Origin of the sequence: Curtobacterium sp. S6 (genome assembly GCF_000710345.2) — a bacterium.
Taxonomy (GTDB): domain Bacteria; phylum Actinomycetota; class Actinomycetes; order Actinomycetales; family Micrococcaceae; genus Rothia.
In genome coordinates this window covers 575,120-805,805 of the sequence record NZ_JHEL01000015.1, presented here as the reverse complement: position 1 = coordinate 805,805, position 230,686 = coordinate 575,120, and the positions used below count along the sequence as shown (strand labels likewise).

Below are 230,686 nucleotides of genomic sequence, written 5' to 3'. Positions count from 1 at the left end.
CTGGGGTTTGACCTCGGAAAACGAAGGCGGATGGGCGCCGGACATCTTCACCTTCGGAAAGGTGATCGGAGGCGGCATGCCCATCGCGGCCCTGGGTGGTCGGCGGGAAGTCATGGAGTATCTGGCGCCCACCGGGCCGGTGTATCAGGCCGGGACGCTCTCGGGTAATCCGCTGTCGGTCGCGGCCGGGATCGCGACCCTGCGACACGCCACGGGACAGGTCTACGCCGCGGTCGATCGCGCATCTCACCAGCTTCGTGGCGAGCTGAGCTCGGCTTTGGAGGCTGAAGGCGTCGACCACTCGATCCAAACCGCGGGAAATATCTTCTCGCTGGCCTTCGGGACGGGAGCACGCGGCGTCCATAACTACGAGGACATCAAGGCCTCCGAGTCGTTCCGATACACGGCGTTCTTCCACTCGATGCTGGAATCCGGCGTGTATTTGGCGCCGTCCCCGTTCGAGGCGTGGTTCTTGTCATCGGCTCACGACGACGCCGCGATGGACCGCGTCATCTCGGCCCTTCCCGCCGCGGCACGGGCGGCGGCGCAGGCGACGCGCTAGAGGCATACCTCGGTTCGCGGTGGGGCCGAATGACAGACCGGTCCGGAATGCCGGGCCGGCCTGTCGGCGTTCCTCGACGACCTCACGGGGCTTCGGGTCAGGAGCGCTCGCGTTCCGGTTGCACGGGCCAATCGCCGTTGACCGTGGTCTTCTTGCCGATCTTGTCGAAGTACGCCTGGAGATCCGTGGCCTGTTCCTTGGCCCAGGAGATTTGGTATTCGTGGAGCTCGCCGGCGGGGACGTCGAGCTGCGGGTATTTCTGCGTCATCGCCGTCGCGAGGCGCTCCGTGGCCAGGCAATCGGCGGCCGAGGTGTGGGCGTTGTCCAGCTGGACCCCGTATTCCTCGGCCAAATTGGTCAGGGTGCGTTTTCCCTTGTGATATTTGTCGACCTTTTTATTGAAGATGAGTGGGTCCAGCACGGGGTACGGGGTCAATTCCGGAAGCTCACACCGGCGCAACTCGCGGTCGAGAACCGTGAAATCATAAACCGCGTTGAAGGCGAAGATCGGGACGCCATCGGAGAACAGCCCGCCGATGGCGGAGGCCAGCTCGTAGACCACCTGTTTCAGGGGCGCGCCGTGCTCTTGCGCGTGCTCGGTGGTGATTCCGTGAACCGCGGCGGCCTCTTCCGGGATGGGAACGCCCGGGTCGGCCAACCATTCACCGTGCCTGAGCACCTCCCCGTCGGGACCGACCAGGATCAGGGACGCGGTGACGATCCGTGCCGTCCGCGGGTTAGGTCCCGTGGTCTCCAGATCGAAAGTGGCGCGGGGGCCTTGGGTCCACGGGCGCTCTGCGGGGGAGTCGTCGATCGTCATGGATCCACCGTACCCGGAAGGGGCGGCCGGTCGCCTCGTGTCTCGTCGGTGAATTGCGGGATTCGTCGGGGGGCCCGATCCGCGGTGTCGACGTCCTTAACCTGTCAGTCGAGCGTGATGAGATGGACCCATGAGCCCACACAGACAGCAACCACCGGCTTCGGGGACGTCATCGGAAGCACCGCTGGGGAATCCTGCGGTGCTCGTGGTCGGGCCGCCAGGCAGTGGACGGACCGAATCTTTAATCAGCCGTGCCCGGGAGTACGTGGAGCACGAATCCGGGCGAGGCTCCGCCGAGGAGGTGTTGCTACTGGCTCCCACTCGGGCCTCGGCCGATCGGCTTCGCGACCGCTTCTCCCAGACCATCGGGGCGGCCGTGTCCACGCCCCCGGCGCGCGCGTGGCATTCCTATGCCTTTGACGTCCTCCGTCGCGCTCACACGCAAGGTCTTCTTCCGGGCGTCATGGCCGAGCCCCGTCTGCTCGCGGGGCCCGAACAGGACGTCCTCATCGGTGAGATGCTCGAGGCCCACGCCAGGGGGCTCGGCGCTCCTCCCGCCTGGCCCCACGATCTCCACGAGGCTATCGGCACCAGGGGGTTTCGTCGGGAGATCCGGGAATTCCTGGACCGTTGCGCGGAGTTCAATCTGTCATCCGAGCATGTTCGTGAGCTGGGGAAGCGTCTGGGCCACCCCGAGTGGGTGGCCGCGGCAGACTTCCGGGTCGAATACGACCAATTGCGTCGATTGCGCATGCCTCAGGCCTTCGACCCTTCGGCCCTCATCCACGAGGCGGCATCCTTCGTGGAGTCCCACCCCGAATTCGTCCGGCTCGAGCACGAGCGCCTGAAACTCATCCTGATCGACGACCTTCAGGAGACCACCCCCGCGATTCTGAGACTCCTCCAGGCCCTCACGGCCCCTTCGTCCGTTCGCCCGCCGGAACTCATGATGACGGCGTGCACGGACACCGTGGTTCAGGGGTTCCGCGGGGCGCGTCCCGAGATCCTGTCGAACCTCGGGGACGGTTTGGTCGCTTATCGGGGCATCGACGTGCGACAAGCGACGGGACAGCATCGCATGCCGCCGGTCATTGCGGATGCCGTGCGCCGCGTCGGGGAAAGAATTCCGGTCGTGGCGCACGCGAGGCACCACCGCTTGCTTCCGCCCGCACGGGCCGTCAGGGAGCGTGAGGCGCACGCGGAGGTCAATATCGTCCTGACCCCCAGCTCCCAGCACGAGTTGCGCCTGATCTCCCAGGGGATCCTGGAGGAGCACGTTCGCGGGGGCCGGCAGCTAGAGGACATGGCGGTGATCGTCCGGGACGGTGCCTCCTTGGCACGGATCAAGCGGCATCTGGAGGCCGATGGAATTCCGGTGACGGTTCCCGTCGCCGAAGTCCCCTTGAGGGAGGAACCCGCGGTGCGGCCGTTCCTCGACGCGCTGTGGCTCGCGAGCGGTGATCGCGGCGGAGCGGACATATCGCGTGCCCTTGCGCTGCTGACCTCGCGGTTGGGCGGGGCGAGCCCCAACCGGGTCCGCCGTATTCGCCAGACGCTTCGGGCCGAAGAACTTCGTCGTGGAGGCCACCGATCGAGCGATGAATTGATCGTCGAGGCGCTGAATGGGCACGCAGAACCCGTCGAGCCCGCCGGCCGCACGGGGTCCGGAGCCGGCGGGTCCGCGGCCTCCGGGGGAGACCCCCTGGACCGCGTTCGCCGAGTTCTGTCGGCCGGCCGGAGAGCGTTGGAAGAAACCGGATCCAGCGCCGAGTCCGTGCTGTGGGCCCTCTGGGAAGCGAGCGGTCTCGCCCAGGCCTGGCGCAGCACGGCCATGGGCTCGGGCCCGGCGGCACAGCGCGCCAATAGGGACCTGGACGCCATCATGGGGTTGTTCGAAGCAGCGGAGCGTTTCGTGGACCAGCAACCGGGTGCCGGAGCTCGCGAATTCCTGGAATATATCGACAGCCAGGACCTGCCCATGGATACCCTCGCTCCCCGGTCCAGCGGGCGATCGGCGGTTTCCTTGGCGACCCCTGCTTCAGCGGCGGGCCGAGAGTGGGACTGGGTCCACGTGGCGTCGGTGCAGCAGGGCTCCTGGCCCAACACGACCCTTCGCGGCGGCCTGCTCGGCACCACGGAGCTCGCCGATGTGGTGCTTCTCGGCGCTGAACAGGCTCAACGAATGAACCGGAGAACCCGCCTGAGAGAGACTCGATACGACGAGCTACGCATGTTCGCCACGGCCATCAGCCGGAGCCGCTCCCGGCTGGTCGTCAGCGCTGTGTCGAATGAAGAAGACGAGCCCAGCGAATTTCTCGACGTGTTGGATCCGGTCGGAATGTTAGATCGCCAACCTATCCACGTGCGTCGTCCCATGACCATGCGCAGCCTCATCGCGGAACTGCGCCGCTGGGCTCAGTCCACCGACCACCCCGCTCGAGCCTCGGAGGCCGCCCGGCAGCTGGCCCGCATCGCGGGGGAAACCACGGATTCGGGCGAGCCAGCCATCCCCGGAGCTCACCCGCGAGACTGGTGGGGGCTGTTGCCGTTATCCTCCGAGGAGACGCCCTGGAGCGACGACGCACCGATTACCCTGTCTCCTTCTCGCCTGCAGTCCATCGCTTCGTCTCCGTTGGATTGGTTCGTCAGCGCATCGGGAGCCGAGGCGGCCACCGATATGTCACGTTCCTTGGGAACCTTGATCCACGACATTGCCCAAGACCTTCCGGAGGCGCCGAGCCACGAACTGAAGGCCGAACTCGATCGGCGATTCTCGATGCTCGGCCTCCCCGCGACGTGGGAAACCGACATCCTCTACGACCGTGCGGTGCGCATGCTGGAAAAATTTGCGGCGTACGCGGTCGACGTCCGTCTCACCTTTGGTCGGAGCTTGGTCGGCGTCGAAGGAGCCTTCCAAGTGCTGGTTCCGGGTCCCGCGCGTGATGCCCTGCTGACCGGACGCGTCGACCGTCTCGAAATCGACGAACTCGGTCGGTACGTGGTCATCGATCTGAAAACCGGAAAGTCCGCGCCGCCGCGTAAAGACCTGGAGCGCCACCCTCAGCTGGCCGCCTACCAGGTCGCTCTCGACGCCGGGGTAGGCCCCAGGATGTTCGCGGATGAGGGGGAGCCGCAGACCTACGAGTTGGACGGTGCCGCGCTGACCCAATTGTCGGGCGGTGCCGCCTTGGTCCAGCTCGGCACATCGACCAAAAGCTACGGAGTCCAAGACCAGGAGCCGTTAGGCCCAGAGGATTCCTGGGCGGTCGAGCTGGTTCAGCGGTGCGCAGAGCTCATTGCGCACTCGCGCTTCCAGGCTCGCCACGATGACGCTTCCTCGGGAGCATTTTCCTTCGGGTGCAGGCTTCCCGAAATTTGCCCGTTGTGTTCTGCAGGAAGGCAGGTTACCCAACCGTGAACGATCAGAAGACCGCCGATACCTCGCGCTATAGCCCCGAGGATATCGCCCGAGCGCTCGGGAAACCGCTTCCCACCCAGGAGCAGTCGGAAATCATCAGCTCGGACCTGTCGCCGCGACTCATCATTGCCGGGGCAGGATCCGGCAAGACCGCGACCATGGTGGATCGAGTCGTGTGGCTCGTCGTCAACGGGATTGTTCGCCCCGACGAGGTCCTCGGCGTGACGTTTACCAAAAAGGCAGCGGCAGAACTCCGGCACCGCATGACCCAACGCTTGGCGGCATTGAGAGAAGCGGGGCTGTACGAGCCGGACTCGGATGCCGACGAACCGGTGCTGGACCCCGTGGTGAGCACCTATCACTCCTACGCCAAGTCCCTCGTGTCTGATTATGGGCTGCGCATCGGGGTGGAAAAGGACGCCACTCAACTCGGGCAGGCCCAGTGTTATCAGCTGGCCGCGCAAATCGTCGAGAATTGGGATGGCGAGCTTCCCGCTCAGGTCCCGGCGGCCTCTACCCTCGTCAAAGCCGTCATCCAAATGTCCGGTGAGTGCGCTGAACACCTGAAGACTCCATCAGAGGTCGAGGCATACTGCGAGGCCGAGCTCGTCAGGCTCCGACGGATGCCCAATACCCATCCGAAACAGCTGAAGAAGGAAGAAAAGCTCCGCTCGACCCTCGTCGAGAAGCTGGACCACAAATTGCTCGTGGCGCGCCTGACGGAGCGCTATCGACGCGTCAAGGAAGCCATGCAGGTCATGGACTTCGGTGACCTTCTCGCTTACGCGGCCACGATGGCCCGCCGCATCGATGCGTTAGGCGAGGAACAAAGGCAGCTGTACCGAGTCGTTCTGCTCGACGAATTTCAGGACACCTCGCACGCGCAGATGGTGCTCTTTTCCAGCATTTTTGGCGGGGGTCACAGCGTCATGGCCGTGGGCGATCCGAAGCAGTCCATCTACGGCTTCCGGGGCGCCTCCGAAGGTCAGCTCTACGATTTCTACCGGTACTTTCCCTCGGATCACCCCGAGGCTTCGTACCTGTCGGTCGCTTGGCGCAACGGTACGGGGATTCTCGACGCGGCCAACGAGATCGCCCGACCGCTGACGGTCAAGGGGGAATGGGTCAGATCCGAACCCACGATGTCGGTCCCTGACCTTCGCCCCCGGCCGGAAGCGCCAGACGGCAGGGTTGTGACGGGGATATGGGAGACCGACCAGGCGGAGGCGGAAGCCATCGTCGAAACCATCAAGTCCCATCGGGACGATGCGGACCGCCGCGGAGTTGATCTTCCGACCGCGGCCGTCTTGTGCCGGGCGCGCCGTCACATGGAGACCGTACGTACCGAGTGCGAGAGACAAGGGATTCCTTATCATCTCGTTGGTCTCGGCGGACTCGTCGAGACGCCCGAGGTCACCGACGTGTTGGCGACCCTACGCGTCCTGGCGGACCCGAGCCGTTCCGACGCGCTCATGAGACTCCTCGCCGGGGCCCGCTGGCGGATCGGTCCCAAGGACGCGATGGCGCTCCACGACTGGGCCCGGTTCCTGGCGCGTCGCCGCGAACGTGCGGTGCGCCAAGGCATCCAGGAGGACTTGTCTACCCCGGAAGGACAGGCGCCGGGAGAGGAAGGGCTCCAGGGGAGCGGGAGCTCCGAAGAGTCGTCCGTTGAGGCGAGCAAACGGTTGGAAGAGCTCCTGAAGGCGGGTGGAGACGCCAGCGATGGTTCGAGTTTGATCGAAGCCCTGGAGACGCTACCACCCGAGGGCTGGACCTCTGCCGCCGGGCGTGGCCTCTCCGAGACGGCCCGAGGCCGGCTCTCACGTCTGCAGGCCGAGCTGGAGGAATTGCGGGGCTATCTCGGCGAGGACCTCACGTCGCTGGTGCATCACATTGAGAGGGTCACCCTGGTGGACATCGAGCTGACCTCCAAGCCCGGTGCGGATTACCATCAGGCCCGCGCCAATCTGGACGCGTTCTACGAGGCCGTCGCCGATTATTGCGCCACGGCACCCCGCCTGGCCGCAAGCCTCGACGTCGGTGCCCAGGCAAGCTCTGCCGAGGGCGGAGAGGACCTTGTCCTTCCGGAAGCGATGGAGCACCGGTATACGGTGACGTCGTCGGCCACGGGCGTCACGGCATTCCTCGCCTGGCTCGAGGCTGCCGTCGCCGAAGAGTCGGGCCTGCCGCTACCCGTCGGGGTCGGAGACACCTCGGCGGTCCAGATCGTGACCGTCCACGGTTCGAAAGGCTTGGAATGGGATGAGGTCTACGTTCAAGGAATGGTGGAGGGCGGGTTCCCGTCGCACACGGCCGATACCTGGTTCTCCACGGCAGGCGCCCTACCCTGGAGCCTCAGGGGGGACGCCGGATATCTACCGGTCTTGGATCTGTCCGCCGAATCGACCCAAGAGCTCGAGGAAGCTGGTCGGCGTTTTGCGGAACACAACCTAGAGCGCACCGTGGCCGAGGAACGGCGTCTCGCTTACGTGGCGGTCACCAGGGCGAGGGATGTTGTCATGTTGAGCTCGAGCCGGTGGTCCGGAACCAAGGCCAAGCCGTCGGCGCCATCGCGGTTCCTTCTCGAAGTCACTGGCGGAGACTCCGCACAGGGCGTGCCGCACGAGTCCCTGGCCGAGGTCGATGAGCCGGATGCCTCGGACAAGAACCCTCAGAGCGGGCGCATCTATGCCGCTCTCTGGCCCTTTGATCCGTTATCTCGTCCTTATGTCAGCGAATGGGCCTCGGACGAGGAGCTCAACGCCTTGACGATGACCGAGGATCATGGCGAGGGGATCCTGGATCCGGGCCCCGTTGCCACGCGTCGGCGGGACGTCCAGCGGGCGGCGGATCAGGTCCTGTCGTGGCTGAGCGGTGGACCCGACGAAAACACCTCGTCGTCGACGCTGACGGAAGACGACCGGGCCGCCGCCGAGGACTGGGACGAAGAAACCAGCCTGTTGCTGGCGATGTATCGGGCCCGGGACAACGAACAATCCCCGGGGGCAGTGCCTCAGCACGTCAGCGCGTCCCTCTTGGTGGGGCTGGCCCAGGACCCGGATCGAGTCCTGGATCAATTGGAGCGCCCGATGCCGCGGCGCCCGGAAACCACGGCACGTTCAGGAACGCGATTCCACGAATGGATCGAGGAGCATTATGGTTCCTCGGGAATGCTCGACCTCGGGGAGTCTTCCGCGGAGGAAGACGACGAAACGAGCGAATCTGACCTGAGCGAACTCAAGGAACGGTTTCGGGCCAGCGGTTGGTATGACCGACAGCCGTGGGCCGTGGAGTATCCGATCGAGACGCCTGTTGGTGGGTTCACGGTTCGCGGCAGGATCGACGCCGTCTTCCGGCAGGAGGACGAGCACGGGGAAGCCCGTTGGGAACTTGTCGATTGGAAGACCGGCAAGGTGCCCTATGGTGCCGAGCTGCGGCATAAAGCCGTGCAGCTGGCCGTGTACCGGTTGGGTTTCTCCAAACTTCATGGAATAGACCCGGCTCGCGTATCCGCCTCGTTTTTCTACGTGGCCCACGGACGTACCGTGGTTCCGCCCGATATCGCGGGGGAGGACGAGCTGGTGCGGATTCTTGACCGGCTGAAGCGTGCCGAATCCTAATTACCGGCGGCCGTCCTGGCGGTAGTGCCCCGACATCGGGACCGGATGCGCGGTATCGTCGTCCGCCGAGCCGGACGCAGCTCGCGTCGAGCCTGCCCCGGAGGGCGATCCTCCGGCCGGGTGGCTGTCACCGCGGGGCGAAAGATCCGTGGTGACATCGGTATCGGCGTCGCCCCGTCCCTGGGGGGCCTGGGGTCCGGCCGAGCGATCCGCGAAACCGCGCGCGGTCGAGGCCCCGGGCCCGGCAACCGTCGACCCGCCGGGCGTGTCCGAGGTCCGCGTGGTCGTTGGCGTCGCGGCTGAGGGATCCTTGGTGGGGACCGAGTGCGTGCCAGGCGAGGCGATCGCACCGGCAGCACGCAAATCTTCTTCGAGGGTCTCCAACATGGCCACTGCCTCGCGGACGGTTTCGCGCTCTTGCCGCTCGTGGGCACGCACCAGCCACTGGGCAATCGCGAACTCCGCGTGGAGGTATGCCCGTCGCAGAAGATACCGGTCGGGGGCATGCGGAAGTTGCACCGAGTACACCTCGATGATCGCGTCCGCGAACTCCTGGTCGGGGCAACTCATGAGCCACGAGAAGTCGAGGGAAGGGTCTCCAACGTGAAGATCGTGCCAACCGCGCACCGCCGAAAGCCTGGTGCCGTCCAACACGAGGTTGTCTTCCGTCAGGTCTCCGTGCACGACGGTCGGCCGGAATTGCCACATGCTTTCGTCTTCGAGCCAGGCTTCCCAGCGGCGCAGGAGGGCCGACGGAACCTTCCCCGTGCTCGCCGCGCGGTCCAATTCGGAGAGCATGCGTTTGCGGCACTGTTCGTGGGAGTACATCGGAAGATCTGCATCCTGGACCAGCTCGGCGGGCAGCGTGTGGATCGTGGCGATGACCTTGCCCAGCTGAGTTGCCAGAGGATCTCGCTCCGGCGTGACCACGTGGGAGCGCCGTGCGAGCTCCTCGATGTCTAGTACTTCTCCCGGAACCTCGGGATAGACGAAACTCTGGAGCCCCTGGCTGGTCGCCGAACCGACCACGGTGGGAAGCTGGAACGGCAGACGGGCGCGCAGCCCAGGAGAGAAGGAATGAAGAATCACGTGCTCCGACTCGAGACGCACGCTCGCTTCATGGTTTTGCGGGGCCCGAACTATCCACCGCTGGCGCGCAGAATCGACAACCACGGCGGACGTATAGTCCGGGTTGTCGTCTTCGTACGGTGACGCGGCCACGGGGAAGAGGCCCGGCACTCCGGCCGAGGCCATAGCGGCTAACGTTAACGGTGTTAATTTCACCTGTTCAGAGTACAAGAGAGACATGGAAGCAAGCTGATCACGTGCCACCTCGTTTAGTAACACAGCCCACACCACCGCTCGGTGGACAGCTGCTGGGAACCTCCCCGATCCGCCGGATGAGCGACGATCAACCTCGGCGGGAGACCATGGATTCAGCCCTGAGCGATCCGGCGACGCGAGTCCTGGTGATCGAGGATAGAACCGCGCGTGTCGCGTGGGACCGGGCCGGTGGCGCGGGGTTGGTATGGGAAGCCCCGCAGGACGCGCACGACGTCGTCGGCTATCTCGGAATGAACGACGAGGGACGGCACCTGTTGCTCGCTCGTTCCGCTCGTCAACAACCGGAAGACCTTCAAGCGGGCGACCCGTGGCCGGAGGGGCTCGAGGGACAGGCCCGGAACGACCAGCCGGATACGCGGTGGCTCGGTCTTCGGGAGGCGGCCCCCGTGCTGGGTCGCGAGGAGGCGACCTGGCTGAGCATGGGCATCGCCCTGATGAACTGGCAGGATGCCAACGCTTTTTGCCCCGCCTGCGGATCGGCCACGACGACCAACGCCGGTGGCTGGTCGCAAACCTGCACCGCGGAAGGCCGAGAGATCTTTCCCCGAACCGACCCGGCCGTGATCTCTGCCGTGGTGCACACCGATGAGAACGGCGTCGACCGGTTGCTCCTGGGCAATTCCGCCGCGTGGCCACCGGATCGATACTCGACGTTTGCGGGATTCGTCGAGGCGGGGGAGTCGCTTGAGGCGGCGGTGGCCCGGGAGATCTACGAGGAGTCCCACGTCGAGGTCGATCGGGCCCAGTACCTGGGATCGCAACCGTGGCCCTTTCCGAGATCCCTGATGGTCGGGTTTATCGCTCAGGCGGTGGATAGACGCTCTGCCGAGGCGGATGGCTCCGAGATCAGAAGGGTTCGATGGTTCACCCGGACCGAACTTCGCGACGAGATTCTTGCCGGAACGGTGACGCTTCCCGACGACGTCTCGATCGCGCATCACCTGATCTCTCATTGGTACGGCGAGCCGTTGCCGTCCGGGCCCCAAGCGCACGACGCCCAAGAGCGAGACCGCGCGGCCCGGCCAGCGAAATCCACGAACGGACACGAGGAGGCGAACGAAAACTGAGCACCGAACCATCGCTCGTGACGACCGGCAACCCACCTGACCCGGATCAGATTCTGGAAGGGCTCGACCCCGAACAACGCGAAGTCGCCACAAGCCTCCAGGGGCCGGTCTGCGTGCTTGCCGGGGCGGGGACCGGTAAGACGCGGGCCATCACCCACCGCATCGCCTACGGCATCGCCTCGGGAGCGTACGTGGGGCAGCGTGTCTTGGCGTTGACGTTCACGGCGCGGGCCGCCAACGAGATGCGCAATCGTCTGCGGTCCTTGGGTGCCGTGGGCGTCCAAACGCGCACCTTTCACGCGGCGGCGTTGCGCCAGCTGCAGTATTTCTGGCCGCAGGCCGTCGGGGGAACACCGCCACAGCTACTGTCCGGCAAGGCACAATACATCTCCGAGGCGGCCACCAGGCTTCGCTTCACGACCGACCGAGCCGTGCTCCGCGACCTCGCCTCCCATATCGAGTGGGCGAAGGTCTCGATGCTGACCCCCGATACCGTGGAAGAACATTTCGCGGATCGCGAGCTCCCCACCGGATTCACGCCGACCGGCATGGCGCGCATCATGCGGGGCTACGAGGACCTCAAGACCGAGCGCAACGCCATCGATTTCGAGGACGTTCTCCTTGCCACGGTCGCCATCTTGGAGGAGGACGAGGCCGTGGCGGCCTCCGTGAGGCAACAATATCGGCACTTCGTCGTGGACGAATATCAAGACGTCTCACCCCTGCAACAGCGCCTATTGGACTGCTGGCTCGGGGGCCGTGACGAGCTGTGCGTGGTCGGCGATGCTTCGCAAACCATCTATTCCTTCACGGGGGCAACGTCCCGTCACCTGCTGGATTTTCCGCGTCGACACCCCGATGGCAAGGTCATCACCCTGGTGCGGGACTATCGTTCGACCCCACAGGTGGTGCATCTCGCCAACAGCTTGCTGACCTCCCGTCGGCCGGATCGAGGGGCGACGCCGGGCGCATGGGCGGCTCCGCTCGAATTACGCGCCCAGAGACCTTCCGGGCCGGAGCCGGAATGGTTCGAGTACGGCGACGACGAGCAGGAAGCGACGGGCATCGCCGAAGATATCGCGGACCTCATCTCACACGATGGCGTGGCTCCCGCCGATATTGCCGTGCTCTTCCGCACCAACGGACAGTCGCAAGCGATCGAGCAGGCGTTGACCGATGCGGGCATCGGATACCAACTCCGCGGAACCGAAAAGTTCTTCAATCGTCCCGAGGTGAAGCAGGCCATCTTGCAGATCCGCTCGGCGGCCAGGGCGGCCGGTGACGAGCCGGCTCCTCAAGTGGTCCGGGATTGCCTGGCCTCCCTGGGCTATAAGGATCAGCCCCCGGCATCGACGGGTTCGGTGCGTTCCAAATGGGAGTCTCTCTCCGCGCTCGTGTCGCTGGCCGATCGTCTCCAGGCGGCGCACACCGCGTCGAATGGTGCGGGGGAGGCCACGTTTACCCTGGAGATGCTGGTGGAAGACCTCACGCGGCGCATCGCCCACCAGGACGCGCCCGTGATGAACGGGGTTACCCTGGCGTCCCTCCACTCGGCGAAAGGCCTGGAATGGGACGCGGTGTTCCTGTGCGGGCTGAGCGAAGGGCTCATGCCGATCAGTTTTGCTCAGACGGGCGATGAGATCGACGAAGAGCGCAGGTTGTTGTACGTCGGTATTACCCGTGCACGGGAGCGGATTTTCTTCAGCTGGTCCCTGTCCCGGACCCCGGGCGGCAAGGCCCATCGGAAGCGCTCGCGCTTCCTGGACGACATCATTCCCCGGCAGCGCGCTTAGCCGCCCGCGTCAGGCGCCGCCCCACCAGCACGAACACTGCGTCCAGGCGGGGATCCGCTCGGACGGGGGCGGCGCGGACCAACCCGTAGCTATTCGGCTCACGATCTCCGCGACGGAATGGGGCCGGAGAGTCGATCGGTGCCTGTTGTAGTGCTCTTCGATGCAGTCTCCGCAACGTCGTTCGGCCCACGGCGAGACGTTGTGGCTCAGTGTGCGGCCGAGCTCGTCGTGGAACAGCTGCAGGCACGCAACATCCGGGGCGATCGGGAGATTCCACTCGACGCGCTGGCCGGCCCACGCGGTCACGACCACGAGGTCCGGGCGCAGGACGAGGTCACGCAAACATGCCTGCAGCGGGCCGGTCGGATCTCGGGCGGACAGCTCCGTCACATACGAATCCTCTGGCCGGGATCCGCCATGGGAGAGAACCTCCGGAATGTAAGCGACCAAGGTGCGCGCCAGGCTCGCCGCCCGGGGGCGGCCCCGTTGAAAGGGACGATAGCTCGCCGCCACGAGGTCCTTCTCCCGGACCGGGGCGCGGTCCAAGAGCCACGGCAAAGGCCCCGGGCTCATGGCGATGGAGGCCGCGACGTCGGCCATTCGACCCGGGAGACCCACAAAGAGCGTGCGCGGGACCGGGGTCCTGGCCACGGGAAGCTGATCGGGGGAGGGAACTCTCTCGCCCTCTTCGGGTACCCGTGGGGCGGGGAGGGGCCAACTATTCTTCATGGCCTCCACTGTGCCGATCTGTTGGGGGATCGACCGGCTCCGGCGGGAATGTGGCTGAAGGATCGAGGCTCGTCGCAACCGACGCGATGCGGGAGGCGAGCCGTGCCCGGTAGACTGCGAAGGATGCCGACCGAATCGCCGCGTGAGTGGCTCCCCGCAGACGCGTCGCGGCCCGACGTCGAAATTCGGCGTTCGGCCCGTCGACAGAAGACCATCGCGGCCCGGTGGGAGGGGGACCACATTGTGCTCCTCGCGCCCCGGTCCCTCTCGCGGAAGCTGGCGGCCGAATACGTCCACCGGCTCCTCCCCAGGCTCATGGCGGAGGCGCGAAACGCCGAGAAGGATCCCCGCCGTACCGACGCACATCTGGCCGATCGGGCCGCGGAGTTGTCCGCGCGGTATCTGAACCGCCGCGTGGGGCCCACGCGGATTCGCTGGGTCACGAATCAGAACACCCGGTGGGGCTCGACGACTCCTTCGACGGGGTCGATTCGCATCTCACATCATTTGTGGGGAGCCCCGGAATACGTTCTCGACTACGTGATTCATCACGAGCTGTGCCACCTGATCGAGCCGTCCCACGATGCTCGGTTTAAGCGGCTCGAAGCGTTGTACCCGCACGTCGATCGGGCCAAGACCTTCCTGGACGGCATGATCTTTGAGCGGTCGAGGACGGAACGGCCGGCCGGGCCTTCGGCGTAGGGCCCGGCCGGATCGTGGGAGGTCTTGGCCCGGGACGTCGCTCCGCGGCTTAGTCCTTGGGTTCCGAGGGGTCGGAGCCGGAATCCCCGGACGATTCGTCGGGGTCGTCGTAGCCGCCCGAGAGGAGCTTTTCGAGGGCCGCGTCCATCTCTTCGTCGGAGGCGTTCAACAGACCCCGTTCCGTGCCGAAGTTTTGGGGATTGTCGAGGTCCTCGTCGGTCGGCAGGTTCTCGGGCGCTTCCCAGAGGGCATCGCGCTTCTCGATGCCGTGGCCATCTTCGTAGCCTTTCCAGAATTGGGAGGCTTCCCGCAGACGGCGGGGCCGCAATTCGAGGCCGATGAGGGACCCGAAGGTCTTCTCCGCGGGCCCGCCACCCGCGCGACGGCGTCGCAAAGTCTCCGTCAACGCCGCCGCGCTCGGCAGGTTCTTGGTGGCTTCCGTGCTGACATGATCCACCCAGCCCTCGACCAGGGCCAGCAACGTTTCCAATCGACGCAGAGTGACCTTCTGGTCTTCCGTGAGCGTCGGCTTGAAGATGTCTCCGCTCAGGGCCTCCTGCAAGGACTCCGGATTAGTGGGATCCATCTCGCGGGTCGCGTCTTCGATGCGGTCCATGTCCACGTGAATACCGTGCGAATAACGCTGGATGAGGTCCAAGATATTCTCCCGCAACCACGGATTCGCCCGGAACAGACGGATGTGTGCGGCTTCTCGGACCGCCAGGAACAGCATGACCTCCTGTGCGGGAAGATCCAGGCCTTCGCCGAATTCCGCGATATTGGCCGGGAGCAAGGCGGAGCGCCCGGGGGAGAGGGGAAGCCCGATGTCGGTCGAGGCGACGACCTCCTTGGACAGTTCTCCCACGGCCTGGCCCAACTGCATGGCGAACATCATTCCGCTCATGCCGCCGATCATGGACGCGCCCTGACCCAGCATCGACTTCATCTCTTCCGGCATCTGCTGGGTGAGCGCCGTGCTCATCGCTTCCGTGATCGAATTCGCCACGGGCTCGGAGATCTCTCGAAAAGTATCGAAGCAGTTTTCGATCCATTCACTGCGTGACCACGCTTCATCGGCCATGGCCGCCCGATCGAAATCAATCACGGGATCGAGCCAAAGCTGGGCGAGTTGGGCGGCGTCCTTGACCGCCGACTTTTGCGTGCTGGTCACGGAGGGGTCTGCGTTGTCCGCCGTCGCGAGACGTCGCGCGTGATCCCGGGCTTGCTCCCAGTTGGCCGATCCATCGGCGTTCATGCCCGACATCATCGACTGAATCTGGGAAAACATGCCGGACATCATGGCCGGGTCCACGGGAACGCCCATGCCCTGAAGATCCTCCGGGTTGATGTTTTGTCCCGAGGAGAGTTTCCGGAACAACTCTTCGAACGGGTTGTCCTCGTTGTCGTCGTGGTTGCCGTTGTTGTAGGGGTCGTTGGGGCTCATGACACCTCGTGGTCGTTGGTTACCGCGAGACCACCTGCGCCTCACGGCATCTTTCTCTGTCTCCATTAAAGAGCACGACCCAGGGCGCCGTCAGGGCAACGCTTGAATTTCAGCTCATGGCACAGCCGTGCGGCGGTCGACTCCCTCGGCGAGCGTCAGCTGCGCGGTGGGTTAAGATGGCCAGGCAGTTCATCGTCCAGGCAAGAGAGCACGCTCATGTCCAAACCCCAGACCCGTCGCCTACGCACCCGGCGGTTCCGCCGCCCCCAGCTGGGCACGGTCGCGGGCTTGGTGACCCTGGTCCTGGTGGCGGCCGGCGCGCTCCTTCCTCCGAAATTCGTCACCGAGGGCGCCGGACCGACGTTCAATACGATCGGTGAACACGACGGTAAACAGCTGATTTCCATTACCGGTCACCCGACCTATCCGCCGAAGGGCGAGCTCGACATGACCACGGTCTATGTATCGGGGGGACCCAACGGGCCGACCGGTGCCCTCAACGTGTTGAGCGCGTGGCTGAATCCCGACCGGACGGCGCTGCCCTCGGATGCCCTGTATGACCCCTCCATGACCCGGCAACAGGTCAGCTCGCAGAACACGTCCGACATGACCGATTCCCAAACATCGGCCCAGGCCGCGGCCGCCACCTATCTCTCGATGGACTACTCGACCACCCTGACCGTGATGGGGGCGACCGACGACGCCGCCGCTCGTCTGAACCACGGAGACGTGCTGACCTCGGTCGACGGGCAACCGCTGAAGAACTACGACCAGCTGAAGAAGGCCTTGGCCGACGGCAAGGGCTCACCGATGAACCTCGGGTACACCACGAGCGGTGGTGAGAAGCGCACGATCACGGTCGAGCCCACCCGGGACCAGTCCTCGGGCCAGTATCGGCTCGGCCTCTACCTCAAGTCCGACTACTCCTTCCCATTTCAGGTCAACTACGGCCTCGAACAGGTCGGTGGTCCCAGCGCGGGGATGATGTTCACGCTGGGGATCATCGACGAGCTCACCGAGGGAGACATGACCGGTGGCCGTCACTTCGCCGGGACCGGAACCATTGACGCCGGCGGAAAGGTCGGCCCGATCGGTGGGATCCGCCAGAAGATGATCGGCGCGAAGTCCGATGGCGCCTCTGTGTTCTTGGCGCCCGCGGATAATTGCGACGAAGTTGTTGGTCACATTCCGGACGGATTGTCCGTCGTGAAGGTCGGCTCGATCGACGAGGCCGTGCATGCCGTCGAGGCCGTCGGCCAGGGCAAAGACCCCTCCACTCTGCCGCAATGTACCGGGTGATCCGGGGCGCGTGATCCTCTGGCAGGCTCCGTCATGAGTGGAGTTGCCCGTTTTAAACAGGCAAAATGGAATATCACGGCTTGTGATCGGTGAGAATCGGAAACGCCGTGATGTGAGATTGAGAATAATCTCGCCTCGTCTTTCCACCGCACTGCTAGTTGAGGAATCCCGTGGCCACAGGACCTTCGTCTCCCCGCTCATCCGCCGCATCGACGGGCAATCGCCCGAAAAAGCGTGGCCGCCCACTTCTGACGACGTTCATCATCGTCGTCGCGCTGGTGATCGCCTTCGTCTACGTTTCGCAGGTCTACACCGAGGTTCTCTGGTACAACCAGCTGGGCTACATCGGGATCTTCCTGCGCGAAAACTTCATCAAGATCGGCGTCTTCCTCGCGGGATTCCTCTTGATGGCCCTCGCGATGTGGGTCAGTCTCCGAGCGGCCTGGAAGCATCGCCCGGCGGAGCGCCCCCAGCGCCCCCGACCCGCAGCGGGTGGGGAACAGCAAAAGTCGGCCGGCGCCGATCCGATGAGGGATCTCCAAGCGGTCTTCAACCAGAACATGGAGCGGTATCAGCAAGCGCTGGAACCTATGCGCCGCATTCTGATGATCGCCATTCCGGTGGTCGTCGGCCTGTTCGGCGGGCTGACCCTGCTGGCTCAGTGGGACACGGTTGCCCTGTTCTTCGCGCGGGAGCCCTTCGGACAGACCGATCCGCAATTCGGCTTTGATCTCTCGTTCTTCATGTTCACGTTGCCATTCCTGCGACTCGTGGCCGGATACGTGATTACGGTTCTGGTTCTCGCCGGAATCGGTGCCCTGGTGACTCAGTATCTCTATGGCGGAATCGTGGTCCACGAGCGCGGGATCGGCACCAGCAAGGCCGTCAAAGTGCATTTGGGCATCATCGCCGCGCTCTTTCTGATCGTGCTTGCAGGGAATTTTTGGCTCGGGCGGTATTCGACGTTGCTTTCGAATAAGGGCTCATGGACGGGCGCCTTGTTCACGGACGTCAACGCCGTGATGCCTACCAACGCGATTCTTGCCATCGCGGCCGTGATCGTTGCTGCCCTCTTCGTGTACTCGGCCTTCGCCGGGAGGTGGCGGTTGCCGCTGATCGGAACGGCCATGTTGCTCGTGGTCTCGCTGGTCGCGGGCGGCCTGTATCCGTGGGCCGTTCAACGCTTCCAGGTCACGCCCACGGAGCAAGCGATGGAGAAAGACTTTATCCAGCGCAACATCGACATGACCCGCAACGCTTACGGCTTGAGCGACATTAAGTCTCAGAACTACGAGGCAACGGTGGAAACCGGGCAGGGCGCCCTCGACGGTGACACCTCGACCGTTTCGAATATTCGTCTCTTGGATCCGAACGTTGTGTCGAATTCGTTCGCGCAGCTCCAGCAGTTCCGCCCCTATTACCAATTTGGCAAGTCCCTTTCCGTGGACCGGTACAACGTCGACGGAAAGAATCAGGACACCGTGATCTCGGCGCGGGAGCTGAACCCGGAACAAAATCAGGGTTGGTATAACCAGCACGTCGTCTACACGCACGGATACGGCGTCGTGGCCGCGTACGGCAACCAGGTCGAGGCCGATGGCAAGCCGAAATTCATGCAGGAGGGCATCTCTGCCAAGGGCGTGATCTCGCAGGATTATCAGCCGCGCATCTACTTCGGCCAGTCATCGCCGGATTATTCGATCGTCGGCGGGTCCGACGGCGACGAGAACCTCGAGCTGGATCGGCCGCAGACCACCGACGACAAGGGTGCCGGGGACGCCAAGTACACCTATACCGGTCAGGGCGGCCCGAAGATCGGCAACTGGTTCAATCGGCTCGCGTATGCCATCAAATATCAGTCCTCCGATCTCTTGCTCTCGAACGCGGTCCGTCCCGATTCGCAGATTCTCTACAACCGGGACCCCGCGGATCGAGTGAGCAAGGTTGCCCCGTATCTCAAGGTGGACGGAAACCCGTACCCGGCGATCGTCGACAATAAAGTGGTGTGGATGGTTGATGCGTATACGACCTCGAGCAACTATCCGTATTCGACCCCGACCTCGCTCGGCGATGCGACCCAGGATTCGCAGACCAAGGCCGGTGGCTCCAAGGCGTTGCCCAATGAAAAGGTCAACTACATTCGAAACTCCGTGAAAGCGACCGTGAACGCTTACGACGGCTCGGTTGATCTCTACGCCTGGGACGACCAGGATCCCGTTCTGAAGGCCTGGCAGAAGGTCTTCCCGACCACGGTCAAGCCGTATTCCGAGATGAGCGCGGACCTGATGAACCACGTGCGGTACCCGGAGGACCTCTTCAAAGTTCAGCGCGAACTATTGAATCGTTATCACGTGACGGACGCCAATAGCTTCTACGCGAGCGACGACGTGTGGCAGACGCCCAAGGATCCGACGCAGGATCAAGCGACTGACCTCCCGCCGTACTACATGTCCCTCCAAATGCCGGGAGACAAGCGAACCCGCTTCTCCTTGACGAGCTCCTTCATTCCGCAGCAGTCGGATTCCAACACGCGCAACGTCATGTACGGATTCGTCTCGGCTAACGGTGACGCGGGTACGGGCAAGGACGGCGTCAAGGATCCGGATTACGGGACGATGAATCTGCTCGAGCTCCCGCGGAACTCCGTGGTCCCGGGCCCCGGACAGGCGCAGAACCTCTTCGACTCCGATACCAATGTCTCCACCGAGCTGAACCTGTTGCGCCAGGGTGCGTCCCGGGTGGTCAACGGTAACCTGCTGACGCTCCCGGTGGGTGGGGGAATCCTGTATGTCCAGCCGGTCTACGTGCAGTCCAGTGGCGACGCTTCCTACCCGACGCTGCGTCGTGTGCTGGTCGGCTTCGGGGAGAAGGTCGGCTTCGCACCGACGCTCGACGAGGCATTGAACGAGTTGTTCGACGGCAACTCGGGCGCTCAGACCAGCAAGGACGCGGGCGTCGACGCATCTCAGGCGGATTCCGGCAAGTCCGATCAGGGCGACAGCGGCTCCAGTGGCGAGTCGCCGGATCTGAAGAAGTCCCTGGAGGACGCCAATAAGGCGATGCAGGATTCTTCAAAGGCCATGAAGGACGGCGACTGGGCGGCATACGGTCAGGCGCAGGATCGGTTGAATAAGGCCTTGGACGAGGCGTTGAAAGCCGATGGCGCGAGTGCATCGCCGAGTCCTTCACCGTCTGCCAGCCCGTCGTCGACCAACGGGGGCTAGGGGATCCTCAGAGGCTCCCATCACGGAGTAGCGGAGCCGCTCGTGAGGCGCGACAAAGGTCGTGCTTCACGAGCCGGCGGTCCGCGTGGGTGATCTCAGGCACAAAAGCCCATTTGGGTTTGCACGCCCCCTCGGGGGTGCGTATAGTAAAACAAGTCGCCGCGGGGTGGAGCAGTTCGGTAGCTCGCCGGGCTCATAACCCGGAGGTCGCAAGTTCAAATCTTGCCCCCGCAACGAATAAGGGCCCCTAACTCACTGAATTGTGAGTTAGGGGCCTTTTGTTATGCCCGGGGACCAACCGAGGCGTGCTCGCGATGACAGAGGCCTAGGCTTTCCGTGCCGAAGGTCGCCTTTGGCCGTTTGCTCTCAGTCCACGTGAGCCGGTCTGATGTGCTCGTTCATAAGCCCAGGGGCCTGTTGATGTTTACCTGAGCGCACTCTGAGGCGCCTCGGAGGCCTCCTCGTGACGGCTGTGGCTCCAGGCATCGAGGAAGACGTGGGCCACGTGGTCGTCGGCGAGGCTGTAGTAAATAGATCGGCCGGCACGTCGGCTGTTGACCAGCCGTGAGTCGCGAAGAATCCTCAGGTGCTGTGACATGAGCGGTTGAGAGATATCTAAAGAATCGACGAGCTCCCCGACGGTTTTCTCTCCCTCGCTCAGCAAATGAATGGTCGCCGCGCGGGCGGGGGAGGACAGTGCCGAAAAGAGATGGCACACCCCCTGGTACGAGTCGAGGTCTACGGGGTCGTCGATCATCTGTGGTCTCCTGAAGCTCCGTGATGGCCCGCGCCGGCCCGAGGTTCCACCGGACTCGGTGGAACCTCGGGCGCGACGTCGGGCAGGGCGGGGCCGATTAGCTGGATTTTTTGTTCTTGAGCGCTGCGAGGCGGTTCTCAACCTCGGACTGCTGGCTGAGGTCTTCGAGAGATTCGAATTGGGCATCCAAGGACGACGCGGCGAGCTCTTCCTGCCCTCGAACCCTCGCCTCTTCCCGGCGCACCTTTTCCTCGAAACGGCTGACCTCGCTCGTGGAATCCATCAGGTCGAAGGCCTTTAGGGAATCGTTGACCTGGCTCTGTGCCTGTGCGGTCTTCTGGCGAGCGTTGAGCTCGTCACGCTTCCGCGACAGTTCGTCGAGCTTCGAGCGCATCTTGTTAAGGCCGTCTTTGAGCTTTTCGACGGTCTGCGTCTGCGTGGCAATCTGAGGCTCGGCGTCCTGGGCCTCCTTTTCGGAACTCATCTGACGTTGCAGCGCGACCTTCGCGAGGTTGTCGAATTTATCGGCATTCGCGGTGTCGCCGTCGGCGCGGTACCGATCGGCGGTATCTGAAGCGGCGATGGCCTTCTGGCCCCATTCCTCGGCGTCCCGAAGATCTTCCGCGTGGTCCTGTTCGAGCATGCGGAGGTTGCCAATCGTCTGGGCCACGGCCTGCTCGGCTTCGACGATGTTGTTCTTGTAGTCCCGCACCATCTGGTCGAGCATTTTCTGCGGGTCTTCCGCGGAATCAATCAGGGCGTTGATATTGGCCTTGGCCAGCTGCCCGATGCGTCCGAAAATCGATTGTTTTGCCATTGCTGTCCTCATTTCTCGGGTCCGGTATGGAACCGCGTTGTTTCTCCGATGTGTTCAGGAAAGGCGTCGAAAGTATGTGGCGTAGGGGAAGAGAGAAGAGGGAAGAGACCGGGTCAGAGCCCTCGTCCGGTAAACCCACCTCCAAAGCCTGGGGCGCCGCCCGCGCCAGGGCCTCCCTGGCCGATGGAGCTTCCCGGGAAGCCACGTGCTCCGCCCTGACCGAAGAAGATGCCACCCAGGGCCGCGGAACCGAATCCACCGGCCGGGCCGTAGCCCTGCTGGGAGAACTCGCTGACATCTCCCATAGCAATGCGTTGGGCGTCTTCGGCCAAGCGGATCGCTTGATTGGCGTGGTTGAGGGCTCCGCTGGGATCCGAGACACGTAGCTTTTCTGCCTCGTCCACGTGGCGTTCGGCCTCGCGGAGGCGGGTTCGGGCCTCAGACTGAATGCCGCCGCGCCGGGAACGGACGTAGTCCGCCGCCGAGGTCAGACGGGCCTGGGCCGAGAGCATCGTATGAGCCAAGGTTTCGCGCGCGGCGCGATCACGCTGGTTCTGATCGCGGATGCTTTCGAGCCCTTTATCCAGTTCTCGGCGCGACTCTGAGAGGCGACGAGACAAGGCCAGGGGGTCAATGGGCCCCCGCTGCCGGGCGGCTTCGATCTCTTGGACGACGGACTCAACGCTCGCGGTGCTACCGGCCAGGTCCGAGAACGCGCCGCGTTGCATCAACGAGGAGGTCTCCGCGAGGTCGGTTTTGGCCTGGGCCGTAGCCTCGCTGAGAGCCTTGTCGGCTCGGTCCAGCTCATCGCTCGCATGCCCGATGGCCTCCAGCAACCCGGTGGCCTGGCCCACCGCCTCTTCCCCCGATCGAATATTCACGACGGCTTCGGAAGAGTCGCCCGAATTCAGCGCTTGGCGAGCTTGACGGGCGACGTGCTCGGCGAAGGCCAGTCGGTCTTCGGCCTCGCCCAGGTTCTCGGAGACCGAGGACGTGGCCTCGCTCGCATAATGTTCTTTGAGGGCGGAATAGCGCTCGGTCCAGGAGGGGATCGAACCCCTTGCGGTGAGAATGTCGGCGTCGAGTTCGTCGAGGGCCTCAGGCGCCCGACGTTCCAATTGGCGGAGCGAGGAAAAATTCTCCTCGTGCTGTTTCAAGGACTCTTGAGCCGAAGTGCATCCGGCGATGATCTCGTTTAACCATGTCCGTTGGTCCTCTTCGGTATCGGGGATGTCGTCATCGAGCTGATTCTGCAGCTGAAAGCTGCGGCGCATGTGGGCTTTGGCCTGGTCGATGGCGATGTGAAAAGGACGGATTTGATCCTCGCCGAATTGGGCCTGCGCAAAGGCCACTTCTTGCTCCGCGTGGGCAATGGCATCATCGGTGCTGACGAGGAGACTCCCGGCGCGGGCCCGAAGGTCGGCCACCGATGCGGAGGGCGCCGTTCCGGGAGCCGAGTACTTGGCCGCGGCCTGCGAATAGCGATCGACCTGCCGCGATCTCCTGGACCGGGTCGTGATGTACCACCAGACCAAGGCCACCGCCAGGGAGATGACCACCAGAATCCCGATTCCCGTGAACAGCCCCGTGATCCCCGCGCCGAGGACCGGACTCGCCGCTGGAACGGGCGGTGCGGCCACCGCGGGTCTGCTGATGCAGATCATGACGCAGGCCATGGGCAGACCCCAGGCGGCGGCACGTGATCGGCGTCGAGAGGTAGGCATGCTCGGACCTCAATTGTTCCGGGAAAACTTGTGAATACCAGTCTAGGACCAGGGTTCCCGATTTTTGGCGGTCGTCCACAGGCTCTTCGCGCAGAGCGTGGCCGCGCACGACGCATGCTCGAAAAGCTCCAGTAAACTTCCAGAAACCGCACAAGACTCCCACAGTCCGATCGGACATAGTCGGGGAAGACCCATATCGCACAAAATGGATTTCCTCTGTGTACGGAGATCACGGCGAGACCGTGAGATGAAAGGCGAGACATGTCTCAGAACCCGGAAGACAACCGACACTCTTCTCTGAACGGCGGCTCGGACGAGGACCGCACGCCTGAGGCCCCCGGGGGCTATGAGTACATTCGTCCCGGTCAGGATTCCGAAAGGACCGAACCCTACCCGCAACAGCCTCCGCGGGACGGCGGCGACCGAACCCAGCCACTCCCGCAGTACGGCTCGTACGAGGGAGCCTCTGACGCCAACGGTGCCTACGCGGGGGAACGCGGCGAACAGGCGCCCCAGAACGGTTACGGCAATCAGTACGGAGGATACGCGTACGGAACGCCGGGCGTGGGGGCCCACGACTCGCAGTCCTACGGCTACGCGTCGCCCAATCCCTATGCCGCCGGTTCGCCGAAAGGCCGGCAACACCGCTTCGGTACCGGCACTCTGATCGGTGGAATGTTCTTGGCGGCCCTCTTGGGCGGGGGCGTGGCCGTCGGCGCCGGAGCACTCCTGAATCACGAGGGCAGCTCGACCTCCGCCGCGGGCCCGGAGACCACGATCGTCAACAACAAAGACTCCGTCAACGCGGTCACGGCCGCCGCCCAAAAAGCATCGCCTTCGGTGGCCACGATTTCGGTCAGCGGGGGGCAACAGAGCGGTTCGGGCTCCGGCGTGATCTTGGACGATCAGGGGCACATCCTGACCAACACGCACGTGGTGACCCTCGACGGCACGAGCAGCAATTCCACGATCCAGGTCAAGCTATCTAACGGGGCCGTCAAGGACGCCAAGGTGGTCGGCACGGACCCAACGTCCGACCTGGCCGTCATCAAGGTAGACCCGAGCGGCCTTAACCTGACGCCGGCTTCCATGGCCGATTCCAGCTCGCTGAACGTGGGCGACGTCGCCGTGGCTATCGGAGCCCCCCTCGGGCTGGACGGAACGGTCACGGACGGCATCGTGTCGAACCTGAACCGCACCATTTCGGTGGCTTCTTCGGCGGCGCCCGACGACGGGGGCTCATCGGACGGCGACCAGGGCAGCTCATCGCCGTTCCAGTTTGAGTACCCGGATAAGAACGGGGGAACTAAAAACAGCCAGTCCACCAAGTCGATCGCCCTGAACGTATTGCAGACCGATGCGGCGATCAACCCCGGCAACTCAGGCGGCGCCCTCGTCAATTCCAAGGGGGAAGTCATCGGCATTAACGTGGCCATTGCCTCGGCCGGTGGGCAGAGCGATTCGAGCTCAGGATCCTCGGGCAATATCGGCGTGGGATTCTCGATTCCGATCAATTACGCCAAGCGAGTGGGGCAAGAAATCATCGACAACGGCTCCGCCTCACACGGAATGCTCGGGGCCACCGTCTCGTCCAGTCCGGCTGGCGGGTCGAGTTCTTCGGACAGCTCCTTCACCAATGGCGCGCTGATCAAGGACGTCTCCTCGGGATCTCCCGCGGCAAAAGCCGGCTTGAAGAATGGAGACGTGGTGACCAAATTGAACGGACACTCGGTGTCGGATGCGGAATCGCTGACCGCTGCGGTCCGTGAAGCCTCCGCGGGTCAAGAGGTCGATATCAGCTACACCCGAGGCGGAAACACGACCGACACCAAGGTCACCTTGGGGGACGCCGCGAGTTCCTCCGGGAAATAGTCGCGAACACTGAGGGGCCCGAACCAAGGACGCATGGTTCGGGCCCCTCTCGTCGTAGGCGGCGGGAGTCTGCGGTGGCCTAGAGGACTCCTCCGTACCCGTTCTGTCGCCACGCTTCGTACACCGCGATCGATGCCGAGTTCGCGAGGTTCAAGGAGCGACGCCCCGCGATCATCGGGATGCGTACCAGCTCACTGATGCGGGCGTCGTGCTGGACCTCCTCGGGCAGGCCCACCGATTCCGGGCCGAAGACCAAGGTGTCGCCCGGGCGGTACGCCACTTCCGCGAAATTGGTGGTACCCACGGTGCTGAAGGCGATGAGTCTGGACCCCTCCAGCGCGCGGAGCGCATCCTCGAAGGTCTGATGAACGGTGACGACCGCGAGATCGTGGTAGTCCAGACCGGCGCGGCGCAGATGCGAGTCTTCGAAAGAGAATCCCAAAGGCTCGACCAGATGGAGGTGCGCACCGGTCACCGCGGCGAGGCGAATCGCGTTGCCGGTATTTCCGGGGATTTCGGGCGTATAGAACAGGATATTGAACACGTCGGGTCATTCTAGTCCGGCCACCCCGTCAGGTTCTCACCCATCTGCGGGGAGATTAGACTGATAACCGCCGAGACCGCTTTCACCGGTCCTCGAAAACGTTTGTGGACGATCCCATCAGGAGGGGTGCGCAGAGTGCACGGAGTCTATCTCGACAATGCGGCGACCGCGCCCGTCCTGGAGGCGGCGTTGGAGGCCATGGTCGAGCAGATGCGCGACGGCGGTAACCCCTCGTCCCTCCACGCTGCCGGGCGACGTGCCCGCATGGCCGTGGAAACCGCACGAGAAAGGATCGCCCGCGTGGTGGGCTCCGATCCGGCCGAGGTGATCTTCACCGCCGGTGGCACGGAAGCCGACAACCTGGCGGTCAAGGGGATGTACTGGAAGCGTCGGGAGCAGTCCCCTCAACGGCGCCGAATCATCGTGAGCCCGATCGAGCATCACGCGGTCAAGGACGCGGCCGTGTGGCTCGAAGACCACCAGGGGGCCGAACTTGACTGGCTGCCGGTGGATGAGCACGGCCGTGTGCGCCCCCAAGACCTCGAGGAGCGCCTCGCGTCGTCGGACGATGTGGCATTCGTGACCGTCATGATGGCCAATAACGAGGTCGGGACCATACAGCCGATAGCCCAGCTTGCCGAGGTGTGCCAACGGCACCACGTTCCGTTCCACACGGACGCCGTGCAGGCCTTCGGCGCGGTGGACGTGGATTTTCACGCCTTGGGATGCACCTCCATGGCGATTTCCGGCCACAAGATCGGGGCCCCGATGGGGATCGGCGCGCTGATCGCGACGCGGCAGGCGCCGCTGACGGCCGTGATCCACGGAGGCGGGCAAGAGCGCGATGTCCGGTCGGGGACCATCGATGCGCCCGCGATCGTAGGATTTGGGGTTGCCGCCGAGCACGCGTGCGGGCGGCTTTCGCAAGAGGCCCGGCGGATCGCGGCCCTGCGTGACGAGCTCGTCGAGGGCGTTCGAGCCTCTATCCCCGAGGCGGTTCTCCGAGGGCCTCAGGAGCTGTCGGTCGACCGGCGCCTTCCGGGAAATGCCCACTTCACCTTCCCCGGTTGCGAAGGAGATTCGCTGCTTTTCTTGCTCGACATGGCCGGCGTCCTTTCCTCGACCGGTTCAGCGTGCAACGCGGGCGTTCCGCGGCCGTCCGAAGTACTTTTGGCGATGGGCCTCAGTGAGGTCGAGGCCCGCGGTGCGCAGCGCTTTACCTTGGGCCACGGCACGACCAGCGCCGACGTCCAGAAGCTGGTCTCGACGTTGCCAGGCGCGTACGCGCAAGCGGTGGCGGCGGGGATGGCCGATCATGCGCCATCCGGTCCGTGGTCATGATTCCCCTCGTGGGAGGTGACTCGAGGAATAGCGAGGCCCGACGATTCGTTGTACCGTGGCGAGGCTGATCGGCACACCACGCGAGGAAGAAGGCACATGAGGGTATTGGCAGCGATGAGCGGCGGCGTGGATTCCGCCGTGGCGGCCGCGCGCGCGGTGGACGCGGGCCACGACGTCGTGGGCGTTCACCTGGCATTATCCAGAATGCCCGGAACCCTGCGCACCGGATCGCGGGGATGTTGCACGATCGAGGACTCCATGGACGCTCGTCGGGTGTGCGATACGCTCGGCATTCCGTTTTACGTCTGGGATTTTTCGGAACGGTTCAAGGAAGACGTCGTCGACAACTTTATCGACGAATACGCACAAGGGCGGACCCCGAATCCGTGCATGCGGTGCAATGAAAAGATCAAATTCGCCGCGTTATTGGAAAAGGCAGTTGCCCTCGGCTTCGACGCCGTTTGCACGGGCCACTATGCCAAGGTCATCGAAGACCAGGACGGCAACAGGCAGCTTCATCGCGCCGCCGATTGGGCCAAGGACCAGTCGTACGTGCTCGGCGTCTTGACGCATGAACAGCTCAAGCATTCGATGTTTCCCCTTGCTGAGACCCCGACCAAGGCCGAGGTTCGTGCCGAGGCCGAGTCGAGGGGGTTCTCGGTCGCCAAGAAGCCCGACTCTCACGACATCTGTTTCATCCCAGACGGCGATACCCGTGGCTGGCTCGAAGAGCGGATCGACCTGGAAGAAGGGGAGATCAAGGATACCTCGGGAGAAGTTTTGGGAACCCATCGCGGGGCCCGGGCCTTCACCGTGGGGCAGCGCAAGGGCCTGTCGATCGGGCGTCCGGCCTCGGACGGCAAGCCCCGTTTCGTGCTGGAGATCCGGCCGAAAACCAATGAGGTCGTCGTGGGGTCCAAAGAGATGCTCGCGGTCGACGAGATTCGCGGCATCCGTGAGAGCTGGGCGGGACTGCCGGTCCCCGAGATCCAGGGCTTTGACGATTCGCGTCCTTCCTTCGGGGATACCTCGGCGACCTTCGAGGTCTTGGCTCAGGTCAGGGCCCACGCGGATCCCGTGCCCGCGACGGCTCACGTGACCATCGGCGAGGTGGACGGCGACGAGGCGCGCGAAATCGTGATTCGCCTCGAAGAACCCCTCCGCGGGGTGGCGCCCGGCCAGACGGTGGTCCTCTATCAAGGCACCCGAGTTCTCGGGCAGGCGACCATCAATCGGTCCTACTCCCTTTCACGCCCGGACATCGCCGGCTGAGTGACACTCATCGGTAGGCCGGGCGAGTCACCGTCCGCCACGTAATGCGTTGTGGCGGCAAGAAACCGTAGACTGGTGAGCCATGACGTCATCTCCCGAGCATCACGAAAACTTCGACGCTCGAGCCAGTTCGCTCGATGAGGCCGATCCGGCGGTTTTCGACGAGCTGCTCCGCATGCGGGGCACGATCGACAACATCGACGCCGCGCTGGTCCACATTCTCGCCGAGCGTTTCAAGGCCACGCAGCGCGTCGGGCACCTGAAGGCGCAATATCGATTGCCCGCCGGAGATCCGGGAAGAGAAGCCGCCCAGATCGAGCGCTTGCGGACCCTGGCCGAAGAGGCGCACCTGGACCCGGAATTCGCCGAAAAATTTCTCAACTTCATCATCAGCGAGGTCATCCGGCACCATGAGCGCATAGCCGATGACCACCGCCAGGCTCAGGGCGAGGACGACGCCCCCGCGGCCCCATGACCGAGATGTCTGGGCCTGACGATGCACGTCCGGTCGCCGCGTCGACCGGCATTCTTCCCGGAACCGATTTTCCCGAGGCGCTTCGTGGGTCGCGGGGAGAGCTGGGCGCGCCCCACCTGACCCCGTTCCCGGTTCTCGGCGACCGGGGATACGCCGCGACGAGCACGGCACGGTCGATCACCGTTTTGGCTGAGCTCTCGGCGGACGGCCAGCCTTTCGGATGGCGGTTACGTCACCATGAGAGCCGGGAATCCAAGGCCGCAGCCTCCATGCTGCGTAGCGATATCAACGTGTTGGCAGACGTCGTGGGCTCGGCCGGCGGAGGGCATCGCGGCCACACCGTGGTATCCCTGACCGGGCCGGTGACCTTGGCCGCGGAGCTGAAACTTGCCAACGGGGAATCCGCGATCAGCGACCACGGGGCCCGGCGAGATATCGCCGCGTCCCTCAACGAGGGGCTAAACGACCTCGTCGCGTCCCTGCGAACGGCCGTCGACGGGGAAGACGTCTCGATCCGGTGGTGCGAAACGCGGCTCGGCGACGCGATGGACGGGACCATCCCGACCTCGAGCGGGTACCGCACCCTGCGCTCCGTTCCGAGGGCCGAGGTCCGTGACGTTCTCGCGGAGTTATCCCACACCACCAGGTCACTGGGCGTGCGGAGCGTCTTGGACACGGGCGGCGCCCTGGCCGCTCCCGAGCTGGGACGGACCTTCGACGCCTTGGCGAGCCGTCCCGTGGGGCGTGGCGCGAAGGAATGGGAGGCGATTGCGGGCGCCGTCGACGCAGGCCAGGACGTCTGGTTGGGTGTCTCGCCCGTCGACGAGCGCGAGAGCACGGTCAACGTGATCCATTCCTTCTGGACGACCTGGCGAGATCTGGGTCTGGGCGGTGCCGAGGCCGGGCGCATCCGGGTCGAAGAGGATCGCGATGTGGGAGGCGTATCACCGGCCCATGCGTTGCGAGTTCTGAGTCGAAGCGCCGAAATCGCGGAAGGGCTCTGGGATATGGCCCGCGAGTAAGCGGCCAGCCGGACCGGCAGTCGACCCTGCCGGATGCCGCGGCGGGCTGGGCGGACAGGAGAAACCAACTCGCGTAATGTTGAACCGGACAGCATCCTCAAGACCGGATACGCGTGTGAGCATCCACGGCCGGAGTTTCGAAAGGAGCGCGAGTGAAGGCGCGAATTCTAGTAGTGGACGACGACGAAGCCCTCTCCGAAATGGTCGGCATCGTCTTGTCCAACGAGGGCTATGAGCCCACCTTCTGCGATGCGGGCGACCGCGCCGTGGGCGCCTTCGAAAGCTACGATCCGGATCTCATCCTTCTCGATCTGATGCTTCCGGGCATGAGCGGGATTGATGTGTGTGAACGCATCCGCGAAACCTCCGATGTCCCGGTCATCATGTTGACAGCCAAGTCGGACACCGAAGACGTCGTCCGGGGGCTCGAGGCCGGTGCCGATGACTACATCGCCAAGCCGTTTAAACCCGCCGAGCTCTTGGCCCGCATCCGTACGCGATTGCGCACCGGAGAGACGCGTTCCGCGGAACGCATCGAAATCGGCGATCTCAGCATCGATCTGGCCGGACGCGCCGTGACCCGGGGGGAGGAGACCGTGCGCCTGACCCCCCTCGAATACGATCTTTTGGTCAACCTTGCCCAAGAGCCGGGGCAGGTCCTCTCACGCGACCTTCTCCTGGACCGCATCTGGGGTTACGACTCGGACGCGGACCGTCGTCTTGTCAACGTTCACGTCCAGCGTCTTCGCGCGAAGATCGAGAAAGACCCGGAGAAGCCCGATCTCATCCAGACGGTGCGTGGCGTTGGCTACAAGGCCAACGCAAGCCAAGTGCGCCGCTGAGACCTTATGGCTAGGCACACACCCGAGGGCAGGGGACGCCGGATGATCGGCATCGCCCCGGCGGTATTCCGGGGCATTCGTCGTCGCTGGCGGGAATCGTTGCAATTCTCCGCCGTGATCGTCGCAACGTCATTGGCCTTGGTCGCGTTCATCTTTGCCGGAAACTTCCTGTCGAGCCAGATCGCCAACAGCCTGTTCAAAGAACGGCAAGAGCAAGCGCTGGAGGAGTCTTCGAGCGGCTTCTCCGATGTCCAAAAGATCTTTGATAATGCGGTGGCTTCGGACCAGACCGAGGTCCAGTCACTCATGCGCGAGACCCTGACCATCCTGGAAAATCACGGCGCGGATGCGAAGCGCCAGTGGGTTCTTATCCCGGTGGACTACAAGCACAGCCAGGGATACGTGGGCCCGCTCAGCCAGAACGACTGGATGACCTCGTCTTCGGTCCCCAAGCAACTTCAAGACCAGGTCGCGGCGGAAAACGGCGTGTTTTGGCAGTCTTCTCAGGTGCGAGCCAACGGCAACGGCCCGGAAACCCCCGTGATTTTTGTCGGGACCAAGGTGCACCTGAACCAGGGCAACGATTACGCCCTCTACCTGGTCTACGATCTCTCCTCGTCACAGGACACGCTGAATTACATTCAGTTGGTGATCGTCGCTGGTTTTGCGGTCCTGTTGATCTTCGTGGCGACCATCGTTTGGTGGGTCACTCGATCGGTCATCCGACCGATCTCTCAGACAGCCCGTTCCGCGGAGCGGCTGTCCCGCGGACATCTGGGGGAGCGCGTCGCGGTGCGGGGAGAGAACGAGGCGGCGGTCTTGGGCACCTCGTTCAACCACATGGCTGACAACATCCAGGAGCAGATCGTTCAGCTAGAGACCCTGTCCAAGATGCAACAGCGTTTCGTCTCGGATGTCTCGCACGAACTCCGGACACCCTTGACCACGGTCAAGATGGCCGCCGAACTGCTGTACAGCGGTCGGGACAACATGGATGCCTCCTTCCAGCGCTCCACCGAGTTGCTTTATCACCAGGTGGACAGGTTCGACTCCCTGCTGGCCGACCTTCTGGAAATCTCCCGGTTCGACGCGGGTTCCGCCACACTGGACGTCGGAACGGTGGACCTGGGGGACCTGGTCGAGGATACCGTCGAATCAGTCCGCCCCCACCTGGAGAAACAACGCCTCGAGGTGCGATTCCACGGCCTGGAAGGGCGTTGCCCGGTCCAAATGGATTCGCGCCGAATCGAGCGGGTGCTGCGAAACCTCATGGTCAACGCGATCGAGCACTCCGAGGGGCAGCCCATCGATATCTACCTCGCGGCGAACGACTTCGATGCCGCGGTTGCCGTCCGCGACCACGGAATTGGAATGACTTCCGAGCAGACCCGCGAGGTATTCAACCGTTTCTGGCGTGCCGATCCCTCCCGCAAACGCACCTTGGGAGGCACGGGCCTTGGACTGTCGATCGCCGCCGAGGACACGCGACTCCACCAAGGCCGGCTCGAAGCCTGGGGCGAGCCCGGACAGGGAGCCTGTTTCCGGCTGACTCTGCCGGTGGTCCAGGGACGCCCCTCGGGGGATTCGCCCTTGGGCCTCCCGCCCGACGGCGTTCCGGATACGCCGGCATCCATCCCCGAGGTGGGGCGAAGCGAAGCCACCGAGGTGCAGCCGCCTCTCGACGCAGACGCCGCCGAGGGCCGGCGCGTGGACGGCGCGGCAGAGCCGGACGGTAGCCTCGCCGACGAGCCTGACCACCAGAATCGATCAGACGAGCAACCGGATGGACCTCGGGACGACGGCTCGGAAAAGGATTCGTCATGACGAACGGACGTACTCATCTCTCCCGACCCGGCCGCGGACGGAGGCTCGTCCGGGCCGCCGCGTGGGTCGGCGTCGTCGGGCTGTTGGTCGCGGGTTGCGGCAGGATCCCCACCAGCGGCCCGGTCTACCACTACAACGAACCCACGGCGAAGGCGACCAAATCCTCGCCCGCGTACTCGCCGTCGGGCCCCAGCGACGGCGACTCGCCATCCGAGATCCTCAAAGGCTTCATTAACGCGGGGACGGGAGTCGAAAATGACTACGCCGTGGCCCGCCAATTCCTGACCACGGACCTGGCCGGTACGTGGAAGGCTGAGGACCGGACGCTGGTGTATCAGGACGACGTGGAGGTCGACTCCGGAAAGAACTCGGATGAGTACACCGCCGGGGTCAAGGTGACCACCTCCATCGACGACCGGGGGATCGCCACGTCGTTCCGGAAGGCCGACGCCCAAACCGTCACGGCCAAGTTTGAGCAGGTCAACGGCCAATGGAGGATTTCCGCGATCCCGAACGGAACGATCCTGTCCCGCTCGGAATTCGAGCAGCTCTTCCACTCCTTCACCCTGTACTTTTACGACCCGACATTTTCCTTCGCGGTCCCGGATATCCGGTGGTTTGCTAACCGATCCACGGTGGCCACGTCGATCGTCCGGGTCCTCTTGCAAGGCCCGGCGCCCTACCTTTCGGGCTCCGTGGCCAGCGCTATTCCCGGGGGCACCAGCCTCATGCGGCAATCCGTGCCGATCAGCAATTCTTCGGCCGAGGTCGGGCTCACCGGGTCGGGTGTCTCGGACGCGGATCAGCTCACCCTGGAACGCATCCACACGCAATTGGAACAAACCCTTCAGGCGGGGCATTCGGCCAATTCGGTGCGGCTATCCGTCGATGACAAATCGGTGGATACCGGCAAGCTACCTGACTACGAGGCCGCCTCCATCGATCCCCAGGTGCCGAATCCGCAGGTCGGAGTGTTGGACGGAAATCTGGTGACGTACTCTGACGGGCAGTCGCGCAAGATCGCCGGTCTCGTGCCGGACGAGGTGCATCCGGCCAACCCCACGATGGACACGCAACGGCAGACCTATGCCTATACCAATGAAGACGGAAGCCACCTGGCGATTCGAAGCACGGGGGGTGGGGCCAAGGACGTTGACCTGTCCGGAAACATCTCGTCCCCGAGCTTCGACCCTCGAGGCTGGGTCTGGGGAGGAGACAAGGACGGCAGCGTGATTGCGCTCAACTCCCAAGGCCCAGACCAGGAGCCCCAGACCCTGTCCGCCGACTGGCTCAAGGGACAGAACATCCACTCGTTGCAGGTGTCTCGCGATGGCACGCGAGCCCTCGTGGTCACCGGCGAAGGCGACGGATCCCGGGTGTGGATGGCAGGGATCAAGAGAGACAAAGATGGTACGCCGCGGGGCCTGGGAGAACCCCTGAGGGTCGGGGCAACGCGAAACGTCACTCAGGCAACCTGGATATCCGACAGTCAGATCGCCGTGGCCAACGCGCAGGACGGGAGCGTTCAAATCGTCTCGCTCACGGGTGACACGCAGGACGTCAACGGGCTGTCGGATATCCAGCACATTTCCGGTGGCAACGGCAAGGAATCCATCTACGCACAGACCAGCACGGACACCTACCAGCTGACCGGATCAAGCTGGACAAGGGTCGATACGAAGGTCAGAGACCTCTCCTACGCCGGCTAGAACCGTCATCCACATCTCGGCGGTGACGTCCCGCACGAAGCATTCTCACGGCACCCTTACGGTGAAGGGAATGGGGGAATGTTGGATGAGCCTGATGGAGAAGGGAACCGTGGACAGGTGGGCCATCGGTGTGGCCGGCGCCCTGGCGGACGTGACGGAGCTGGTGTTCCCCCAGCCGTGTGCGGTCTGCGGTCGCGGCAACCGGGCGCTGTGCCCCGTGTGTAGAGCGTTCTTCGTTCGGCTGACCGCGGCGCCTGGGAACGTTGCAGATTCCCTTCCCCGGTGGCCGTCCGAGGTCCCCTGTATTGCGGCCGGGGGCTACGGCCACGAGGTCGCCCGAGCGATTCTCGCCTTTAAGACCGGGTATCGAATGGACGTGTCCGCGGATCTCTCGCGTGCCCTGGGACGCTCCGTCGATTTCCTGGTGGAGCGTTACGTCCGTGAGCGTGAAAGCGGTCATCAGGCCACCACGGGCGAGGCGGCACGGCCGGTGCATCTGGTCCCGGCCCCGTCCCGCGCCGCGGCGTTTCGGAAGAGGGGCTTCGTGCCGGGAGAAGTCTTGGCCCGAAAGGTGGCCCGCCGGCGCCGCGCCGGTCCGTGGGGCAGAGACCTGCCGATGCTCAAAGTCGAGGCTTCCGTGCGGCTGCGCGAATCCCTGATGGACAGAGTCACCGGTTCACGGCGGCTTTCCTCCTCGGGCCAGAAGGGGCTGACGGCGGGTCGGCGCTTTGACCGGATCCACGGCGCCATGTACGTGGCACGCTCCTTGTCGGATTTCCGGAGAACCGGCGGTCCCTCGCTGGCGGGAAAGAGTTGCATCCTGATCGACGACGTCGCAACCACCGGGTCAACCCTGGGCGAAATGAAGAGGGCCATCGAGGATGCAGGGGGCCATGTCCTGGCCGCGGCCGTGGTGGCGAGCGTCCGTGCGCCCTCAGAGAAACTCCACGAAAATCTGCAGTAATCCCGCGGAGGTAGGTGACGAAAGGTTCGGCGTGAATTAACGTTGAGTCAAGGAGATGGTCAGATCCTCTCCCCGTGAGGCTCGAAGGTCCGGTAGCGGGCCACTAGCCAGCGAGACCTCACCCTCGCCAAGCCACGGGAGGCCATCGTGGAACTCAACGTATACGGTCGCAACGTCAAGGTCCCGGATCGTTTTCGGGAATATGCCGAGGAAAAGGTCGAGAAGTTCGAGAAGCTCAACGAGCGAGTGGACGAGATCGACGTCAAGGTCAGCAAGGTGGGCAACGGCCCGCAGTCGATGACCGTAGAAATCACCGTCAAAGGGAAAGGCCCGGTGCTCAGGGCGGAAGCTCAAGGCACGGACAAGTTCGCCGTCTTTGACGACGCATTCACTAAGCTCCTCGAGCGTCTGCGCAGGGCCAGGGACAGGCGCAAAATTCACCGCGGCAACCATCGTCCGGTTTCCGTGTCTGAGGCCACCGGATCGATCCCCGTGATTGATGGGGATTCGGGCGGTCAGGTGCCGATCGAGGAAATTGTCCTCTCGCAGGGCGAGGGAGAGGATCCGGCCTACGACGCCGACTACCCTCTCTCCGACGACGTGCCCCCGGTGGAGATCCGGCGGAAGACGTTCCCCACCGAAAAGATCACCGTGGATCAGGCCGTCGATCGTATGGAACTCGTGGGTCACGATTTCTACCTGTTCGTGGATGCCGAATTGGACCGCCCGGCCGCGGTGTACCGGCGCAAGGGCTGGACCTACGGCGTGATTGTTCTGGGCGACGACGCCCCCGAGGAAGGCATCGGAGAGACGCGACTGTATAAGACACATTCGGAGGCATAGTTCAGTGCTTGCCGAGGGACTCGCCCGGATCGAGACGATCCGGGCGAGTCCCGTCTCACTCCGGATTTTCCCCAACTACGGAGGCAAAACTCAGTTCCCTTGCCTAGACTCACGTAGGATAGGCCAGTGGAGAACGCCCCGGCGCTCGCCAAGTGGCCCGGAATGGGGTCATCGTCCCTGGAATCTCGTCAGCTACTAGGAGTAATCGCTCGTGGCATCCTTCTTGGAAAAGGTTCTTCGAACCGGAGACAAAAGACTGCTCAAGAAATTGAGGGTCTACGCAGATGCCATTAACTCCTTGGAAGATGACTTCAAGGAGTACTCGGATGCTGAGCTCCGGGCCGAAACCGACTCCTTCAAGGAGCGCATCGAAGAGGGCGAGTCCCTCGACGTTTTGCTTCCCGAGGCCTTCGCGGTCGTGCGTGAAGCCGCGGGTCGCACCCTGGGCCAGCGCCATTACGACGTCCAGCTCATGGGCGGTGCGGCATTGCACCTCGGCAATATCGCCGAGATGAAGACCGGTGAGGGCAAGACGCTCGTCGCGACCGCGCCGGCTTATCTCAATGCCCTGACGGGCAAGGGCGTTCACATCGTGACCGTCAACGACTACCTGGCCGAGTATCAGGCCAACCTCATGGGTCGCGTCTTCAGGTTCCTCGGCATGGAGACCGGCGTGATCGTCTCGCAGCAGACCCCGGAGGTGCGTCGCAAGCAGTACGAGGCGGACATCACCTACGGGACGAATAACGAGTTCGGCTTCGATTACTTGCGCGACAACATGGCGTGGAGCATCGACGAGCGGGTCCAGCGTGGGCATAATTTCGCCATTGTCGATGAGGTCGACTCGATCCTGATCGACGAGGCGCGAACCCCGCTGATCATTTCCGGCCCGGCGTCGGGAGAGGCAAACCGTTGGTATAACGAGTTCGCGCGCGTGGCCAAGAACCTGGTCCGCGACGAAGATTATGAGGTCGACGAGAAGAAGAAGACCGTCGGCGTCCTCGAGGGCGGTATCGAAAAAGTCGAAGACCATTTGGGCATCGACAACCTCTACGAGTCCGCCAATACGCCGTTGATCGGGTTCCTCAACAACGCCATCAAGGCCAAGGAACTCTTCACGAATAACAAGGATTACGTGGTCCTTAAGGGCGAGGTCCTCATCGTGGACGAGCACACCGGGCGTATCCTTCCCGGCCGTCGCTACAACGAGGGAGTCCACCAGTCGATCGAGGCTAAAGAGCAGGTCGAGGTCAAGGCGGAGAACCAAACGCTCGCGACCGTGACCTTGCAGAATTACTTCCGCCTCTACGACAAGCTGTCCGGCATGACGGGTACCGCAGAAACGGAAGCCGCTGAATTCGTGAACACGTACGAATTGGGCATCGCGGTCATCGACCCCAATAAGCCGATGGCCCGCAAGGACCAGCCGGACCTGGTGTACAAGAACGAGGTCGCGAAATTCGCGGCGGTGGTCCAAGACATCGCCAAGCGCCACGCCAAGGGGCAGCCGGTGCTGGTGGGCACCACCAGCGTCGAGAAATCGGAGTACCTGTCCAAGCTGTTGGCCAAGGAAGGCATCCCGCACGAGGTCCTCAACGCGAAGAATCACGCTCGTGAGGCATCGATCGTTGCCCAGGCGGGTCGTAAGGGAGCCGTGACCGTGGCGACGAACATGGCCGGGCGCGGTACGGACATCATGCTCGGCGGCAACGCGGAGTTCAACGCGGTTGACCGCATGCACGATCTGGGTCTGGACCCCAGCGAAAAGCCGGAGGAATACGAGGCCAAGTGGCCGGAGGTACTTGCCGAGTGCGAGGCGAATTCCAAAAAGGAACACGATGAGGTCAAGGAGCTCGGCGGACTGTACGTCTTGGGCACCGAGCGCCACGAATCTCGGCGCATCGACAACCAGCTGCGCGGCCGTTCGGGTCGTCAGGGCGACCCCGGAGAGTCTCGGTTCTACCTGTCTCTGGCCGACGACTTGATGCGCCTGTTCAACGGAGCGGCCGCGGCGCGGCTGATGGCCGGCGCGCCCGATGATACTGCTTTGGAACACCGGATCGTCTCGCGAGTTATCGCGTCGGCGCAGAATCAGGTGGAGTCGAGAAACGCCGAACAACGCAAGAACATCCTGAAGTACGACGACGTCCTGAACCGTCAACGTGAGGCCATCTACGCCGATCGGGCGAAGATCCTGGAGGGCGACGATATCGCCGATCAGGTTCAGAAATTCATCACCGAGGTGCTGACCTCGGCCATCGAGGATAAGACGAATCAAGGCCACGCCGAGGACTGGGATCTGGAGCGACTCTGGGAGTCGCTGGCGACCATTTACCCCATCAGCATCACGATTGAGGAGCTCGAAGAATCGGCCGGTGGTCGTTCGAAGATTACTCAGGAGAAGCTGATCGAAGAGGTCTTGTCCGACGCGCGGGTCATGTACGAGACCCGTGAGGAGGAGGTCGGCGCCGAGGCGATGCGCAATATCGAACGTCGCGTCGTCCTGTCGGTCATTGGCCGGCACTGGCCGGAGCACCTCTACGAGATGGATTACCTCAAGGAGGGCATCGGGCTGCGGGCCATGGCCCAGCGTGATCCTTTGGTCGAATACCAGCGTGAAGGCTACGCGATGTTCCAGGCGATGACGGACGCGATCCGTGAGGAAACCGTCTCATATCTGTTCAACCTGGACCTCACGAAGCAACGGACGCAGATGTCTTCCCAGGCGCTGACGATTCCGCAGCAACCGAAGTTCTTGCGCTTCTCCGCTCCGAACGAAGAGGGCGGTGAAGAGTCGCACATCGAGGCCACGAGTGACGCTGAGGGCGAATCGCACCAGGATTCCGCGGCCGAACCCGTGCCGACGAGTACCGGTTCCGTGAAGACTGCCTCGCGGTCTGGCTCCCAGCCGAAGGCCAAGAAGAGCCGCAAGAAGCGCAAGTAGAGCCCACCAAGGCGCACCGTCGCACAACGTGGTTAAGTGACGCAGGGGCCAGCACGGAGAATTCGAGTCCGTGCTGGCCCCTGGTGCGTCGTGACCGCGGTCAGCGGCCGGGCACCCTTGACGCACTATCCGATTTCGGCGTCCACGATCTGCCATTGGCCCTGGGATTTATGGATGCGAAGCGCTAAAGCCCGGCTTCGCACGCCGTTATCCACGACCACTCCGGCTTCGTATTCTCCTTGACCAACCGGTATCGCCCGTACTCGCCGCGGCTTGAGGCCTTTGGGATCGAATCGACCGGTCCCGTTAATGGGCTTCGAGAGCTCGTTGCCTTTGGCGGTCTCGATTCTTTGACGCAGCTCGATTTTGGCCATGACGTCGCGATGGACCCAACGAACCAGCTGACTCGACGAACGCGCCCCGGTGATGACTTCGATGATCGCAACCCCCATCGCTCCGGCGATGGCGTGCACGCGGCGAAGCTCCTCTTGAGGATTGATGGTTCGGTGGCGCCACCGGTACATGGGAGGAGGCCCCTCCGGATGGGCTCGTAGTGTGGCTTGAAGGCCTTCGGCCGAGAGTACGGTGCCAGGCCGGATGGTGCGCGGGCAACGTCTTCTATGGCGCGGCATGATTTCCCCCTTCGTGGATTAGTTGGTGACGAAATGCGGGTGGGCGCTCAGGACGCACCGTTGGAACCCGAAAGGTTGGGCTCTTCGGGAACGGCCAAGCGTGTCCCCGCGTAGATGAGGTCAGGATGGTCGGCGAGGACCGGGCGATTCAGCGCTTCGATGCGGACCATGGTCCGTTGGATGGTCGAGGGCGATGCATCGGGTCCGAGTAGCTTTTGGGAGATCGACCACAAGGACTCGTCGGGATTCACGACCCAGGCCTGCGTGCTGGGCGACGGCTTCGACTCGCGATCCGTGCGGGTCCGATGGCGTGTGTCGGCTTGAGAAGCGGTAGGCCCCGATGGGGTAGCCGCGCCGCCGAGAGGCTGGAAATAGGGAGTTAGTCGAGAGACCGCGCTGCTCGTCCCGCGCGCGGTCTCGAAGAGCGGCGATGGCCGGGCGGCGGCTATGCCCTGGACGTGCAGTTCGCTCGTCGTCGATTCGGCGGCGTGGACGGGTGGGGTTGCCTCCGCCGGAACAGGGCTGAAGGCGACGTTGATGCCCAGAACGGTCGCCACACACCGAACCAGGATGCGGGGTGCTAGCCACCGGAAGTGCCAAGGCAAGGCCCGTCCGCCGCCGTACACAAGACTCCAGGTGATGAGAGAACTCGAAAGACACCACCACATCGCGACGAGGCATATGGCTCCGCAGGTGAAGACCCAGGCGACCCCGAACGGTGAAGGCGATGGGATGGCTGCGGTGTGGCGGCCCACGAGGGACAGGGCGATCAAAGGCAGGAGAATAGCGGCGGGGCCGGGAAGAACGATGAGCATCACGGCGAGGCGTCGTGCGCGACGCGTCGAATAGTCGTGCCTTGGTACTGCATGATGCCCAGGGGCTTCGATGATCATGACCCGATCCTTTGGTGCCGTTTGATCAAACTTGATGATCCATATGATGACAGCGAATCGGAACCGGAGTAAAGACCCTGTGGGAAAGTTTGTTGGTGTCGTGGTGGGGTCAAACTTAGTACATGTCCTGGGACAAGGGGAAACGCTGGGTGGCGTTCATGTGTCCGCGAGATCGGCCTGTGGAAAACCGTAGGGGCTAGGTTGCCTGTCGGCGGGCTGGATGCGTCACGGCGCAGGAGGCGGGCCGAAGCTTGCCTTCTTGGCCGCCTCGTACCTCTTGGCGATGTACTCCTCGAGCACCGTGTTTTCGATCCGCCACTGGCCCCGGCCACCCACCTGGATCGCGGGCAGCTCCCCAGACCGAACCAACGCTCGTGCCTGACTGACCGAGACATTCAATATTTCCGCGACATCGGACAGTGTGATGAACCGTTGCTGGGGCACGGGGCACATCCCTTCGGGGCTGATTCTGGTGGTTGCTGGCCTTATCCCGTATATATCTCGGGTTTTCCACAGGCACAATCCGAGGGGGCGCTGGTGGGGCTATGATTCCTGACGTTGACGACGGGGACCGCGGAAGGGGAGTGGCGTTCTTGGCGCATGCGATGGTGACGAACGACGGGTCCGTGGGGGCTACCGGTCCGGCAGTCAGCCGCTCCATGCTCGTCCGGTTAGGGCCTTCACCGGCCGGGCCGCCCGACAGGTATGTCGGCGTGCGGCCGAAAATCCAGCGGGAGCCGTCTGGAAGAGTCCCGTGCCTTCGACCCCGGCGACTAGCTGCGGGGGAGGGCGGTCGGCCCCGGCCGATATCGCATCTAAACTGGTGGGGTGACAACGTTCCTACCGGCAAGGATGACATGACGCTCGCTGAACCTCTGTTGAAGACCGGTGAATTCGGGCCGGGCGATTCCGAATGGCTCCATCTCCTCGTGGGGGACTGGCAGCTGATTGCCGATCTTGCCCAAGGGGACTTGGTCCTGTGGTTTCCAGAGGATTTCCGTTCGGGTGACACCAGCGGACGCGCCCAGGGCGGCCCAGCAGCCAACACGGGTTTTCTGGGAATGGCGCACGTTCGACCCTCGACCGCACAAACGGTGTTTCATCGAGACATGGTGGGTCTTCGCCTGAGTTCTCAGGTCCAAACCGCCGCTCACCTGTGCTGGTACGAGCAGGCCACGCAATTTTTGGATCACGTCGATTGGAACGCCGAATCGGCCATGAGGGTGGTTCTCTATCCTCTCGTCCGAAACGGGCGGACCATCGCGGTCCTGTCCTTGCACCATGGCGAACAGTCCGGGCGAATGCAGGGTCGGCTGGATACCGTATTTCGCGAGACGGCCCGGGAAATACTGAGCATGGTGGCACGCGGCGCTTGGCCGGATTTCAGTGCCTCCAGCGAGACGTCCCGGGGCAACCCGCGTGTCAGCGACGGCGTGATCAGGCTCGATGCTGAGGGGCGCGTGACTTTTGCCAGCCCCAACGCGGTGTCGGTGTATCGACGTCTCGGTTTCGCCGACGCCCTGACCGGAAGGTCCCTGGCGGACCTCACCCGGGATCTGTTGCCCATCGCCGAGAAAGCTGACGAGACGTTGCCCCTTGTGCTGACGGGGCGGATGCCATGGCGCGGCGAGGTCGGAACCGATCGGGTCAGCGTCACCTTCCGCGCGGTGCCCCTACGACGTCAGACCAGGAGGGGGGAGGAACGATTCGGGGCATTGTTGCTTTGCCGCGACGTCACGGAACTCCGCCGTCGTGAACTTGAGCTCATGACCAAGGACGCGACGATTCGCGAGATCCACCACCGCGTGAAGAATAACCTCCAAACGGTCTCGGCCCTTCTACGGCTACAAGCTCGCAGAATGACTTCGCGCGAAGGAAAACAGGGTCTGGAGCAGGCCATGAGGCGTGTGGCCACGATCGCCATGGTGCATGAAGCACTATCGCAAGGACTCACGCAGAGTGTCGATTTCGACGACCTCATCAATCGGCAATTTCACCTGGCGGCGGAGGTCGCCTCGCCGGGGCAGGCCGTGTCGACCTCGATGACGGGGGGATTCGGAAAGCTGCCGAGCGAATTGGCCACGCCTCTGGCGCTGATCATCAACGAAATCGTTGCCAACGCCGTCGAGCACGGGCTGGATGGGAATTCCGGAACCGTGAGCCTCGACGGGCGTCGGGAAGACGCCGAGGCAGGGCCGGAGCTCGTCGTCACGATCGGCGACGACGGCATCGGGATGGGAGACAGCTACATCGAAGAATCCGGGGTCTCGGCGTACCGCCCGCCCTCGGATGGCGAGGGTTTGGGAATGCAGATTGTGCGAACTCTCGTGGCCAGCGAGCTGAAGGGCTCTATCGTCTGGAGGCCGCGTGCGGGAGGAGGGACCGAGGTCGTCATCACGGCAAAGATTCCTGACGGATCGGCCGAGCGTAACTGACGACGTCGTCGCCCCGACTCGTCGCGCGTGGAAGGTCGACCCGCCGCGGGGCCCACGAGACAGAAAAACCGCCGCCTTCAAGGGGATATGAAATCCACGGTGAAGGCGGCGGTACTGGTCCTCCAGGAACCTATGAGGCGCGGCGAGCGCGGGCTGCGCGTCGCTTGAGAGCGCGACGTTCGTCCTCGCTCATTCCGCCCCATACGCCTGAGTCCTGGCCGGTTTCCATGGCCCACTGCAAGCAGGTGTCCATGACGGTGCAACTGCGGCAGACGGCTTTCGCCTCTTCAATTTGAAGGAGTGCCGGACCGGTGTTCCCCACCGGGAAGAAAAGTTCTGGGTCCTTTTCGAGACAGGCTGCGCGACTGCGCCAATCCATCGATGCACGCTCCTTGTTTCACATGTGAAGCCCACGATGCTCGATCCGAGGGATCGAAATTGTGGGTAATACAAATAAAGAGCCCCCAAATGCGGGGGCTTCTTGAGAACTGTTAAAAGGTTCCCACGTAAACTTCTCGTGAACAAGGGGGATTGTAGCGCCAGTTGGCCTCCACGTCATGTTTTATGTCACATGCAGAGATGCTTGACAGCCTCCGCGGTGCCCGAGGGACCGCCTTTGAGGGAGGTCGCCGCCCGGAAGCCCCGAAGCCTTATATACACTGGCCACATGACTGATCAGCGAGCCGCCGAAGACCCCGTTTCCCCTCGCTCCCTTTCGCGTCCCTCGCGTTCCGTCAAGATCTTGGCCGGCCTCGTCGCTGTGGAGGGCCTGGCGCTCGCCGTGACAGGCGTATTCCAAACGGTGGCAGCATTCGTCGACGAGCACGCGATGCCCGTCGCGGCCATCATGATCATGTCCCTGCTCTACATCGCGTACGGCGTGTGGTTGCTGGGGGCGGCGCGTGGCCTGCTCAGGGGAAGTCTCTGGCCCAGGGCCCTGATCCTCCTGTCGCAAATATTTCTGGTGGTGATTTCGGTCCAGCTCGCCGGTGAATGGGGCTGGGGGCTGGCCCCGTGGCCGATCCTCTACGGCGCGCTGGTCGCGTTGTTGCTCTTTAGCAATCCTGTTCAACGTCATCTTCTGCGCGCCAACGACCTCCCGGCGCGAGACGCAGGCTGAGCGCCCGGCTCGGTGAGGGCCGTGGTCGGGACGAAGCGATCCCCGGGGCCGTCAATGGCGGGATTCGGTGCTCGTGACTTTGGGTAGCTTGAAGCGGTGACTCGCGCCATTGGCCAGAAGGACCCCCTCGTCGCGTCGGCGTCCCATGGGATCGCCGGGCGTTGTCTCGGGGCGGTCGAAAGGTAGGCGCAAAGGCCCCGGTCCGAGAACCACGGCGCAGGACGCCTCGTTCATTCTGGCCGTCCACCACTGCGGTAGGACCAAAGTCGATGAGGCTACCAGGACGATGGTGGCCTCATGGGCCGCCGCGATGGCCCTGAGGGGCTCCTGCAAAGCGACATCCCACTCGGCGAAATCCGTGATGACGGCTATCCGGACGCCCGCCATTCCGGACGGAGAGGCGCTCCGGTGCCTGCGCGGCGCACTGACACCTCGTACTGGGGAATAGATGTTCAGTTCGTCGGCGTCGTGAAAAGCGGTTATCACCTCGACGAACTGTCCTTGCGCGTCCGGTCCGTTGATCACGGCCCCGATGACGTCTCCTCGGCGCCATGGCAGTTCGCATTCTTTGCCCCACGGGGCGGCCACCCCGACGGTGATGGAGCCGCAGTTGGCGTCGCGGGTGCAGGTGCTCTTCAGATGTGCGGGCCGTACGCGTTCCGCGATTCGGGTGGCGGGTTCCCCGGGCCAGTGCAGTTCTTCGGGCAAGTCCTTGAAAACCGGCCATGAGCGGTCACCGAGCGCGTGGTGCCTACCTTCCGGGTCCTGGCCCAGGGGCAGGGCACGAGGAAACTCCGTGAGCGAGTCGGCGTGTGGAAGCGACAATCCGACCGGCGCCCGGCCGTTCGCGATGGGCCCGTCGACGCGGCACAATCCGCTCAGGCCCTCCATGGTGTCGATGGTCGGCGACGAGCGAATGCCGGTCGGCGCGGAGCCGGACATTTCCAGCTGATTGTGGATCATTCCGGCGAGGCGCTGCGGCAATGCGGTGGTGGAAAGCGCGGCCAGGAACCAGCTCTTCCCTAGCGCGGAGAAGAGCTCTTCCAAGGCGGGTATGAGGTCAACTCCTCGTCGCATCGACTCGTCGATCCACCGATCGAGCCCCTGGAACGCCACTATCGGACGCGGGCCCCTGCCCGTACCTGCTTGCAGGGGCAGGAGGCGGAGAATTTCCACGGCGAAAGTGAAGGACGATGGTGTCCCGAGGGCGCGGACGTCCAATCCTCGGGCCCTCCAGCTGGGCACGTGCTGGTAGATCGTGCGGTCGAAGATGCACAGATAAATCGGTATTTCTCGGGTCAGCGCGCCCGCAAAGAGCGCCGCGAGAAATCTTGATTGGGTGGGAGCAGGTGCGGTGAAGGCGAGCCCTCCCTGTGCCCTAGGTTCCCAAGAAAGCATCCCCTGCCAGGCCTGACAGGGGTTTTCCGCCGGGCCCAGGAGAAGCCTGCCCTCGTGCGGCCCTTCGGAGTACCGTTCGGCGCCGGCTTTCCACACACCGATGTCCGGGGTCGGCAACGGGGCAGGAATGACGGGAGCGCCGCGGCCGTCTCGGGGTCCCGCCCGGTGCGCCAGTTCCTTCGTCTCACGCGTCAGAAGTCTTTCGGCCTCTTCGCGTGAGCTCGGAAGCCCCGTTGGTGCCGGCGGTTCGGACGGGACCAGGGGAGGCGGGGTCGGAATACGGTCCACCAGCACGGACTGAAACTCGCGGGTGGTGCCGTCGAATCTCACGAATCCGCGGCCCGGCGTGGTGCTGGGAATTCGGGCGGCCTGTGACGTTCCCAAGAGGTCTATCGAATCTTGGTCGCGCGTGACCCGTAGGCAGATGTCGATGGACGTATTGGCCCGGATGTCCTGCGAAACCGCTCCCTGTGGTCTCTGTGTTGAGAGGATGAGATGCAGCCCCAGGGACCGTCCCGCGGCCGCGACACGGAGAAGTCGAAGGAGCGCGGTCGGGTGGGTATCGACCAAATGACGAAATTCGTCGACGACGATCACGATTTCCGGCATGTCAGGCCGCACTTCGGGCAACGATGGGGAAAAGAAATAGTCCTTCCACGAGGTGAACTCGGCCTGGTCCAAGAGCGCCTCGCGACGAGATATCTCGGCTTCCAGATAAGACAGGGCACGAACGATCGCCGAGCCATCGAGGTCCGTCACGCAGGAGTGGACGTGCGGCAGGTGAACCGCGGGACCGAAGCCGGCTCCGCCTTTGAAATCGATGAGGACCATCCCGAGACGCTCTGGCGGATATGAGAGGGCCAGCCGGTAGAGGATGCCCCGCAGAAGCTCCGACTTACCGGAACCGGTGGTCCCCGCGACGAGAGCGTGAGGGCCGTGAGCATTCATGTCGACGCGGATATCGTCATGGGCGGTCGGATGGGCTCCCACATCGACGAACAACCGGGGGTCCTTCGCATTCCTCGCCCATCGAGCGGGCATTTCCTCCGCGGTCAGCTCTTCACGGGCGGAAAGTCGTGGGCTCTCGCGTGGGGCTGAACCGGCCTGAGGATTCATCGAGGACAACGCCTCGAGGAGCTCTCGGTCCGGAATATCCGGCCGAGCGCAGAACTGCCGGTCATCGCCGGCGGCTCCCAGCAGGGCCCCTTCCGCGTCTCCCACAGCGGAAAGTTCGAGCCCCTGGCGGGCGGGTTTCACGAGAACGCCGCTCCACCCGGGCGACGGGTGACGAACTCGCTCTTCCCGGGTGACGATCACGTGGGGGCTCGCTTCCCTGTCTACGCTTCTTTCCGAGCACGCCAGCCGTAGGGGAGGCCCCTGCGTGAGACCGTGCGAAACGCCCGGGCCGATACGAGCGAGAACGATTCGGCATGTTGCGCAATCCTGCCCACAGGTAAGCCACGTGTAGGGGATCTTCGCCACCGCGAGGTGGCCACGGAGAATATCGAGCCCGTCAGCGCGGCCCGCCTTGGCCACCACAATGACGTGCGGATACTTGAGATGACTCAGGATGGGCAGGTTTTCCGTCTGGGGAACGGTGGCCTGTATCGACGTTTTGACGTGGAGGGGGCGGGAGCCTCGACCCCAACGAATCCATGGAAGGGCGGCTTCGGTGGCATCGGTGGGGAGCCCATGTTCTGTTCTGGCGACCTTCCCGGCGGCGGGTAGCGACGGATGGGCATGTGCCAAACGGGTTCCGAGTGACGGGCAGAACTGATCGATCATGACCAACTCGCGCTCTTTCGCGTCGCGTAGGAGACGACGGTTGTGGGCCGGGCCTCCGCCACGGGCCAACCAGAAGACCAGGCTCGTCGCGGCGCTCCCCACGCTGAAGACCGCCATCAGCCAGTAGTGCCACAGCCAGGCCATGAGAATTCCTAAGCCCAGGGGCAAGAGTGACGTCGCGAGGATCGCGGAGGCTCCCGCGAGGTGAGGTCGCAACTGGACCGGCGCCTGTGGAATGTCTCCTTGGGAAACCACCGACGGGCAATCGGGGTTATCCTGCGCGATAGTGAGCACCGAGCCCGCGATTTCCCAAGACGTCTCCGGCGATATCGACGCGGAGAGATTGCCGACGGGGTCGACGAAACGCATCCCCGTCGGCCCGGCGACCAGGTTCCCGGCGTGCGGGGGAAGACGCTCGTTGTCGAGCCTTACGATGTCGGCATCGCGCCCGACGTCGTGGATGCCGCGCGGTATTCGCCATGAACCTCCGGAGCCGCGACCTTCGACGCAGACGAGCCGGGGAACGTGATCGTCGTCGGTTGGAGTGCCGAAGCTTATGACGGCCCCGTCCGCGAGAGGGTCCAGACCCCAGCGGCAGTCGTCTAACGGCCGGACACCGACAAAGAATTCAACCTCGCGTCCCAGCGCCTTCCGCAGACTGGCGGTCAGGAGCCGTCCGGGAGTCCCGCGGCGGGCAGAAAGCGTCAACTCGTGACGAGTACGGGTTGCTTGATCGATCACGATAAGGCGAAGGTCCATGGCGCCATTGAAAGATGCGGGGTTGCGACGCCGAGAGCTTGCTCCGGGGTATCCCCGTGTCTTGTGGACTCATCGGCTGCCATCGAGAAACTTCGCCGAGACGTGGATGATGAATCGGGTTTTCCCTCGTGAGAGACTGTTCGACGGATTTCCGGAGGGGCTCGCCGCGCGCGTGAAGCTCCAGAGATCTCTAGAACGCGTCGTGTGGGGAGGAATCACCTCAAGAATCGGGACCGGTGGCCGTGTGCTGGCTGGTCCGCGCTCGCTTTCTACTAGGATCGAACTGAGATATTCGTGCCTGACATCGAGTTGGAGCACGGAAACCACAGCCGCGGACGCCCGGCGTCCCGGCGCGAGAGCAACAGGAGTTTTGCGTGAACGCAGATCTAGTGGTCGTAGGGTCCGGTCTCTTTGGCCTGACCATCGCGGAGCAGGCGGCCAAGGAATTGGGACTCAAAGTTGCCCTGATCGACCGCCGCTCGCACATCGGCGGTAACGCCTACAGCGAGAAGGAAGAGAAGACGGGCATCGAGGTGCACCGCTATGGTGCCCACCTGTTCCACACCTCCAACGAGCGCGTGTGGGAATACGTCAATCGATTCACCGAATTCACCAACTACGTTCACCGTGTCTACACGCGTCATCAGGACGAAGTCTTCCCGATGCCGATCAACCTGGGGACCATCAACCAATTCTTCCGCTCGGCATACAGCCCGCAGGAAGCCCGAGACCTGATCAAGGAACAGGCCGGAGAGCTTGCCGGGACCGACCCGCAGAACCTCAACGACAAAGGGATCCAGCTGATTGGCCGCCCGCTGTACGAGGCTTTCATCAAGCACTACACCGGCAAGCAGTGGCAGACCGATCCGAAGAACCTGCCCGCTTCGATCATCAACCGTCTCCCGGTCCGCTACACGTACGACAACCGTTACTTCAACGACACTCATGAGGGTCTTCCGGTCGACGGATACACCGCGTGGCTCGAGCGCATGGCCGATCACCCCAATATCGAAGTCCACCTGGACACGGACTTCTTCGATGATTCGCACGAGTTCGCCCGTTCCAAGGTGCGCGGCCAGGTACCGGTCATCTACACCGGCCCGGTTGATCGGTACTTCGACTTCACCGAGGGTGACTTGTCCTGGCGCACCATCGACCTTGAGGAAGAAGTCCTTCCGATTCAGGACTTCCAGGGTTGCTCGGTGATGAACTACCCGGACGAGGACGTTCCCTTCACCCGGATCCACGAGTTCCGTCACTTCCATCCGGAGCGTGAATACACCAAGGACGCGACCGTCATCATGCGCGAGTTCTCACGATTCGCAGAGAAGGGCGACGAACCCTATTACCCCGTTAACACGGACAGCGATCGCCAGATGCTGCTCAAGTACCGGGATCTCGCGCGCGGGGAAGACTCCGTGCTCTTCGGCGGCCGCCTGGGCACCTACAAGTACCTGGATATGCACATGGCCATCGGCTCCGCCCTGTCCATGTTCGACAACAAGATCCGCCCTCACTTCGAGGGCGGCGCGAAACTTGAAAGCGGGGGAGTCGACGCATGAGCGATCAGCCAACTACATCCAAGCCTCAGGGTCTGAAAACCCTGCAGAGGGTCATCTTCCCGCCGGCGGAACAGATGGATACCGTCGCGCTTTACGTTGACTCCGGTCAGGCCACGGGCGTCCAGCTGTCCACCATGAACGGATCCTTGGGTAGCCAAGGCGCCAATGCGGCCAAGAAGGCCTCGACCTCGGACCACGAGGCCTCGAACTCGAGTGCGGTCTCCGATACTCACGTCGAGGACTTCATCGATCGCCGTTCCACCCTCATCCGTGCCGGTTCCCGACTCTCCTTTGCGACGTACTTCAACGCGTTTGCGGCTTCCTACTGGAAGCGTTGGACGACCATCGAGGATGTGTGCCTGTCCATTCGCACGCGTGGCGAGGGCACCGTGATCGTGTATAAGTCCAACGCGCGCGGTTCCCTTCAGCGGGTTGCTTCCAAGCGCGTCACGGATAAGGCTCACACGACCTTTGATTTGCCGCTCAAGCCCTTTGGCGATGGCGGCTGGTATTGGTTCGACCTGGTCGCGGGCAATGAGTCGTTGGTTCTGGAGACCGCCGAGTGGATGGGGTATTCGGACTCTGAGAGCAAGCCCGGGCAAATCACCCTGGAAATCACCACTCTCAACAAGCCCGATTTCTGCCTGAATAACCTCCGGTCGTTGGGCGAATACCCGGAGGTCCTCGAGAACCTTCAGGAGATTCTGATCGTCGATCAGGGCAATAAGAAGGTCCAGGACCAAACCGAATTCGAAGAGGTCGCGGCCACCCTTCAGGGGAAGCTAAGAATCATCAACCAGGGAAACCTGGGCGGTTCCGGCGGATTCTCCCGCGGCATGTACGAGGCCGTGGAAAACGGCAGTGACTATGCTTTGCTTCTGGACGATGACGTCGTCGTCGAGCCGGAATCCATCTCGCGGTTGCTGACTTTTGCCGATCTGTGCCGCAAGCCGACCATCGTCGGCGGCCACATGTTCGATTTGTATAACCGGACGGTTCTTCACACCTTCGGCGAAATCGTCAACACGTACCGGTTCCAGCCGGATCAGCCTCACGAGGAGCAGACCCTCGGCCACGATTTCTTGTCCTCCAACCTGCGTTCCACCCCGTGGCTTCACCGCCGTGTCGACGTGGATTACAACGGCTGGTGGATGGACCTCATCCCCACCAAGGTCATCAAGGAGATCGGGCTATCCCTGCCGGTCTTCATCAAATGGGATGACGCCGAATACGGCCTGCGCGCCAAGCGCGCGGGATACCATACGGTTTCCCTCCCGGGTGCGGCGGTCTGGCACGTCTCCTGGATCGACAAGGATGACCTTGTCGGATGGCAGGCATACTTCCACATCCGGAACCGCATCATCGCGGCATTGTTGCATTCTCCGTACGACCGCGGCGGACGCCTCCTGAGGGAGTCCTCCTATGCTGACGTGAAGCACCTGATCTCGATGCAGTACTTCACCGAGCACGGCCGCATCATGGCGTTGCGCGATGTCTTGGCGGGCCCCGATCAGTTGCACGAGATCCAGCCGAAGAGGCTTCCGGAGATTCGGGCCCTGATGAAGGAATACCCGGACGCGCAGTTCAAGGAGGACATCGAGGCCTTCCCCGAACCACACATGGACAAGCCGCCCCGTAACGGCCGCGGATTCCATGCGCCGTCGTATAAGTCCCTGGTTCCTTGGGCCCTCAAGACCTTGACCAAACAGCTGGTCAAGCCCGTGGATGAGTCGTACCAGGAGCATCCCCAGGCGCACATCGCGCACCAGGACAATCGGTGGTGGCGTATGTCCCAATACGATTCGGCGCTGGTTTCCAACGCCGAAGGAACCGCGGTTTCGTGGTACCGTCGCCAGCCGGAGCAGTTGCGGAATAAGCTCGTCGAAGCGACGCGACTGCACGCCGATATTCTCCGCAACTGGCATACGCTGCGGAAGCAATACCGGGAAGCGGCGACTCGAATCACCTCATTCGAGGCCTGGAAAAAAACCTTCGATCAGCATACGGATTCCGAACTGACGCGATGACAGAAATTATTAATCGAGAGTTCCAGCGCCCCGGCCGTGGTCGGGGCCTGCTGGACGTTCCGAAACACACGTTCCTCTTGCGACTCCTGGTCGACAAGGAACTTCAGGTGCGTTACCGAGGTTCGGTCCTCGGGATCCTGTGGTCCTATGTCAAGCCGGGCGTGCAATTCATCGTCTTCTACTTGGCGTTGGGCGTCTTCCTTGAACTGAATAAGGGACTGCAGAACTATGCAGTTTATTTATTCTCAGGAATTATCTTGATCAACTTCTTTGGGGAGGCTTTCGGCAACGGGGCACGATGTTTTGTCGGCAACGGGGCTCTGATCAAGAAGATATATCTGCCACGAGAGTTGTTCTCAGTATCCACCATCTGGGTCGGACTCATTCATTTCGCGCCCCAGCTGCTCGTGTTGCTGATCGCTGACTTTGTGGTGGGCTGGCACCCAAATATCATTCAATTGGGCTGCGCGGTACTCGGCATGGCGATACTTACCGTCTTCGCCTATGGCCTGGGACTCATCTTCGGAGTGGCAAATGTGTTTTTCCGAGATTCAGAGAACCTGGTTGATCTTTTGGTCATGATGCTGACTTGGCTATCACCAATCATGTATCCGTGGGAACGTGTCGCAGATAAAGCGCCAGACTGGTTGGTCCAGATTTACTTCTTGAACCCGATTACGGTTGCTGTGGAGCTATTCCACTACGCTTTTTGGTACCCGACCATCGACGTGGAATGGCATGTGCCGCCCCATCTGATTACCCACATGGCCCCGATTGCCATTATTATTTCGCTGATCGTTGTCTTCATCGGTGACTTGCTGTTCCGCAAGTTCGAAGGCAACTTCGCACAGGAGCTCTGATTCATCGTGTCGTGGCTTGATAACGATCCCGAGCTCTCGAAGCCGATGCCGCCCTACGTTCCCTCGTCGGAACCGGTGGTCATCAAAATCGAAAACTTGGTGAAGCGATTCGTCCTGAGGCACACGCGCTCCATGAAGGAAGCGTTCGTTTGGCTCATCAAGGGGCGTAAGGGAGACCTGTCCCAGAAATTCAATGCGTTGGACGGAGTTTCCCTCGATATCCACGAGGGGGAGAGGGTCGCGCTCCTGGGCCTCAACGGTTCGGGCAAGTCGACCCTTTTGAAGCTCATCTCCGGCGTGATGCACGCGGACGCCGGCGAGCTGCTGGCCCGCGGCCGCATCGCCGGTCTCATCGAGGTCGGTGCGGGTTTCCACCCGGACCTGACCGGACGAGACAACGTGTATCTGAACGGGGCGATCCTCGGGATGACCAAACAGGAGATCGACGATAACTTCGACTCCATCGTCGAGTTCTCCGAGATCGAACAGTTCATCGATACCGAGGTGAAGTTCTATTCCTCCGGTATGTACCTGCGCCTCGCGTTCGCCGTCGCCGTGCATACCGACCCGGAGATCTTCCTGGTGGACGAAATTCTGGCCGTGGGCGACGAGCCCTTCCAGAAAAAATGCATCAAGAAGATTAAGGAACTGTCGCAGCGTGGCAAGACCCTGATCGTGGTGAGCCACGACCTGGACATGGTCAAGCGGCTTTGCGAACGCGGCGTCGTGCTGGAACACGGAAAAATCGTGGAGGACGGCGATATTCGTGACGCCGTCCGGTATCTCCGCCAAGACTAGCCTGACGCGGAGAGAAGTGGCCCACCGAAATTGATCGGTGGGCCACTTCTGATTTAAGCCTGGCTGGCGGTAACATTCTTTCAATGACAAGCATGACCGGCGCCTCCGAGATGGTGGTGCACGTGATCGCTGATCCCGGCCTTCCCAGCCGGAGATTGGCCGCAATCCAAGATTCCCTCCAGGGCAAACTCCAGGTCCTGTCCAAACGCACCGTTGTGGTCGAATCGCGGAGCGAATTATTGCGGATCCGGCCGGATCACACGCTCGAGGCCCGAGCCGTGGAAAACCTGTCCGAAGGCCGAGTGGACCTCGTCATCCTCCTGACCGAGATCCCTCGGTATCTCAAGAGGCGGCCGTTGATCGCCGAGGCCTACCCGGACGAACGTGTCGCCGTCGTGTCGTGCCCGACCGTCGGCGCTTGGGCGACGAAAGCCAAACTCCTGCGCATCATCACGGACTGCGCGTACCGTCTCATGACCATCGACGACGTCGCCGAAACGTATACGGACGACGGGTGGGGCCAGTGGGTTTCTCGCGATGAACGGCAGAGCCTGATCATGCTCGCGGACCCGAAGACCGGATTCGCGCGGACCGTCCTGGGCGTGATCATGGCCAACGAGCCGTGGCGTACCGCGCCCAAGCTCTCCAGGGCGTTGGCGACGGCCGCGGCGACTGGGGCCTTCGGTATCTTTTACAACTCCATCTGGCAGATGTCCGATGCCCTGAGCACCCAGCGGCTCCTGGTGATCTCCGTGTTGGCCGTCGCGTCGATGGTCGTGTGGTTGCTGTTGAGCAACAGGCTGTGGGACAGGCCCCGCTATGCCCGATTGTCCAAGGTCGTGCTCCTGTACAATCTGTCCACCGTGATGACGTTGCTGTTCTGCGTGGTGGCGCTTTACGCCGCACTGTGGGTCTTTATTTTTGTTTCAGGGCTGATCGTGATCGATCCATCGTTCATGGCATCCGTGCTCGGCAAGGACATTGGGGTCAGCAATTACACCGCAATCGCGTGGCTGAGCGCGTCGATGGGAGTCGTCGCCGGCGCCCTGGGGTCCGGATTCGACGATCAGGTGGACATGCGCCACATCACGATGGGAATGCGGGAACGGCAAAGGGCCTATACCCAGGTCGACGCCACCGACGAGGACGGCCTCGGCTCTTAACCGAGGTTCCGGTAGCGCATCGCGCGCTGCGCCTCGCGCTTGTCCTGGGCTTCCTTGAGCGCGTGGCGCTTGTCGTACTCGCGCTTGCCCTGCGCCAGCGCGATCTCGACCTTGGCCTTGCCATCACGGAAGTACAGCTGCAACGGAACGATCGTATAGCCGGTTTCCTTGGTCTTTTGCTCGAGCTTGCGCAACTCCATCCGATGGAGCAGCAGCTTGCGGCGACGCCGGGCCTCGTGATTGGTCCATGATCCATGGCCGTACTCGGCGATGTGGATATTTTCCAGCCACATCTCTCCCCGCGTCATCTGGCAGAACCCATCGATGATGGAGGCGCCGCCATCGCGCAGGGATTTAACCTCCGTACCGAGCAGGGCAATTCCCGCCTCATAGGTCGAGAGGATGTTGTAGTCGTGGCGGGCCTTGCGGTTGGTCGCGATGACCTTGCGCCCGTCCTCATTCTGCTTCTTCTTTTTCTGTGCCATGAGTGTGTCTATCGTGTTCTTTCGCCCGTGAGGGCCGTTGGTGAGCCTTAAGCTCGATCCGCTTGGCGTTGCCCGGCACGCCACCGGATACCTGCGTCTATGAATTCGTCGATGGCGCCGTCAAAGACCGCGCTGGGGTTTCCTTCTTCGTGATTGGTCCGCAGGTCCTTGACCATTTGGTATGGATTCAAAACGTAGGACCGCATCTGATCGCCCCACGACGCTTTGACGTCCCCGGCAAGTTCCTTCTTCTTCGCGTTTTCCTCTTCTTGGCGTTGAAGGAGCAATCGTGACTGAAGGACTCGCAACGCGGCGGCGCGATTTTGGATCTGGGACTTTTCATTCTGCATCGACACGACGATCCCCGTGGGGATGTGGGTCATGCGGACGGCCGAGTCGGTGGTATTCACCGATTGGCCTCCCGGGCCCGAGGACCGGAAGACGTCGACCTTGATCTCGTTCTCCGGAATCTCGATGCTATCGGTCTGCTCGATGAGCGGGATGACCTCGACGGCCGCGAAGGAGGTCTGGCGACGCCCCTGGTTGTCGAAGGGGGAGATTCGGACGAGCCGGTGAGTACCGGCTTCGACGGAGAGCCTGCCGAAGGAATAGGGGGCCTTGACCTCGAAGGTCGTGGACTTCAGCCCGGCTTCTTCGGCGTACGAGGTATCCAAGACCTTGGTCGAGTATCCGTTCTTTTCCGCCCAGCGGAGGTACATTCGCATCAGCATTTCGGCGAAATCGGCCGCATCCACGCCGCCCGCGCCGGACCTAATGGTGACGACCGCTTCGCGCGGATCGTACTCGCCGGACAGCAGGGTCACGATCTCCAGGTCGGCCAGGGCCCGCCGGACGGAGGCCACCTCTTGCTCGGCGTCCGTCAGAAGCGACGGATCGTCCTCCTCCTGGCCCAGTTCGACCATCGTCTCGACGTCGTCGATGCGGGCCTGGAGCCTTTCCAAGCGTTCCAGCTCGGACTGCCGGTGCGACAGCTTGGAGGTGACCTGTTGGGCCGCGTCCGGGTCGTCCCACAGGTCGGGGGCCGCTGCGGCCTCCGAAAGCTCCGCGATATCGGCGCGGATGCCCTCGACGTCGCTGACCTGCGCTATGGACGAGAAGGTCGCGCGGAGGTCTTTGATTTCTGCGGGAAAGTCGATGGAAGCCATATCTGCCGAGTCTAGTCGATGAACCTCGGGGAGGGCGCTGTGGGCCGGTCCCGGGCGCGGAATCCGACTTCCCAAGGCGCGCTTCGAGGGGTATAGTTAAGCAGTCCGGAGCACCTACGGCTCGATCGTAGGATCCGGGCGGTGATTGAAAATCGCATATGGGGATGATCGGTTTCGACGATGCCAGTTGCGGCAGGTGAAGCGGGCCGAGAATGTAGAGTCATCTCGTTAACGTTCTCTGCAAAACAATAAGTGCCAAATCTGAAAAGCGCACTGACTTCGCTCTCGCTGCGTAAGTAGCCAGAGCAGTCTGCTAGCCCGGGTTAGCTTTCGACCCGGATCCTAGTATCAGTTAAAGAAGGCCACTGCTCTAGTTCTTCTCCGTAGAGGACTAGGGGACTTTTATACGGATAGGTTCGGCGGCAATGTGTTTGTGGAAGTGCCGGAGCCGAAAACACCGATAGACAAACTGCGCCCGGAGAAACCCTGGCAATGCTGCATCGGACCGGGGTTCGATTCCCCGCATCTCCACGAAATCCTGTGCCCGAACGGGGCATGGTCAAGGCCCGGGTCTCAGCAATGAGTCCCGGGCCTTTGTCGTATCTGGGCCTCCGGGGCGTCGTCGTGCGCCGACGGTATGGCGATCCCGGACGGGTGCGGAAAATCTTGACGACGTTACTCGCGGTCGCTCGCGGCGGCGGCGACTCATGTGATGAAATAAGAAAACATGCGCTGCCTCGGCACGCGAACCACCTACACGAGCTAAAACGAGGAAGTGTCACCGATGACCAAGGAACCTTCACCCGAGAACGAGAACATGGAGTCCGGCAACGGCGGAGAGGGCTCGGTGCCTCGGTTTGGCGAGCAAGACCAGGGCTCGAAGCCCTGGGGAGAAGGCTCAACGGCTCAGCCCGATGGGCAATCCTCCGGTTACGGCCAGCAGTACGGCGACGGGTACGGTGCTCAGCAGCCCCGCTATGGGCAGAACGAGCCTCAGGGCCAGGGATACCCGGGCCAGTCTTATGGCGGTCAAAACTCTTCGGCCGGATACTACGGCCAGCAAGCAGACGGCCAGTATCAGCGACCCGGCGCTGACGGCTACGGTTACGGGTCGAACGGATACGGTGAGCAGGCCCCTTACGGTGGTTCCTCATCTCAGTACGAGGCGAACCCCGGCCAGCAACCGCAGTACCAGCCCCAGGGCTACGGACAGCCTCAGTACCAGCAGTATCCGACCAGCCAGGCGGAGCGACCGAACGGCTGGGGGATGGGGCTTGCCGCGCTCATCTGCGGCATCGGTAGCTTGGTGTTGTGCTGGCTGGTATTGCCGGGACTCGCCGGCATCGTGGCCATTATTCTGGGCATCGTCGCCATCAAGAAGTTGGGCAAGACTCCCGGCGCGGGCAAGGCAATGCCGATCATCGGCATCATCGTGGGCGCCGTCGGCGTGATCGTCTCGGTGATCTTCCTGATCTTCTACGCCTTCTCATTCTCGATCGCCAATGAAGCGGCCAAGGAATGCGGCGGTTTCTCCAACGCCACGTCCTCGTCCTACGACCAGTGCATCGACGACTACGTGAACAATCACTACGGTAACTAATCCGCATCTGGGCGAACGAAGAGGCCCCCGGAACCCGTAAGGGTGCCGGGGGCCTCTTTCCGTCGAAACCCGGTGTGCCTCCGCCTCAAGCGCGTTTGCGGGGCCTCCGAGGGGACCGGATCCAGTATCGCCGAGGGCCTACGAAGCGCCGATCGTGGTGTCCGTCTGGTCATGTTCTGGGGCCTCGCTGAGCGGCGCAAGCTTCTCCAAGACCTTGCGGTGGAGGGCGCCGTTGGTGGCCACGGCATTGCCGCCGTGCGGGCCGTCTTCACCCTCGAGCGACGTGAACCGCCCGCCTGCTTCGGTCACGATGGGCACCAGGGCGGCCATATCGTGCAACGCGAGTTCGGGTTCACACGCGATGTCCACGGCGCCTTCCGCGAGGAGGCAGTAGGACCAGAAATCGCCGAAAGCGCGAACCCGCCATACGTCGTCCGTCAGATCGAGGAAACGCTCCCGCAGACCGGCCGCTTTCCACCCCGACAGCGACGAGAAGGAGAGGGATGCGTCGTGCAGCGAGCTGACCCGCGAGACGTTGAGACGACTGGCCTTTGCCAGTGAGCGTCCGGTGAAGGCGCCGGTTCCTTCCGCGGCCCACCATCGCCGCTGGAGGGCGGGGGCCGAAACCAGGCCAACAACGGGTTTGCCCTGGTCGAGCAGGGCGATGAGGGTCGCCCAGACCGGTACACCACGGACAAAATTTTTGGTTCCGTCGATCGGATCCACGACCCACTGTCGAGGCGAGGAACCGGTTGCACCGAACTCTTCGCCGAGGACCGCGTCCCTGGTGCGGGCCCTGGAAAGATGCGATCGGATCAGCTGCTCGGCCTCTCGATCGGCGTCCGTGACCGGGGTCAGGTCTGGTTTGGTGTCCACCGTAAAGTCCTGAGCCTGAAACCTTCCGAGTGTGTAACGGTCCACGGCGTCGGCGATGACGTGGGCCAGGCGAAGGTCATCATTGTAGGGGCTCATCGAAGTCATGCCTTCCAGGCTAACCCATGAGCCCGGGGAGGGCCTCAGGCGCTCCCGAGCTCCTTCACATCGTCCAGACCGGTTTCCTCGGCCACGCCGAGGAGCCGCCTCAGGGAATCGAAGCGTTCGGCCCCGTGCGGACCGGCCTCCCCGGCCCGGACAAGGGCGGAAATCCCGCAACCGACGGCGTCGGCGGCGTGCGTGCACCCCTTGGGGCACCGGGCAGATCCTGGCGCGAGATCCTCGAAGGCGGCCACGATGTCTTCCGTGGCGACGTGCGCCAGCCCGAAGGACCGGATGCCGGGGGTGTCGATCACCCAGGTCCCGGCCCGGCCCCACTCCGGGGCCAACGCGAGGGCCGACGACGAGGTGTGGCGGCCGCGGCCGGTCACCAGGTTGACGCCACCCGTGGAACGGGAAGCCCCCGACAAGGCGTTGACCAACGTCGACTTGCCGACGCCGGAATGGCCCAAAAACACGCTGACGTTGTCGTCGAGTTCGGTGCGTAGTGCCTCGAGCAGGTTCGGATCGAGGCGGAGGCTCTCGTGGGTTCCCACACGTGTCACCTCCTCGGCTGAGCCTTCGGGGGAGCTGGTCAGTATCCTCAGCGTGGTTCGCGCGTAATAGTCACGCAACGCGGACGCGTCGCCGAGGTCCGTTTTCGTGATGCACAGGAGCGGCTCGATGCCGGCGTTCTTGGCGGCGACGATGGACCGATCGATGAAACCGGTGCGGGGCGTGGGATGGGCGGCGGCGACCACGATGATTAACTGGCTGGCATTCGCCACGACGACACGTTCGATCGGGTCGGAGTCGTCGGCGCTACGGCGCAGGATCGTGGATCGGTCCTCGACGCGGATGAGCCGCGCCAAGGTGCCCTCCTGACCAGAGACATCCCCGACCAGACCGACGAGGTCGCCGACGACGATCGGTGTGCGCCGCAGGTCCTTGGCCCGGACCGCCGTGATGAGCCGTCCGGGACCCTCCGGGCCGAGATCGACGGTGTAACGACCCCGATCCACGGTCACGATTCGCCCAATCACGGCGTCCTCGTGGGCGGGGCGTTCCTTGGTGCGGGGCCGCGAACCGCGCTTATTGGCGCGGATCCGAACATCCGATTCATCCCATGACCGAGCCGAACTGCGGGCCATCAGCGCTCCCGCCCGCCGAGCATCTCTGACCACATGTCGGTAAATCCCGGGAGCGTCTTGGCGGTGGTGTCCACGTTCCGGACCACCACGCCGGGGATCACCAGGCCGATGATGGCCGCCGCCGTGGCCATTCGGTGGTCCTCGTACGTTTCGACGAGACCGCCCTGGCGCACCGGGGCGTCGATGGTGATTCCGTCCTCGGTCTCCTTGGCGGATCCGCCCAATCGTCGTATTTCGGTCACGAGGGCCTTGAGCCGATCGGTTTCATGACCGCGGAGATGCGAGATTCCCCTGAGCCGCGACGGCCCTGTTGACAGGGCGGCGATGGCCGCCACGGTGGGGGCCAGCTCCCCGGCCCCGGACAGGTCAATATCGACTCCCGGCATCGTTCCCGACCAGGCTCCGCCTCGCGGACCGACCACGACGAGGTGATTCCCGTCGCGTTCCACCTCGGCTCCGAACCGAGGCAGGATCTTCCGCCACTCGTCCCCGCCCTGCGTGGTCGAGGCGGGCCAATCGGGGATCACGACTCGCTGGCCGGTCACGACGGCGGCCGCGAGAAAAGGCCCGGCATTGGACAGGTCGGGCTCGACGACGACGTCGTGGGCGCGCGGGACACCCGGCCGCACCCGCCACGAGGTGGGGCCGAGGACATCGACGCCGATGCCGAATTCTTCCAGCGTTGCGATGGTCATGTCGATGTGGGGCATCGACGGAATGCCGCTGCCCACGTGTTCGATCTCGAGCCCGTTGGGAATCAGCGATCCGACGAGCAGAATCGCCGAGAGGAACTGGCTCGAGCCGCTCGCATCGATCGAAATGCGACGGGGGCGGGGGTCATGCGTCTCGTCGGTGTTTTCAGGGCCGGGACCCGCCGGGGTGAGGGAAAACGGCAGTTGTCCGGTCCCGGAGTCGTTGACGGTGGCGCCCATCTGGCGGACCGCGTCGATGACCGGCGCCATCGGCCGAACGCGAGCCCCCGGGTCGCCGTCGAAATGTGCCTCGACACCGAGGGCCGCGGCCAACGGAGGAACGAAACGCATCACGGTGCCGGCCAACCCGGTGTCGATGGAGACCGGGGTGGCGCCGCGAGACTCGCCGCGGCTCGGTTTCCCGCGAAGAGGGGAGACCATGACGAGGCCGTCGCGATCTTCGAACCTCGCCCCGAGGGCTTCCAAGGCCTTCCGCATGAGCCGCGAGTCGCGCGAGTCGAGGGCTCCTCGAATCTCGCTCGGGCCGTCGGCAACGGCCGCCAGCAGGAGATACCTATTGGTGAGCGACTTGGAACCGGGAACGCGGACGGTGGCGTTCCACGGATCGGACTCCGAAAGGGTCGGGGCGGGCCAGTCACGAGCGGGGGAGTGATTCACACGAGTCCTCGGAAGTTCATCTGTGGGGCAGGCACATCGGACACAGGCCATTTTAAGCGACGCCGGGGGCCCGCCACGACAGCGGACCCCCGGCGTGTGGACGAGGATAGGCCTCGTCGGTGACCTGCATCAGTTGTTGAAGACGTCCTCGGACTTCTTCTTGAGGTCATCGCTGAGCTTGGAGGACTTCTTCTTGACGTCCGAACCCAGCTTGTTGGCGCGCCATGCGAGGGAGGGGTTGCCTTCGGTATCCACCGAGGTGAGGGCGACGGCGCCGACCAGTGAGGCGCTCTTGACGCCCTGGGCGATGCGGGCGTTCTTCTGCTCTTTGGTCTCGGACTCGGCGGTCACGTACTCGACGTAGGCGTCGATCGACCCCGTCACGAGAAGCAGGGTGGAGGACAACCGCGGGAAGCGGCCCAGCGCGAAGAGGGCGCCCGCGCCGACCTGCGTCGCGGAGATCGCCTGGCCGATCAGGCGTTCCTGACCGCGCAACGGCGCGAGCTGAGGAGAGGCCTTGGCCGCGGCATCGATCACCGGCTTGAGGTGCTTGGCGGATTCCGGGGTGCGCAGACGATTGACGCCGTTGTAGATGAACGAGGCCGCGAGAAGCGGGCGGGCGAGTTTACGAACGATGGTCATAGTTCCTCCTCAACGTGGGTTTTCGCGAAGGGTGCCGGACCGACACCGTGACAAAACCCGTGGGTTCATCCTTATCCTATGGGATCACCGCCGGAGTCGGACAAGAGGCAGGGCCGTTTCGTGCCCTGCGAACAGGCAAAGCCCCCGGTCGGAATATATCGCTCGACTATCTCGTTGAGATTCCCGAAAGATTTGATGGCGAGGAACTGAGGAGTGACGTCGAATGGCCGCAACCCTGACGGGCCCGGCTAGATCCACGGCAAGGACCTCGGACAACCCCTCACGGCGAAACCTTCTAGAATGGTCCGAAAGCACCAGTAATACCCGCCGGAAGGAATCCGTGGAGACAGTGGACGTATCCCGCGAATCGAACGACGAGCGCAAGGCTCGGTTCGAACGGGAAGCCATGCAATACATCGATCAGCTGTATGCGGCGGCACTGCGAATGGCCCGTAATCAGGCCGATGCACAAGACCTCGTGCAGGAGGCCTATACCAAAGCGTTCTCGGCGTTTCACCAGTACAAGCCGGGCACCAACCTCAAAGCGTGGTTGTACCGCATCCTGACCAACACGTACATCAACCTGTACAGGAAACGCCAACGCGAACCGCACCAGGCCAACACGGACTCGGTCGAAGATTGGCAGCTCGTCCAAGCGTCTGCTCATACGTCCTCCGGGCTGAAGTCGGCCGAGTCGGAGGCTCTGGATCACTTGCCGGATAGCGACGTCAAGAACGCCTTGCAGAGCCTTCCCGAGGATTTTCGCATGGCCGTTTATTACTCGGATGTCGAGGGATTCGCGTACAAGGAAATTGCGGAGATTCTGGACATTCCCATTGGGACGGTCATGTCCCGGTTGCATCGCGGACGCCGCATGTTGCGTGAGCAACTTGCCGAATACGCCTCCGAACTCGGTTTCTCGACCGAAAAGGCGAAATCCGCGCAACAGAAATCATCGACGAAGAAAAAGAATTCACACGGCGCCCAGGGCGCCGGTCAGCGGTAAGACCGCCCCTGAGGAGAGGAAGGAAAGGATCATGACGGACTGCCACGAAAACGGCGGATGCCGCGAAGACAAAATTCAGAGCATGTACGAATATCTGGACGGAGCGTTGTCCCCGGAAGATATCGAGGACATCTGCGCGCACCTCAACGAATGCGAGCTGTGCGCACGCGAGTACGACCTGGAATGCGTGATTCGTTCCGCGGTGAAGCGGTCCTGCTGCGAACCGGCGCCGGAAGAACTCAAGCAGTCGATTCTCGCCAAGATCGACGTCCTGCGTGACAGCTCGGAGACCTCCGCGCACGACCACACGGGACTCGGCGGACACGAGGGCTCACAGGACCGCCCAATGGCCTCCTGAGGCGCCCCCCCCGGGGCCTGGCGGGCACACGAAAAGGGCTGGGATGCCGATGCATCCCAGCCCTTTCGTTAACGCATTCGACTCAAGCCGGTGGCTGAGCCGAGATCACGGCGAGACCAACTCGTTAGGAGTTGGGGCGCTTGCCGTGGTTTGCTGCGTTCTTACGACGATCCTTGCGCTTACGTCCACGCTTGCTCATGTGAGCCTCCTTCCGCGCTTCCCGATGCTTGAGCACGGGAGCGGCCCTATATGGTCAACCCAGTCGTTGCGGAACCGCGCCATCAGGCGCAGTTCACCGGTAACCGGGCATTGTGATCTATTGTGCCAGACGGAACGAGGGGTGTGCACCTTGCCGTCACGCGGCACGAGGTGAGATTCGTTCCACCCGGGGGTATTAGTGCTGTTCCGGAAGCTGGAGCCAGGAGTACCAGCCACGGTGCAGGACCAGCCAGGCCATCAGGCCGTACCCGGCCTGTCCGGGACGACCGTCGTTGGCGGCGAGGTCCTGCCGCCACTGCTCGTGGTGCTGGAGCGGGTTAAAGGTGTCCACGTAGACGTGACGACGTCGCGTGGTCACGTCCGCGTAGGCGGCGGAGAGATCCGCGATCCGACGGTTGCGCTCGGCGTCGAGCGTGGGCGGGGGGCCGACGACCAGGACCTTCATATTGTTCTGGGACGCGAGGTCGACCATGTTGGCCAGATTAAGCCGGCTCCGCGCGTTCGTCAGGCCGGTGTCGATGTCGAAAGTCGACGGGGCGATCACGAGACGGTTATCGGCGCCCGTGGCGAACCGGCGGCTTGCCTCCTCGAACCAGCGGTCATTGAGGGTCTCGCTACCTTCGCCGGGAGCGGCAAGATTGTACGAGACGACGGGGGCCACGTTCTGCGGCGTGCGGGCCATGACTCGGCCGAACCAACCGAGGGCGCGGGGGTCACCAATGCCAGCAAGGAGGTCGTCTCCGACTGCCACGATCCGTATGTTGCGTTGCTCCACGAGATTCTTTCTGTTGTCTTCGGCGTCACATAGCCCCTGGCCTCGGCTGCCCGAGGAGGAATGCATCTAACGTAACGATAAACGTTCTTTGCCGTGCACGCATGTCCCTGGCCTGCCGCCACCGCTGTGACGCGGCGGCGGCAGAGAACCGGGATCCTACGCGGCCCAGATTACTCGAACGACTGCTGAACCAGGTGCTCAAGCTCCGCCTGGTGGCGCTTGCCCGTGCCGGTGGCCGGGGAAGCCGACGCCGGACGGGAGTTCAGGCGGACCTCACGATCCAACAGCGGCAGCAACGAGACGGCCAGGTACGGCCACTGGCCCTGGTTGGCCGGCTCATCCTGAGCCCACACGATATCGGCCTCCGGGTAGCGAGCGAGCTGTTCCTTGATCTCGTCGAGGGGCAGGGGATAGAGCTGCTCGACACGGATGATGGCCGTGTTGTTGAGCTTCTTCTTTTCCCGGCGCGCCGCGAGATCGTAGTACAAGCGACCCGAAACCATGATCACGTGCTTGACCTCGGAGTCGCTCAATCCGCCCTGGTCCGGAATGACCGGTTGGAAATCGCCGTGCGTGAAGTCCTCGACCTCGGAGGTCGCGGCCTTCAAGCGGAGCAACTGCTTCGGCGTCATGATGACCAGCGGGCGATGCGGCCTGCTGTAGACGTGGCGACGCAACAGGTGGAAGTGGTTGGCCGGCGTGGTCGGAACGGCAACGATCATGTTGTTCTCGGCGCAGAGCTGGAGGAAGCGCTCCATGCGTGCGGAGGAGTGATCCGGGCCCATTCCCTCGTAGCCGTGCGGGAGCATCAGGACCAGCGAGGAGCGCTGCGCCCACTTCTGCTCGGCGGAGGAAATGAACTCGTCGATGATCGTCTGGGCACCGTTGAAGAAGTCACCGAACTGGGCTTCCCAGATGACCAGGGAATCCGGGCGTTCGACCGAGTAGCCGTACTCGAAGCCCATGACCCCGTACTCCGACAAGAGGGAGTTGTAGATCATGAACTTCGCCTGGTCCTCGGAGAGGTGACGCAGCGGGACCCACTCGGCGTTGGTCTGGTTGTCGTGCAGAACCGAGTGACGCTGGACGAAGGTTCCGCGCTGAACGTCCTGACCGGACATCCGGACCTGGATGCCTTCCATGAGCAACGACCCAAACGCGATGAGCTCGCCGAAGCCCCAATCGATCTTGCCGTTCTGGGACATCTCGTAGCGCTTCTTGACGAGCTGGCCCAGCTTCTTGTGAATCGCGAAGCCTTCGGGCATCTCGTTGTGGACCTCGCCCACGCGGGCCACCACCTCTTGGGAGACGGCGGTGGTGTCCGGCGAGTAGACGGAATCTTCGATCTGCTGTGCGGCCGGGCGTTCGATATTGGACACCGCGGCGGCGTCGCCGGTCACCAGGGGCGCGGAGGAGGTCTGCGCCTCGTGCGTCTCGGTGAAGACTCGTTCGAGTCGTTCCTGGTAATCCTTGAGCGCCCGATCCGCCTCGTCCTGCGTGATGTCGCCGCGACCGATCAGGGACTCGGTGTACAGCTTGCGCGTCGACCGCTTGGCCTCGATCAGCTGGTACATCAGCGGCTGGGTCATCGACGGATCGTCGGCCTCGTTGTGACCGCGACGGCGGTAGCAGACCAGATCGACGACGACGTCCTTGTTGAACCGCTGGCGGTAGTCGTAGGCCAGCTGGCCAACGCGCACCACGGCCTCGGGGTCGTCGGCGTTCACGTGGAAGACGGGTGCCTGGATCATCCGGGCGACGTCGGTCGCGTACGTCGAGGAGCGGCCCTCGCCCGGGGTCGTGGTGAAGCCCACCTGGTTGTTGACCACGATGTGCACCGTGCCGCCGACCTTGAAGCCGCGCAGCTGAGACATCTGCATGACCTCCGCGACGATGCCCTGGCCGGCAAAGGCCGCATCGCCGTGAACCAGGATCGGCAGGACACCGTAGGAATTCTCCGAGTCGCCGCCTTCGTCGAGCAGGTCCTGCTTGGCGCGGACGATGCCCTCGAGGACGGGGTCCGCGGCTTCGAGGTGTGACGGGTTGGCAGCAAGGTAGACCTGAGTCTCGTTGCCGGCGTCCGAGGTGAAGACGCCTTCCGTGCCGAGGTGGTACTTGACGTCACCGGACCCGCCGACCAAGCGGGGGTCCTGCTCTCCCTCGAACTCGCGGAAGACCTGTGCGTAGGACTTTCCGGCGATGTTGGTCAGCACATTCAGGCGGCCGCGGTGGGCCATGCCGATGCCGACACCCGCAAGACCGTCATCGGCGGCACCCGAGATGATCGAGTCCAGCAACGGGATGAGAGATTCGCCGCCCTCGAGGGAGAAGCGCTTCTGCCCGATGTACTTGGTCTGCAGGAAGGTTTCGAAGGCCTCCGCCGCGTTGAGCTTCCCCAGGATGCGGAGCTGTTCCTCGCGTCCCGGCTTGGTGTAGCCGTGCTCGAGCTGCTGCTGGAACCACTGGCGTTCGCTCGGGGATTCGATGTGCATGTACTCGACGGCGAGCGTGCGGCAGTAGGCCTCTCGGAGGAGGTCCAGGATGGTCCGGAGCGTGAGCTTGGGGGCATCGCCGAAACCGCCGGTGGGCCATTCGCGATCCAGATCCCACAGGGTCAAACCGTAGGTCGCGATGTTCAGGTCCGGATGCTTGCGCATCACGTACTCGAGGGGGTTGACCTCGGCGATCAGGTGCCCGCGAACGCGGTAGGCGTGGATCAGCTGCTGGATCCGCGCGACCTTGTTGATCTCTTCTTCCGGATTGACCTGGTTGTCCACGGCCCAGCGAACAGGCTCGTAGGGGATGCGGAGGACCTCGAAGATCTCGTCGTAGAAACCGTGATCGCCGAGCAGGAACTGATCGATCAGCTTCAGGAATTCACCGGAACCGGCGCCCTGGATCACGCGGTGATCGTAGGTGGAGGTCAGGGTGAGGATCTTCGAGACGCCCTCGCGTGCGAGGGTCTTGGGGGAGGTGCCACGACGTTCGGCGGGGTAGTCGAGAGCGCCGACACCGATGATGCAGGCCTGGCCCTTGGACAAGCGCGGGACCGAGTGCACGGTTCCGATGCCGCCCGGGTTGGTCAGCGACGCGGTGGTGCCCTTGAAATCGTCGACGGTCAATTTGTTGTCGCGTGCGCGCTTGACCATGTCGTCGTAGGCGCCCCAGAACTCCGCGAAGTTCAGGGATTCGGCCTGCTTGATGTTGGGAACCACGAGATTGCGAGAACCGTCCGGCTTGGGCATGTCGATGGCCAGGCCGAAGTTGATGTGCGCGGGGTGGATCGCCGCCGGGCGGCCCTTCTCGTTTTCCCCGTAGACCACGTTTTGCGAGGGGAAAGCCTTGAGGGCCTTCACGACCGCGTAACCGATGATGTGGGTGAAGGAGACCTTACCGCCGCGCGTGCGCTTCAGGTAGTCGTTGATCTGGGTCCGGTTGTCGATCAGGACCTTGGCGGGAACGGCACGGACCGTGGTTGCCGTGGGAACGGTCAGCGACTCATCCATGTTCGCGGCGACCGCCTTGGCGGGGCCGCGCAGGGTCTCGACCTTGTCCTCTTCGGCCGCGACGTCGTTCTTGTCGGCGTTCGGCAGCTGCGCGGGAATGGGGCGCTTCGAGGCGGATACGTCCTTGGCGTCGCGCTGCTGTGGGGCGTCGGTTTCCTTCTTGGCGGGCGCCTTGCGCGAGGCCGGGGCCGACTGCGTCGGCTGGTCGGAGGAGCTCGGGGCCTTCTTCTCGGCCGTTTGCGCCGGGCGGTTTTGGCCTTCGGGCTTCTGGGGAGCCGGTGCGGACTGTACGGGTTTCGACGCGGCCGGGGCCGATCCCTTGCCCTCTTGTTCCTCCATGGACTCGAAGATGGGCCACCACTTCTTGTCCACCGAGTTCTTGTCCTGCTGGTACTGCTCGAAGAGCTCGTCAACGAGCCACTCGTTACCGGCGAATTCCTCGGGGATCTGGTGCTGTGGCTGATCTGGCACTAGCTTCACGCCTCTTCCATTAGCTGATTCTGTACTGACCGTTGAAAGCGTGTACGGCCCGTATCTTTGTACGGATGCTGCCGAAGCGCGGTGGACCTCACAGAGATCGTGGTTCTCCAACGAGCCGCCGTGTACCCCGCGACGATGCGGGGCGGCGCAACCTTCTACGGGCGAGTCTATTAGGGTTGACCAGACGTTATCCACCCGCCACGGGGCCAAGTCGCCGGATGATCTACGCATCACACCCCCGGGTGACCTAGTCACGGGACGTTCTGGGGCGAAAATGACGGCACTATATCGGTTTTCGTTGCATCTGGGTACCATGGGGCAAGTGCAATTCTTGAATAGCCCCACTACGGACCTGACCTACAACGACGTGTTCCTCGTGCCTTCGCGCTCCGAGGTCACCTCCCGCTTTGGCGTGGACCTTTCCACCTCCGACGGAACCGGCGCGACCACGCCGATCGTCGCGGCCAACATGACGGCCGTCACCGGCGCCCGCATGATGGAGACGTTGGCGCGGCGCGGCGGGTTGGCGATCCTTCCGCAGGATATTCCCTTGGACGCGGCCGAACGCATCATCGAGGCCGTCAAAGCCGCCGATCCGGTGGTCGAGTCCGCCGTGATCGTGTCACCGGATACCGCGATCGAACACGCCTTGAGGCGCCTCGGCGACCGTCGCTTCGAAGAAGCCGTGGTCGTGGACGAGGACGCCCGCCCGATCGGGTTGGTGCGCCGCGAGGAAGGTGAGGGGGAAGACCCCGCCGCCGCGGTGGAGACCATCATTCACCCCATGCCCTTGGTGATCGACGAGGCCGATCTGGCCCTGACCAGCCCGTGGGGCAGCCCCGAACGCGACGCCGCCCTGCGCGAGGTCTTCGATCGTTGCGAAGAGCTCGGCATCGAGATGGCCGTGATCGTCCGCGACGGTCAGTACCGTGGCGTGCTATCCCATTCGGGTGCCATCCGGGCCACCATCCACCGCCCCGCGCTCGATGCCTCCGGTCGCCTGATCACCGGCGCCGCCGTAGGGATCAACGGCGACGTCAAGGCCAAGGCGCAGGCGCTTCTCGCCGCGGGCGCCGATGTCCTCGTGGTCGACACGGCTCACGGGCACCAGAAGAAAATGCTCGACGCCCTGGCGGCGGTGCGTTCCTTGAATCCGGGGGTTCCGATCGTCGCCGGCAACGTCGTCAGCGCGGCCGGCACGCGAGATCTCATTGAGGCCGGTGCGGATATCGTCAAGGTCGGCGTGGGACCGGGAGCCATGTGCACGACCCGCATGATGACGGCCGTCGGGCGCCCGCAGTTCTCCGCCGTGGTCGAGTGCGCGGAAGCGGCGCGCGAGCTGGGCAAGCACGTGTGGGCCGATGGCGGGGTCAAGCACCCTCGCGACGTGGCGTTGGCGCTCGCCGCCGGCGCGAGCATGGTGATGGTCGGCTCGTGGCTGGCCGGTACCTATGAAGCCCCGGGGGAGCTGCACCTCGATGTCGACGGCCGCCCGTATAAGGAGAGCTTCGGCATGGCCTCCACGCGTGCCGTCAAGCATCGGACGCGGTCCGAGGACGCGTTCACCCGAGCGCGGAAGGCCATGTTCGAAGAGGGGATCTCGAACTCCACGATGTATCTCGACCCCGCAAGCCCGAGCGCCGAGGACATCACGGACAAGATCACCGCCGGCGTGCGTTCTTCGATGACCTACGCGGGCGCCACCGACCTGAACTCGTTCCACGAGCGGGCGATCGTCGGGGTGCAGGCGGCATCCGGATACGACGAGGGTCGGGCTCGGACTCAGTCCTGGTTCGCCTAGGAAATTCTCCTGGCAAAGGGCGCCGCGCCAAACGGGCGTGGCGCCCTTGTTCGCTGGGGTCGAAAACCTGGCACCAAAGGGTGCCAGCAGGTGTCCTTCGGGCGCGGGCGCGGTAGACTCAAAGCCTTATGGACGACCCTTTTAGTTGTATGTACACCTGCCCTGGGCCGCCTCGTGTGCGCCACCGATTCTTCGGGACGGTGAAGTAGCACTGTGGAATGGTTACTTGTTCTCGTCGGAATCCTTCTCATCTTTGGCACCGGATTTTTCGTTGCCGTGGAGTTTTCCCTCGTGGCCCTCGACCAACCAACTGTCATCCGCCACATCCACGACGGAGACCGCGGCGCCGAACCACTCTTGCGTTGCCTCAAATCCCTCTCGACCCAACTGTCGAGTTGCCAGCTCGGCATCACGATCACGACGCTACTGACCGGCTACACGCTGGACGTCGGGATTCAGGGCCTGCTGTCCGGGACGGTGGAGCTGCTGCCGGTTCCCAGTTCGGTGGGCTCAGCGATCAGCCTGATCGTGTCCATGCTCATCGCGACGTTGCTGTCCATGGCATTGGGCGAGCTGATCCCCAAGAACCTCTCGATCGCCGACTCTTTCCGCATCGGCAGAGCGCTCGCGCGCTATCAGCTGGCCTTCACCGCGATCATGAAGCCCTTCGTCGTGGTCATGAACGGCACGGCGAATAAGATCCTTCACCTGATGGGCCTGGAAGCGAAGGAAGAACTCTCGGGCGCTCGCTCACCGGAGGAGCTCTCTTCCATGGTTCGGCGCTCCGCCGACCTGGGGACCCTCGACGTCGGCACCGCCAACTTCGTGGCCCGAACCCTCAACTTCGCCGAGCACACGGCCTCGGACGTCATGACGGCACGACGCCAAGTCGAGATGTTGCCGACCTCGGCGAACGTCACGGAAATCATCAGCGTGGCCAGGAAGACGGGGCATTCGCGCTTCCCCCTCTTTGACGAGGACCAAGACGACGTCAAGGGAGTCGTGCACATCAAGCGGGCCGTCGGTGTGCCTCCCGAGCGGCGGGAGACCGTTCAGGCCGGCGCCCTCATGGACGAGGTGCTGCGGGTTCCGGAGACCATCCACCTGGACGCGCTGTTGCGTGAATTGCGGGAATCGGCCCTACAGGTCGCGGTGGTGCTCGACGAATACGGCGGAACCGCCGGCATCGCAACCCTCGAGGATCTCGTCGAGGAGATCGTGGGCGAGGTCGCCGACGAACACGACCGCGCCGTCCCCGGCGTCTTGGAGACGGCCGATGGCCGCTGGCACTTCCCGGGCCTCATGAGGCCGGACGAGGTCACGGAGAAGGTCACGCCGCTGGACGTCGACGACGACCCGGCCTTCGAAACCATGGGCGGATTCATGATGGACCGACTGGGCCGCATCCCCGAGGTGGGGGACACCGTGCCCACCGAGACCGGAATCTTGGAGGTCGAGCGCATGGACCATCGGCGCGTGGACCGCATCCTGTTCACCCCGGCGGCCGAAAAGGCCGACGAGACCTTTTCCGAAGACCTCGGCCCCGTCCGGGCGGTCGATCCCGACGCCGGATCCGGCGCGACCGTGAAGGGAGGCGCACGATGAATGACTGGGTCTCCCTGATGCTTCTCGTCGTCCTCCTGGCGGGTAATGCGTTCTTTGTCGGCGGCGAATTCGCGATCATGTCCGCCCGACGCTCGCAGATCGAGCCCCTGGCGGAGGCCGGGGACAAGCGAGCGATCACCGCGTTGCGGGCGATGGAACACGTATCCCTCATGCTGGCCTGTTGCCAGCTCGGTATCACGGTCTGCTCGCTGTTGATCCTTAACGTGGCCGAGCCCGCGCTGCACCACCTGGTTGCGGAGCCTCTGACGCACCTGGGAATTCCCGCCTCGGCCGCCGACGTCGTCGGATTCCTGCTGGCCTTGCTGGTCGTGACCTTCCTCCACGTGATCTTCGGCGAAATGGTCCCGAAGAATATCTCCGTGTCCGTGGCGGACAAGGCCGCCCTGTGGCTCGCCCCGCCTCTGGTCGCGATCGCGCACGCGGTCAAGCCGGTGATCGTCTTCCTCAACTGGTTGGCAAATTCGGCGCTGAGGCTCATGAAGGTCGAGCCCAAGGACGAGGTGTCGTCGACCTTTACCCTCGAGGAACTCCAAACCATCGTCGAGGAGTCCACGGCTGAAGGCCTGGTCACAGACGAAGACGGAATGCTCTCCGGGGCGCTGGAGTTCTCGGAAAAATCGGTCGGCGATGTCATGGTCCCGGTCAGCAAGCTCATCACCCTGCCGTCGGATTGTTCTCCCTACGCCTTGGAGAAGGCCGTCGGGAGGACGGGATTCTCGCGGTTCGTCCTCGAATCAGACGACGGCAGCTATCTGGGCTATCTACACGTCAAGGACGTGTTGTCGATCCCCGAGGAGCGGTACCGTCAGCCGACACCCCTCACGAGGGTGCGTTCGTTGATCAACCTGCGCCCGGAGACAACGGTCGAGGACGCCTTGGCCACGATGCAACGCACCCACGGCCACGTGGCGCGCGTGGTATCCCCCGGAGGGGCGACCGAGGGCGTGCTGTTCCTCGAGGACGTTCTGGAGGAGCTCATCGGTGAGGTCAAGGACCCCACGCGTTCCGAGGGGCACCGCCGCCGGTTGGAGCCCTTCGACCGGGATCAGCTGAGCGGGGCCAATAAGCGGCCCTCCGGGCGAGGCTCAACGGCCGCCTCGAGGCCGGCCCCACCGATCGGCGGGTAGCGCCCGGCTCGCGGACGGGACGTATAACCGATCGCTAAATTGTGAATGATTCGCATCTGAGTAAGCTTTGCTCAGATGCGAATCATTCGTTTTAAGCGGACGGTCGCACTCGGTGTCTCGGCACCATCTCCATCACTCGTGTGAAAGAAGGGGGTTCTCGTGAAGGGAACGCGCTGGATGACCGCGGCCGCGGTCGGGATCATCGGTTCGCTGACGCTGGCCGGATGCTCGTCGGATGACCAGGCCTCGGCCAAGGACGACAAAATCACGGTGGTCGCCTCGACCAACGTCTACGGCGATATCGTGAAATCCATCGCCGGCGACCACGTCAAGGTCGAGTCGGTGATCGATTCCGCCGCCCAAGACCCCCATTCCTACGAGGCGACGGCCCAGGACCGCTTGAAGATTGATAAGGCCGACCTTCTCGTGGAGAACGGCGGCGGATACGACTCCTTCATGGACGATTTGTCGCAAGGATCTTCCGCGCAAAAGATCGACGCCGTGAGCCTGTCGGGGCTTCCGGGGGCGGAGGAAGCCTCGGGACACGATCACGACTCGTCGGAAGGCGAGGACGAGCACCACCACGACCACGGGTCCTTCAACGAGCATGTCTGGTACAGCCCGACCGTGATGAAAAAGGTGACGGAAAGCATCGCCGAGAAGCTGGGCTCGATCGACGCGGCGCACAAGGACGACTACTCCGCGAAGGCCAAGGAGCTATCCGGCCAGTTGGATGGCCTTCAGGATCGTGCGGCGGCCCTGAACGGGAAGGGCAAGGGCTTCCTCGCGACGGAGCCCGTCCCGGCCTACTTGCTGCAGGCCGCCGGGCTCGAGGACAAGACCCCCACCGAGTTCTATGAGGCCATCGAGGGGGACAGCGACGTTCCCGCGTCGGTCCTGCAGTCCATCCGGGACGAACTCTCCTCTGGTTCCATTGCATTGCTAGGATTCAACCAGCAGACCGAATCGCCGCAGACCGAAGAGCTCAAGAAGTACGCCGAGGAGCAGCACGTTCCGACCGCGACGTTCACGGAGACCCTGCCGGAGGGCAAGCACTACGTCGAGTGGATGAACTCCAACCTGGATTCCGTCGCCTCGGCCCTCAAGGACCGGGCCTGATCCGATTCGAGCGCTCGCAACCTGCGATTCGTCAGGGCCGCGCATCGCCGTCCCGTCACCCACCAGCCTCACAGGAGCCCCCTACGTGTCACCCTCGTCAACCGTCAGCGTCTCTCTGAGGTCAGCGGCGCTGTCCTTCGGCGACCGAGTGTTGTGGGATGACCTCTCCCTCGACATCCACCAGGGGGAGTACTTCGCGATTCTAGGCCCCAACGGTTCGGGAAAATCGACCTTTCTCAAGACCCTCTTGGGGCTACTGCCGCTGAGCGCCGGTGAGGTCTCCGTGCTGGGGGAAGGCGTCCGCCGGGGTAACCCTCACATCGGGTACGTCCCCCAGCAACGGGCCTTTTCTCCCGAGACGCCGCTGCGCGCCCGTGACCTCGTGGGCCTCGGATTGGACGGTCACCGGTGGGGTCCAGGGGTCTTTTCCCGCAAGCGCCGGGCGCGGGTCGACGAGCTTTTGGAAAGGGTCGGTGCCACCGAGTACGCCGCCGTCCCCGTGGGTCTGCTCTCGGGGGGCGAGCAACAACGGCTCCGGGTGGCGCAGGCCCTGGCATCACGGCCCGAGGTTCTCCTCTGCGACGAGGCCTTGCTCTCCCTGGATCTGCGCCACCAGAGCGCCGTGAGCCAATTGATCGAGGATTACCGCCGCGAATCCGGGGCCACGGTGATCTTCGTGACCCACGAGATCAACCCGATCATCGACGACGTCGATCGCGTTCTCTACTTGGCCAACGGTCGGTTCACGGTCGGGAGCGTCGACGAGGTGATGTCGACCGAGACACTCTCCCGGGTCTACGACGCCCCCGTGACCGTCATGAAGATTGACGGCAGATACGTCGTGGTCGGTGCCAACGCGATGTCGCACGCCTCGGGCGACGACTGCCACGCCCACGATGTCGAAGGGGAGGCCTGATGATGACCGCCGCACTGCTCCAGTTCCCGCTGGCCGCGGAGAGCCTGTGGAGCCGGATTTTCGTTTTCGACGGATACGGTGAACTGCTGTCATTGCTGAGCCAATCCGTCGTGGCGGGGGCGATTTTGGCGCTGATCGGTGGGTTCATCGGAACCTTCGTGGCGATGAGGGATGGAGCCTTCGCGGTTCACGGGATCGCCGAGCTGTCCTTCGCGGGGGCCGCCTTCTTCCTGCTCATCGGGTTCGACGTGATCACCGGTTCGCTGGTGGGATCGATCGTCGCGGCCGTGATCATCGGCGCCTTGGGCACCCGGGCCAAACACAATGGCTCGCTGATCGGCGTGCTCATGCCGTTCGGCCTGGGCCTCGGGATTCTGTTCCTATCCCTTTACCAAGGCCGCTCGGCCAATAAATTTTCCCTGCTGACCGGCCAGATCGTCTCGGTGGACGGCGCGCAGGTCACGGAGATGGCGATCGGGGCGATCGTCGTGGTCGGAGCCCTGCTGATCGTCTGGCGCCCGCTGTCCTTCGCGAGCCTGGATCCCGATGTGGCGGCGGCCAAGGGTGTTCCGATGCGCTCCTTGGCGATGATCTTCATGGTGCTGTTAGGGATCTCGGTCGCGCTGTCGGTTCAGGTCGTCGGCTCGTTGCTGGTCCTGGCCCTGCTGATCACGCCGGCGGCCGCGGCCGTTCAGGTCACCGCTTCTCCGGTCAAGGCGCTGGTCCTGTCGGTGGTCTTCGCCGAAATATCGACCGTCGGAGGCATCATGCTTGCCCTGGCCGGATCGTTGCCCATCAGCCCGTACGTCACCACCATTTCGTTCCTCATCTACCTGATCTGCAGGATCGTTGGTCGGGTGCGCCGCCGGACGACCGGTTCGGGACGAGTCTCCGCGGCCCCGCGTGAGGCATCAGCTGCCTAGGGGCCGGCGCCGGCGGTTCCGGCCGCGGTCAGCCGTTGTTTCGTGAACAGTCTGCGCAGATCCCGGTGAGTTCGATGGTGTGCTCGATGTCCGAGTAACCGAAGGAGGCGCCGATGGCCGAAGCCCACTTCTCGACGACGTCGGCCTCGATATTCTCGGCCCGTCCGCAGTGGCGGCAGAGCAGGTGATGGTGGTGCTCCTCGGCCTGGCACTTGCGGTAAAGCGCTTGGCCTTCATGGTCCTGAACGGTGTCGACGTCGCCGCCCTCGGCCATCGACTGCAGGACGCGGTAGACCGTGGCCAGGGAAACCTTCCCGCCGCGATCGGCGATGATCCGGTGCAGCTCCTGAGCCGAATGGAATTCCTCGAGGGTCCGGAGAACCTCGACCACGGTGCGCCGTTGCTTCGTGTTGCGAAATTCCGGCTGTTTGGACTCCCCGGAGGCGGGCTCCCGTGAGGTCGACGCTTGATGGGGTACCACGTCGGTTCTCCTTCCCAGACGACGCCCGACCTGGTGGAATGGTCCTCCACCGGTCGCACATGCGATTCATTCCAGTCTAAGCCACGTGATCCCTGATCGCTTCGGCGCAGGCTCGGGGATATCCTGGTGCCATGAGACTCACGAAATACACGCATTCTTGTATTCGCCTCGACAAGGACGGCTCGGTACTGGTCCTCGACCCCGGTAATTTCTCCTCCGCCGACGAGATCCGTGAGGCCCTCGACGACGCCTCGTTTCTGCTGATCACCCACGAGCACCCCGACCACTACGAGCGGGAGACCGTTCACGCGGTGCTCAACGAGCGTCGTGATCTGCAGGTTTATGCCACGCAGACGGCCGCCGACGAGCTCCGCGAAGCCGTGTCAAACCCCGAACGCATCCACGCGGTGCACGGCGAGGAAGAATTCGATGCCGGCCCGTACCACGTGCGGACCTTTGGCGGGCAGCACGCACTGATCCACCCGCTGATCCCGACGATCCAAAACGTGGGATTCCTGATCGACGACAACCTGTACCATCCGGGAGACAGCCTGATCGTGCCCCACCAGATCCGGGTGCAGAACCTCTTGATCCCGATCCACGCGCCCTGGAATAAATTGCACGAAGTGGTGGACTTCCTGGCCTCCGTCCGGCCGAAGCGCGCGTTCCCCATCCACGATGCGATGCTGGCCGAAAACGGACAGGGAATGCTGACCAAGCACGCGACCAATTTTGGGGCCAAGTACGGTAGCCAGTACGAGCGCCTGCTACCCGGCGAGACCGTAACCCTGGAGGAGACATCGTGAGTTCAGTATTTACCAAGATCATCGACGGGGAGCTACCCGGACGATTCGTGTGGCGGGACGAGCGAGCCGTGGCTTTCCTGTCGATCCAGCCCTTGTCCATGGGACACGTCCTGGTGGTCCCTCGCGAAGAGATCGATCACTGGGTGGATCTCCCGCAAGACCTCGCCTCGCACCTCATGGAGGTCTCCCGGCTGATCGGTCGGGCCATCGACGAGGTGTACCGGCCCGTGCGCGTCGGATTGATGATCCAGGGATTCGAGGTGCCGCACACGCACCTGCACGTGTGGCCGACGAATTCCATCGAGGAATTCAGCTTCGATCAGGTAGACAACGACCCGGACGACGCGCGCATGGACGAAGCCGCGTCATCGATCCGCGAGGCCCTGGTTCGCGCGGGGCACTCGGAAGCGGAGATCGGCTAATCGACATCGTCTGATGCCCATAGAGTGTTCCGTTGTCGGGCTAACCCGACAACGGGACGCCGGCCAGCAGGATGGTATGGCGTTGGGCGCGTCGAGACGATAGATGCATGAGCATTTACCCCGAGACCGAATCCGTGAAGACACCCCCGGACACCGCGGCCAAGCCCGAATCGAGAAGTCCCCAAAGCACTCGTCCGGCCCCGTCCGGGCGCAGGGGAGGCTGGGCCAGGTTTGGCCGGGAGAACGCCTACTTGGCCTCGAGTTTCCCGGTGGCATTGGTTTCCTTCGTCATCGTGGTCACCGTCTTCGGCCTGGTGGTGGGGCTCATCCCACTCTTCTTGCTTGGATTCCTGGTCCTGTGGGGTCTGGTGTATTACGGACGCGGGGCGAGCCGAGTCGAACGCGATTTGGTGGCGTGGACGAGATCCCGCGACGTGCCGCGGCCCGTTCCCCCTCGTGAAGCACGGGGATTTCCCGGTCGGCTCAAAGCCGACCTGAGCCACGGGCAGTCGTGGATGAACCTCGCGTGGATCCTCGTGGATTTCGTGCTCTCGACCGTGACCTTCTGGATCGCTTTTTTCTGGTGGACGATGGCGCTCGTCACGGTGGCCGGCCCGCTCATGGTGTGGATGCTCCACACGGGAATGATACGCAACGTCGGGGGGAAGACACTGTCTGACCTGCTATCGGCGTCCGATCGCGACATCCTGTGGGTTTCGGATCATCCGAACGCGACTGAGGCCTTGCTGTACCTGATTTTCGGGGCGATTTTTCTCGTGACGCTCCCGTGGTTAGCCCACGGGTTAACCCTGTTGCGGTCGACCGTGTCGCAATCGATGTTGTGCCGTCCGATATCTTCGAAGCGGCGGATCGAGAGTCTCGAGGGCTCGCGGGCGGCGTCGCGGCGCGCGGACATCGATTCGATGCGTCGCCTGGAACGGGACATTCACGACGGCCCGCAACAACGTTTGGTGCGCTTGGACATGGACCTGGCCAGGGCGGAGAGGGTCGCGGTCAATGATCCGCAGAAGGCATCGGAGATTCTCCGGGGCGCCCGGTCCCAGAGCCGAGACACGCTGCTCGAGCTTCGGCAACTGTCCCGCGGCATCGCGCCGGCAATCCTCGTCGACCGAGGGCTTCGGGCCGCCGTCACGGATGTCGCTTCTCGGTCCCAACTGTCCGTGCGGATCGCATGGAACGCCCCGCCCGATCTGCCGCCCCACGTGGAATCGACCGCATATTTCGTGATTTCGGAATGCCTCGTGAATGCCAATAAGCACGCCGCGGCCTCCGTCGTTGACGTCACGGTGAAGGAGGACGGCCAAGAGCTGGTCGTCGAGGTCTGCGACGACGGCGCCGGGGGTGCGTCTGCGGCCAAAGGCCATGGGCTCGCAGGGCTCAGCGATCGCGTCACCGGGGTTGAGGGGCGGTTCGTGATCGAGTCGCCGCGGGGTGGGCCCACGAGAGTCAGGAGTGAGATTCCATGCGAGCCCTCTTAGCCGACGATTCGGCTCTCATCCGAGAGGGGCTTCGCCTCATCCTGGAGGATGCTGACCACGAGGTGGTCGCGAGCGTCGCGGACGGCCCGGAGATGATTCGGGCCGCCCTCGAGGAACGGCCAGACCTCATCATCAGCGATATTCGCATGCCGCCGAGCCATACCGACGAGGGATTGACCGCGAGCATTGAACTTCGCCACACCTGGCCGGAGGCGCCGATCATGCTCCTTAGCCAGTACGTAGTTGTGGACTATGCCGAGGAGCTGGTCGCGTCCGGGCGAGGCGCCATCGGATATCTCCTCAAGGACCGAGTCTCGGACATCGACGCTTTCCTGGCTTCGGCGGATCGCGTCGCTCGCGGCGGGACGGTCCTCGATCCGGAGGTAGCTCACCAACTCATCGTCAGAGACCGTGGGCCCCTACGGGAGCTCACCTCGCGGGAAACCGAGGTCCTCGAGCTGATGGCTATGGGTCACACGAACGCCGGTATCGCGGAACGGTTGGTCATCACGCCGGGCGGCGTGGAGAAACATTCCCAACGGATCTTTGCGAAACTCGGCCTTTCCGCCGACGACGATGTCCACCGCCGCGTCACCGCCGTGTTGAAATACCTCAACCGGTGAGGTCCTCCAGCGCCTGCTTCTGCGCCTTCTTGATCCGTTGCGGGGAGACCGGCCGGGCCGTTCCGAGCTCTTGGGCGAAATAGCTGACGCGCAGCTCCTCGATCAGCCACCCGACATCGGCCAGTTGCGGTGGGACGCCCCCCTGAACGGAGTGTTTCTCGGCGACGGCGTCGTACTCGTCCTCCAGGGCCTGGACCTCCAACATCAGGGTGGTGTCCTTGCCGACGCGCTCACCCATCTTGTCGATGCGGCGTTCCATCGCGTCCAGGTACCGGGGGAGGTGGACCAGCCGGTCGTAGCCCGTGGCCGCGACGAATCCGGGATAGACCAGATTTTCCAGCTGCGCCTTGACGTCGTTGAGATTATTGATGACCGCCAGGGACGCCGATGACTTGAGCTTCTTGCGGACCGCGTTGGCCCGCTGAAGGATGTCCGCGACCAAGCTCGTGACCGTGAAGACCGTGTCGATCAGTTCGGCGCGGACGTCGTGGAAGAGTTTCTCGAAGTTTTCCCTGGTGGTGGGCGCCTCCGACGGGGTGAGCTTGTCCAACGCGGCGACCGTGCAGTCGGCGATCAAAGATTCGACCGAGCCGTGCGGGTTTTGGGTGAAGACGATCTTTTCGTGGTTCTTCAGGTGGTCGGAGACGTACTTCTGGGGAGACGGGACACGCAGGGACAGGAGCCGGATTACCGCCCGGCGTTGGGCGCGATCCCTTTCGGCCGGCGAGGCGAGGATGCGCAGGGCAACGCTTTCGCCTTCGTCGACCAGAGCGGGGTAGCCCTGTACCGAATGCCCCGAGATGGTGCGCGTGATCTTCGCGGGGATCGTCTCCTCGGGCCAGTCGGTCAGCCCGCTTCGCTCCGCGATGCCGCCGGACGAAGGACCGTCGCCGCGCGTGTGACCGGCCCCTGACGAGCTGCCGGCTCGTTCATCCGCCGTGGGCTTCCCCTTTTTCTGGGAACGAGACCCGCTCGCGGCCGAGGCGAGCTTGGCGATCGCATCCGGGGACGCGCCCAGGGACGCCGCCAGCGCCGACCGAATCTGCGGTCGAAGTTGCTCCTGCAACGCGGTGAGGTCCTTGCCTTCCCCGAGGAGCTTATTGCGGTGATCCCGCACCTGGAAGGTCACCCGAAGATGCTCCGGAACCGCGTCCCAATTCCACGAGTTCGGGGGGATCACGAATCCCTTGAGCCTCCGGAGGGTCAGCTCGAGGGCGGGGAGGAGCTCGTCGTGCGCCGGATCCGCCTCGGCGTGAAGGGCCTCCAACGCCTCCCGTGCCACGTCGGGTGCGGGCACGAAATTTTTCCGGGACGCCTTGGGCAGGGATTTGATGAGCGCCGTGATGAGCTCCCGACGCAGACCGGGGATGTGCCATTCGAAGGGTTCGGGAGAGATCTGGTTGAGGAAGACGATCGGCACCTGGACGAAGACGCCGTCGGCCTCCGGGGTGCTTCCGGGCGCCGCGGGGGCGAATTCGTAGGTCAGGTCGAGCCGCAACTCGCCGTCGGCGGTCTCCAGGACCCACGTTCGGGGGAATTGCGACTCGTCGTAGTCGCGGGCCTCGTCGTCGATCAGGTTCTCGCGGGTGAAGTCCAGCAGGTGTTCATTCTTCGCCCGCTCGCTCTTCCACCACCGGTCGAAGTGCCGCTCGGAGACCACGTCCCGAGGAATGCGGGCGTCGTAGAAGGCGAAGATGCTCTCATCGTCGACGCGCAGGTCGCGGCGGCGCAGACGCGCCTCGAGCTGATCGATGTCGGCCAGGCGTTGGCGGTTCCTCTGGAAAAATCGATGCCGTGTCCGCCAGTCTCCCTCGACCAAGGCGCGACGAATGAACAGCTCGCGGGACAGATCGGGATCGATGCGCCAATAATTGACGGGACGGTCGGTCACTACGGGAACACCGAAGAGCGTCGCCTTTTCATAGGCCATCACGGATCCGCGCTTGGCCGACCAGTGCGGCTCCGAATACGTGCGCTTGAGAAGGCTCCCGGCGGCGTCCTCGATCCACTGCGGATCCACGGCGGCATTGACTCGAGCCCACAACTTTGAGGTCTCCACGAGTTCCGCCGAGACGACCCAATCCGGATTCTTCTTGAAGAGACCGGAACCGGGGAAGATCGAGAATCTGCTGCCGCGGGCACCGTGATACTCATGTTTCCGTTCGTCCTTGAGGCCGATATGGCTTAGCAGGCCGGTCAGCAGGCTGCGATGAACCGCCTCCTCGGTGCCCCCGACCGTGATCTGGCGACCCCGAGACACCGAAATGCCGGCACGGGATCCCAGCCGCCTCAGCTGTTCGTAGAGGTCCTGCCACTCCCGGACGCGAAGATAATTGATGAACTCCCGGCGGCAGAGCTTACGGAACTGCGATGAGGAGAGCTCATCCTGTTTGTCCTGGAGGTACTGCCAGAGCAAGAGATAACTGGAGAAGTCCGAGGAGTCATCCGCGAACCGCGCGTGGAACTCGTCGGCTTGCGCCCGTTTCTCGGTCGGGCGCTCGCGGGGGTCCTGGATGGTCAGTCCCGCCGTCAGGACCATCAGCTCCTTGGCGACGTCGTGGTGCTTGGCCGCGACGATCATCCGGCCGAGCCGCGGATCGACCGGGAAGGCGGCGAGCTGGCGTCCGACCGACGTCAGTGGCGAGGCCGAGCGGTCGTCGCGGCCGTTCCGGGACGAGCCCCGCGACGTGCGAGACCGTTTTTTCCCTTCTGGGGTCTCCGCGCGTTCGGACGTCTCCCGCAGGGCTCCCAGCTCGCGGAGAACGTTGACCCCGTCCGTGATCGACCGGCGGGCCGGGGGCTGAACGAACGGGAACCGCTCCATGTCCGCCGGGGAGCTGACCACACCGATCGACATCGTGTGCAAAATGACCGAGGCGAGATTGGTGCGCAGGATCTCCGGGTCCGTGAACTCGGGCCGCGACAAGAAGTCTTCTTCGGAATACAGGCGGATCGCGATGCCGTCGGACACGCGCCCGCAACGGCCCGACCGCTGCCGGGCGCTCGCCTGAGAGATGCGTTCGATCGGCAGCCGCTGAACTTTGGTTCGGGCGGAATAGCGGGAAATGCGGGCCGTGCCGGGGTCGATGACGTACTTAATCCCGGGAACGGTCAGCGAAGTCTCCGCGACGTTGGTGGCCAAGACGATCCGGGGCTTGCCGGAGGGCCTGAAGACGCGGTGTTGCTCGGCCATCGACAGTCGCGCGAACAGCGGGAGGATCTCGGTTCCCGCCAGGGAACGCTCCCGCTTCGCCAGGTCCTCAAGGGCATCGGCGGCGTCGCGAATCTCGCGCTCGCCGGAGAAGAAGATGAGGATGTCACCGGGTGCCTCTCTGCGAAGCTCGAGCACCGCATCGCACACCGCGTCCAGGGGGTCGACGTCGTTGGCCTCCAAGCCGTCGGAGGATTCGTCCTCCGAAGCGGACGAGGAATCCGTGAGCGGGCGGTACCTGACTTCCACGGGAAAGGTTCGACCGGAGACCTCAATAATCGGCGCGGCGTCATCCGGCATCTGCTCATCGTCGAGATGCTCGGCAACCGGATCGAAGCTCGGGGCGAAGTGTCGAGAGAATCGCTCGGGATCGATGGTCGCCGAGGTGATGATGACCTTGAGATCCGGGCGTTCGGGAAGGATCCGCTTGAGGTAACCGAGGATGAAGTCGATGTTGAGCGAACGCTCGTGGGCCTCGTCGATGATGATGGTCGAGTACCGGCTCAGCAGGGGATCGTGGGGGATCTCGGCGAGAAGAATCCCGTCGGTCATGAGCTTGACCGCGGTGTCCGAGCCGACCTGCGAGGTGAAACGCACCTGGTAACCGACGGTCTGCCCGACTTCTTCGCCCATCTCTTCGGCGATGCGCTCGGCCACGGACCGAGCCGCAAGCCGGCGGGGCTGAGTGTGCCCAATCGTGCCGTTCTCGCCGAGGCCCAGCTCCAAGCACATCTTGGGGATCTGCGTGGTTTTACCGGATCCAGTCTCGCCGGCGATGACCACCACCTGGTGGCCTTGGATGGCCTCCATGATGTCCGCTCGGCGGGCCGATACGGGGAGGGCCTCGGGATAGGTGATCCGGCGGGTGGGCTGGGGGGATGATGGCTGCTCAGACATACTGCTAGCCATTCTACGTGGCCGGGGTTCGCCCCGGGGCGGGGCCGGCGTCACCGGCGAGAGAGGTTGGGCTCCTCCAGCCTGCTCCTGACCCAGTCCACCACGCGCGCCAGCCGCGGTTCGTCGTGGTAGATCGATGCGTCGGAATGATCGGCCTGGGGAATGATTTCCAGGGCCGTCTGGATTTCCCGGGAGCGCAGGGCCGTGTGGGCCGCGGCGGACTGGTTCCACGGGACACAACCGTCGGAATCACCGTGCAGGTAGAAGACCGGTCGGTGGCCGGGGGAGAGGCATGCCTCCCGTGCGTAGTCGACCGGGTGGGCCCGTGACCAGGCAATCTCGGCGGCGGTCCCGGGCGGCGGCGGGAAGGTTGAACCGAGCAAGCGCCACTCGGCCCCGTCGTCGTCCGGATGTTCCAGAGGCAGGCCACACGCAACGCGATCGTGGAAAATCGACCGGAGATCGCTAACGCCGTAGAAACTCACGGCGCAACCCACCGCCGAGGAGGCCACCCACGGGCGGGGCCCTTCCAGGTAGGTGTCCTCCGCGTCCCCGGTCGCGGCAGCGAGTTGGGCGAGGTGGCCTCCCGCCGATGCGCCCGAGACGGCGATTCGTTGGGGATCGATTCCATAGTGAGCGGCTTCCGCGCGGAAGTGCCTGATCGCCTGCTTGAGGTCGTGCAGCGGTTCGGGGAAGCGCGCGCGTGTGGTCAGCCGGTAGTTGATCGAGGCGACCGCAAAACCGGCGGCCTGGAAACGCTCCCGGACCCGATGCTGACCGTTCTCCGAGAACCTCAGGGAGGATTTGTCCCCGAATCGCCAGGCCCCGCCGTGGACATGAACGAGCAGTGGGGCCGGCGTCGTGACGGGCCGCGACGGAGGGTAGAGATCGAATGACCGGTCGGGATCCTCGACGCCCGCATAGAAGCCGTCGATCATCACATCATCCTCACACCGGTCTGTGGATACCAGAAGACCCCGCAGCCGACGGGCGAACGGGGTCAAAAAGTGCCCTCGATAGGATTCGAACCTACGACTTCTTGCTCCGGAGGCAAGCGCTCTATCCACTGAGCTACGAGGGCAACGCCTCATAGCGTAGCAGGAAAATCCGCTGGAAGACCAAACGGCGCGCGCCCGCGTTCATATACTTAGCAGTGCAATGCAATTCAGGTTTCTCGCAGACTTGCCGAGTAGTACATGTCATGGGTTCCAGCGAGCGGCCTGACCCCGGGCCGCCGCGGAATTCGGGTCCACCAGTGTAAGGAGAATTTGTAGTGCATCTTCAACCTCGTGAGCAGGAGAAACTCCTGACGGTCGTCGCGGCGGACCTGGCCCGGCGGCGTCAGGCACGCGGGCTCAAATTGAATTACCCCGAGGCGGTGGCGATCATCACGTACGAGCTTCTCGAAGGGGCCCGCGACGGACGCAGCGTGGCGGACCTCATGAGCTGGGGAACCACGATCCTCTCGGTCGACGACGTCCAAGACGGCGTCGCGGGCATGATTCCCGATGTCCAGGTCGAGGCGACGTTCCCGGACGGGACCAAGCTCGTCACCGTTCACCAGCCGATTCGATAGGAGCATCAACCATGCAACCAGGTGAATACGTCCTCGCAGACCGACCCGTCGTGTGCAACGAAGGTCGGGAAACCCTGGAACTCGAGGTCCTCAACCGCGGGGATCGCCCCGTTCAGGTCGGATCCCACTTCCACTTCGCGGAGTCCAACCGGGCCCTCCGCTTCGACCGGGACAAGGCCCGGGGATTTCGGCTCGACATTCCGGCGGGCACCGCCGTCCGCTTCGAGCCGGGGGACTCCACGAGCGTTCGGCTGGTGGCTTTCGGCGGAGACCGCACGGTCTTCGGATTCCGCGATCTCGTCGACGGTCCCCTCGACGCCGTCGAGCCGACAACGCTCAAGAGCGAAAGGCCCTATCAACGGCACGAGTCGGCCGCGGGCGACGCACCGGACCCGCTGCCGGCTCGGGAAGACGACGACTACTCGAACCAGTCGCACTAGCCGCGACGCACCGAAGAATCGAGAAATTCATGAGCTTTGAACTCAGCCGTGACCAATACGCCAATCTCTACGGGCCGACGACCGGCGACGCCGTCCGCCTCGGCGATACCGAACTTTTTGCGGAGATCGAGAAGGACCTGACGACCCCGGGCGAGGAGGCCGTCTTCGGAGGCGGCAAGGTCATTCGCGACGGAATGGGTCAGAACGGGCAACTTGTCCGCGACGTCGGGGTCCCCGACCTGGTCATCACCAACGTCGTCATCATCGACTGGACGGGCATCTACAAGGCAGATGTCGCGATTCGGGACGGCCACATCGCGAAGATCGGCAAGGCCGGCAACCCCCACACCATGGACGGCGTGGACATCGTGATCGGTGTGGCCACGGACGTCATCGCCGGGGAAGGAAAGATCCTCACGGCGGGCGGCATCGACACCCACATTCACTTCATCAGCCCGGATCAGATTGAAACGGCGCTGGTCTCCGGGATCACCACGATGATCGGCGGCGGCACCGGGCCGAGCGAATCGTCGAAGGCCACGACCATCACGCCCGGCGAATGGAATATCGGCAATATGCTGCAGTCCTTCGAGGAGTTCCCGATGAATTTCGGGCTCCTCGGCAAGGGCCACGGCTCCTCGGTCTCGCCCCTGGCCGAACAGATCCGAGCCGGAGCGATCGGCCTCAAGGTCCACGAGGACTGGGGCGCGACGCCGTCGTCGATCAACACCTCGTTGCAGGTCGCCGACGAATACGACGTCCAGGTCGCCATCCACACCGACACGCTCAACGAAGCGGGATTCGTGGAGGACACCAAGGCAGCCATCGACGGCCGCGTGATCCACACCTTCCACACCGAAGGCGCGGGCGGCGGGCATGCCCCCGACATCATCGAGCTGGCGGCGGAGAGCAACATCCTGCCGGCCTCGACCAACCCGACGTTGCCCTATACCCGGAACACCATCGAAGAACACCTCGACATGCTGATGGTGTGTCACCACCTGCGCGCCGACATCCCCGAGGACGTGGCCTTCGCCGACTCGCGCATCCGCAAGGAGACGATTGCCGCCGAAGATGTCCTGCACGACCTGGGCATCTTTTCCATGACCTCCTCGGATTCGCAGGCCATGGGACGCGTGGGCGAAGTGGTCCTGAGGACCTGGCAGGTCGCCCACTCGATGAAGGTTCAGCGGGGAAAGCTCGCGGAGGATCAAGGCACGGCCGGAGATAATTTCCGCATCAAGCGATTCATCTCCAAGTACACGATCAACCCGGCCATCGCCCACGGGATCTCCGATTCGGTGGGATCGATCGAAGAAGGAAAATTCGCCGATCTGGTGCTCTGGGAGCCGAAGTTTTTCGGCGCCAAGCCCGATCTCATCATCAAGGGCGGCCAGATGGTCCACGGGCCTATGGGCGACCCCAACGCCTCGATCCCGACCCCGCAGCCCCGCAATTACCGTCGGGCCTTTGGCGCTTACGGTGCGGCCACCGCGTCCTCGTCGATCACGTTCCTCTCCCACGCGGCGGTTAAGGGTCAGGTTCCCCGGAAGCTCGGGCTGCGCAAGGTCATCCGCGAATGCGGCGGGATCCGATCGCTGACCAAGGCCGATCTCCGGTTCAACGGCGAGACGCCGAAGCTGTCCGTGGACCCCGAGACCTACGAGGTCAGGGTCGACGGCGAGGTGGTTTCGTGCGAGCCCGCAGAGCACTTGCCGCTCACGCAGCGCTATTTCCTGTTCTAAGTTCGTTCCCTCAAGGAGGACATTCATGATCGTGACCCGAATCGCGGGCAACGCGAAAGACGACCCCGCAATCGTCGAGGGGACACACGTCGAAAAGGTGGTCCTGCCGAGCCAGGATTTGGTCAAGCGGATCCAACGACTGACCACGGACCACGGAACGGAGATCGGACTGCGGCTTCCGTCCGGGGCTCCCGACCTGCGCGACGGCGACATCTTGGCGCTTCCCGGGGGCGAGACCGCCTCGGCGATTCTCGTCGAGGTCCTGCCGAGCGACGTTCTGGTGATCCGTCCGTCGAGCATCCTGCAGATGGGGAAGGTCGCCCACAGCTTGGGCAATCGCCATCTTCAGGCCCAGTTCTTCGGCGCGGAGAGCGACTACGGTGCCGAGGTCATGGTCGTCCAGTACGACCACACCGTCGAGAAATTCCTGACGGACGAGCACGTCGCCTTCGACCGTCAGGACCGCGTGATGCCGGTGCCTTTCCGTCATGCCGAACACACCCACTGAGGCCGGTGCCACCGGCGCGTTGGCGCGCCTCATGGGCCTGATGCAGCTCACGGACTCGGCCCTGCCGACCGGGGCCTTCAGCCATTCGCTGGGGTTCGAGACCTACATCCATCGAGGCGACGTCGGTGACGAGGAAACCTTTACCGCGTGGCTGACCATGTTCATCGAACAACAGCTGACCTACACGGACGCGATCGCCATCCGGCTGGTGTACCGGGCCGAACGGCCCGACGACGTGGCCGACGTCGATGACCTCGTCACCGCCCAGGCCCTGCCCCAGCAGATCCGGGACGGCGGCATCACCATGGGCAAGAGGCTTCTGGCCATCGGTAGCTCCGCGTACCCGGACGGCCAGTGGACCGAAGTGTATTCGGCAGCCGTCACCCAGGGGCGGTGCCACGGCCACCAGGCCGTGGCGCTCGGCGTCCTCGCCCGCGACCTCGGGATAGGGGTCGACGAGGCCGTCACGGCGCATCTGTACGCCTCGGCGATCTCGCTCACGCAGAACGCCGTGCGCGGCATTCCCCTGGGACAGAACGCGGGACAACGGATCATCGCGGCGGTTCAGCCGGATGTGCTGCGGGCCGTCGAGGCCTCCCGCGGCCTCGGCGAGGCCGACCTCGGGGCGATTTCGCCGGGGCTGGAGATCGCTCAGATGGCCCATGAGCGTCAACGCGCTCGACTATTCATGAGCTGACAGACACAACGACAGGAGAGATTAATGGATCCGATCATCATCGGCATCGGCGGTCCCGTGGGGGCCGGCAAGACGCAACTCATCGAAAGGATCTCGAGGGCCGTCAGCCACGAGATCCCGATGGCGGCCATCACCAACGACATCTACACGATCGAGGACGCCAAGATCCTCGCCCGCAATTCCGTGCTCCCCGAGAGCCGGATTCTTGGCATCGAGACCGGAGGTTGCCCCCACACCGCCGTGCGCGAAGACACGTCGATGAACGAGGCGGCCATCGAAGAGATGAAGCGGCGCCACGACGACTTGCAGGTGATTTTCGTGGAATCCGGGGGCGATAACCTCTCCGCGACCTTCAGCCCCGAGCTCGTCGACTTCTCGATCTACGTGATCGACGTGGCGCAGGGGGAAAAGATCCCCCGCAAGGCCGGACAGGGAATGATCAAGGCGGATCTCTTCGTGATCAACAAGACCGACCTGGCACCGTACGTCGGCGCTGATCTGTCCGTCATGGAGGCCGACTCCAAGGTCTTCCGCAAGGACAAGCCGTTCGCGATGACGAACCTCGTGACCGACGAAGGCCTGGACGACGTTCTCGACTGGCTGCGGCGCGACGTCCTCATGACGGACCTGTCCTGAATGGTCAGCACACCGAACGCCGCATCGACCGGCGGGGTGGCTCGACGCGACGTCGTGGACGCGCCGATCGCCGGCAAGCTCAGGTTGGGCATCCGGGTCCGGAACGGCCGCTCCTACGCGGCCGATCAGTATCACGAGAACGCCCTGCGGGTTCTGAAGCCGTTATACCTGGATGATTCGGGCCAAGTGGTCTACACGATGGTGAACCCCGGAGGCGCGTACCTAGGCGCCGATGTCTACGAGATCGACGTGGACATCGGCGCGAACGCCTCGCTGTTACTGACCACGCAGTCGGCGACCAAGGTCTACAAGACACCCCAGGGGCCAGCGCGGCAACGTCAGCGAATCCGGCTCGCCCCGGGGAGCGTGCTCGAGTCCGTGCCGGATCAGGTGATCGTCTACCGGGAGGGCCGTTACCTCCAGGAGACCGTGGTGGACATGGACCCGACCGCCACATTGCTCATGGGCGAGATCGTGACTCCGGGCTGGTCCCCGACGGGCGTTTCCTTTGCCTACGAGGAGCTCCGGATGCGCACCGAGATCCGGGCCGAACTCGACGGACGCCCACGCCGTCTGGCGGTCGACAACCTGCGCATCAAGCCGGGGGAGGGCCCCGACGTCGCCGGGATCGGATTCATGGAGGGGTACAGCCACACCGGCCAGCTCCTGCTCGCTGACCGTCGCGTCCAGGACCTGATCCCGGAGCTTGCCGACCTCGTTGAGGCTTCGTCGACCCGGTCCAGCATCAGCAAGGCCGGCGCCGACCGGCCCGACGGGCTCGCGTGCTGCGCGATTCGTAGCCTGGCCGATCGGACCGGTGACATTAGGGACCTGCACCTCGGCATCGCGAACCTGGTGCGTGATCGTTGGCGCGGCCAACGAGCTATCGACCTCCGGAAATACTCTTAACCATTTTTCATCGCATCTTTGAAAGGGACGACGTTGACCAACATCACGACCTCGTCGCTCTACGACAGGTACATCACCCGTCGTGACGTTTTGCCTCTACGAGTCAGGGTGGGGTTCACCTTCGGGGCCGTGGGGCTCCTTCACCTCCTGGCGATCGGGTGCCTGCTCACGGCCCTGGCCCCCGGCGCCCAGGCACTGACCCTCGGCGTCGTGGCCACCGCGTACGTCGCGGGGATGAAACATTCCTACGATTGGGACCACATCGCGGCGATCGACAACTCGACGCGGAAATTCGTCGCGGAAGGACGGAATCCCGCGAGCGTGGGCTTCGCCTTCAGTCTGGGCCACTCCATGGTGGTCACCCTCGCGGGAATCATGGTGATTGCGGGGGTCCAGTTTGTTCACGGCGCCTTCGAGGAGGGCAGCACCGTGAACCTCGTATTGGGCCTCATCGGGGCGGGCGTTTCCGGGTTCTACCTCTTGGTCCTGGGCATCTACAACAGCGGCATCGCCGTCCGTCTCATCCGTGCGGTCCGAGGCCGCACGGACATCGCCCAGGGTCATGTCCACGACCTCGACAACAGCGGCGGGCTGGTCGCGCGCCTGCTCAGGGGGCCGCTCTCACGGATCCGCAGGCCCCGGGACATCTTCGTCATCGGATTCCTCTTCGGGCTCGGATTCGACACCGCGACCACGATCGGTCTGCTTCTCCTGACCGCCTCGGCGTCGCTCGCCGGCGTGCCCGCGATCGCCCTGCTGGGCCTGCCGCTGGCCTTCACCGCGGCCATGACCTTGTGCGACAGCCTCAACGGCCTGGGCATGATGAAGCTCTACTCCTCGGCGCTCGTGAAGAAGTCGACGAGGCTGCGGTTCAACGCCACGGTCACGTCCCTTTCCTCCCTGGCGGCCCTCTTCATCTCGGTGATCACCCTGGGCGGGTTCTTCCACGAGCTCCTCGGCCTGGAGGATCCGATCACCTCCTGGCTTGCGGACCTGGACCTGGGTGACGCGGGGCTCGTGCTGATCGCAGCCTTCGTGCTCGTGTGGCTGACCTTCGCGTTCACTCACCGTCGGCGCGGGGCCGACCCCGCGACTCCGGGGGATGAGCGTTCATGAATCTGACGCGGGGCTCGCGCCCTCTTCGCGCCCTCTTGCGCGGCGTCTCGCAGATCTTCTTCGTGCGCAACGCGCTCGCGGGCGGGGTCATACTGGTCGCGCTGGCCTTGTCGGCCTGGTACATCGCCGCTCTCGTCGCGCTCGGGGTCGTCGTGCAGACGGCAGGGGCGGTACTCGTCCGGAGGGACACGAGCGAGATCGACGACGGCCTGATGGGTTACAACGGGGCCCTGGTCGGCGGGGTCCTCGCCCTCGACCTCGGACCGACCGGTGCGGCCGTGCTCCTGACCGTGCTGGGTGCCCTCGTGTGCATTCCGATCCACGAAATCGTCCGGCGCGTTTTTGCGGCCCCCGGGCTCCGACGGTTCGGCCTTCCGGTCGCGACGGCGCCCTTCTGCATCGTGGCATCGATACTCTACGGGGCGATCGTGCCGCTGATCGTAGCGGCCGGCCCGACCACCGCGGAGGATCCGCTCACGGCCACCGTGTCGGGTTTTTTCCAGGATTTCTCCGAGGTGGTGCTCGCCGATGGCCCCGTGCCCGGGCTACTGATTCTGGTGGCCCTGTTGATCGGCTCGTGGAGGATTGGACTGGCCGGCGCGATGGGGAGCGCGCTCGCGGTGGTCCTGGGGCTGGCGATACGCGAGCCGGCGGACGATGTCTCGGCGGGCCTGGTGGGCTATTCGGCGGTACTCGCCGCGATCGGCCTCGGCGTGGTGGTTCGCGCCGAGTCCACGGCCCTCGCCCGCTGGATCGCCGGCACGGTGGGGGTCGCGTTGACGATCCTCTTCCACCACCTCTTTGCGGTCTGGTCGGTGCCCGCCTATACCTGGCCGTTCCTCCTGGCGCTATGGCTCGTGTTGATCTTGTGGCATCTTCTCGGTCAACCGCGTCATGGGCGCACGTCATGGAAGGAGGCATCGGCCGACTCCTTGTAGACTGGACAAGTGACTCCCGAAGAACTCTCCGTAGCAATTTCCGAATGCCTGAACCAGGCCCTGACCGATGGTGAGCTCGCCGTCTCCGAGGGGCAGCCGATTCCCGAGGTCAAGGTCGAGCGACCCAAGAACCGGGATCATGGCGACTGGGCCACCAACATCGCCCTTCAGCTGGGCAAGAAGGTCGGCAAGAACCCCCGCGAGGTCGCCTCGTTGTTGGCGACCCGCATTCAAGGCATCGACGGGGTCTCCCGCGTCGACATCGCCGGGCCCGGGTTCCTCAACATCGTTCTCGACGCCGCGGCCGCCGGCATCTTGGCGCAGGCCATTCTCGAGGCCGGTCCGGCCTACGGCCGTTCCGAGAAACTGTCCGGAACTCACATCAACCTGGAATTCGTCTCGGCCAACCCGACCGGCCCCATCCACCTGGGCGGAACGCGGTGGGCGGCCGTCGGCGATTCGTTGGCGCGCATCTTGATCGCCAACGGTGCCCAGGTCACCCGGGAGTACTACTTCAACGACCACGGCACGCAGATCGACAGGTTCTCCAAGTCCCTCTTGGCCGACGCCCGCGGAGAGGGCACCCCCGAGGATGGATACGGCGGCGAATACATCGGCGAGATCGCCCGCCGCGTTCTGGAACAGGCCCCGGACGCCCTGGGGTCGGCGGACCCGCAGGAGGTCTTCCGTTCTCTCGGCGTGGACATGATGTTCGAGGAGATCAAGAAGTCCCTTCACGACTTCGGCGTGGACTTCGACGTCTATTTCCACGAAAACTCGCTGTTTGACTCGGGCGCCGTCGAGAAGGTCCTCGAAGAGCTGAAGACGAGCGATGCTCTCTACTTCGCCGATGGCGCGTGGTGGCTCCGCTCGACCGACTACGGCGACGACAAAGACCGCGTGGTCATCAAATCCGACGGCAACGCCGCCTACATTGCCGGAGACATCGCGTACATCGCGGACAAGCGCCGCCGCGGTGCCGATCTGGCGATCTACATGCTGGGCGCCGACCACCACGGATACATCGCCCGCCTCAAAGCCGCGGCGGCCGCGATCGGGGACAACCCCGACGCCGTCGAGGTCATGATCGGTCAGATGGTCAACCTGGTGCGTGACGGCGAGGCCCTGCGCATGTCCAAGCGGGCCGGGACAGTGGTGACTCTCGAGGACCTCGTGGACATCGTCGGCGTCGACGCCGCGCGGTATTCGCTCACACGGTTCTCCGTGGACTCCAACATCGACATCGATTTGGACCTGCTGACCAAGAGGTCCAACGAAAACCCGGTGTTCTACGTGCAGTACGCGCACGCCCGGACCTGCGCCGTGGCCCGCAACGCCGCCGACACCGGGGTCACGCGGTCCGAGGACACCTTTGAGGCTTCCCTGCTCGACTCTGCCGCCGACGAAGATCTCCTGGCGGCATTGGGGCAGTTCCCGGGCGTCGTCGCCGAATCCGCCGAATTGCGCGAGCCGCACCGGGTCGCCCGCTATCTGGAGCGCCTCGCGGGCGCGTACCACCGCTGGTACGACTCCTGCCGCGTCGCGCCCAAGGGCGAGGAGGAGATCACCACTACGCATCGCACGCGTCTGGCCCTCAACGACGCGACGACTCAGGTCCTCGCCAACGGGCTGGACCTGCTGGGCGTCAGCGCCCCGGAGAGGATGTAAATGAGTGGCTCCGACACGACGCTCGTTCCGGACTGGCTGAGCGTTCCGGCGGACCCCGCCGCTCTCGATCCCTCGATTTGGACCCCGTCCTTCCAGCGTGACGCCTCGGGCGAGATGACCGTCGACGGGCATCCCGTGACTGACCTGGTCCGAGACTTCGGAACCCCCGCCTACGTCTACTCGGAGGACACCTTTCGCTCCAGGGCGCGGGAGTATCGCGCGGCCTTCGAGGAAGCCTTCGCGCAGAAGGGCGCCGAGGTCTCCGTGTACTACGCGGGCAAGGCGTTTCTCTGTGCTTCCGTCGCTCGGTGGGCCCGTGACGAAGGCCTGAACCTGGACACGGCCTCGGGCGGCGAGCTGGCCCTCGGGCTGGCGGCCGGCATGCCTGCCGGACGCATCGCCCTGCACGGCAATAACAAGTCCGTGGACGAGATCCGCCGGGCCTTGTCGGCGGGGGTGGGCCGCATCGTCGCCGATTCCGTGCCCGAACTGTTTCTGATCGACCGCCAGGCACGTGAGCTTGGCGTGACCGCCCCGGTCATGATCCGCGTGACCCCGGGGGTCCACGCCGAGACCCACGACTTCATCGCGACGGCGCACGAGGACCAGAAATTTGGGGTTTCCCTCGCCGAGGGCACCGCGGCCTTGGTCCGCGAGGTCATCGGGGAAGGGCTCTGGAGCGCCCTGGGGCTGTCCCCATCGGACTCCGCGGCGCTGCTGGCGGGCCTCGTGGCCGACTCCCTAGACAACGTGGACCTGCGCGGATTCCACTCGCACATTGGATCGCAGATCTTCTCCGCCGACGGCTTCGGTCTCGCGGCCGAACGGGTGCTGGGTCTGATGGCCGAGGTGAGCCGACGGATCGAGCGCGATATCCCCGAACTCGACATCGGCGGCGGGTACGGCATCGGCTACATCGCCGGTGATCGGCCCCGGCGGCCGGCGGACATCGCCGGTGACCTGGCGGCCGTCGTGACATCGACCTGCACGTCCATGGGAATTTCGATCCCTCACGTGTCCATCGAACCCGGTCGCGCCCTCACGGGACCGGCCGGCGCGACGCTCTACACGGTCGGAACCCTCAAGGACGTGGCCGTTGACACCGAGCCGGGAGGCACCCAGGTTCGGCGGTACGTCTCCGTGGATGGCGGCATGTCGGACAACGCCCGGCCCGTTCTCTACGACGCGGACTACACCGTGACACTGGCCAACCGCACGCCGGAAGGAACCCAGGTGCTCTCCCGCGTGGTCGGCAAGCACTGCGAGTCCGGGGACATCGTCGTCAGATACTGCTACCTCCCGGCCGACCTGCGGAGCGGCGACGTCCTGGCGGTGGCCGCGACGGGAGCGTACTGCTGGGCCCTGTCGAGCAACTACAACTATCTGCCCCGCCCCGGCGTGGTGGCCACCTCTTCGGGGGTTGCTCCGCGCACCATCGTGCGGGGCGAAACCGAGGACGATCTTTTCGCCCGGGACGCCGGTCTATAGGACAGCGCCCGGAAACAGCTAGGAGAATTCATGACGGAATCGACCATCAAGGTGGCGCTTCTCGGCGCCGGAACCGTGGGATCGCAGGTAGCCCGGATCCTGACGGAGGACCGTGACGAACTCGCCCAGCGCATCGGGGGGACGCCCGAACTCATCGGCATCGCGGTCCGTTCCGTGGATACGCCGCGAGACTACAAGGCGGCCGACGCCCTCTACACGACGGATGCCGAGTCCCTGATCGATCGGGCCGACGTCGTGATCGAATTGACCGGAGGCCTGGAACCGGCGAAAACCCGTATTCTCCACGCGCTGGCGGCGGGTAAACACGTGGTGTCCGGAAATAAGGCCCTGATCGCGGCCCACGGTGCCGAACTCATGACCGCCGCCCGACAGTCGGGGGCCCAGTTCTCCTTCGAAGCCGCCGTCGCCGGAGCGATCCCGATTCTTCGCCCCCTGCGTGACTCCCTGGCCGGTGACCACATCACGCGGGTCCTCGGGATCATGAACGGGACCACCAATTTCATGCTCGACGCGATGGACGCACGGGGCGCGGACTTCGACGAGGTCCTGGCCGAGGCGCAGCGTCTCGGCTATGCCGAGGCGGATCCCACTGCCGACGTGGAGGGCCATGACGCCGCGGCCAAGGCAGCGATCGTCGCGTCGTTGGCTTTCCACTCGGAGTTCCACATCGACGACGTCCACTGCACCGGAATTTCGGATATCACGGCCGACGACGTCACCGCCGCGGCCAACGACGGATACGTCATCAAGTTGCTCTCGGTGTGCGAGCGTGACGGCGAGGGCGTGAACATCCGTGTCAACCCGGCCCTGATCCCGCGCTCCCACCCCCTCGCGAGCGTCCACGACGCCTACAACGCGGTCTTCGTGGAGTCTCGGGACGCGGGGGAGCTCATGTTCTACGGCCCCGGTGCGGGGGGAGCGCCCACGGCATCGGCGGTGATGGGCGATTTCGTATCCCTCGCCCGGCGTAGCGTCCTGGGCGGTCCCGGCGTGCCGGACTACTCCTACCTCGGTCTCGCGGCGACGTCGCTATCCAACGTCGTCTCGCGATACACGGTCGGGCTGGAGGTCAGGGACCAGCTGGGCGTCCTGGCCAAGATCGCCAACGTCTTCGCCGAGCACGGGGTCTCGATCGAGACCATGCACCAGGCCAAGCACCGTGAGCGGGAGGACACCGCGGGCGACCACGCCACGATCCGCATCGTGACGCATAAGACCAGCAACGAGGACCTTCGGTCGACGATCGCCGAATTGACCTCTCTGCCCACGGTGTACAACGTCACCTCGGTCATCCAGGTCGAAGGCTGAGCACCCCAACTACCCCCACGGCCGGGACGGTCCCGGCCCGTTAACACGTGAGGAAACCCATGGCACACGTCTGGCAAGGCGTCATCAACGAGTACATCGACCGGTTGCCGGTCTCGGATCCGAAGAACATCGTGACGTTGGGGGAGGGCGGAACCCCGCTGATCCGCGCGCCGAAACTGTCGGAACACACCGGCAACGACGTCTACATCAAGTTTGAGGGCATGAACCCCACCGGTTCCTTCAAGGACCGCGGTATGACCATGGCAATCACCGCGGCCAAGGAACAGGGCGCCGAGGCCGTGGTGTGCGCCTCGACCGGGAACACGTCCGCCTCCGCGGCGGCCTACGCGACGCAGGCCGGGCTCACGTGCGCGGTGCTGGTCCCCGAAGGCAAGATCGCGATGGGCAAGCTCTCGCAGGCCATCGCCCACGGCGCCGAACTGATCCAGGTGAACGGAAACTTCGACAACTGCCTCGAGGTCGCGCGCAAGCTCGCGGAGAGCTACCCCGTCTTCCTGGTCAACTCGGTCAACCCGGCACGCATCGAAGGACAGAAGACCGGTGCCTTCGAGGTCGTCGACGTCCTGGGCGACGCGCCCGACTACCACGTGCTGCCGGTGGGCAACGCGGGCAACATCACCGCGTACTGGAAGGGCTACCAAGAGTACTCCGAGCCGTACGTGAATTCGGCGGGCGAAACCCTCCCGGCCGTGTCGACCAAACGCCCCGCGATGTGGGGCTTCCAGGCGGCCGGTGCGGCTCCCATCGTTCAGGGTCACCCCATTTCGGAACCGGACACGATCGCCACGGCGATCCGCATCGGCAATCCCGCTTCGTGGGACAAGGCCATCGCGGCCCGCGATGAATCGGGCGGACTCATCGACGCCGTGACCGACGCCGAGATCCTCGAAGCCCACCGGTGGCTGTCGTCGAAGGAGGGCGTCTTCGTCGAGCCCGCTTCCGCAGCCGGCGTCGCGGGCCTGCTGAAGAAGCACCGTGCGGGGGAGGCCCCCGAGGGTAAAACCATTGTCATCACCGTCACGGGACACGGGCTCAAGGACCCGCAGTGGGCCCTGCGGGGGGCCGACGGCGCCGACGTCGAGCCGAAGACCGTGGACTTCGACGTGGTGTCGGTCGCCGACGCGCTCGGCCTGGCCTAGGGCGTCGAGCATGGAGACCTCACCCCTCGTCGACGGCGAGTCCGCCGCCTCATACGGCCCCGAGCTGATCCCCCTCGGAACCAGCGTCCGAGTGCGCGTCCCCGCGTCCACGGGCAACGTGGGACCGGGCTATGACAGTTTAGGGCTCGCCCTCGGCCGGTATGACGACATCACGGTCGAGCGGACAGAAGGCCCTCTGAGCTTCGAGTTGAGCGGGGAAGGAGCAGAGGAAGTTCCCCAGACCGAGGCGCACCTCATCGTCCGGGCCATGCGCACCGCGTGGAAGGCCATCGGGTTGCTTGAGTTGCCGGGACTGAGGATCACGGCTCACAACCGCATCCCGCATTCCCGCGGGATGGGTTCATCGGCCTCGGCGATCGTCGCCGGCGTGGTGGCGGCCAACGCCATGGTCCCGGAGCAGGCGCGGCTGTCCCAGAACGCGGTGCTCCAGATCTGTTCGCAGATGGAGGGGCACCCCGACAACGTGGCCCCCTCGCTGTTTGGCGGCCTCGTCATCTCCTATTCGACCGCCGACGGCTTCCACTCTGTTCCGGTGTCGGTCGCCTCGGAGATCGTGCCGGTCGTGGCGGTTCCCGACTACGAGGTGCCCACCCGGATCGCACGGGGGCTTATCCCCGAGAGCGTTCCTCACCGTGAGGCCTCGGTCAATAGCGGGCGTGCGGCGCTTCTGGTTCACGCGATGAAGGACGCCCCGAGCGAGCTCTTCGCGGGCACCGAAGACCTGCTGCACCAGCAATATCGGGCCAGCGCGATGCCCCCGAGCGCGGCCCTCGTCGCGCACCTGCGCGGTCGGGGCCTGCCGGCGATCATCTCGGGCGCCGGTCCCACGGTGCTGACGCTCGCTCCCAACGAGGCGGAAGCCGACCGTGCCGTGGACGCCATCGCGCAGTGTGCGGAGGATCCCGACCAGAACATGGGGGAGCGGCAAATCGCCTGGACCGTCGAAAAGCTGACCGTGGACCGGAACGGTGTTATAGTGGAACACAGCAAACCCGCCGGCCTTTTCTGAAGCGTCGGGGTTTGACGGTCGGACTCCCTACCTTGAGGTAGCTGAGTCCATGAGACCGGATTGTGAAGTCCCGCCGATCTGGCGGGTGGACGCGTTGGAAACACGTCCCTCAACACTGAGGTTTTCGGAATGAGGGCGACGCGGCCTGGCGCCGCGTGAACTCTATCCACAGGAAAACTTTTCGGTGGGCTGCCCCGAATATTTTTTCGGGGTGATGTGAGGGAATGAACCGCGTCATTGATCCGCGGGCTATCTGGCACGTGGATTGCGCGCATATCGCATCAATTCTGGCGATGTGCGCAGACCATCAATATTCGGCTTGCGTTTCAGAGGCCAAGCCACGTCGAGGGGGAAGGATCCTTCGTGACCGTATCGACCGACCTATCGGGTGCGGACCAGCCGGCCAACAGTGCGGCTGAACAGACTCGCCAGAATGCCGAGTCTCCTGAATCTCAGAACACCAGTCAAAATGCCGCGGCCACGTCGGCCGCGTCGAGCGAGGCCAAGGGCAACGGCGGCTTGAGCGCCCTCAAGCTGGCCCAGTTGCAGTCGCTCGCCTCCCAGCTGGGCATCGTCGGTGCCCGTCGCATGCGGAAGTCTGCCCTCGTGGAGACCATCGCCGCGCATCAGCGCGGTTCCGCGGTGGCGGATCGCGACAAGAAGGCAGAAGAGCAGAAGAGCCAGGGCAACGCGGCCAAGGAGACCGCTTCCGACGGTCAGGGCTCGGCCGAGGAGAAGTCCTCGGATCGTCCCGCGCGTTCGCGGTCCCGCCGCGCCTCGTCGGATGGTTCCTCCGCCAAGGAGGCCCCCAAGGGCAACGACGGTTCTCAGAACGCCGAGGACTCGGCTTCCACGCAGAACGGTCAGCCCGAGGCCGGGCAACAGGATCAAGAGCGTGGAAAGCGCAATGATCAGCGCGGCGGCAAGCAGGGCGGTCAGGACCAGGACTCGTCCAAGGGCGAGGATAAGAACCCGAACGACCGCAACCGTCGTGGCCGCAATAAGTCCAAGGATGGAAACTCCGAGGACGGTAACCGGCAGAACGATTCCCGTCACCACAATGAGGGTGGCCGGAACAATAATGACGGCAAGAACAATAATGACGGCCGGAATAACGGCGACGGCCGGAACAACAATGACGGCAAGAACAATAACGACGGCAAGAACAACGACCGTCGCAATAACCGCAACAAGGGCAATAACAACGGCCCCGAGGACGACGACAACCGCAAGGGTCGTAACCGCCGCAACCGCAATCGCAACGACCGTCGCGACCGTCGTCGCGGACGCAATAACGGTCCCGAGGTCGACGACACCGAGGTGACCGAGGACGACGTCCTGTTGCCCGTGGCCGGCATCTTGGATGTCCTGGACAATTACGCCTTCGTGCGGACCTCCGGTTACCTGCCGGGTCCGAACGACGTGTACGTCTCCCTCGCGCAGGTCAAGAAGAACCATCTGCGCAAGGGCGACGCCGTGGTGGGCGCCATCCGCGCGCCGCGTGACGGCGAGAACCAGAACAACTCTCGCCAGAAGTTCAACGCCTTGGTGCAGTTGACGAGCGTGAACGGCAAGAAGGTCGAGGAGCTCAGCGAACGCGTCGAGTTCAACAAGCTCACTCCCTTGTACCCCAACGAGCGCCTCCGTCTGGAGACCGAGCAAAAGAAGATCGGGCCGCGCGTGGTCGACCTCGTCGCCCCGATCGGCAAGGGACAACGCGGACTCATCGTCTCGCCGCCCAAGGCCGGCAAGACGCTGATGCTCCAGTCGATCGCCAATGCGATCACGACCAATAACCCCGAGGTTCACCTCATGATGGTCCTGGTCGACGAGCGTCCGGAAGAAGTCACCGACATGCAGCGGACGGTCAAGGGAGAGGTCATCGCCTCGACCTTCGATCGCCCCGCGGATGACCACACGACGGTCGCCGAGTTGGCGATCGAGCGTGCCAAGCGCCTCGTCGAGATGGGACACGACGTCGTCGTGCTGCTCGACTCGATGACCCGCCTCGGCCGCGCGTACAACCTGGCGGCCCCGGCCTCGGGTCGTATCTTGAGCGGTGGCGTGGATTCCGCGGCCCTGTACCCGCCCAAGCGCTTCTTCGGCGCCGCCCGCAACATCGAGGAGGGCGGATCCCTGACGATTCTGGCGACCGCTCTGGTCGAGACCGGCTCGAAGATGGACGAAGTCATCTTCGAAGAGTTCAAGGGCACCGGCAATATGGAGCTCCGCCTCTCCCGCCAGCTGGCGGACAAGCGCATCTTCCCGGCCGTGGACGTCAACGAGTCCGGCACGCGCCGCGAAGAGAACCTGCTGTCGCAGGACGAGATCAAGATCATGTGGCGCCTGCGTCGCGTGCTTGCTGGTCTCGATCAGCAGCAGGCCCTCGAGGTGCTCACGAGCAAGTTGCGCGACACGCCGACCAACGTGCAGTTCCTTCTGCAGGTTCAGAAGACCACCCTGGGATCCAAGTCCGACGACTAGCTTCCCTGAACCGGCGCCCGATCCACCGAGTGGACGGGCGTCGGTTTTTTGCCGTCCGAGCGCAGTGGTCGCGCCTGGAGATGAAATACTGAAGGCCACACCACCTTTCGTGACGATCACCGAGGACCTCAATGTTCGATTCCATCCAATCCCTGCTCGATGAGCACCAAGAGTTGCAGCAGCAGCTGGCCGACCCCGCGGTCCACGCCGACCAGGTGAAGGCCCGCAAGCTGGGTCGTCGCTACTCGGAGCTGAACGGCATCGTCGAGGCGTACCGCAAGGTGCGCGGGCTGGAAGGGGATCTTGAGGCCGCCCGAGAAATGGCCGAGGAGGACACCGAGTTCGCCGCGGAGATTCCCGGGCTCGAGGAATCCCTGAGCGAGTCCGAAGAGCGGCTTCGGCGGTTGCTGATCCCGCGGGACCCCGACGACGGGCGCAACGTGATCCTCGAGGTCAAGGCCGGTGAAGGCGGCGACGAATCTGCGTTGTTCGCGGGGGACCTGCTGAGGATGTACGCGCGCTATGCCGAACATAAGGGGTGGAAGACCGAGATCATCTCGTCGACCGAATCCGACCTGGGCGGATATAAAGACGTGCAGATGGCCGTCAAGGGTAACTCCAACGATCCGGCCGAAGGCGTGTGGGCCCACCTGAAGTACGAGGGTGGCGTGCATCGCGTTCAGCGCGTTCCCGTGACCGAATCTCAGGGCCGCATTCACACCTCCGCGGCCGGTGTCCTGGTGTTCCCCGAGGTCGACGAGCCGGAAGAAATCGAGATCAGCCAGAACGACCTGAAGATCGACGTGTATCGGTCCTCGGGGCCCGGGGGACAGTCGGTCAACACGACCGACTCCGCCGTCCGCATCACGCACCTGCCGACCGGGATCGTCGTGGCCATGCAGAACGAGAAGTCCCAGTTGCAGAATCGTGAGGCCGCGATGCGCGTGCTTCGCGCGCGCCTGCTCGCTCACCAGCAGGAACAGCTCGACGCCGAGGCCGCCGAACACCGCAAATCGCAGGTCAAGACGATGGACCGTTCGGAGCGAATCCGTACCTATAACTTCCCGGAGAACCGCATCGCGGACCATCGGACCGGTTACAAGGCCTACAATCTCGAGACCGTCATGGGCGGAGACCTCGAAGCCGTGGTTCAGTCGGCCATCCAGATGGATGAGGAACATCGACTGGCCGCGTTGGGCAACGACGCCGAGTAGATCGTGAGCACCGAGCCTTTATCCGATTCGCCGGGGCCGGGCGAGGAGCAGCCCCTCGACGGCCTGCCGCTCGACGGCGCGTTGCGTCTCGCGACGCGCCGTCTGGCCGCGGCGGGTATCGTTTCGGCCCGGGCCGAGGCGGAATTGCTGGCGGCCCACGCGTTTCGGGGCGCCGACGGCGCCGAGCCGAGCCGCGGGCAGATCGCCGCGCGTGCCCTGGTGGGTTCCGCGGTCGCGCCGGACGGGTACGAAGACTTGATCGCGGCCCGGGCCGAGCGGGTCCCTCTGCAACACCTGACCGGGCGGGCGCCGTTTCGACACCTGACCCTGTCGGTCGGGCCGGGGGTTTTTGTCCCGCGACCCGAGACCGAAATTCTTATCGACCACCTCAACGCCTACGTGGGCTCGCTCGAGACTCCCGATCGCGCGGTGATCGTCGATCTGGCGACCGGATCCGGGGCGTTGGCCTTGGCCGCGGCGCACGAGAACCCCGGCAGCCGGGTGATCGGGGTCGAACTGTCCGAGACCGCCGCCGCGTGGGCACGCCGCAACGCCTCGACGGCCTTCGCCTTGGCCGGTGGGCCGGCAATCGCCGACCGCGTCGAGATCCGCACCGAAGACGCGGCCCGCGCACTTCCCGGTTGGGAAGGCGCTGTCGACGCTGTGGTGACCAATCCGCCGTATATCCCGACGGCCGCGGTGCCCCGAGACCCCGAGGTGGCCCACCACGATCCCGAGATGGCCCTCTACGGAGGGTCCGCCGATGGGATGGCGATTCCCACCGCCTTCGTCCGTCGGGCCGCGCGCCTGCTGCGCCCCGGCGGCCTGCTGATCATGGAGCACGCCGAAGTTCAGGAGGAACCCGCCGCGGCGTTGTTCGCATCGGCAGGATTCACCGACGTGGTCACGGTGCCGGATCTCACCGGTCGTCCGCGGGCGACGAAGGGATACGCTGGGGGATGAGAAATCTCCGGCAAGCCACCGGGCCAACCATCACGCAACGAAAGACGCATCACCTGTGAACGCAACCGTCTACACCGCAGAGACCGCCGAGGATCGCGAGACCGCGCTGGCGGCCGTGGAGAAAGCCGTCCTCGACGGTCGCACCGCGGTCATCCCGACGGACACCGTGTACGGCATCGCCGCGGACGCCTTCTCCCGGGGAGGCGTCCAGCAGCTCCTGAACGCCAAAGGACGCTCCCGTCGCATGCCGCCGCCGGTTCTCATCGCGGATGCGAGTGTTCTTCCCGGCCTGGCCGACGATCTGAGCGCGGACGCAGAGGCCCTCGCCGAGGCTTTTTGGCCCGGGGCCCTGACCCTCATCGTGTACTCGCAACCCTCCTTGAACTGGGATTTGGGCGAGACCCACGGGACCGTCGCCCTGCGGGTCCCGAACGACGACTTGACCCGGGAGATCCTGCGTCGGACCGGGCCCTTGGCGGTCTCGTCGGCGAATCGGACCGGGCAAAACGCGGCGACCACCGCGCAGGAGGCCGCGGAACAGCTGGGAGACCGCGTCGAGCTGATCGTCGACGGCGGGATACGTCCGCTGGGCCGCGCCGCGGAAACACCCAGCGCCGAGGCGGCCCCTTCGACGATCATCGACGCGACCGGCGAACGGCCCGTCGTCGTGCGCGCTGGAGCCCTGGACCTCGATGAGCTGCGGAAAGTTGCCCCACGGCTGGTGACTCGGGAAGAGCTCGAGCGCGAGGAGCCGGCCTCGGACGAGGCGAGCCCGTCCGTCCGGGGCCCGGGCGAAGGACCGAAAGCCTCCGAGGCTCAGCCCGGATCCGTCGAAGAAAGCCTGGTCGGGGGCCCTCGCACCGGTGCCCCGGACCAAGCCCGGTCGGTGGATCAGCTCAGAACCCGTGAGACGGCCGAGGGTCAGAAGCGACGAGCGCGCAAGGCCCAGACCCGACCGCTAGGGGTGGAGGAAGCCCGCTCGCTACTGTTCCCCTCCCCGGGGGACGAACGGTCGTAGCCTTGTCCTGACCCGCCACGCGATGCAACGGGGCCCCTCCCTTGAGAGGGGCCCCGTTGCATTGGGCTGCTTGTCACGTCAAGGGCGGGCCGGCCGGGACACGGCTCAGCGCTTGGAACCGGCCGCCGTGTGCGCCTCGCGCAGCACGGCGCCGACGCGTCGCTCGGGCAGGAGGCCGTTTCCGGTGGCCCACGAGTCGTCTTGGTCCTGCCCGAACCACATGAGCTCGGCCCGCCGCACGGCGCCCTGCAAGCGTTCGTTCATGGCCGCCGATACGAGCAGACCGGCCTTGACGCCCATTTTCAGGACGAAGGCAGGCACGTGCCGCGGATTTCTGCGACCGGCATCCCGGATGACCGATCCGGTCGTGGCGCCCTCCCACGGCTGCAGAACGATTGAGGGCAATTCGCCCGCGAACGCTCCCACGGACACCACGTATTCTGCCAACGCGTGGACCGAGGTCACCGGGGTCGGGCGGTCCCCGTTGCCGGCCACCATGGCCAAGGGGGACCCGGACACCCGCGCCAGGTTGGAGGTGGTCTTGCGGCCGGAGCCTTGGACCGATGTGGCCCGGACGATGCAGAGCTCGGCCGCGTGGTGCGGGCCGACCTCCGCGGGCGCGTTCCTGGGCGCCGGGGGAAAATCCGAGCCGGCGGATCCCGGGGCGGCCCCCGCCTGTGCCGTCGCGTTGATGAAATCTCGCAACCGCAGGACGCAATCTTCGCCGAGCGCCTTGGAAAAGGAGTAAGCAGAGAACGGGGAGGTCGACTCGGTGGCGTCCAGCACGGGGCGCGATCCCTGGACCGCCGCCGAGCTGAGATGGACCACGCGTTTCACCCCGGTGCGCTGAGCGGCGACCACGACGACGGTCGGTAGCAAGGCGTTCGCACCGACCAGCGACGTGAGGTCTTGCTGGTCGGGCGCGGACAGACCGGCCGCATTGACCACGACGTCGGCACCCGCGAAAGAATCCGCGAGGTAGTCGATCACGGACTCCAGGCGCCGGGCCTCGGAGATGATCTGGCCGGCCGACTCCGACGACGTCGCGAGCCGCGGCGCCGCGACCGGGGAAGCATTGATGCCTTCCTGCTGGAGCCGCGTCATGATGGCCGAACCGGCAAAACCGGTGGCGCCGAGAACCCGCCATGTGCCCTGGCTCATGTTTCCTCGCTTTCATCCACTCGACAGGTCCGCGTCGGATGACCCGCTGATGAGGCATCCGGACCGGTAAACTGTCACGTGCCGTTCCTGAGTCACGGAGATCGTGTCTCTTCCGGTCCACTTTACCGACCAAAACTCACGAACCGGATCATTGCCGATTCGCGGAGCCGGCAGGTTACGGCTCATCAGCACCACCGCGCACCGTGCGCGAGGGAAAGGAATCAGTGCACCAGAACCTCACACGCGAGCAGGATACCGGGGCAACCCCGTCGGTGGTGGCCGTCGTCGTCACGTTCAATCGGCTGCATCTCTTGCCCAAGACGCTGGCCGGCATCGCCGGCGGTCGGCGGGTCCCGGACCGCGTCGTTGTCGTGGATAACGCGTCAACCGACCAGACGCTGACGTACCTGGACGATCTCGAGTATCCGTTGCCGTTAGACGTGGTGCGTCTTCCCCGGAATACCGGAGGCGCCGGCGGATTCACCGTGGGGATCGACCGAGCCCTGGCGGTCCACGACGCCGACCTGGTCTGGGTCATGGACGACGACACCGAACCCCTCGAGCAAACCCTGGAAGAGGCCCTCGACGCGTGGACGCGCTACGCGGAGGCGCCGGAGGATCGCCCGGCCTTCGTGGCGAGCAACGTCGTGTGGACCGATGGCCGCGAACATCCCATGAACTCGATGATTCAGCGCATCGGCGCTTCGCCGGCGCGACGCGCCCGGGCCGCGGCCGTGGGCGCCAAGACCATTCGGTCCGGTTCCTTCGTGTCTCTGCTCATGGACGGGGCGGCCATGCGTCGCGTCGGACTGCCGATCGTCGACTATTTCATTTGGAACGACGACTTCGAGTACTCGACGCGCCTGGCGCGTTTCCGGGACGCCATTTCCGTGCCGCGATCCGTGGTGGCCCACCACACCAAGACCTTCGGGACGACGGACGCGAACCCCGGTCCTCGCTTCTACAACGACGTGCGGAATAAGCTCTGGGTCTTTACGCGCAGCCAGTCGCTGGCCCCGTGGGAGAAGCTGCTCTACGCCGGGGCTACCGGCCGGCTGTGGCTTCGGACCTTTCAGCGGGCCACAAACCGCGCGGAGATCCTCTCGCTCCTGGCCCGCGGCGTCCGAGACGCCGTCACACCGCCGCGGCCGAATGCCGAGTCCCTGCGCGGCATCTACGACCTTGAGACCCACGCGGTCCCGGGGGAGCCCGCTGGGGTTCAACCTCAAGTAAAAGATGAGGATAGTTTTTCCGTGCTGATGCCGGTGTACGCGGGGGATACCCCCGAGGGGCTCGGGGAGGCCTTTGCCTCGGGCACCTGGCAACAGACGCTCCGTCCCCGGGAAATCGTCCTCGTGGTCGACGGCCCCGTGTCGGCCGACATGGACGCCCAGATTCGGGCCCTTGCCGAGAGGGCGGAGGCCGAGGGTATCTCCGTGACCATCCGTCGGCTCCGGGAGAACTCCGGCTTGGCGAATGCCCTGAACGTTGGCCTACAGGCCTGCTCGTACCGCGTCGTCGCCCGGGCGGATGCCGACGACGTGTCCCTGCCTCACCGCTTTGCCCGCCAGGTGCCTTTGGTCGCCTCGGGCGCCTACGACGTCGTGGGGTCCGCGATGCTGGAAATGAGCGGGGATCTGCGAGATGTTCAATCTCTACGCCAGGTTGAGGTTGATCCGGCCGCGATCAGGCGGGTCGCGGCCATCCGCAACCCGATCTGCCACCCGACCGTGGTCTTCGACGCCGCCCAGGTCCGCGCGGTGGGCGGCTACGAAACCATCCCCGGTGCCGAAGACTACGGGCTGTGGGCGCGGATGATGCGCGAGGGCCTTGCCGTGGGAAACGTGGGGGAGGCTCTTGTCCAGTATCGGGCCGGCGACGCGTCGTGGGACCGTCGCGGCGGGCTCGGTGCCGCGCAGCGGGAAATGCAACTGCAACGCCATCTCCGGGCATCCGGGTTCATCGGAACCGGTCAGTGGGCGCGTAATGTGGTGGTACGCGGCGGATATCGGCTCGTTCCGCGGAGCTGGCGGATCGGTGCCTACAGGGCTCTGATCTCTCGAGGAGGCTCGGGGAAATCCGCCGGGGAGTCTCCCGCGACGACGGGGAACACACAACGTCAGGAACACAGCGCAGGGTCAGAGGAAGGACTCCACCAGGCATGAGCGGTGCGGCAACGTCGGTCTCCAGGCCGAACGCGGGGTACGACCGACCTCGCACGTGGATCTGGACTCAAATTCTTCTCGATTCCGTCTCGTGGATCGTCGCGGTGCTCTTGAGCCTGTTCCTCCGCTACGAAATGGACTACAAGCTGGTCCATGTGCCGGGACTGCTCATCGTCTGCGTCGTCGCCGTGGTGGCCCAATTGCTGGTCGGTAGCGTTTTTGCGCTGTATCGCGGCAGATACAGCTTCGGCAGCTTCGACGAGGCCAAGGCCCTGATGCTGGTCACCGTGTTGGTCGCCGCGATCGTTCAGATCATGCTTCTGTTCCTGGGGGTTGCCCTGCACATGCCGCGATCGATTCCGATGATCGCCTTCCCCTTCGCCCTTCTGTTCATGGCCGCGGTCCGATACCTCAAGCGCATGTACGTCGAGTCCAAATCCAAGCCGAGCGCGCACGCCCCGCACGCGGTCGTCTACGGGGCGGGCTTCCTCGCCAACACGCTCATTACGCAGATGGTCCAGGACAAGGATTCGCCCTATTTGCCGATCGCTCTCATCGATGACGACCCGGCCAAGAAACATCTGCGCATCAACTCGGTGCCTGTTGCGGGCAACGTCACGCAACTTCGACAGGTCATGCGCCGCGCCAACGCGAGGGTTCTGATCATCGCGATGGCCAACGTCAAGTCGTCGCTCATGAACCAGATTCATGAGGAATTGGACGGCATGGACGTCCGGATCCTGACGGCTCCGCCCCTCAAAGACGTCTTCGGCAACGTCGCCGGAAATAGCCTCGATCTGCGCGACATCCGGCTCGAGGACATCATCGGGCAGCGGGCGGTGGACATCAACGTCGAGGGCATCGCCAAGTACCTGACCGACAAGCGGGTCCTCGTCACGGGCGCGGGCGGTTCGATCGGTTCGGAACTGTGCCGCCAAATCCAACACTTCGCTCCCAGCGAGCTGATCATGGTCGATCGTGACGAATCTGCCCTCCAGGCAACGCAGATTTCGATCACCGGCCGGGGGCTACTGGACGGGCAGGACACCGTGCTCGCCGACATCCGGGACCCAGAGGCCCTGAACAGCATCTTCGCGACGCGACGTCCGCAGGTGGTCTTCCACGCCGCCGCCCTCAAACACGTCTCGCTGTTGGAGCAATATCCCAACGAGGCGTGGCAGACCAACGTCCTGGGATCGCGGAACGTCCTCCGCGCGGCCGCTTCGGTCGGCGTCGAGGTCTTCGTCAACGTGTCGACCGATAAGGCCGCCAACCCCACGACCGTGCTGGGGCATTCCAAGCGCATGGCCGAGAAGATGACGGCGTGGATGGGGCATCACACCGACGGCCGCTACGCCTCGGTGCGTTTCGGCAATGTCTTCGGTTCCCGCGGGTCGATGCTGCCGCTGTTCACGGAGCAAATTCGCCGCGGCGGACCGATCACCGTGACGGATAAGGAAGCCACCCGCTACTTCATGACCATCCCCGAGGCCTGTCAGCTCGTGATTCAGGCGGGCGCTATCGGCGCGCCGGGGGAGGTGCTCATCTTGGACATGGGCCAGCCCGTGCGCATCTATGACATCGCCCGGCACCTAATCCAGATGAGCGGCCGCGAGGATATCGACATCGTGATCACCGGCCTGCGCCACGGTGAAAAACTGCACGAGGACCTCGTCGGCGAGGATGAGCTCGGAGTGCACAAGGGGCACCCGCAGATCTCCCACACGGAGTCGACCATGCTGGACCCTGACCACCTGGATCGTCACGAGTGGAAGGTTCGGGGCAACATGCCGACCACCCAAGAGATCCCGGTCATTTCGTCGCTCGACGCCGACCCCGAGGGTGATCGTTCCTCGGCCGGTTCGACGAGCATCACGGGCACTGAGCCGCGTCGGGACGAATCGGCATGATCGAATCCTCGGGCCCCGGGTGGCCCCAATTTCTCGTCCCGGCCGCCATCGCCTTGGTCCTCGGCCTCTTGCTTCCGCTGGTCGTGAGGCCGCTGTTGCGGCGCTGGGGGATCGTCGATGTCCCGGGACACCGCTCCTCCCATACCACTCCGACGATTCGTGGCATGGGTCTGGCCACCGCGATAGCTGCGCTCGTCGCCATCGCCCTGTGTAGCCTCTCGGGTCTGGTCGAGGTCGACCGTTCCGTCCTGCTGGTGGTGACCATCGGCATGGTGTTCTGTGCCGCTCTCGGGTGGGGTGAGGACTACCGAGGATTGCCGGTGCGTTGGCGCGCCGGATATCAGCTGCTCATCGGCCTATCCATTTCCGTGAGCCTGACGGTGGTGCTGGCGACCCCGGCGTGGTGGATCCCCGTCGGGACCCTCGCGATCGCCGGCTACATCAACGTCGCCAATTTCATGGACGGCCTCAACGGGATCTCGGGGCTTCATGGCTTCGTCGTCGGCGTGGCGTATTCCTACGCGGGGTGGGCCACCAATATTTCGTGGCTCACGGTGTGCGGTGCCGCGCTGGCGGGGGCCTTCCTGGCGTTTCTGCCCTGGAACCTTGCCGGGAAGCGGGTATTCCTGGGCGACACGGGCTCGTACTTTCTGGGCGGCGCGATAGCGTGCTGTGCGGTGGGGGCCTTTTTGTCCAACATTTACGTCGAATACATTCTCTCGCCGGTGATCATCTATCTGGCCGACTCGGGGTTCACCCTGTTGAAGCGGATCTATCAGGGCGAGGCCTGGTATCAGCCCCACCGACAGCACGTGTACCAGCGGCTGACGGATCTCGGCTTTAGTCACCTCGGATCGGCCCTGACCGTCACGGCCGCGACCCTGGCAGTCACGGTGGTCACGGTCACGGCGCTACCGTTCGAGGTCGACGGCACGCTATGGATGGGGCTGCTCGTCGTGTGCATCGTGGCGCTCTACCTCGCCCTGCCCACGATCCTGGCCAAGGTTAAGGGACGCACCGCATGAGAGCCCCGTGGTGGCTCCGGCACCCGCGACAAACGTCCAAGCCCGTCCTGGCCCTGAGCGACGCGACGCTGGGAAACCTCGTCGTGAGCACGGTGATTATTGTCATAATTGCCCTGCCGTGGGGGCCGTCCTCCGCCGCGCCGGGCGCGGCGTTCGGAGCGGGCCTCCTGACGGTCTCGGCCCTGGTGACCTGGTGCGTGACGCGAGGGGTGCATCGCCGGGGCTCCGATCCCGCGTTCTACCTCCTGGTGGCCTACGTCATGAAGGCACTGATCGGGGTTGTCGCCGTGTTCGTGGTTCCGTTTCCCCGCGGCTGGAGCGGCGGCTGGGCTTTGGGCGGGGCGGTGGTCTGCGTCGTCGTGGCCCTCGGCACGCAGCTATGGGTGATTCATCGGCTCCGGATACCGTATTTCACGAAATCTTCCGCAATATCGGAAGACGCGCCTCGTGCGAAAGGGAAAAGAATATGAGATCGGGCCGCAAGACCGGAGGATCCGGCCGGCCCCGTTCCGGGGAGCAACCCGATCGGGGAGACCTGCGCAGCGCGGGCGACCTAGTCAACCAGGGTGGGCTGTCAGGCTCGATCATGGTCCTGCTGTACGTCGTGATCGGAATCGTGTTCTGGAGTTTGGTAGGCTATGGGCTGGATCGCTTGCTGGGGACACAGTGGATTGTGTGGCTCGGCGCTGGCATAGGGGCCTTCGCCGGGTTTTACTTGGTGTATCTCCACATGCGGCCGCGGGATAACGGCACAAAGACCGATTAGACCTCCCTCAAGCACACTGACCATTACTTGATCGAGGCCGTGAACTCTCTTCTGGCTTCGAGGACGCAACCTTCCTGAGGAAAGGACACGCCTTGCGAGAAACCGGGCACGTCGTCGCGGCATATCAGGCCCCCACGATTGAGGACATGCATCTGCCTGATCTGTTCAACGTCGGCAGCTTCGGCTTCGGCAAGCAGATGCTCCTGATGCTTTTGGCCGTCGTGGTCGTCGCGGCATTTTTCATGATTGCCGGCCGCCGCCGCGCGATGGTCCCGGGGAAGCTGCAGTTCGTGGGCGAAATGGGTTACGGCTTCGTCCGTGACTCGATCGGCAAAGACATCATCGGTGTCCATCACTTCAAGCCTTTCGTGCCGATCCTTTTCGCATCCTTCTTCTTCGTCCTGGTCAACAACCTCTGGGGTTCGATCCCGTTCCTCCAGTTGCCGACCTTCTCCCACGCGGGCAGCGCCTACTTCATGGCGGCCTTCGCATACCTCTGCTGGGTCATCGTCGGGATCAAGAGCAAGGGCTTGGGTGGCTTCTTCAAGGCCATGACCATGCCCTCCGGCGTGCCCTGGCCCTTCTACATCATCCTGATTCCGATTGAGTTCCTCTCGAACCTCATCATCCGGCCCATCACCCACTCGTTGCGTCTCTTCGCCACGATGTTTGCCGGACACATGGCCATCATGGTGGCCGCCAGCCTGACCGCGTTCCTCGTGACGCAGGTCGGCGGGATCGGCATCGTGGCCTCGCTCTTCTCGGGCGTCTTCGGAATCTTCCTGTTCTTCCTGGAACTTCTGATCCAGGCCATTCAGGCATACGTTTTCACGCTTCTCTTCGCGGTGTACCTGCAGGGTGCCGTCGCGGAGGCCCACTAGAATTCCGGGGACACCTGGATCGGGGTTCGGCCGGTGACCATCCGGTTGAATCCACCGCAATAGACATGCCCTCGCGGCAGATACAGCCCACCTCGGGCATCACGAAAGGAAAATAGCCAAATGGATATTTCAGGTTCGCTCAGCGCCATCGGTTACGGTCTCGCAGCTATCGGCGGCGGCATCGGCGTCGGCCTCATCTTCGCTGCCTACATGACCTCGGTTGCTCGCCAGCCCGAATCCCAGCGTGTCCTGCAGCCCATGCTGTTCCTGGGCTTCGCTGTGGTTGAGGCTCTCGCGATTCTGGGTCTGGTTCTGGCGTTCATCAAGTAGCCACCGGCTACTCCATCCCTACACAGAACTAGAGAACAGGAATCTCCTTTATGTCACTCATGATGGCAGCGGAAGAGGGTGCAAGCCCTCTGGCCCCTGACTGGTGGGAAATCCTCATCACCGGCCTCGGGTTCCTGATCCTTCTGTACCTCGTCGTCAAGTTCATCGCCCCGACCTTCGAAAAGATCTACCAGGATCGCAAGGAGGCCATCGAGGGTGGTTTGGCCAAGGCCGAAAAGGCCCAGGCCGAGGCTGCTGCAGCTCGTGAGGAGTACAACCAGCAGCTCGAGTCGGCGCGACTCGAAGCGCAGAAGATCCGTGAGGACGCCCGTGCGGAAGGCGAGCAGATTGTCGCCGAGCACAAAGAGCGTGCCGCAGCCGAGGCTGCCCGGGTCACCGAGAACGCACAGAAGACCATCCAGGCCGAGCGGTCTGCTGCCTTGGTCTCCCTGCGCACCGAGGTGGGCACCCTGGCTACCCAGCTCGCCAGCAAGATCGTTGGCGAGTCCCTGAACGACGACGAGCGCTCTCACCGCGTGGTGGACCGCTTCCTGGCTGACCTTGAGGCGGACCAGCAGCGAAATGCAGGTGCGACCAAGTAATGGCAGGAGTATCGACTGAATCCCTCAGGAAGCTGAGCCAGCTGTTCGAACAGCGCTTCTCCACCGAGGCCAACTCCTCGATGAGTGATGAGCTGTTCGCCGTCGCTGACGTGCTCGATCACAACGGCGCCCTGCGTCGCGGTCTGACCGATCCCTCCCGGGAGGCGGAACAGCGCGGCAAGGTGGCGTCGTCCGTTCTGGAAGGCAAGGTCTACCCCGCGGTTCGGGAAATCGTGGCGCGCGCCGCGGAATCCCGGTGGTCGGCCGAACGCGACCTGGCCGACGCCGTCGAGCACCTCGGTGTTCTTGCGGCGGCATTCTCCGCAGAGAATTCCGCGGGCGAGGATGCGCTGTCGACCGTGGTCGACGATCTGCTGCGGTTCTCCAAGACGGTGCAGTCCGACCCGCAGTTGCAGACCGCGCTGACCGATCAGCGGGCAGACGTTGAGGCCAAGAAGACGCTTGCCTCTCGCGTCAGCCCCGCGGCATCGGACGAAGGCCGGCTGCTGATCGCCCAGGCCGTCGAGCACCCCCGCGGAATGTTGCCGGCCGACTTGGCGGAGAAATTCGCGAATGTCCTGGTGGGCATGTCACAGCGATTCATCGCCAAGGTGACGGTCGGAGCACCCCTGACGGACGAGCACAGGCAAAGGCTTCTCCGCGCGGTTTCCGGTATCTACGGTCGCGACATGACCCTTGACGTCACCGTTGCCCCCGAGGTCCTGGGCGGCATCAAGGTGCAGGTCGGTGACGAAGTCATCGACGGAACCGTCGCTTCCCGCGTGGCAGACCTCGATCGATCGGTGCATTCTTCCTAATCGCTCCTCGCGGCGATTCAGCCTGATACTCAGGTGGATCGCCCGTGGGAGCGAAAGAATTCACGGTGCGATCAACCCATACACGTACACTCGGTCCCAGAAGCAAACGGGACCACCAATTTAGGAGAGCAGGGACACAAGATGGCGGATTTGACCATCAATGCCGATGATGTCCGCAGCGCGCTGGATGACTTTGCGGCATCGTACGAACCCGGTGACGCGCAGCGCGTAGAGGTGGGCCGCGTGAGCAGCGCCGCCGACGGCATCGCTCGCATCGAGGGACTTCCCTCGGTCATGGCGAACGAACTTCTTCGCTTCGAGGACGGGACCCTCGGCCTCGCCCAGAGCCTGGACACCCGCGACATCGGCGCGATCGTCCTGGGTGACTTCGCCGGCATTGAAGAAGGCCAGGAAGTTCACCGCACCGGAGAGGTTCTCTCCGTGCCGGTGGGCGACGCCTTCTTGGGCCGCGTCGTCGACCCGCTGGGTCAGCCGATCGACGATCTCGGTCCGGTGGAATCCGAGGGCCGTCGCGCGCTGGAGCTCCAGGCTCCCGGCGTGACGCAGCGTCAGTCGGTGGGCGAGCCCCTCCAGACGGGCCTCAAGGCCATCGACGCGATGATCCCGATCGGCCGCGGTCAGCGTCAGCTGATCATCGGCGACCGTCAGACCGGTAAGACCGCGATCGGCGTCGACGCCATCCTGAACCAGAAGGACAACTGGGAGTCGGGAGACGTCAACAAGCAGGTGCGCTGCATTTACGTCGCCGTCGGGCAGAAGGCGTCGACCATCGCTTCGGTGCGCCAGACCCTCGAGGAGAACGGCGCCCTGGAGTACACCACGATCGTGGCCTCCCCGGCCTCGGACGCGGCGGGCTTCAAGTACCTGGCACCGTACGCCGGCTCGGCGATCGGTCAGCACTGGATGTACGGCGGCAAGCACGTCCTCATCGTGTTCGACGATCTCTCGAAGCAGGCCGAGGCCTACCGTGCGGTCTCCCTGTTGCTGCGCCGTCCGCCGGGACGCGAGGCATACCCGGGTGACGTGTTCTACCTGCACTCTCGCTTGCTCGAGCGTTGTGCCAAGCTGTCGGACGAGCTGGGCGCCGGATCGATGACGGGTCTGCCGATCATCGAGACGAAGGCCAACGACGTCTCGGCGTTCATTCCGACCAACGTCATCTCGATTACCGACGGACAGATCTTCCTGCAGTCGGACCTGTTCAACGCGAACCAGCGCCCGGCGGTCGACGTCGGCGTCTCGGTCTCCCGCGTGGGCGGCTCGGCTCAGATCAAGGCGATGAAGAAGGTCTCCGGTACGCTCAAGCTCGATCTGGCCCAGTACCGGTCGATGCAGGCCTTCGCGATGTTCGCTTCCGACCTGGACGAGACCTCGCGACGCCAGTTGGTGCGCGGTGCCCGCCTGATGGAGTTGCTCCGTCAGCCGCAGTACACCCCGTACCCGGTGGAGGAGCAGGTCGTGTCGATTTGGGCCGGCACGAAGGGCCACCTGGACGACCTCGAGGTCTCGCAGGTTCTGGACTTCGAGGAACAGTTCATCGATCACCTGCGTCGCAACACGGGCGTTCTGGCGGCCATCCGCAACAGCGGCAAGCTCGAGGACGACACCCTCGCCGAGCTCAAGACCGCCGTCGAGAACGTCAAGCGCGATTACTCGGCCGGTCACGGCTCCTCGGAAGGTTCCGTTCGGGCCGGCAACGAGGAGCACGCTCCCGCGGCGGAGTCGGACGTTGATCAGGAACAGATCGTCAAGCGATAAGACCTGAGGGTGTGCGGTCCGCGAGGGCCGCACACCGTCCGGGCTGAAAGGAAGCTCTATGGGAGCCCAAATTCGGGTTTACCGCCAAAAGATTGCTTCGACGTCGTCGATGAAGAAGATCTTCAAGGCGATGGAGATGATCGCGACCTCGCGCATCAACCGAGCCCGCAATCGCTCGAACGCGGCCGGTCCGTACGCGAACGCTCTGACCCGTGCGGTGAGCGCGGTGGCCACGCAGACCTCGGTCTCGCACCCGCTCATTCACGACGGTTCGGCTTCTCGCCGCGCGGCCGTGCTGGTCATGACGAGTGACCGCGGACTCGCCGGCTCGTACTCGGCCAACGTGCTGAAAAAGGCCGAAGGCCTGATCGAGAAGTTGCGTCGCGAGGGACGTGAGGTTCAGCTGTACCTGGTCGGACGCAAGGCGAAGCAGTACTTCGACTTCCGCGAACGTCCCTACGAGAAGGTGTGGTCCGGGAACACGGACAACCCCGACGTGGAGACCGCCGCGGATATTCGTGACGTCCTCGTCGAGCGTTTCTCGACTCCCTACGACCAGGGCGGCGTCGACGACCTGCACATCGTCTACACCCAGTTCGAGTCCATGGTCAGCCAGACTCCGCGGATTCTCCGCTTGTTGCCGCTGACCATCGTGGACGCCAAGGAATTGGGCGAAGACATCCTGCCGGGGGAGGAGCTGTCCGACGACGAGTTCGACACCTCAGCGTCCTTCGACTTCGAGCCGAGCGCCGAAGAGGTCCTGGACGAGTTGTTGCCGCGCTACGTGGCGACACGGATCTTCTCCTGCCTCCTCGAGGCTTCGGCGAGCGAGCTGGCATCGCGTCAGCGGGCGATGAAGTCCGCGGGCGACAACGCCGACGACCTCGTCAAGAAGTACACGCGACTCATGAACAACGCGCGCCAGGCGGAGATTACCCAGGAGCTCAGCGAAATTGTCGCGGGCGCCGATTCCCTCGCCGCCTCCTAAAACCATTCCCCCGTACGGACACTTTCTGCGAAGAGGTAAGTGAAAAATATGACAGCCACCATGAACGAATCGACGTCTACGTCGGTCCAGGGCGGCGTCGGTCGTGTGTCTCGAGTGATCGGCCCCGTGGTCGACGTCGAGTTCCCCGCCGGCCAGATCCCCGACATCTACAACGCGCTGACGACCGAACTGACGATCGGCGGACAGACCAAGAAGATCACCTTCGAGACCGCACAGCACCTCGGCGATAACCTGGTGCGCGCGATTTCCCTGCAGCAGACCGACGGTCTGGTTCGCGGAACCCCGGTGCAGGACACCGGCGACGCGATCGCCGTTCCGGTCGGCGACGGGGTCAAGGGCCACATCTTCAACGTGCTCGGCAACGCCCTGGACGTCGACGACGACCAGATCCAGGCCAGCGACTTCTGGCCGATCCACCGCAAGGCGCCGAACTTCGCGCAGCTTGAGGGCTCGACCGCGATGCTGGAAACCGGCATCAAGGTCCTCGACTTGCTGACCCCCTACATCTCGGGCGGCAAGATCGGCCTGTTCGGCGGCGCCGGCGTCGGCAAGACCGTTCTGATTCAGGAAATGATCACCCGTGTGGCGCGGAACTTCGGCGGTACGTCGGTGTTCGCGGGCGTGGGCGAGCGTACCCGTGAGGGTAACGACCTGTGGGTCGAGATGGAGGAATCCGGGGTTCTCAAGGACACCGCCCTTGTCTTCGGCCAGATGGATGAGCCCCCGGGAACCCGTCTTCGCGTGGCCCTGACCGGTCTGACCATGGCGGAGTACTTCCGCGATGTGCAGAACCAGGACGTGCTGTTGTTCATCGACAACATCTTCCGGTTCACCCAGGCCGGTTCCGAGGTGTCGACCCTTCTGGGCCGCATGCCCTCGGCCGTGGGCTACCAGCCCAACCTGGCGGACGAGATGGGTGTTCTCCAGGAACGCATCACCTCGACGCGCGGTCACTCGATTACGTCGATGCAGGCCATCTACGTGCCCGCCGACGACTACACCGACCCGGCCCCGGCCACGACCTTCGCGCACCTCGATGCGACCACGGAATTGTCCCGTGACATCGCCTCGCGCGGTCTGTACCCGGCCGTGGATCCGCTGTCCTCGACCTCGCGCATCTTGGATCCGCAGTACATCGGGCAGCAGCACTACGACACCGCGATCCGCGTCAAGTCCATCCTCCAGGAAAACAAGGAGCTTCAGGACATCATCGCGATCCTCGGTGTGGATGAGCTCTCGGAGGAACAGAAGGTCGTCGTGTCCCGCGCACGCCGCATCGAACAGTTCCTCTCGCAGAACACCTACACCGCGAAGCAGTTCACCGGTGTCGAGGGTTCGACCGTGAGCATCAAGGACACGATCGAGGGCTTCACCGCGATTTGCGACGGCGACCTCGACCACGTTCCGGAGCAGGCGTTCTACAACGTCGGCGGCCTGGACGACGTCGAGCGCCAGTGGGCCGAGCTCAAGGAACAGGGCGGCAACTGATCATGGCCTCCGTCCTCAACGTAGAAGTGGTATCTCGCGAGTCCGTCGTCTGGAAGGGCGAGGCCAAGTACGTGCGTGCCCGCACCGCCGCCGGTGATATCGGCGTGATGGCCGGACACCAGCCCACGTTGGCCCTCCTCTCCGAGGACGGTGAACTCGTGATCGATCCCGTCGACGGTGAGCGCAAGACGGCGAGGCTGCACGAAGGATTCCTGACGGTTTCCAACAACAGCGTCGTCATCGCCGCCCATCACGCAGACTTCTAAGAATCTCCTGCGTCCGTCGGCGTTAGCCCGATGACGAAGGCCCGGCACTGACCATCAGTGCCGGGCCTTCGTGCGTTCCCAGGGCGTTCACCGTCTCGAGGCTGTCCTGCCACGTGCCCTCGCGGCATGCCTCAGAAGAGTCGTCCTTCCGAATCGTCGACTCCCCGCATCGCGTCGTAGTCGAGGCTGACGCAGGATATCCCGCGGTCCTCGGCGAGGGTCTTGGCCTGGGGCTTGATGAGTTGCGCGGCCAGGACACCACGCACCGGCGCCAGGAGCGGATCGCGATTGAGTTGCTCGAGATACCTCGTGAGCTGTTCCACGCCGTCGATGTCCCCGCGGCGCTTGAGTTCCACGGCGACCGTGTGGCCCGTGGCATCCCGGGCGAGGATGTCCACGGGACCGATCGCGGTCGGGTACTCCCGCCGGACCAGCCGGTAGCCGGGTCCGAGGATCTCGATCTGCTCGGCGAGCAACCGTTGAAGGTCGGCCTCGACGCCGTCTTTGATGAGACCCGGATCCACCCCGAGCTGGTGAGCGGATTCGTGGTGCTTCGCGTAGATCCGGACCACCAGGCGGTCGTCGGATTTTGCGGCCTGGACGATCCAGCGCTCGACGGCCTCGTCGTCGAATTCCGCCTCCTCGGAGGTCTCCACGTGGACCGTCGCCGGGGGAGACATCCAGTTCAGCGGCTTGTACGAGCCGCCGTCGGAATGCACGAGCACCGAGCCGTCGGCCTTGACCATCAGCAGGCGCGTGGCCAGGGGAAGGTGGGCCTTGAGGCGGCCCTCGTAGTCTACGGAACAGTCTGCTATCACTAGTCGCACTCGCATCACTCTACAAGGGCGGGCGATCCTCTGCGCACGCGGCTGTGCCACAATAAGAGGCATGGCACGCTCTCGGAAACCGCCCCGCCGGGCCCAAACGGGTCACGGGAAGTCCGGACCGAGCAAATGGCAGAAATTGGCGGGGGCCGGTGGCGGGGACATCTCCCGAATCCTTGACCCCTCGCCGCGAATCGATTCCGACGTTTCCGGTCAGTGGTATGTCCAGTACATCGCGGCCCCGTCGGCCCGGAAGACCTACGTCTGCCCGGGGTGCGGCCGCACCGTCGCCGTCGGCGTGGCCCATTACGTCGTCTGGCGCCACGACCACCTCTTCGGCCAGGAACGGGCGATCGGCGAACGCCGCCACTGGCACGTGAAGTGTTGGGATATTCACTGACGCGGCCCTGTGGGGACCCGGTAGGGCCGCCCACGGTGGGGCGTCGCCGGTAGAATGGTGTGCATGGCTATCTCAACTCCCGCCCAGGTCGATCGCGTGACCGACGGCCCCGAAGAGATCGGGCCGACCACCGTCTTGCCGGCCGTCCGCGAGAACGTGGAATTCACCACCGAGGACGGCAAACGCCTCGTCGGTGAGCTTGCCACCCCGGAGGGCATGACCCCCGGGGCGACGCTGTTGTGCCTGCATCCCTTGCCGACCCACGGCGGGTTCATGGATTCTCACGTGTTCAAGAAAGCCTCGTACCGCCTGCCCGCCCTGGTGCACGCGGCGGTCTTCCGCTTTAACACGCGCGGCACGTCCTCGCCCAGAGGAACGAGCGAGGGCGAATTCGAAGAAGGCCTCGGGGAGCGATACGACGTCGAGGCCGCGCTGCGATTCCTCCAGGACCGGGGGATGCCCAATATCTGGCTGGTCGGCTGGTCTTTCGGGACGGAACTCGCGCTGAAATACGGATCACGGACGCCCGTCCTCGACGGCGTCAGCGGCGCGATCCTGCTGTCCCCGCCACTGCATCGAGCCGATGAGGCGGACCTGGCCCGCTGGGACGACTGTGGCCTGCCCCTGACCGTTCTGGTGCCGGAGAAGGACGACTACCTCCAGCCAGCCGCGGCGCGCCAAAGATTTTCCCGGATCCCTCGAGCGAAGGTCTTGGGCATCGACGGCGCCAAGCACCTGTGGGTCGGGGAAAAGTACGTGCGGCGGGTCCACGACGAAATCGTCTCGACCGTCGCGGGCCGACCCATGCGGCTCAAGACCAGCTGGGACGGCCCGGTGGGGACCGAGCCCCGCGGGTAGGGCCCGGAGGGGTCAGCGACGGTCCTGCCGGGTGATGAAGACTTCCCGAATGAGCAATAGCGCGGAGGCGGCCACGGGAATCGCGATGATGGCGCCCAACACTCCCCACAGGGCGCCGCCTCCGGCGACGGCGATGACCGCGACGGCGCCCGGGACCGCGACGGCCTTCTTCATGATGCGCGGTGAGATGAAATACGCCTCGATCTGGAGATAGCCAAAGTAGAAGATCGCGTAAATGACCGCCGGTTGCCATCCCTGGACGAGGGCGATGAAGGTTACCAACAGGCCCGCGACCACGCCGCCCACGAGGGGAATGAACGCCAGGAGCAGCACGACAAAGGCACACAGCAGGGGGAAGGGGACCCCGACGATGCTCATGAGAATCAGGGCGTAGATGGCATTGAGAACGGCGACGAGTGCCTGACCCATGACGTAGTTGCCGACCGAACTCGTGATCTTCTCGGTCAGTTCGGCCACCCGAGGGCGCTTGGATCGCGGCGCGAGCCGGACGCCCCACGCCTTGATGGACGGGAGGGACGTGACGAAATACAGGGCCAGGAACATCACGATGAGGATTCCGGTGACCACCTGCGCGATCGTTGACCCCGCATTGATCAGGCTGTTGAGGAAGTTGCCCACCAGACCGGAATCGCTGAACGCGTGATTCAGGAAATTTCCCGCCCCCGAATCGATCTTGTCCCGAATGCCGAATTGTTCGTTGACCTCAACCATGAAGTCGGAGTTGAGGAAGTCCTCGAAGGTGTCGGGAAAACCATTGATGAATCCCAACGCCTGGCGCGCGATCGTGGGTATGACCACGGTGGCCATCAAGACGATGAGCCCGGCGAAGCCCAGGAGAACCACGATCACGCCGGCGAGCCGGGGGAGACCACGGCGTTCGAACCATCGGACGATCGGGTCGAGACCCAGGGCGATAAACATGGCCCCGGTGATCCACCCGCCGAGCGCGCCGACGTTGACCGCCAAGTAGTAGCACATCAGGGCGAGTCCGACGCCCACGGTCACCAGGAACCCGAATTGCACGGGATGGCGCACCAGGGTGACAGGCTGGGCTTCGCCGACGCGTCGCGCCCCGGGATCCGCATCGTGCGGGGTATCGGCGGCTTCCGGCGGAACGGGGGCGGCTCCGAGGCGCCCGCCGTCGAGGTCTCGCGCCGCCGAAGGGACCGCGCCCTCCTCCGGGGCGGGCTCGACCTCCGGCAACTCGAATCGCGGGCGAGGCTTGGCCCAGGGGATGGACGGTGCATCGGGCCGTGCGGAGCGCAACGAACGGAGTAGGCCGGAGAGACGACCTAACCCGAACCGCGGGGGGCGGTCGGTTCCGTTCATGAGGGTCCTTTCGCCGATCCGAGTGTGTGCCTCACACGAGATTACCCGGAGGGCGGACGTGCTTGGGGCCGTCCCGGGCAATTTGAGAAGATAATTCCCAACGAGCCCACCCCCGAACACCACGTGATGAAAGGACGGTCGAGATGACCACGGGAGCCTTCGGAGCACCAGAACCTCAGGAACCGGCCGCGGAAGAGCACATTCCGGAGTCGGCGCGGTCCGCGCCCGATCTGTCGCAGCTGAACACCGGCAACGCCGGTGGGCCTCAGGCGAGCCAGACGAAGACCGGGGCGAGCTATCGGCGAGACATCACCGACACGCAGCAATTCCAAGAGGTCGCACAGCTCTCGGGACAGGGCCCGGTCATCTTCGCCCTGTACCGTGGCAGCGATCAACAGGCTTCGGACGGCGTCCGCGAGCTGGAAGGATTCATCGACCAGGCCGCGGGGCGCTTGCTCCTGGCGGCGGTGGACATCGAACGCTCCCCGGAGATCGCCCAGGCCTTCCAGGCCCAGGGATCGTTGACCGTCGTGGCCATGCTGGGCGGTCGCCCGGCGCCCATGTACGACTCGCCCCTGCCGGCCGATCAGGTTCAGGCCCTGTTGGGGCAGGTGCTCCAACTGGCGCAGCAGGCCCAGCTGACCGCGACCTTCGACCCGGTCGCGGGGAGCGGCGACGCGGAGCCCCAGCCCCTGCCGCCCCTGCACCAGAAGGCGCAGGACGCCCTGGCCGAGGGGGATTACGACACCGCCGCCGAGGCCTATCGACAGGCATTGAACGAGAACCCGGCAGATCGGGAGGCCAAGATCGGCGTGGCCCGCGTCGGCCTGCTGACTCGTGTCAAGGACGAGAACCTCGAGGCGGCACGCGCAGCGGCGGCCCAAAACCCCGACGACGTGGCAGCCCAGCTGACGGTCGCCGACCTGGATGTTTCTGGCGGCCACGTCGAGGACGCATTTCAACGCCTGATCCGTCTCGTCCAGCGCGGCGACCCGGACACCAAGAACACGGTCCGCGAACGGTTGATTGACCTCTTCGACGTCGTCGGGGCCGAGGACCCGCGAGTGATCTCGGCGCGCGCGGCCCTCATGCGTGCCTTGTTCTAGTCCCGGAGGCGGCCCGGGTCGAGACGCTTCGACGTCACGGCCCGGACCCCGCTCTCGCGATGCGCCCGGTCAGGAGCCTCGCGTTCTGGGCGCTGGACCGAGAATCCGACTCAGGGTGGATGTGTCGGAGGCCGCAGTGTGATGTGATCCTGATATGGACACACCAGAGAATCACACGCCCCCGCCCGACCCAGATTCGGGACCGTCCCATCAGCCCCCTCGCTTCGGTCAGGAAGCGCCGCCGACCCGGGACTCGACGGCTCCCTTCGAGGGAGGCCCCACCGACGAGCGGCCCACTTCGAGCGCGCCCCTCGGCGGCCCCACGCCGCCGACCGGGCAGGAAGCGATCTCGTGTCGAGGCCTGACGCGCGTCTTCGGTCAACGCGAGGTCGTCCACGGGATCAACCTGGACATCCCCTCGGGATCGATGTATGGCCTGGTCGGCCGCAACGGAGCGGGCAAGACCACGACCCTTTCCATGGCCACCGGGCTGTTGCGGCCCACCGCGGGCCAGGTCTTCATCCGCGGCATCGACGTCTGGGATAGGTCGCGTGAGGCGAAGAGCCTGGTCGGCGTCCTTCCGGACGGGGTGCACCTCTTCGACCGCCTCACCGGTCGCCAATTGATCACCTACGCCGGCCTCCTGCACGGCCTGGATAAGGACACGGTCGCCGAGCGCACCGAGGACCTCCTGGGCGCCATGGATCTCACCGAATCGGCCAACGTCACGGTCACGGACTATTCGGCCGGCATGAAGAAGAAGACGGCGCTCGCGGCCGCGATGGTGCACGCCCCCAAGGTCCTGGTCCTCGACGAGCCCTTCGAATCGGTGGATCCGGTCTCCGCGTCGAATATTCGAGATATTCTGGCCGGTTTCGTGCGGCACGGCGGCACGGTTGTGGTCTCGAGCCACGTCATGGACCTCGTGCAGCGCATGTGCGATCACGTCGCCATCATGAACGACGGCCAAATCCTGTCCGCCGGAACCGTGGACGAGGTCCGAGGCTCCTCGAGCCTCGAGGAAACGTTCGTGAAACTCGTCGGCGGTCGGGTCGAATCGGAAGGGATCTCATGGTTGGGAACCTCGTAGGCCTCAAATGGGCCCACTTCGTGGCCTCCCTGAAACGCAGCGGCTGGGCCGTGGCCGGGACCATCATCGGCGGGTTGTACGGCCTCGGCGCACTCGTCGCCGTCTTCGCCGGGATGACGGCCGTGCGTGGCGGAGACGCCGCCCTGGCGCAAGGTCTGGCCATCGTCGTCGGCACCTTGGCCGCGGCCCTGTGGTGCGTGGTGCCCCTCGTCCTGTCGGGCCAGGACGCGACCTTGGATCCCGATCTCTTGGCCCCGTACCCGCTGAAGCCGCAGCAGATCCTGGGCGGACAACTCGTCGGATCGGTGGTCAGCATCTTTGGGGCGATCACGGTCGTGGGTGCGTTCCTGCCCGTGGTCTCCTGGGCGTCCCCCGCTCCCGCCGTGGCCGCGGTGCCCGCGGGCCTGCTGGGGTTCGTCCTACTCATGGTGTGCTCGAGGCTCATGAGCAGCCTCGGGATGGCCATACGCCATCGGCGTTTTCTCGCCGAGATCCTCGGGGCGATCTTCTTCCTCGCGCTGCTGTCGGCGGGCCCGCTGGTTTCGACCCTCACCGCCAGCTTGCTCTCGGAGCAGTGGGTCATCGGCGTCGCGAGGGTCGCCGGGTGGACCCCGCTGGGCGTCGCGTGGGCGATTCCCGGTGACGTCGCGGCTGGCGCCTGGGGGATATTGGGGCTCCGCCTGGTGCTCACGCTGCTCTACCTCGCCGTCGGCCTGATCGCGTGGCGTCGCGTCATCGCCTATCAGACGAGTCACGTGGGAGCTTCGGGAGCGTCGAGCGGTGCGGCGACGCGGACCGGGGCCTGGATTGGCCTGTTCTCGCGCTTCCCGGCCACGCCGTCCGGCGCGATCGCCGCGCGGACGGCCACCTATTACCTGAAAGATCCGCGGATGAACCTGAATCTGCTGGTCGCCCCGGGATTCCTGATCCTGTTCTGGTTCATGAGCCAAACCAACGGCGGTGGAATCCAATTATTCCTCGTCGGACCGCTGGTCGCGTGGATGCTCGCCTGGCAAAGCGCGTACGTGGTCTCCTACGACAACACCGCGTTTTCACTGCACCTGACCTCGCCGGTCAGCGGTGCCGCGGATCGGTGGGGGCGCACACTGGGCATGTCCGTGATCTTCGTTCCGATCGTCGTCGTCACCTCGGTGGTGGCCCTCCTGATTCAGGGAGATCCGGGGAGCATTCCCGCCAACCTGGGCCTTTCGCTGAGCGTTCTGTTGTGTGGGCTCGGCGTGGGCGCGGCCGTGTCGGTCAGGTACGCGCTGCCCGTGGCGGCACCGGGGGAGAGCCCCTGGAAATCCCGCAAGAATAACGCGGGCATCGCCAACGTGTTCATCCAGGGCATCAGCAGCCTGCTGATGTGGGGCATCGTGTTGCCGATCCTCGTCCTGCTCGTCGCCGCGATGATCACCCACCTGGCGATCTTTGATTGGATCATCTTGGTAGCCGGGCCCGTCTACGGCGTCGTGATGTTGTGGTTGGGGGTGCGCATCGGCGGCTCGTGGTACGAACGCCGCGCTCCGGAGCTCTACCAAGATCTGGTGAGAATGCGCTAAAGCCACGGTCTGGGCAACGCCGAGCCTCGTCGCCCGAGAATCTTCCCGGAGGATTCTCGGGCGACGAGGCTCGGGCGTAGAATGGCCCCATGATGTTTGACCGAGCCGCTGACGCAATCAACTCCACCGGTCCGCTGGACGACACCGGGTACGGCACCACCCCGGGCGGGGCCGCGACCATCGAACGCGAAGAGACCCGCCAGCTCTCGGAACCGGGCGACCACGAACGCTTCGCACACTATGTGCGCAAGGAAAAGATCATGGAGTCCGCCCTCTCGGGTGAACCGGTCATCGCCCTCTGCGGCAAGGTCTGGACACCCGGGCGCGACCCTGAACGCTTCCCGGTCTGCCCCGAATGCAAGGAAATCTACGAGACGATGAAGGGCGGAGACGACGACCAGGACGGAAACCAGTAACCTTTACGGTTCCGAACCCCATCGCGCTCCACCGCCCGTAGCAACCGACGTCCCCGAGGCCTGACAGGCGTCGGGGACGCCGTCGCCATGGAGGCCGTCCACCCGACCACGCCTCGATGTCCTTCCCTTTCACAGGAGTGATCAGTCCCTCGTGTCCGAAGAACTCTCCCAGCCGTCCCTCTTCGGCGGGGCAGGAGCAGACCTGCCGCCCGCATACCCGGATCGAGCCGCATGGGGCACGGCACCGAAGCTTCGCGCCTGGCAGGCCGAGGCACTGGAAAAATACTTCGAAACCGAGCCGCGAGATTTCATGGCCGTGGCGACCCCCGGGGCCGGTAAGACCACCTTCGCCCTGCGGGTGGCCAAGGAGCTCATGGACCGCGGCAGCGTCTCGCGCCTGACCGTCGTCGCTCCCACGGATCACCTGAAGTCGCAGTGGGCCGACGCCGCCGCGCGCGTGGGCATCGCGATCGATCCCAATTTCAAGAATTCCGACGGACACCACGCGCAGGGGTATTCCGGCGTGGCCCTGACCTACGCACAGGTGGCCAATAAGCCGCTCTTGCACCGGGCCCGCACGGAAAACGCCCGGACCCTGGTGATCCTCGACGAGATTCACCACGCGGGCGACGCGTTGTCCTGGGGCGATGGACTCCAGGAAGCATTTGACCCCGCATACCGCCGACTGGCCCTGACCGGTACGCCGTTCCGGTCCGACTCCTCGCAGATCCCCTTCGTCCGGTACGAGCGCGATCAGGAGGGCCTGCTGCGCTCGCAATCGGACTACTCCTATGGCTACGGCCCGGCGCTCTCGGACCACGTGGTCCGTCCGGTGATCTTCATGGCCTATTCCGGACAGATGCGGTGGAGGACCAGCTCGGGCGAAGAGATGGCAGCGGACCTGGGCGAAGGCTTCACCAAGGACATCACCGCCCAGGCCTGGCGGACCGCGTTGGACCCGCGGGGCGAATGGATTCCGTCGGTTCTGGCGGCGGCCGACAGCCGGCTCAGCGAGGTCCGGCGGACCGTGCCGGACGCCGGTGGGCTCGTGATCGCGTCGAACCACGACGATGCCCGCGCCTATGCGGAGCGGCTCGAAAAAATTTCCGGAACCAAACCGACCCTCGTGCTGTCGGACGACAAGACCGCCTCCGCTCAAATCGATCGTTTTTCGGAATCCGAGGACCGGTGGATGGTCGCGGTCCGCATGGTCTCCGAAGGCGTCGACGTTCCCCGGTTGGCCGTGGGTGTGTACGCTACCTCGACCTCGACGCCACTGTTCTTTGCCCAGGCCATCGGGCGTTTTGTGCGTGCGCGGAAGAGGGGAGAGACGGCCTCGGTCTTTCTGCCGTCGGTTCCGATCCTCATGTACCTCGCCCAAGAGATGGAAGCCGAGCGGGACCACGCGTTGGACCTCAAGGAGCAGCCCGATGAGGTGGACATTATCGCCGCCGACGAGGGCCTGGACGACCATCTGATCGATGAAGCCAACGCCGAGGAGAAGGCCAGTTCCCGATTGGCGTCCGGGAAATTCGAGGCGATCGGATCCCAGGCGTCCTTCCACGGCGTGATGTTCGACGGGGAGGACTACCAGGGATACGAGGTCGGCTCCGACGACCAGGACTTCCTGGGTATCCCCGGGCTGCTCGACGCCGACCAGGTCGGCACGTTGCTCAAGCAACGCCACGAGCAATCCAGGGGCCAGGCCCACAAGCCCGCGGCCGCGCCCTCCGTGCCGGACCACCGGCAGCTCAAAGACCTCCGGCAGAAGCTCGCCAAGAACGTCTCCGCGTGGGCCGCTCGCACGGGCGAACCGCACGGTGCGGTGCACAACGCCCTCAGGCGGGAATGCGGTGGCCCGCCGGTCGCCCAGGCGACGGCCGAACAGATTCAGTCACGCATTGCCACCCTTCAGCGGTGGTTCATCGGCCGACGGTAGTCGATTCGGTGACCTCGATGCCCGCGTCTTCCATATCCTCCAGGGCCTCCTGCGTGGTCTCTTCGGCAACTCCCGAGGTCAGGTCGACGAGGACGCGGGTCTCGTATCCCGCGTCCGTTGCATCGATCGCGGTCGCCTTGACGCAGTAGTCGGTCGCGAGGCCGGCGACGTCGACGTCCGTGACGTCGTGTTCCTGCAGCCAATCGTCGAGGGACACCTTGAGGGTGTCCTCGGGCATGTGGCCGGGCTCGTGTTCGCCGGTCATCACGGAGTCCTCCGGGGCCAGGAGGCCTTCGAAGCCCGAATACGCGGCCTCGTATTCACCCTTGCGGAACATCGCGTCGACGAATTCGGTGTCGAAATCGGGATGGAACGCGGCCCCGGGAGAATTCGCGAGGCAGTGAACGGGCCAGGATTCACGAAAATCGGGGTTCTCGCTGAAATGAGTGCCCGGCTCGATATGCCAGTCCTGCGTGGTGACCACGACGTCGTAGGCGGCGTGATGGGTCTGGAGGAACGCCGAGATGTCCGCGGCGACCTCGGCACCCCTCGAGGTGGCCAGCGGGCCTCCGGGGCAAAAATCGTTCTGAACATCGACGATGAGCAGTGCTCGGGTCATGAGATCCCTTTCATCGGGTGGGGAAGAGGCACGAGGCGGGGGTTGCGCCTGATGACTTGCGGGTCAGTGGTCCAAAAATTCCGTCGGAATCGCGGGGTCTCCCTCGGACAGGCGCCGAATCGCGCGAGGCAATTCCGCGATCGTCGCCGCGCGCCGATCGGCCGCCGCGCGCACGCCCTCGGCGCCGGTGGCTCCGGGAAGAATCCTGCCGTCCGAGACCAGCGTGCGCATCAACGGCCGATAATTCCCCGCGGTCAACAGGGAGGGGTCCAGGGCGACGGATTCGGCGACGGCGACGCCGTGGTCGTCGCGGCGGCGGCCGGCGTGCTTTTCCCCGCCGATCGAGCCCTTGCCCTGGGACTTTTTGGCCACGGAGATCATCTCGCCGGAGGAATTCTCGCGGGCGACGAGCTTGTAGACCATCGACGAGGTCGGCGCGCCCGAGCCGGTGACCAGGCGAGTCCCAACGCCGTAGGAATCCACGGGGGCGGCCGCGAGGCCGGCGATGGCGTATTCGTCCAGGTCTGAGGTGACCGTGATCTTGGTATCCCGGTTTCCGAGGGAGTCGAGAAGCTCGCGCAGAGCCACCGCCTGCGTGCCGAGATCACCCGAGTCTAGCCGGACGGCCCCGAGCCGAGGGCCCGCGAGCCGAACGGCCGTACGGACGGCCCGCTCGACATCGTAGGTATCGACCAGCAAGGTGGTATCGATGCCCAAGGAATCCAATTGGGCCTGGAAGGCGTCCTCTTCGCCGTCGAACAGGAGGGTAAAGGCGTGCGCGGAGGTGCCGATGGTCTTCAGGCCGTAGCGGTACCCGGCCTCGAGGTTCGAGGTGCCCACGAAACCGGCGATGACCGCGGCCCGGGCGGCGGCCACGGCCGCCTCCTCGTGGGCCCGGCGGGACCCCATCTCCAGGCACGGGCGCGAACCGGCCGCGCCCGTCATGCGCGAGGCCGCGGAGGCGATGGCGGAGTCAAAGTTCAGGATCGACAGGATGAGTGTTTCCAGCACGCAGGCCTCGGCGAAGGGCGCCTCGACCTGGAGCACGGGCGAGTGGGGGAAGAAGGCCTCGCCCTCGCCGTAGCCGCGGATGGTTCCCGTGAAGCGAAAATCGGACAGGTACTCGAGCGTGGGCCCGTCGACGACCTTGGCCTCCTCCAAGAACGCGAGCTGCCGGCCGTCGAACGTGAAGTTCGCCAGCTGCTCCAAGAATCGGCCCGTTCCGGCGAGGATTCCGTACCGCCGGCCGTGCGGCAAGCGCCGGGTGAAAGTTTCGAACACGCACCGCCGTTGGTGCATCCCGGCGCGGATGGCCGCCTGGAGCATGGTGAGTTCGTAGTGGTCCGTCAGGAGCGCGGGGGAGTCATGAGTCACCCCTCAAGGGTACTCATCCGGCGGAAGCTGGCCAATGAGGCGGCGCAACGGCGGTAGACTCGAGGAACTATGGTCTGTCACTCTTCTCGGAACCCATCCGTACCCAACGAGTCGGAAGGGGAGCTCTCGCCGCAGGGCGGGCTCGGGCTGCTCGAACGCACCGAGGCGGATACCCCCTGGCGGGTGATCGTCTGGAACGACCCCGTGAACCTCATGAGCTACGTGACCTATGTGTTCCGGGCCCACTTTGGCTACTCCGAGTCCAAGGCCCGCACGCTGATGATGGCGGTTCACCAAGAAGGCAAGGCGACCGTCTTCACGGGCGGTCGCGAAGAAGCGGAACGTCACACGAGCGCGATGCACGGGTACGGTCTGTGGGCAACCTTCGAGAAGGACGGTGGAGAATAAGCATGGCCAAAGAATTCAAGAACGGGCGCAAAGGCATCGTCGGGGCCCTGGAAGGGCCCGAGCGGGAACTGCTGATCAAGTTGTTCCGTGACGTCATCACGACGTTGGAACCCGAGCCCGACGCGGAGGGCGGCGATCCGCTGGAAGCCCTGGTGGGGATCACCGAGGATCCGGAGATTCCCGAGGACCCGGCCCTGCGACGCCTCCTCCCTCAGGCGAGCGACGACGATGAACAGGCGACGGAATTTCGTCGCCTGACCGAACGTAACGTCCGGGAGAGCAAGATCGGTCACCTGCGCATGGCGGCCATGGACTGCGAGTCTCCCAAGCTGGTGCTCAACCCGGAACACGCCATGGCCTTCGCCGCGGCTCTCAACGACGTCCGGCTCGTCTTAGCCGCGCGGCTGGGCATCGACTCGGAAGAAGACGCCCAGCGCATCGCCTCGTACACGGACTGGTCCCAGGCTCACGACGTCGAGTCGTACATGGCACTGGTCTATCAATTCGTCTCCTGGCTACAGGACTCGCTCGTCGAAGCCATGCTCGCGGACCTCGACTAGCCCGAGGCCCTCACGCCATGCCGTGAGCAGGGTGAAGTTTGACGCAATGGCGAAGAAAAAACGTCATTGATGCCCCTGATCAGGGCACTTACCGTTACCCTCGAAAGCACTATGAATAGCCTGAACCCAATCGACGACTCACCGCAGATGACGGTGTGGGGCAGCGCCGCTCCGGCAATCCCGACTCCGGGCGCACCCATCGGCGTCTTCGACTCCGGCGTCGGAGGGCTCACGGTCGCCCGGGCCATCATGGATCAGTTGCCCCAGGAAAAGATCATCTACGTGGGCGATACCGCCAACGGGCCCTACGGCCCCTTGCCGATCGCCCAGGTGCGCGCCAACGCCCTTCGCGTCATGGACGACCTGGTCGACTCGGGGGTCAAGGCGTTGGTCATCGCCTGCAACACGGCCTCGGCGGCCGTCCTGCGGGATGCCCGAGAACGGTATACCCGCAACTACGGCATCCCCGTCATCGAGGTCATCCAACCGGCCGTCCGGAGGGCCGTCGCCGCGACGCGCAACGGTTACATCGGCGTCCTGGGCACCGCGGCGACCATCGCGTCCCGTGCCTACGAAGACACCTTCGCCGCCGCCCCCCACCTGTCGATCCGATCCGAGGCCTGCCCCGAGTTCGTGGAGTTCGTGGAACGAGGCATTACCTCGGGGCCGGAGCTCCTAGAGATCGTCGAGCGCCACCTGGCACCCATCCAGGAATCGGGGGCCGACACGGTAGTCCTGGGCTGCACCCACTATCCCTTGCTGACCGGAGCGATCTCCTACGTCATGGGAGAGTCCGTGACCCTGGTGACCTCGTCGGAAGAGACCGCGAAGGACCTCTTCCGGGCGTTGACCAACCAGAACCTTTTGCGCCACGAGCCCACGCCGCCGAGCCACGAATTCGTGGCCACGGGAGACCCGGAATCCTTCGAAAAGGTCGCCCGGCGATTCTTGGGGCCGGAAGTCTCCCACGTGCGACACGCCAAGAATTTCGCGGACTCCTTCCCGACGGCCTCCCTGGCCGTCGTGTCACACGACCGACGGGACCAGGCCCGAACGGTCGTGAGTCCGTCACACACCGCCCGAACCCGTGAGAACGAGTCGCCGGGACGCCACCTTCCGGGAGACGCCCGGTAACGACGAGATCCCCAGGGATCGAGAGGTACCACCATGGAACTGAAGGTCATCGGTTGCACCGGCTCCTTCGCCGGTCCCGATTCTCCCGCGTCCTGCTACCTGCTCACCTCCACGGATGGGGCGGGCCGCACGTGGCGCGTCCTCCTGGACATGGGCAGCGGATCGCTCGGGGAACTGCAAAAGCACCTCGACTTGAGCGAGATCGACGCCGTGTTGATCAGCCACCTTCACCCGGATCACTGCGTGGATCTGGCGGGGTTCTACATCGCGGCACGCTGGGATCCGCGAGGTTGGAAAGGCGGTCAGATCTCCGTGTGGGCGCCCGCCGGAATGGGCGACTACCTGGCGCGAACCCACAGCATGCCCTCGGCGGACATCCTCAAAGACCAGATCGACTTCCACGATTGGGCCGAGCACACCCCGGTGACCATCGGTCCCTTCACGATCGAGCCGTACCGGGTGCTACACCCGATCGAGGAGCCGTACGCCCTGAGGGTGACCGAAAAGACGGCCGACGGCGAGACGGTGCTCACCTACTCGGGAGACTCGGACGCCTGCGAGGGGCTGACCCGGTCCGCCCGGGAGGCCGATGTGTTCCTGTGCGAGGCCGCGTACATGGAAGGCCGCGACGACGCGATCCGCGGCATCCACCTGACCGGGGCCCGGGCCGGCCAGACGGCCCACGACGCCGGGGCTCGTCGCCTCCTACTGACCCACCTCCCCATCTGGAACGACCCGGAGACCGCGCTCGCCGAAGCACGGCAGTACTTCGCCGGCCCGATCGACGTCGTCACGCCCCTGGGGCACTACACCGTGTGACGATTCCGAGGTGGCCGAAACATGCCGGAGGAATCGTCGCTCAGGACAGGAACCTGCGGGCGGACGGCGGTAAGGTGACATCATGACTTCACAGACCCCCGCGACCAACGCACCCACGCGAGCGGACGGAAGGGCCGTCGACGAACTCCGGCCGATCTCCATCACCCGAGGATGGTCACAAAACGCCGAAGGCTCCGCCCTCATCGAATTCGGCAATACCCGAGTGCTCTGCACGGCCTCGCTCACCGAAGGCGTGCCCCGCTGGCTCAAGGGTGAAGGCAAAGGATGGGTGACCGCGGAATACGCGATGTTGCCGCGTGCCACCAGCACGCGATCCGCGAGGGAATCCGTGAAGGGAAAGATCGGCGGACGCACGCACGAAATCTCCCGACTCATCGGACGCTCCTTGCGCGCCGTCATCGATACTCGGGCGCTCGGGGAAAACACCGTGGTGCTGGACTGCGATGTCCTGCAAGCCGACGGCGGAACGCGCACCGCGGCGATCACCGGGGCCTACGTCGCGCTCGCCGAGGCCATCGCGTGGTCACAGCGCGAGGGCATCGTGGATCGGCGCCGGCAACCCCTGACGGATTCGGTCTCGGCGGTATCGGTCGGCATCATCGACGGCACCCCCATGCTCGACCTGCCCTACGTCGAGGACGTCCGTGCGGAGACCGACATGAACGTCGTCGTCACCGGATCCGGCTCGTTCGTCGAGGTGCAAGGCACCGCCGAGGGCACGCCGTTCGTCCGAGACGAGCTCAACGCGCTCTTGGACCTCGCGCTCACCGGAACCGAGCAGCTCGCCGCGATCCAGCGGCAGACCCTGGGCGATTCGCTGTGACCGCGACGTCCGAATCCGCGCCCCTGATCGTTCTGGCGAGCCACAACGCCGGGAAGCTGGTCGAGCTTCGGGAGCTTCTGCGCGGCCGCATCGACGGTCTCGACGTGGACACGCAAGTGGTCGACGCTGGGGCCGTCGGAGCCGATGACGTCGCCGAGACCGGCGTGACCTTCGCGGAGAATTCGTTGCTCAAGGCGCGCGCCGTCGCCCACCAGACGGGTCTGGTGGCGATCGCGGACGATTCCGGGCTGTGCGTCGATGTCCTGAACGGGGCTCCGGGGATCTTCTCGGCCCGGTGGTCGGGTCGTCACGGGGACGACGCGGCCAATATCGACCTGCTGCTGGCCCAGCTGTCCGATATCGGCGACGAACACCGCGGCGCCCACTTTCACTGTGCCGCGAGCGTGGCGTCGCCGGCGGGTTTTTCGGCCGTCGAGCACGGCGAGATGCCGGGCCGGCTGGCCCGGGAGATCGCCGGTCAGGGAGGCTTCGGCTACGATCCGATCTTCATCCCGACCGAGCTCACCGGCGAGGAGAAGGGCCTGACCGCGGCCCAGATCTCGGCGGCGAGGAAAAACTCCATCAGCCATCGGGCCAGGGCCTTCGCGGCCATCGTTCCACACGTCCACGCGGCGTTGTCTTCGGATCTTGCTCAAAGGTAGTCTCCGTGTCCCACATGTCCCGGTTCGCCCAGATGCGATACTTCCCCCTCATCAAGGCCGTTTTGGACCAGGCCGGCGTCAGCGTCGACCCTGAAGACTGGGACGTCCACTCCAACGGTTCCGCCCACATCGTGGTCAACGCCGGGCACCTGTTGTCGGTGCGGGTCGCCAAGGGCCACGACTCCGCCGTGGCGATGGACCGGCGGGTGCGCATACTCCGGGCGTTGCCCCGCGATCTGCCGTTCGAGTTGCCGCGTCCGTTGACCCGCGTGATCACCAGGGCAGGGTTCACGGCCGTTGGCCTGACCTGGATCCCCGGAGAGGCACGGGACATCGGCCCGGCGCCCGCCCGACAACTCGGGAGGGCTCTGCGAGCTATCGGGCGGATCGACACCGTCCAGCTGGCCCCTTACGTGGAGAAGACCCATCACCACTGGGGCGGCGACGATTGGGAGCAGACCCTGCGGGAGACCGTGATTCCCCGTCTGTTCACCGAAAACCAGCGCATGGCCCACCGGATCGTCGACGACGTCCTGGACCTGGACCCGGTCGAGCCTCGGGTCATCCACGGAGACTTCTCCGGACACAATATTCTGTGGACCAAGGACAAATTAACCGGCGTCATCGACTGGGACCACGCGGCCGTCGGGGATCCTGCCTGGGATATCGCCTCGGCCGCCAACTGGTACGGCTGGGATGTCCTGACCAAGTGCGTGGGCAAAGACTGGGCAGCCCGCGCGAAGGTCATTCACCGCCTCATGCCGTTGCAATCGGTCGGTTACGTGATCGTCAACGGCGGGGGCGGCGCGATCCTCCGCCAGTCGCTCGAGAGGACCGATGCGTGGTTCGCCGAGCACCGGTCCGAGTTGCCCTGGTAGGCGCGCCTGACGGGCGTCGGCAGTCGGGTTCCGAGGGGAAACCGGTCGTCAGGACGCCGCGGGCTCCCAGTCACGCACCAGACCCAGCCACTGATTCCAGACCAACGTCAACGAATCGATGGCCGAAGGATCCGACGCGGCGTCTTCCGCCCCGGCGGTCTCGTGGCCGAGGGCACCGCGCAGGACATGTCCGAGCCCGAACGCGGCATCGCGTCTCGGAGGCTCCCCCTCCTCGCCGAGAAGCGCGGTGAGGGCCCGCCGAAGAACCTCGACGCAGGCAGGCCCGCCGGTTGCCGCCGGGTCCTCGGCCAGCGGCTCGAGACCGACGACGTCGCGGAGCATCGCCACCGTGCGGGGCGCCGCGGCGTAGATCGCTCCTAACCCGGTCAGTGACCCTCCCATCGCGGCGTATTGGCTGCGCAATCCCTGAGGCCCGCCGGGGGACCCCGCGGGAGGCATCAGATCGAGGCATCGCGAACAACCGTCGAGAATCAGCTGCTCATCCGAGGCAGCGTCGTCCCGGGCGCCGAGCAACGAGCGCAGAAGTAAGGTCCAGGTCATGCCCGTGGCCAGGGCTTCGGGAGATCCGTGCGTGAGCGCCGTGATGTTAACCGCCAGCTGCCCGACGTGCGCGAGCGAATCGACCGGGAACAAGGCCACGGGAACGAGCCGGGGCAGGAAGGCCGCGGAATCCGCCCACGGAAGATCGTGACGCGCGGGGTATTGCATCTGGGCCTTGGGCAAGGCCTCGCGGGTCGCCGCATCGGCGTCGTCGATCCCGCAGCCCCGCGCCTGCGGAGCGGTTGGTTCCCACCGCGCGGTGGGAGGCACCGGAGCTCCTTCGTCGAGGCGCAGCCCCAAACAACGAGCCCACCGCAGGTTTTCGATCCACACCGAGGCCGTCTCGTCGGCACCCTGGCCGCGTAGCGCCCAGGAGAGGACCTCGGACAGGCCCGCGAGCGTCGCCGTGGGGCCGAGGGCCAACCGCGGCTCGACGGCCGTCGCCGGGATGAGCACGCGACGCAGGATGTCCGCGTAGCCGTGCTCGTGAGGATCGAGGTGGGGGAGATCGCCGCCGTGGACAGACATGGTTCCCATCCTATCCGGGTTCACCGAGGGGGCCGGGAGTCGCTAAGTTGTCAGTCCATCGGGTTAGGTTGAAGGCATGAGAATCCTTCACACCTCGGACCTCCACCTTGGCCGGTCTTTCCACGGGCGATCTCTCTTTCGGGATCACGAGGCGCTGTGCCGCGAGCTGATCGATGTGTGCGAGGCCGAAGGCGTCGGTGCCGTGCTCATCTCCGGCGACGTCTACGACCAGGCCTCACCGCGCACCGACGTGATCGATCAGTTTTCTCGGTTGCTTAAGGAGCTTCGGCGCCGCGGGATCGAGGTCGTCATCACCAGTGGCAACCACGACTCCCCGGCGAGGCTCGGTTTCGCCTCGGAGCTCCTGGAAGATGTCGGCGTTCACCTGAGGACCCACGTGCGGGACGTCGCCAGGCCCGTGACATTGGAGGACGGGACCCTCGTGTACGGAATTCCCTACCTTGACCCCCGGTCCTCCGCGGGAGTTCTCGGCACCGAGCCGACACACCATGCGGTCTTGACCGCGGCCGTCGAGCAGGCCTGGGAGGACCGCCAGTCGAGGGACGCGCCCCACGCGCTGATCATGGCGCACTGCTTTGCCCACGGGGCCGTGGGCAGCGAGTCGGAAAGGGTTCTCGATTCCGGAAACCTCGGGGTGGTCTCCGGCAAGATTTTCGAAAAGTTCGATTACGCGGCGCTCGGACACCTTCACGGACGCCAGACGGTGCTTCCCACCGTGAGATACAGCGGTTCCCCGCTGGCGTTCTCCTTCTCCGAGGCGCGGCACACCAAAGGGTACTGGCTGCTGGATACCGCCGGCCCCGAACTGCTCATCGAACCAGGTCAGTGGCGCCACACGGTGCGATTGGCCCGACTGTCCGGCAGGTTCGAGGAGCTGCTGACCTCCGAGGAGTACGCCTGGGCCGAATCTTGTCTCTGTCAGGTGACGCTCACGGATGCCCAGCGGCCCGCACATCCCATGGAACGCTTACGCACCAGATTCCCGGAGACCCTCGAGCTGTCCTTCTCGGGGCTTGAACGGGACCAAGCATCCAGCTATGCCGTCAAGCTTTCCGCAGCGCGTTCTCCCCTGGAAACCTGTGAGGCATTCTACGAGCAGGTGCGGGGGCGGAGCCTGGAGCCGGCCGAGCGGGAAGAGCTCGCGGCCAGCATCCGCGAGGCCGAGCGGAGCCTGGCCGCTTCCGAGGATCACCGACGCACCGACTCATCACAGGGGGAGAACTCGTGAGAATCCACCGTTTAGAACTCAGCGCGATCGGGCCCTTTCCCGGCACCGAGCGCATCGACTTCGAACGCCTCAACGAGGCCGGCCTCTTCCTGCTGAGCGGGCCCACAGGGGCAGGAAAATCCACGATCTTCGACGCGATCTGTTTTGCCCTCTACGGGTCGACGACGCGTTCGACCACGGGCAAGGCCAAGGGGCTGCACTCGGATTTTGCCCCACCGGGCAGCGCGCCGTACGTCGAATTGGAATTCAGCGTCGGTTCCTACCGGTACCTGATCCGTCGTTCCCCCGAATGGCAGAAGCCCTCGACGAGGGCCAAGTCGGGGTGGACCCAGCAAACCGCCCAGGTGCTCCTCTCCCGGCGCCCGGCGGGGTCTCCGGGCGCCACCAGCGAGGACGCATCCGAGTGGGAGGCCCTCTCGTATCGCAACGATGAAACGGGCAGCCTGATCCAGGCGATCTTCGGCCTGACGTTGCAACAGTTCTCTCAGGTCGTGATGCTGCCGCAGGGAGGATTCGCGCGATTCCTGACGGCCTCGTCGAACGATCGGGAAGAATTATTGGCCAAACTCTTTCCGGTGGAGGTCTACGCTTCCGTCCGCGAGGTGCTCAAGGAACGGGCGGCCCGGGCGGAAGAGGAGGCCAGGGGCCTGGCCGGTGAGGTAGCAACCGGTCACCGCGAAGTCGCCGAGCTTCTGCAGCGGCTGGAGGTGGAGATCGAGCCGGAGGATTCCGGTCAGACCGCCGGCGTCATCGACCTGGCCCGCGCCGAGCAGGTTCTCCACGACGCGACCCAACGGGCCGAGTCCCTGAGAACCGACTCCACCCGGGAGGTCTCCGCCGCGCGCCGCACGGTAGAGGCCATGGAGAAGAGCATGGAGGAATGGGCCGAACACGATCGACTCCTAGAGCGCAGCCGCGCGGTGCAGGAATCCGACCGTACGCTGAAGGATCGTCGCGCCGCGGCGGAGGCCGCGGAGGCGGCCGAGCCGGTCGCCGAGGCTCACGAGCGTGCGCTGCTCGCCGGCGAGGAAACCGGCCGTCGGAGGGAACGCTTGGACGAGGCCCTCGACGCGATGCGAGACCTGCTGACACTGTCCACCACGCTGGCCGGGGCCGAAGAACCGGAACAGCAGGCGGAGACCGACTACTGGAAGGATCCGTGGACCCCATCCGCTGAGGCGGACGAGGCCTATGGACGATTGCTGGATCAACGGGGAGAGGCCCTGCGCCGGGTCGAAAGGACATACGCCGAATCCGAGCAACTGACCCGCGAGCTCGCCGACCCCACGCGTCAGTGGCAGGATGCCGACCGGCGGGCCACGGCCAGCGCGGCGCGCGTGGACCAGCTGCATCGCGCCGCCGAGGCCATGGACCGGGAGTCCGCCTCGATCCAGGAGAAACTGGCCGCGCTGCCCGACGTCGCGGCCACGCGCAGGGAGGCGGAGAGAATTCTTCGGCTCACCCGGCGCGCGGAGGAAGCCCGTCGGGCCGTGGAGGGCGCCTCACGCGAGGCGGAAGCCGCCGAACGGCGGCGTCGCGAGACCGCAGAGCGGGTCAACGTGTTGACGGCGGACCGTTTCCGACAGGCCGTCAACGTTTTGGCAGCGGACCTAGAGGAGAACCAGCCCTGTCCCGTCTGCGGCGCCACGGACCACCCGCGACCGGCGATCGGGCCGGATTCCGCCGGGGAATCAGCGGTGGACCAACGGCAGATCGATCAGGCCGTTGAAGAACGCGACCAGGCCGAAGCCGCCGCCCGGACAACCTACACACGCCTCGTGGAGACCCGAGCCGGTCTGAAGGAGCTCGACGAGCAGGGGGCCCTGGCGACCGTCTCGGAGGCCGAGGAGTCCGACCGGCGGGCCCGCGAGGAGCACGAGAAGTTGGAGGCCCTTCAGCGCCGCGACGAAGAATTGAGGCAGGAACGCACGGCCCACGGCCAGGAGCTACACGCCGAGGAGGAACGCGCCCAGAGCCTTGCCGTCGAGAAAGCGGGCCTGGAGTCACGCCTCAACGAGCTTCGACAACGCCGTGACAAGGTCGCGGAGGATCTCGAGGGCTATCCCGACCGAGAGTCGATTCGGGCCATGTCGGCGCGCGTGGATCGATTGAAATCCCTGCGAGCGGAGACCGCGGTGCGTCGAGGCCAGGTTGAGACCGCGGCCGAGAGCGAGACCGAACAGAAGCACACGCTCCGGGAGCGATTGGCCGCCAGCAGATTCCGGGATCTCGATCACGTCCGAGAAGCCAGGATCCGGCCCGCGGAGCGTGCGGCCCTGGCAGAATCCATCCGGCGCGATGAACAAGAGGCCGCCCGGTGGGATGAGGCGTGGAAGGCCACGTGGCACCAACGGTTCCTCGAGCGCATTGCTTCCGAGGAGCAACGCCCCGACGCCGCGTCGGTCGCGGAAGCCCGACGCGCGGCCTCGGAGGCGTCCGCTCGTCACGAGGAATCGGTCAGCAGGGAGACCCTCTTCCGGAACGGCCTGGAGACCGTGCGCCGGGTCGCGTCTCGGGATCGTGATCTCCAGGACGCCGTGCGCCGGGCCTCGGAACAGGCCACCATGCTGAAAGATCTCTCGGATGTTGCCTCAGGCCTAGGGAGCGAAAATCTGCAGCGGATGCCGTTGACCACGTTCATCCTCGCCGCCCAGCTCGAGGAGATCGCTGCCGCCGCGACGGTGCGCCTCCTCGCCATGACGGACGGCCGATACAGCCTGCGACACACCGACGCCGCCGCCGGGCGGGGCCAGAAGTCGGGGCTCGGCCTGGAGGTCTTCGACGCCTGGACGTCCGAGGCGAGGCCCACCGGATCGCTCTCGGGCGGCGAAACCTTTATGGCGTCGCTGTGCCTGGCCCTGGGGCTGGCCGATGTCGTGCAGGCCCGCGCGGGCGGGATCGAAATAGATACACTCTTTGTGGACGAGGGATTCGGTTCCCTCGACGAGGACACCCTCGACGGCGTCATGGACGCCATCGACGGCCTTCGTGAGAACGGACGGGTCATCGGGCTCGTGAGTCACGTGGCCGACATGAAATCCAGAATTCCCGAGCACCTGAAGATCAAGAGGGCCCCGCAGGGTTCCTCGGTGGAGTCGACGACCGCATGAGCATTACCCCACGGAGCGATGAAGACATCGACGCATCGCCGTCTCGCGCTTCGGCGAGCCCCGCGGCCGAGGGCGCGCCCATACAACGGTCCCCGCGAGGGTCCGAAAGCACGATGGAACGATTGCGGCTCCTCACCGGGCTGGCGGGGCTCGGGTACCTCGCGATATCCGTGATCGCGCGCCTTCCGGTGGCCATGTTGCCGCTCGGGACCCTCATCATGATCGTTTCCTGGACGGACGAGATCATTCTGGGAGGCTTTGCCGCGGGCGTCGTGGCGATCAGCATCGCGATCGTCGTGCCGATCTACGGCATCGTGGCCGAGAAACTCGGTCAGCGACTCGTCCTGCTCTTCTGCGTCCTCAGCAACGTGGCCGCGATCTTCTGGCTCATCAGCGAGTCCGTTAAGCTCCAGGAGCCGGGAGGCGGGTCGGTGGCGAGCCTGTTGGCCGCCTGTCTGGTCACCGGCGCCACCTCCGCGCCGGTCGCTGCCCTGGCCCGTATCCGGTGGGCGGGGGAGTCCCACCGTCTGGCCGACCGATCGCTGTTGAGCTCGTCGCTGGCTTTCGAATCGGTCGCCGACGTCGTGGCCACCGCCCTCGGGGCCGCGGTGACCGGTGTGGCCTCGCTCTTGTGGCACGCCCACGCGACGCTGTTGCTCGTGACGGCGATCAACGTCCTGACCGTGACCGCCTTCGCGCTGACGCGGCTCCGGCACAGCGCGACGCCCCTGCCCAAGCCGCAGGAGGCGAGCGAGAGCGATATCGAGAGAAACCGGGTCCGGCGGAAGCTCATGTGGTTCCCGGTGCTCGGCATGGGAACCCTCGGGCTGCTCCTCGGATCCATGCAGTCCTCCCTGGTGAGCCTCAGCCAGAATTTTGATTCGGTCGAAGGCGTCGGCCTGCTCTACGCGGTCCTGGGGCTGAGCTCCCTGATAGCCGCGGTATCCATCAACCTCTTGCAGGTTCGCACCTCGAGCTGGGGCGCCTGGCTCTTCTGGGCATGCGCCTTGACCCTCGTCGCGCTGCCCGCGACCATGCCCGGATCGATTCCCACCATGGCGGTCGCGCTGGTGTTCTTGGGCGTCGTGGTGGGCATTGCCCTCATCGTGACCGATTCGGTGGCCACCAAGGTGACGCCGTCCGATTCCCTCGAACTTGTCATGACCTCGACCTTTGCGGCCCTCCTCGGTGGCACGGGCCTCGGGCTCGTGTGGGGGGCCGTGCTCGGGGATTCGCAGGGCTACAACACCGCCCTGTTGCTTCCGATGCTCAGCGCCGCGGTTTACCTGGTGCTGAGCCACACCTACGGCATGCTGTGGCGGAAGAACTTTGAACGTGGCATTTGGGGCGGCCGCCACGCCGAGCGAGACTAACTAGCGTCAGACGCGGGCGGGCCCCGAACCCCAGGAGGGTTCGGGGCCCGCAGCGGTGCCGGAAGGGGTTATTCTCCCCGGTCGATCCACTCTTGGCGGTGAGGGGCCTCGTCGCCGATGCGGGTGGCGTCGCCGTGTCCGGTCAACACCACCGTCTCCTTCGGCAGGCTCAGAAGTCGATCCGTGATCGACGCGATAATCGTGGGGAAATCGCTGTACGAGCGTCCCGTCGCCCCGGGGCCTCCCTGGAAAAGAGTGTCGCCCGAGAACAGCACGGGGCTCGCACCGTTCCAGGACAGCTCCTCGGAGAAGAAACATACCGAGCCCGGAGAATGCCCCGGGGTCAGCAGGACCGTCAGCTCGGCGTCGCCGACCGGGATGACCTGACCGTCCCGTAGCGGCTCGAACTCGGGCGCGGGCTCGCCGTGCGTGAGCTTCCAGAGCGGTTCTTCGTCCGAGTTCAGGTGCACGGGCGCGCCGAAGCGGCGCGAGGCGTCGATGGCGAGGGCGGCGTGATCGTCGTGGGCGTGGGTCAGGAGGATCATCGTGACGTCACGCTCCCCGACGAGCCGGGCCACCGTCTCGAGGTCGTGAGCGGGATCGATGACGACGCACCGCGATTCGTCACCGACGACCCACACGTTGTTATCGACCTCCCACGTACCGCCGTCGAGGCTGAAGGTTCCGCTGGTGACCGCGTGATCGATTCTCGAGTGTGTCATGTCTATGCCTCCGAGACGTTGACGACGGAACGCAGGACCTTGCCCCGCTGCATTTTGTCGAAGGCCGGCTCGATATCGTCCAGCCCGATGGTCTCCGACACGAAGGCGTCGAGGTCCAGACGACCCAGCCGATACTGGTCCACGAGCATCGGGAAGTCCCGGGAGGGCAGGGTGTCGCCGTACCAGGCCGACTTGATCGATCCACCGTGGGAGAAAACCTCGTCGAGGGGCAGCTCCAAGGTCGTGCCGGGATCCGGCACGCCCACGAGCACCACGCGGCCGGCGAGGTCGCGTGCGTCGAAAGCCTGCTTGAAGGTCGCGGCGATGCCCACCGCGTCGATCACGAGGTCGGCGCCGTTACCACCGGTCAGCTCGCGGATGGCCGCGACCGGCTCCTGGTTCTTCGAGTTGACGGTGTGGGTCGCACCGAGGTCCCGTGCCGTGGCGAGCTTGTCGTCGTCGATATCCACCGCGATGATGGTCGTCGCGCCCGCGAGGGCCGCCCCCGCGATGGCCGCGGTGCCGACGCCGCCACAACCGATGACGGCCACGGACTCGCCGCGGGCCACCTGACCGGTATTGATCGCCGCGCCGATACCGGCGGTGATTCCGCAGCCCAGGAGACCGACCGCGGCGTACTGCTCCTGGGTGAGCTCACCCTCGATCTTGGTGCACTGCCCCGCGGCGACCAGGGTCTTCTCGGCGAACGCGCCGATGCCCAGGGCGGCCTCGAGCTCGGTGCCGTCCTCGAGGGTCATCTTCTGCTCGGCGTTATGGGTGTCGAAGCAGTACTGGGGCTGCCCCTTGCGGCAGGCGCGGCACTGGCCACACACCGCGCGCCAGTTGAGGATCACGTGGTCCCCGGGCCGAACCGAGGTCACGTCCTCGCCCACGGCCTCCACGACGCCCGAGGCCTCATGCCCGAGAAGGTACGGGAAATTATCGCCCACGCCACCGCGCTTGTAGTGGAGGTCGGTCTGGCAGACGCCACACGTGAGGATCTTGACCAAGGCCTCGCCGGGCCCGGGATCCGGGACGTTGATGGTCGTGACCTCGACCGGCGCGTCCTTCTCTCGGCAGATGACGGCTTGAACTGTGTTCATGAGAGTCTCCTCAATGTTGCGATGGGGGATTCACACGGTGACGCTATCGCGACCGCATCCGAGCCAAGTCAATCACACCGGCCGAGGGCTCTCACGGCGGTTCGCGGATGGGGCTTAACGCTCGGTGAGAAATGACGTCACGGCCCGGACGAATTGACCCGAGGTGAGCGAGTCGACGTGATTCCTGCGCGGGAGGACGACGTGGCGCGCCGTGTCGGGCAGGTACGTCAGCAGGACCGCGTCGTCGGCCACGACGTCGGATTCCCCGGAGACGAGGAGGGCCTCCTGCGGGGGAGCGTCGTGTGGGCCGGGGGAAAAGGCGGGGTGGGATAGCCTATTCGCGCAGCGGGCCAGGGCCTCGCGCCGGAGGGTCGAGGACTCCACGAATCGGAGGACTTCCGAGACCGCGGGATCGGCCTCGTCCGTGGGGCCTTGGGTCGGCTCTCCGAGGGCGCGGGCGAGGTCGGCCAGCCGATCCGTGGCGGGGAGGCCGCCCAGGCACAGCCGCCGGACCCGTTGCGGCTCCTCGCCGGCGAGATCCCAGGCCAGGCGCGCGCCCAGGGAATACCCCAGGACGTCGACCTGGGGCCTTGCGGGGGAGCTCGTGATGGTATCGATGACCTCGGCGAGCCCGTCCAGCACGTCCTGCGCCCTGAGGGGGAATTCCTCGGAGTCCTCGAGCGGCAGGGCATGCTCGTCGACTCCTCGGTCGGGGAAAGCGGCCGCGAGGGTATCGGTCAGCGTCTCGTCGTCGTGCCACGGCAGTTGGACGAGGACGAGGTCGCGTTCGTCTCCGAGCCGCCGGATCCACCCGGTCGAAATCCAGCACTGGGTCACGGTCGTGGCGAAACCGTGGATGAGCATGAGAGGCGGAAAACCCGCGCCGCGACCCTTGCGGGGCGCGACGCGGGTCCAACGAAGATCGGGCACGAATCAGTCCTCGGAGTAGTCCAGGCGGTCGTTGTGCAATCGAAGCCGCCGGCCTTCGTCGACGAATTTCTGACGCGTCTCGACCTGCTTGTGGGCCTGCCGCGTGTCTCGGGGCGGAAGCTGCAGCTCGTCTTCGGCGCGCATGCCGGCCTCGAGCTCACGGGCCCTCTCCAACTCGGAGTCGAGGACGGCGCCGAAGAGTAGGACGTTGTTCATGATCCAGATGAACAGCAGCATCACGATGACGCCGCCGATGGTTCCGTAGGTGGCGTTATAGTTGCCGAAATTCGACACGTAGAAGCCGAAGCCCACACCCGCGATGCCCATGACTAGCAGGGCGACGATGGCGCCCGGACTCAGCCAGTGCAACTTGGGTTGCTTGACGTTGGGCGTCGCGTAGTAGAGCAGCGCGATCACGATGATCGTGAGAACCAGCAGGACAATCCACCGTGCCCAGCTCCAGACGGCGACGGCGGTGTCACCGAGGCCGATCCAGTCTCCCATGAGGTGCAGAACACTTCCCGAGAGAAGGATCATCAGCATCATGATCACCACGATCACGACCATCACGAAGGTCACCAGGAGGTTGATGGGGCGGAGCTTCCAGATGGGGCGGCCTTCGACGACGCCGTAGATCCGGTTGAGCGCACGCCCAAATCCGCCGACGTAGCCCGAGGCGGTCCAGAGGGCGCCCACGACACCGGTGATCAGGGCGATGATGCCGGCGCCGGTTGAGCTGGTCAACTGGGTGATGGGCTCCTTGATCAGGGCCATGAGCTCTTCCGGCGCATACGGCCGGATGAAGTCGAGGATCGCGTGGGTGGTCGTATCGCCCTGGCCAAAGACGCCCAAGAGGGACACGACGGCCAAGAGACCCGGGAACAGCGAGAGCACCGCAAAGTACGTCAACGACGCGGCCAGGTCGGTTCCGCCGTTGCCGGTGAAGGAATTCACGGAGCGTTTGAAGACATATCCCCAGCCCGGCTTGCTGATCTGGGACAGCTTGGTGGCCTTGTCCTCATGGCCCGCCCGTGACGCGTTGTCGGACTTTTGGATGGTTTGTTCGGAAAGATCCATCGATAACGTTCCCGTGGTTTCTTGGGGCGAGTAACTCGCGCGGTGCAGTGTGACGCTACGAAAGTAGCCTGATTATCAACCTACCCGAAAGGTTGTTGTCCCAGGCGAGGGACCGGCCGTGTATTGAGCAATCGTGTCTCGTGCGAGGCGACGATCCCGTCGCACGCGCGCAGGCCCGGCACCCCACGTGGGGTGCCGGGCCTGCGCGTCGGTGTGGCCGCCGAAGGGTTAGTTGTTGATTCCCAATACCTTGGCGGTGTGGGCCATGATTTCGTCGGCCAGCTCGGGCTCGTCGTTGAGGCGACGGCCGTAGGCGGGGACCAGGTCCTTGATGCGGGGCGCCCAGGTATCGAACTGGTCCGGGAAGCACTTCTTGACGAGGTTCAGCATGATCGGCACCGCGGTCGATGCTCCCGGCGAGGCGCCGAGGAGAGCAGCGATCGAGCCGTCGCCCTTGGTGATGAGCTCGGTGCCGAACTGGAGCACACCGCCCTTCTTGGCGTCCTTGCGCATGACCTGCACGCGCTGACCGGCCTCGATGAGCTCCCATTCGCTGCCGTCGGCCGTGGGGTAGTACTCCCGCAGGGCCTCGACCCGAGACTTCTCGCTCTTGGTGAGCTCGGTGAGCAGGTACTTGACCAAACCGAGGTTGTCCAAGCCCGCGCGCGTCATGGGATAGATGTTGTCCGGCTTGACCGACTTGAAGAGATCCAGCAGGGAGCCCTGCTTGAGGAAGTTCGTCTTAAAGCCCGCGTAGGGGCCGAACATGAGGGAACGCTTACCGTTGACCCACCGGGTGTCCAGGTGGGGGACCGACATGGGCGGCGCTCCCACGGACGCCTGACCGTAGACCTTGGCGTTGTGCTGGGAGGTGGTCTCCTCGTGGGAATTGCGCAGGAAGAGCCCCGATACCGGGAAACCGCCGAAGCCCTTGCCCTCGGGAATTCCCGACTTCTGCAGGAGTGGCAGCGCGCCGCCGCCCGCGCCGAGGAACACGAACTTGGCCCGGACCAAAAGATCGTCTTCCGAGTTGAGGCGATTCTTGACCTTGAGGCTCCAGGAACCGTCCGACTCTTGGCGGAGGTCCTCGACCTCGTAACCGAAGCGGACGTCGGCGCCCTGTTCCTCCAGGTGGTCGATGAGCTGATGGGTCAGGTTACCGAAATCGACGTCGGTGCCCTCGGCCGAGTAATTCGCGGCGATTTCTTCGCCGTCCTTGCGGCCCTTCATGGTCAGGGGCGCCCACTCGGCGATGGTCTCGGGATCGCGAGAGAACTGCATGCGCTCGAAGAGCTTCTGGGAGCTCAGCGACTCGTACCGCTTGGCCAGGTATTCGCTGTGGTCCTTACCGAATACCAGGGACATGTGCGGAACCGCATTGATGAACGAGGTGTCGTGGAGCTTATTCTGTTCGACCAGGGAGGTCCAGAACTGGCGGCTGGTCTGGAACTGCTCGTTGATGTTCAGGGCCTTCGCCGGGCTGACGGTGCCGTCGGACCCCATCGGCGCGTAGTTCAGCTCGCAGAGCGCGGAGTGGCCCGTTCCGGCGTTGTTCCAAGCGTTGGAACTCTCTGCACCGACGCGATCGAGACGCTCGAACAGGGAGATGTCCCAGTTCGGCTCGAGTTCCTTCAATAGGACGCCGAGGGTAGCGCTCATGATGCCGCCGCCGACGAGGACGACGTCGGTCGTGTGAGTTCGTGTCACTCTGGATCTCTCCTGTGCTGTGGTTTCCGCGTGATGACGCGGTCGTCGATCCCGCCGAGGTGATGCGGGGCGGGGGCGTTCCAATAGATGTCCGAAACGCAAGCTAATTTCAGGTTATCGCTCAGAAGAATGGCGGTCGAACGCCTCGGTCACGAACGGGTGTGACGCTGGGAACAAAACGGAGATTTCCTAGGCGTCTTTGCGCAGTTTGACGAGCGAAAAGTTTTCGATACCGGTCGCGGCCAGGGGATAGGACGTCACGCGGGGACTCAGTGCGACGGCGGAGATCGGATAGGCGAGGGGGATCGCCGGAACGATCTCGGCGATGTCCTCGTTGATGGTGCGGTACAGCTCCGACCTCTCATCGCCATCGGGCAAACTCGCGGCGCGGTGGACATGATCGAAAAGCGTCGGGTCCGAAAACCCGAACTGGGGGCTCTCCATGCGGAACAGCGGCGAGATGAAGTCATCCGGGTCGCGGTAGGCACCCATGTACCCGGTCAGGGCGAAGGCCCGGTCGGAATTCCTGGCGTTGATCTTGCTGAGGTAGTCGTCGTCCCAGCGGATGGGCATCGGCTTGATCGAGAATCCCACCGAGGTCAGGTCCCCGGCGATCTTCGCGAACACCGCCTCGGGCTGTTGGATATATGCCAGCGACACATCGGTGGGGTAGTAAAACTCCAGTTCCTCGCCGTTGTATTCGGATTCTTTGAGCAGCCGTTTGGCCAGGCCCTGATCCTGGCGATAGGCCGACGAGGTATCGTCACCGCCGACCTTGAAGAGCTCGGGCACGAAGTCATTGGCGACGTTGGTGCCGTTCGGATACTGCGAGGTGGCGATCTGCGAGCGTCCCAGGGCGTGGGCCGCGGCGCGGCGGACGTTGACATCCGACAAGGGCCCGGATTGTTGGTTCATGCTCACGAACGCCACCGAATAAGGGTCGCGCTGCTGAATCTGGTAGCCGCGGCGCGCGAGATTCACGAAGTCGTCGATCCCCACCTGGTCGTAGGCGTCAACGGAGGTGGTGAGCAACTCGTAGTAGCGTTTTTGGGTGCTCGGGACGGTGACGAATCTCAACCGGTCGATGTCCCCGGCCTTACCCCAATAATCGGGGTTTCGGGTCAGCTCCGCGGTGTGGCCGTCCCACGACGACAACCGGAAGGGCCCCGTACCGACCGGATGCGAGCCGTACTTGTCATGGTCCGCGAAGGCGTCGGGGGAGGCGATGCCGAAGGCGGGCTGGGTCAGGGCCTTCACGATCGAGGGATACGGGGTAGTGATCTTGAGCTCGACCGTTCGGGAATCGATGGCGGTGCACGAGTGATAGATCGTCGGCTGGGCCGTCCCATCCGAGCTGGTCGAGCGAAAGATCGCCTGATAAGCGGTCTGGTTGACCTGTTCTTTGTCGGTATTCTTCGACCACCGTTCAAAGTTCTTGCGGACGACGTCGGCGGTCAGGTCGGTACCGTCGTGGAACTTCACCTGTTTCCGCAACGTGAACGTGTAGGTCAGGCCGTCCTTGGAGGATTTCCACTCGGTGGCCAGGCCGGGAACCGGTTTGCCCGTATCGGGATCCGCCGAAACCAGCGGCTCCAAGATCTGCGCGGAGATCCTGGACGTCTCGAGGTTCGAGGTCACCGACGGATCGAGGGTCGGCGCCGCGGCCGCATTGCCGAAGGTGAAGCTGACCTCGGAACTTTTCGCGCTCGCGGAAGGCCCGGAGGCGGACGAGGACGGCGCGTTACTCGAGGAACATCCAGCCAGGGTCAGGCCCGCGATCCCCAACGATCCGGTCAGAAACCTGCGGCGGGTCGGGGCCAATCGGTCAACTCCTCGGTCCATCGGGCGGGGGCGATGCCTCGCCGATCGAAATGTGCTGTGTCTCAGCGGGGCGCCCGGACCGCCCGAGACGGTCCGGGAACCTGCTACTGGTGCGCGAGGCGGGACTTGAACCCGCACGCCTTCCGGCACAGGAACCTAAATCCTGCGTGTCTGCCAATTTCACCACTCGCGCTGGCCGGTCGATTCGGCGACACCACAGTCTACACGAGGCGACTCGTGCGGTGGTGGGCCCCGCCCCGGAGCCGGCCGGCACTGTCCGGAGGGGCGTCAGGAATCGATGCCGAGGTCGCGGCGCAACTTCGCGACGTGACCCTTGGCGCGGACGTTGTACTGGGCCTCCAGCACGGTGCCTTCCTCGTCGATGACCACGGTCGAGCGAATCAGACCGACGGAGACCTTACCGTAGTTCATCTTCTCCCCCCACGCGCCATAGGCCTCGGCGATCGCGTGATCCGGATCCGACAACAGCGGGAAGGTCAGGCTCTGCTCGTCCGTGAACTTCTTGAGGGCGGGCGTCTTATCGGGGGAGATCCCCACGACCTTGTACCCGTGCGAGGCGAGGGAGGCCAGGTGGTCCCGGAAGTCGCAGGCCTCCGTGGTGCAGCCCGGCGTCGAGGCCTTCGGGTAGAAATAAACGACGACGCGGGAACCGGCGAAGTCGTTGAGGGAAACCGTCGAGCCATCGGCCGCCTCGGCCGTGAACGACGGGGCGGGCTCCCCAGGGGTCAAACGCTGAGCATCGGTCATGTGATGTCCTTCCCGTAAGTCAGGATCGGTGATGGGTCCGAGGTCGAGTCTAATGATCCGGTCTCGTAATATCTGTTCTCGGCGACTCCATCGCCGCGGAGGACGCGCATATAATCGCCTCCATGCCTCACATCCAGGAATGGTCGATCAGCCGCTTGATGTCCACCGCCGCGCGCATGCTCGAGCACAATTGGAACCGCCAATTGCAGTCCTTGGGCCTGACCCACGCGGGCGTCATGGCGCTCGACGTCATCAGTCGCGAGGGGAGCCTGACCCAGGCGCAGGTGGCCCACAAGGTGGGCGTGCAGGCACAGACCATGGGCAAAACGCTCACCCGGTTGGAAGCCCACGGGCATATCGCCCGCCAGCGGAGCACCATCGATCGTCGCAGTTACCTCATGGTCATCACGGATAAGGGGCGAGAGTCCCTGAGCCAGGCGACGAATATCGAAGAGGAACTCGCGGGAACCGGCGTGCTGAACCACGGGGAACTGCGTGAGGCCCTCGAACAGGTGATTCGGGATCTCTCCGACACCGACACCATGCCCCTGACCGTCATCAAGGACACCATGGCGAGCCTGCCCTCCGAATCCCGGTGGGTCGCCGAGGGAGTGGCCAGCCAGCGCGTGGCCGCCGAAGATGCCGAGGCCGAGGGCCTGCCCGGGGTCGAGGCGAGCACTCCCCGGCCGTAGCGCAGCCGGCGCGCGGGATCGTTGCCTCACGCGAGACCCGGGAGGGCGCGACCCTTCCCGGGTCGCTCCGGGACGCACGGCCTCTCGGCAACGGAAGTCCGCCGGAAACGCAGAAGGCCCGATTCTTCGAAAAGAATCGGGCCTTCGGTGGTGCGCCCCCCGGGACTCGAACCCGGAACCCATTGATTAAGAGTCAATTGCTCTGCCAATTGAGCTAGAGGCGCGTGTTGCTCGTGAGCGAGAAGCACGAATGCTTCCGTGCGCCCCCCGGGACTCGAACCCGGAACCCATTGATTAAGAGTCAATTGCTCTGCCAATTGAGCTAGAGGCGCCTACCGTTCCACGCGGAGAAGAATCTCTCGCGCTTCGGCAACGAACTGAAACTATACGCAGACGCCGATGCCCGTGCAAGTTGAACCGCCGCATTGTGATGCAGTGAACGTCACGCGGCGGCAACCTGGCGGAGATAGCTGAGAAAGTCGTCCTGATCCGCTTCCTGTTCGAGGACTTCCCTGCCCCGGACGGTGTCGACCTCGGTCAGCGGCGAGACGTTCAGATCAAAGAGCGCCCCGGAGGTGGTCTCGAGGGAAAATGCGCCGCAGTCCGAGGTCTTCGCCTCGATCAGATTGGTGTTGTCGATGGACACCGGGACCCCGGTGGACTCCATCTCGCGCGGATTCATGGGGACTACGACGATCTCCGAGGGGACGCGCCGATACCCGACGATGAAATGCCCTGCCTCATCCGCTCGATGCCCGGATTCCGCTGCCCGTCCCGGACAGCTGATCCCGGTGGTGTAGACGAGGTTGTACGCGCCGTAGTTCAAGACGTGACGGTCAAAGACGCTACGCAGTCGCTCGGAGAGAAGAGTCGTGGATTCCGTTTCGCGGGACATGGGTCGATTCTATCGAGGACCGAATCGGTACGGGTGGGTTGCGACGGATCTGTGGATATCCGTCACGGTATTTCGCCCAAGGCCCAAATGCGTCGCGTCGTGTTGCGCTCCACCGCAACACCGTGACCTTCCGAACGGGTGCCGTGGGCCACGCCGGGGGTAATGTCGCGGGTTTCACATTTTGATACGATTTTGACCGGGTCACCCGGACCCGAAGAATATAAAGCCATGGCACAGCACAATTTCGTCATTCTGACCGGCGTACGCGTCTCGCTACTTATTGCGGGTCGCGCGGTACGACAGGCCTAGATTTCGACGAAATTCGAACCGCGCGCTACCCCTCACCGGCACCTAGGTCGAGGGGTTTTTTCGTGTCAGGTCCGATCACACTCGATCGGCTGGGCATGGGAAGGGCCTCATCCGGCCCCGACTCGAACCGAACACCAGAGCAGAAGGACCAACACATGAGCACCGAATCGACGGCCACGCCGGCCACGGTTGCTGCCTCGACTTCCGGGTTGCAGAGCGGCGCCCCACGAATCACCGGTTCTGAAGCGGTCATCCGCACGCTCGAGAAGCTCGGTGTCACCGACGTCTTCGGCCTCCCCGGTGGGGCCATCCTGCCGACCTACGACCCTCTGATGGATTCGAAGACGATCCGTCACATCCTCGTCCGCCACGAACAGGGCGCGGGACACGCCGCCGAAGGATACGCCCTCGTCACCGGCAAGGTCGGGGTGTGCATCGCGACCAGCGGTCCCGGTGCCACCAACCTGGTCACGGCGCTCGCCGATGCCCACATGGACTCGGTCCCCATGGTCGCGATCACCGGCCAAGTGGGCTCGAAGGTGTTGGGGACGGACGCCTTCCAGGAGGCGGACATCGTCGGCATGACCATGCCGATCACCAAACATTCGTTCATGGCCACGACCGCCGAGGAGATTCCGCGGCTGCTCGCGGAGGCCTTCCACATCGCGGCGACCGGGCGCCCGGGCCCCGTGCTCGTCGACATCACGAAGGACGCCCAGCAGGGCCTGATGGACTTCACCTGGCCGGTGGATATGCAATTGCGGGGCTACCACCCGGTGGTCCGCGGTCACAACAAGCAGGTGCGCGAGGCCGCGAAGCTCTTGGCCGCCGCCGAGCGTCCCGTTCTCTACGTTGGTGGCGGTACCGTCCGGGCCCACGCGTCGCGGGAGCTTGCGGACCTCGTCCGGCTCACGGATGCCCCGGTCGTGACCACGTTGACCGCCAGGGGCGCGTTCCCTGATTCGGATCCCCACCACCTGGGCATGCCGGGCATGCACGGATCGGTCCCGGCGGTCTCCTCGATGCAGGAGGCGGACCTCGTGGTCGCGCTCGGCGCGCGTTTCGACGACCGCGTCACCGGCGTCGTCGACTCCTTCGCGCAGAAGGCGAAGATCATTCATGTCGACGTCGATCCGGCGGAGATCTCCAAGATCCGCTTCGCCGATGTGCCGATCGTCGGCGACCTCAAGTCCGTGTTGCCGGAGCTCACGGAGGCCGTGGCGGAACTGCACCGCGAGAACGGCGCGCCGGATCTCGGCGGATGGTGGGCCGTGCTGAATCGGATCAAGGAAGAGTACCCGCTGGGCTACGTGCCGACCGACGACGGTCTCGGATCCCCGCAGTACGTCATCCAGCGCATCGGCCAGCTGACCGGGCCGGAGGCGGTCTACGTTTCCGGCGTGGGCCAGCACCAGATGTGGTCCGCGCAGTTCATCGAGTACGAACGTCCTCACCAGTGGCTGAACTCCGCGGGCCTGGGGACCATGGGGTATTCGGTTCCGGCCGCGATGGGCGCCAAGGTCGGCAATCCCGACCGCGTGGTGTGGGCCATCGACGGCGACGGCTGCTTCCAGATGACCAATCAGGAACTGGCCACGTGCGTGCTGAATCAGATCCCGATCAAGATCGCGGTGATCAACAATTCGTCCCTGGGGATGGTGCGGCAGTGGCAGACCCTGTTCTACGACGGGCGATACTCCAATACGCACCTGAACACCGGGCACGATACCGTCCGGATCCCCGACTTCGTGAAGCTCGCGGAGGCCTACGGTTGTGCGGCGTTCCGCTGCTCGGGGGACGAGGACGTCGACGAGACGATTCGCAAGGCGCTCGAGATCAACGACCGACCGGTGTTGATCGACTTCACCGTGAGCCCCGATGCCATGGTGTGGCCGATGGTGCCCGCGGGGGTCTCGAACGACGCGATTCAGGTCGCCAAAGACACCTCGCCCGACTGGAACACGGAGGAATAACCCAATGTCGCGTCATACGCTGTCCGTTTTGGTCGAAGACACCCCCGGTGTCCTGGCCCGGGTCTCGGGTCTCTTTGCCCGGCGCCAATTCAATATTGACTCCCTCGCCGTGGGCGGCACCGAGGTTCCGGGGATCTCCCGGATCACCGTCGTGGTCGACGCGGACGGGGTCCTGCTCGAGCAGGTCACCAAGCAACTCAACAAGTTGATCCACGTTCTGAAGATCGTGGAGCTGCCATCGGAAACCTCGGTGCAGCGCGATCACATCATGGTCAAGGTCCGTGCCGATGCGACATCCCGCATCCAGGTCACGCAGGCCGCCGACCTTTTCAGGGCCCAGATCGTTGACGTCTCCACCGAGTCGGTCATCATCGAGGCCACGGGAGCCCCGGATAAATTGCGGGCGTTCCTGGAAGTGCTGGAGCCTTTCGGCGTGCGCGAGATCGTGCGCGCCGGGACCCTCGGCATGGGCCGCGGAGCGCGATCCATGAGCGAAAAGGCCCTTCGACATTAAGACACCCGCGGGGCCATGCCCCGTGGACCGTTCATAAATTCGTCACGCGGCGGCATCGAACCGCCGCGTGGGGGTCCGGACAGCTAGGGTGAATCCTGGTGGCCCGGGCCGCTACGACCAGACACCGCGGGCACCGGCCCGCGGAGAAGATCAGAGGAGTTCTCATTCCCATGGCTGAAATCTTTTACGACGACGACGCAAACCTCGCCGCGATCCAGGATCGCTCCGTCGCCATCATCGGCTACGGCTCGCAGGGCCACGCACACGCCCTGAACCTGCGCGACTCGGGCGTCGACGTCCGCATCGGCCTCGCCGAGGGGTCGTCCTCGCGGGCCAAGGCGGAAGCCGAAGGCCTCCGGGTTCTGACGGTTGCCGAGGCCGTCGAAGAGGCCGACGTGATCATGATCCTCACCCCGGACCAGGTCCAGGCGAAGATCTACCAGGAGTCCATCGAGCCGAACCTCAAGCCCGGCGACGCGCTGTTCTTCGCCCACGGGTTCAACATCCGCTTCGGATACATCAAGCCCCTCGACGGCGTGGACGTCGCGATGGTCGCGCCCAAGGGACCGGGTCACACGGTCCGCCGCGAATTCGAGGCCGGACGCGCCGTGCCCGCCCTCGTGGCCGTCGAGGTCGACGCCTCGGGCAAGGCCTTCGAGCTGGCCCTGGCCTACGCCAAGGGCTTGGGTGCGACCCGCGCCGGCGTCATCAAGACCACCTTCACCGAGGAGACCGAGTCGGATCTCTTCGGCGAGCAGGCGGTACTGTGCGGCGGCGTGTCGCAGCTGATCCAGTACGGCTTCGAGACGCTCACCGAGGCCGGCTACCAGCCGGAGATCGCCTACTTCGAGGTGTGCCACGAGCTCAAGCTGATCGTGGACCTCATCAACGAGGGCGGCATCACCAAGCAGCGCTGGTCGTGCTCCGACACGGCCGAGTACGGCGACTACGTCTCCGGACCTCGCGTGGTGACCCCGGAGGTCAAGGAGCACATGAAGGCCGTGCTCTCCGACATTCAGGACGGCACCTTCGCCAAGCGCTTCATGGACGATCAGGCCAACGGCGCCAAGGAGTTCAAGGAGCTGCGCGAAAAGGGTGCCTCGCACCCGATCGAGAAGACCGGTCAGGAGCTGCGCAAGCTGTTCTCCTGGAAGGCGAGCGACGCCGACTACACCGACGGCTCGGCAGCCCGCTGATCACCGCTCGACGGTGACCCACACGACTCGGCCGGTCATCCTGAAGCTCGGATGACCGGCCGGCGTCGTTTTCACGCCCGCACAGACGCATCACAGATATTCGAAGGACAACAACCGTGACTCAGACCCCCGTGGTCCTCCTTGCCGAAGAACTTTCACCCGCGACCGTCGAGGCGCTCGGCGCCGGGTTCGAGATTCGCACGACCAACGGTGCGGATCGCGACGAGCTGTTGCGAGACATCGCAGACGTCGACGCCATCATGATTCGTTCGGCGACCCGGTTGGACGCCGAGGCATTCCAGGCGGCGAAGAATCTCAAGGTCGTCGCCCGTGCGGGCGTCGGTTTGGACAACGTCGACATCGCCGCGGCCACCGCGTCCGGCGTCATGGTCGTCAACGCCCCGACCTCCAACATCATTTCCGCGGCCGAACTGACCGTCGGCCACATCTTGGGGCTGTGCCGCAATATTTCGGCGGCGGACGCGTCGATGCGCGCGGGGGAGTGGAAACGTTCCAAGTACACGGGCGTGGAGCTGTTCGAGAAGAAGGTCGGGATCATCGGTCTGGGCCGCATCGGCGGACTCGTGGCCGAGCGGTTGCAGAGCTTCGGAACCGAAATCCTCGCCTACGATCCCTTTGTCAGCGGCTCGCGCGCGGCGGCGCTCGGGGCGCAGATGGTCGATTTGGAGACCTTGTTCCGCGAATCGGACATCATCACGATCCACATGCCCAAGACCCCCGAGACCATCGGCATGGTCGACGCCCACGCCTTCGAGCTGATGAAGCCGTCGGCCTTCGTCGTCAACGTCGCCCGCGGCGGCCTGATCGACGAGCAGGATCTCAGCGAGGCCCTCAAGAGTAAGACCATCGCCGGGGCCGCCATCGACGTCTACGTCAGCGAGCCCCCGGAGGGAGTCGGCTTCGTGGGCATGGACAACGTGGTCACGACGCCGCACCTCGGCGCCTCGACGGCCGAAGCCCAGGAGAAGGCCGGAATCTCGGTCGCCAAGTCCGTCAAGCTGGCCCTCGAGGGCGAGCTCGTCCCGGACGCCGTCAACGTCGCCGGAGGCCCGATCGACTCAGCCGTGCGGCCCGGAATTCCCCTGGCCGAGAAGCTGGGCCGGGTGCTCACCGCGCTGACCCACGATTCCCCTCTGACCAGCGTGGACGTCAAGGTCGCGGGCGAGATCGCGGATCGGGACGTCTCCTCCCTCAAGCTCGCCGCCCTCAAGGGTGTCTTCACGGATGTGATCTCGGAAAAGGTCTCCTACGTCAACGCTCCGTCGATTGCCGAGCAGCGCGGTGTGGAGGTCTCCTTGACCACGACCACCGAGGTCGAAGGTTTCCGCAACGAAACGACCCTCTCCGCGATCCTCGCCGACGGCACCCGGGTCAGCGTCTCCGGAACCGTGACGGGTCCGAAGCTCGTCGAGAAGCTCACCGGGATCAACGGATTCGACTTCGAGGTCGCGCTGACCAACAACATGCTGTTCCTCGATTACCGCGATCGTCCCGGCGTCATCGCGGCCATGGGCACGTTGTTGGGCACGGCCAGCATCAACATCGCCGGAATGCAGGTCTCCAGCGGTGAGGACCAGACCAAGGGCCACCGCGCCTTCTCGGTCCTGGCCCTGGATTCGCCGGCAACGCCCGAGATGCTCGCCTCGATCAAGGCGACGATCGACGCCGATCTCGCGGCCTTCGCCTCCCTGGCGGAATAGCCCGAGACCCCCGCGGACCGCCGGACGCCGTTCCGTTCCTCGCGCAGGAACGGGGCGGCGTCCGTCTGAGCCTCACCACCCATCGTTCGGATCACCGGGACAGACAAGCCCGGTGTCTGCCTTAGAGTAGGAGCCATGACTTCCACGCCTGCCGAGCCGTTCTACATCACCACAGCGATCGTTTACCCCAACGGCGATCCCCACATCGGTCACGCCTACGAGCACATCGCCACCGATGTCATGGCGCGCTTCAAGCGCCTCGACGGTTACGACGTCCGGTTCATGACCGGCACGGACGAACACGGCCAGAAGATGCAGACCTCGGCGCAGAAGCAGGGCATGGCTCCCAAGGAGCTCGCCGATCTCAACTCCGCGAAGATCAAGCGGATGGACGATCTGCTGGGCATCAGCTACGACCGGTTCATCCGCACCACGGACGAGGACCACGTCGCCGCCTGCCAAGAAATGTGGCGGCGCATGGAGGCCAACGGGGACATCTACCTCGATAAGTACGAGGGCTGGTACTCGGTGCGGGACGAGGCGTACTACGCCGAAGACGAGACCGAGGTCCGCGCGGATGGCGTGCGCTACGCGATCCCGACCGACACCGAGGTCGAGTGGACCGAAGAGGAATCGTACTTTTTCCGGTTGTCGAAGTACCAGGACCGCCTCCTCGAGCTGTACGCCGACGAGGGACTCGTCTTCCCCGAGTACCGCCGCAACGAGGTGGCCTCGTTCGTGCGCTCGGGCCTGCGGGACCTGTCGATTTCCCGGACCACCTTCGACTGGGGCATCCCCGTCCCCGGCAACGAGAAGCACATCATGTACGTGTGGGTCGACGCGTTGACCAACTACATCACCGGTTTGGGCTTCCCGGACACCACCGACGAGATGTTCCGCAAATTCTGGCCGGCCAATTATCACGTCATCGGCAAAGACATCACCCGGTTCCACACGATTTACTGGCCGGCCTTTCTGTGGTCCGCCGGGCTGGAGATCCCGCGCCGGGTTTTCGCACACGGGTTCCTCCTGGTCGACGGCGCCAAAATGTCCAAATCCGTGGGCAATGTGTTGGACCCCGCGCAGCTGGTCGACAGCTTCGGCGTGGATCCGCTCCGGTTCTTCCTCCTCCGTGAGGTCACCTTCGGGCAGGACGGGTCGTACAGCGCGGAGGCCATCATCTCCCGCATCAACTCAGACCTCGCGAACGACCTCGGAAACCTCGCTCAGCGGTCCCTCTCGATGGTCGCCAAGAACTGCGAAGGCCAGGTCCCGACCCCCGGGGAACTCACCGGCGACGACGAATCCATCCTCCGGACCGTCGACGATCTGTATGCCGCCGTGCGGGACGACTTCGAGAACCTCGATTACCACCGCGCCTTGGAGCGCATCTGGCGAGCAATCGCCGACGTCAATCGGTACTTCACCGCTCAGGAGCCGTGGAAGTTGCGCAAGAGCGACATCGAGCGCATGGGGACCGTCCTGTACGTGACCCTCGAGTGCCTCCGCGTCGTCGGCATCCTGGTGCAGCCCGTGATGCCGGAGTCGATGGGGAAGCTCCTGGATCAGCTGGGACAGCCCGAAGGGGACCGCCGCGTCTTTTCGGCGCTCGGTGAGCGCATCTCCGCGGGGACCTCGCTGCCGAAGCCCCAGGGGATCTTCCCGCGCTTTGAGGCCGCCGAATAGGCCGAGCCCGGTAGTCCAACACACAAGGTTTAAACCCGGTTATGCGAATAACTGGGTTTAAACCTTGTTTGAGCCGGCACCTCGTGGGAGGATCGTCGTATGTTCGTGCTCACCGTGGATCAGATCGGCTCTCGGGCCTCGCGCGATGCCGTGCCGAGCCTTCGGGAAGCGGACGGGGCGGAAGATGCCGTCCTGGCCTTCGAACGCACGGCCGGGGACGAGGCCCAAGCGCTTTTTGCCGAGGCGCGCCCGGCCCTGCTGTGTGCCCTGGGGCTCGTGGAGACGGGACGGTGGCACTGCGGTATCGGGCAGGGGATCGTCGAGGGGCCCTTGCCGTCCCACGCGAGGGAGGGCCGGGGAACGGCTTACGTGAATGCTCGGGCCGCGGTCGAGGCGGCGAAGAAGCCCGGCGCGCATCACGTGGGTTTCGTCGCCGACGCGCCCACCGGCGCGGGCATCCAGGCGGCGCTCCGCGTCATCGCCGCCCTGCGCGCCAAGCAGAGGGACACCACGCGCGAGGCCTACGACCTCGCCCTGCGTGGAGGGACCCAAGCCCGCATCGCCGAGCAACTCGGCATCAGCCAGCAAGCGGTCTCGGACCGGCTGGCCTCGGGAATGTACCGTGAGCTCGAAGACCTCAAGACCGAAGCGATCCGCTGGGCGGATGTGCTGGACCGGGCCCAGGCCCCCGAGGAAGAGGGGTAATCCCATGGACATCGCGATCCTGATCCTCATGACCGTCTCGGCACTCGCGGGGGCGGCGAGTTGTTTTCGCGTTCCCGCCGTGTCCGTGAGGTCTCGGCAATATTGGGCGGCGACTTTCGTCGCGCTCTTGGCGGCGGCAGGGGTCCTCGCGGCCGTCAACGACGCCGTGGGGAACGGCTCGGCCTCGCCGGTCGTTGCCGTGCTCGTGCCCGTGCTCGCCACCGCCGCCGCGGCGCTGACGGGTTCGCCCGTGACGGCCGCGATTCTGGAACTGTCCATGAGGAGCGACCAACGCTACCGCCAGGCGTCGGCCGATCGGTCGGATCACGCCGGTCGGCTCGGGGATATCGAGGATCCGGAGCGCACGTCGTCGCTGCACGGTGGGCTCTGGATCGGTGTGCTGGAACGCGTGGGCGTGGTGGTGACCATTCTGGTGGGCTGGCCCACCGGTCTCACCGTGCTCGCCGCGATCAAGGCCCTGGGGCGCTTCACGGAGTTGAAGAGGTCCGACGCCGTCGAGAGGTTCATCTTGGGAACCTTTGCCTCGTTCCTGTGGGCGGCCGCCTGGGCCGGCGTCTCGATCCTGCTGATCCGGGGCGGCTGAGGCGCCCGGGGGCCGAGACCACATGGTGAGAAGCCGTCCTACCATGTGGTCATCCGTCCCGGGGGAGCGCTACCTTGACTCTATGAGTGAGACCACCGACAGCAGAACCATCGACCTTGCCGTGATTCCCGGAGACGGGATCGGCCCCGAAGTGACCGAACAGGCCTTGAACGTCGTGACGGAGGCGGCGCGGGGACAGGGGATCGGCGTCGAGGCGACCCCCTATGAACTCGGCGCGGAGGCGTGGCTCAAGACGGGGGAGACCCTGACGGAGGAAACCCTCGATGCGTTGCGTCGGCACGAGGCGATCCTCTTCGGCGCCGTCGGGGCCGACCCGCGGTCGGCCGAGGTTCCCTCCGGTCTCATCGAGCGCGAAATCCTGCTGAAGCTCCGTTTCGCCTTCGACCACTTCATCAACCTGCGTCCCTCACGTCTCTACCCCGGCGCGGTCTCGCCGCTGTCGAATCCCGGGGATATCGATTTCGTCGTGGTCCGCGAGGGGACCGAGGGCCCGTACGTCGGCAACGGCGGAACGATCCGCCGCGATACCCCGCAGGAGATCGCCACGGAGGTTTCCCTCAACACGGCCCACGGTGTGGAGCGGTTGGTGCGGTATGCCTTCGAGCTCGCGGCCTCCCGGCGCCGGAAGCACCTGACCCTGGTCCACAAGCACAATGTCCTGGTGCACGCGGGTGGGCTTTATCGCCGGGTCTTCGACCGGGTCGCCCAGGAGTACCCCCAGGTCAGCACGGATTACATCCACGTCGACGCGGCCACGATCTACATGACCTGTGAACCGTCGCGTTTCGACGTGATCGTCACCGACAATCTCTTCGGCGATATTCTCACGGACCAAGCCGGCGCGATCTCCGGTGGCATCGGGTACGCCGCGTGCGGAAATATCAATGCGGCCCGCACGGCCCCGTCGATGTTCGAGCCGGTCCACGGATCTGCCCCCGACATCGCCGGACAGGGGATCGCCGACCCGCGGGCGGCCATCCTGGCCGGTGCGCTCTTGTTGCGTCATCTTGGCCACGAGGCCGCGGCGAGTACGATCGAGAGTGCGGTCGAGGCTGACATGGAAGCCAACGGATCGGCTCGTCGTTCCACGCGAGAGGTTGGCGCGGCGATTCTCGAGCGGCTGGCCTGAACCAGAAGAAACACCGCGGTGTCGACGCAGCGTCGCGACGGGACCGAACAGCCTCATCACCTCATCATCGCCGAAACGGAGCACCCCTCATGAGCACGCAATCCTTCACCTTTACCGAGAACTCCAGCCCGGCGAGCTCGGAGCGACTCTCTCAGGTCCTGGCCGCACCGGGATTCGGAGAGTACACCACCGACTACGTCGCCAAGATCGATTGGGCGGGGGAGGATCCCCAGCACGGGGAATGGTCCAACGCCCGCATCGAGCCTTATGGTCCCCTGGCCCTGGACCCCGCCACGGCGGTCTTCCACTACGGCCAGGAAGTATTCGAGGGGCTCAAGGCCTACCGTCACATGGACGGTTCGGTCTGGCTCTTCCGCCCCGACGCCAACGCTCGCCGTCTCCGGCGTTCGGCTCGTCGCTTGGCGTTGCCGGAGTTGCCCGAGGAGCTTTTCCTCGAGGCCGTGGAATCCCTGGTGCGGCAAGATTCGCGCTGGATCCCGGACGGGGAGGGCACCTCGCTGTATCTGCGCCCGTTCATCATCGCGACCGAGAAGTTCCTGGGGGTGCGCCCGTCCCGCGAGGCGCTGTTCGAGGTCATCGCTTCGCCGGCGGCCAACTACTTCGGAAGCCCGGAGCCGGTCGACATCTGGTGGTCGCGCGACTACGCCCGCGCCGGTGTCGGCGGAACCGGGGCGGCCAAGTGCGGCGGCAACTACGCCGCGAGCTTGGTGCCGCAGCTGGAAGGCGAGGCCCACGGGTGCAAGCAGGTCATGTTCACCGACGAGAACCGGGACCACGCGGTCGAGGAGCTCGGCGGCATGAACGTCTTCTTCGTCCTGAGCGACGGTTCCATCGTGACCCCCGCGCTGACGGGCACGATCCTCGAGGGCGTGACGCGCATGTCCATCATCGAATTGGCCAGGGACCGGGGCCACGCGGTCGAGGAGCGGACCATCACGGTGGGCGAGTGGCGCGACGGCGTCGCCTCCGGAGAGATCACCGAGGTCTTCGCGTGCGGCACCGCGGCCGTGGTCGCTCCCATGGGTCGCTTGGTCTATGAGGGCGGGGAAATCCCCGCCGCCTCGCAGACCAATGGCGAGGTCACGACGTGGTTGCGGACCCAGCTGACCGGAATCCAGACCGGTCGCGTCGAGGACCGCTTCGGGTGGATGACCCAGGTCATCTGAGCCTCGCGGTGGCCCGGCGCCCGTCCGTCCGGCGAGTAACCCTCGCGGCCGACGGGCGTCGATGGGCGCCCACGCGCTAACCTAGGGGCATGCGCATTGCTCGATTTACCGCAGAGGACCAGCTGTTTTACGGACGAGTGGACGGCGAGGAAGGGCAGGAGACCCTGACCGTGCTCGCCGGAGACCCGTTCTACGCCGGCATCAATCCCGTAGACAAGACCTATTCGATGGACGATGTCCGGCTCGTCGCCCCCATCATCCCGCGGTCCAAGGTGGTCGCCGTCGCCCGGAACTGGAACGACCACGCCGCCGAGCTGGGAAACGACGCCCCGACGTCGCCGCAGTTCTTTCTCAAGCCGAACACCTCCGTCGTGGGTCCCGGCGACCCCGTGACCCTTCCCGACGCGAGCGAAGAGGTCTCTTTCGAGGCCGAACTGGCGGTCGTGATCGGACGCATGTGTAAGTCGGTTCCGGTGGAACGCGTGCCCGAGGTCATCTTCGGATACACCTGCGGCAACGATCTCACCGCGCGCGATCTTCAGCGGACCGACCTGCAGTGGACCCGCGCCAAGGGTTTTGACGGGGCCTGCCCGTTGGGGCCCTGGATCGAGACCGATCTGGACACCGAGGACCTCTCGATCCGGTCGTGGGTCGACGGCGATCTCAAACAGGACGGCACGACCCGGGACATGACCTTTGGCGTGGCCGAGTTGATCTCGCAGATCTCCGACGCCTTCACCCTGTTGCCCGGCGACGTGATCCTCACCGGGACGCCCGCGGGGGTCGGGATCGTCGATGACGGCCAAGAGGTCGAGATCGAGATCCAAGGCATCGGGTCCCTCACCAACCGGATGCGCCGCGCCTAACCCTCCCGACTATCTGCCGGAGGCGACCCCTCCGCGCCCACCGACGACGAAAGAGATGTGTAGCCAACAATCATGACTACCGAAGCCATCCAGCCCACCGTGAGCGACGACCGTCCCGTCCGAGTACGTTTCTGCCCGTCACCGACCGGGACTCCCCACGTGGGCATGGTCCGCACGGCCCTGTTCAACTGGGCCTACGCCCGCCACACCGGCGGCAAGCTCATTTTCCGCATCGAGGACACCGACGCCCAGCGCGACTCGGAGGAATCCTTCCACCAGGTCATCGAGTCGTTGCACTGGCTCGGCATCGAGTGGGACGAAGGCGTCGGCGTGGGCGGGCCCCACGAGCCGTACCGCCAGTCCGAGCGCGGGGACATCTACCAGGACGTCATCACCCGACTCGTCGAGGGTGGTTACGTCTACGAGGACTTCTCGACGCCGGCCGAGGTCGAGGAACGGCACCGGGCCAAGGGCGAAGACCCCAAACTCGGGTACGACAATTACGATCGCGACCTGACGGACGAGCAAAAGGCCGCGTACCGGGCCGAGGGACGCGAACCGGTGTTGCGCCTGCGGATGCCCGACGAGGACATCACGTTTGAGGACGTGGTGCGCGGGGACATCACGTTCAAGGCCGGGTCGGTTCCCGACTTCGTCGTGGTCCGCGCCAACGGGAAGCCCCTGTACACGCTGGTCAATCCCGTGGACGACGCCCTGATGGGCATCACCCACGTGTTGCGCGGGGAGGATCTGCTCTCGTCGACGCCGCGCCAGATTGCCCTCTACCGGGCCCTCGTCGAGACCGGCGTCGCGGAGTTCATTCCGGAATTCGGGCATCTTCCGTACGTGATGGGCCAGGGCAATAAGAAGTTGTCCAAGCGAGACCCCGAATCGAACCTGTTCCTTCTCCGGGATTCCGGCTTTATCAAGGAGGGGTTGTTGAACTACCTCTCCCTGCTGGGTTGGTCGCTCTCCGCGGACGAGGACGTCTTCACGGTCGATCAGCTCGTGGAGAATTTCGACGTTCACGACGTCTTGGCGAACCCGGCCCGGTTCGACGTCAAGAAGGCCGAAGCGATCAACGGCCAGCACATTCGCATGCTGGACCCGAAGGACTTCGAACAGCGCCTCTTGCCGTACCTGCGGCAGGCGGGAATCGTGGACGATGAACTCAGCGAACGCGAGAAGGAGATCCTTCGCGAGGCGGCGCCGCTGGTTCAGGAGCGGATGCAGCTCTTGGGGGAGGCCCCGGGCCTTCTCGGATTCCTGTTCCGCGCCGACGCGGAGATCGAGATCGCCGACGACGCTCGCAAGCAACTCAAGGAATCGGCCCCAGAGGTCTTGGCGGCGGCCGCGAAGGCGCTGGCGGGGGTCCAGGCGTGGGACGCCGCGACCATCGAGCAGGCCCTTCGCGAGGCGATCGTGGAGGGGCTTGAGATCAAGCCGCGCCTGGCCTTCGGTCCGGTCCGCATCGCCGTCTCGGGGGCGCGCATCTCGCCGCCCCTGTTCGAGTCCCTGGAGATCCTGGGCCGAGAGTCCTCGCTGGCGCGCATCGAGGCGCTCCGTCAGGACCTGGCCGGCCCGAACGCCTAGCACGAGCCCTTGCCCCGCGGCCCGCCTGCTCGGTGGCCGCGGGGCGCGCCCCGCGGGCGTGGGTGAGCCGGAGGCGAATCGATGGTGAATTGTGAGTGTCCTATCCCACGTCGTCCCGGCTTGCACCGTACGGACTGGGGCGGTAGAGTCTTTATTCGTTGCGGCGATGAAAAAGCCTTCGGGCCTGAAATCAAAGCACAGTGGGATATGGTGTAATTGGCAACACAGCGGTTTCTGGTACCGTCGTTCTAGGTTCGAGTCCTGGTATCCCAGCGGTTACTGACCAGCACTTTTCTTAGTGATGTAAGTAACAATCCTCGATTTGGAAAGACGCACGAGAGTGTGTAAGATAAATCGAGTCTTCTTGAGAGAAAGAAATTTCTTCGGGAAATCTTCGGCCCCATCGTATAGCGGCCTAGTACTCCGCCCTCTCACGGCGGCAACACCGGTTCGAATCCGGTTGGGGTCACAGGCGAAAAAAGCCCGGCACACATGTGCCGGGCTTTTTTGTATATTCCGGGTCGATCGGTTCCGCATATGCCAAGATGGCACCGTGGACATTCCCGAGCAGCACACTCTTCTGACGGCCTGTGAAAGTTTAGAGCGCGCTCTTTCCCGGGTCGATCTCTCGCTGGAGACCAAGAGCTCCGGCTCCGGACGAAACCTATGCCTGCGGATGCAGGCCCAGATGCGCGACTACTTTTTGCCGCGCGCCAGACACCTCGAATCGCCGCTGACCATGGTGGTCGGCGGGTCGACCGGGGCGGGGAAGTCCACCCTGGTCAACTCCCTGATGCGCGAGACGGCCACGATTCCCGGGGTCGTCCGACCGACCACCAGGCGGCCCGTGCTGTTGTACCGGCCCGAGGACGCCCCGTGGATGGGTCCGGAACGCCTCTTGCCGAATCTGCCGCGTGTGACCCGTGGTGCGCCGCTTCCCGCGGACGGACCCCAGAGCCTCGAGGTCCGCGAGAGCTCCGCCGTTCCCCGCGGCCTGGCGCTCATCGACGCGCCGGATATCGACTCCGTCTCGGACGAGAACAGACGGCTGTCTCGACAGTTGCTCGAAGCCGCGGACGTGTGGCTGTTCGTCACGACCGCCAACCGGTACGCCGACGCGGTCCCCTGGGTGCTTCTCGAGCGCGCCGCGGAGCGCAGGGTCGCGCTGGCCGTCGTCTTGAACAGGGTTCCCGACGGGCATGGGCCCGAAATCATGACCGACCTGCGCCGGCTCATGAGCGATCAGGGCCTGTCGGCGCAGCTCACCGTGACGGTCCCCGAACAGCCACGCGACGAAGACGGCATGCTTCCCGCGGAGGCCGTAGGCCCGATCCGCGCCTGGCTGGATGATTTGAGCGCCGACGCCGAAGCGCGGGCCGAGATCGCCGCCTCCTCGCTCAGGGGCGCCGTCGACGCGCTGGACGTGGACCTCGCCGCTCTCATGGAGAGCCTGCGTGAGCAACGCGACGTCCGGGATGAGCTGAAGGGCGACGTCGAGACCGCCCGGTCGGCGGCCCGGGAGCGCGTGCTCGAATCCCTCAGCGATGGGGCGCTGCTTCGCGGCGAGGTCCTCACGCGCTGGCAGGAATTCGTCGGCACGGGCGAATGGTTCCGGAGGCTCGAACACGGCGTGGGCCGCGTCCGCGACAAGGTCGGGAATTATCTCAGGGGGAATCCCCGGCGTGCCCAGCGGATCGAATCCGAGCTCGAGTCGGGGCTCTACCGGGTCATCGTGGAAGAGACGGCCGCCGCCCTCGAACGCGCGCATCGTGCCTGGTACCGGGACCCCGCGGGGCGTCGGCTGGCGGCGGGCGAGGACCTCGGGCAGCTCCCGGCGGACTTCTCGGATCGGGTCCAGGCGGCGATCCGCGCCTGGCAACAGGGCATCATGTCCATGATGTCGAGCGAGGGTGCCGGGAAAAGGCAGCGCGCCAGATTCCTCTCGATGGGTCTGAACTCGGCCGCGGTCGTCCTGATGATCGTCGTCTTCTCGGCGACCGGGGGCCTGAGCGGAATCGAGATCGGTATCGCCAGCGGGTCCGGCGTGGTGGGCCTGAAATTGCTCGAGGCGGTCTTCGGGGAAGACGCCGTGCGGCGCATGGCCCAGCACGCACGCTCGGACCTCCTGGAGAGGGTCGATCGGCTTCTGGAGGAGGCGACCGCACCGTTCCTGGAACGTCTGCCGGACGGCGGAGACGGCCTCCGGGAGCTCGCCGACGCGCGGGCTCACATACTGTCGGCCGGCCGCGACCTGAAGGCGAGCCGTCGCGGGGCGACCGGGGAAGGGACGCAACGATGAGACGAGACCACGCGCCGAGCATCGACCGTCGCGCCGCCGAGCTGTCCGAGGCCGTCGAGGCCGGGCGGGGCGTACTGCCCGAGGACGTGCTGCGACGGGCCGACGCCGTGCTGGAGAGGGTCCTGGCACGCGCGGGAATTTCCGCGGAGCACACCGTCGTCGGGTTTTTCGGCGCCACCGGGTCGGGAAAATCGAGCCTTTTCAACGCGGTGACCGGCAAGAAGATCGCGCGGGTCGCCGCGACCCGACCCGCCACGACCGCGCCGGCGGCCGCCGTCTGGGGCGACGGCGACCACCAGGAGCTGACGGACTGGTTGGGCATCGAGTCGGTGCACCGTCTCTCAGGGCAGCCCGGCTCCCCGACGGAACGATCGATGTGGAAGCGGCTCCGCGAGCGCCTGGAGGGAAGTGCCCGAGGGGCTAGCGGGGGAGTCGTGCTGGTCGATCTGCCGGATTTCGACTCGATTCAGCACTCGCACCGCGACATCGTCGAAAGATTCGCCGAACGCGTGGACGTCATGGTGTGGGTCTTCGACCCTCAGAAGTATTCGGATCACGTGATCCACGCGGAGTTCATGACCCCGTTGGCCAAGCACGGCGGCCTCATGCTTGCGGTGTTGAACCAGGCGGATAGGCTCGACGACCGCGAGCGGTCTCAGGTGGTGGACCACTTGGCCGAGCGCCTGGCCATCGACGGCGCCTCGTCCCACTTGGCCAGGAAGCCTTTCGCGGTGTCGGCCCTGGACGGGACCGGCCTGGCCGAGCTCGACGAGGCCATCGGGGACGTGGTGCGCGGCAAGCACGCCGTGAACGCCCGTCTGGCCGGTGACCTCGATGCCGTCGCCGAGAGCTTGGCCGAGTACGACGGTGGGCCCTCCGCGTCGGTCCTCGGCGACCGGGCGGCGGACGATCTGGCCGCCGGGCTGTACGAGGCCGTCCGCGGGGAAAGCCTCGTCGAGGCCTCCCGCCGGGCCCAGATCCGCGAGTCGGCCCGGCACACGGGCTGGCCGCCGCTGCGCTGGGCGCGTCGCCTGGGTCGAGATCCGCTGCGTCGCGTCGGCATCACGAGGCCAACCGGTCGGGATGCCGGCATCAGCCGGCAGGCCCTGCCCGCTCTTGACGCCGCGGCCCGGGCGACGGTCTCTGCCTCGATCCGGCGCAGCGCCGACGAGGCCGCGGACGGCGTGGGGGAGCCGTGGCATCACGCGGTGCGTGACGCGGCCCGCTCGCGCTCCGGGGACCTCCCGGACGCTCTCGAGCGGGCCGTGACGGCATCGGACTTTGAGATGGGCGCCCGCCGATGGTGGTGCGCGCCGATCAACCTCGTGCAGTGGCTTTCCGTGTTCGTGCTGGTCGCGGGCCTGGCCTGGCTGACCGGCCTGTTTGCGGCGGACTATCTCAGGGTGTCGCTTCCGGAGCCGCCGACGATCCGAGACACGGGCATTCCCTTCCCGACGGCCCTTCTCGGCCTGGGGATCGCGCTGGGTATTCTGCTCAGCCTGGTCTCGGGGTGGGCACGAGGCCTCGGCGCGCGCCGCCACGCCTCCCGCCTGCGCGGGCGTCTGCTCCTCCTGTGCCGTGAGGTCGCCGAGCGCGAGGTCCTGGGGCCGGTGCACGAGGTCTTGGAGCGACGAGAACGCATGGTCGCCGCGCTCGGACGGGCGCGCGAAGGCTGAGCCCGACCGCGTGGACCGGGCGGAGGAGGCTACTGGTGCGCCCGGAGCGCTTCCGTGAGCTGGCGCGCGGCCTGGCACACGACGTCGGCGTGGAGGCGGCCCGGTTGGCGGGTGAGGCGTTCGATGGGGCCGGAGATGGACACGGCCGCGATGACCTTGCCGGAAGGATTGCGAACCGGCGCGGAGACCGAGGCGATCCCTCGCTCCCGCTCGCCGACGGACTGGGCCCATCCCCGGCGTCGCACGGCCGAGAGCACCGTTGCCGAGAAGCGGGCCTGCCGGAGGCCTTCCAGGAGCCTGTTGTGGTCCTCCCAGGCGATGAGCACCTGAGCCGCGGATCCCGCCTTCATCGACAACTGGGTGCCCACGGGAATCGTGTCGCGCAGGCCGATGGGTCGCTCGGCCGAGGCGACGCAGATTCGCCATTCGCCTTGGCGGCGATAAACCTGTGAGGATTCGCCGGTGAGGTTGCGCAATTGGTTCAGGACCGGGCCGGCGGCCGCGATCATGCGGTCCTCGCCGGCCGCCGAGGCCAGCTCGCCGAGGCGCGGACCGAGCACGAAGCGGCCTTGAACATCCCTCGCGACGAGGCGATGGTGTGCCAGAGCGACCGCGAGCCGGTGGGCCGTGGGGCGGGCGAGCCCCGTGGCCTCGACCAGCTGCGAAAGGCTCGCCGGCCCGGCCTCGAGGCAGTCGAGAATGTGGGTCGCCTTGTCCAGGACGCCGACACCGCTGGGATGCACCGCGACGGACATCGGATTGGCCGATCCCTTGCCCCCGAGGATTCCTTCGCGGGCGTGTCCGGCGGGGACCCTCATGTCGTCGGTCCCGGGGTTGTCTGCGGTCTCTGGAGTTTGGCTCATGTCCATATCGTGAGGTCTCAAATGCTGGAATGCAAGTCCACGTTGTGGAAGACCCGGGGTCTCCTGGGCACAATAAGTCAGGCATACCCACAGGAAATCGGAGGACACCATGGTTGATTCAGCGGATCGCCCATTGACGCTGGCCGAAAAGGTCTGGTCGGACCACCGCGTCATCGCCGGCGAAGACGGTCGGCCCGACCTCATCTACATCGACCTCCACCTGGTTCACGAGGTCACCTCACCCCAGGCCTTCGAGGGGCTACGCCTGGCCGGGCGCGGGCTGCGTCGCCCGGACCTGACCATCGCGACCGAGGACCACAACACGCCCACGCAGGACATCTTCTCCCGCATCGCGGATCAGACCTCGCGTCAGCAGATCGAAACCCTTCGGGCCAACGCGGAAGAATTCGGGGTGAGAATCCACTCGCTGGGCGACGCCGAGCAGGGGATCGTGCACGTCGTGGGCCCGCAGCTCGGGCTCACCCAGCCGGGCATGACCGTGGTATGCGGAGACTCCCACACGTCGACCCACGGTGCTTTCGGCGCGCTGGCCTTCGGCATCGGAACCAGCGAGGTCGAGCACGTCATGGCCACGCAGACGCTCTCCCTGGCTCCCTTCAAGACCATGGCCATCACGGTCAATGGCCACCTCAAGCCTGGAGTCACCGCCAAGGACATCATCTTGGCCGTCATCGCCAAGATCGGCACGGGCGGCGGCCAGGGTTACGTCCTCGAGTACCGCGGCACCGCGATCGAGGAATTGTCGATGGAAGGTCGCATGACCATCTGCAATATGTCGATCGAAGCGGGCGCCCGCGCGGGCATGGTCGCGCCGGATCAGACGACCTTCGACTACGTCCGCGATCGCCCCCACGCACCGCAGGGCGAGGACTGGGACCGCGCCGTCGAGTACTGGTCGTCGCTGCGCAGCGACGACGGCGCGGCCTTCGACGCCGAGGTCGTCATCGATGCCGAGGATCTCGAGCCCTTCGTCACCTGGGGAACCAACCCCGGTCAGGGTGTTCCGCTGTCCCACCGCGTGCCCGACCCCGAGGATGCCGGCGACGAGAACGCGAAGGCCTCGGCGGCCAAGGCCCTGGAGTACATGGATCTTGCGGCCGGCACGCCCATGAAGGACATCCAGATCGACACCGTGTTCCTGGGATCGTGCACCAACTCGCGCATCGAGGACCTCCGCGCCGCGGCCGAGATCATCAAGGGCCGCACCAAGGCATCGACCGTGCGCATGATGGTGGTTCCGGGATCGGCTCGCGTGCGTTTGCAGGCCGAAGAAGAGGGGCTGGACCGGATCTTCCAGGACTTCGGCGCCGATTGGCGCTTCGCGGGCTGCTCGATGTGCCTCGGGATGAACCCCGATCAGCTGAAGCCGGGGGAGCGCTGCGCCTCGACGTCGAACCGAAACTTCGAGGGCCGCCAGGGCAAGGGTGGCCGAACCCACCTGGTATCGCCCTTGGTCGCCGCGGCAACGGCCGTGCGAGGAACGCTCAGCTCACCGTCCGATTTGCAGGATGACTAGGAGTAACCCATGGAACCGATCACCCAACACACCGGTATTGCCGCGCCCCTGCGCGCCTCCAACGTGGATACCGACCAGATCATCCCGGCCGTCTACCTCAAGAGGATCACGAAGACCGGTTTCGACGACGCTCTGTTCGCCGGCTGGCGGAAAGACCCGGACTTCGTCCTGAACCAGGAGCCCTTCCGTCACGCGAGCGTGCTGGTGGCCGGGCCCGACTTCGGCACAGGGTCCTCCCGCGAGCACGCGGTCTGGGCGCTCAAGGACTTCGGATTCAGGGTCGTGCTTTCGGCGCGATTCGCCGATATCTTCCGCGGGAACTCCGGAAAACAGGGCCTCGTCGCGGCGCAGCTCGAACAGCAGGACATCGAGCTGATCTGGAAGTCGATCGAGGAGAACCCCGGTATCCAGGTCAGCGTCGATCTCGAGACGCACACCGTGACCTGCGGCTCGCTGACCGTGCCCTTCCAGATCGATGAGTACACGCGGTGGCGTCTCATGAACGGACTGGACGACATCTCGCTGACCCTTCAGCACGAGGACGCGATCGAGGCCTTTGAGAAGACGCGGCCGAGCTTCGCGCCCCGTACGCTACCGGCGAAGTCTTAGTCGGGGCCGACGCGGGTCCTGCCGCTCCGGGCGCGGCGCGCCGACGGCGCGTCCGGGCCGGGGCGTGCGTCACGAAAATCGAGCCGGGCCCCTCCCCGCGGGTGCGGCTGAGTGTTGCGGCGGATTCGAACTGCTCATTGGTACCGTAAAATGATCGCAGAACGCGTGTCACTTGCGGACACGTTGAGAATCACACGGGTCGTCTGCGACCCGCACACACGAGGATTGGAACTCTATGATCGGCGCATTGCACATTCAGGGTGGGGAACCCCTCCGCGGGGAAGTCTCGGTCCGCGGCGCGAAGAATCTCGTGCCGAAGGCCATGGTCGCGGCCCTGCTCGGTGCAAGCCCTTCCGTCTTGCGGAGCGTCCCGGAGATCAAGGACGTCAACGTCGTGACGGACCTGCTGTCGTTGCACGGCGTGACCGTCAATAAGGACCCCGAAACGGGGGACCTCAAGTTGGATCCCACCAACGTGTCGGTCGCCCGCCACGCCGATATCGACGCGCACGCCGGCGACTCCCGCATCCCGATCCTCCTGTGCGGGCCGTTGCTGCACGCGATCGGCGAGGCCTTCATCCCCGATCTCGGCGGATGCAAAATCGGTGACCGCCCGATCGACTACCACTTAGAGGTCCTGCGCAACTTCGGCGCCGAGGTCGACAAGCTGCCGTCCGGCATCCGGATGACCGCGCCCAAGGGGATCCACGGCGCCAAGATCGATCTTCCGTACCCGTCGGTCGGTGCCACCGAACAGGTGTTGCTCACCGCGACGCGCGCCGACGGAAACACCGAGTTGCGTGGCGCGGCCACCGAGCCGGAGATCATGGACCTCATCGCGATCCTGCAGAAAATGGGCGCGATCATTACGGTCCAGACCGACCGCGTGATTCACATCGAGGGCGTGCCGCACCTGAACGGCTATAACCACAAGGCCCTTCCGGACCGCATCGAGGCGGCTTCCTGGGGGTCGGCCGCGCTGGCAACCGGCGGCGACATCTTCGTCCGCGGGGCTCACCAGGCCGACATGATGGCCTACCTCAACACCTTCCGGAAGATCGGCGGCGGCCTGGACATCACGGATGAGGGCATCCGCTTCTACCACCCCGGCGGAAAGCTCAACCCGCTGATCGTGGAGACCAATGTCCACCCCGGCTTCATGACCGACTGGCAGCAGCCCCTCGTGGTCGCGCTGACCCAGGCCGACGGCGTATCGATTGTCCACGAGACCGTGTACGAGAACCGCTTCGGTTTCACCGGGGCCCTCAACCGCATGGGCGCGAGCATTCAGCTCCACCGGGAATGCCTCGGGTCGGTTCCCTGCCGCTTCGGGCAACGCAACTTCCTGCATTCCGCCGTGATCTCCGGGCCGACGCCGTTGCACGGCTCGGACATTAACATCCCGGATCTGCGCGGCGGCTTCAGCCACCTCATCGCGGCGTTGGCCGCCGAGGGGAATTCGACCGTCACGGGCGTCGAACTCATCAACCGTGGCTACGAGCGTTTCGTGGCCAAGCTGGAGGGCCTCGGCGCGAAATTCGACATCGACGAGCACTCGGCCCAGTAACGATGTCGGGCGAGGGAAAGTAGGGACGTCCGGTGGCCTCACCATCCAAGAAGCAGCGACCGCTAGAGACCGTTGCGCCCAGTCGCGGCGGGGACCTGTTGTTCCGGGGCACGGCCGCCGTCGTGCGCCGTGTCCTCAACCTGGTCATCAAGCGTTCGTGGACGGGCATGGAGAAACTCCCGCGCGATCAGGGCTACATCGTGGTCGCCAACCACGTCACCGAGGTCGACCCGCTGACCGTCGCCAACGTGGTCTACATGTCGGGCACGATCCCGCGTTTCCTGGCCAAGGAGTCGCTGTTCCGCATTCCGCTGGTTGGGGCCGTCCTCCATCGCACCGCGCAGATCCCGGTCTTCCGCGGTTCGATGGAGGCTCATAAGTCACTCGAGAGCGCCCGCTCCGTGATCGACGGCGGCGGAGCCGTGCTGATCTACCCCGAAGGCACCTTGACCAAGGACCCCGACCTGTGGCCCATGACGGGCCGGTCGGGGGCCGCGCGATTGGCGATGGCCACGGGCGCCCCGGTGGTGCCGATCGCTCACTGGGGAGAACATGAGTTCCTGGCACCCAAGGCGACCAAGCCCCACGTCTTTCCCCGGAAAACCTCTCACGTGCTCGTCGGAGACCCGATCGACCTCTCCGACCTGCGCGGCGAGAACCGTACGGACCACGTGAGCCGTGATGCCTTGAACGAGGCCACGGAACGCATGATGGATTCCTTGACCCGTCTGGTCGAGGAACTCAGGGGCGAGAAGGCGCCGGAGGGCCGGTGGGATCCGCGTCGTCACCGACGAGTGAAACGTTCCACCGAAGAGAACCACTGATTGGCCAACCCCGAGCGAGCGCGCCACGCGACCACGCGGCACGCGACCGGAAGGAATACCGTGAACGTCAGGGATCAAGCACCAACCGTTCCGCCGACCGTCCCGAAGCCCCATCGCGTGGCGGTGCTGGGCGCCGGGAGTTGGGGCACCGCCTTCGCCAAGATCGCCGCCGACGCGGCGCGGGTCGAGTCCGCCGACGCTCCGAGCTGGGAGGTCGTCCTCTGGGGCCGGAACGCCGAGTCGATGGCCGCGATGCGCTCCACGGGCATCAACGACCGATATTTTCCGAACACCAAGCTCCCCGAGAATCTCGGATTCACCGCCGATCCGGCGGAGGCGTTGGCGGGGGCCGACGTCGTCGTGGTCGCTATCCCGGCCCAGGCCCTGCGCGGTCAGCTGGAGGCCATGGCCTCACTGATCGAGCCGGAGGCCGTGCTCGTCTCGCTGGCCAAGGGGCTCGAACGCGGGACCGGGCTTCGGATGTCCGAGGTCATGGAACAGGTGTTGCCGGGCCGTCGTGAGCAGATCGCCGTGCTCTCGGGCCCGAACCTGGCGAAAGAGATCGTCCAGGAACAACCGACCGCCTCGGTCGTGGCCTCCCGTGGCGAGCGCGCGGCGTCGCTGGTCAGCCGGGTCTGCGTGACCCCGTATTTCCGCCCGTACACCTCGGCCGACGTGGTCGGCGTGGAAATCGGCGGGCTGGTCAAGAACGTGATCGCGCTGTGCGTGGGAATCTGTGAAGGCCGCGACTATGGAGACAATTCCAAGTCCTCGATCATGACCCGGGGCCTCGCGGAGACCACGCGCCTGGCGGTCGCCCTCGGCGGGCGCGCCGAAACCTTGGCCGGGCTGGCGGGTATGGGCGACCTCGTGGCCACGTGTTCCTCGCCCCTGTCTCGCAATCACACGGCGGGGCGACTCCTGGCCGTGGGCCTCAGCGAGGAGGAAGTCGGGCAACGCATGACGCAAACCGCCGAGGGAATGAAGTCGGCGCCCGTCGTGCGCGATTTGGCGCGGCGGCACGGCGTCGAGATGCCCATCGTGGAAGCGGTCTCCGCGGTGTTGGACGGGCACGTCACGGTCGAACAACTCCAGCCCATGCTCCTGGGCCGCACACTCAAGGCGGAAACCCCACACGGCGGCCCCGACGGTTCGGACGCTCCCGCCCGTTGACCCGTGCCGCACGCCGGCCCCATGATCTTTGCAACGAACCCCGTCAGAAAGGGTCCCCATGACCACCCACGCACCAACCGGTCGCACCACCGTCGGCATCCTGTTCGGGGGAGTTTCCTCCGAGCACTCGATCTCGCTGATCACCGCCAAGGGCGTCCTGGGGGTCCTCGACCACGAGAAATACGAGCCGGTTCTGATCGGCATTACTCGCCGCGGAGCCTGGCACCTGAGCAGCGAGGATGAGTTGGCCAGGCTCACCGACGGCGTCCAGCTTCCCGAATTCGAGGCGGCGGGGCCCCAAGCATCGTTGCCCATGGGCGACACCGAGCACGGAATCTTCCTGCGCCACGCGGACGGCACCTTTGAGGAAGGGCCACGGCTCGACGTCGTCTTTCCGCTGTTGCACGGGCCCTTTGGCGAAGACGGAACCCTTCAGGGGCTCCTGGAGATGGCACGCCTCCGGTACGTCGGCGCCGGGGTGACGGCCTCGGCCGTGGGGATGGATAAGCACTTCATGAAGGTCGCCTTCGAAGCGGCGGGACTGGAAGTGGGACCGTACCGCGTGGTGACGGCCCGCGATTGGGCGACGGACCGCGACGCCGCGGAACGTCGGATTCGCGAGTTGTCCTTGCCGCTGTACGTCAAGCCCGCCAGGGCCGGCTCTTCCTGCGGTATCTCGCGCATCGACTCTTGGGATGAGCTGGATGCCGCCATCGCAACGGCCCAGGAGCTTGACCCGAAAATCGTCGTGGAAGAGGGCATCAACGGGCGCGAGATCGAGTGCGCGGTGTTGGACGGGGCGCATCACGAGCAACCCCGGGCCTCGCATCCGGGCGAGATCGAGATCGTCGGTGACGGCCACGCGTTCTATGATTTCGAGGCCAAATATTTGGAGGCGACCTCCTCCGAGCTGAGGTGCCCGGCCGACTTGCCGCCCGAGGTTCAGGACGAGATCCGTCGCAAGGCGGTTCAGGCCTTCCTGGCCCTGGACGGTGAAGGACTGTCGCGCTGCGACTTCTTCTACACCGACGACGGCCGCGTCGTGATCAACGAGGTCAACACGATGCCCGGGTTCACCCCGATCTCGATGTACGGGATGATGTGGACCGAATCAGGAATCGGTTACGGGGAACTCGTGGACCGATTGATCGGGCTGGCGCTGGAGAGGCCCGTGGGGCTCCGATGAGCTGAGGTAGCCCAGAGGCTCGGGTGAGACCGAGCGATACGCGAAAGGCCGGGGAACATTCCCCGGCCTTTCGCGCGCCCGTGGGTCAGCTGTTATCCGAGTAGTCCAGATTGTCCGAGACCGAAGAGCACTGCTTGGTCTGGTGGATGCGGTTCACGGAGGACTGCAAGTCCACGAGGATGGTCGAGGAATTGACCTTACCGGCGTCGAAGGTCACCTGGACGGCCGGGGAGCGGCCGAAAGACGTGGCGGTCCAGGTCCCGGTCCCGTCGAAGCTCTGCTCCGGGGGCTGGCCGGTCGTCGCCGAGGGGGCCGACGAGGCTCCCCGGGACTTCGAGGCGTCCTCGGCGTCGTCCTTGCGAATGGTCCAGTCGACGCCGTTCACCCGGACGCAGGGGTCCATGACGGGTTCCTTCACCCGGGCGCCGCATTTGACGATGATGGTCGCTGGGTCGCCGTAGGCCGTCGTGGCCTGGGCCGTGGTCTCGCGCTTGGACTGACCGGCCAGCGTGTCCGGCATGGCGACCATTGCCGTGGCGCAGTCCGGGTTGGCCGCATCGGGGGCGGGATCGAGGGTCACGGCCGGCGAGCAGCCGCTCAAGGCGAGCACGCCCACGGCGGCCAGAGGCACCCAGATTCGACGGGCGAGACCTCTGCCTTGTACGGTGCGGGCGCCGCGCCCTAAACTGAAGACTCTGCGGGGACCCTTGGCAACTGAAAACACGTCCTCGAGGATACCCCAGATGAACCCGGTGAAGGGTCGTCGGGCTCGGGTGGGGGAGAGTCTTCCGCCGCCAACGGGCCCTCGGGCCCGGCACAGGAAGGATCGATGATTACAAGCCGTCGCCAGCAAGGCCGAACGTCCACGAAGGGGCAACGCGCCGCCGTCCGCGGCGTGGCGTGCGCCGCCGTCGTGGGCGTGATCGGCGTAACTTCTTGGGGCGCGGCGGTTGCGGAGGGTGAGACGCAGCTTCCCGGTGCTCCGAGCGGGGGAACCACGCAGACCGTCACGCCGTCGCCGACGCAGCCGGCGACGGGCACCACCGCGAGCGATGAGACGACGGCCCAGCCGACCACCGCCCAGCCCACGGCCGATCCGAGCAGCCCCCAGCCGACGCCGGAGCCGTCGACCGCCACGCCAAGTCCGGCACCGACGCCGGAGCCGTCGACCGCGACGCCGACCCCGCAGCCCACGCCGACCCCCACGGACGACCCGAAGCCGCAACCGACGCAGAGCCCCGCGCCGGAACCCACACCCACCAAGAACGATTATCCGGAACCCACGCAGAACCCTGAGCCGGAACCGACACAGAACCCCGCTCCTGCGCCGACGCAGAACCCCGGCGGGCAGACGGCCCCCGAGCCGTCGACGCAGCAGCCCACGCCGGCTCCCGTTGCCCCGCAGCCGGAACCGACCTCGGGCGGCTCGGCCAGCCAACCGTCGGCCCAGTTGCCGGCCCCGGCGCCCTCGAGTAGTTCGCCCAGCTCGGGGGCCGACGGCTCATCGGCCGGCCGGCCGTCGTCCAAGCCGGACGCGTCTCTCGGAGAGGGACGCGGGATTTCGAGTTGGGTCAGTCACTACCTCGATTCCAAGAACTCCGAAGCGACGGACCCCGTGGACTCCGATACCAACGCCGGCGTCAGCAACGTGGACCAGCGCTCGAACGCGGGCGCGGAAGAGCAGAACGTGTCGAGCCAACGGAACCTGAGCTCACTGCGAGGCCCGTTGCCCATCATCATTTTCACGGTGTTGGCCCTGGGCGGCATCTGGACCGTGCTGTCCCGGACCTCGAAGTCGCAATCGGGACGCCAGGGCGATGACTGACTCGGTGGCCGCGGAAGCGCCGACCGTCGCGGACACCACCGAAGAAGAACTCTTGCGCCCGATCATCGCGATTTTCGATGAGCACAACCGGTGGGTCGCCGAGCGGAATCCCGACGGGGAATTGATCCTCGGGCCGGGCGACGACTGCGCCGTCTACGATCTTTCCTCCGGCCGCACCGTCGTGACCATCGATTCCCAGACCCAAGGTCAGGACTACCTCCTCGAGTGGCCCTGCGGTTACCAAACCTCCGGTTTCGACATGGGGTGGAAGTCCGCCGCGCAGAATCTGGCCGACGTCGCCGCGATGGGTGCGATTCCGACGGGCCTGGTCGTGAGCCTGGTCTTGCCGCCGACGACCGCCCTGACCATGACCGAGGACATCGCCCGCGGGTACTGCGCGGCCCTGCGAGCGCTCGGGGCATCGCGCTGCACGATCGGCGGCGGGGACGTCGGTTCGGGAACCGAGCTCGGAGCAACCGTGGCGGCCTTCGGGCTGGTCCCTCTCCCTCGGGAAGGGGCGAGGACGATGACCGCCGACGCCGCCGTGCGCCGCTCGGGCGCCCGCGCCGGGGACCTCGTCGTGATCGCCGGGACCGTGGGTCGCGCCGCGGCCGGACTCGATGTGCTGAGGTCCGGGGGCCACACGAGGCCGGTGGCCGCCACCAGCGACCCGGTCGCGTGGGCACATCCCTGCGGCGGGGCCGAGGCATTGGCCGCCTCGCAGTTGCGTCCCCTCCCGCCGATCGCGATGGGCCCCGTCCTCGCCGAGCGCGGGGCCACCGCGATGATCGACGTGTCCGACGGTCTCTTGAAGGATGCCGAGAGGCTGGCACGAGCCTCCGGCGTGAGCATCGATCTGGACGGTGGGCTGCTCGAACCCCTCCTGGAGCCCCTTCGGGATGAGGCGGCGAGGCTGGGGCGCGACCCCTGGGAATGGTTGTTGGCCGGCGGGGAAGACCATGGTCTTTTGGCCACCCTGCCGGCGTCGATGCCCGTCCCCGAGGGGGCTCGTGCGATAGGCTTTTGTGGAGAGTTGAGCGATCGGGAGTCCCTCGTCGTCGTGGACGGGAGAGCTCGTAGACATAGGGGATGGGACCATTTTGCAGCTGAAGACCGGGTCTAGCGCCGCCGTCATGCGACGGTGGCTCACGGTAGCCGCAGATGTTCTGGACCGTCACCAGGACGAGCTGAACGCCCTGAACGTCTTTCCCGTGGCCGACGCCGACACCGGCACCAACATGGCCATCACGGTCAGGGCCGGCGCCCAGGCCGCCGAGATGATCAACACGACCCTCGTGGGCGAGCTGTTCGAAATCTGCGGGCGGCACTGCCTGGAAGAGGCCAAAGGAAATTCGGGAACGCTCTTCGCCGTGATTTTGGCCGGATGCGCCGAGCCCTTGCGGGAAGAGACCCGGCTGACGGCCTTCGGCTTCGCGGGAGCCCTCGAGCACGCCCGAACCCGGGTGCTCGGCGCCCTCCACGACCCGGTCGAGGGGACCATCCTGTCCTTCGTCAACGACATCACCCGCGCCGCCGGAGCGTGGGCGGACCCGGACGACTCCAATAAGAACCTGAGCACCATGCTGGACCACCTGGTCGTCGTCGGCCATCGGTCGGTCGGTCGCACGAGCAGCCAGCTCGAGGTGCTCCGGGGGACCGGCCGGGTCGACGCGGGCGCGCTGGGAATGTTGATCATCTTCGACGTCCTCGCCCATACCGTTCGCGGGGAAGCCTACCCCGGGGCCGAAAAACGTCCCTACGCTTCGTGGCTCGCCGACGAATCGGACGGTGAGCACGCGGCACCCCAGGGGACCTCCACGCCCGGGCCCGGCCCCGAGGTCGGGGAGGACGGCGTCGAGCTGATGTGCGCGATCGAACTGGAGGCCCTGGCCGCCGCCCAACTGCGCCACGAACTGTCCCAGGTGGGGGATTCCGTCATCATGACGGCCGTCTCGCAGGAGCAGGACGAGAAGATCCGGTGGCGCGTTCACGTGCACGTTCCCGAGGCGGCAACGGCCATGTCGATCCTGGGCCAATTCGGTAAACCCCTGGACATCACCACCGAGTCCCTCTCGGCCGAGGACGCCTGATCCGTGGCCGACGAAGCCCTCGAGGCGCGGCCGCTCTCGTCCGTCCTGCATCCCAAGACGGCCGATGCCCTATCGCGTCACCTGTCCCTCGAGACTCTCGGCGATCTCCTGGAATATTTTCCGCGACGGTACCTGCCTCGCGGTGAACTGACGAACTTTTCCGACCTCGAATGGGGCAACGAGGTTTCCATCATCTCCCGGGTCCTGTCCGTGACGACGCGGCGGATGCACTCGCGGCGCGGATCCATCGCCGAGGTCACGGTCACGGACCAGCTGGCCCACGAGGACCGGCCCGCTCAGGCCCCTGACTTCGAAGGACGGCTGGACGCCCTCGCGGGGACAGCTCAGACCGCCGCGAGCCACCCGGCGGGCAACATCATGACGCTGTCTTTTTTCAATGCCTGGACCGCGTCCAAGGATCTCGCGGTCGGGGATCACGTCATGTTTTCGGGAAAGGTCTCCGAGTTCAAGGGGCAGCTGACCCTGACCAATCCGCACTACGCGGTGCTCAGCCAGCCGGGTGCCGCGGTGGGGGAAGAGCCGGACCCCGAGGCCCCTCTGCCGCCGTTGCCGGTCTATCCCGCCACGGCCAAATACCCCACCGATCGCATCGCCGCGGCGGTCGCGACTCTCCTGGACAAGGTCGATCTGGCCGACTGCGTGGATCCCGTGCCCCCCGAGCTTCACCAGCGCCACCGTTTACCGTCGCTCGCACGGGCATATCGCCTGGTGCATCGGCCGGAGGAGGAAGCCGATCCGCACCGGGCGATGAGATATTTCCGGTACCGCGAGGCCCTCGTGCTTCAGGTCATTTTGGCTCGTCGCGCCGCGGTCTTGGACTCGCAGCGCACCGAGGCCTACCCACCGGTCGGGGGAGGTCTCCTCGAAACCTTCGACGCGGGCCTGCCCTTCACCCTGACCGCGGGCCAGGAGCGGGTCGGGCGGGAAATCCGCGACGACGTCGGCTCGGTGCGCCCCATGAACCGCCTCTTGCAGGGCGACGTCGGCTCGGGCAAGACGCTGGTCGCCCTGCGGGCCATGTTGCAGGTCGCCGATAGCGGCGGCCAAGCGGTCATGTTGGCTCCCACGGAGGTCCTGGCCGGCCAGCACGAACGATCGATCCGATCCGTGCTCGGGAGCCTGGCCGATGAGGCCGGCGTGGTCGTGTTGACCTCGTCGATGTCGGCCGCCGCCAAGAGGGAAACGCTGGCTCGGATCGTCTCGGGTGAGGCGCGGATCGTCATCGGGACCCACGCCCTGTTGGGTAAACACGTGACGTTCGCCCGGTTGGGCCTGGTCGTCGTCGACGAGCAGCATCGCTTCGGGGTGCGGCAGCGGCACACCCTCATGGGCCCGGACGGCACGCCGGTGCATCGGCTCGTGATGACCGCGACCCCGATCCCGCGATCCGTCGCGATGACGGTTTTTGGTGATCTCTCGGTCTCCGTCTTGGACGAATTGCCCGCCGGCCGGCAGGAGGTCGCAACGCACGTGGTCTCGCTGGCCACGCATCCGTCGTGGGAGGCGCGGTTGTGGCAGCGCGCCCGGGAGGAGATCGACAAGGGGCACCAGGTGTTCGTGGTGGTCCCGACGATCAATGATGCGGCAGAGGACCCCTCGGAGCCTTCCGAGGCCGACCGCGGATTGGGCGGCTCGCGCAAGAGCTCGGCCGGGACGCTGCAGTCGGTCGAGGGGCTGAGCGGGCGGCTGACGTCACTGCCGGTGCTCGCGGGGTGCCGGATCGAGGCCCTGCACGGCAGGATGGAAGGCGCCGAAAAGTCGCGGATCATGAACGGGATGGCCCGCGGGGAAATCGACCTGCTCGTGGCGACCACCGTGATCGAGGTGGGCGTCGACGTGCCGAACGCGACCCTGATGATCATCATGGACGCCGACCGGCTCGGGATGTCCACGTTGCACCAGTTGCGCGGCCGGATCGGTCGTGGCGGACTCGCCGGAACGTGCCTGCTGGTGACCGAGCAGGATTCCGAGGGCGCCTCGATCCCGCGGCTCGACGCCGTCGCCTCGACGCGGGATGGCTTCGAATTGTCGAGCCTCGACCTCGAGCAACGCCGAGAAGGAGATATCCTGGGCGACAGCCAATCCGGAAACCGCTCGACGCTCCGCAATCTCTCGGTCCTGCGCCACGCCACGGTGATCGAGCAGGCCCGGACGGACGCGCAGGACCTCGTCGCGGAAGACCCCGACCTCTCGAACCACCCGCAATTGCGGCAGGCCGTGCTGGAGGCCGATCATCAGGAGAACACCGAATATCTCTATCGCGGCTGATCGAGCCGGAGGACACGGCGGGGCCGTGACAACGTCATGTGAAGGATGGATACGGGATGGGACGCATCATCGCAGGGGCCGCCGGTGGCGCCCGACTGGCCTCGGTCAAGGGGGAGAAGACCCGCCCGACGACGGACCGCGTCAAAGAGGCGCTGTTTTCCCGATTGGAAACCTACGGGGTCCTCGCCGGGGCCCGCGTGCTGGACCTCTTCGCCGGGTCCGGGGCCCTGGGCCTGGAAGCGGCGAGCCGCGGAGCGACGTCGGTGACCCTGGTGGACCGAGACCGATCCGCCCTCGAGGCGTGCCGCCGGAATCGTGAGGCCCTGCTCAACGCCGGGGTCGGTGCGGATATCTCGGTGGTCAACGCGCAGTCCTCGAGGTACCTCGGACGGGCGAACGAGACCTGGGACGTGGTCTTCATCGACCCTCCGTACGCGATGCCGGACGCCGAGCTCGCGGAGACTCTCCAGCAGGTGGCGTTGCGGCTCGCCGACGGCGCGATCATCGTGGTCGAACGATCGACGCGCAGCGCCGAGCCCACCTGGGGCGCAGCGCTGCGTCGCTTCGGCGAACGGGCTTACGGGGAGACCACGCTGTGGTTCGCCGAGCCCGAGCCGGGCGCCGAGCAGCCCGCCGACGCCTAGGACAGCCCTGCCTCGCCGAGGCGTTGGACCGCCCGGCGCAAGACGTCCGGGCGCTTGCAGAACGCGAAGCGGACCCACGGGGCGTAGAGCGAACGGTGCTCGGGCGTCGCGAAGGCCTGGAGAGGCACCACCGCGACCCCTGCCCGTTCGGCCAGGGCCACGGAGATCTCGGTTCCGTCGCTACCCCATGCCTCGGATAGCGACTCGGTCGAGGCGACCGTGAAGAAGGTGCCGTCGGGACGGTGAGCGGCGAAGGGGCTGGCCTGGAGGCCGTCGAGGAGGACGTCGCGCTGATGACGGTACTGGTCCGACAGCTCGGCGTAGAAGTCCGATCCGCGGGCCCACGCCATGGTCTCGGCCACCGCGTTCTGGAGCGGAGCCGCCGCGGAATGCGACAGATAGCCCTTGGTGACCCGGATTCCGCGGGTCAATTCCGGGGGCGCGATGGCCCAACCGACCCGCCACCCGGTAATGGAGAACGTCTTCGACGCGGAAGAGACGCGGACGGTTCGATCGCGCGAGGCCTCGAGAGAACCCAAATCCACCGGTTCGCGGTCGAAGGCGAGGTGCTCGTACACGGAATCCGTCACGATGATCGCGTCGTGTCGTTCGGACAGCTCGGCGATCAGCGTCATGATCTCGTGGTCGAACACGGTTCCCGTCGGGTTGTGGGGATCGTTGACCACGACCATTCGGGTCCGGTCGGAAAACGCCGCGCGCAGGCGCTCCGGATCGGGAGTGAAGGTCGGCGGAAGCAGTGGCACCGTGACGACCGTGGCACCGCTCAGCCCGGCGAGGGCCGGATACAGGTCGTAGAACGGTTCGAACAGGACGATTTCGTCCCCGGGTCGGAGGAACGCCAGCATGGTGGCGCTCAAGGCTTCGGTCGCACCCGCCGTCACGGTGACCTCGGTGTCCGGGTCGGGGCCGCGTCGTCCGGAGAGGATCTCGTGCTCGGAGATCTCACGGCGCAGAGCGGGCAGGCCTGCGATCGTCGCGTACTGATTCCGTCCGTCCGTGACCGCGCGCGCCAGAGATTCGGCGAGGACGCCCGGGCCGTCGGTGTCGGGGAAGCCCTGCCCGAGATTGATCGCGTCGTGCCGCTGCGCCAGGGAACTCATCTCTTCGAAGATGGTCGAGGAGAGCGATCCCTGCTCGTCCAGCAGGCCCGCGCTCAGCGCCAGCGACTTCCAGGGCGGCGCGGCGTCGTGAGGCCGAAGGGACGTGGAGGGGGAGCGCTGAGTGTCGTCGTGCATTCCCTCATGGTAAGGGGCGTCACAGGCGGAAACGAAAGTTCGACGCGTCGGCGGGCGGTCTTTGCGTCGCGGGGGATCGCGGGTGCGCGCCTGATAACTTGGAGTCATGAGTCTTGCCGTTTGCCCGGGTTCCTTCGACCCGATTCACAACGGACATGTCGAAGTCATCACCCGCGCCACCAAAATCTTTTCCAGTGGTGTCATCGTCGCCGTGTCCAATAATCCCGCCAAGAAATACCGCTTCGACCTGTCGGAGCGGCTCGACATGGTGACCGAGGTCTTCAGCTGGCTCGACGGAGTCACGGTCGAGCCCATGACGGACGACCTGCTCGCCGAGTACGCGCGATCGCGGGGAGCGACCGCGATCGTGAAGGGCCTCCGTGACGCGAAGGATTTCGTGTACGAGGCGCCGATGGCGACGATGAACCGCAATATCAGCGGGGTCGAGACCGTGTTCCTGGCCGGCGACCCGAAGAACGGGCACCTGTCCTCCTCGCTGATCAAAGAGGTGGCTTCCTTCGGCGGAGACATCCGAAGTTTCGTGCCCCGTTCCGTGGGACGCCGGTTCGGACACTAGCCCGAACCGGGGCGCTCATGGCCGCTGACCAGGGATGACGTTATGATGTTGGTCATACGTTGCGACTCTGTGGCCCTTGAGGGTTGTTTGCCCTGCGGCACCTGAGTAGGCTGGAGAGTCGGTCATCACGTCGTATCAGGAGTTCATCATTAACAATGACAGTTCATCGTCCTTGACGATATCCGTCAGGGATCTGGCCCATCGGCCGGGGACCATGGAGCACCTCGATCAGACCGTGGCCGTGCCTCAGGACTTCGGGAATCCCCAGATCGGGGCGCCAGAAGGTTCCGACATCACACTCGATCTCCGCCTGGAATCCGTGCATGATGGTATCTTTGTCAATGGTGTTGCCTCCGTGAGTGTTCACGGAGAGTGCAGCCGGTGTTTGGATCCCATCGACTTTCCAGTGACGGCTGACATTCAAGAGCTGTATGTTTTTGAACGTGAACCCGAAGGCCAGTCGCAAGACGAAGCAGACGAGCAGTACTGCGTTGAGAACGATTCCATCGATCTTGAGCCGGTGCTGCGGGATGCGGTCATAACGCAACTGCCGTTCCAGCCCGTGTGCCGGGAGGATTGCCAGGGACTGTGCTCCGAATGCGGAGCGCGCCTTGACGAGAATCCCGATCATCACCACGAGAACCTGGATCCTCGCTGGTCGGCCCTTTCCGGGCTGTTCGGTGCGGAGGCCGCAAACGAGACAACCGAGACGAGAGAAGAGAGATAGCCGTGGCTGTTCCCAAGCGGAAAATGTCCCGTGCCAATACGCGCGCACGTCGCTCCCAGTGGAAGGCCTCCGCGCCTCAGCTGGTCAAGACCGTTGAAAACGGCAAGGTGACCTACAGCCTTCCCCACCAGGCGAAGGTCGTCACCGATACCGCCGGCACCCCCCTGTACCTGGAGTACAAGGGTCGCAAGGTGGCCGACGCCTAGGAATTGGCGTCCATATGACTACCGTGCAATACGGAGAGCTGTTGAAGCGTCTCGGAGTCGATATCGACGCCGAGACGCTTCAGCTTGCACTCACTCACCGTTCCTACGCGTACGAGAACGGTTCGATTCCTCACAACGAGCGGCTCGAGTTTCTGGGCGATTCCGTCCTGGGGCTCGCCGTGACCACCGAGCTGTACCGCCGTTTCCCCGACCTGTCGGAAGGGGAATTGGCCAAGCGTCGTGCCGCGGTCGTCTCCGAGAGGTCTCTCGCCGCGATCGCGCGTTCCCTGGAGCTGGGTCAACACATCCGGCTCGGCCGCGGGGAATTGCTGACCCACGGTGACGACAAGGACTCGATCCTCGCCGACACCATGGAGGCGCTGTTCGGCGCCACCTATATCTCCTGCGGCGGGACGCCCGCCCGGGACCTCGTTCTTCGCCTGACCGGCCCGCTCCTCGACGACGACTTCGTCCTCGGCGCGGGAAGGGACTGGAAGACCGAAATTCAGGAACTCGCCGCGTCGATGGATCTGGGCGACATCCAGTACCACGTCACGGGCACCGGCCCGGATCACGCGCGCGTCTTCGAGGCCCGACTGGAAATCGGCGACCAGACGCAGGGCGTCGGCACCGGTTCCGCCAAGAAGCACGCCGAGCGTGCTGCCGCCGAGGCGGCGTACCGGCACCTGACCGAGCAAGAGTCGGCCGCCGTGACCAAACTCCGCGATACCAGCCAGGACAGTGCCTGAGCTACCCGAGGTCGAGGTGGTCCGTGCCGGACTTGCCCGACACATCATGGGTGCGCGGATCGACGCGATCGAGGTCTCCGACCCCCGGTCGCTGAGGCGGCACCCGGAGGCCCCCGAGGATTTCCGCTCCGCCCTTGCCGGTGCCGTGATTCGTGACGTGTGCCGGCGGGGAAAATACATGTGGTTGCGCGTGGCGACCGACGGAAACCCCGGTCTCGACCAGCGCGCCCTCGTGGTGCACCTCGGCATGAGCGGGCAAATGCTCTTAGCGACCTCGGACATGCCCGGGCACCGTCACACCCGCATCACCCTGCGCCTGGTTCACGACGACGGCCGAGCTGGGGAGTTGCGGTTCGTCGATCAGCGGATCTTTGGCGGTCTGTACCTGGACCCGGTGGTCCCCGTGGTCGACCGCCGGGGCAATCCTGTTCCCGCGGCCTCCACCAGCTTGCTGGATCTTCCCGAAATCCCGCACACGGTCGAGCACATTGGCCGAGACCCGCTGGACCCGCACTTCGACGCGCGGCAGTTCCGGCGCCGCGTCTTGGCGACCACCAGCGGGATCAAGAGGGTGCTCCTGGACCAGTCGGTGATCTCGGGCATCGGCAATATCTACGCCGACGAGGCCCTGTGGCGGGCCCGACTGCACTACGCCAAGCCGGCCCGGACCATCTCCGCCGCGCAGACGCGCGAGCTCATCTCCTCGGCCACCGAGGTCATGACCGAGGCCCTGGCACAGGGCGGAACGAGTTTCGATTCCCTCTACGTCAACGTGAACGGTGAATCCGGAAGAAGCTCATTGAATGTCTATGGACGGGAGGGTCGCCCGTGCAAGCGCTGCGGCACCCCGATCGTGCGCGAGCGCTTCATGAACCGGTCGAGTCATCTTTGCCCGGTCTGCCAGCGAAGACGCTAGCTGAACGTCGCAGTCGAGTAGCTCGACAGCGGCCCAGACGGGGAGCCTGCCGCCGTACTTCTGCCGGTGGTGCTCGACGAAGTCCTCGCTGGGCGTGCTGCAGCTCGAACTCGTAGCCGGCGAGCCAGTCGGCGTAGGAACCACCGCTGCGGGCCGTGGGACCGAGTAGATTCGGCTCCAGGTGCGCGCACGGGTCGACGCGGCCGAGCTCGTGACCCAGCAGTGCTCTGATGGCGAGCTCGATGCGGGACAGCTCGGCGAAGGCCGCGGTGCGCAGCCGGGCGTCGAACTCGTAGAGCGCGGCGACGTCGGCCAACCGGGTCCCGGAGTAGAAGTCGTCCTGGCGTTGGCTCCCGACGATCTGTCGGAACGGGTACCAGTACCCGCTGAGCCGGTAGTAGCTGACGCGCCGCAGCAGGGCGACGGCCTCGTCGCGGTCCCCGACGTCCATGCCGCGTTGGATGAGCAGGTCGACTTGCTCGTCGTAGGAGCGGTACTCCTTGACTGCTCCGTCCAACTGCACCGTCCAGAAAAGAATGAGGACCGGCCCTGGACCTACCGAGGTAGGCGGAACCGGTCTTGGTGAGTCCATAGTAGCCGAGACGAGATCGCCCGGCAATCGAACGCCGAAACCGAAGAGGAGCCCGTCGGCAGCCAATGCTGGTAAGAGTCAAGCCTCCGAGTGACGCCAGGGGGCGTCGGGATCGGCGAGGGTCTCGAGCATGAGCTGGCACCAGACCTGGGCCGCGCCAACGACGAGGCGAGCGTGCCGCGGGCGCACCCATCTGGGCACTTCCTCGGCTCCGTGGTCGATGCCGACGCTGTTCCTGAGCTCGGTGACGCTCTGGGTGAGGGTGATCAGCGACTGCAGGGCCTGGCGGAGCGCTCGGTCCTCGTCGCTGACCGACTTGGGGGCGAGGCCGAGCGATACCTGGGCGGCCTTGACCAGCGCGGGCACCTTGGCTGCTCGGGCATAGCTCTGCCCGCGGGCGGTGAGGACGCACTTGGCGGTCGATTCGATCAGCGCCTTGGCGGTGCTGACGGCGAGCCGTGGGTCGGTGTCGACGCTGTCGCCGAGCCTGCGCAGGTGGTCCTGGATGGACTGCGGGTCGGGGAGGGCGTTGAGCGCGTGCTCGGTCAGCTTCGCCCCGGCCCGGCCGATGCGCACGGTGCCGCTGGCCTCGTCGACGTCGAAGCCGTTCTCGCGCAGGATCCGGACCCACTTGTCCCGCAGGCCATCGGTGCTGACCCAGCCGATAGACGTGTCCTGGACGATCGGCCAGGACCCAGTCGGGGCTGCGGCCGGCGACCAGGGCGGGGGCCTTCGACGTCGCCGGCTTCGAAAGCATGGTCATCTGCTCAGCGGGCATCGAGGACCTCTTTGAGGACGGTGGCCGCGCTCATCCCCGCCGGCCACCCGGCGTAGAAGGCCAGGTGCGTCGCGACCTCGGCCAGTTCCTCCTGGGTCACTCCGTTGTCGAGCGCCAGGTTGAGATGAGACCGCAGCTGGTCGGTCCGCCCGAGCGCGGTCAGGGCCGCGACGGTCGCCAGGCTGCGGTCGCGCCGAGAGAGTTCAGCCCGTGCCCAGACGTCGCCGAACAGCACCTCGTCGGTCAGTTCGGCGAGCTTCGGGGCGACGTCGCCTACCAGCTGCTGTGCCCTGCTCTTCTCCTTGCCATGCGATCCTCCTGCGGGTCCACCGAGAACGAGACTCGTCCCGTTCGTGATCGACGTTAAACCTCCGGAAGCGGCGGAGGGAGGAACCGCCATTACACCCAACGGCCGTGCGCCGCGGGCGTCCCGTTGACATCTCACCGACGAGACGACGCTCAGCCGCCGGGCTCATACCGGTGGGCGAATCGCAGAGCGCCGCTTCGTCGGGGGATGAACTCCACGACACTGGACTATGCGGTCCAGACATAGAGCATCGTCTTGCCGACACCGGCATCGCTCGAACTCGCCAGCCCCATGATGCGCAGCTGACATCGAATGAACTTGTGATGATCGCACAGTTTTCACTAGTGGTGCGGGGATCGCAGGGTCTGGCATAACCGCCCCATAGGCACCGCACCGGACCCAATGACCTTAAGTGCATAGGTGGGTGCTGGCTCGCGTCAGCCGCAGCCGACACTCCGTGAACTACCCACCTATGCGCAGCAAAGATTCAATTCACCGATCACACGTATCGGCAGACCTGATCGACACTGCATGTATCGGGTTCCGGGTGCGAGGCGTTCTCCCGGAGCTCTGCGATCGTGTCGCGCAGCGCGCCGAGCTGAGCGATCTGCTGCTCGATGTCGTTCAGCCGCGCGTCGAGCAGGTCACGCACGTGCTCGCACGGCGCACGACCGGCATCACGGATCTCGACGATCTGGCGGATCTGGGCGAGGGTGAGGCCGGCTGCTCGGCCGCGGTGGATGAAGTCGATCCGCGCGACGGCCTCCGGCGTGTAGTCGCGGTACCCGGCCGGTGTCCGGTCGGTTGGCGAGAGCAGTCCCTGCTCTTCGTAGAACCTCAGTGTCTTCGTCGTGGTGCCTGTCTCCGCGGCGAGTTCTCCGATCCGCATCGCTGCCTCCCGTCGCGCGGCGCGCCGCTCTTGACCTTCCCCTGCACTGGAAGGTCCAGTATGGCTGAGAAAGACGAAGAGTCCAAGCGTCGACAGGAGCAAGGATGCCTACGAAGTACGACCTCGCCGTCATCGGGTCCGGCGGCGGCGCGTTCGCCGCCGCCATCCGCGCGAGCACGCTCGGCAAGTCGGTGGTGATGATCGAGCGCGGCACCTTCGGAGGGACGTGCGTGAACACCGGATGCGTGCCGTCGAAGGCGCTCATCGCCGCGGCGGAGGCGCGGCACGTCGCCGCGGATGCGACCGGCCGGTTCCCGGGCATCATGACGAGCGCGGCACCGGTCGACATGCCCGGCCTCGTCGGCGGAAAGCAGGCACTAGTCGAGTCGTTGCGGGGCGAGAAGTACGTCGACGTCGCCGACTCCTACGGCTGGCAGGTCCTGCGGGGTGACGCCTCGTTCGCAGGCACGCCCGATGTTCCTCTCCTCGAGGTCATGGCGTCTGACGGGACTGTTGAGACCGTCGAGACCGATCACTTTCTGGTCGCGACCGGCTCCCGGCCGTGGGCCCCGCCGATCGACGGCCTGGAGGAGGCCGGGTATCTGACGTCGACCACGTCGATGGAGCTAACCGGGGTCCCGGAGTCGCTGCTGGTGCTCGGCGGCGGCTACGTCGCCCTGGAGCAGGCCCAGCTGTTCGCCCGGCTCGGGTCGAAGGTCACCGTGCTGGTGCGCTCACGGCTGGCGTCGAAGGAGGAGCCGGAGGTCTCCAAGACGCTTGAGGAGGTCTTCGCCGAGGAGGGCATTCGGGTGGTCCGCCGTGCGGTTCCCCTCCGCGTCGTCCGCGACGCGAGCGGCGGCCAGGTGGTTGTCACCGCGGATGTGTCCGGCGGGTCGCAGGAGTTCCGCGCCGGACACGTCCTGGTCGCGCTCGGCCGCCGGCCAGTCACCGACGGGCTGAACCTCGGCGCGGTCGGAGTGAAGACCGGCGACGCCGGGGAGGTCGTGGTCACCGATCAGTTGCAGTCGTCCAACCCGCGGGTCTGGGGCGCGGGCGACGTGACCGGGCACCCCGAGTTCGTCTACGTCGCCGCGCACCACGGCACCCTCGTCGCGGAGAACGCCTTCACCGACGCCCATCGGTCGGTGGACTACGCGCGGCTGCCGCGGGTGACGTTCACCGGCCCGGCGATCGGCGCGGTCGGCATGACCGAGCAGCAGGCCCTCGACGCCGGGATCCGCTGCGACTGTCGAGTGCTGCCGCTGCACCACGTGTCGCGGGCACTGGTCAACCGCGACACCCGCGGCTTCATCAAGATGGTGGCGAATGCCGACACCGGGAAGATCCTCGGCCTGACCGCGGTAGCGAAGGACGCCGGTGAGCTGGCGGCTGCCGGAGTCCACGTGCTGGGCAAGACCATCGCTGAGGTCGCCGACGCCTGGGCCCCGTATCTGACCATGGCCGAGGGCATCCGCATCGCCGCCAAGGCCTTCACCACCGACGTCTCGAAACTGTCGTGCTGCGCGTAAGCGCGCGACGAGGCGAGGCGGAGAGAGAGGAACGAGATGGGATCCGACCACGATAGGAGGCATAGCAGCGGCGGCCTGCTGGTGGCGGGTGCAGGACTGCTGATGGTCCTCTGCTGCGCACTGCCCCTCCTCATCGCCGGCGGCGCGCTCGCGGGCGTTGGCGGCGTGCTAGGCAGTCCCTGGGTCATCAGTGCCGGACTCGTCGTCGTGGCGGTCGCGGTGATCGCCAGCTTGCGACGACGACGCCGCAACGACGTCCAAGGCTGCTGTCCACCCACCCCGCAGACAGGTGCCGACCAAGGAGACGAAACGAAGGAGGAGAAAGACAGATGACGTACCGTATCTCCCGCCGGACGGCGATCTCAATCGCAGGCGTCCTGGCTGTCGGGTCGTTGGGTCTCACCGGCTGCGGCAGCAGCGACGCGGCCGAGAGCGATGGACCGGTGACGGTGGCCGCTCTCGATGGCCAGCAGATCAGCCTGCCCGCCGCCGGGAAGCCCACCGCGGTGTTCTTCTTCTCCGTCGGCTGCGGCGAATGTGTCAATGGCGTCCGCTTCCTCGGCGAAGCGGTCACCATCGCAGACGAGAACGGCAACGAGGCCAGTTTCCTCGCCGTCGACATGGATCCGCGCGAGTCCGAGGAGACCATCGAGGGCTTCATGGAGTACGTCGGGGCCGAGCACGTCCCGGCCGCCATCGACGAGGGCGCGGCCGTGTCCCAGCGGTTCAAAGTCGCTGCTCTGTCCACCCTCATCGTCGTCGACGCCGACGGCCAGGTGACCTTCCGCGCCACGGACCCCGATGCCGAGACGATCACCGCCGAGCTCGCGAAGGCCGGGGCTTGAGCCATGGGCGGCCTGCTCGCCCTCGCCTTCGCCGCCGGCATGATCGCCCCGGTCAACCCCTGCGGCTTCGCGCTACTCCCGGCATGGATCGCCCATACGCTGGGTGACGCCGACGCCTCCCCGGTCTCGGTCCGCGTTCTGCGGGCCCTGCGGGCAGGGCTCGCGCTGTCGATCGGGTTCGCAGGCACGCTTGCGCTGGCCGGGGTCGTGGTGAGCGCCGGGGCACGGGGCTTGATTCAGGCGGCTCCAGCGCTCGGGCTCGCCGTCGGAGCCGTGCTGGTGCTGCTCGGCGCGGCGATGCTGGCCGGCCGATCGATTTCCCTTCGACTGCCCAGCATCCCCGGCCGAGCGACCGAGAGGCTGCCAAGCACTGTCCGAATGGTCGTCTTCGGTGTCGGCTACGCGGCGGCGTCATTGTCGTGCACCGTCGGGGTCCTCCTCGCGGTCATCGCTCAGGCCCAGGCCACCGCCAGCTTCTCCGGCCTGCTCCTCGTCTTCGGCGTCTACGCCGCCGGCTCGGCCACCGTCCTGCTGCTCGTCGCCATGACCACGGCCACCGCTGGCTCCCTGCTCACCCGACGCGTCGCGGCACTCGCTCGCTACGGCCCCAAAGTCACCGCCGCCGTCCTCGTGCTCACCGGGATCTACCTGACGTGGTACTGGTTTCCGGCCGCCACCAGCGACGCCCCGGCCTCCGGCCGCACCGACGGGATCGCCGCCGTCTCCGCGGCGGTGTCCGGCTGGCTCCAGGGACAGACCGTCCTCATTACTGGACTCTCCATCGCAGCGGTGCTGCTGGCCCTAGTGGTCGGGGCGCTCCAACGGCGACGTCGGACGTCGGCCCGGATGACGACCGAGGACTGCTGCGGCGCAGAGTCGCCGCGCTCGGCAGACGATGAGCCCGACGCATCGACCGCACAGGGCTGACCAGGCCCGTACGAGCGTGGTCGGCAAGGAGTGCGAGTCACGCCGTTCGTCATCAGAGCGGTCGGCGTGAGGTAGGACGCCGCGTGGGCGCTCAGGTCGACGTCGTGCACGCGGTTCGTCAAGCAGTAGCCGCGACGCCGTCTCGCAGACATCCCTTTGGCAGGACGAGACCCGACCTCCCCGATCGCGCGAGAGGTCCGGTCTCAGAACATTGTAGGGCGAGCGTCCAAGGCGGGTGACCGGCAGGTGTCGAAGATCTGGAGGAGCGCGCGCGATGAGGGATGGCTCGACGTCGCCGCCGCGGCCGAATGCCTCCGTCGAAGCATCCGGACCACCCGGCGACTCACACCTGTATCGTGCTCTTCAGTGCGTCCGGCGCTGCTGGAATGGGAGTGCGAGTCGAGTGCCTCTTCAATTGCGAGTCGATTGGCGAGTCGACTCGCAGTACATGAACGTCTCAATCGTGTGGAGTCGGGACGTTATGCGTTGAATGTCTATGGGCGGGAAGGTCACCCGTGCAACCGTTGCGGTACTCCAATCGTACGGGAGAAGTTCAGGAACCGCTCGAGCCATTTTTGCCCGCGCTGCCAACGGAAACGCTAGCTTCGGCGGTTGTGCCCGGCACGACTACGACTGGCCGGACGAGATCCTCGCACACTTTCCATAGCTACGAGAGATTCGTGCCGTCCTGGGTCCCACGGCTCCACGAGATTTGCCGAGACAATGGAGCCATGGAACGATTCATCAACTTCTGGCGCGATCGGCGCATGCTGTGTACCGGCTGCGGCCATTGTTTCGTCGTCGACCTGGACTGGATCGACCGCTGGGAGCAGAGCGGAGAGAAGTGCCCCGGTTGCGGCTTGACGTGCGAGCACGAGGACGCACCACGCGTGACGGTCGATGCTGGCGACCCGGCCCTGAACGACGACCAAGTCGCTCAGTTCTCCTGGTACCACACGAGCACGCAGCCGGACTGGCCGACAAGCGAGTTCGACCCGGCGGCGGACCTGACGCCTGGGATCCGAAGGATGATGGGCGGCGACGAGAGGGTCGCCGCGTGGGCCGCGAGGCAGCAGGCGAAGGCGCTCCATGTCGGCACGTACGAGGCCGCGGTCCACAACATGCTGCGGCGAATGCGCGACCAGGCTGACCACGGCAGCCAGTTCTACCTCTACCGAGTGCACCTGAAGCCATCTGTCACCGAGCGGGAGGGCTGGATCGTCGATCCCAGCAACTGGCTCGGCGACGTCGTCCTCGCCGAGGTCTGTCCTCCAGGAGTCGACGTCACCCGGTACCTCAACTACCACGAGGACCCCGGAGGGCTCTCCCTGGCGCTGGGACGAGATGCGATCGCCGGGGTCCAGCGGGTCGCCGTGCCGCTCTCGGATTCCTGGAAGGCCGACTGGGTGATTGACGCCGTCGCAGCCCTTGAGGGTGCATCGGACAAACCGGTCCCAGCGACCGGGAAGCTGGGCAGATTCTTGCGGCCTTCGTCTCCTCGAGCCGGCCTCGCTGGCGAGCTCGGTACGGAGCTGGCTGACCGATTACCGGTCAACCTCCATGACCAATTCGCCTCGGCTGCCGCGTTTGCTGAGGGTGACGACCCAGCGCGGTGGGCGCGCCGGGTAAGCAGCCTGTTCGACCTCATCAAGAATCCAAGCCGGGTGCTGGCGGAGCTCGATAAGGCTCAGCACCGACAGGTCTGAACTTGCAAACATGGGCAGAGAAAATCCCCCAAGTGCGCATCGTGGAGAGGCGTGGGGGATGTAGTGCTCTCAAGGTAGCACAGGCTGGTCCTGGTCGACGCGGTCGCTGCGACGTGGTTTCCGCAGGCTGTCGCCTTGGTTCAGGCGTTGCGATGCGATTTCTTTGCCTTGTCAGGGAAGAACTCAGCCAGACTTGGGGACACGTCTCTCGATGAGCACGGTGTCCCGCCACTGACCGGCAAGAGGTCCGCACGGCATCAGCCCGATGAGCTCGCGCCGTCCGACAACCCTGAAGCCAGCTCTCTGGTGGAGCCTGAGGCTGGTTGCGTTCTCGGGGAAGACCGAGGACTGGAGCGTCCAGACGCCTGATCGGTCGGCGACGCCGAGGAAGTCGGCGAGGAGCCGTGAACCGACGCCACATCCGGCCGCGTCGGGATCGACGTACACCGAGTGCTCGACGACACCTCGGTAGACGGCGCGGGTCGAGACGGGGCCGGCTGCGGCCCAGCCGAGGACGCAGTCGTCACCGCCGACGGCGACGAGCATGAGGTCCGGGCGCTTGCTCGACGCGAACGTGTACCAGTCAGGCGGCGGTTCGGTCTCGAAGGTGGCGTGCCCGGACGCGATGCCTGCTTGGTAGATGGCCTCGACGGCGGGCCAGTCGGTCGGCGTCATGGGCCTGGTCGACACGCCTTCCATCAGGTGATGAGCGCCTTGGCTGCGGCGGCGAGAGTGTCGATGGTGGGCCGGTAGTAGGCCCAGCGGCCGCGCTGCTCGCGCTCGACGAGGCCGGCCTCGACGAGCAGCTTCATGTGGTGGGAGACGGTCGGCTGTGATAGCCCGACGGGCTCGGTGAGATCGCAGACGCACATCTCGCCCGCGCTGCTTCCGGCAATGAGGGACATGAGCTTGACCCGGGTGGGGTCGCCGAGGGCCTTGAACACCCTGGCGAGATCCTGGGCGACCGTGTCGTCGATCGTCTCGCCGAGGACGCAGCAGGGCGCGACGTCGGCCGCGGATTCGATGGCTGGGGGAGTGCTCATGCCTCCATTCTGCCTCACGCATTGACATCTGTCGATACGTGAGGCAAGCTCGACCCATCGAAGAACATCAATACATGGAGGTTGAAGTGAATCCCGTCGTCATCATCGGAGCCGGTCCGCAGGGCCTGGCCGCCGCCGCTCATCTGCTCGAGCGAGGCCTGGAGTCCCTGGTTCTGGAGTCGGGCGACGGTCCAGCGTCGGCCGTGGCCGAGTGGGGCCACGTCCGCCTGTTCTCGCCATGGTCTGAACTCATTGACCCAGCGTCGCGCCGGCTGCTCGAGCCGACCGGTTGGAGCGCGCCCGAGACCGGCTACCCGACCGGGGCCCAGTGGGTCGAGGAGTACCTGACGCCGCTGGCCGAGACTCTGAGCGACCGTGTCCGGTACGGCTACCGCGTCGTCGGCGTGGGCCGTAAGGGCCGCGACCTTTCCGTCGACGCCGGCCGCGCGGAGCAGCCGTTCGTCGTCCACGTCCGCCGCGCTGACGGCGAAGAAGAGAGGCTCGAAGCCCAGGCCGTCGTCGACGCCTCCGGGACCTGGCGGGCCCCGAGCCCGGCGGGCGCGGAGGGACTGCCCGCCCTCGGCGAACACGCCGCCGTCGAAGCCGGCCTGCTTGATCACCGCACGCCGAGCCGCGACGAGGCCGCCGAACTGGCTGGCAAGCACGTCGTCGTGGTCGGCAGCGGCCACTCGGCCGCGACAGCAATCGGCGACCTCGCGGCAGTGGTCCGCCGCGAGCCAGGCACCCGGGTGACCTGGGCGCTGCGCCGCGGTACCGTCGGCAACGCCTTCGGTGGCGGGTCGGCTGACGAGTTGCCCGAGCGCGGTGACCTGGGCCAGCGGGCGAAGAAGGCCGTCGAGGACGGCTACGTCGACCTCGTCACCGGGTTCCGCGTCGAGCGGGTCCTCGTCGAGGATGGTCGGGCAGTCTTGGTGGGCGAAGACGGGCGGCGGCTCGAGCCCGCGGACCGAGTGGTCGTCGCGACGGGCTTCCGACCGGACCTGTCGTTCCTCTCCGAGGTCCGCCTCGACCTCGACGTCCGCCTGCAGGCTCCGACGAAGGTCGCCACTGAAGTCGACCCGAACCTTCACTCCTGCGGCTCAGTGCGCGCCACGGGAGCCGCTGACCTCGCCCACCCGGAGCCGGGCTTCTACATCGTCGGCGCGAAGTCCTACGGCCGCGCGCCGACGTTCCTGGCGATGACCGGATACGAGCAGGTCCGCAGCGTCGTCGCCGAGCTCGCCGGGGATCACGAGGCGGCTGACCGTGTCGAGCTGGAGCTGCCCGACACCGGCGTGTGCGGCGGGTCCGGCCTGTTCGACGCCCCGGAGCAGGCGACGTCGGGCGGGTGCTGCACACCCGCGCCCCAGCTGGTCCAGATCGGCACGAGGACCGACGGATGAGCCGCGGTCGCCTGCTGATCGTGGGCGGCGGGCAGTCCGGCCTCGCCGCGGCCCGTGCCGGGCGCGACCGAGGCTGGGAGCCGGTGGTGCTCGAGGCCGGTGACGAGCCAGTCGGGTCGTGGCCGCGCTACTACGACAGCCTGCGGCTGTTCTCTCCGCGCCGGTACAGCGCCTTCCCGGGTCACCCGTTCCCCGGCGACCCCGACGGGTACCCGGGACGCGACGAGGTCGCCGACTACTTGCGCAGCTACGCAGAGTGGCTGGGCGTCGAGGTCCGCACTGGTGCCCGCGTCACCGAGGTCGCCGCCGACGGCCCGGGCTTTGCCGTGGATCTGGCCGACGGGAGCCGCCTGGTTGGGGACGCGCTCATCGCTGCCTCGGGTTCGTTTGCCAGCCCCTACGTGCCGACGATCCCAGGCAGGGAGGCATTCCAGGGCCGGGTCCTGCACGTGGCCGACTACCGGTCGCCCGAGGAGTTCGCCGGTCAGCGGGTCGTGGTCGTCGGGGCGGGCAACTCCGCCGTCCAGATCGCCCACGAGCTCGCCGACCACGCCCAGGCCTCGCTGGCGGTGCGGGACCGGGTCCGGTACGCGCCGCAGGTCATCGCCGGGCGTGACCTGCACTGGTGGTTGCGACTCACCCGCGCCGACCTCCTGCCGCCGTCGGTCCTGAACAGGATTATCACAGGCACACCGGTCATCGACGCCGGAAAGTACAGGGCGGCGCTCGAGGCAGCGCATCCAGACGAGCGACCGATGTTCGCGGAGTACGTCCCGGACGGCGTCGTGTGGCCTGGCGGCTCGCGGGAGCGCGTGGACTCGGTGGTCTTCGCGACCGGCTATCGGCCGCACCTGCCGTACCTGCGATCCCTCGGCGTCCTCGACGAGTCCGGCGCGCCGAGGCACGATCGCGGCGTCTCGACCGTGCGGCCCGGCCTAGCCTTCCTGGGCCTGGAGTTCCAGCGCTCGTTCTCGTCGAACACCCTGCGTGGAGTCCACCGCGACGCGGGTTACGTCGTCGATGCCCTGGCCAGGCAACTGCGAGGCGTCGTCGTTGGCTGAGGCTGCTGTGCAGCCTGGGCGGGCAATGGTGCTGGCTGCGCTGTGCGTGACCGAGATCGTCTCGTGGGGCTTGCTCTACTACGCTTTCCCGGTCCTGGCTCCGCGGATCAGCGTGGATACCGGCTGGTCGCCGGTGGCCGTCACCTCGGCGTTCTCTGTGGCCCTGGCCGTGTCGGCGTTGGCCGGGGTGCCGGTCGGGCGCTTCATCGATCGGCACGGACCCCGTCTCGTCATGACCGCTGGCTCGGGTCTCGGCGTCGTGTCGCTGGTGGTGATCGCCGCGTCGACGAACCTGCTGGTGTTCATCGTCGGCTGGGCGCTGGCCGGAGTCGCCATGGCCGGAGTCCTCTATCCGCCGGCCTTCGCCGCGATCACCGGCTGGTTCGCTGCCGGCCGGCTCGGCGCGCTGACCACGCTGACGCTGGTGGCCGGACTGGCGAGCACGGTCTTCGCGCCGTTGACCGCAGTTGCGTATGAACAGCTGGGATGGCGAGGCACGTACTTCTGGGCGGCGGTCGTGCTGGCGGCCCTCACCGTCCCGATCCACTCGCTCGTGCTGCGACGCCCCTGGCCCCACCCGGTGCATGCCGACGCGGAGGAGCCAGAGGCCGAGAAGGCCTACGCTGCCGGCGTCGTCCGGGACTCACGGTTCCGGTGGCTTGCCGCTGGACTGACTTTGGTCGCCTTGGCCATGTACGCTGCGTTGCTGGCTCTGGTGCCTCTTATGCTCGAGCGCGGCCTGAGTCCTCAGGCCGCCGCCTGGGTGCTCGGCCTCGGCGGACTCGGTCAGGTCGCCGGTCGGCTCGTCTACACCGCTCTTGCCCGGCATGCCTCGCTGACCGTGCGCACCGCGACCGTGTTCGGCCTCGTCACCGTCAGCACCGCGGTGCTCGCTGTGGTCCCCGGGCCGGTCGGTCTGCTGGTCGCGGCGTCGATGACCGCCGGGGTCGGGCGCGGCATCGCGACGCTGCTTCAGGCGACCGCGGTCACCGACCGGTGGGGCGCGCGCGGATACGGCCGCCTCTCCGGCGTCCTCGGCCTCCCGGTCCTGCTGGCCACCGCCTTGGCTCCCGGGGCCGGTGCGGTCCTTGCCGAGGTCACCGGTAGCTACGCAACCGGGTTTGCGGTCCTGGCCGCGGTTGCCGCGGTGGGGACCGTGCTCATGGTCGCCAGCTCGTCCACGGGGACCCCGCGTTCGGCGGGCGTCGCGTCCTCGCGAGCGGCCTGACCCAGCTCAGGCCACGGGCCCTGCAGCGAGTTCGCCGACAAGTTGGCGCACCTTCTCGGCGAGCTCGTCGCGGACCAGGCGCATTCGTTCCTCGCCCTCGATCCCTCGCGCCGAGGGCTCGTCGATCGTCCATTTCTCGATAGTCCCGGCCATCCCCGGCACGGGCTCGACGACAGCCTCGTCGCCGATTACGACGACGCGGTCCGCAGTCTGCAACATAGTGGGATCGATCGGCTTCGGGTGCTCGTCGGCCATGCTCGCCCCGACCTCGGCGACAGAGGCAGCGGACAGGGCATTGAGCCCCGTCCCGGGGGAGGTGCCCGCCGAGTGCACCCGGACGGAGTTGCCGGCGACCTGGCGCATGAGTGCGGCGGCCATCTGCGACTTGCCTGCGTTCTTGACGCAGACGAATAGGATGGACGGCTTCTTCTCGATCACGATGTCTACCTTTGTTCAGTCGATGTTAAGAGCCACCAGGAGCTCGCGGGCACGGGCCGCGATGTCATCGCGGCCGAGCAGTCCCCGCATGCCAGCGGCTCGTCATTGTCGAGGGACCAGTGGATGGCGTTTATGCCCACCACTCATCAACAGAGGCGCGCCAGCCGCGTCAGCACGACGCGGTTGCGGACTCTGGCCCGGTGGTTGCCAGATCGCGCAGGCGTTGCTCCGCTCGGTGCACGGGGACGGACTCGACGAAAGCTTCGCGGCAGGTCGAGCAGCAGATCTTCCGGCCGTCAGGCAGCAGGCGCGTGGGCGATCCCATGCCGTTCTGGCGAACGCGTTCGTCCGTACAGACTGTCGCATGATCCCGGCACAGCGCCGCGCCGCAGTGCCGGCAGAATGCGACGGCGGGGACAGGACCCTGGCCGGCCGTTTCGTGTTCCCAGCAGTCCATCTGCCACTCCTTGATTCGATGATGATCTATATAGAATCTACGCGACGCATCGATAGACGTCAATATCATCTGCGCCATCGATACGTCCGACATCAGCGTTAAGCCCTAGCCATCCGAGCGCCGATCTCGGCGACGGCGGGCTTGGCGGTGCGAGCCGCGCCGATGATGGTGGCGGAGGCGAATCCGGTCCAGTCGCCATAGCCGAGCAAATGCAGCCCGCGGTGGTCAATGCTCCGAGTACTGTCGGTGGCGGGATGGCCGTGCTCGCGCGTCAGTCCGAGCCCGCTCAGGTGGCCTAGGTGAGGGCGGAAGCCGGTGCTCCAGATGATCGCATCGCACTCGTGCTCGCGGCCGTCGTTCCAGGAGACTCCCGTCGGGCTGAGGCGGTCGAACATGGGCGAACGGTCCAGGACGCCGCGATCTCGAGCGGCCTGCACGGGAGGCACCATGACGATGTCTCCAAGTCCGGACACACCGTCGTGGTCCCGGCCAGAGCGACGGGCTGCCTCGCGGGCGGTAGCGACGTCGAAGAGCACTCTGCCGTCGACATCGTCTGGCATGAATCGCGGTGGGTGCCGCGTGACCCACAGCGTTTCGGCGACCGTGGAGACCTCGGCGAGGATCTGTGCGGCGGAGTTCCCTCCTCCGACGACCACGACCCGTTGGCCGGCGAACATGTCGGGCGAGTCGTAGTCGACGGTGTGCAGCTGCCTGCCGGAGAACGTGTCCTGACCGGGGACGTACGGCAGGTAGGGGCTCTGCCACGTGCCGGTGGCACTGATCACCGCAGCGGCCTTCAGAGAGCCCGCGTCCGTGTCCACGGTCCAACGCTCGTGCTCCCGGTGGACGCTTGTGACGCCGACCGAACGGCGCACAGGCAACTCGTAGCGCTCCTCGTATCGTTCGAGGTAGTCTACGACGTGGCTCGCGGTGGGGAACACCTCGCCGGTCTGGGCAGGCATCGGCCATCCGGGTAGAGGACTGTACTGGGCTGGGGAGAACATCCTGAGCGATTGCCAGCCGTGCTGCCAGGCCCCGCCCGGTCGTTCCTGTTCGTCGAGGATGACGAAGTCCAGGCCGGCGCGGCGGAGGAAGTATCCTGCGGCGAGTCCGGCCTGGCCTCCTCCGATGACGACGACGTCACTCACGCCAGCGCCGGGTCCTGGCCGAGCAGCTCTGAAGTGAGCGTCTCGATCCGGGACCTGATTTCGTCGCGGATCGGGCGCACCGCCTCGATGCCCTGGCCAGCGGGATCGTCGAGCTTCCAATCCTCGTAGCGCTTGCCGGGGAAGAACGGGCAGGCGTCACCGCAGCCCATCGTGATGACGACGTCGGAGTCCTGCACGGCCTCGGTGGTGAGGACCTTGGGCTCCTCGGCGATGATATCGATCCCCTCTTCAGCCATGGCCTCTACAGCGACCGGGTTGATCTGCTCGGCGGGCATTGACCCTGCCGAGCGGACCTCGATGCGGTCCGCGGCGAGGTGGCGCAGCCAACCGGCGGCCATCTGGGAGCGGCCGGCGTTGTGGACGCAGACGAACAGGACGGAGGGTGTTTGATCGCTCATGTCTGTGCTTCTCTCGTTCATTCGGTGGTGAAGGTGGCGAGGAGCCGGCTGACGCGCGCAGCGATGTCGTCGCGTATAGCGGCGAGTCCCTCCGGCGATGCCAGTGCCGGGTCGCCGACAGCCCAGTCTTCGTACCGGACTCCGGGGACGATGGGGCAGGCGTCGCCGCAGCCCATGGTCACCACGACATCGGCAGCGCGAATGGCGTCGTCGGTGAGCGGCTTGGGGAACGCCTCGTCGGCGGCCTCGCGGTCGATGTCGGCGACGAGGTCGCGCACGTGCGGGTGGATGCCCGTCGCCGGGGTCGAGCCGGCGGACCGGGCGATGACCCTGCCCTCGGACAGGCTGCGGGTCAGCGCCGCGGCCAGCTGGGAACGACCTGCGTTGGCGACGCAGACAAACAGCACCTGAGGCGGTGCGGTTGCTCGGTTGCGGGTGAGGTCGGCCAGTCGCTGCCGGGCGAAGCGCTCGGTCAGGGGCACCAGGTAGCGTGTGATCTTCGCCGACCGGGCCAGCGCCGTGTACGATTCCCGGACGATGCTGGTGACGGTCTCCCGCGGCAGCTGTGACGTCGCGTCCGCGAGGTCGGCGGCCAGACGCCTGATGTGCTCGTCCATGCTCTCCAGCTCCGCGTCGGCCGTCGTCTCCGGTTCCACGCTGGGGGCAACGGCCGCGGGCGCGAACCCCTCGAGCAAGGCGGCGACGGCGGCACTCTTCCCTGGCGCGATGCTGTACCAGACCCAAGTCCCACGGCGCTCGGAATTGAGCAGCCCCACTGTCCGGAGGACCTTGAGGTGGTGGGAGACGGTCGGCTGTGAGACCTCGGCGAGGTCGGCGAGATCGCACACGCACGACTCTCCGCGAGGATCGGCAGCGATTGCCGAGAGCATCCGCAGACGCAATGGGTCGGCGAGGGCCTTGAGTGTGCCCGTGAGAGTCGCGGCAACCTCCTGGCCGAGGGCTGTTGAGATCGGCGGCACCTGGGGTGGGCAGTCTTCATCGGGGGCGGCTGGCGTCAGCGCGATGTCGGTCATGACGTTCGTACCTCCTGGTTATAGGGATCGGTGCGGAACCACGCCTTGGCGGCCCAGAGGGAGACGTAGACGAGGCCGACGAGGACGGGCACCTCGATGAGCGGTCCGACGACGCCGGCCAGAGCCTGGCCAGAGGCCGCACCGAAGGTGCCGATCGCGACGGCGATGGCGAGCTCGAAGTTGTTGCCCGCCGCGGTAAATGCAAGTGTGGTCGACCGTGCATAGCCGAGGCCGATGCCCTTGCCCAACAGCAGGCCCGCGAACCACATGACGGCGAAGTACACCAACAGCGGCAGGGCGATCCGGACGACGTCCAGCGGCCGGCTCGTGATCTGCTCACCCTGGAGGGCGAACAGCAGCACGATGGTGAACAGCAGCCCGTAGAGCGCCCACGGCCCGATCTTCGGGACGAACTTCTCCTCGTACCAGTCCCGGCCCTTGCGCTTCTCGCCGATCCAGCGCGAGGCGAATCCCGCGATCAGGGGTAATCCGAGGAAGACGAGGACGTTGAGGGCGATCTGGCCCATCGACACCTCGAGCCCTTGTGTGTCCAGGCCGAGCCAGCTCGGCAGGACGCTGAGGTAGAACCAGCCGAGGACGGAGAACATGACGACTTGGAAGACCGAGTTGATCGCCACCAGCACCGCGGTCGCCTCGCGGTCGCCGCAGGCCAGGTCGTTCCAGATCACGACCATGGCGATGCACCGGGCCAGACCGACGATGATGAGCCCGGTGCGGTATTCGGGAAGGTCGGGCAGGAGCAGCCAGGCCAGGGCGAACATGATCGCCGGCCCGGCGAGCCAATTGAGCACTAGAGAGGAGATGAGGAGCTTCTTGTCGCCGGTGACCGCGGCGACCTTGTCGTAGCGGACCTTGGCCAGGACCGGGTACATCATCACCAGCAGGCCGAGTGCGATCGGCACTGAGATGCCGGCGATCTCGAGCCGGGCGAGCACGTCGGAGACGCCGGGCACCAGGCGGCCGAGCAGGAGGCCTGCGACCATGGCGAGTCCGATCCAGGCCGGCAGCCACCTGTCGAGGGTTGAGAGCCGTCGGGTCACGGGAGGTGCGGCGAACGCCGCTTGATTCGACATGCTTCTATGTTGACAGGCTTCGATGCAGTGGGCAACTTCGGACCTCCAGAGGTGAGCAGCTACCTGCCACCGCAGGACATCGCCGCTGGATCGAGTTCCCTGCCGGGCGGCGTCGGCCTAGGGAAGCGCCGGTCCCGGCCGATTCAGGAATCAGGATCGCCAGGCGGGTTCGTCGCGGAATTCGAAGTCGATATATGCCTTCTCCAGGCCGGCCAGGGCTTCGGCGGTGGTCTCGAACAGCGCCTGGGCCCAAGAGTCGTCGATCTTGGTGACGTTCTGACACAGGTGTGCGGTCACCTCTGACAGCCGCTCGCGGACCTGGCTGGTGTGGCGGCGGGGGTCGTGCTCGGCCAACTGTGTCGGATCAGACATGACTGGCTTCCTCTCGTTGACTGGGCCTTCAATATCGGTCTACGATATCGGCATCCGATAGATCAGGGAAGGGGACTGCGATGCATGTATGGGGATCGCCGGAGACGCGAACCTTCGGCCGGTTGCGGGTGGATGTGGCCGTCGGGCCGATCGCCCGGATGTTCGACGCCGAGGACTGGCAGCAGCCGGCCAATGCGGGCGGCGGTGCCGTGTTCGCCGGCCGGGCGGACGAAGTGGTGGAGAACATCGCGGCCGAGCCCGGCCCGGCAGATCCACCGGCGGATCTGTTCAACCTCGACGCACACATCTACGACGTCGACACCGGGCATCCGGTGCCGTACCTCGACGTCGCCGTCGACGTCATCCGCCTCGACGGCGACGATGACGATAGACCGGAGTTCACGGGGCTGGGGCTGGTGCCGGTGGCCCGGCCCCGCAAGGGCACGGCCGGTCTGCACTACGGCAACAACGTCGCCCTCGACCCCGAAGGCAGCTATCGAGTGTGGGTCCACATCGGCGCGTCGGCGCTGACCGGCACCGACGAGCCCTCGAGCCTGGACTTCACCCTCGATCTCGGTGCCGCCGATGAGTGAGTTCATCCGGGGCGCGGTGCGGATGCACATCCTGCATCACGCCGCCGAGGGCGAGATCCACGGCGCATGGATGGCCGAGGAGCTCGGCCATCACGGATATCAGATCAGCCCCGGCACCCTGTACCCGACCCTGCATCGCTTGGAAGACCAGGGGCTGCTGACCTCGCGGCAGACCACGGTGGAGGGGCGCAACCGGCGGCTGTACCAGATCACCGACGCCGGCCGGGCCGTATTGGCCGACGAACGCCAGGCCCTGACCGAACTCGCGCGCGAAATCCTCCACACCGAAACCCCCGACGCTCCCGATGGGATGACACCTGATGAGTGAACCGACTCCGCAGTTGGATCGACGCCTGGGCACCGGCGACGCGGTGATCATCGGGCTCGGGTCGATGATCGGTGCCGGCATCTTCGCCGCCTTCGGGCCGGCGGCCCAGGCGGCCGGCACCGGCCTGCTGATCGGCTTGGGAATCGCGGCGGTGATCGCCTACTGCAACGCCACCGCCTCGGCCCAGCTCGCCGCGGTCTACCCGACCTCGGGAGGCACCTACATCTATGGCCGAGAGCGCATCGGTCACTGGTTCGGGTTCACCGCTGGCTGGGGCTTCGTGGTCGGCAAGACCGCCTCCTGCGCGGCGATGGCGCTGACCTTTGCCACCTACGCCGTGCCCGGCCCCTGGTGGGCCCAGCGGTTGGTGGCGGTGGCCGGCATCGTCGGACTGGCCGCGTTGAACTACCGCGGGGTGAGCAAGACCGCCGGCCTGACCCGGATCCTGGTCGCCATCACCCTGGTCGCGCTGGCGGTGCTGGTGGTCGGCATCTTCGCCGTCGGCCAACCCTCGCCGACGAACCTGGGCGGCTGGCCGGCGTTGACCGTCGGCGGGCCGTACGGGATCCTACAGTCGGCCGGGCTGTTGTTCTTCGCCTTCGCCGGCTACGCCCGGATCGCGACCATGGGCGAGGAGGTCCGCGACCCGCAGCGCACCATCCCGCGCGCCATCCCCATCGCCCTGATCATCGTGGTGATCATCTACCTGGTCGTCGGCGTGAGCGTCCTGCTCGCCGCCGGGCCGGACAAGATCGCCGCCGCGACAGCACCCCTGACCACAGCCGTGCAAGCAGCCGGGGTCGGCGGGCTGGGCCCGGTGGTCCGGATCGGCGGCGCGGTCGCCAGCCTCGGGGCGCTGCTGGCGCTGATCGCCGGCATCGGCCGCACCAGCCTGGCCATGGCCCGGCATCGCGATCTGCCGTTCTGGCTGTCGGCGGTCCACCCCCGTCACAAGGTGCCCCACCACGCCGAGATCGCCCTCGCCGTCGTCGTGTCCGTCCTGGTGCTGACCACCGACCTGCGCGGCGTGATCGGATTCTCCTCCTTCGGCGTGCTCATCTACTACGGCATCGCCAACACCGCCGCATTCACCCAGCCGCCGTCCGACCGCCGCTGGCCACGCTGGCTCAACGTCCTCGGCGTCCTCGGCTGCCTGGTCCTGATCGCGACCCTGCCCTGGCAGTCGATCATCGCTGGACTGGCCATGTTCGCCGTCGGCCTGCTCGGCCGCTGGATCGTCCTGCATCGACGTGAAAAGCCCGGCCCAGGGGCAGAGTCGGACTGACCTGCCGCGCCCCGGGGGAGTGAGGCGACTGGGCGGAAGTGCACGCTTACCCGACGTCGAGGGCCGCGAGCTGCTCCGCGCTGCCGGTGACGACGAGGCGCAGGTCGGCGTGGCTCTCGTCGATCGACCAGTCGACGAACGAACAGCAGGCGCTCTTGACCGCCACGAGGTCGTGAAGACGCTGGACGGAGTCGTCGGCTTTCGCGTAGTGGACGATGATCCGGGCGTCGCCGCGTTCGACGTCGAGGAGATATCCGTCGTCGAAGGCCCGCCATTTCTCGACCTGCTCCTTGCCGGCGTCCGGCGTGAGCGTGCAGGCGATGAGCACCGCGTTCGGCAGACCCTGCAGGGCGCTCTCGCGGACGTCCCGCGAGGCCCCACGGATGGCCGTGCGCAACTGCGCGACGGTCGGCGACCCGGCCCGCCCGTCGGGAGTCCGATACATGCGGCACGCGAGGCCGACCGGCGCACTGTCTTCGGCGAACGGGTCGACGCCGTCGATCAGTACGGTCGGGGAGCCGTGGAAGCCGAGGCGCGAGGCGTCCTCGGGTGTCTCGACCCGTTGGTGGACGACCTCCGCGCCAGATCGCCCGTCGAGGGCTTCGGCAATCTTGGAGTCGAGGATCTCCCAGTTCGGGCAGCCGTCGAAGTACTGGAGCGTGATCTTCATGGTCGTGGTCCTTTCCGTCGGCGTCGGGTCTCCTCGAGCGGCTCCCGGTTCGGGCGTCTCCCGAAGCGCTGGGCCTCGATGGTCATCGGTTCGCCTTCGTCCCGTGCGCCGGCTGGAGGTCCGAGGCTGCAGGCAGCCCTCGGCTCGCCGCGATGGGCCTGCGCGCGGCGCGTACGCCATTGAGGATGACGACGACCTCGGCAACCTCGTGGACGAGGACGACTCCGGCCAGGCCGAGCACCCCGAAGAGGGCGAGCGGGAACAGGACGACGATGATCGCCAGCGCGAGGACGATGTTGGCCGTCATGATGCGCCGGCCTCTGCGAGCATGCGCGAACGCGGCGGGGATCAGGCGCAGATCGTGGCCGGTGAAGGCGATGTCGGCGGATTCCACCGCGGCCGCGGAACCGGTGGCTCCCATCGCGATGCCCACGGTCGCGGTGGCCAGCGCGGGGGAGTCGTTGATGCCGTCGCCGACCATCGCCGTCGGCCGCGCTGCGGCCAGACCTGTGATCGCCTCCGCCTTGTCGGCTGGCAGCAGTTCGGCGCGGACGTCGTCGATGCAGGCCTGGGCGGCCAGGGCGCGGGCGGTGCGGGCGTCGTCGCCGGTGAGCATGACCGTGCCGATTCCCTGGTCGTGGAGCATGCGCACGGTCTCGGTGGCCTCGGGGCGGAGTTCGTCGCGCACGCCGATCAGGCCGGCGACCTCACCGTCGGCTTCCACCACGACGACCGTCATGCCCATTTCGGCCAGCTCGTCGGCGTCGGTCCGCAGGCCGGCCGGGGCGATCCAGCGTGGACTGCCGACCCTGACGAAACGGCCGGTGACCCGGCCGGCGATGCCGTGCCCGGCGTCCTCGGCCACCTCGCTCGCCGCCGGGGAGTCCGGCGCGGCCGCTGTGATCGCCGCCGCCAGGGGATGGGTGCTGGTCGCCTCGAGGGCCGCCGCCCACGCGAGGACGTCCTGTTGGCTGCCGCCCGGCGCGGTGCGGGTCTCGGTCACCTGCGGCTGGCCCTGGGTGAGGGTGCCGGTCTTGTCGAAGGCGACCGTGCGGATGGTGCCGAACTGCTCGAAGGCGGCCCCGGACTTGATGACGACGCCGAACCTTGAGGCGGACCCGATCGCGCTGATGACGGTGACCGGCACGGCGATCGCCATCGCGCACGGCGACGCCGCGACGAGGACGACGAGGGCCCGTTCGACCCAGGTCCACGGGTCGCCGACGACGAGCCCGAGCAGCGCGACCAGGGCCGCGGCGACGAGGACGGCAGGGACGAGGGGACGGGCGATCCGGTCGGCCAGCCGGGCGCGCTCTCCCTTGCGGGCGTGGGCCTGCTCGACCAGGGCGACGATCTGTGTCAGCGAGTTGTCCCGTCCGTCTGCGGTCGCCTCGACCAGCAGGGACCCGGACCCGTTCACCGCGCCTGCTGGCACGGGGTCGCCCGGTCCTACCTCCACGGGGATCGACTCCCCGGTCACGGCGGAGGCGTCGACGCTCGAGCGGCCCTCGGCGACCACGCCATCGGTCGGGACATGCTCACCGGCTCCGATCACGAGCAGGTCGAGTTCGCGGAGGTCGGCCACCGGCACGGTCGCGACTCCGCCCATGCGGGAGACGCGGGCGGTCTGCGGGACCAGCGAGAGCAGCGCGCGCAGTCCCTCCTTGGCGCGGTCCATCGCCCGATCCTCCAGGGTCTCGGCCAGGGAGAACAGGAAAGCCAGGGCGGCGGCTTCGGCGACGTGGCCGAGCAGCACCGCGCCGACCGCGGCGATCGTCATCAGCAGGCCGACGCCGAGCCGTCCACGGATCAGGCGGCGCACCGCGCCGGGCACGAACGTCCACGCGCCGGCCAGCAGCGCGATCCACTGGGTCACCAGCGCGGCGACGTCCAGGTCGGACCAGTCCAGCGCGTACCCGGCGACGAGGAACAGGCCGGCGACCGCTGAGGGGAGCAGGGCGAGGTCCCTCCACCACGGCGGGCGGGACTCCGGTTCCGCGCCAGGTTCCGATGGGCTCCGCGCCGGGTCTGGCCCGCAGCAGGCGTCGCCGTCGTCGTGTACCGCAGCCGGGACGGTCTCTGGCCCGCAGCAGGCATCGCCCGATGCCCTGGGTGCGTCCGTGCCGATCGGCTGCAGGGACGAGCGGCGGTTTTCCGCCCTCGGATGGCGCGGCTCGTCGACGCCGCAGCACTCATCGTTCATCGCACAGCCCCGTCGGCGTCGCAGCAGCCGGGCACCGAGCACTCCGGGTCCAAGCACGGTGCGCTCTCGTCCACCGCCAGCGTCACGTCCACGAGCGCGGTCAGGGCTGCGGCGATGTGCGGGTCGGCGATCTCGTAGCGGGTCTGCCGGCCCTCGGGCTCGGCGACGACGATCCCGCAGCCCCGCAGGCAGGACAGATGGTTCGACACATTCGTGCGCGTTAGCTCGAGCTCCCGGGCGAGTCTTGCCGGGTACCCAGGCTCATCGAGGAGGGACAGCAAGATCCGTGAGCGTGTCGGGTCGGACATGGCGCGGCCGAGGCGGTTCATGACGTCGACGCGTGAAGCAATGGTCAGCATGTACTGACCATACAGTGTTTGCTGACCGATTGGCCAGCCCGTGCGATCAGCCCTGCTGGGCAGCCGTTCCGGCGAAGGCCCTGAATGCGCACTCCGACCGGCAGGGCTCGTCACTGTCGGGGCAGCCGTCGACGTGGTCCCGCGCCTGCCGCAGCTGGTCCTGCAGCCGTGTCAGTGACCGAAGCTGTTGCTCAACGGCAGCGATCTGCTCGGCCAGCAGCGGCTGCAGCGTTGCCTTCACCCCCGTGCAGGTCCCGTCGTCGACGAGCTCGATGAGCCGGCGAATCTCGGGCAGCTCGAGGCCGAGCCGCTTCGCCGCGGTGATGAAGTCCAGCCGCTCGAGGTGGCCCTCGTCGAAGTCCCGGTACCCGTTCGGGCTCCGGTCCGCTGCGAGAATGCCGAGGCGCTCGTAGTAACGCAGCGTGCTCGCAGGCACCCCGGTGCGCTCGGAGACCTCGGAGATCTTCATGTTCCGACCATAGGGCGCTCCGGCTTGACCTTCAACCCGGGTTCAAGGTCTAGCGTTTAAAACGGCGCAGTGCATGCGCCCAGCCCGACAGAGAAGGAGATCCATGCGCGCGAGTATGGAATGGATGGTTAGGCACCAGGTCGCGCTCTACGTCGCGGGACTGGCCCTCGGGGCCGTCGTCGACTGTCCCGGCCCACGATCGCCCACCCGGCAGAGCACGCGATTCACCCGGTGCTGGCGCTTCTGCTCTACGCCACGTTCCTCAGCATCCCGTTCGGCAGGCTCGGCCGGGCATTCAAGGACTGGCGCTTCCTCACGACGGTCCTCGTCGTCAACTTCGTCCTGGTGCCGCTGGTCGTCTGGCCGCTGTCGCGGATCGTCGCCGGCGACCAGGCGCTGTTCGTCGGGGTGCTGTTCGTGCTGCTGACCCCGTGTATCGACTACGTCATCGTCTTTTCCGGCCTCGCGGGCGGCGACGAGGAGCGCCTCCTGGCGGCGGCCCCGCTGCTGATGATCGCCCAGATGCTCCTGCTGCCGCTGTACCTGTGGATCTTCATCGACGCGGAGTTCGTCGGCTCCGTCGAGTTCGGTCCCTTCGTCGAGGCCTTCGTCCTGATCATCGCCCTGCCGCTGGTCGCCGCCGCGCTCACGCAGCTCGCCGCCGCCCGATGGCGCATCGGGCGCAGGGTCGAAGAGATCGTCATGGGCGCGATGGTGCCGCTGATGGTCGCCACCCTGGCGGTCGTGGTCGCCTCGCAGGTCGCCGGGGTGAGCGCCCGGTCCGGCTCCCTGCTCCTGGCGGTGCCGGTCTTCGTCCTCTTCGCGGCCGTCATGGTGCCGGTGGGGATGCTGGTCAGCCGCGCGGCGGGCCTCGACGTGCCCGGCAGGCGCGCCGTCGTGTTCAGCGGCGCGACTCGGAACTCGCTCGTCGTGCTCCCGCTGGTGCTCGCGTTGCCCGCGGCGTTTGACCTGGCACCGCTGGTCGTGGTCACCCAGACGCTCGTCGAGCTCGTCGCCATGGTCGTGTTCGTCCGGTTCGTGCCGCTGCTGGTGCCGGAACTCGTGCCGGCTGCCGACGCGTCCGCGTAGGTTTCGTAGTCGAAGCTGCCCTCGCGCCTCAACGGGTCGGCAGGAGTCCTCGGAGGGCTGCCGCACTCCGACGGTCAAGCAATGAGCGCCTTGGCGGCGGCGAGGATGTCGATGGTCGGCCGGTACTAGGCACTGCTTGATTAGACATGCATCCATTTTGAAGGATGTCGATGCCGGCTACACGTCGACCGGATGGTGTTCGTGAAGGCGGGGCTCTCTGATCGTCGGTGATCCGCACTTCCTCGGCGTCTTCAGCATCCGGGCGTCACGTCAGTTGGAGAGTGGTTAAGCAGGTGGGGTCGTCGAGGCGGGTCGAGATGTCCTGTTTCGCGGTGCGGTCTTCGGTGCTGACCGTGAGCGTCGCATCAATACCGCGGGGCAGCCAGAGTCCGATGAATCCGTTGTCGTAAGTCGTGAGCGAATCTTCGAGGATGGTCTCGCCCGACGTCGTGTTGACCACTGTGACATCGACGTCAGTGTTGGCGAGCTCGCCGAGACAGGTAGTGAGGCTGTGGAAGTAGCACTCGTGGGTCTGCTCGAGATACGGGGCGATAGAGACGTAGAAGTCGTCCTCTGGCATCGGCAGAGTGGTTTGGTTGTTCTGATCGTCGGTGAGGACGAGTTGGTCGGGCTCGATCGAAGCCATGAGTTCGGTTGAGCGGTCTATGACCGGCATCGTGTCAAGACGCTTGATGATTTCCCGGGCGTCCAGGCCATCGAGGCCGTGGTGGGCTACCAGAGACTGATCGGATCCTGCGGAAGGGGATGGGTCAGCACCGGCGCAGCCGCTGAGCAGGAGGACGGCGCTGGCTGCCAGCGCGGTTATGGTCGCGCCGAGTCCCTGCCGGCTTCTGGAGGGTCGGATTGGTGCGGCAAGGGTAGGGGTCATATCGAGCTCTTCTCTCGGGTAGATGTTGGTCATGTCGTCAGGCCCGATCTCCGCCTCCGTCCCGCCCCGGGACCGAAGGCGGGACGATGCTCAGCTCACGCCTGCGCGGAGCGAAATCCCAAGGTGTTAGGAGCGGACGAGGCGGTTGATGGCGTCGCTGGCTTCCTGGATCTTGGCGATAGCCGCGTCCTCATCGCCTTGCTTGGCGGCGTCGAGGACGCAGTGCTTGAGGTGGTCATCGAGCAGGCCGGTCGCCACACCCTGCAGGGCCCGGGTGAGGGCGGAGACCTGGGTGAGGATATCGATGCAGTACTTCTCGTCGTCGATCATCTTCGTAATCCCCCGGGCCTGGCCTTCGATGCGCTTCATGTGGTTGCGGTAGCGGTCCTTGTCGCTGATGTAGCCGTGCTGGTGGGTCCCGGTGTCGGTCCTGATCTCGGTGCTGTCGGTGGCAGTGTCGTTGGCCATGGTTGTGTCCTTCACTTCTGGCGCTCCAGGACGGAGCGGGTGCTGGCTTCGGGGGTGAGGTCGATGCGCCGCAGCAGCTGGGCGTTGAGGGCGACAACGACGGTGGAGATCGACATCAGGATCGCGCCGACCGACATCGGCAGGACGAACCCGACGGGTGCGAGGACGCCGGCCGCGAGCGGGACGGAGATGAGGTTGTAGCCGGCGGCCCACCACAGGTTCTGCTTCATCTTCCGGTAGGCGGCCCTCGACAGCTGGATCACCGACAAGACGCTGCGCGGGTCGGAGCTGGCGAGAATGACCCCGGCCGAGGCGATGGCGACGTCGGTGCCGGCTCCGATGGCGATGCCGACATCGGCCTGGGCCAGCGCGGGGGCGTCGTTGACGCCGTCGCCGACCATGGCGACCTTCTTGCCCTCGTGCTGGAGCGCGGCGACTTTCGCGGACTTGTCCTCGGGACGAACGCCGGCGAAGACGCGGTCGATGCCGAGTTCCTGGCCGACCTCGTTCGCCACCGCTTCGGCGTCACCGGTGATCATGACGACCTCGACGCCGAGCTCATGGAGGGCGTCGACGGCATCGCGGGACTCTGGGCGAACCTCGTCGGCGAGCTTGAGGCCACCGATCACCTTGCCATCACGGAGGACGTGCAGGATGATCGCGCCCTCTGCCCGCCACGCGTCTGCCGTGTCGACCTCGTCCTGCCCGGTCTCTTCGAGCAGCCGGGGTCCGCCGACGCGGATCTCCTGGTCGGCCACCGTCGCAGTGACGCCGACCGCGGGGGAAGAGGTGAATCCGCTGGACGGCTCGAGGGTGAGGCTCTTCTCCTTGGCGGCGGTAACGATGGCCTGGGCGAGGGGGTGCTCGCTGTCGGCCTCGGCGGATGCGGCCAGGGCGAGCACCTGGTCGGCATCCATGCCTGCGGTCGGTTCGACGCCGGTGACGGTGGGCTCGCCCTTGGTCAGGGTGCCGGTCTTGTCGAAGAGGACCGCGTCGACTTGGCGCATGGACTCCAGGGCGAGGCGGTCCTTGACCAGGACGCCGCCGCGGGCGGCGCGCTCGGTGGCGATGGAGACGACCAGTGGGATCGCCAGGCCCAGAGCGTGGGGGCAGGCGATGACGAGGACGGTGATGGTGCGGATGACCGCGTCGTCGGGCAGTCCGAAGAGGGTCCAGACTGTTGCGGTGATCAGGGCGGCTACGAGGGCGAACCAGAACAGCAGGGCAGCGGCGCGGTCGGCGATGCGCTGTGCACGGGAGGAAGAGCCCTGCGCCTCAGCGACGAGCCGGTTGATGCCCGCCAGCGCCGTGTCGTCGCCCGTGGCGGTGATCTCCACCCGCAGGCCGGAGTCGGTGGCGACGGTGCCGGCGGTGACGTTCTCGCCCTCGCCGCGGGCGACGGGGCGTGACTCGCCGGTGATCATGGACTCGTCCATGTCGGCGCGGCCGTCGACGACGATGCCGTCGGCGGGGACGCTGCCACCGGGGCGGACGATCACGACATCGCCGACGCGCAGCTCGGCCGGGTCGACCTTGACGACGTCGTCGCCCTCGATCCGCTCGGCCTCATCGGGCAGCAGCGCGGCCAGGGAGTCCAGCGCCGAAGTGGTCTGGGCCAGGGAGCGCATCTCGATCCAGTGGCCCAGCAACATGATGACGATCAGCAACGCCAGCTCCCACCAGAACTCGAGCTCGTGATGGACGAGCCCGAGAGTGGCGGCCCAGGAGGCGAGGAACGCGACGGTGATCCCGAGCGCGATCAGCAGCATCATCCCGGGCTGGCGGCTCTTCAGCTCGCTGACGGCACCGGTGAGGAACGGGGTGCCGCCCCAGGCGTACATGACGGTGCCGAGCACTGCGGCGACCCAGCCCGCCCAGCCGGGCACCGAGTAGCCCAGCAGCATGGCGAACATGGGAGAGAACGCGACCACCGGGATGGCGATGACGAGGTTGATCCAGAACAGTCGACGGAACTGGCCGACGTGGTCGCCGTGGCCCGCATGACCACCATGGCCACTGCCGTGATCGCCGTGCCCGGCATGGTCGCCGTGTTCCATGGTGTGGCCTTCGTGCTCGGCATGCGAGTCGTCAACGTGGCCGGACTCGGTGGTCTCGTCGGCGACGTCGCCGTGGTGATGGTGATGCGTGGTCGGGTCCGTCATTGCTCTTCGCTTCCCCTCGTTCTTCCCCGGTCTTCCCTTCGATCGGGTCGTGTCTCGCCGCGGACCCTTCAGGGCCCGCGGCGGCCGGCTCAGGAGGCCGGCTTGATCTCGCTCTCGACGACCCACTTGTGGTTGGTCATCTTCATGCCGTCGGACTCATAGTCGACCATGTAGACGGTCTCGTCGGTGGAGGAGGCGATGGTCGCCTTCGCGCCCTTCATGCCCTCCATGTGCTCCGCTTCCAGCGTGACCTCGGTGCCGTCGGCCACTCGCTGGTCTCCGGCATCCTTGATCTCCTCCTGCACGACCCACTTGTGATCCTTGACCGGATCCCCGCCGGTGGTGGGCGTGAAGTTCACCGCGTAGGTATAGGTGTCGTAGGCCCCGGCGATCGTGGCCGGTGCGCCGTCCATGCCCTCCATGTGATCGGCGGTGAGCTTGACCTCGGTGCCGACCGGATACTTCGGCGACGCGGCCTTCTCGATGCCCTCGGGGGCGGGGCCGCCGTCCATCGGATGCTCCATCCCGCCGCTGTCAGAACTGCTGCCACTGCTTCCGTGGCCCTCGTGCTGGCTGGTCGACGAGGGGGTCGCTTGGTCCTGGTCTCCTCCGGTGCTGCAGCCGGAGAGCACGAGTGCTCCGCCGAGCACTCCTGCGGCGACGGTGGTCATGAGGCGCTTGCGCATAAAGTCTCCTATCCATTCATTGTAGTCCGATCAACATTATACCCCTATGGGGTATAGGTCAAATATCGATCGGTGGGCGTGGAATCGCTCAGCTTCGATCCAGTCGCCCCGGGCAGCAGTAGTAATACTGCAGCCCCGGGGCATCGAAGGATCAGGCCATGTTGGCGGCGTACTTGGCTGGATCGGAGTCGAAGGTCGGTCCGCAGCCTGGGCAGCAGAGCCAGTAGCGCTGCCCGTCGTAGTCACGGAAGAGGCCCTTTTCTTCGGCGTCCTGTTTGTTGACCGGATTGCCGACCATGACGGGGCAGGTGGTCATGTCGTCGCTTCCTTCGACGAGAAGGTTTTCGCGATGGCCGGAATTCGCGGCGTGGTTCTCTGCGCCGGTCGTGCCGCAGCAGCCGGATCCTGCGCTGACCGGTGCCTCGGCTGCGGATGTCTCGGTTGCGGGGGAGGTGCTGCAGCAGCTGGTGGGTGCCTGGTCTTCGATTCTCATTCTCGGTGGATGCCTTTCGTGTGTTCGGATGATGGTTGGTTCTGCGGCGTCACTGCTTGGCGACGCTGCGGAACCCGCGCAGGCGGAGGCTGTTGCCGACGACGAAGACGCTGGAGAACGCCATCGCCGCGCCTGCGAGCATGGGGTTGAGCATGCCCAGCGCCGCGACCGGAATGGCCGCGACGTTGTAGGCGAAGGCCCAGAACAGGTTCGACTTGATCGTGCCCAGGGTCCTGCGGGAGAGCCGGATCGCGTCGACCGCGGCCCGCAAGTCGCCCCGCACGAGGGTGATGTCGGAGGCCTCGATGGCGACGTCGGTGCCGGTGCCCATCGCCAGGCCAAGGTCGGCCTGGGCGAGGGCGGGGGCGTCGTTGACGCCGTCGCCGACCATCGCGATGACCTTGCCCGCGTCCTGGAGGCGGGTAACGACATCCACCTTGTCCTTGGGCAGGACCTCGGCGATGACCTTTTCGATGCCGACCTCGGCGGCGATCCGCTTGGCCACGGCCTCGTTGTCGCCGGTGAGCAGGACCGGGGTGAGGCCCAGGTCTTTCAGGCCCTGGATCGCCTCGGCGCTGGTGGGCTTGACGGCGTCGGCGACGACGAGGATTCCGCGGGCCTGTCCGTCCCAGCCGACGGCGACGACGGTCTTGCCCTCGTCCTCGGCTGCGGCCTTGGCGGCGGCGACGTCGGAGGAGAGGTGCTGCGACCAGTCGGCCAGCAGGGACTCCCGGCCGACGAGCACGCCGCGGCCGTCGACGACTCCCTGGACGCCCTTGCCCTCGATGTTCGCGAAGTCCTCGGGAGTGGGCAGCTGCCCGATCTCCTGGACCGCGCCCTTGGCGATGGCCTGGGCGATGGGGTGCTCGGAGGCGTCCTCCAGAGCGCCTGCCAGGCGGAGCAGCTCGGCGCGGTCGACGCCGGGCTCGGTGATCGCCTCGACCAGGGTCATCTTGCCGGTGGTGACGGTGCCGGTCTTGTCGAGGACGATAGTGTCGACCTTGCGGGTGGATTCGAGAACCTCGGGACCCTTGATCAGCACGCCCATCTGCGCGCCGCGACCGGTGCCGACCAGCAGGGCGGTGGGAGTGGCCAGGCCGAGGGCGCAGGGGCAGGCGATGACGAGGACCGCGACCGCTGCGGTGAAGGCGGCGGAGACGGGGAACCCGGCACCGAGCCACGCGCCGAGGGCGATGACCGAGATGGCGATGACGATCGGAACGAACACGCCAGAGATCCGGTCGGCCAGGCGCTGGACCGCGGCCTTGCCAGTCTGGGCGTCCTCGACGAGCTTGGCCATCTGTGCCAGTTGGGTGTCCGACCCGACGCGGGTCGCGCGGATGACCAGGCGGCCGCCGGCGTTGACGGTCGCGCCCGTGACCGGGTCGCCGGCGACGACCTCGACTGGCACGGACTCTCCGGTGAGCATGGACGCGTCCACGGCCGACGTTCCGGAGGCGACGGTGCCGTCGGTGGCGATCTTCTCACCTGGGCGGACGACGAACTCGTCGCCGACGGCCAGATCGGAGGTCGGGATCTTGACCTCGGCCCCATTGCGCAGAACCGAGACTTCCTTCGCGCCGAGCTCGAGCAGGGCGCGCAGCGCGGCACCGGCCTGGCGCTTGGAGCGCTTCTCGAAGTAGCGGCCGGCGAGGATGAACATCGTCACCCCGGCCGCGGCTTCGAGGTAGATGTTGCCCGCGCCGTCGGAGGGAGCGATGGTGAACTCGAAGGGATGCGTCATGCCTGGCGTCCCGGCGGTGCCGAGGAACAGGGCGTAGAGCGACCACAGGAACGCCGCGGTCGTGCCCATGGAGATGAGGGTGTCCATGGTCGCGGTGCCGTGGCGCAGGTTGGTCCACGCTGCCTTGTGGAACGGCCAGGCCGCCCAGACGATCACCGGTGCGGCCAGGGCCAGGGAGGCCCACTGCCAGTAGGTGAACTGGAGCGCAGGAACCATGGCCATGGCGATCACCGGGACGGTGAGCACGATTGCGCCGATGAGGCGGTGCTTGAGCGATGTCAGCTCGGAGTCGGGAGCCTCACCATCGTCCGTGGTCGGGCCCGACGGCGTCGCGTCCTTGGGCTTGGGCATGGCAGCGGTGTAGCCGGTCTTCTCGACCTCGGCGACCAGCAGGGCGGGGTCGTACCCGTCGGGCACGGTGACCTTGGCCTTCTCGGTGGCGTAGTTGACCGTGGCGGAGACACCGTCGAGCTTATTGAGCTTACGCTCGATCCGGTTCGCGCAGGAGGCGCAGGTCATCCCGCCAATCTCGAGCTCGATGCCGGCGTCCGCGACTAGCGGCGCTTGGGTGTTCGCTGCAGCTTGGGTGCTCACCGCGTGTCCTTTCCTGTTGCTTCTTCGTCGACGGACTGGCCCTTTGGGGATCAGTGGCCGCCCGAGTGTGATTCGTCGTCTGCCTGGGTGCCGTCGCCGTGCCCGGCGTCGACCACGAACTGTGCGGTGCGGACCTTGCCGTCGATCTGGAAGTCCAGGTACAGCAGGTATCGGCCGGCGGTGGGGACCTCGGCGGCGAAGCTGACGTCTGGTCCTCCGGTCGACCCCGCTTGGGGTTCGTCGCCGGCGGGGTGCACGTGCAGGTAGGCCAGGTCACCCTCGCGCAACGCGACCAGGTGGCCAAATGCGCCGAGGTACGGCTCGAGCGCGGTGACCGGCTTGCCGTTGCGCTCGACGGTGGCCGTCAGGTCGCTCGTGCTCCCGGCGTTTAATTCTCCGTCCAGGGTGACGGTGTACCCGTCGACCTCGTCGGTGCGCGAGACCGTCGCCTCGACCGGGGCGTAGTCGCCGGCGACCTCGACGGCACGGGTGAGCGTGACGCCCTCGGCGTCCTTCCCGGCGGGGGTGAAGTCGGCGTAGACGCGGTAGGTTCCTGCCTCGTCCCAGTTCCACGACGGCACCGACCAGGTGCCGGTGGCCTCGTCCAAGTCCGGGTGCACGTGGCGGAACTGCGTCCCGTCGGTGCGCACCACGATCAGGTGAAGATCCTTCTCATGAGTCCTCGTGTACTCCGTCACCGGCTTCCCGTCCTCATCGAGGATCCGGAAGCTCAGTTTGCCGGCATCATTGGTGCCTGATGGGGCCGTGACGGGAGAGAGGACGTAGCCGGCAGCGCTGGCCGAGACGCCGTTCATCGCGTGCTCCATGTTCTGCTCCTCCGTGTCCCCGTGACCCTCGCCGTGCGAGCCCGTGTCGCTGCTCTTGGCCCAGGCGGCCAAGACGCTGTCGGGGACGACGACGCCGGCGAGCCCGAAGGCCGCGCCGAACGCCACCACCAGCCCAGCGCCGTAGGCCGCGAGCCTGACCGGTGCCTTCATCAGACGCGAACCGCCGTATAGCCGGCTTCCTCGACCGCGGCCAGGACCTTCGCGTCGTCGACCTCGCCGGAGGCGGAGACGACGAGCTTGCCGGTCTGCGCGCTGACCTGGATATCGGTGACGCCAGAGATCTCGCTGACCTCCTCGCGGACCGACATCTCGCAGTGCCCGCAGGTCATGCCCGTCACCTGGTACTCGTTCGCAGTCATCGCATAACCTCCTCAATTTGGGTACCCCCGGTGGGTACCTGTGTGAGTGCAACCGTATACCCCTGACGGGTATTCCCGCAAGGGGATGCGGACTCGCCGCTGAATGATCCCCACGTGTCGAGGGGATACACCACCGGGGTATGCTGGGGCTGTGGAGACCGCGACCGATGAACCCTGCCGCAGCCGGCACTGGCTGCAGCTGATCATTCTTACGGCGCTGCTGATCACGGGTCTCCTCGGCATGCACGCGCTGGTCGGCGGACCGGCAGCGGCGACGACCCCCATGGCGTCGCCGGCTCACGCGTCCTCGCAGTCGCCCGGCATGACGGGCATGACGTCTATCGCCTCCATGTCGAGCGCGACCGGAGCACAGGGTCCGGTGCACGGCTCCGGAGGCTGCGCAGACGCCATGAACAGCGGCGACTCCACCTGTGTCTCCGCGCCTACGACCCAGAGCATTCCGGCCCTCCCCGTTCCGTCCGTCGCAGCTGTGCCCACACTCGTCTCTGCGCCCATGCCGTCGTCGCCGTCCGAGACGCCCCGCCGGTTCGCGCTGACGCATCTGGAGCTGTCGATCTACCGAACGTGAGCACTGAGGAGCGCCGATGCGGCGCTCCTCAGTCAGCCACCTCGGCGGGTCCACGACCCTGCCGTGCCTGCCACGACACCGTGTCCCAAAACGCTGGCCCATCTTCCGGGCCCAGGCGGCTCTGTGCCTCCGATCACCCGTGTTCGTCGAGCGCGCGGGCGCGATGTCGTGGTCCCGTTCACCATCGACACAGAAGGACATCACCCATGCATTCCACCCTGAATCGTCGACAGTTCCTGTCTGTCGGCGCATTGACGCTGACTGCCGCCGGCTTCGCCGGATGCAGCACCACTGCCACTAAGACAACCTCGTTCATTGGGTCCAGCAGCACCGCAGTCACTTCCGCGGAGGCGAAGCGCCGCCGCACCGGAACGATCGTGCGGCGTGCGCTGACCGCCGAGCCGGTCACCCTGGACCTCGGAGGGAAGACCGCCAAGACCTGGGCCTATCGGGGAGCGTCGGCGACCAAGCCGCTGCGCGGCAACGTCGGTGACTCCCTGAAGGTCGACTTCACCAACGACCTGCCCGATCCGACCAGCGTCCACTGGCACGGGCTGGCGCTGCGCAACGACATGGACGGAGTGCCGAGCCTCACCCAGGAGCCCATCGAGCCCGGTGGGTCGTTCGACTACGAGTTCACGCTGCCCGAGCCGGGCACGTTCTGGTTCCACCCGCATGTCGGCGTGCAGCTCGACCGCGGCCTGTATGCGCCGCTGATCATCGACGATCCGCACGAGAAGGGCGACTACGACCAGGAATGGGTGATCGTTCTTGATGACTGGCTGGACGGCGTCACCGCGACGCCCGACGAGGTCCTCGCCGAGCTCGAGAAGGGGATGATGGACCACGGCGGCATGGACATGGGGCCGATGCGGATGGGCAACACCCTGATGGGCGCGACCTCGCCGCTACTCGGCGGCGACGCCGGCGACGTCTACTACCCCCTCTACCTGATCAACGGCACGCCTGCGAACGACCCCCAGACCTTCACCGCCAAGCCCGGGGAGCGGATCAGGCTGAGGATCATCAACGCCGGCGGCGACACCGCCTTCCGCTTCGGGGTCGGCGAGCACCCGCTGACGATCACCCACACCGACGGATTCCCCGTCGAGGCCTTCGAGGCCGAGAGCGTCGTGCTCGGCATGGGGGAGCGCTACGACGCGATCATCACCGCCGGCGACGGCGCGTTCGCGGTCGTCGCCGAGGCCCTGGGGAAGCAGGACCAGGCCCTCGCCGTCCTGCGCACCGCATCGGGCAGCGCACCCGCGAAGGACACGACGCTGCCGCAGACGAAAAATCCCGCCACAGCGGCCGACCTCAGGGCAGCCGGCGAGGTCGCACTTCCCAAGCGCGGCGTCGACCGCACGCTCACCCTCGAGCTGACCGGAAGCATGGAAAAGTACGACTGGGCGATCAACGGCAAGCGCATGAACATGGACCAACCGATGCGCGACGCCCTCGGCATCGCCGACGGGGAGCGGGTCGCCCTCGAGTTCAAGAACTCGACGACGATGTGGCACCCGATGCACCTGCACGGGCACACCTACCAGCTTCCCGGCGGCGGGCCGCGCAAGGACACCTCGATCGTCCTGCCCGGCACGACGCTGCGCGTCGAGTTCGACGCCGACAACCCCGGGCGGTGGCTCACCCACTGCCACAACGTCTACCACGGGGAAGCCGGGATGATGACGACGATCGCCTACCAGGAGAACTGACGCATCAGGGCCGCGCACCTTACCGGGTGCGCGGCCCTGCGCCTCAATTGCGCGGACATGGCGTCTTCGTGACCCGGGGGAGACGGTCCGATGCCCCCGACGCGGCGCATCGGAACAGACAGTGCAGCACACGCCGCAACGTCGGTGAGTGTCGGACAGTGTCGATGGTGGTTCTGAGCGTGGTCATCGGGACTCCTTCGGCGTGTTTCGGCGGCCTCGTCGCGGGACGGGTCAGCCGCCGTCTCGGTGTACCTGCGGCGGGTGTCGGCGTTCGTGTCCGGCGGACTCATCCGTCCGCCGGACACGAACGGTCGAGGATGCGTCACGACTCCTGAGCGGGCTCCTTCTCGGCGTCGACGTGAGCCTGCCCGGTGGGGCGGATGTGCCGCAGACCGATCGCGGCGATGAGCGCGGCAAGGGCGGCGATGATCGCGGAGGTGATCCCAGCGGCGTTCAGTCCGCTGGTGAACGCCTGCTGGGCCGCGGTCGTCAGTGCCTCTCCGACGTCGCCCGGCAGCTGTCCGGCGGCGGCGATGGCCCCGTCGATCCCGGTCTCGGCCGCGGCCGCCGCCTCCGGTGGCAGCCCATCGGGCAAGGAGTCGCTGATCTGGCTGCGATAGGCGGCGATCCCGATGCTGCCGATGACCGCGACACCGAGTGAGATGCCCAGGTCGTTGACGGTCGTCGCGAGCCCGGAGGCACCGCCGGCCTTCTCCGGCGGGACCGAGCTCACCACCAGGTCCGTGGTCAGCGCCATGGAGGGCGCGACCCCGGGGTAGGTGACGACGAAGCTCGCGATCACCAGCGCGAGACCGGTGACGGCGTCGAGCTGGGTGAACAGGATGTAGCCGACGACCTGGGTGAGCAGGCCCACGGCGATCACGTTGCCCGGCCGGAACCTCCGGGCGAGCATCGGCGAGAGGGTCGAGACGACGATGAGAACTGCCGCGGCAGGCAAAATCGACAGTCCGGCCTGCATAGGCGAGAGCCCTTGCACCTGCTGCAGGTACTGGGTGAACAGCGAATACACCCCACCCAGCGCCGCGGCCGAAAGAAGGAACACCGCGAGTGCTCCGCTGACGGTGCGGTTGGCAAACAGCCGGACGTCGAGCAGGGGCTGGGTCGCGCGCAGCTGCCGGATCACGAACCACAGCCCGACCAGTACTCCGGCGATCAGCAGGCCGATCGACGGGCCGGCCGGCTCCTGGGTGGCGAAGCGCTTGACGCCGTAGATGATGGCCAGCAGCGAAGCGACCAGGAGCAATGCGCTGAGCAGATCGATCTTCGCGGTCGGATCCTTGTGCTCAGGCAGCAGCAGCGGCGCGCCGATGGCCACCAGCGCCATCACGGGCACCGCGACCAGGAACGTCGCCTGCCAGCCGAAGACCTCGAGCAGCAGGCCGGACAGCAGTGGTCCGAGGGCGACACCGGCGAAGATCCCGCCGGCCCAGACGCCGATCGCGACGCCTCGCGCCTTCGGGTCGGCGAAGAGCACGAAGATCAGCCCCAGCGTGGACGGGAGCATCATGGCTCCTCCCACGCCGAGGATGGCGCGCCAGGCGATCATCAGCTCGGGACTGGTCGTCAACGCCGCAGCGATGGACACGATTCCGAACAGGACCGCGCCGATCACCATAAGCAGACGCTTGCCGATCCGGTCGCCGAGGACGCCCATCGCGACGAGGAATCCGGCCATGACGAACCCGTAGATGTCGAGAATCCACAGCAGCTGTGCGCTAGTCGGGTTCAGATCAGCAGCCATGTTCGGGGCCGCCAGGAACAAGATCGTCAGCATCATGAACAGCAGGGTCGACGGGATCACGAGGACCGCGAGCCCCCACCACTGCTTCGCCCCGGTCCGGGGTGCAGGTGCATTCGTCTCAGACATGGCGCACCTCCTTGTTCTGCGTCGTCGTTCTCATGGCTCCATTGGTCCTTTCGTTCTCGACAGGGTTGTCACGGGCCGGGAGGCCCTCAGCCGAAGTCAAGCATCGGTGTACGACTTCTAACCGCTATACTAGCTCGTATATTCCCGTACGAGTTAGAGGTGGGTATGCCGAACGGAAAGGGCGCGGCCGGCGCTGGTGAACAGAAGCCGGTGCGGCGAGGAAAGACGGCCAACCAGAGGGCAGACGCCCAGCGCAATCGGGCGAAGATCCTCGCGGCGACGCCGGATGCGCTCAGGAAGGACCCTGATGCCTCCGTCGCCGGCATCGCCGCCGAGGCGGGGGTCGGTCGGATGACCCTCTATGGGCATTTCAAGACGCGTGCCGAGCTCATCGACGCGACCCTCGCCGACAGCCTGGAACGAGCCGAGGCTGTCCTGGCCGACGTGCCTCTCGACGGTGATCCGGGCCAGGCGTTCGAGGCCCTGATCGCCCCGAGCTGGATGCTCCTGGAGCACATTCGCGCCGTGCTCGTGGTGGCTCAGCGCGAGCTGCAGCCGGCCCGCATCCGCGAGATGCACGAGAAGGCCGAAGCCCGGATGCGGGGCCTTCTCGAGCGCGGCCAGCGCGAGGGCGTCTTCCGTGCGGATCTGCCTGTCGACTGGCTCCTCGCGGTCACTCACCTGACCATGAACGCCGCAGCCGAGGAAGTCACCGCCGGCCGGCTCGACAGAGATGACGCTGCCCGCGTCATCGTCGTCACCCTGCACTCTGCCTTCGCCGCCAACGATCACAACTGACCCGCCGAATCGCCGGCCAGGGCAATTCGTCGTCCTCGCGAGCCGAACGTGGGGCGGCCGGTGGCGTCTCGTGGGGCACTCATCGATGCGCACTTACGTTCGAGTATGCAATAATCTGCGTATGAACGCAGATAAGCAGATATGCGGGCTCGACCCCGACAGTCAGTACGTGGAACTTGCCGTCGAGGTGTTCGGGCTCCTCGCCGACGCGACCCGAGTCCGGATCGTCCTCGCGCTGCGTCGCAGCGACGAGCTGTCGGTGAACCACCTCGCCGAGAGCGTGGGCAAGTCGCCGGCCGCGGTGTCGCAGCACCTGGCGAAGCTGCGGATGGCCCGGATCGTGTCGACCCGGCAGGAGGGGCAGCGGGTGTTCTATCGGCTGGAGAACGAGCACGCCTCCCAGCTGGTGTCCGACGCGATCTTCCAGGCCGAGCACTCTGTCGCCAATGGGCAGGTCCCGGCACACCACCACGAGGAACGAGCAGAAGCATGACGGAGCACAGCCACGCCCATCCGCACGCTGACCACGAGCAGGAGAGCGGAGCGTCCGCGCACGATCACGCGGATCGTGATCACGGCCAGGACCACGGGCATACGCACGGTCATGGCCATTCCCATGACCACGGCGAGCACGGTCACTCCCACCCGACGGGGTTCAAGGGCTTCCTGTACGGGATCTTCGTCCCGCACTCCCACGACGCCGCCGACTCGATCGACGACGCGATGGAAGCCCACTCCGAGGGAATCCGCGCGCTGAAGATCAGCCTGGTGCTCATGCTGGCAACGACCGTGCTGCAGGCCGCCGTCGTCGCGTTCTCCGGATCGGTAGCGCTGCTGGCCGACACGATCCACAACCTCTCCGACGCCCTGACCGCGGTGCCGCTGTGGATCGCGTTCGTGCTGTCCCGTCGGGTCGCCACGCGGAAGTACACCTACGGCTTCAACCGGGCCGAGGACCTCGCCGGGCTGTTCATCGTCCTGATGATCGCCCTGTCGGCAGTCATCGCCGCTTGGGAGGCGATCGACCGCATGCTCAACCCCAGGCCCATGGAGAACATCGGCTGGGTGATCGCCGCCGGCATCATCGGCTTCCTCGGCAACGAGGCGGTCGCGGTCTACCGCATCCGCGTGGGCAGGAAGATCGGCTCGGCCGCCCTGGTCGCAGACGGCATCCACGCCCGCACCGACGGATTCACCTCTCTGGCCGTCGTGGCCGGCGGGATCGGCGTGCTGCTCGGCTTCCCGCTCGCCGACCCGATCGTAGGCCTGCTGATCTCGGCCATGATCGCGGTGCTGCTGGTCGGTACCGTGCGCTCGGTCGGCCGACGGCTGATGGATGGCGTCGAGCCGGAGCTCGTCGACCGCGCCGAGCACGCCCTGGAGCATCTGGCCGAGGTCGAGTCGGTGGAACGGGTGCGGATGCGCTGGGTCGGGCACAGGCTCCATGGCGACGCGCTCGTCCGCACCTCCGCGACGAGCCTCTCCGACGCCGACCGGCTGGCCGCGGAGGCGGAGAGTTCGGTGAAGCAGCACATGCCGAATGTGGATGAGATGTCTGTCCGAGTGGCCCCGGTCTGGCGGTGACTGGCTCCGTCATGCGGCTGGTCGTTTAGGAGCGGCTCGTATGCATCTCCTTCTCGAGACGAGACCGATGCCCCGCGATCATGCGAGGGCCGGTCTCAGAAAACTGTCCAGTTAGGGCGAGCGTCCAAGGCGGGCTACAGGAGGCGACGACCGGCAGGTGTTGAAGATCTGGAGGAGCGCCGACGCCCGAAGAGGAGTGGCTCGACGTCGCCGCCGCGGCCGAATGCCTCCATTGAAGCGCCCGGACCACCCCGGCGACTCACCTCAGTATCATGGTCTTCAACGCGTCCTGCCCTGCTGGATTGGGAGTGCGAGTCGAGTGCCGATTCATTCGCGAGTCGACTGGCGACTCGACTCGCTTGTGAGTGAACGTCACAAACTTGTCGAGTCGGGCTACTTCTCCCGCAGCCTCGAAATTTACGCCAAACATGGACAGCCGTGTAACCGCTGTGGCACCACCATCGTAAGGGAAAAGTTCATGAACCGCTCGAGCCACTTTTGCCCGTCCTGCCAGCGAAAACGCTAGTTGATCGGCCGCGCCGGACGGAGCTGCTCCCGTGTCCAAGATGCTCGTTGAAGAGACCGCTGTCGACCCGCTGTACGTCAACGTATAGAGCGTCGGCCATTCGTCGAATATGACCATCGAGATCCCCTGCTTGGCTTGAAGCCTGACGGGAACTGAGTCGCGCTTGGGGCGTATCGAGCTCGCTATCAGCGATCGCGCGCCACTGACCAGGACTGGTGACAACACCCAGGTCGTGTGATGACAGAGACGGGGCAGAGCTACGCGGGTCCGGCAATTTCCGCCACCAGGCATGCCGCCGTGTAGATCATAAATAGTTACGGGTGGGCGAAACGGGTCAAACCGGCCCTGACAGGATCGAGGAGCTTTTCCTAGGTATCAGCAGGGTTTGACCGGTGATAAGGTGCGATTGTGCGCACCACGCGCGCCCGATCCCAGGAGGTGCACCTACGTGGCCGAACCCTGGCTGTCTGCTAAGGAGATCGCCGCCCACCTGGGCATCACGAAGGACACCGTCTACGACTGGATCGCCGGCAAAGCGATGCCCGCACACCGCGTCGGTCGGCTCTGGAAGTTCCAGACCAGCGAGGTTGACGAGTGGGTCCGCAGTGGCGAGGCTGCGCCTGAGGGCGAGCAGAAGTGTGGTGACTCCTGAATGCGTATTATCGACAACCTCAATGAGATTCTCGGCGACGATCTCAAAGCGTCGATCAAGCCCGGATCGAGGCTGCGCATCGCTGCGTCGACGTTCTCGATCTTCGCGTTCGAGGCGCTGAAGGATGAGCTTCAGTCGATCAAGGAATTGGAGTTTGTCTTCACCGCGCCGTCGTTTACGACGACGAAGGCGACTGACAAGTCTGCGCCGGAGAAGCGGCAGTTCTTCATCCCGAAAGATTCGAGCCGGGATTCTGCACTGTATGGCACCGAGTTCGAAATTCGCCTGCGTAACAAGCTCACCCAGCGCGCCATTGCACGAGAGTGTGCGGAGTGGGTGCGGCAGAAGGTCACTTTCCGGTCGAACCACACGGGTGCGCCGATGCAGTCGTTTGCCGTGGTCGATGACACCGCCGCGTATGCGCCTCTCCAGGGCTTCACTACTGCCGATCTCGGCTATGAGCGGGGGCCGGCGGTGTCAAACATGGTGCACAAGATCGATGACGCGTCGTTCACGCAGCAGTACATCCAGCTCTTCGACCAGATCTGGCATAGCCCCGACCAGCTTGACGATGTAACCGACGTGGTGAGTGATCATATCGCCAGCGTGTATGCGGAAAACTCCCCACAGCGGGTGTACTTCCTGATCCTTTACAACCTGTTCAGCGAGTTCCTCGACGACATCAGCGAGGACGTCCTTCCCAACGACCTGACTGGCTACCAGGACACCGAGGTCTGGAAGGCGCTGTACAACTTCCAGAAGGACGCCGCGACTGGCGCGATCAACAAGCTGGAGACCTACAACGGCTGTATCCTCGCCGACAGCGTCGGCCTGGGTAAGACGTTCACTGCACTGGCGGTGATCAAGTACTACGAGCTGCGCAACAAGTCAGTGCTCGTGCTCGCGCCGAAGAAGCTCGCCGACAACTGGACGAACTACAACTCGAACTACACGACGAACATCTTCGCCAAGGACCGCTTCAACTACGACGTGCTCGCCCACACTGACCTATCGCGCGACCGCGGCGAGTCGCTGGGCAAGCGGCTGGACCTGATCAACTGGGGCAACTACGACCTGGTCATCATCGACGAGTCGCACAACTTCCGGAACGCCGGCTACGTCCAGGAGCGCGAGACCCGATACCAGCGCCTCATGCGCAAGGTCATTCGCGAGGGCGTGAAGACCAAGGTGCTAATGCTCTCGGCGACGCCGGTGAACAACCGCTTCAACGACCTGCGTAACCAGCTCGCCTTGGCTTATGAGGGCGACTCGGCACAGCTCGCCGCGAAGCTGAACATACAGACCTCAATCGAGGAGGTCTTCCGGCAGGCCCAGCGCGTCTTCAACGAGTGGAGTGACCTGCCTGCGGAGGACCGCACGACTGACGCGATCCTCACCCGGCTGGACTTTGACTTCTTCGAGTTGCTCGACGCGGTTACCATCGCCCGCTCGCGTAAGCATATTCAGGCGTTCTACGACACCACCGATATCGGTGCGTTCCCCGAGCGGCTGAAGCCCGAGTCGCTGAGCCCACCCCTGACCGATCTGGTGGATGCGCCGACATTTAACGAGATATTCGAGCAACTCCAGCTCCTCAGTCTCGCCGTGTACACGCCGCTGGCGTATGTGTTCCCTAGCCGCCGCGACAAGTACGAGCAGCTCTACGGCGCGGGCTCGGGCCAGAACTACATGGGCGGGGAGACGGCGAACCTAGGTGCTGGCAGCCGCGAGCAGGGCATCCGCAAGCTCATGACGGTGAACTTGCTCAAGCGCTTGGAGTCCAGCGTCGAGGCGTTCCGGCTCACCCTGAGCCGGTTGAAAGGCA

General features: G+C 65.5%; 202 protein-coding genes, 7 tRNA genes, 1 other RNA gene and 3 pseudogenes (2 of these 213 cut by a window edge). 142 read left to right on the top strand and 71 right to left on the bottom strand.

The window, feature by feature from the left end; translation table 11 throughout:
• A protein-coding gene (hemL, locus tag CURSPS6_RS05845; protein ID WP_030014810.1) for a glutamate-1-semialdehyde 2,1-aminomutase crosses the window boundary here: on the top strand, nt 1-562 show its end. 770 nt of this gene lie to the left of the window's left edge; only the last 562 of its 1,332 coding nucleotides appear in the window; its start codon lies beyond the left edge, outside the window; it ends in the stop codon at nt 560-562.
• A 97-nt stretch (nt 563-659) separates the two neighbouring features.
• Here the strand turns inward: hemL and CURSPS6_RS05840 are convergent, their stop codons facing one another.
• The gene (locus tag CURSPS6_RS05840; RefSeq protein WP_030014809.1) at nt 660-1,382 is read right to left on the bottom strand and encodes a 3'-5' exonuclease; all 723 of its coding nucleotides are present in this window, start codon (nt 1,380-1,382) and stop codon (nt 660-662) included.
• Between the two features lie 130 nt (nt 1,383-1,512).
• Between CURSPS6_RS05840 and CURSPS6_RS05835 the strand changes: the two genes are divergently transcribed.
• Nucleotides 1,513-4,800, top strand: coding sequence for an ATP-dependent DNA helicase (locus CURSPS6_RS05835; RefSeq protein WP_082470128.1), 3,288 nt, complete (start codon nt 1,513-1,515; stop codon nt 4,798-4,800).
• A complete protein-coding gene (locus CURSPS6_RS05830; protein WP_035810244.1) occupies nt 4,797-8,420 on the top strand; it encodes an ATP-dependent helicase in 3,624 nt (1,207 codons plus the stop codon). The genes CURSPS6_RS05835 and CURSPS6_RS05830 overlap by 4 nt, the downstream gene beginning before the upstream one ends.
• Here the strand turns inward: CURSPS6_RS05830 and CURSPS6_RS05825 are convergent, their stop codons facing one another.
• Nucleotides 8,421-9,674, bottom strand: a complete 1,254-nt coding sequence (locus tag CURSPS6_RS05825; RefSeq protein WP_235503681.1) for a phosphotransferase — start codon at nt 9,672-9,674, stop codon at nt 8,421-8,423.
• A 176-nt stretch (nt 9,675-9,850) separates the two neighbouring features.
• Between CURSPS6_RS05825 and nudC the strand changes: the two genes are divergently transcribed.
• The gene (nudC, locus tag CURSPS6_RS05820; RefSeq protein ID WP_200910890.1) at nt 9,851-10,831 is read left to right on the top strand and encodes an NAD(+) diphosphatase; all 981 of its coding nucleotides are present in this window, start codon (nt 9,851-9,853) and stop codon (nt 10,829-10,831) included.
• A gap of 17 nt (nt 10,832-10,848) precedes the next feature.
• Entirely contained in the window at nt 10,849-12,624 is a 1,776-nt protein-coding gene (locus tag CURSPS6_RS05815) for an ATP-dependent helicase (RefSeq protein ID WP_030014800.1), read from the top strand.
• A 9-nt stretch (nt 12,625-12,633) separates the two neighbouring features.
• Here the strand turns inward: CURSPS6_RS05815 and CURSPS6_RS05810 are convergent, their stop codons facing one another.
• On the bottom strand, nt 12,634-13,353 hold the full coding sequence (locus CURSPS6_RS05810) for a hypothetical protein (RefSeq protein WP_152978066.1): 720 nt from the start codon (nt 13,351-13,353) through the stop codon (nt 12,634-12,636).
• 123 nt (nt 13,354-13,476) lie between these two features.
• Between CURSPS6_RS05810 and CURSPS6_RS05805 the strand changes: the two genes are divergently transcribed.
• Entirely contained in the window at nt 13,477-14,055 is a 579-nt protein-coding gene (locus tag CURSPS6_RS05805) for a M48 family metallopeptidase (protein ID WP_035810682.1), read from the top strand.
• 49 nt (nt 14,056-14,104) lie between these two features.
• Here the strand turns inward: CURSPS6_RS05805 and CURSPS6_RS05800 are convergent, their stop codons facing one another.
• Entirely contained in the window at nt 14,105-15,499 is a 1,395-nt protein-coding gene (locus CURSPS6_RS05800) for a zinc-dependent metalloprotease (protein WP_035810242.1), read from the bottom strand.
• 216 nt (nt 15,500-15,715) lie between these two features.
• Here CURSPS6_RS05800 and CURSPS6_RS05795 point away from each other — a divergent pair, with 216 nt between their 5' ends.
• The 3 genes from CURSPS6_RS05795 to CURSPS6_RS05785 all read left to right on the top strand — a co-directional run bounded on the left by CURSPS6_RS05795 (nt 15,716) and on the right by CURSPS6_RS05785 (nt 20,256).
• Nucleotides 15,716-16,798, top strand: coding sequence for a PDZ domain-containing protein (locus CURSPS6_RS05795; protein WP_035810240.1), 1,083 nt, complete (start codon nt 15,716-15,718; stop codon nt 16,796-16,798).
• 170 nt (nt 16,799-16,968) lie between these two features.
• Nucleotides 16,969-20,022 (top strand): UPF0182 family protein, encoded by a 3,054-nt coding sequence (locus CURSPS6_RS05790; protein ID WP_035810238.1) that lies wholly within the window; start codon nt 16,969-16,971, stop codon nt 20,020-20,022.
• A gap of 160 nt (nt 20,023-20,182) precedes the next feature.
• Nucleotides 20,183-20,256, top strand: a tRNA-Met gene (locus CURSPS6_RS05785).
• 190 nt (nt 20,257-20,446) lie between these two features.
• Here CURSPS6_RS05785 and CURSPS6_RS05780 read toward each other — a convergent pair.
• The 3 genes from CURSPS6_RS05780 to CURSPS6_RS05770 form a co-directional block, all read right to left on the bottom strand.
• Nucleotides 20,447-20,779, bottom strand: a complete 333-nt coding sequence (locus tag CURSPS6_RS05780) for an ArsR/SmtB family transcription factor (protein ID WP_030014791.1) — start codon at nt 20,777-20,779, stop codon at nt 20,447-20,449.
• A 97-nt stretch (nt 20,780-20,876) separates the two neighbouring features.
• Complete coding sequence (locus tag CURSPS6_RS05775; RefSeq protein ID WP_030014789.1) at nt 20,877-21,596, bottom strand: PspA/IM30 family protein; 720 nt, start codon at nt 21,594-21,596, stop codon at nt 20,877-20,879.
• A gap of 113 nt (nt 21,597-21,709) precedes the next feature.
• Nucleotides 21,710-23,320, bottom strand: a complete 1,611-nt coding sequence (locus tag CURSPS6_RS05770) for a TPM domain-containing protein (protein WP_152978065.1) — start codon at nt 23,318-23,320, stop codon at nt 21,710-21,712.
• A 261-nt stretch (nt 23,321-23,581) separates the two neighbouring features.
• On the opposite strand from CURSPS6_RS05770, the gene CURSPS6_RS05765 reads away from it, so the two are divergent.
• Nucleotides 23,582-25,192: a S1C family serine protease gene (locus tag CURSPS6_RS05765; RefSeq protein WP_082470122.1), complete on the top strand. Its 1,611-nt coding sequence runs from the start codon at nt 23,582-23,584 to the stop codon at nt 25,190-25,192.
• Between the two features lie 79 nt (nt 25,193-25,271).
• Here the strand turns inward: CURSPS6_RS05765 and CURSPS6_RS05760 are convergent, their stop codons facing one another.
• The gene (locus CURSPS6_RS05760; RefSeq protein ID WP_030014785.1) at nt 25,272-25,736 is read right to left on the bottom strand and encodes a tRNA (cytidine(34)-2'-O)-methyltransferase; all 465 of its coding nucleotides are present in this window, start codon (nt 25,734-25,736) and stop codon (nt 25,272-25,274) included.
• A 135-nt stretch (nt 25,737-25,871) separates the two neighbouring features.
• On the opposite strand from CURSPS6_RS05760, the gene CURSPS6_RS05755 reads away from it, so the two are divergent.
• The 10 genes from CURSPS6_RS05755 to secA all read left to right on the top strand — a co-directional run bounded on the left by CURSPS6_RS05755 (nt 25,872) and on the right by secA (nt 38,972).
• Nucleotides 25,872-27,077 carry a cysteine desulfurase family protein gene (locus tag CURSPS6_RS05755; protein WP_030014783.1) on the top strand — a complete coding sequence of 402 codons (1,206 nt, stop codon included), beginning with the start codon at nt 25,872-25,874 and terminating at the stop codon, nt 27,075-27,077.
• A 96-nt stretch (nt 27,078-27,173) separates the two neighbouring features.
• Nucleotides 27,174-28,349: a tRNA 2-thiouridine(34) synthase MnmA gene (mnmA, locus tag CURSPS6_RS05750; RefSeq protein ID WP_030014782.1), complete on the top strand. Its 1,176-nt coding sequence runs from the start codon at nt 27,174-27,176 to the stop codon at nt 28,347-28,349.
• A gap of 82 nt (nt 28,350-28,431) precedes the next feature.
• A complete protein-coding gene (locus tag CURSPS6_RS05745; protein ID WP_030014780.1) occupies nt 28,432-28,824 on the top strand; it encodes a chorismate mutase in 393 nt (130 codons plus the stop codon).
• Nucleotides 28,821-29,846: a hypothetical protein gene (locus CURSPS6_RS05740; protein ID WP_030014779.1), complete on the top strand. Its 1,026-nt coding sequence runs from the start codon at nt 28,821-28,823 to the stop codon at nt 29,844-29,846. Before CURSPS6_RS05745 ends, CURSPS6_RS05740 begins: the two co-directional genes overlap by 4 nt.
• A gap of 152 nt (nt 29,847-29,998) precedes the next feature.
• Nucleotides 29,999-30,688, top strand: a complete 690-nt coding sequence (mtrA, locus tag CURSPS6_RS05735; protein WP_030014777.1) for an MtrAB system response regulator MtrA — start codon at nt 29,999-30,001, stop codon at nt 30,686-30,688.
• Nucleotides 30,689-30,694: 6 nt separating this feature from the next.
• A complete protein-coding gene (gene mtrB, locus CURSPS6_RS05730) occupies nt 30,695-32,512 on the top strand; it encodes an MtrAB system histidine kinase MtrB (protein WP_235503680.1) in 1,818 nt (605 codons plus the stop codon).
• On the top strand, nt 32,509-34,221 hold the full coding sequence (locus CURSPS6_RS05725; protein WP_030014775.1) for an LpqB family beta-propeller domain-containing protein: 1,713 nt from the start codon (nt 32,509-32,511) through the stop codon (nt 34,219-34,221). The genes mtrB and CURSPS6_RS05725 overlap by 4 nt, the downstream gene beginning before the upstream one ends.
• A gap of 85 nt (nt 34,222-34,306) precedes the next feature.
• Nucleotides 34,307-35,185, top strand: coding sequence for a ComF family protein (locus tag CURSPS6_RS05720; RefSeq protein WP_030014773.1), 879 nt, complete (start codon nt 34,307-34,309; stop codon nt 35,183-35,185).
• Nucleotides 35,186-35,332: 147 nt separating this feature from the next.
• Nucleotides 35,333-36,028, top strand: coding sequence for a ribosome hibernation-promoting factor, HPF/YfiA family (gene hpf / locus CURSPS6_RS05715; RefSeq protein ID WP_030014772.1), 696 nt, complete (start codon nt 35,333-35,335; stop codon nt 36,026-36,028).
• 211 nt (nt 36,029-36,239) lie between these two features.
• Nucleotides 36,240-38,972 carry a preprotein translocase subunit SecA gene (gene secA / locus CURSPS6_RS05710; RefSeq protein WP_030014769.1) on the top strand — a complete coding sequence of 911 codons (2,733 nt, stop codon included), beginning with the start codon at nt 36,240-36,242 and terminating at the stop codon, nt 38,970-38,972.
• Between the two features lie 125 nt (nt 38,973-39,097).
• On the opposite strand, the gene CURSPS6_RS05705 is transcribed toward secA, so the two are convergent.
• From CURSPS6_RS05705 to CURSPS6_RS05695, 3 genes are all read right to left on the bottom strand, one after another.
• Complete coding sequence (locus tag CURSPS6_RS05705) at nt 39,098-39,496, bottom strand: Rv3235 family protein (RefSeq protein WP_030014767.1); 399 nt, start codon at nt 39,494-39,496, stop codon at nt 39,098-39,100.
• A gap of 155 nt (nt 39,497-39,651) precedes the next feature.
• Nucleotides 39,652-40,497, bottom strand: coding sequence for a LysM peptidoglycan-binding domain-containing protein (locus CURSPS6_RS12510; RefSeq protein WP_152978064.1), 846 nt, complete (start codon nt 40,495-40,497; stop codon nt 39,652-39,654).
• Nucleotides 40,498-40,722: 225 nt separating this feature from the next.
• Nucleotides 40,723-40,950: a helix-turn-helix domain-containing protein gene (locus CURSPS6_RS05695; protein ID WP_030014764.1), complete on the bottom strand. Its 228-nt coding sequence runs from the start codon at nt 40,948-40,950 to the stop codon at nt 40,723-40,725.
• Nucleotides 40,951-41,354: 404 nt separating this feature from the next.
• Here CURSPS6_RS05695 and CURSPS6_RS05690 point away from each other — a divergent pair, with 404 nt between their 5' ends.
• On the top strand, nt 41,355-42,932 hold the full coding sequence (locus tag CURSPS6_RS05690; protein ID WP_030014763.1) for a sensor histidine kinase: 1,578 nt from the start codon (nt 41,355-41,357) through the stop codon (nt 42,930-42,932).
• Nucleotides 42,933-43,062: 130 nt separating this feature from the next.
• Here CURSPS6_RS05690 and CURSPS6_RS12330 read toward each other — a convergent pair whose 3' ends face one another.
• Nucleotides 43,063-43,311 carry a WhiB family transcriptional regulator gene (locus CURSPS6_RS12330; protein WP_030014762.1) on the bottom strand — a complete coding sequence of 83 codons (249 nt, stop codon included), beginning with the start codon at nt 43,309-43,311 and terminating at the stop codon, nt 43,063-43,065.
• A gap of 288 nt (nt 43,312-43,599) precedes the next feature.
• Here CURSPS6_RS12330 and CURSPS6_RS05685 point away from each other — a divergent pair, with 288 nt between their 5' ends.
• On the top strand, nt 43,600-44,052 hold the full coding sequence (locus CURSPS6_RS05685; protein WP_051687664.1) for a hypothetical protein: 453 nt from the start codon (nt 43,600-43,602) through the stop codon (nt 44,050-44,052).
• 51 nt (nt 44,053-44,103) lie between these two features.
• Here the strand turns inward: CURSPS6_RS05685 and CURSPS6_RS05680 are convergent, their stop codons facing one another.
• The gene (locus CURSPS6_RS05680) at nt 44,104-47,994 is read right to left on the bottom strand and encodes an FtsK/SpoIIIE domain-containing protein (RefSeq protein ID WP_030014758.1); all 3,891 of its coding nucleotides are present in this window, start codon (nt 47,992-47,994) and stop codon (nt 44,104-44,106) included.
• Between the two features lie 374 nt (nt 47,995-48,368).
• Here CURSPS6_RS05680 and glf point away from each other — a divergent pair, with 374 nt between their 5' ends.
• The 5 genes from glf (at nt 48,369) to CURSPS6_RS05655 (ending at nt 54,404) form a co-directional block, all read left to right on the top strand.
• Nucleotides 48,369-49,556, top strand: coding sequence for a UDP-galactopyranose mutase (gene glf / locus CURSPS6_RS05675; RefSeq protein WP_030014757.1), 1,188 nt, complete (start codon nt 48,369-48,371; stop codon nt 49,554-49,556).
• Nucleotides 49,553-51,583, top strand: a complete 2,031-nt coding sequence (locus tag CURSPS6_RS05670; protein ID WP_030014755.1) for a glycosyltransferase — start codon at nt 49,553-49,555, stop codon at nt 51,581-51,583. Before glf ends, CURSPS6_RS05670 begins: the two co-directional genes overlap by 4 nt.
• Nucleotides 51,580-52,443, top strand: coding sequence for an ABC transporter permease (locus tag CURSPS6_RS05665; protein ID WP_030014754.1), 864 nt, complete (start codon nt 51,580-51,582; stop codon nt 52,441-52,443). Before CURSPS6_RS05670 ends, CURSPS6_RS05665 begins: the two co-directional genes overlap by 4 nt.
• A gap of 45 nt (nt 52,444-52,488) precedes the next feature.
• The gene (locus tag CURSPS6_RS05660; RefSeq protein WP_030014753.1) at nt 52,489-53,241 is read left to right on the top strand and encodes an ABC transporter ATP-binding protein; all 753 of its coding nucleotides are present in this window, start codon (nt 52,489-52,491) and stop codon (nt 53,239-53,241) included.
• 83 nt (nt 53,242-53,324) lie between these two features.
• Entirely contained in the window at nt 53,325-54,404 is a 1,080-nt protein-coding gene (locus CURSPS6_RS05655; RefSeq protein ID WP_235503679.1) for a hypothetical protein, read from the top strand.
• Here CURSPS6_RS05655 and smpB read toward each other — a convergent pair.
• Both smpB and prfB read right to left on the bottom strand, forming a co-directional pair.
• Nucleotides 54,401-54,889, bottom strand: a complete 489-nt coding sequence (smpB, locus tag CURSPS6_RS05650) for an SsrA-binding protein SmpB (RefSeq protein ID WP_030014750.1) — start codon at nt 54,887-54,889, stop codon at nt 54,401-54,403. The genes CURSPS6_RS05655 and smpB overlap by 4 nt on opposite strands.
• A gap of 47 nt (nt 54,890-54,936) precedes the next feature.
• On the bottom strand, nt 54,937-56,055 hold the full coding sequence (gene prfB / locus CURSPS6_RS05645) for a peptide chain release factor 2 (protein ID WP_030014748.1): 1,119 nt from the start codon (nt 56,053-56,055) through the stop codon (nt 54,937-54,939).
• A 160-nt stretch (nt 56,056-56,215) separates the two neighbouring features.
• On the opposite strand from prfB, the gene ssrA reads away from it, so the two are divergent.
• Nucleotides 56,216-56,589: a transfer-messenger RNA gene (gene ssrA, locus CURSPS6_RS12325) on the top strand.
• 250 nt (nt 56,590-56,839) lie between these two features.
• A complete protein-coding gene (locus CURSPS6_RS05640; RefSeq protein ID WP_051687662.1) occupies nt 56,840-57,655 on the top strand; it encodes a DUF4190 domain-containing protein in 816 nt (271 codons plus the stop codon).
• Between the two features lie 138 nt (nt 57,656-57,793).
• Here CURSPS6_RS05640 and hisN read toward each other — a convergent pair whose 3' ends face one another.
• The 4 genes from hisN to CURSPS6_RS05620 all read right to left on the bottom strand — a co-directional run bounded on the left by hisN (nt 57,794) and on the right by CURSPS6_RS05620 (nt 61,790).
• Nucleotides 57,794-58,636 carry a histidinol-phosphatase gene (gene hisN, locus CURSPS6_RS05635; protein ID WP_030014747.1) on the bottom strand — a complete coding sequence of 281 codons (843 nt, stop codon included), beginning with the start codon at nt 58,634-58,636 and terminating at the stop codon, nt 57,794-57,796.
• 35 nt (nt 58,637-58,671) lie between these two features.
• A complete protein-coding gene (gene rsgA, locus CURSPS6_RS05630) occupies nt 58,672-59,778 on the bottom strand; it encodes a ribosome small subunit-dependent GTPase A (RefSeq protein ID WP_030014746.1) in 1,107 nt (368 codons plus the stop codon).
• Complete coding sequence (gene aroA, locus CURSPS6_RS05625; RefSeq protein ID WP_030014745.1) at nt 59,778-61,148, bottom strand: 3-phosphoshikimate 1-carboxyvinyltransferase; 1,371 nt, start codon at nt 61,146-61,148, stop codon at nt 59,778-59,780. The genes rsgA and aroA overlap by 1 nt, the downstream gene beginning before the upstream one ends.
• Before the next feature lie 129 nt (nt 61,149-61,277).
• Entirely contained in the window at nt 61,278-61,790 is a 513-nt protein-coding gene (locus CURSPS6_RS05620) for a DoxX family protein (protein WP_035810232.1), read from the bottom strand.
• Between the two features lie 223 nt (nt 61,791-62,013).
• Between CURSPS6_RS05620 and CURSPS6_RS05615 the strand changes: the two genes are divergently transcribed.
• On the top strand, nt 62,014-62,796 hold the full coding sequence (locus tag CURSPS6_RS05615; protein ID WP_082470117.1) for a sigma-70 family RNA polymerase sigma factor: 783 nt from the start codon (nt 62,014-62,016) through the stop codon (nt 62,794-62,796).
• Nucleotides 62,797-62,827: 31 nt separating this feature from the next.
• Nucleotides 62,828-63,073, top strand: a pseudogene (gene rsrA, locus CURSPS6_RS05610) (mycothiol system anti-sigma-R factor); the annotation flags it as partial.
• 205 nt (nt 63,074-63,278) lie between these two features.
• Here rsrA and CURSPS6_RS12950 read toward each other — a convergent pair.
• From CURSPS6_RS12950 to CURSPS6_RS05600, 3 genes are all read right to left on the bottom strand, one after another.
• Entirely contained in the window at nt 63,279-63,353 is a 75-nt protein-coding gene (locus tag CURSPS6_RS12950) for a 50S ribosomal protein bL37 (RefSeq protein WP_371811975.1), read from the bottom strand.
• A gap of 195 nt (nt 63,354-63,548) precedes the next feature.
• A complete protein-coding gene (locus tag CURSPS6_RS05605; RefSeq protein WP_030014739.1) occupies nt 63,549-64,148 on the bottom strand; it encodes a GDSL-type esterase/lipase family protein in 600 nt (199 codons plus the stop codon).
• Nucleotides 64,149-64,318: 170 nt separating this feature from the next.
• Entirely contained in the window at nt 64,319-68,125 is a 3,807-nt protein-coding gene (locus tag CURSPS6_RS05600) for a multifunctional oxoglutarate decarboxylase/oxoglutarate dehydrogenase thiamine pyrophosphate-binding subunit/dihydrolipoyllysine-residue succinyltransferase subunit (RefSeq protein WP_030014736.1), read from the bottom strand.
• Between the two features lie 331 nt (nt 68,126-68,456).
• Between CURSPS6_RS05600 and CURSPS6_RS05595 the strand changes: the two genes are divergently transcribed.
• The 6 genes from CURSPS6_RS05595 (at nt 68,457) to CURSPS6_RS05570 (ending at nt 75,646) form a co-directional block, all read left to right on the top strand.
• Nucleotides 68,457-69,935 (top strand): GuaB1 family IMP dehydrogenase-related protein, encoded by a 1,479-nt coding sequence (locus CURSPS6_RS05595; protein ID WP_030014735.1) that lies wholly within the window; start codon nt 68,457-68,459, stop codon nt 69,933-69,935.
• A 213-nt stretch (nt 69,936-70,148) separates the two neighbouring features.
• Complete coding sequence (locus CURSPS6_RS05590) at nt 70,149-71,540, top strand: hemolysin family protein (RefSeq protein WP_030014734.1); 1,392 nt, start codon at nt 70,149-70,151, stop codon at nt 71,538-71,540.
• Nucleotides 71,537-72,688 carry a hemolysin family protein gene (locus CURSPS6_RS05585; protein ID WP_082470115.1) on the top strand — a complete coding sequence of 384 codons (1,152 nt, stop codon included), beginning with the start codon at nt 71,537-71,539 and terminating at the stop codon, nt 72,686-72,688. The genes CURSPS6_RS05590 and CURSPS6_RS05585 overlap by 4 nt, the downstream gene beginning before the upstream one ends.
• 159 nt (nt 72,689-72,847) lie before the next feature.
• Nucleotides 72,848-73,807 (top strand): metal ABC transporter solute-binding protein, Zn/Mn family, encoded by a 960-nt coding sequence (locus CURSPS6_RS05580; protein ID WP_035810229.1) that lies wholly within the window; start codon nt 72,848-72,850, stop codon nt 73,805-73,807.
• A gap of 85 nt (nt 73,808-73,892) precedes the next feature.
• Complete coding sequence (locus CURSPS6_RS05575) at nt 73,893-74,723, top strand: metal ABC transporter ATP-binding protein (RefSeq protein WP_030014730.1); 831 nt, start codon at nt 73,893-73,895, stop codon at nt 74,721-74,723.
• Entirely contained in the window at nt 74,723-75,646 is a 924-nt protein-coding gene (locus CURSPS6_RS05570) for a metal ABC transporter permease (protein WP_051687660.1), read from the top strand. The genes CURSPS6_RS05575 and CURSPS6_RS05570 overlap by 1 nt, the downstream gene beginning before the upstream one ends.
• A gap of 28 nt (nt 75,647-75,674) precedes the next feature.
• On the opposite strand, the gene CURSPS6_RS05565 is transcribed toward CURSPS6_RS05570, so the two are convergent.
• Nucleotides 75,675-76,127, bottom strand: a complete 453-nt coding sequence (locus tag CURSPS6_RS05565) for a Fur family transcriptional regulator (protein ID WP_030014727.1) — start codon at nt 76,125-76,127, stop codon at nt 75,675-75,677.
• A 131-nt stretch (nt 76,128-76,258) separates the two neighbouring features.
• Here CURSPS6_RS05565 and CURSPS6_RS05560 point away from each other — a divergent pair, with 131 nt between their 5' ends.
• From CURSPS6_RS05560 to CURSPS6_RS05545, 4 genes are all read left to right on the top strand, one after another.
• The gene (locus CURSPS6_RS05560; protein WP_030014726.1) at nt 76,259-76,933 is read left to right on the top strand and encodes an MBL fold metallo-hydrolase; all 675 of its coding nucleotides are present in this window, start codon (nt 76,259-76,261) and stop codon (nt 76,931-76,933) included.
• Nucleotides 76,930-77,355, top strand: coding sequence for an HIT family protein (locus CURSPS6_RS05555; protein ID WP_030014724.1), 426 nt, complete (start codon nt 76,930-76,932; stop codon nt 77,353-77,355). The genes CURSPS6_RS05560 and CURSPS6_RS05555 overlap by 4 nt, the downstream gene beginning before the upstream one ends.
• Before the next feature lie 107 nt (nt 77,356-77,462).
• Nucleotides 77,463-78,854 (top strand): sensor histidine kinase, encoded by a 1,392-nt coding sequence (locus tag CURSPS6_RS05550; RefSeq protein ID WP_051687659.1) that lies wholly within the window; start codon nt 77,463-77,465, stop codon nt 78,852-78,854.
• Nucleotides 78,839-79,477 (top strand): response regulator, encoded by a 639-nt coding sequence (locus tag CURSPS6_RS05545; protein ID WP_030014720.1) that lies wholly within the window; start codon nt 78,839-78,841, stop codon nt 79,475-79,477. The genes CURSPS6_RS05550 and CURSPS6_RS05545 overlap by 16 nt, the downstream gene beginning before the upstream one ends.
• Here CURSPS6_RS05545 and hrpA read toward each other — a convergent pair.
• The 3 genes from hrpA to CURSPS6_RS05530 form a co-directional block, all read right to left on the bottom strand.
• Entirely contained in the window at nt 79,467-83,597 is a 4,131-nt protein-coding gene (gene hrpA, locus CURSPS6_RS05540; RefSeq protein WP_416371659.1) for an ATP-dependent RNA helicase HrpA, read from the bottom strand. The two genes, CURSPS6_RS05545 and hrpA, sit on opposite strands and share 11 nt — an antisense overlap.
• 38 nt (nt 83,598-83,635) lie before the next feature.
• On the bottom strand, nt 83,636-84,523 hold the full coding sequence (locus CURSPS6_RS05535; RefSeq protein ID WP_051687658.1) for an alpha/beta hydrolase: 888 nt from the start codon (nt 84,521-84,523) through the stop codon (nt 83,636-83,638).
• A gap of 70 nt (nt 84,524-84,593) precedes the next feature.
• Nucleotides 84,594-84,666: transfer RNA gene (locus CURSPS6_RS05530), tRNA-Arg, on the bottom strand.
• A 192-nt stretch (nt 84,667-84,858) separates the two neighbouring features.
• On the opposite strand from CURSPS6_RS05530, the gene CURSPS6_RS05525 reads away from it, so the two are divergent.
• The 18 genes from CURSPS6_RS05525 (at nt 84,859) to CURSPS6_RS05440 (ending at nt 104,504) form a co-directional block, all read left to right on the top strand.
• Nucleotides 84,859-85,161 carry an urease subunit gamma gene (locus CURSPS6_RS05525; protein ID WP_030014716.1) on the top strand — a complete coding sequence of 101 codons (303 nt, stop codon included), beginning with the start codon at nt 84,859-84,861 and terminating at the stop codon, nt 85,159-85,161.
• A gap of 11 nt (nt 85,162-85,172) precedes the next feature.
• The gene (locus CURSPS6_RS05520) at nt 85,173-85,601 is read left to right on the top strand and encodes an urease subunit beta (protein ID WP_051687657.1); all 429 of its coding nucleotides are present in this window, start codon (nt 85,173-85,175) and stop codon (nt 85,599-85,601) included.
• 29 nt (nt 85,602-85,630) lie between these two features.
• Nucleotides 85,631-87,346 carry an urease subunit alpha gene (gene ureC, locus CURSPS6_RS05515; RefSeq protein ID WP_030014712.1) on the top strand — a complete coding sequence of 572 codons (1,716 nt, stop codon included), beginning with the start codon at nt 85,631-85,633 and terminating at the stop codon, nt 87,344-87,346.
• A gap of 25 nt (nt 87,347-87,371) precedes the next feature.
• The gene (gene ureE, locus CURSPS6_RS05510) at nt 87,372-87,854 is read left to right on the top strand and encodes an urease accessory protein UreE (protein ID WP_030014710.1); all 483 of its coding nucleotides are present in this window, start codon (nt 87,372-87,374) and stop codon (nt 87,852-87,854) included.
• Nucleotides 87,835-88,551, top strand: a complete 717-nt coding sequence (locus CURSPS6_RS05505; RefSeq protein ID WP_030014708.1) for an urease accessory protein UreF — start codon at nt 87,835-87,837, stop codon at nt 88,549-88,551. Before ureE ends, CURSPS6_RS05505 begins: the two co-directional genes overlap by 20 nt.
• A 24-nt stretch (nt 88,552-88,575) precedes the next feature.
• Entirely contained in the window at nt 88,576-89,187 is a 612-nt protein-coding gene (gene ureG, locus CURSPS6_RS05500) for an urease accessory protein UreG (protein WP_030014706.1), read from the top strand.
• A complete protein-coding gene (locus CURSPS6_RS05495) occupies nt 89,188-90,096 on the top strand; it encodes an urease accessory protein UreD (protein ID WP_082470112.1) in 909 nt (302 codons plus the stop codon). It abuts the gene before it with no gap.
• Nucleotides 90,097-90,138: 42 nt separating this feature from the next.
• The gene (locus tag CURSPS6_RS05490) at nt 90,139-91,212 is read left to right on the top strand and encodes a HoxN/HupN/NixA family nickel/cobalt transporter (protein WP_051687835.1); all 1,074 of its coding nucleotides are present in this window, start codon (nt 90,139-90,141) and stop codon (nt 91,210-91,212) included.
• Entirely contained in the window at nt 91,209-92,150 is a 942-nt protein-coding gene (locus CURSPS6_RS05485) for an urea transporter (protein WP_051687656.1), read from the top strand. The genes CURSPS6_RS05490 and CURSPS6_RS05485 overlap by 4 nt, the downstream gene beginning before the upstream one ends.
• Nucleotides 92,151-92,159: 9 nt before the next feature.
• Nucleotides 92,160-93,818, top strand: a complete 1,659-nt coding sequence (gene argS / locus CURSPS6_RS05480) for an arginine--tRNA ligase (protein ID WP_030014700.1) — start codon at nt 92,160-92,162, stop codon at nt 93,816-93,818.
• Entirely contained in the window at nt 93,819-95,306 is a 1,488-nt protein-coding gene (locus CURSPS6_RS05475; protein WP_030014699.1) for a diaminopimelate decarboxylase family protein, read from the top strand.
• A 30-nt stretch (nt 95,307-95,336) separates the two neighbouring features.
• The gene (locus CURSPS6_RS05470) at nt 95,337-96,635 is read left to right on the top strand and encodes a homoserine dehydrogenase (RefSeq protein WP_030014698.1); all 1,299 of its coding nucleotides are present in this window, start codon (nt 95,337-95,339) and stop codon (nt 96,633-96,635) included.
• Between the two features lie 59 nt (nt 96,636-96,694).
• Nucleotides 96,695-97,795 carry a threonine synthase gene (gene thrC, locus CURSPS6_RS05465; protein ID WP_030014697.1) on the top strand — a complete coding sequence of 367 codons (1,101 nt, stop codon included), beginning with the start codon at nt 96,695-96,697 and terminating at the stop codon, nt 97,793-97,795.
• A gap of 10 nt (nt 97,796-97,805) precedes the next feature.
• Complete coding sequence (gene thrB / locus CURSPS6_RS05460; protein ID WP_051687655.1) at nt 97,806-98,825, top strand: homoserine kinase; 1,020 nt, start codon at nt 97,806-97,808, stop codon at nt 98,823-98,825.
• Nucleotides 98,826-99,344: 519 nt separating this feature from the next.
• Entirely contained in the window at nt 99,345-101,309 is a 1,965-nt protein-coding gene (gene rho / locus CURSPS6_RS05455; protein WP_051687834.1) for a transcription termination factor Rho, read from the top strand.
• A 131-nt stretch (nt 101,310-101,440) separates the two neighbouring features.
• Nucleotides 101,441-102,523: a peptide chain release factor 1 gene (gene prfA / locus CURSPS6_RS05450; protein ID WP_030014693.1), complete on the top strand. Its 1,083-nt coding sequence runs from the start codon at nt 101,441-101,443 to the stop codon at nt 102,521-102,523.
• Between the two features lie 3 nt (nt 102,524-102,526).
• Nucleotides 102,527-103,486 carry a peptide chain release factor N(5)-glutamine methyltransferase gene (prmC, locus tag CURSPS6_RS05445; protein ID WP_235503678.1) on the top strand — a complete coding sequence of 320 codons (960 nt, stop codon included), beginning with the start codon at nt 102,527-102,529 and terminating at the stop codon, nt 103,484-103,486.
• Nucleotides 103,487-103,541: 55 nt separating this feature from the next.
• Nucleotides 103,542-104,504 (top strand): L-threonylcarbamoyladenylate synthase, encoded by a 963-nt coding sequence (locus tag CURSPS6_RS05440; protein WP_051687654.1) that lies wholly within the window; start codon nt 103,542-103,544, stop codon nt 104,502-104,504.
• Nucleotides 104,505-104,609: 105 nt separating this feature from the next.
• On the opposite strand, the gene CURSPS6_RS05435 is transcribed toward CURSPS6_RS05440, so the two are convergent.
• On the bottom strand, nt 104,610-105,665 hold the full coding sequence (locus CURSPS6_RS05435; RefSeq protein WP_030014689.1) for an NAD-dependent epimerase/dehydratase family protein: 1,056 nt from the start codon (nt 105,663-105,665) through the stop codon (nt 104,610-104,612).
• Nucleotides 105,666-105,889: 224 nt separating this feature from the next.
• Between CURSPS6_RS05435 and CURSPS6_RS05430 the strand changes: the two genes are divergently transcribed.
• The 13 genes from CURSPS6_RS05430 (at nt 105,890) to CURSPS6_RS05370 (ending at nt 118,704) form a co-directional block, all read left to right on the top strand.
• Entirely contained in the window at nt 105,890-107,830 is a 1,941-nt protein-coding gene (locus tag CURSPS6_RS05430; protein WP_082470107.1) for a glycosyltransferase, read from the top strand.
• Nucleotides 107,827-109,740 carry a nucleoside-diphosphate sugar epimerase/dehydratase gene (locus tag CURSPS6_RS05425; RefSeq protein ID WP_082470105.1) on the top strand — a complete coding sequence of 638 codons (1,914 nt, stop codon included), beginning with the start codon at nt 107,827-107,829 and terminating at the stop codon, nt 109,738-109,740. The genes CURSPS6_RS05430 and CURSPS6_RS05425 overlap by 4 nt, the downstream gene beginning before the upstream one ends.
• The gene (locus tag CURSPS6_RS05420) at nt 109,737-110,765 is read left to right on the top strand and encodes an MraY family glycosyltransferase (protein ID WP_051687653.1); all 1,029 of its coding nucleotides are present in this window, start codon (nt 109,737-109,739) and stop codon (nt 110,763-110,765) included. Before CURSPS6_RS05425 ends, CURSPS6_RS05420 begins: the two co-directional genes overlap by 4 nt.
• Entirely contained in the window at nt 110,762-111,235 is a 474-nt protein-coding gene (locus tag CURSPS6_RS05415) for a hypothetical protein (protein WP_030014683.1), read from the top strand. Before CURSPS6_RS05420 ends, CURSPS6_RS05415 begins: the two co-directional genes overlap by 4 nt.
• Nucleotides 111,232-111,531 carry an AtpZ/AtpI family protein gene (locus tag CURSPS6_RS05410; protein WP_235503677.1) on the top strand — a complete coding sequence of 100 codons (300 nt, stop codon included), beginning with the start codon at nt 111,232-111,234 and terminating at the stop codon, nt 111,529-111,531. The genes CURSPS6_RS05415 and CURSPS6_RS05410 overlap by 4 nt, the downstream gene beginning before the upstream one ends.
• Before the next feature lie 146 nt (nt 111,532-111,677).
• Nucleotides 111,678-112,412 (top strand): F0F1 ATP synthase subunit A, encoded by a 735-nt coding sequence (gene atpB / locus CURSPS6_RS05405; RefSeq protein ID WP_051687833.1) that lies wholly within the window; start codon nt 111,678-111,680, stop codon nt 112,410-112,412.
• A 120-nt stretch (nt 112,413-112,532) separates the two neighbouring features.
• On the top strand, nt 112,533-112,742 hold the full coding sequence (gene atpE / locus CURSPS6_RS05400) for an ATP synthase F0 subunit C (RefSeq protein ID WP_030014680.1): 210 nt from the start codon (nt 112,533-112,535) through the stop codon (nt 112,740-112,742).
• A 59-nt stretch (nt 112,743-112,801) separates the two neighbouring features.
• Entirely contained in the window at nt 112,802-113,344 is a 543-nt protein-coding gene (locus CURSPS6_RS05395; protein WP_030014678.1) for a F0F1 ATP synthase subunit B, read from the top strand.
• Nucleotides 113,344-114,162: a F0F1 ATP synthase subunit delta gene (locus CURSPS6_RS05390; RefSeq protein WP_030014677.1), complete on the top strand. Its 819-nt coding sequence runs from the start codon at nt 113,344-113,346 to the stop codon at nt 114,160-114,162. The genes CURSPS6_RS05395 and CURSPS6_RS05390 overlap by 1 nt, the downstream gene beginning before the upstream one ends.
• A gap of 141 nt (nt 114,163-114,303) precedes the next feature.
• A complete protein-coding gene (atpA, locus tag CURSPS6_RS05385) occupies nt 114,304-115,941 on the top strand; it encodes a F0F1 ATP synthase subunit alpha (protein ID WP_030014675.1) in 1,638 nt (545 codons plus the stop codon).
• A gap of 58 nt (nt 115,942-115,999) precedes the next feature.
• Nucleotides 116,000-116,929 carry a F0F1 ATP synthase subunit gamma gene (locus tag CURSPS6_RS05380; protein WP_030014672.1) on the top strand — a complete coding sequence of 310 codons (930 nt, stop codon included), beginning with the start codon at nt 116,000-116,002 and terminating at the stop codon, nt 116,927-116,929.
• A gap of 48 nt (nt 116,930-116,977) precedes the next feature.
• The gene (gene atpD / locus CURSPS6_RS05375; RefSeq protein WP_030014670.1) at nt 116,978-118,438 is read left to right on the top strand and encodes a F0F1 ATP synthase subunit beta; all 1,461 of its coding nucleotides are present in this window, start codon (nt 116,978-116,980) and stop codon (nt 118,436-118,438) included.
• A gap of 2 nt (nt 118,439-118,440) precedes the next feature.
• Nucleotides 118,441-118,704, top strand: coding sequence for a F0F1 ATP synthase subunit epsilon (locus CURSPS6_RS05370; RefSeq protein WP_030014669.1), 264 nt, complete (start codon nt 118,441-118,443; stop codon nt 118,702-118,704).
• 131 nt (nt 118,705-118,835) lie between these two features.
• Here CURSPS6_RS05370 and nucS read toward each other — a convergent pair whose 3' ends face one another.
• Nucleotides 118,836-119,531 carry an endonuclease NucS gene (nucS, locus tag CURSPS6_RS05365; RefSeq protein ID WP_030014668.1) on the bottom strand — a complete coding sequence of 232 codons (696 nt, stop codon included), beginning with the start codon at nt 119,529-119,531 and terminating at the stop codon, nt 118,836-118,838.
• Between the two features lie 61 nt (nt 119,532-119,592).
• On the opposite strand from nucS, the gene CURSPS6_RS05360 reads away from it, so the two are divergent.
• Both CURSPS6_RS05360 and CURSPS6_RS05355 read left to right on the top strand, forming a co-directional pair.
• Nucleotides 119,593-119,928: a hypothetical protein gene (locus CURSPS6_RS05360; RefSeq protein WP_030014667.1), complete on the top strand. Its 336-nt coding sequence runs from the start codon at nt 119,593-119,595 to the stop codon at nt 119,926-119,928.
• A gap of 63 nt (nt 119,929-119,991) precedes the next feature.
• Complete coding sequence (locus tag CURSPS6_RS05355; RefSeq protein WP_051687652.1) at nt 119,992-120,786, top strand: alpha/beta hydrolase; 795 nt, start codon at nt 119,992-119,994, stop codon at nt 120,784-120,786.
• Nucleotides 120,787-120,798: 12 nt separating this feature from the next.
• Here the strand turns inward: CURSPS6_RS05355 and CURSPS6_RS05350 are convergent, their stop codons facing one another.
• A complete protein-coding gene (locus CURSPS6_RS05350) occupies nt 120,799-122,136 on the bottom strand; it encodes an AI-2E family transporter (protein ID WP_235503676.1) in 1,338 nt (445 codons plus the stop codon).
• Nucleotides 122,137-122,279: 143 nt separating this feature from the next.
• Here CURSPS6_RS05350 and CURSPS6_RS05345 point away from each other — a divergent pair, with 143 nt between their 5' ends.
• The 5 genes from CURSPS6_RS05345 to CURSPS6_RS05325 all read left to right on the top strand — a co-directional run bounded on the left by CURSPS6_RS05345 (nt 122,280) and on the right by CURSPS6_RS05325 (nt 128,249).
• The gene (locus CURSPS6_RS05345; protein ID WP_030014664.1) at nt 122,280-123,242 is read left to right on the top strand and encodes a tetratricopeptide repeat protein; all 963 of its coding nucleotides are present in this window, start codon (nt 122,280-122,282) and stop codon (nt 123,240-123,242) included.
• Between the two features lie 154 nt (nt 123,243-123,396).
• On the top strand, nt 123,397-124,332 hold the full coding sequence (locus tag CURSPS6_RS05340; protein ID WP_082470103.1) for an ABC transporter ATP-binding protein: 936 nt from the start codon (nt 123,397-123,399) through the stop codon (nt 124,330-124,332).
• Nucleotides 124,314-125,894 carry a hypothetical protein gene (locus CURSPS6_RS05335; RefSeq protein ID WP_030014662.1) on the top strand — a complete coding sequence of 527 codons (1,581 nt, stop codon included), beginning with the start codon at nt 124,314-124,316 and terminating at the stop codon, nt 125,892-125,894. The genes CURSPS6_RS05340 and CURSPS6_RS05335 overlap by 19 nt, the downstream gene beginning before the upstream one ends.
• 89 nt (nt 125,895-125,983) lie before the next feature.
• On the top strand, nt 125,984-126,310 hold the full coding sequence (locus tag CURSPS6_RS05330; protein WP_235503675.1) for a DUF3039 domain-containing protein: 327 nt from the start codon (nt 125,984-125,986) through the stop codon (nt 126,308-126,310).
• A gap of 151 nt (nt 126,311-126,461) precedes the next feature.
• Complete coding sequence (locus CURSPS6_RS05325; protein ID WP_030014660.1) at nt 126,462-128,249, top strand: DEAD/DEAH box helicase; 1,788 nt, start codon at nt 126,462-126,464, stop codon at nt 128,247-128,249.
• On the opposite strand, the gene CURSPS6_RS05320 is transcribed toward CURSPS6_RS05325, so the two are convergent.
• Together CURSPS6_RS05320 and CURSPS6_RS05315 are read right to left on the bottom strand one after the other, a co-directional pair.
• Entirely contained in the window at nt 128,233-128,868 is a 636-nt protein-coding gene (locus tag CURSPS6_RS05320; protein ID WP_030014659.1) for an isochorismatase family protein, read from the bottom strand. The genes CURSPS6_RS05325 and CURSPS6_RS05320 overlap by 17 nt on opposite strands.
• A 63-nt stretch (nt 128,869-128,931) precedes the next feature.
• Nucleotides 128,932-130,242: a nicotinate phosphoribosyltransferase gene (locus CURSPS6_RS05315; RefSeq protein WP_030014658.1), complete on the bottom strand. Its 1,311-nt coding sequence runs from the start codon at nt 130,240-130,242 to the stop codon at nt 128,932-128,934.
• Between the two features lie 69 nt (nt 130,243-130,311).
• Between CURSPS6_RS05315 and clpS the strand changes: the two genes are divergently transcribed.
• The 7 genes from clpS to CURSPS6_RS05280 all read left to right on the top strand — a co-directional run bounded on the left by clpS (nt 130,312) and on the right by CURSPS6_RS05280 (nt 135,547).
• A complete protein-coding gene (gene clpS / locus CURSPS6_RS05310) occupies nt 130,312-130,650 on the top strand; it encodes an ATP-dependent Clp protease adapter ClpS (RefSeq protein WP_035810221.1) in 339 nt (112 codons plus the stop codon).
• A gap of 2 nt (nt 130,651-130,652) precedes the next feature.
• The gene (locus CURSPS6_RS05305; RefSeq protein WP_030014656.1) at nt 130,653-131,210 is read left to right on the top strand and encodes a DUF2017 domain-containing protein; all 558 of its coding nucleotides are present in this window, start codon (nt 130,653-130,655) and stop codon (nt 131,208-131,210) included.
• 147 nt (nt 131,211-131,357) lie between these two features.
• The gene (gene murI / locus CURSPS6_RS05300) at nt 131,358-132,344 is read left to right on the top strand and encodes a glutamate racemase (RefSeq protein ID WP_235503730.1); all 987 of its coding nucleotides are present in this window, start codon (nt 131,358-131,360) and stop codon (nt 132,342-132,344) included.
• Between the two features lie 33 nt (nt 132,345-132,377).
• Nucleotides 132,378-133,163, top strand: a complete 786-nt coding sequence (locus CURSPS6_RS05295; protein ID WP_030014654.1) for an MBL fold metallo-hydrolase — start codon at nt 132,378-132,380, stop codon at nt 133,161-133,163.
• Between the two features lie 82 nt (nt 133,164-133,245).
• Nucleotides 133,246-134,007: a ribonuclease PH gene (rph, locus tag CURSPS6_RS05290; protein ID WP_030014652.1), complete on the top strand. Its 762-nt coding sequence runs from the start codon at nt 133,246-133,248 to the stop codon at nt 134,005-134,007.
• Nucleotides 134,004-134,669 carry an RdgB/HAM1 family non-canonical purine NTP pyrophosphatase gene (rdgB, locus tag CURSPS6_RS05285; RefSeq protein WP_030014651.1) on the top strand — a complete coding sequence of 222 codons (666 nt, stop codon included), beginning with the start codon at nt 134,004-134,006 and terminating at the stop codon, nt 134,667-134,669. The genes rph and rdgB overlap by 4 nt, the downstream gene beginning before the upstream one ends.
• Before the next feature lie 14 nt (nt 134,670-134,683).
• Nucleotides 134,684-135,547: a phosphotransferase family protein gene (locus CURSPS6_RS05280; protein ID WP_051687650.1), complete on the top strand. Its 864-nt coding sequence runs from the start codon at nt 134,684-134,686 to the stop codon at nt 135,545-135,547.
• Nucleotides 135,548-135,595: 48 nt separating this feature from the next.
• Here CURSPS6_RS05280 and CURSPS6_RS05275 read toward each other — a convergent pair whose 3' ends face one another.
• Nucleotides 135,596-136,636, bottom strand: coding sequence for an ADP-ribosylglycohydrolase family protein (locus tag CURSPS6_RS05275; RefSeq protein ID WP_030014648.1), 1,041 nt, complete (start codon nt 136,634-136,636; stop codon nt 135,596-135,598).
• 76 nt (nt 136,637-136,712) lie between these two features.
• On the opposite strand from CURSPS6_RS05275, the gene CURSPS6_RS05270 reads away from it, so the two are divergent.
• The 3 genes from CURSPS6_RS05270 to CURSPS6_RS05260 are packed head-to-tail and all read left to right on the top strand — an operon-like array spanning nt 136,713 to nt 142,368.
• Nucleotides 136,713-137,885, top strand: coding sequence for an exonuclease SbcCD subunit D (locus tag CURSPS6_RS05270; protein ID WP_082470102.1), 1,173 nt, complete (start codon nt 136,713-136,715; stop codon nt 137,883-137,885).
• Entirely contained in the window at nt 137,882-140,995 is a 3,114-nt protein-coding gene (locus CURSPS6_RS05265; RefSeq protein ID WP_030014645.1) for an AAA family ATPase, read from the top strand. Before CURSPS6_RS05270 ends, CURSPS6_RS05265 begins: the two co-directional genes overlap by 4 nt.
• Nucleotides 140,992-142,368, top strand: a complete 1,377-nt coding sequence (locus tag CURSPS6_RS05260; protein WP_152978060.1) for a hypothetical protein — start codon at nt 140,992-140,994, stop codon at nt 142,366-142,368. Before CURSPS6_RS05265 ends, CURSPS6_RS05260 begins: the two co-directional genes overlap by 4 nt.
• A gap of 68 nt (nt 142,369-142,436) precedes the next feature.
• On the opposite strand, the gene CURSPS6_RS05255 is transcribed toward CURSPS6_RS05260, so the two are convergent.
• The 8 genes and pseudogenes from CURSPS6_RS05255 to bcp all read right to left on the bottom strand — a co-directional run bounded on the left by CURSPS6_RS05255 (nt 142,437) and on the right by bcp (nt 150,496).
• Nucleotides 142,437-143,090, bottom strand: coding sequence for an MBL fold metallo-hydrolase (locus CURSPS6_RS05255; protein ID WP_030014642.1), 654 nt, complete (start codon nt 143,088-143,090; stop codon nt 142,437-142,439).
• A 2-nt stretch (nt 143,091-143,092) separates the two neighbouring features.
• Complete coding sequence (locus CURSPS6_RS05250) at nt 143,093-144,193, bottom strand: S-(hydroxymethyl)mycothiol dehydrogenase (protein ID WP_030014641.1); 1,101 nt, start codon at nt 144,191-144,193, stop codon at nt 143,093-143,095.
• Nucleotides 144,194-144,307: 114 nt separating this feature from the next.
• Nucleotides 144,308-145,123: an alpha/beta fold hydrolase gene (locus CURSPS6_RS05245; protein WP_030014639.1), complete on the bottom strand. Its 816-nt coding sequence runs from the start codon at nt 145,121-145,123 to the stop codon at nt 144,308-144,310.
• A 3-nt stretch (nt 145,124-145,126) separates the two neighbouring features.
• Nucleotides 145,127-146,200, bottom strand: coding sequence for a YihY/virulence factor BrkB family protein (locus CURSPS6_RS05240; protein ID WP_051687649.1), 1,074 nt, complete (start codon nt 146,198-146,200; stop codon nt 145,127-145,129).
• Between the two features lie 228 nt (nt 146,201-146,428).
• Nucleotides 146,429-147,913: pseudogene (locus tag CURSPS6_RS05235) on the bottom strand (malate:quinone oxidoreductase); the annotation flags it as partial.
• Nucleotides 147,914-148,096: 183 nt separating this feature from the next.
• Nucleotides 148,097-149,728, bottom strand: a complete 1,632-nt coding sequence (locus CURSPS6_RS05230; protein ID WP_051687648.1) for an ABC transporter substrate-binding protein — start codon at nt 149,726-149,728, stop codon at nt 148,097-148,099.
• A 108-nt stretch (nt 149,729-149,836) separates the two neighbouring features.
• Nucleotides 149,837-149,921 (bottom strand) — tRNA-Leu (locus tag CURSPS6_RS05225).
• Nucleotides 149,922-150,016: 95 nt separating this feature from the next.
• On the bottom strand, nt 150,017-150,496 hold the full coding sequence (gene bcp / locus CURSPS6_RS05220) for a thioredoxin-dependent thiol peroxidase (protein ID WP_030014635.1): 480 nt from the start codon (nt 150,494-150,496) through the stop codon (nt 150,017-150,019).
• Between the two features lie 122 nt (nt 150,497-150,618).
• On the opposite strand from bcp, the gene CURSPS6_RS05215 reads away from it, so the two are divergent.
• On the top strand, nt 150,619-151,188 hold the full coding sequence (locus CURSPS6_RS05215) for a MarR family winged helix-turn-helix transcriptional regulator (RefSeq protein WP_235503674.1): 570 nt from the start codon (nt 150,619-150,621) through the stop codon (nt 151,186-151,188).
• Between the two features lie 148 nt (nt 151,189-151,336).
• On the opposite strand, the gene CURSPS6_RS05210 is transcribed toward CURSPS6_RS05215, so the two are convergent.
• The 3 genes from CURSPS6_RS05210 to CURSPS6_RS05200 all read right to left on the bottom strand — a co-directional run bounded on the left by CURSPS6_RS05210 (nt 151,337) and on the right by CURSPS6_RS05200 (nt 152,083).
• Nucleotides 151,337-151,412 (bottom strand) — tRNA-Lys (locus CURSPS6_RS05210).
• Between the two features lie 35 nt (nt 151,413-151,447).
• A tRNA-Lys gene (locus CURSPS6_RS05205) sits at nt 151,448-151,520 on the bottom strand.
• Nucleotides 151,521-151,630: 110 nt separating this feature from the next.
• Complete coding sequence (locus CURSPS6_RS05200; protein WP_030014632.1) at nt 151,631-152,083, bottom strand: hypothetical protein; 453 nt, start codon at nt 152,081-152,083, stop codon at nt 151,631-151,633.
• A gap of 464 nt (nt 152,084-152,547) precedes the next feature.
• On the opposite strand from CURSPS6_RS05200, the gene CURSPS6_RS05195 reads away from it, so the two are divergent.
• The 15 genes from CURSPS6_RS05195 (at nt 152,548) to CURSPS6_RS05125 (ending at nt 169,562) form a co-directional block, all read left to right on the top strand.
• On the top strand, nt 152,548-154,365 hold the full coding sequence (locus CURSPS6_RS05195; RefSeq protein WP_035810218.1) for an acetolactate synthase large subunit: 1,818 nt from the start codon (nt 152,548-152,550) through the stop codon (nt 154,363-154,365).
• A gap of 4 nt (nt 154,366-154,369) precedes the next feature.
• Nucleotides 154,370-154,879, top strand: coding sequence for an acetolactate synthase small subunit (gene ilvN, locus CURSPS6_RS05190; RefSeq protein WP_030014629.1), 510 nt, complete (start codon nt 154,370-154,372; stop codon nt 154,877-154,879).
• Between the two features lie 170 nt (nt 154,880-155,049).
• Entirely contained in the window at nt 155,050-156,075 is a 1,026-nt protein-coding gene (ilvC, locus tag CURSPS6_RS05185) for a ketol-acid reductoisomerase (RefSeq protein WP_030014628.1), read from the top strand.
• A 116-nt stretch (nt 156,076-156,191) separates the two neighbouring features.
• On the top strand, nt 156,192-157,796 hold the full coding sequence (serA, locus tag CURSPS6_RS05180) for a phosphoglycerate dehydrogenase (RefSeq protein WP_030014626.1): 1,605 nt from the start codon (nt 156,192-156,194) through the stop codon (nt 157,794-157,796).
• Nucleotides 157,797-157,931: 135 nt separating this feature from the next.
• A complete protein-coding gene (metG, locus tag CURSPS6_RS05175) occupies nt 157,932-159,482 on the top strand; it encodes a methionine--tRNA ligase (protein ID WP_030014624.1) in 1,551 nt (516 codons plus the stop codon).
• A 99-nt stretch (nt 159,483-159,581) separates the two neighbouring features.
• Nucleotides 159,582-160,187, top strand: a complete 606-nt coding sequence (locus tag CURSPS6_RS05170) for a hypothetical protein (RefSeq protein ID WP_030014623.1) — start codon at nt 159,582-159,584, stop codon at nt 160,185-160,187.
• A 4-nt stretch (nt 160,188-160,191) separates the two neighbouring features.
• Nucleotides 160,192-160,791 (top strand): hypothetical protein, encoded by a 600-nt coding sequence (locus CURSPS6_RS05165; RefSeq protein WP_030014622.1) that lies wholly within the window; start codon nt 160,192-160,194, stop codon nt 160,789-160,791.
• A gap of 82 nt (nt 160,792-160,873) precedes the next feature.
• Nucleotides 160,874-161,941 carry a 3-isopropylmalate dehydrogenase gene (locus tag CURSPS6_RS05160; RefSeq protein ID WP_030014620.1) on the top strand — a complete coding sequence of 356 codons (1,068 nt, stop codon included), beginning with the start codon at nt 160,874-160,876 and terminating at the stop codon, nt 161,939-161,941.
• 89 nt (nt 161,942-162,030) lie between these two features.
• Nucleotides 162,031-163,128: a branched-chain amino acid aminotransferase gene (locus tag CURSPS6_RS05155; RefSeq protein WP_030014619.1), complete on the top strand. Its 1,098-nt coding sequence runs from the start codon at nt 162,031-162,033 to the stop codon at nt 163,126-163,128.
• 89 nt (nt 163,129-163,217) lie between these two features.
• On the top strand, nt 163,218-163,994 hold the full coding sequence (locus CURSPS6_RS05150) for a fumarylacetoacetate hydrolase family protein (protein WP_030014617.1): 777 nt from the start codon (nt 163,218-163,220) through the stop codon (nt 163,992-163,994).
• Nucleotides 163,995-164,066: 72 nt separating this feature from the next.
• Entirely contained in the window at nt 164,067-165,587 is a 1,521-nt protein-coding gene (gltX, locus tag CURSPS6_RS05145; protein ID WP_030014615.1) for a glutamate--tRNA ligase, read from the top strand.
• 201 nt (nt 165,588-165,788) lie between these two features.
• Nucleotides 165,789-165,860 (top strand) — tRNA-Gln (locus tag CURSPS6_RS05140).
• Nucleotides 165,861-165,983: 123 nt separating this feature from the next.
• Nucleotides 165,984-166,056 (top strand) — tRNA-Glu (locus tag CURSPS6_RS05135).
• A 207-nt stretch (nt 166,057-166,263) separates the two neighbouring features.
• Nucleotides 166,264-167,886 carry a GTPase gene (locus tag CURSPS6_RS12505; protein ID WP_051687647.1) on the top strand — a complete coding sequence of 541 codons (1,623 nt, stop codon included), beginning with the start codon at nt 166,264-166,266 and terminating at the stop codon, nt 167,884-167,886.
• Nucleotides 167,883-169,562 carry a GTPase gene (locus tag CURSPS6_RS05125; protein WP_030014610.1) on the top strand — a complete coding sequence of 560 codons (1,680 nt, stop codon included), beginning with the start codon at nt 167,883-167,885 and terminating at the stop codon, nt 169,560-169,562. The genes CURSPS6_RS12505 and CURSPS6_RS05125 overlap by 4 nt, the downstream gene beginning before the upstream one ends.
• Nucleotides 169,563-169,591: 29 nt before the next feature.
• Here the strand turns inward: CURSPS6_RS05125 and CURSPS6_RS05120 are convergent, their stop codons facing one another.
• On the bottom strand, nt 169,592-170,317 hold the full coding sequence (locus CURSPS6_RS05120; protein WP_030014609.1) for an IclR family transcriptional regulator: 726 nt from the start codon (nt 170,315-170,317) through the stop codon (nt 169,592-169,594).
• 217 nt (nt 170,318-170,534) lie between these two features.
• On the opposite strand from CURSPS6_RS05120, the gene leuC reads away from it, so the two are divergent.
• The 6 genes from leuC (at nt 170,535) to CURSPS6_RS05090 (ending at nt 177,321) form a co-directional block, all read left to right on the top strand.
• A complete protein-coding gene (leuC, locus tag CURSPS6_RS05115) occupies nt 170,535-171,962 on the top strand; it encodes a 3-isopropylmalate dehydratase large subunit (protein WP_030014608.1) in 1,428 nt (475 codons plus the stop codon).
• Between the two features lie 9 nt (nt 171,963-171,971).
• A complete protein-coding gene (gene leuD, locus CURSPS6_RS05110) occupies nt 171,972-172,571 on the top strand; it encodes a 3-isopropylmalate dehydratase small subunit (RefSeq protein WP_030014607.1) in 600 nt (199 codons plus the stop codon).
• Between the two features lie 235 nt (nt 172,572-172,806).
• Nucleotides 172,807-174,138: a UDP-N-acetylglucosamine 1-carboxyvinyltransferase gene (murA, locus tag CURSPS6_RS05105; protein ID WP_030014605.1), complete on the top strand. Its 1,332-nt coding sequence runs from the start codon at nt 172,807-172,809 to the stop codon at nt 174,136-174,138.
• A 32-nt stretch (nt 174,139-174,170) separates the two neighbouring features.
• Nucleotides 174,171-174,962, top strand: a complete 792-nt coding sequence (locus CURSPS6_RS05100; RefSeq protein WP_035810215.1) for a lysophospholipid acyltransferase family protein — start codon at nt 174,171-174,173, stop codon at nt 174,960-174,962.
• Nucleotides 174,963-175,022: 60 nt separating this feature from the next.
• Nucleotides 175,023-176,135, top strand: a complete 1,113-nt coding sequence (locus CURSPS6_RS05095) for an NAD(P)H-dependent glycerol-3-phosphate dehydrogenase (protein WP_051687646.1) — start codon at nt 175,023-175,025, stop codon at nt 176,133-176,135.
• A gap of 58 nt (nt 176,136-176,193) precedes the next feature.
• Nucleotides 176,194-177,321, top strand: coding sequence for a D-alanine--D-alanine ligase family protein (locus tag CURSPS6_RS05090; RefSeq protein ID WP_030014598.1), 1,128 nt, complete (start codon nt 176,194-176,196; stop codon nt 177,319-177,321).
• Nucleotides 177,322-177,406: 85 nt separating this feature from the next.
• Here CURSPS6_RS05090 and CURSPS6_RS05085 read toward each other — a convergent pair whose 3' ends face one another.
• Nucleotides 177,407-177,952 (bottom strand): DUF3515 family protein, encoded by a 546-nt coding sequence (locus CURSPS6_RS05085; protein ID WP_051687645.1) that lies wholly within the window; start codon nt 177,950-177,952, stop codon nt 177,407-177,409.
• 198 nt (nt 177,953-178,150) lie between these two features.
• Here CURSPS6_RS05085 and CURSPS6_RS12500 point away from each other — a divergent pair, with 198 nt between their 5' ends.
• The 5 genes from CURSPS6_RS12500 to rsmD are packed head-to-tail and all read left to right on the top strand — an operon-like array spanning nt 178,151 to nt 184,169.
• Nucleotides 178,151-179,146, top strand: a complete 996-nt coding sequence (locus CURSPS6_RS12500; RefSeq protein ID WP_030014596.1) for a hypothetical protein — start codon at nt 178,151-178,153, stop codon at nt 179,144-179,146.
• Nucleotides 179,139-180,269 carry a thiamine-phosphate kinase gene (gene thiL / locus CURSPS6_RS05075; protein WP_030014595.1) on the top strand — a complete coding sequence of 377 codons (1,131 nt, stop codon included), beginning with the start codon at nt 179,139-179,141 and terminating at the stop codon, nt 180,267-180,269. The genes CURSPS6_RS12500 and thiL overlap by 8 nt, the downstream gene beginning before the upstream one ends.
• Nucleotides 180,247-181,236, top strand: a complete 990-nt coding sequence (locus CURSPS6_RS05070; RefSeq protein ID WP_051687644.1) for a DAK2 domain-containing protein — start codon at nt 180,247-180,249, stop codon at nt 181,234-181,236. Before thiL ends, CURSPS6_RS05070 begins: the two co-directional genes overlap by 23 nt.
• A gap of 3 nt (nt 181,237-181,239) precedes the next feature.
• On the top strand, nt 181,240-183,525 hold the full coding sequence (locus tag CURSPS6_RS05065) for an ATP-dependent DNA helicase RecG (protein ID WP_030014592.1): 2,286 nt from the start codon (nt 181,240-181,242) through the stop codon (nt 183,523-183,525).
• Between the two features lie 56 nt (nt 183,526-183,581).
• Nucleotides 183,582-184,169 carry a 16S rRNA (guanine(966)-N(2))-methyltransferase RsmD gene (gene rsmD / locus CURSPS6_RS05060; protein WP_030014590.1) on the top strand — a complete coding sequence of 196 codons (588 nt, stop codon included), beginning with the start codon at nt 183,582-183,584 and terminating at the stop codon, nt 184,167-184,169.
• Here rsmD and CURSPS6_RS05055 read toward each other — a convergent pair.
• Nucleotides 184,166-185,425 (bottom strand): aminotransferase class I/II-fold pyridoxal phosphate-dependent enzyme, encoded by a 1,260-nt coding sequence (locus CURSPS6_RS05055; protein WP_030014589.1) that lies wholly within the window; start codon nt 185,423-185,425, stop codon nt 184,166-184,168. The two genes, rsmD and CURSPS6_RS05055, sit on opposite strands and share 4 nt — an antisense overlap.
• A gap of 106 nt (nt 185,426-185,531) precedes the next feature.
• Between CURSPS6_RS05055 and coaD the strand changes: the two genes are divergently transcribed.
• The 5 genes from coaD to mutM all read left to right on the top strand — a co-directional run bounded on the left by coaD (nt 185,532) and on the right by mutM (nt 188,600).
• A complete protein-coding gene (gene coaD, locus CURSPS6_RS05050) occupies nt 185,532-186,002 on the top strand; it encodes a pantetheine-phosphate adenylyltransferase (protein WP_030014588.1) in 471 nt (156 codons plus the stop codon).
• A 214-nt stretch (nt 186,003-186,216) separates the two neighbouring features.
• Nucleotides 186,217-186,729, top strand: coding sequence for a YceD family protein (locus CURSPS6_RS12305; RefSeq protein ID WP_082470339.1), 513 nt, complete (start codon nt 186,217-186,219; stop codon nt 186,727-186,729).
• A gap of 2 nt (nt 186,730-186,731) precedes the next feature.
• Complete coding sequence (rpmF, locus tag CURSPS6_RS05040; RefSeq protein WP_030014584.1) at nt 186,732-186,935, top strand: 50S ribosomal protein L32; 204 nt, start codon at nt 186,732-186,734, stop codon at nt 186,933-186,935.
• A 14-nt stretch (nt 186,936-186,949) separates the two neighbouring features.
• Entirely contained in the window at nt 186,950-187,684 is a 735-nt protein-coding gene (rnc, locus tag CURSPS6_RS05035) for a ribonuclease III (RefSeq protein WP_051687642.1), read from the top strand.
• The gene (gene mutM / locus CURSPS6_RS05030; RefSeq protein WP_030014582.1) at nt 187,677-188,600 is read left to right on the top strand and encodes a bifunctional DNA-formamidopyrimidine glycosylase/DNA-(apurinic or apyrimidinic site) lyase; all 924 of its coding nucleotides are present in this window, start codon (nt 187,677-187,679) and stop codon (nt 188,598-188,600) included. Before rnc ends, mutM begins: the two co-directional genes overlap by 8 nt.
• Here the strand turns inward: mutM and CURSPS6_RS05025 are convergent.
• From CURSPS6_RS05025 to CURSPS6_RS05010, 4 genes are all read right to left on the bottom strand, one after another.
• Nucleotides 188,551-189,117, bottom strand: a complete 567-nt coding sequence (locus CURSPS6_RS05025; RefSeq protein WP_197964366.1) for an Abi family protein — start codon at nt 189,115-189,117, stop codon at nt 188,551-188,553. The two genes, mutM and CURSPS6_RS05025, sit on opposite strands and share 50 nt — an antisense overlap.
• 153 nt (nt 189,118-189,270) lie before the next feature.
• Entirely contained in the window at nt 189,271-189,768 is a 498-nt protein-coding gene (locus tag CURSPS6_RS05020) for an abortive infection family protein (protein ID WP_051687641.1), read from the bottom strand.
• Nucleotides 189,769-189,959: 191 nt separating this feature from the next.
• Entirely contained in the window at nt 189,960-190,370 is a 411-nt protein-coding gene (locus CURSPS6_RS05015; protein ID WP_082470090.1) for a carboxymuconolactone decarboxylase family protein, read from the bottom strand.
• A gap of 406 nt (nt 190,371-190,776) precedes the next feature.
• The gene (locus tag CURSPS6_RS05010) at nt 190,777-191,166 is read right to left on the bottom strand and encodes a heavy metal-responsive transcriptional regulator (protein WP_030014578.1); all 390 of its coding nucleotides are present in this window, start codon (nt 191,164-191,166) and stop codon (nt 190,777-190,779) included.
• Between the two features lie 104 nt (nt 191,167-191,270).
• Here CURSPS6_RS05010 and merA point away from each other — a divergent pair, with 104 nt between their 5' ends.
• From merA to CURSPS6_RS04985, 6 genes are all read left to right on the top strand, one after another.
• The gene (gene merA / locus CURSPS6_RS05005; RefSeq protein ID WP_030014576.1) at nt 191,271-192,695 is read left to right on the top strand and encodes a mercury(II) reductase; all 1,425 of its coding nucleotides are present in this window, start codon (nt 191,271-191,273) and stop codon (nt 192,693-192,695) included.
• A 36-nt stretch (nt 192,696-192,731) separates the two neighbouring features.
• Nucleotides 192,732-193,028 carry a hypothetical protein gene (locus CURSPS6_RS05000; RefSeq protein WP_030014574.1) on the top strand — a complete coding sequence of 99 codons (297 nt, stop codon included), beginning with the start codon at nt 192,732-192,734 and terminating at the stop codon, nt 193,026-193,028.
• Entirely contained in the window at nt 193,025-193,540 is a 516-nt protein-coding gene (locus CURSPS6_RS04995; RefSeq protein WP_030014573.1) for a TlpA family protein disulfide reductase, read from the top strand. Before CURSPS6_RS05000 ends, CURSPS6_RS04995 begins: the two co-directional genes overlap by 4 nt.
• A gap of 3 nt (nt 193,541-193,543) precedes the next feature.
• A complete protein-coding gene (locus CURSPS6_RS04990; RefSeq protein WP_030014571.1) occupies nt 193,544-194,467 on the top strand; it encodes a cytochrome c biogenesis CcdA family protein in 924 nt (307 codons plus the stop codon).
• A 246-nt stretch (nt 194,468-194,713) separates the two neighbouring features.
• Nucleotides 194,714-195,070 carry a zinc finger domain-containing protein gene (locus tag CURSPS6_RS12945; RefSeq protein WP_416371658.1) on the top strand — a complete coding sequence of 119 codons (357 nt, stop codon included), beginning with the start codon at nt 194,714-194,716 and terminating at the stop codon, nt 195,068-195,070.
• A gap of 128 nt (nt 195,071-195,198) precedes the next feature.
• Nucleotides 195,199-196,173 (top strand): hypothetical protein, encoded by a 975-nt coding sequence (locus CURSPS6_RS04985; protein WP_030014570.1) that lies wholly within the window; start codon nt 195,199-195,201, stop codon nt 196,171-196,173.
• A 183-nt stretch (nt 196,174-196,356) separates the two neighbouring features.
• Here CURSPS6_RS04985 and CURSPS6_RS04980 read toward each other — a convergent pair whose 3' ends face one another.
• Entirely contained in the window at nt 196,357-196,848 is a 492-nt protein-coding gene (locus tag CURSPS6_RS04980; protein ID WP_223841871.1) for a GNAT family N-acetyltransferase, read from the bottom strand.
• Between the two features lie 23 nt (nt 196,849-196,871).
• On the bottom strand, nt 196,872-197,216 hold the full coding sequence (locus CURSPS6_RS04975) for an ArsR/SmtB family transcription factor (RefSeq protein ID WP_030014567.1): 345 nt from the start codon (nt 197,214-197,216) through the stop codon (nt 196,872-196,874).
• 74 nt (nt 197,217-197,290) lie between these two features.
• Here CURSPS6_RS04975 and CURSPS6_RS04970 point away from each other — a divergent pair, with 74 nt between their 5' ends.
• Genes CURSPS6_RS04970 through CURSPS6_RS04960 form a run of 3 tightly spaced genes read left to right on the top strand, consistent with a single transcriptional unit; the run spans nt 197,291 to nt 200,908 of the window.
• Nucleotides 197,291-198,619, top strand: a complete 1,329-nt coding sequence (locus CURSPS6_RS04970; RefSeq protein ID WP_030014565.1) for an FAD-dependent oxidoreductase — start codon at nt 197,291-197,293, stop codon at nt 198,617-198,619.
• A complete protein-coding gene (locus CURSPS6_RS04965) occupies nt 198,616-199,680 on the top strand; it encodes a flavin-containing monooxygenase (RefSeq protein ID WP_030014564.1) in 1,065 nt (354 codons plus the stop codon). Before CURSPS6_RS04970 ends, CURSPS6_RS04965 begins: the two co-directional genes overlap by 4 nt.
• The gene (locus CURSPS6_RS04960) at nt 199,673-200,908 is read left to right on the top strand and encodes an MFS transporter (protein ID WP_200910832.1); all 1,236 of its coding nucleotides are present in this window, start codon (nt 199,673-199,675) and stop codon (nt 200,906-200,908) included. The genes CURSPS6_RS04965 and CURSPS6_RS04960 overlap by 8 nt, the downstream gene beginning before the upstream one ends.
• A gap of 6 nt (nt 200,909-200,914) precedes the next feature.
• On the opposite strand, the gene CURSPS6_RS04955 is transcribed toward CURSPS6_RS04960, so the two are convergent.
• The 6 genes from CURSPS6_RS04955 to CURSPS6_RS04925 all read right to left on the bottom strand — a co-directional run bounded on the left by CURSPS6_RS04955 (nt 200,915) and on the right by CURSPS6_RS04925 (nt 205,870).
• Nucleotides 200,915-201,346, bottom strand: coding sequence for a low molecular weight phosphatase family protein (locus tag CURSPS6_RS04955; protein ID WP_035810208.1), 432 nt, complete (start codon nt 201,344-201,346; stop codon nt 200,915-200,917).
• A gap of 555 nt (nt 201,347-201,901) precedes the next feature.
• Nucleotides 201,902-202,951 (bottom strand): ArsO family NAD(P)H-dependent flavin-containing monooxygenase, encoded by a 1,050-nt coding sequence (locus tag CURSPS6_RS04945; RefSeq protein WP_030014561.1) that lies wholly within the window; start codon nt 202,949-202,951, stop codon nt 201,902-201,904.
• A complete protein-coding gene (locus tag CURSPS6_RS04940; protein WP_030014560.1) occupies nt 202,948-203,370 on the bottom strand; it encodes an arsenate reductase ArsC in 423 nt (140 codons plus the stop codon). The genes CURSPS6_RS04945 and CURSPS6_RS04940 overlap by 4 nt, the downstream gene beginning before the upstream one ends.
• Before the next feature lie 17 nt (nt 203,371-203,387).
• Nucleotides 203,388-204,404 carry a metalloregulator ArsR/SmtB family transcription factor gene (locus CURSPS6_RS04935; protein WP_030014558.1) on the bottom strand — a complete coding sequence of 339 codons (1,017 nt, stop codon included), beginning with the start codon at nt 204,402-204,404 and terminating at the stop codon, nt 203,388-203,390.
• Nucleotides 204,401-205,498 (bottom strand): ACR3 family arsenite efflux transporter, encoded by a 1,098-nt coding sequence (gene arsB, locus CURSPS6_RS04930; RefSeq protein WP_030014556.1) that lies wholly within the window; start codon nt 205,496-205,498, stop codon nt 204,401-204,403. The genes CURSPS6_RS04935 and arsB overlap by 4 nt, the downstream gene beginning before the upstream one ends.
• A 150-nt stretch (nt 205,499-205,648) precedes the next feature.
• Nucleotides 205,649-205,870: a hypothetical protein gene (locus CURSPS6_RS04925; RefSeq protein WP_030014555.1), complete on the bottom strand. Its 222-nt coding sequence runs from the start codon at nt 205,868-205,870 to the stop codon at nt 205,649-205,651.
• 80 nt (nt 205,871-205,950) lie between these two features.
• Between CURSPS6_RS04925 and CURSPS6_RS04920 the strand changes: the two genes are divergently transcribed.
• The 3 genes from CURSPS6_RS04920 to CURSPS6_RS04910 are packed head-to-tail and all read left to right on the top strand — an operon-like array spanning nt 205,951 to nt 208,076.
• Entirely contained in the window at nt 205,951-206,463 is a 513-nt protein-coding gene (locus tag CURSPS6_RS04920; protein ID WP_030014554.1) for an iron transporter, read from the top strand.
• A complete protein-coding gene (locus CURSPS6_RS04915) occupies nt 206,456-206,791 on the top strand; it encodes a PadR family transcriptional regulator (protein ID WP_030014553.1) in 336 nt (111 codons plus the stop codon). The genes CURSPS6_RS04920 and CURSPS6_RS04915 overlap by 8 nt, the downstream gene beginning before the upstream one ends.
• Nucleotides 206,784-208,076, top strand: a complete 1,293-nt coding sequence (locus tag CURSPS6_RS04910) for an APC family permease (protein WP_030014552.1) — start codon at nt 206,784-206,786, stop codon at nt 208,074-208,076. Before CURSPS6_RS04915 ends, CURSPS6_RS04910 begins: the two co-directional genes overlap by 8 nt.
• 46 nt (nt 208,077-208,122) lie before the next feature.
• Here CURSPS6_RS04910 and CURSPS6_RS12910 read toward each other — a convergent pair whose 3' ends face one another.
• The 4 genes from CURSPS6_RS12910 to CURSPS6_RS04890 all read right to left on the bottom strand — a co-directional run bounded on the left by CURSPS6_RS12910 (nt 208,123) and on the right by CURSPS6_RS04890 (nt 211,777).
• Nucleotides 208,123-208,746 (bottom strand): hypothetical protein, encoded by a 624-nt coding sequence (locus tag CURSPS6_RS12910; RefSeq protein WP_223841873.1) that lies wholly within the window; start codon nt 208,744-208,746, stop codon nt 208,123-208,125.
• Between the two features lie 82 nt (nt 208,747-208,828).
• The gene (locus CURSPS6_RS04900; RefSeq protein WP_082142010.1) at nt 208,829-210,949 is read right to left on the bottom strand and encodes a heavy metal translocating P-type ATPase; all 2,121 of its coding nucleotides are present in this window, start codon (nt 210,947-210,949) and stop codon (nt 208,829-208,831) included.
• Nucleotides 210,946-211,308 (bottom strand): Cd(II)/Pb(II)-sensing metalloregulatory transcriptional regulator CmtR, encoded by a 363-nt coding sequence (gene cmtR / locus CURSPS6_RS04895; protein WP_030014549.1) that lies wholly within the window; start codon nt 211,306-211,308, stop codon nt 210,946-210,948. Before cmtR ends, CURSPS6_RS04900 begins: the two co-directional genes overlap by 4 nt.
• Nucleotides 211,309-211,354: 46 nt before the next feature.
• Entirely contained in the window at nt 211,355-211,777 is a 423-nt protein-coding gene (locus CURSPS6_RS04890; protein WP_030014548.1) for a MerR family transcriptional regulator, read from the bottom strand.
• 231 nt (nt 211,778-212,008) lie between these two features.
• On the opposite strand from CURSPS6_RS04890, the gene CURSPS6_RS04885 reads away from it, so the two are divergent.
• Nucleotides 212,009-212,866: an arsenic resistance protein gene (locus CURSPS6_RS04885; RefSeq protein ID WP_308495846.1), complete on the top strand. Its 858-nt coding sequence runs from the start codon at nt 212,009-212,011 to the stop codon at nt 212,864-212,866.
• A gap of 265 nt (nt 212,867-213,131) precedes the next feature.
• Here CURSPS6_RS04885 and CURSPS6_RS04880 read toward each other — a convergent pair whose 3' ends face one another.
• The 8 genes from CURSPS6_RS04880 to CURSPS6_RS04845 form a co-directional block, all read right to left on the bottom strand.
• The gene (locus tag CURSPS6_RS04880) at nt 213,132-213,788 is read right to left on the bottom strand and encodes a CueP family metal-binding protein (protein WP_223246099.1); all 657 of its coding nucleotides are present in this window, start codon (nt 213,786-213,788) and stop codon (nt 213,132-213,134) included.
• Nucleotides 213,789-213,881: 93 nt separating this feature from the next.
• Nucleotides 213,882-214,223, bottom strand: coding sequence for a metal-sensitive transcriptional regulator (locus tag CURSPS6_RS04875; protein ID WP_200910830.1), 342 nt, complete (start codon nt 214,221-214,223; stop codon nt 213,882-213,884).
• A gap of 11 nt (nt 214,224-214,234) precedes the next feature.
• Nucleotides 214,235-216,385: a heavy metal translocating P-type ATPase gene (locus CURSPS6_RS04870; RefSeq protein WP_030014545.1), complete on the bottom strand. Its 2,151-nt coding sequence runs from the start codon at nt 216,383-216,385 to the stop codon at nt 214,235-214,237.
• 89 nt (nt 216,386-216,474) lie between these two features.
• Nucleotides 216,475-217,071, bottom strand: coding sequence for a YdhK family protein (locus CURSPS6_RS04865; protein WP_030014544.1), 597 nt, complete (start codon nt 217,069-217,071; stop codon nt 216,475-216,477).
• Between the two features lie 151 nt (nt 217,072-217,222).
• Nucleotides 217,223-217,564 (bottom strand): hypothetical protein, encoded by a 342-nt coding sequence (locus CURSPS6_RS04860; RefSeq protein WP_030014542.1) that lies wholly within the window; start codon nt 217,562-217,564, stop codon nt 217,223-217,225.
• Between the two features lie 49 nt (nt 217,565-217,613).
• On the bottom strand, nt 217,614-219,902 hold the full coding sequence (locus CURSPS6_RS04855; protein ID WP_030014541.1) for a heavy metal translocating P-type ATPase: 2,289 nt from the start codon (nt 219,900-219,902) through the stop codon (nt 217,614-217,616).
• Between the two features lie 50 nt (nt 219,903-219,952).
• Entirely contained in the window at nt 219,953-220,900 is a 948-nt protein-coding gene (locus CURSPS6_RS04850) for a hypothetical protein (RefSeq protein WP_030014540.1), read from the bottom strand.
• Nucleotides 220,900-221,109 carry a heavy-metal-associated domain-containing protein gene (locus CURSPS6_RS04845; protein WP_030014538.1) on the bottom strand — a complete coding sequence of 70 codons (210 nt, stop codon included), beginning with the start codon at nt 221,107-221,109 and terminating at the stop codon, nt 220,900-220,902. The genes CURSPS6_RS04850 and CURSPS6_RS04845 overlap by 1 nt, the downstream gene beginning before the upstream one ends.
• Nucleotides 221,110-221,260: 151 nt before the next feature.
• On the opposite strand from CURSPS6_RS04845, the gene CURSPS6_RS04840 reads away from it, so the two are divergent.
• On the top strand, nt 221,261-221,698 hold the full coding sequence (locus CURSPS6_RS04840; RefSeq protein ID WP_030014537.1) for a DUF6153 family protein: 438 nt from the start codon (nt 221,261-221,263) through the stop codon (nt 221,696-221,698).
• 206 nt (nt 221,699-221,904) lie between these two features.
• Complete coding sequence (locus CURSPS6_RS04835) at nt 221,905-223,413, top strand: multicopper oxidase family protein (protein WP_030014536.1); 1,509 nt, start codon at nt 221,905-221,907, stop codon at nt 223,411-223,413.
• Between the two features lie 322 nt (nt 223,414-223,735).
• Here the strand turns inward: CURSPS6_RS04835 and CURSPS6_RS04830 are convergent, their stop codons facing one another.
• Nucleotides 223,736-225,301 (bottom strand): MFS transporter, encoded by a 1,566-nt coding sequence (locus CURSPS6_RS04830; protein WP_030014534.1) that lies wholly within the window; start codon nt 225,299-225,301, stop codon nt 223,736-223,738.
• Between the two features lie 165 nt (nt 225,302-225,466).
• Between CURSPS6_RS04830 and CURSPS6_RS04825 the strand changes: the two genes are divergently transcribed.
• From CURSPS6_RS04825 to CURSPS6_RS04805, 6 genes and pseudogenes are all read left to right on the top strand, one after another.
• Nucleotides 225,467-226,099: a TetR/AcrR family transcriptional regulator gene (locus CURSPS6_RS04825; protein ID WP_030014533.1), complete on the top strand. Its 633-nt coding sequence runs from the start codon at nt 225,467-225,469 to the stop codon at nt 226,097-226,099.
• A 121-nt stretch (nt 226,100-226,220) separates the two neighbouring features.
• Entirely contained in the window at nt 226,221-226,592 is a 372-nt protein-coding gene (locus tag CURSPS6_RS04820; protein ID WP_030014532.1) for an ArsR/SmtB family transcription factor, read from the top strand.
• The gene (locus CURSPS6_RS04815) at nt 226,589-227,683 is read left to right on the top strand and encodes a cation diffusion facilitator family transporter (RefSeq protein WP_082470087.1); all 1,095 of its coding nucleotides are present in this window, start codon (nt 226,589-226,591) and stop codon (nt 227,681-227,683) included. Before CURSPS6_RS04820 ends, CURSPS6_RS04815 begins: the two co-directional genes overlap by 4 nt.
• Before the next feature lie 388 nt (nt 227,684-228,071).
• Nucleotides 228,072-228,209 (top strand): annotated as a pseudogene (locus tag CURSPS6_RS12780) (zinc finger domain-containing protein); the annotation flags it as partial.
• A 448-nt stretch (nt 228,210-228,657) separates the two neighbouring features.
• Nucleotides 228,658-228,861, top strand: a complete 204-nt coding sequence (locus CURSPS6_RS04810; protein ID WP_035810200.1) for a helix-turn-helix domain-containing protein — start codon at nt 228,658-228,660, stop codon at nt 228,859-228,861.
• Nucleotides 228,862-230,686, top strand: partial view of a helicase-related protein gene (locus CURSPS6_RS04805; protein WP_030014526.1) — the 5' portion only. The gene runs 1,448 nt beyond the window's last position; the window shows 1,825 of its 3,273 coding nt (coding positions 1-1,825); the start codon lies at nt 228,862-228,864; its stop codon lies beyond the right edge, outside the window.

Excerpts from the sequence above, each read along its gene's own strand:
- CURSPS6_RS05840 (WP_030014809.1), bottom strand. The coding sequence starts at position 1,382 with ATGACGATCGACGACTCCCCCGCAGAGCGCCCGTGGACCCAAGGCCCC.
- CURSPS6_RS05835 (WP_082470128.1), top strand. The coding sequence starts at position 1,513 with ATGAGCCCACACAGACAGCAACCACCGGCTTCGGGGACGTCATCGGAA.
- CURSPS6_RS05825 (WP_235503681.1), bottom strand. The coding sequence starts at position 9,674 with ATGGCCTCGGCCGGAGTGCCGGGCCTCTTCCCCGTGGCCGCGTCACCG.
- nudC (WP_200910890.1), top strand. The coding sequence starts at position 9,851 with ATGGATTCAGCCCTGAGCGATCCGGCGACGCGAGTCCTGGTGATCGAG.
- CURSPS6_RS05810 (WP_152978066.1), bottom strand. The coding sequence starts at position 13,353 with ATGAAGAATAGTTGGCCCCTCCCCGCCCCACGGGTACCCGAAGAGGGC.
- CURSPS6_RS05805 (WP_035810682.1), top strand. The coding sequence starts at position 13,477 with ATGCCGACCGAATCGCCGCGTGAGTGGCTCCCCGCAGACGCGTCGCGG.
- CURSPS6_RS05800 (WP_035810242.1), bottom strand. The coding sequence starts at position 15,499 with ATGAGCCCCAACGACCCCTACAACAACGGCAACCACGACGACAACGAG.
- CURSPS6_RS05795 (WP_035810240.1), top strand. The coding sequence starts at position 15,716 with ATGTCCAAACCCCAGACCCGTCGCCTACGCACCCGGCGGTTCCGCCGC.
- CURSPS6_RS05780 (WP_030014791.1), bottom strand. The coding sequence starts at position 20,779 with ATGATCGACGACCCCGTAGACCTCGACTCGTACCAGGGGGTGTGCCAT.
- CURSPS6_RS05775 (WP_030014789.1), bottom strand. The coding sequence starts at position 21,596 with ATGGCAAAACAATCGATTTTCGGACGCATCGGGCAGCTGGCCAAGGCC.
- CURSPS6_RS05770 (WP_152978065.1), bottom strand. The coding sequence starts at position 23,320 with ATGCCTACCTCTCGACGCCGATCACGTGCCGCCGCCTGGGGTCTGCCC.
- CURSPS6_RS05765 (WP_082470122.1), top strand. The coding sequence starts at position 23,582 with ATGTCTCAGAACCCGGAAGACAACCGACACTCTTCTCTGAACGGCGGC.
- mnmA (WP_030014782.1), top strand. The coding sequence starts at position 27,174 with ATGAGGGTATTGGCAGCGATGAGCGGCGGCGTGGATTCCGCCGTGGCG.
- CURSPS6_RS05745 (WP_030014780.1), top strand. The coding sequence starts at position 28,432 with ATGACGTCATCTCCCGAGCATCACGAAAACTTCGACGCTCGAGCCAGT.
- CURSPS6_RS05740 (WP_030014779.1), top strand. The coding sequence starts at position 28,821 with ATGACCGAGATGTCTGGGCCTGACGATGCACGTCCGGTCGCCGCGTCG.
- mtrB (WP_235503680.1), top strand. The coding sequence starts at position 30,695 with ATGGCTAGGCACACACCCGAGGGCAGGGGACGCCGGATGATCGGCATC.
- CURSPS6_RS05725 (WP_030014775.1), top strand. The coding sequence starts at position 32,509 with ATGACGAACGGACGTACTCATCTCTCCCGACCCGGCCGCGGACGGAGG.
- CURSPS6_RS05720 (WP_030014773.1), top strand. The coding sequence starts at position 34,307 with ATGAGCCTGATGGAGAAGGGAACCGTGGACAGGTGGGCCATCGGTGTG.
- CURSPS6_RS05705 (WP_030014767.1), bottom strand. The coding sequence starts at position 39,496 with ATGTACCGGTGGCGCCACCGAACCATCAATCCTCAAGAGGAGCTTCGC.
- CURSPS6_RS12510 (WP_152978064.1), bottom strand. The coding sequence starts at position 40,497 with ATGATCATCGAAGCCCCTGGGCATCATGCAGTACCAAGGCACGACTAT.
- CURSPS6_RS05695 (WP_030014764.1), bottom strand. The coding sequence starts at position 40,950 with ATGTGCCCCGTGCCCCAGCAACGGTTCATCACACTGTCCGATGTCGCG.
- CURSPS6_RS05690 (WP_030014763.1), top strand. The coding sequence starts at position 41,355 with ATGACGCTCGCTGAACCTCTGTTGAAGACCGGTGAATTCGGGCCGGGC.
- CURSPS6_RS12330 (WP_030014762.1), bottom strand. The coding sequence starts at position 43,311 with ATGGATTGGCGCAGTCGCGCAGCCTGTCTCGAAAAGGACCCAGAACTT.
- CURSPS6_RS05685 (WP_051687664.1), top strand. The coding sequence starts at position 43,600 with ATGACTGATCAGCGAGCCGCCGAAGACCCCGTTTCCCCTCGCTCCCTT.
- CURSPS6_RS05680 (WP_030014758.1), bottom strand. The coding sequence starts at position 47,994 with ATGGACCTTCGCCTTATCGTGATCGATCAAGCAACCCGTACTCGTCAC.
- CURSPS6_RS05670 (WP_030014755.1), top strand. The coding sequence starts at position 49,553 with ATGAGCGATCAGCCAACTACATCCAAGCCTCAGGGTCTGAAAACCCTG.
- CURSPS6_RS05665 (WP_030014754.1), top strand. The coding sequence starts at position 51,580 with ATGACAGAAATTATTAATCGAGAGTTCCAGCGCCCCGGCCGTGGTCGG.
- CURSPS6_RS05660 (WP_030014753.1), top strand. The coding sequence starts at position 52,489 with ATGCCGCCCTACGTTCCCTCGTCGGAACCGGTGGTCATCAAAATCGAA.
- CURSPS6_RS05655 (WP_235503679.1), top strand. The coding sequence starts at position 53,325 with ATGACAAGCATGACCGGCGCCTCCGAGATGGTGGTGCACGTGATCGCT.
- smpB (WP_030014750.1), bottom strand. The coding sequence starts at position 54,889 with ATGGCACAGAAAAAGAAGAAGCAGAATGAGGACGGGCGCAAGGTCATC.
- prfB (WP_030014748.1), bottom strand. The coding sequence starts at position 56,055 with ATGGCTTCCATCGACTTTCCCGCAGAAATCAAAGACCTCCGCGCGACC.
- CURSPS6_RS05640 (WP_051687662.1), top strand. The coding sequence starts at position 56,840 with ATGACCAAGGAACCTTCACCCGAGAACGAGAACATGGAGTCCGGCAAC.
- hisN (WP_030014747.1), bottom strand. The coding sequence starts at position 58,636 with ATGACTTCGATGAGCCCCTACAATGATGACCTTCGCCTGGCCCACGTC.
- rsgA (WP_030014746.1), bottom strand. The coding sequence starts at position 59,778 with ATGGCCCGCAGTTCGGCTCGGTCATGGGATGAATCGGATGTTCGGATC.
- CURSPS6_RS05620 (WP_035810232.1), bottom strand. The coding sequence starts at position 61,790 with ATGACCATCGTTCGTAAACTCGCCCGCCCGCTTCTCGCGGCCTCGTTC.
- CURSPS6_RS05615 (WP_082470117.1), top strand. The coding sequence starts at position 62,014 with ATGGCCGCAACCCTGACGGGCCCGGCTAGATCCACGGCAAGGACCTCG.
- CURSPS6_RS05585 (WP_082470115.1), top strand. The coding sequence starts at position 71,537 with ATGAATGACTGGGTCTCCCTGATGCTTCTCGTCGTCCTCCTGGCGGGT.
- CURSPS6_RS05570 (WP_051687660.1), top strand. The coding sequence starts at position 74,723 with ATGATGACCGCCGCACTGCTCCAGTTCCCGCTGGCCGCGGAGAGCCTG.
- CURSPS6_RS05560 (WP_030014726.1), top strand. The coding sequence starts at position 76,259 with ATGAGACTCACGAAATACACGCATTCTTGTATTCGCCTCGACAAGGAC.
- CURSPS6_RS05550 (WP_051687659.1), top strand. The coding sequence starts at position 77,463 with ATGAGCATTTACCCCGAGACCGAATCCGTGAAGACACCCCCGGACACC.
- CURSPS6_RS05545 (WP_030014720.1), top strand. The coding sequence starts at position 78,839 with ATGCGAGCCCTCTTAGCCGACGATTCGGCTCTCATCCGAGAGGGGCTT.
- hrpA (WP_416371659.1), bottom strand. The coding sequence starts at position 83,597 with ATGGCTAGCAGTATGTCTGAGCAGCCATCATCCCCCCAGCCCACCCGC.
- CURSPS6_RS05535 (WP_051687658.1), bottom strand. The coding sequence starts at position 84,523 with ATGATCGACGGCTTCTATGCGGGCGTCGAGGATCCCGACCGGTCATTC.
- CURSPS6_RS05520 (WP_051687657.1), top strand. The coding sequence starts at position 85,173 with ATGCAACCAGGTGAATACGTCCTCGCAGACCGACCCGTCGTGTGCAAC.
- ureC (WP_030014712.1), top strand. The coding sequence starts at position 85,631 with ATGAGCTTTGAACTCAGCCGTGACCAATACGCCAATCTCTACGGGCCG.
- ureE (WP_030014710.1), top strand. The coding sequence starts at position 87,372 with ATGATCGTGACCCGAATCGCGGGCAACGCGAAAGACGACCCCGCAATC.
- CURSPS6_RS05505 (WP_030014708.1), top strand. The coding sequence starts at position 87,835 with ATGCCGAACACACCCACTGAGGCCGGTGCCACCGGCGCGTTGGCGCGC.
- ureG (WP_030014706.1), top strand. The coding sequence starts at position 88,576 with ATGGATCCGATCATCATCGGCATCGGCGGTCCCGTGGGGGCCGGCAAG.
- CURSPS6_RS05495 (WP_082470112.1), top strand. The coding sequence starts at position 89,188 with ATGGTCAGCACACCGAACGCCGCATCGACCGGCGGGGTGGCTCGACGC.
- CURSPS6_RS05485 (WP_051687656.1), top strand. The coding sequence starts at position 91,209 with ATGAATCTGACGCGGGGCTCGCGCCCTCTTCGCGCCCTCTTGCGCGGC.
- CURSPS6_RS05475 (WP_030014699.1), top strand. The coding sequence starts at position 93,819 with ATGAGTGGCTCCGACACGACGCTCGTTCCGGACTGGCTGAGCGTTCCG.
- CURSPS6_RS05470 (WP_030014698.1), top strand. The coding sequence starts at position 95,337 with ATGACGGAATCGACCATCAAGGTGGCGCTTCTCGGCGCCGGAACCGTG.
- thrC (WP_030014697.1), top strand. The coding sequence starts at position 96,695 with ATGGCACACGTCTGGCAAGGCGTCATCAACGAGTACATCGACCGGTTG.
- thrB (WP_051687655.1), top strand. The coding sequence starts at position 97,806 with ATGGAGACCTCACCCCTCGTCGACGGCGAGTCCGCCGCCTCATACGGC.
- prfA (WP_030014693.1), top strand. The coding sequence starts at position 101,441 with ATGTTCGATTCCATCCAATCCCTGCTCGATGAGCACCAAGAGTTGCAG.
- CURSPS6_RS05435 (WP_030014689.1), bottom strand. The coding sequence starts at position 105,665 with ATGAGCCAGGGCACATGGCGGGTTCTCGGCGCCACCGGTTTTGCCGGT.
- CURSPS6_RS05425 (WP_082470105.1), top strand. The coding sequence starts at position 107,827 with ATGAGCGGTGCGGCAACGTCGGTCTCCAGGCCGAACGCGGGGTACGAC.
- CURSPS6_RS05420 (WP_051687653.1), top strand. The coding sequence starts at position 109,737 with ATGATCGAATCCTCGGGCCCCGGGTGGCCCCAATTTCTCGTCCCGGCC.
- CURSPS6_RS05415 (WP_030014683.1), top strand. The coding sequence starts at position 110,762 with ATGAGAGCCCCGTGGTGGCTCCGGCACCCGCGACAAACGTCCAAGCCC.
- CURSPS6_RS05410 (WP_235503677.1), top strand. The coding sequence starts at position 111,232 with ATGAGATCGGGCCGCAAGACCGGAGGATCCGGCCGGCCCCGTTCCGGG.
- atpB (WP_051687833.1), top strand. The coding sequence starts at position 111,678 with ATGCATCTGCCTGATCTGTTCAACGTCGGCAGCTTCGGCTTCGGCAAG.
- atpE (WP_030014680.1), top strand. The coding sequence starts at position 112,533 with ATGGATATTTCAGGTTCGCTCAGCGCCATCGGTTACGGTCTCGCAGCT.
- CURSPS6_RS05395 (WP_030014678.1), top strand. The coding sequence starts at position 112,802 with ATGATGGCAGCGGAAGAGGGTGCAAGCCCTCTGGCCCCTGACTGGTGG.
- CURSPS6_RS05390 (WP_030014677.1), top strand. The coding sequence starts at position 113,344 with ATGGCAGGAGTATCGACTGAATCCCTCAGGAAGCTGAGCCAGCTGTTC.
- atpA (WP_030014675.1), top strand. The coding sequence starts at position 114,304 with ATGGCGGATTTGACCATCAATGCCGATGATGTCCGCAGCGCGCTGGAT.
- CURSPS6_RS05380 (WP_030014672.1), top strand. The coding sequence starts at position 116,000 with ATGGGAGCCCAAATTCGGGTTTACCGCCAAAAGATTGCTTCGACGTCG.
- atpD (WP_030014670.1), top strand. The coding sequence starts at position 116,978 with ATGACAGCCACCATGAACGAATCGACGTCTACGTCGGTCCAGGGCGGC.
- CURSPS6_RS05370 (WP_030014669.1), top strand. The coding sequence starts at position 118,441 with ATGGCCTCCGTCCTCAACGTAGAAGTGGTATCTCGCGAGTCCGTCGTC.
- CURSPS6_RS05360 (WP_030014667.1), top strand. The coding sequence starts at position 119,593 with ATGGCACGCTCTCGGAAACCGCCCCGCCGGGCCCAAACGGGTCACGGG.
- CURSPS6_RS05355 (WP_051687652.1), top strand. The coding sequence starts at position 119,992 with ATGGCTATCTCAACTCCCGCCCAGGTCGATCGCGTGACCGACGGCCCC.
- CURSPS6_RS05350 (WP_235503676.1), bottom strand. The coding sequence starts at position 122,136 with ATGAACGGAACCGACCGCCCCCCGCGGTTCGGGTTAGGTCGTCTCTCC.
- CURSPS6_RS05345 (WP_030014664.1), top strand. The coding sequence starts at position 122,280 with ATGACCACGGGAGCCTTCGGAGCACCAGAACCTCAGGAACCGGCCGCG.
- CURSPS6_RS05340 (WP_082470103.1), top strand. The coding sequence starts at position 123,397 with ATGGACACACCAGAGAATCACACGCCCCCGCCCGACCCAGATTCGGGA.
- CURSPS6_RS05335 (WP_030014662.1), top strand. The coding sequence starts at position 124,314 with ATGGTTGGGAACCTCGTAGGCCTCAAATGGGCCCACTTCGTGGCCTCC.
- CURSPS6_RS05330 (WP_235503675.1), top strand. The coding sequence starts at position 125,984 with ATGATGTTTGACCGAGCCGCTGACGCAATCAACTCCACCGGTCCGCTG.
- CURSPS6_RS05320 (WP_030014659.1), bottom strand. The coding sequence starts at position 128,868 with ATGACCCGAGCACTGCTCATCGTCGATGTTCAGAACGATTTTTGCCCC.
- clpS (WP_035810221.1), top strand. The coding sequence starts at position 130,312 with ATGGTCTGTCACTCTTCTCGGAACCCATCCGTACCCAACGAGTCGGAA.
- CURSPS6_RS05305 (WP_030014656.1), top strand. The coding sequence starts at position 130,653 with ATGGCCAAAGAATTCAAGAACGGGCGCAAAGGCATCGTCGGGGCCCTG.
- murI (WP_235503730.1), top strand. The coding sequence starts at position 131,358 with ATGACGGTGTGGGGCAGCGCCGCTCCGGCAATCCCGACTCCGGGCGCA.
- CURSPS6_RS05295 (WP_030014654.1), top strand. The coding sequence starts at position 132,378 with ATGGAACTGAAGGTCATCGGTTGCACCGGCTCCTTCGCCGGTCCCGAT.
- rph (WP_030014652.1), top strand. The coding sequence starts at position 133,246 with ATGACTTCACAGACCCCCGCGACCAACGCACCCACGCGAGCGGACGGA.
- CURSPS6_RS05280 (WP_051687650.1), top strand. The coding sequence starts at position 134,684 with ATGTCCCGGTTCGCCCAGATGCGATACTTCCCCCTCATCAAGGCCGTT.
- CURSPS6_RS05275 (WP_030014648.1), bottom strand. The coding sequence starts at position 136,636 with ATGTCTGTCCACGGCGGCGATCTCCCCCACCTCGATCCTCACGAGCAC.
- CURSPS6_RS05270 (WP_082470102.1), top strand. The coding sequence starts at position 136,713 with ATGAGAATCCTTCACACCTCGGACCTCCACCTTGGCCGGTCTTTCCAC.
- CURSPS6_RS05260 (WP_152978060.1), top strand. The coding sequence starts at position 140,992 with ATGAGCATTACCCCACGGAGCGATGAAGACATCGACGCATCGCCGTCT.
- CURSPS6_RS05255 (WP_030014642.1), bottom strand. The coding sequence starts at position 143,090 with ATGACACACTCGAGAATCGATCACGCGGTCACCAGCGGAACCTTCAGC.
- CURSPS6_RS05250 (WP_030014641.1), bottom strand. The coding sequence starts at position 144,193 with ATGAACACAGTTCAAGCCGTCATCTGCCGAGAGAAGGACGCGCCGGTC.
- CURSPS6_RS05240 (WP_051687649.1), bottom strand. The coding sequence starts at position 146,200 with ATGGATCTTTCCGAACAAACCATCCAAAAGTCCGACAACGCGTCACGG.
- bcp (WP_030014635.1), bottom strand. The coding sequence starts at position 150,496 with ATGACCGATGCTCAGCGTTTGACCCCTGGGGAGCCCGCCCCGTCGTTC.
- CURSPS6_RS05215 (WP_235503674.1), top strand. The coding sequence starts at position 150,619 with ATGCCTCACATCCAGGAATGGTCGATCAGCCGCTTGATGTCCACCGCC.
- CURSPS6_RS05200 (WP_030014632.1), bottom strand. The coding sequence starts at position 152,083 with ATGTCCCGCGAAACGGAATCCACGACTCTTCTCTCCGAGCGACTGCGT.
- CURSPS6_RS05195 (WP_035810218.1), top strand. The coding sequence starts at position 152,548 with ATGAGCACCGAATCGACGGCCACGCCGGCCACGGTTGCTGCCTCGACT.
- ilvN (WP_030014629.1), top strand. The coding sequence starts at position 154,370 with ATGTCGCGTCATACGCTGTCCGTTTTGGTCGAAGACACCCCCGGTGTC.
- ilvC (WP_030014628.1), top strand. The coding sequence starts at position 155,050 with ATGGCTGAAATCTTTTACGACGACGACGCAAACCTCGCCGCGATCCAG.
- metG (WP_030014624.1), top strand. The coding sequence starts at position 157,932 with ATGACTTCCACGCCTGCCGAGCCGTTCTACATCACCACAGCGATCGTT.
- CURSPS6_RS05170 (WP_030014623.1), top strand. The coding sequence starts at position 159,582 with ATGTTCGTGCTCACCGTGGATCAGATCGGCTCTCGGGCCTCGCGCGAT.
- CURSPS6_RS05165 (WP_030014622.1), top strand. The coding sequence starts at position 160,192 with ATGGACATCGCGATCCTGATCCTCATGACCGTCTCGGCACTCGCGGGG.
- CURSPS6_RS05160 (WP_030014620.1), top strand. The coding sequence starts at position 160,874 with ATGAGTGAGACCACCGACAGCAGAACCATCGACCTTGCCGTGATTCCC.
- CURSPS6_RS05155 (WP_030014619.1), top strand. The coding sequence starts at position 162,031 with ATGAGCACGCAATCCTTCACCTTTACCGAGAACTCCAGCCCGGCGAGC.
- CURSPS6_RS05150 (WP_030014617.1), top strand. The coding sequence starts at position 163,218 with ATGCGCATTGCTCGATTTACCGCAGAGGACCAGCTGTTTTACGGACGA.
- gltX (WP_030014615.1), top strand. The coding sequence starts at position 164,067 with ATGACTACCGAAGCCATCCAGCCCACCGTGAGCGACGACCGTCCCGTC.
- CURSPS6_RS12505 (WP_051687647.1), top strand. The coding sequence starts at position 166,264 with ATGCAGGCCCAGATGCGCGACTACTTTTTGCCGCGCGCCAGACACCTC.
- CURSPS6_RS05125 (WP_030014610.1), top strand. The coding sequence starts at position 167,883 with ATGAGACGAGACCACGCGCCGAGCATCGACCGTCGCGCCGCCGAGCTG.
- CURSPS6_RS05120 (WP_030014609.1), bottom strand. The coding sequence starts at position 170,317 with ATGTCCGTCGCGGTGCATCCCAGCGGTGTCGGCGTCCTGGACAAGGCG.
- leuC (WP_030014608.1), top strand. The coding sequence starts at position 170,535 with ATGGTTGATTCAGCGGATCGCCCATTGACGCTGGCCGAAAAGGTCTGG.
- leuD (WP_030014607.1), top strand. The coding sequence starts at position 171,972 with ATGGAACCGATCACCCAACACACCGGTATTGCCGCGCCCCTGCGCGCC.
- murA (WP_030014605.1), top strand. The coding sequence starts at position 172,807 with ATGATCGGCGCATTGCACATTCAGGGTGGGGAACCCCTCCGCGGGGAA.
- CURSPS6_RS05090 (WP_030014598.1), top strand. The coding sequence starts at position 176,194 with ATGACCACCCACGCACCAACCGGTCGCACCACCGTCGGCATCCTGTTC.
- CURSPS6_RS12500 (WP_030014596.1), top strand. The coding sequence starts at position 178,151 with ATGATTACAAGCCGTCGCCAGCAAGGCCGAACGTCCACGAAGGGGCAA.
- thiL (WP_030014595.1), top strand. The coding sequence starts at position 179,139 with ATGACTGACTCGGTGGCCGCGGAAGCGCCGACCGTCGCGGACACCACC.
- rsmD (WP_030014590.1), top strand. The coding sequence starts at position 183,582 with ATGGGACGCATCATCGCAGGGGCCGCCGGTGGCGCCCGACTGGCCTCG.
- CURSPS6_RS05055 (WP_030014589.1), bottom strand. The coding sequence starts at position 185,425 with ATGCACGACGACACTCAGCGCTCCCCCTCCACGTCCCTTCGGCCTCAC.
- coaD (WP_030014588.1), top strand. The coding sequence starts at position 185,532 with ATGAGTCTTGCCGTTTGCCCGGGTTCCTTCGACCCGATTCACAACGGA.
- CURSPS6_RS12305 (WP_082470339.1), top strand. The coding sequence starts at position 186,217 with ATGGAGCACCTCGATCAGACCGTGGCCGTGCCTCAGGACTTCGGGAAT.
- rnc (WP_051687642.1), top strand. The coding sequence starts at position 186,950 with ATGACTACCGTGCAATACGGAGAGCTGTTGAAGCGTCTCGGAGTCGAT.
- CURSPS6_RS05015 (WP_082470090.1), bottom strand. The coding sequence starts at position 190,370 with ATGGCGGTTCCTCCCTCCGCCGCTTCCGGAGGTTTAACGTCGATCACG.
- CURSPS6_RS05010 (WP_030014578.1), bottom strand. The coding sequence starts at position 191,166 with ATGCGGATCGGAGAACTCGCCGCGGAGACAGGCACCACGACGAAGACA.
- merA (WP_030014576.1), top strand. The coding sequence starts at position 191,271 with ATGCCTACGAAGTACGACCTCGCCGTCATCGGGTCCGGCGGCGGCGCG.
- CURSPS6_RS05000 (WP_030014574.1), top strand. The coding sequence starts at position 192,732 with ATGGGATCCGACCACGATAGGAGGCATAGCAGCGGCGGCCTGCTGGTG.
- CURSPS6_RS04995 (WP_030014573.1), top strand. The coding sequence starts at position 193,025 with ATGACGTACCGTATCTCCCGCCGGACGGCGATCTCAATCGCAGGCGTC.
- CURSPS6_RS04990 (WP_030014571.1), top strand. The coding sequence starts at position 193,544 with ATGGGCGGCCTGCTCGCCCTCGCCTTCGCCGCCGGCATGATCGCCCCG.
- CURSPS6_RS04985 (WP_030014570.1), top strand. The coding sequence starts at position 195,199 with ATGGAACGATTCATCAACTTCTGGCGCGATCGGCGCATGCTGTGTACC.
- CURSPS6_RS04980 (WP_223841871.1), bottom strand. The coding sequence starts at position 196,848 with ATGACGCCGACCGACTGGCCCGCCGTCGAGGCCATCTACCAAGCAGGC.
- CURSPS6_RS04975 (WP_030014567.1), bottom strand. The coding sequence starts at position 197,216 with ATGAGCACTCCCCCAGCCATCGAATCCGCGGCCGACGTCGCGCCCTGC.
- CURSPS6_RS04970 (WP_030014565.1), top strand. The coding sequence starts at position 197,291 with ATGGAGGTTGAAGTGAATCCCGTCGTCATCATCGGAGCCGGTCCGCAG.
- CURSPS6_RS04965 (WP_030014564.1), top strand. The coding sequence starts at position 198,616 with ATGAGCCGCGGTCGCCTGCTGATCGTGGGCGGCGGGCAGTCCGGCCTC.
- CURSPS6_RS04940 (WP_030014560.1), bottom strand. The coding sequence starts at position 203,370 with ATGAGCGATCAAACACCCTCCGTCCTGTTCGTCTGCGTCCACAACGCC.
- CURSPS6_RS04935 (WP_030014558.1), bottom strand. The coding sequence starts at position 204,404 with ATGACCGACATCGCGCTGACGCCAGCCGCCCCCGATGAAGACTGCCCA.
- arsB (WP_030014556.1), bottom strand. The coding sequence starts at position 205,498 with ATGTCGAATCAAGCGGCGTTCGCCGCACCTCCCGTGACCCGACGGCTC.
- CURSPS6_RS04925 (WP_030014555.1), bottom strand. The coding sequence starts at position 205,870 with ATGTCTGATCCGACACAGTTGGCCGAGCACGACCCCCGCCGCCACACC.
- CURSPS6_RS04920 (WP_030014554.1), top strand. The coding sequence starts at position 205,951 with ATGCATGTATGGGGATCGCCGGAGACGCGAACCTTCGGCCGGTTGCGG.
- CURSPS6_RS04915 (WP_030014553.1), top strand. The coding sequence starts at position 206,456 with ATGAGTGAGTTCATCCGGGGCGCGGTGCGGATGCACATCCTGCATCAC.
- CURSPS6_RS04910 (WP_030014552.1), top strand. The coding sequence starts at position 206,784 with ATGAGTGAACCGACTCCGCAGTTGGATCGACGCCTGGGCACCGGCGAC.
- CURSPS6_RS12910 (WP_223841873.1), bottom strand. The coding sequence starts at position 208,746 with ATGAAGATCACGCTCCAGTACTTCGACGGCTGCCCGAACTGGGAGATC.
- CURSPS6_RS04900 (WP_082142010.1), bottom strand. The coding sequence starts at position 210,949 with ATGAACGATGAGTGCTGCGGCGTCGACGAGCCGCGCCATCCGAGGGCG.
- cmtR (WP_030014549.1), bottom strand. The coding sequence starts at position 211,308 with ATGCTGACCATTGCTTCACGCGTCGACGTCATGAACCGCCTCGGCCGC.
- CURSPS6_RS04890 (WP_030014548.1), bottom strand. The coding sequence starts at position 211,777 with ATGAAGATCTCCGAGGTCTCCGAGCGCACCGGGGTGCCTGCGAGCACG.
- CURSPS6_RS04880 (WP_223246099.1), bottom strand. The coding sequence starts at position 213,788 with ATGACCAACATCTACCCGAGAGAAGAGCTCGATATGACCCCTACCCTT.
- CURSPS6_RS04875 (WP_200910830.1), bottom strand. The coding sequence starts at position 214,223 with ATGGCCAACGACACTGCCACCGACAGCACCGAGATCAGGACCGACACC.
- CURSPS6_RS04870 (WP_030014545.1), bottom strand. The coding sequence starts at position 216,385 with ATGACGGACCCGACCACGCATCACCATCACCACGGCGACGTCGCCGAC.
- CURSPS6_RS04865 (WP_030014544.1), bottom strand. The coding sequence starts at position 217,071 with ATGCGCAAGCGCCTCATGACCACCGTCGCCGCAGGAGTGCTCGGCGGA.
- CURSPS6_RS04860 (WP_030014542.1), bottom strand. The coding sequence starts at position 217,564 with ATGAGAATCGAAGACCAGGCACCCACCAGCTGCTGCAGCACCTCCCCC.
- CURSPS6_RS04850 (WP_030014540.1), bottom strand. The coding sequence starts at position 220,900 with ATGAAGGCACCGGTCAGGCTCGCGGCCTACGGCGCTGGGCTGGTGGTG.
- CURSPS6_RS04845 (WP_030014538.1), bottom strand. The coding sequence starts at position 221,109 with ATGACTGCGAACGAGTACCAGGTGACGGGCATGACCTGCGGGCACTGC.
- CURSPS6_RS04835 (WP_030014536.1), top strand. The coding sequence starts at position 221,905 with ATGCATTCCACCCTGAATCGTCGACAGTTCCTGTCTGTCGGCGCATTG.
- CURSPS6_RS04830 (WP_030014534.1), bottom strand. The coding sequence starts at position 225,301 with ATGTCTGAGACGAATGCACCTGCACCCCGGACCGGGGCGAAGCAGTGG.
- CURSPS6_RS04825 (WP_030014533.1), top strand. The coding sequence starts at position 225,467 with ATGCCGAACGGAAAGGGCGCGGCCGGCGCTGGTGAACAGAAGCCGGTG.
- CURSPS6_RS04820 (WP_030014532.1), top strand. The coding sequence starts at position 226,221 with ATGAACGCAGATAAGCAGATATGCGGGCTCGACCCCGACAGTCAGTAC.
- CURSPS6_RS04815 (WP_082470087.1), top strand. The coding sequence starts at position 226,589 with ATGACGGAGCACAGCCACGCCCATCCGCACGCTGACCACGAGCAGGAG.